The sequence below is a fragment of the Salinicola lusitanus genome (genome assembly GCF_038648475.1).
GTDB classification, from domain to species: Bacteria; Pseudomonadota; Gammaproteobacteria; order Pseudomonadales; family Halomonadaceae; genus Salinicola; species Salinicola lusitanus.
On sequence record NZ_CP151919.1, the window covers coordinates 1597304 to 1821579 of the forward strand.

General features: G+C 64.8%; 216 protein-coding genes, 2 tRNA genes, 1 other RNA gene and 1 pseudogene (2 of these 220 running past the window's edge). 97 read left to right on the forward strand and 123 right to left on the reverse strand.

Features of this window, described 5'->3' with window-relative positions:
- The 8 genes from nuoG to nuoN form a co-directional block, all read left to right on the forward strand.
- Positions 1–2339, forward strand: partial view of an NADH-quinone oxidoreductase subunit NuoG gene (gene nuoG / locus AAGT95_RS07355; RefSeq protein WP_342596053.1) — the 3' portion only. The gene continues 433 nt to the left of window position 1, outside the view; the window shows 2339 of its 2772 coding nt (coding positions 434–2772); its start codon lies off the left edge, out of view; the stop codon is at positions 2337–2339.
- A complete protein-coding gene (gene nuoH, locus AAGT95_RS07360) occupies positions 2336–3319 on the forward strand; it encodes an NADH-quinone oxidoreductase subunit NuoH (RefSeq protein ID WP_110707132.1) in 984 nt (327 codons plus the stop codon). The genes nuoG and nuoH overlap by 4 nt, the downstream gene beginning before the upstream one ends.
- A gap of 12 nt (positions 3320–3331) precedes the next feature.
- Positions 3332–3880, forward strand: coding sequence for an NADH-quinone oxidoreductase subunit NuoI (nuoI, locus tag AAGT95_RS07365; protein ID WP_110707131.1), 549 nt, complete (start codon positions 3332–3334; stop codon positions 3878–3880).
- A gap of 71 nt (positions 3881–3951) precedes the next feature.
- The gene (gene nuoJ, locus AAGT95_RS07370; protein ID WP_110707130.1) at positions 3952–4563 is read left to right on the forward strand and encodes an NADH-quinone oxidoreductase subunit J; all 612 of its coding nucleotides are present in this window, start codon (positions 3952–3954) and stop codon (positions 4561–4563) included.
- Positions 4560–4868, forward strand: coding sequence for an NADH-quinone oxidoreductase subunit NuoK (nuoK, locus tag AAGT95_RS07375; RefSeq protein ID WP_110597770.1), 309 nt, complete (start codon positions 4560–4562; stop codon positions 4866–4868). The genes nuoJ and nuoK overlap by 4 nt, the downstream gene beginning before the upstream one ends.
- The gene (nuoL, locus tag AAGT95_RS07380) at positions 4865–6730 is read left to right on the forward strand and encodes an NADH-quinone oxidoreductase subunit L (protein WP_342596054.1); all 1866 of its coding nucleotides are present in this window, start codon (positions 4865–4867) and stop codon (positions 6728–6730) included. The genes nuoK and nuoL overlap by 4 nt, the downstream gene beginning before the upstream one ends.
- A gap of 93 nt (positions 6731–6823) precedes the next feature.
- On the forward strand, positions 6824–8350 hold the full coding sequence (gene nuoM, locus AAGT95_RS07385) for an NADH-quinone oxidoreductase subunit M (RefSeq protein WP_110707128.1): 1527 nt from the start codon (positions 6824–6826) through the stop codon (positions 8348–8350).
- Positions 8347–9816: an NADH-quinone oxidoreductase subunit NuoN gene (gene nuoN / locus AAGT95_RS07390; RefSeq protein WP_110597767.1), complete on the forward strand. Its 1470-nt coding sequence runs from the start codon at positions 8347–8349 to the stop codon at positions 9814–9816. The genes nuoM and nuoN overlap by 4 nt, the downstream gene beginning before the upstream one ends.
- A 75-nt stretch (positions 9817–9891) precedes the next feature.
- On the opposite strand, the gene AAGT95_RS07395 is transcribed toward nuoN, so the two are convergent.
- A complete protein-coding gene (locus AAGT95_RS07395; RefSeq protein ID WP_110597766.1) occupies positions 9892–10701 on the reverse strand; it encodes an endonuclease/exonuclease/phosphatase family protein in 810 nt (269 codons plus the stop codon).
- A 4-nt stretch (positions 10702–10705) separates the two neighbouring features.
- Positions 10706–11344 (reverse strand): thiol:disulfide interchange protein DsbA/DsbL, encoded by a 639-nt coding sequence (locus tag AAGT95_RS07400; RefSeq protein WP_110597765.1) that lies wholly within the window; start codon positions 11342–11344, stop codon positions 10706–10708.
- Between the two features lie 318 nt (positions 11345–11662).
- Between AAGT95_RS07400 and yihA the strand changes: the two genes are divergently transcribed.
- Positions 11663–12283 (forward strand): ribosome biogenesis GTP-binding protein YihA/YsxC, encoded by a 621-nt coding sequence (yihA, locus tag AAGT95_RS07405; RefSeq protein ID WP_342596055.1) that lies wholly within the window; start codon positions 11663–11665, stop codon positions 12281–12283.
- A gap of 367 nt (positions 12284–12650) precedes the next feature.
- Here the strand turns inward: yihA and AAGT95_RS07410 are convergent, their stop codons facing one another.
- The 7 genes and pseudogenes from AAGT95_RS07410 to argH all read right to left on the reverse strand — a co-directional run bounded on the left by AAGT95_RS07410 (position 12651) and on the right by argH (position 18858).
- Positions 12651–13385, reverse strand: coding sequence for an HAD family hydrolase (locus tag AAGT95_RS07410; RefSeq protein WP_110597763.1), 735 nt, complete (start codon positions 13383–13385; stop codon positions 12651–12653).
- Between the two features lie 11 nt (positions 13386–13396).
- Positions 13397–14311, reverse strand: a complete 915-nt coding sequence (locus AAGT95_RS07415; RefSeq protein WP_342596056.1) for a tyrosine recombinase XerC — start codon at positions 14309–14311, stop codon at positions 13397–13399.
- Complete coding sequence (locus AAGT95_RS07420; protein ID WP_342596057.1) at positions 14295–15035, reverse strand: DUF484 family protein; 741 nt, start codon at positions 15033–15035, stop codon at positions 14295–14297. Before AAGT95_RS07420 ends, AAGT95_RS07415 begins: the two co-directional genes overlap by 17 nt.
- 59 nt (positions 15036–15094) lie before the next feature.
- Positions 15095–15928, reverse strand: a complete 834-nt coding sequence (gene dapF / locus AAGT95_RS07425; protein ID WP_110597760.1) for a diaminopimelate epimerase — start codon at positions 15926–15928, stop codon at positions 15095–15097.
- On the reverse strand, positions 15928–17190 hold the full coding sequence (gene lysA / locus AAGT95_RS07430; RefSeq protein WP_342596058.1) for a diaminopimelate decarboxylase: 1263 nt from the start codon (positions 17188–17190) through the stop codon (positions 15928–15930). The genes dapF and lysA overlap by 1 nt, the downstream gene beginning before the upstream one ends.
- A 155-nt stretch (positions 17191–17345) precedes the next feature.
- A pseudogene (lptM, locus tag AAGT95_RS21645) lies at positions 17346–17456 on the reverse strand (LPS translocon maturation chaperone LptM); the annotation flags it as partial.
- Positions 17446–18858, reverse strand: coding sequence for an argininosuccinate lyase (gene argH / locus AAGT95_RS07440; protein ID WP_342596059.1), 1413 nt, complete (start codon positions 18856–18858; stop codon positions 17446–17448). The gene argH and the pseudogene lptM, both read right to left, overlap by 11 nt.
- 270 nt (positions 18859–19128) lie before the next feature.
- Here argH and hemC point away from each other — a divergent pair, with 270 nt between their 5' ends.
- From hemC to AAGT95_RS07465, 5 genes are all read left to right on the forward strand, one after another.
- Positions 19129–20079: a hydroxymethylbilane synthase gene (gene hemC / locus AAGT95_RS07445; protein ID WP_342596060.1), complete on the forward strand. Its 951-nt coding sequence runs from the start codon at positions 19129–19131 to the stop codon at positions 20077–20079.
- Entirely contained in the window at positions 20079–20867 is a 789-nt protein-coding gene (locus AAGT95_RS07450; protein WP_342596061.1) for a uroporphyrinogen-III synthase, read from the forward strand. The genes hemC and AAGT95_RS07450 overlap by 1 nt, the downstream gene beginning before the upstream one ends.
- A 6-nt stretch (positions 20868–20873) precedes the next feature.
- Positions 20874–22505, forward strand: coding sequence for a uroporphyrinogen-III C-methyltransferase (locus AAGT95_RS07455; RefSeq protein WP_342596062.1), 1632 nt, complete (start codon positions 20874–20876; stop codon positions 22503–22505).
- Entirely contained in the window at positions 22502–23725 is a 1224-nt protein-coding gene (locus AAGT95_RS07460; RefSeq protein ID WP_110597753.1) for a heme biosynthesis HemY N-terminal domain-containing protein, read from the forward strand. The genes AAGT95_RS07455 and AAGT95_RS07460 overlap by 4 nt, the downstream gene beginning before the upstream one ends.
- Before the next feature lie 121 nt (positions 23726–23846).
- Entirely contained in the window at positions 23847–24794 is a 948-nt protein-coding gene (locus tag AAGT95_RS07465; RefSeq protein ID WP_342596063.1) for an ROK family protein, read from the forward strand.
- 30 nt (positions 24795–24824) lie between these two features.
- On the opposite strand, the gene AAGT95_RS07470 is transcribed toward AAGT95_RS07465, so the two are convergent.
- Complete coding sequence (locus AAGT95_RS07470) at positions 24825–27308, reverse strand: mechanosensitive ion channel domain-containing protein (RefSeq protein ID WP_342596064.1); 2484 nt, start codon at positions 27306–27308, stop codon at positions 24825–24827.
- Between the two features lie 443 nt (positions 27309–27751).
- Here AAGT95_RS07470 and AAGT95_RS07475 point away from each other — a divergent pair, with 443 nt between their 5' ends.
- Positions 27752–29518 carry an alginate O-acetyltransferase AlgX-related protein gene (locus AAGT95_RS07475; protein ID WP_342596065.1) on the forward strand — a complete coding sequence of 589 codons (1767 nt, stop codon included), beginning with the start codon at positions 27752–27754 and terminating at the stop codon, positions 29516–29518.
- A 275-nt stretch (positions 29519–29793) separates the two neighbouring features.
- On the opposite strand, the gene AAGT95_RS07480 is transcribed toward AAGT95_RS07475, so the two are convergent.
- The 18 genes from AAGT95_RS07480 to smpB all read right to left on the reverse strand — a co-directional run bounded on the left by AAGT95_RS07480 (position 29794) and on the right by smpB (position 41666).
- Positions 29794–30429 carry a hypothetical protein gene (locus AAGT95_RS07480; RefSeq protein ID WP_342596066.1) on the reverse strand — a complete coding sequence of 212 codons (636 nt, stop codon included), beginning with the start codon at positions 30427–30429 and terminating at the stop codon, positions 29794–29796.
- 367 nt (positions 30430–30796) lie between these two features.
- Positions 30797–31078 carry a head-tail connector protein gene (locus AAGT95_RS07485; protein ID WP_342596067.1) on the reverse strand — a complete coding sequence of 94 codons (282 nt, stop codon included), beginning with the start codon at positions 31076–31078 and terminating at the stop codon, positions 30797–30799.
- Positions 31075–32571, reverse strand: a complete 1497-nt coding sequence (locus tag AAGT95_RS07490) for a terminase large subunit (protein WP_342596068.1) — start codon at positions 32569–32571, stop codon at positions 31075–31077. Before AAGT95_RS07490 ends, AAGT95_RS07485 begins: the two co-directional genes overlap by 4 nt.
- Entirely contained in the window at positions 32568–33029 is a 462-nt protein-coding gene (locus AAGT95_RS07495; RefSeq protein WP_342596069.1) for a hypothetical protein, read from the reverse strand. Before AAGT95_RS07495 ends, AAGT95_RS07490 begins: the two co-directional genes overlap by 4 nt.
- A gap of 45 nt (positions 33030–33074) precedes the next feature.
- Positions 33075–33407 carry an HNH endonuclease signature motif containing protein gene (locus AAGT95_RS07500; protein ID WP_342596070.1) on the reverse strand — a complete coding sequence of 111 codons (333 nt, stop codon included), beginning with the start codon at positions 33405–33407 and terminating at the stop codon, positions 33075–33077.
- Positions 33367–34536 carry a phage portal protein gene (locus AAGT95_RS07505; RefSeq protein WP_342596071.1) on the reverse strand — a complete coding sequence of 390 codons (1170 nt, stop codon included), beginning with the start codon at positions 34534–34536 and terminating at the stop codon, positions 33367–33369. Before AAGT95_RS07505 ends, AAGT95_RS07500 begins: the two co-directional genes overlap by 41 nt.
- A complete protein-coding gene (locus AAGT95_RS07510; protein ID WP_342596072.1) occupies positions 34533–35054 on the reverse strand; it encodes an HK97 family phage prohead protease in 522 nt (173 codons plus the stop codon). Before AAGT95_RS07510 ends, AAGT95_RS07505 begins: the two co-directional genes overlap by 4 nt.
- A 2-nt stretch (positions 35055–35056) precedes the next feature.
- Positions 35057–36274 carry a phage major capsid protein gene (locus AAGT95_RS07515; protein WP_342596073.1) on the reverse strand — a complete coding sequence of 406 codons (1218 nt, stop codon included), beginning with the start codon at positions 36272–36274 and terminating at the stop codon, positions 35057–35059.
- Positions 36275–36618: 344 nt separating this feature from the next.
- On the reverse strand, positions 36619–37020 hold the full coding sequence (locus AAGT95_RS07520) for a hypothetical protein (RefSeq protein ID WP_342596074.1): 402 nt from the start codon (positions 37018–37020) through the stop codon (positions 36619–36621).
- Between the two features lie 52 nt (positions 37021–37072).
- Positions 37073–37354, reverse strand: a complete 282-nt coding sequence (locus tag AAGT95_RS07525; protein WP_342596075.1) for a helix-turn-helix domain-containing protein — start codon at positions 37352–37354, stop codon at positions 37073–37075.
- Complete coding sequence (locus AAGT95_RS07530) at positions 37345–37617, reverse strand: hypothetical protein (protein WP_342596076.1); 273 nt, start codon at positions 37615–37617, stop codon at positions 37345–37347. The genes AAGT95_RS07525 and AAGT95_RS07530 overlap by 10 nt, the downstream gene beginning before the upstream one ends.
- Positions 37617–37880 (reverse strand): hypothetical protein, encoded by a 264-nt coding sequence (locus AAGT95_RS07535; RefSeq protein WP_342596077.1) that lies wholly within the window; start codon positions 37878–37880, stop codon positions 37617–37619. Before AAGT95_RS07535 ends, AAGT95_RS07530 begins: the two co-directional genes overlap by 1 nt.
- A complete protein-coding gene (locus AAGT95_RS07540; protein ID WP_342596078.1) occupies positions 37877–38134 on the reverse strand; it encodes a hypothetical protein in 258 nt (85 codons plus the stop codon). Before AAGT95_RS07540 ends, AAGT95_RS07535 begins: the two co-directional genes overlap by 4 nt.
- Positions 38131–38316, reverse strand: coding sequence for a hypothetical protein (locus tag AAGT95_RS07545; protein WP_342596079.1), 186 nt, complete (start codon positions 38314–38316; stop codon positions 38131–38133). Before AAGT95_RS07545 ends, AAGT95_RS07540 begins: the two co-directional genes overlap by 4 nt.
- A 266-nt stretch (positions 38317–38582) precedes the next feature.
- Positions 38583–38780, reverse strand: coding sequence for an AlpA family transcriptional regulator (locus AAGT95_RS07550; protein WP_342596080.1), 198 nt, complete (start codon positions 38778–38780; stop codon positions 38583–38585).
- A 553-nt stretch (positions 38781–39333) separates the two neighbouring features.
- Positions 39334–40566, reverse strand: coding sequence for a tyrosine-type recombinase/integrase (locus AAGT95_RS07555; RefSeq protein ID WP_342596081.1), 1233 nt, complete (start codon positions 40564–40566; stop codon positions 39334–39336).
- A 164-nt stretch (positions 40567–40730) separates the two neighbouring features.
- Positions 40731–41110: a transfer-messenger RNA gene (gene ssrA, locus AAGT95_RS07560) on the reverse strand.
- A gap of 76 nt (positions 41111–41186) precedes the next feature.
- Positions 41187–41666, reverse strand: coding sequence for an SsrA-binding protein SmpB (smpB, locus tag AAGT95_RS07565; protein WP_110597749.1), 480 nt, complete (start codon positions 41664–41666; stop codon positions 41187–41189).
- A 224-nt stretch (positions 41667–41890) separates the two neighbouring features.
- On the opposite strand from smpB, the gene AAGT95_RS07570 reads away from it, so the two are divergent.
- Entirely contained in the window at positions 41891–42325 is a 435-nt protein-coding gene (locus AAGT95_RS07570; protein ID WP_110597748.1) for a type II toxin-antitoxin system RatA family toxin, read from the forward strand.
- 5 nt (positions 42326–42330) lie between these two features.
- Positions 42331–42630 carry an RnfH family protein gene (locus AAGT95_RS07575; RefSeq protein WP_342596082.1) on the forward strand — a complete coding sequence of 100 codons (300 nt, stop codon included), beginning with the start codon at positions 42331–42333 and terminating at the stop codon, positions 42628–42630.
- A 31-nt stretch (positions 42631–42661) separates the two neighbouring features.
- Here the strand turns inward: AAGT95_RS07575 and AAGT95_RS07580 are convergent, their stop codons facing one another.
- Entirely contained in the window at positions 42662–43084 is a 423-nt protein-coding gene (locus tag AAGT95_RS07580) for an outer membrane protein assembly factor BamE domain-containing protein (protein WP_110597746.1), read from the reverse strand.
- A 72-nt stretch (positions 43085–43156) separates the two neighbouring features.
- Between AAGT95_RS07580 and fur the strand changes: the two genes are divergently transcribed.
- Positions 43157–43606, forward strand: coding sequence for a ferric iron uptake transcriptional regulator (fur, locus tag AAGT95_RS07585; protein ID WP_110597745.1), 450 nt, complete (start codon positions 43157–43159; stop codon positions 43604–43606).
- A gap of 82 nt (positions 43607–43688) precedes the next feature.
- Here fur and recN read toward each other — a convergent pair whose 3' ends face one another.
- Positions 43689–45362, reverse strand: a complete 1674-nt coding sequence (gene recN, locus AAGT95_RS07590) for a DNA repair protein RecN (RefSeq protein ID WP_110597744.1) — start codon at positions 45360–45362, stop codon at positions 43689–43691.
- A gap of 221 nt (positions 45363–45583) precedes the next feature.
- Here recN and grpE point away from each other — a divergent pair, with 221 nt between their 5' ends.
- The 3 genes from grpE to dnaJ all read left to right on the forward strand — a co-directional run bounded on the left by grpE (position 45584) and on the right by dnaJ (position 49554).
- The gene (grpE, locus tag AAGT95_RS07595; RefSeq protein WP_110597743.1) at positions 45584–46216 is read left to right on the forward strand and encodes a nucleotide exchange factor GrpE; all 633 of its coding nucleotides are present in this window, start codon (positions 45584–45586) and stop codon (positions 46214–46216) included.
- A gap of 153 nt (positions 46217–46369) precedes the next feature.
- The gene (gene dnaK / locus AAGT95_RS07600) at positions 46370–48310 is read left to right on the forward strand and encodes a molecular chaperone DnaK (protein WP_110597742.1); all 1941 of its coding nucleotides are present in this window, start codon (positions 46370–46372) and stop codon (positions 48308–48310) included.
- 98 nt (positions 48311–48408) lie between these two features.
- Positions 48409–49554, forward strand: coding sequence for a molecular chaperone DnaJ (dnaJ, locus tag AAGT95_RS07605; protein ID WP_110597741.1), 1146 nt, complete (start codon positions 48409–48411; stop codon positions 49552–49554).
- A 150-nt stretch (positions 49555–49704) separates the two neighbouring features.
- Here the strand turns inward: dnaJ and AAGT95_RS07610 are convergent, their stop codons facing one another.
- The 4 genes from AAGT95_RS07610 to AAGT95_RS07625 are packed head-to-tail and all read right to left on the reverse strand — an operon-like array spanning position 49705 to position 54983.
- Positions 49705–49998: a formate dehydrogenase subunit delta gene (locus AAGT95_RS07610; RefSeq protein ID WP_342596083.1), complete on the reverse strand. Its 294-nt coding sequence runs from the start codon at positions 49996–49998 to the stop codon at positions 49705–49707.
- A 40-nt stretch (positions 49999–50038) separates the two neighbouring features.
- Complete coding sequence (gene fdhF, locus AAGT95_RS07615; protein WP_342596084.1) at positions 50039–52918, reverse strand: formate dehydrogenase subunit alpha; 2880 nt, start codon at positions 52916–52918, stop codon at positions 50039–50041.
- Between the two features lie 2 nt (positions 52919–52920).
- Positions 52921–54477, reverse strand: coding sequence for a formate dehydrogenase beta subunit (locus tag AAGT95_RS07620; protein WP_342596085.1), 1557 nt, complete (start codon positions 54475–54477; stop codon positions 52921–52923).
- Complete coding sequence (locus AAGT95_RS07625) at positions 54477–54983, reverse strand: formate dehydrogenase subunit gamma (RefSeq protein ID WP_110597738.1); 507 nt, start codon at positions 54981–54983, stop codon at positions 54477–54479. The genes AAGT95_RS07620 and AAGT95_RS07625 overlap by 1 nt, the downstream gene beginning before the upstream one ends.
- Positions 54984–55165: 182 nt before the next feature.
- On the opposite strand from AAGT95_RS07625, the gene AAGT95_RS07630 reads away from it, so the two are divergent.
- Positions 55166–56224, forward strand: coding sequence for a substrate-binding domain-containing protein (locus tag AAGT95_RS07630; RefSeq protein WP_240612250.1), 1059 nt, complete (start codon positions 55166–55168; stop codon positions 56222–56224).
- Positions 56225–56275: 51 nt separating this feature from the next.
- On the opposite strand, the gene AAGT95_RS07635 is transcribed toward AAGT95_RS07630, so the two are convergent.
- The 6 genes from AAGT95_RS07635 to AAGT95_RS07660 form a co-directional block, all read right to left on the reverse strand.
- On the reverse strand, positions 56276–57931 hold the full coding sequence (locus AAGT95_RS07635; protein WP_342596086.1) for an OFA family MFS transporter: 1656 nt from the start codon (positions 57929–57931) through the stop codon (positions 56276–56278).
- A 303-nt stretch (positions 57932–58234) separates the two neighbouring features.
- On the reverse strand, positions 58235–59236 hold the full coding sequence (locus AAGT95_RS07640) for an esterase-like activity of phytase family protein (RefSeq protein WP_342596087.1): 1002 nt from the start codon (positions 59234–59236) through the stop codon (positions 58235–58237).
- Positions 59237–59361: 125 nt separating this feature from the next.
- On the reverse strand, positions 59362–61227 hold the full coding sequence (locus AAGT95_RS07645; RefSeq protein ID WP_342596088.1) for a TRAP transporter large permease subunit: 1866 nt from the start codon (positions 61225–61227) through the stop codon (positions 59362–59364).
- Between the two features lie 75 nt (positions 61228–61302).
- On the reverse strand, positions 61303–62304 hold the full coding sequence (locus AAGT95_RS07650; RefSeq protein ID WP_157958321.1) for a TRAP transporter substrate-binding protein: 1002 nt from the start codon (positions 62302–62304) through the stop codon (positions 61303–61305).
- Between the two features lie 152 nt (positions 62305–62456).
- Positions 62457–63200 (reverse strand): GntR family transcriptional regulator, encoded by a 744-nt coding sequence (locus tag AAGT95_RS07655; RefSeq protein WP_342596089.1) that lies wholly within the window; start codon positions 63198–63200, stop codon positions 62457–62459.
- Between the two features lie 85 nt (positions 63201–63285).
- Positions 63286–64053 carry an SDR family oxidoreductase gene (locus tag AAGT95_RS07660; protein WP_342596090.1) on the reverse strand — a complete coding sequence of 256 codons (768 nt, stop codon included), beginning with the start codon at positions 64051–64053 and terminating at the stop codon, positions 63286–63288.
- An 870-nt stretch (positions 64054–64923) separates the two neighbouring features.
- Between AAGT95_RS07660 and AAGT95_RS07665 the strand changes: the two genes are divergently transcribed.
- Complete coding sequence (locus AAGT95_RS07665) at positions 64924–65853, forward strand: DMT family transporter (protein ID WP_342596091.1); 930 nt, start codon at positions 64924–64926, stop codon at positions 65851–65853.
- 47 nt (positions 65854–65900) lie between these two features.
- Here AAGT95_RS07665 and AAGT95_RS07670 read toward each other — a convergent pair whose 3' ends face one another.
- Genes AAGT95_RS07670 through AAGT95_RS07680 form a run of 3 tightly spaced genes read right to left on the reverse strand, consistent with a single transcriptional unit; the run spans position 65901 to position 68894 of the window.
- The gene (locus AAGT95_RS07670) at positions 65901–66650 is read right to left on the reverse strand and encodes an ABC transporter ATP-binding protein (RefSeq protein WP_342596092.1); all 750 of its coding nucleotides are present in this window, start codon (positions 66648–66650) and stop codon (positions 65901–65903) included.
- Entirely contained in the window at positions 66644–67747 is a 1104-nt protein-coding gene (locus tag AAGT95_RS07675) for an iron ABC transporter permease (RefSeq protein ID WP_342596093.1), read from the reverse strand. The genes AAGT95_RS07670 and AAGT95_RS07675 overlap by 7 nt, the downstream gene beginning before the upstream one ends.
- The gene (locus AAGT95_RS07680) at positions 67737–68894 is read right to left on the reverse strand and encodes an ABC transporter substrate-binding protein (protein ID WP_425356049.1); all 1158 of its coding nucleotides are present in this window, start codon (positions 68892–68894) and stop codon (positions 67737–67739) included. Before AAGT95_RS07680 ends, AAGT95_RS07675 begins: the two co-directional genes overlap by 11 nt.
- Positions 68895–69084: 190 nt before the next feature.
- Between AAGT95_RS07680 and dapB the strand changes: the two genes are divergently transcribed.
- From dapB to greA, 5 genes are all read left to right on the forward strand, one after another.
- Entirely contained in the window at positions 69085–69906 is an 822-nt protein-coding gene (gene dapB / locus AAGT95_RS07685) for a 4-hydroxy-tetrahydrodipicolinate reductase (protein ID WP_342596094.1), read from the forward strand.
- 16 nt (positions 69907–69922) lie between these two features.
- Positions 69923–70204 (forward strand): hypothetical protein, encoded by a 282-nt coding sequence (locus AAGT95_RS07690; RefSeq protein WP_342596095.1) that lies wholly within the window; start codon positions 69923–69925, stop codon positions 70202–70204.
- Positions 70205–70217: 13 nt separating this feature from the next.
- Positions 70218–71402, forward strand: coding sequence for a glutamine-hydrolyzing carbamoyl-phosphate synthase small subunit (carA, locus tag AAGT95_RS07695; RefSeq protein WP_110597726.1), 1185 nt, complete (start codon positions 70218–70220; stop codon positions 71400–71402).
- A 99-nt stretch (positions 71403–71501) separates the two neighbouring features.
- Complete coding sequence (gene carB, locus AAGT95_RS07700) at positions 71502–74735, forward strand: carbamoyl-phosphate synthase large subunit (RefSeq protein WP_110597725.1); 3234 nt, start codon at positions 71502–71504, stop codon at positions 74733–74735.
- Positions 74728–75204, forward strand: coding sequence for a transcription elongation factor GreA (gene greA, locus AAGT95_RS07705; protein WP_342596096.1), 477 nt, complete (start codon positions 74728–74730; stop codon positions 75202–75204). Before carB ends, greA begins: the two co-directional genes overlap by 8 nt.
- 215 nt (positions 75205–75419) lie before the next feature.
- On the opposite strand, the gene AAGT95_RS07710 is transcribed toward greA, so the two are convergent.
- A complete protein-coding gene (locus AAGT95_RS07710) occupies positions 75420–75746 on the reverse strand; it encodes a YhbY family RNA-binding protein (RefSeq protein WP_342596097.1) in 327 nt (108 codons plus the stop codon).
- Positions 75747–75978: 232 nt separating this feature from the next.
- On the opposite strand from AAGT95_RS07710, the gene rlmE reads away from it, so the two are divergent.
- The 17 genes from rlmE (at position 75979) to eutC (ending at position 92971) form a co-directional block, all read left to right on the forward strand.
- A complete protein-coding gene (gene rlmE / locus AAGT95_RS07715; protein ID WP_110597722.1) occupies positions 75979–76644 on the forward strand; it encodes a 23S rRNA (uridine(2552)-2'-O)-methyltransferase RlmE in 666 nt (221 codons plus the stop codon).
- Positions 76645–76734: 90 nt separating this feature from the next.
- Positions 76735–78702 (forward strand): ATP-dependent zinc metalloprotease FtsH, encoded by a 1968-nt coding sequence (gene ftsH, locus AAGT95_RS07720; protein WP_110597721.1) that lies wholly within the window; start codon positions 76735–76737, stop codon positions 78700–78702.
- Between the two features lie 150 nt (positions 78703–78852).
- Positions 78853–79722, forward strand: coding sequence for a dihydropteroate synthase (gene folP, locus AAGT95_RS07725; protein WP_240612249.1), 870 nt, complete (start codon positions 78853–78855; stop codon positions 79720–79722).
- Positions 79715–81100 (forward strand): phosphoglucosamine mutase, encoded by a 1386-nt coding sequence (gene glmM / locus AAGT95_RS07730; protein WP_110597720.1) that lies wholly within the window; start codon positions 79715–79717, stop codon positions 81098–81100. Before folP ends, glmM begins: the two co-directional genes overlap by 8 nt.
- 79 nt (positions 81101–81179) lie before the next feature.
- Positions 81180–81929, forward strand: coding sequence for a triose-phosphate isomerase (tpiA, locus tag AAGT95_RS07735; RefSeq protein ID WP_110597719.1), 750 nt, complete (start codon positions 81180–81182; stop codon positions 81927–81929).
- Between the two features lie 4 nt (positions 81930–81933).
- A complete protein-coding gene (gene secG / locus AAGT95_RS07740; RefSeq protein WP_110597718.1) occupies positions 81934–82314 on the forward strand; it encodes a preprotein translocase subunit SecG in 381 nt (126 codons plus the stop codon).
- Positions 82315–82398: 84 nt separating this feature from the next.
- Positions 82399–82485, forward strand: a tRNA-Leu gene (locus AAGT95_RS07745).
- A gap of 134 nt (positions 82486–82619) precedes the next feature.
- Positions 82620–82696 (forward strand) — tRNA-Met (locus AAGT95_RS07750).
- A gap of 174 nt (positions 82697–82870) precedes the next feature.
- On the forward strand, positions 82871–83332 hold the full coding sequence (rimP, locus tag AAGT95_RS07755; protein ID WP_110597717.1) for a ribosome maturation factor RimP: 462 nt from the start codon (positions 82871–82873) through the stop codon (positions 83330–83332).
- Between the two features lie 84 nt (positions 83333–83416).
- Positions 83417–84910, forward strand: coding sequence for a transcription termination factor NusA (gene nusA, locus AAGT95_RS07760; protein WP_110597716.1), 1494 nt, complete (start codon positions 83417–83419; stop codon positions 84908–84910).
- 27 nt (positions 84911–84937) lie between these two features.
- Entirely contained in the window at positions 84938–87469 is a 2532-nt protein-coding gene (gene infB, locus AAGT95_RS07765) for a translation initiation factor IF-2 (protein ID WP_110597715.1), read from the forward strand.
- A gap of 68 nt (positions 87470–87537) precedes the next feature.
- The gene (gene rbfA, locus AAGT95_RS07770; protein WP_342596098.1) at positions 87538–87993 is read left to right on the forward strand and encodes a 30S ribosome-binding factor RbfA; all 456 of its coding nucleotides are present in this window, start codon (positions 87538–87540) and stop codon (positions 87991–87993) included.
- On the forward strand, positions 87993–88952 hold the full coding sequence (gene truB, locus AAGT95_RS07775) for a tRNA pseudouridine(55) synthase TruB (protein ID WP_342596099.1): 960 nt from the start codon (positions 87993–87995) through the stop codon (positions 88950–88952). Before rbfA ends, truB begins: the two co-directional genes overlap by 1 nt.
- A gap of 120 nt (positions 88953–89072) precedes the next feature.
- Positions 89073–89342, forward strand: a complete 270-nt coding sequence (rpsO, locus tag AAGT95_RS07780) for a 30S ribosomal protein S15 (protein ID WP_071230933.1) — start codon at positions 89073–89075, stop codon at positions 89340–89342.
- A gap of 279 nt (positions 89343–89621) precedes the next feature.
- Positions 89622–90632, forward strand: coding sequence for a 3-dehydro-L-gulonate 2-dehydrogenase (yiaK, locus tag AAGT95_RS07785; RefSeq protein ID WP_342596100.1), 1011 nt, complete (start codon positions 89622–89624; stop codon positions 90630–90632).
- 111 nt (positions 90633–90743) lie between these two features.
- Positions 90744–92153, forward strand: coding sequence for an ethanolamine ammonia-lyase subunit EutB (locus AAGT95_RS07790; RefSeq protein ID WP_342596101.1), 1410 nt, complete (start codon positions 90744–90746; stop codon positions 92151–92153).
- Positions 92150–92971, forward strand: a complete 822-nt coding sequence (gene eutC / locus AAGT95_RS07795; protein WP_342596102.1) for an ethanolamine ammonia-lyase subunit EutC — start codon at positions 92150–92152, stop codon at positions 92969–92971. The genes AAGT95_RS07790 and eutC overlap by 4 nt, the downstream gene beginning before the upstream one ends.
- 29 nt (positions 92972–93000) lie before the next feature.
- On the opposite strand, the gene AAGT95_RS07800 is transcribed toward eutC, so the two are convergent.
- The 10 genes from AAGT95_RS07800 to AAGT95_RS07845 all read right to left on the reverse strand — a co-directional run bounded on the left by AAGT95_RS07800 (position 93001) and on the right by AAGT95_RS07845 (position 103504).
- Complete coding sequence (locus AAGT95_RS07800) at positions 93001–93606, reverse strand: AraC family transcriptional regulator (protein WP_342596103.1); 606 nt, start codon at positions 93604–93606, stop codon at positions 93001–93003.
- A 147-nt stretch (positions 93607–93753) separates the two neighbouring features.
- On the reverse strand, positions 93754–94389 hold the full coding sequence (locus tag AAGT95_RS07805) for a response regulator transcription factor (protein ID WP_342596104.1): 636 nt from the start codon (positions 94387–94389) through the stop codon (positions 93754–93756).
- A gap of 2 nt (positions 94390–94391) precedes the next feature.
- Positions 94392–97490: a sensor histidine kinase gene (locus AAGT95_RS07810; RefSeq protein WP_342596105.1), complete on the reverse strand. Its 3099-nt coding sequence runs from the start codon at positions 97488–97490 to the stop codon at positions 94392–94394.
- Positions 97491–97588: 98 nt separating this feature from the next.
- Positions 97589–98056: a hypothetical protein gene (locus AAGT95_RS07815; protein WP_342596106.1), complete on the reverse strand. Its 468-nt coding sequence runs from the start codon at positions 98054–98056 to the stop codon at positions 97589–97591.
- Positions 98057–98391: 335 nt separating this feature from the next.
- A complete protein-coding gene (locus tag AAGT95_RS07820) occupies positions 98392–99213 on the reverse strand; it encodes an alpha/beta hydrolase (RefSeq protein WP_342596107.1) in 822 nt (273 codons plus the stop codon).
- 114 nt (positions 99214–99327) lie between these two features.
- A complete protein-coding gene (locus tag AAGT95_RS07825) occupies positions 99328–100032 on the reverse strand; it encodes a YoaK family protein (protein ID WP_342596108.1) in 705 nt (234 codons plus the stop codon).
- Positions 100029–100493 carry a DoxX family protein gene (locus tag AAGT95_RS07830; protein WP_342596109.1) on the reverse strand — a complete coding sequence of 155 codons (465 nt, stop codon included), beginning with the start codon at positions 100491–100493 and terminating at the stop codon, positions 100029–100031. Before AAGT95_RS07830 ends, AAGT95_RS07825 begins: the two co-directional genes overlap by 4 nt.
- Position 100494: 1 nt before the next feature.
- Entirely contained in the window at positions 100495–102390 is a 1896-nt protein-coding gene (locus AAGT95_RS07835; protein ID WP_342596110.1) for an amidohydrolase, read from the reverse strand.
- Positions 102387–102713: a XapX domain-containing protein gene (locus AAGT95_RS07840; RefSeq protein ID WP_110707074.1), complete on the reverse strand. Its 327-nt coding sequence runs from the start codon at positions 102711–102713 to the stop codon at positions 102387–102389. The genes AAGT95_RS07835 and AAGT95_RS07840 overlap by 4 nt, the downstream gene beginning before the upstream one ends.
- Positions 102714–102823: 110 nt before the next feature.
- Entirely contained in the window at positions 102824–103504 is a 681-nt protein-coding gene (locus tag AAGT95_RS07845) for a hydrolase (RefSeq protein WP_198655630.1), read from the reverse strand.
- A gap of 370 nt (positions 103505–103874) precedes the next feature.
- Between AAGT95_RS07845 and betC the strand changes: the two genes are divergently transcribed.
- From betC to hemG, 5 genes are all read left to right on the forward strand, one after another.
- On the forward strand, positions 103875–105389 hold the full coding sequence (gene betC / locus AAGT95_RS07850; protein ID WP_342596111.1) for a choline-sulfatase: 1515 nt from the start codon (positions 103875–103877) through the stop codon (positions 105387–105389).
- Positions 105390–105569: 180 nt separating this feature from the next.
- Complete coding sequence (locus AAGT95_RS07855; RefSeq protein WP_342596112.1) at positions 105570–107159, forward strand: ABC-F family ATPase; 1590 nt, start codon at positions 105570–105572, stop codon at positions 107157–107159.
- Positions 107160–107236: 77 nt separating this feature from the next.
- Positions 107237–107869, forward strand: a complete 633-nt coding sequence (locus tag AAGT95_RS07860) for a cysteine hydrolase (RefSeq protein ID WP_342596113.1) — start codon at positions 107237–107239, stop codon at positions 107867–107869.
- Positions 107870–108032: 163 nt separating this feature from the next.
- A complete protein-coding gene (locus AAGT95_RS07865) occupies positions 108033–109391 on the forward strand; it encodes an aryl-sulfate sulfotransferase (RefSeq protein ID WP_342596114.1) in 1359 nt (452 codons plus the stop codon).
- A 130-nt stretch (positions 109392–109521) separates the two neighbouring features.
- Positions 109522–110949 carry a protoporphyrinogen oxidase gene (gene hemG / locus AAGT95_RS07870; protein WP_342596115.1) on the forward strand — a complete coding sequence of 476 codons (1428 nt, stop codon included), beginning with the start codon at positions 109522–109524 and terminating at the stop codon, positions 110947–110949.
- A 43-nt stretch (positions 110950–110992) separates the two neighbouring features.
- On the opposite strand, the gene AAGT95_RS07875 is transcribed toward hemG, so the two are convergent.
- From AAGT95_RS07875 to AAGT95_RS07895, 5 genes are all read right to left on the reverse strand, one after another.
- Positions 110993–111790: an HAD-IIA family hydrolase gene (locus AAGT95_RS07875; protein ID WP_110597697.1), complete on the reverse strand. Its 798-nt coding sequence runs from the start codon at positions 111788–111790 to the stop codon at positions 110993–110995.
- A 111-nt stretch (positions 111791–111901) separates the two neighbouring features.
- Positions 111902–112591, reverse strand: coding sequence for a GntR family transcriptional regulator (locus tag AAGT95_RS07880; RefSeq protein WP_110715596.1), 690 nt, complete (start codon positions 112589–112591; stop codon positions 111902–111904).
- Positions 112592–112731: 140 nt separating this feature from the next.
- Positions 112732–114048, reverse strand: coding sequence for a short-chain fatty acid transporter (locus AAGT95_RS07885; RefSeq protein WP_110597695.1), 1317 nt, complete (start codon positions 114046–114048; stop codon positions 112732–112734).
- A 90-nt stretch (positions 114049–114138) separates the two neighbouring features.
- Positions 114139–115965: a CocE/NonD family hydrolase gene (locus AAGT95_RS07890; RefSeq protein ID WP_342596116.1), complete on the reverse strand. Its 1827-nt coding sequence runs from the start codon at positions 115963–115965 to the stop codon at positions 114139–114141.
- A 177-nt stretch (positions 115966–116142) separates the two neighbouring features.
- Positions 116143–117075, reverse strand: a complete 933-nt coding sequence (locus AAGT95_RS07895) for a glyoxylate/hydroxypyruvate reductase A (RefSeq protein WP_342596117.1) — start codon at positions 117073–117075, stop codon at positions 116143–116145.
- Positions 117076–117117: 42 nt separating this feature from the next.
- Here AAGT95_RS07895 and AAGT95_RS07900 point away from each other — a divergent pair, with 42 nt between their 5' ends.
- A complete protein-coding gene (locus tag AAGT95_RS07900; protein WP_110597692.1) occupies positions 117118–118038 on the forward strand; it encodes a LysR family transcriptional regulator in 921 nt (306 codons plus the stop codon).
- Between the two features lie 16 nt (positions 118039–118054).
- On the opposite strand, the gene AAGT95_RS07905 is transcribed toward AAGT95_RS07900, so the two are convergent.
- The 7 genes from AAGT95_RS07905 to AAGT95_RS07935 form a co-directional block, all read right to left on the reverse strand.
- The gene (locus tag AAGT95_RS07905) at positions 118055–119680 is read right to left on the reverse strand and encodes a gamma-glutamyltransferase (RefSeq protein WP_342596118.1); all 1626 of its coding nucleotides are present in this window, start codon (positions 119678–119680) and stop codon (positions 118055–118057) included.
- Between the two features lie 7 nt (positions 119681–119687).
- Positions 119688–120368 (reverse strand): RraA family protein, encoded by a 681-nt coding sequence (locus AAGT95_RS07910; RefSeq protein WP_205909363.1) that lies wholly within the window; start codon positions 120366–120368, stop codon positions 119688–119690.
- Positions 120369–120471: 103 nt separating this feature from the next.
- Complete coding sequence (locus AAGT95_RS07915) at positions 120472–121755, reverse strand: TRAP transporter large permease (RefSeq protein WP_342596119.1); 1284 nt, start codon at positions 121753–121755, stop codon at positions 120472–120474.
- The gene (locus AAGT95_RS07920; RefSeq protein WP_110597689.1) at positions 121752–122309 is read right to left on the reverse strand and encodes a TRAP transporter small permease subunit; all 558 of its coding nucleotides are present in this window, start codon (positions 122307–122309) and stop codon (positions 121752–121754) included. Before AAGT95_RS07920 ends, AAGT95_RS07915 begins: the two co-directional genes overlap by 4 nt.
- A 7-nt stretch (positions 122310–122316) precedes the next feature.
- A complete protein-coding gene (locus AAGT95_RS07925) occupies positions 122317–123318 on the reverse strand; it encodes a TRAP transporter substrate-binding protein (RefSeq protein ID WP_342596120.1) in 1002 nt (333 codons plus the stop codon).
- 117 nt (positions 123319–123435) lie between these two features.
- Positions 123436–124497 carry a serine hydrolase gene (locus AAGT95_RS07930; RefSeq protein ID WP_342596121.1) on the reverse strand — a complete coding sequence of 354 codons (1062 nt, stop codon included), beginning with the start codon at positions 124495–124497 and terminating at the stop codon, positions 123436–123438.
- Positions 124498–124567: 70 nt separating this feature from the next.
- On the reverse strand, positions 124568–125545 hold the full coding sequence (locus AAGT95_RS07935) for a TDT family transporter (RefSeq protein ID WP_342596122.1): 978 nt from the start codon (positions 125543–125545) through the stop codon (positions 124568–124570).
- 124 nt (positions 125546–125669) lie between these two features.
- On the opposite strand from AAGT95_RS07935, the gene AAGT95_RS07940 reads away from it, so the two are divergent.
- Complete coding sequence (locus tag AAGT95_RS07940; protein WP_342596123.1) at positions 125670–126566, forward strand: LysR substrate-binding domain-containing protein; 897 nt, start codon at positions 125670–125672, stop codon at positions 126564–126566.
- 109 nt (positions 126567–126675) lie between these two features.
- Here the strand turns inward: AAGT95_RS07940 and AAGT95_RS07945 are convergent, their stop codons facing one another.
- Positions 126676–127146, reverse strand: coding sequence for a DUF2501 domain-containing protein (locus AAGT95_RS07945; RefSeq protein WP_342596124.1), 471 nt, complete (start codon positions 127144–127146; stop codon positions 126676–126678).
- Between the two features lie 250 nt (positions 127147–127396).
- On the opposite strand from AAGT95_RS07945, the gene AAGT95_RS07950 reads away from it, so the two are divergent.
- The 9 genes from AAGT95_RS07950 to AAGT95_RS07990 all read left to right on the forward strand — a co-directional run bounded on the left by AAGT95_RS07950 (position 127397) and on the right by AAGT95_RS07990 (position 135943).
- A complete protein-coding gene (locus tag AAGT95_RS07950; RefSeq protein WP_110597683.1) occupies positions 127397–127585 on the forward strand; it encodes a hypothetical protein in 189 nt (62 codons plus the stop codon).
- Between the two features lie 170 nt (positions 127586–127755).
- Positions 127756–128964 carry a 5-demethoxyubiquinol-8 5-hydroxylase UbiM gene (gene ubiM, locus AAGT95_RS07955; protein WP_342596125.1) on the forward strand — a complete coding sequence of 403 codons (1209 nt, stop codon included), beginning with the start codon at positions 127756–127758 and terminating at the stop codon, positions 128962–128964.
- A 51-nt stretch (positions 128965–129015) separates the two neighbouring features.
- Positions 129016–129918: a phosphogluconate dehydrogenase (NAD(+)-dependent, decarboxylating) gene (gene gnd, locus AAGT95_RS07960; RefSeq protein ID WP_110597681.1), complete on the forward strand. Its 903-nt coding sequence runs from the start codon at positions 129016–129018 to the stop codon at positions 129916–129918.
- A gap of 393 nt (positions 129919–130311) precedes the next feature.
- Positions 130312–130536: a glutaredoxin-like protein NrdH gene (gene nrdH, locus AAGT95_RS07965; RefSeq protein ID WP_071230919.1), complete on the forward strand. Its 225-nt coding sequence runs from the start codon at positions 130312–130314 to the stop codon at positions 130534–130536.
- Between the two features lie 94 nt (positions 130537–130630).
- Entirely contained in the window at positions 130631–131035 is a 405-nt protein-coding gene (nrdI, locus tag AAGT95_RS07970) for a class Ib ribonucleoside-diphosphate reductase assembly flavoprotein NrdI (protein WP_110597680.1), read from the forward strand.
- A 14-nt stretch (positions 131036–131049) separates the two neighbouring features.
- Positions 131050–133194: a class 1b ribonucleoside-diphosphate reductase subunit alpha gene (nrdE, locus tag AAGT95_RS07975; RefSeq protein WP_232822119.1), complete on the forward strand. Its 2145-nt coding sequence runs from the start codon at positions 131050–131052 to the stop codon at positions 133192–133194.
- Positions 133195–133255: 61 nt separating this feature from the next.
- Positions 133256–134239, forward strand: coding sequence for a class 1b ribonucleoside-diphosphate reductase subunit beta (gene nrdF, locus AAGT95_RS07980; RefSeq protein ID WP_425353319.1), 984 nt, complete (start codon positions 133256–133258; stop codon positions 134237–134239).
- 188 nt (positions 134240–134427) lie between these two features.
- Positions 134428–135177, forward strand: coding sequence for a hypothetical protein (locus AAGT95_RS07985; protein ID WP_342596126.1), 750 nt, complete (start codon positions 134428–134430; stop codon positions 135175–135177).
- Between the two features lie 145 nt (positions 135178–135322).
- Positions 135323–135943, forward strand: coding sequence for an NUDIX hydrolase (locus AAGT95_RS07990; RefSeq protein ID WP_110597677.1), 621 nt, complete (start codon positions 135323–135325; stop codon positions 135941–135943).
- Between the two features lie 21 nt (positions 135944–135964).
- Here AAGT95_RS07990 and AAGT95_RS07995 read toward each other — a convergent pair whose 3' ends face one another.
- Positions 135965–137200, reverse strand: coding sequence for a methyl-accepting chemotaxis protein (locus tag AAGT95_RS07995; protein WP_110597676.1), 1236 nt, complete (start codon positions 137198–137200; stop codon positions 135965–135967).
- 227 nt (positions 137201–137427) lie between these two features.
- Here AAGT95_RS07995 and AAGT95_RS08000 point away from each other — a divergent pair, with 227 nt between their 5' ends.
- On the forward strand, positions 137428–138081 hold the full coding sequence (locus AAGT95_RS08000) for a tellurite resistance TerB family protein (RefSeq protein WP_342596127.1): 654 nt from the start codon (positions 137428–137430) through the stop codon (positions 138079–138081).
- Here the strand turns inward: AAGT95_RS08000 and AAGT95_RS08005 are convergent.
- Complete coding sequence (locus AAGT95_RS08005) at positions 138078–139313, reverse strand: MFS transporter (RefSeq protein WP_342596128.1); 1236 nt, start codon at positions 139311–139313, stop codon at positions 138078–138080. The genes AAGT95_RS08000 and AAGT95_RS08005 overlap by 4 nt on opposite strands.
- 103 nt (positions 139314–139416) lie before the next feature.
- Here AAGT95_RS08005 and AAGT95_RS08010 point away from each other — a divergent pair, with 103 nt between their 5' ends.
- A complete protein-coding gene (locus tag AAGT95_RS08010) occupies positions 139417–139986 on the forward strand; it encodes a TetR/AcrR family transcriptional regulator (RefSeq protein ID WP_110597673.1) in 570 nt (189 codons plus the stop codon).
- 3 nt (positions 139987–139989) lie between these two features.
- Here the strand turns inward: AAGT95_RS08010 and AAGT95_RS08015 are convergent, their stop codons facing one another.
- From AAGT95_RS08015 to AAGT95_RS08080, 14 genes are all read right to left on the reverse strand, one after another.
- Positions 139990–141039: an EscU/YscU/HrcU family type III secretion system export apparatus switch protein gene (locus AAGT95_RS08015; RefSeq protein ID WP_110597672.1), complete on the reverse strand. Its 1050-nt coding sequence runs from the start codon at positions 141037–141039 to the stop codon at positions 139990–139992.
- A 27-nt stretch (positions 141040–141066) separates the two neighbouring features.
- Complete coding sequence (locus tag AAGT95_RS08020; RefSeq protein WP_342596129.1) at positions 141067–144618, reverse strand: hypothetical protein; 3552 nt, start codon at positions 144616–144618, stop codon at positions 141067–141069.
- Between the two features lie 175 nt (positions 144619–144793).
- Entirely contained in the window at positions 144794–145612 is an 819-nt protein-coding gene (sctT, locus tag AAGT95_RS08025; protein ID WP_342596130.1) for a type III secretion system export apparatus subunit SctT, read from the reverse strand.
- Positions 145613–145664: 52 nt separating this feature from the next.
- Positions 145665–145934, reverse strand: a complete 270-nt coding sequence (sctS, locus tag AAGT95_RS08030; protein ID WP_110597669.1) for a type III secretion system export apparatus subunit SctS — start codon at positions 145932–145934, stop codon at positions 145665–145667.
- 1 nt (position 145935) lies between these two features.
- A complete protein-coding gene (gene sctR / locus AAGT95_RS08035) occupies positions 145936–146595 on the reverse strand; it encodes a type III secretion system export apparatus subunit SctR (protein ID WP_110597668.1) in 660 nt (219 codons plus the stop codon).
- On the reverse strand, positions 146588–147865 hold the full coding sequence (sctQ, locus tag AAGT95_RS08040; RefSeq protein WP_342596131.1) for a type III secretion system cytoplasmic ring protein SctQ: 1278 nt from the start codon (positions 147863–147865) through the stop codon (positions 146588–146590). The genes sctR and sctQ overlap by 8 nt, the downstream gene beginning before the upstream one ends.
- The gene (gene sctO, locus AAGT95_RS08045) at positions 147862–148344 is read right to left on the reverse strand and encodes a type III secretion system stalk subunit SctO (RefSeq protein ID WP_342596132.1); all 483 of its coding nucleotides are present in this window, start codon (positions 148342–148344) and stop codon (positions 147862–147864) included. The genes sctQ and sctO overlap by 4 nt, the downstream gene beginning before the upstream one ends.
- The gene (locus AAGT95_RS08050) at positions 148341–149717 is read right to left on the reverse strand and encodes a FliI/YscN family ATPase (protein WP_342596133.1); all 1377 of its coding nucleotides are present in this window, start codon (positions 149715–149717) and stop codon (positions 148341–148343) included. The genes sctO and AAGT95_RS08050 overlap by 4 nt, the downstream gene beginning before the upstream one ends.
- The gene (sctL, locus tag AAGT95_RS08055; RefSeq protein WP_342596134.1) at positions 149714–150313 is read right to left on the reverse strand and encodes a type III secretion system stator protein SctL; all 600 of its coding nucleotides are present in this window, start codon (positions 150311–150313) and stop codon (positions 149714–149716) included. Before sctL ends, AAGT95_RS08050 begins: the two co-directional genes overlap by 4 nt.
- Complete coding sequence (locus AAGT95_RS08060) at positions 150310–150981, reverse strand: hypothetical protein (protein WP_342596135.1); 672 nt, start codon at positions 150979–150981, stop codon at positions 150310–150312. Before AAGT95_RS08060 ends, sctL begins: the two co-directional genes overlap by 4 nt.
- Complete coding sequence (gene sctJ / locus AAGT95_RS08065; RefSeq protein ID WP_342596136.1) at positions 150978–151802, reverse strand: type III secretion system inner membrane ring lipoprotein SctJ; 825 nt, start codon at positions 151800–151802, stop codon at positions 150978–150980. The genes AAGT95_RS08060 and sctJ overlap by 4 nt, the downstream gene beginning before the upstream one ends.
- A gap of 3 nt (positions 151803–151805) precedes the next feature.
- Positions 151806–152261 (reverse strand): hypothetical protein, encoded by a 456-nt coding sequence (locus tag AAGT95_RS08070; RefSeq protein ID WP_342596137.1) that lies wholly within the window; start codon positions 152259–152261, stop codon positions 151806–151808.
- Between the two features lie 125 nt (positions 152262–152386).
- Entirely contained in the window at positions 152387–152584 is a 198-nt protein-coding gene (locus AAGT95_RS08075) for a hypothetical protein (RefSeq protein WP_110597662.1), read from the reverse strand.
- Between the two features lie 164 nt (positions 152585–152748).
- Positions 152749–153303, reverse strand: coding sequence for a type III secretion protein (locus AAGT95_RS08080; protein WP_110597661.1), 555 nt, complete (start codon positions 153301–153303; stop codon positions 152749–152751).
- 236 nt (positions 153304–153539) lie between these two features.
- Here AAGT95_RS08080 and AAGT95_RS08085 point away from each other — a divergent pair, with 236 nt between their 5' ends.
- Positions 153540–154385, forward strand: coding sequence for a tetratricopeptide repeat protein (locus AAGT95_RS08085; protein WP_342596138.1), 846 nt, complete (start codon positions 153540–153542; stop codon positions 154383–154385).
- Positions 154386–154410: 25 nt separating this feature from the next.
- Here AAGT95_RS08085 and AAGT95_RS08090 read toward each other — a convergent pair whose 3' ends face one another.
- The 7 genes from AAGT95_RS08090 to AAGT95_RS08120 form a co-directional block, all read right to left on the reverse strand.
- Positions 154411–154863 (reverse strand): hypothetical protein, encoded by a 453-nt coding sequence (locus AAGT95_RS08090; RefSeq protein ID WP_342596139.1) that lies wholly within the window; start codon positions 154861–154863, stop codon positions 154411–154413.
- A gap of 17 nt (positions 154864–154880) precedes the next feature.
- On the reverse strand, positions 154881–156191 hold the full coding sequence (locus AAGT95_RS08095; protein ID WP_342596140.1) for a type II and III secretion system protein family protein: 1311 nt from the start codon (positions 156189–156191) through the stop codon (positions 154881–154883).
- Positions 156192–156314: 123 nt separating this feature from the next.
- Complete coding sequence (gene sctV / locus AAGT95_RS08100; RefSeq protein ID WP_110597658.1) at positions 156315–158480, reverse strand: type III secretion system export apparatus subunit SctV; 2166 nt, start codon at positions 158478–158480, stop codon at positions 156315–156317.
- A 1-nt stretch (position 158481) separates the two neighbouring features.
- Complete coding sequence (locus tag AAGT95_RS08105; protein WP_110597657.1) at positions 158482–158838, reverse strand: tetratricopeptide repeat protein; 357 nt, start codon at positions 158836–158838, stop codon at positions 158482–158484.
- Positions 158835–159263, reverse strand: a complete 429-nt coding sequence (locus AAGT95_RS08110; RefSeq protein ID WP_110597656.1) for a hypothetical protein — start codon at positions 159261–159263, stop codon at positions 158835–158837. The genes AAGT95_RS08105 and AAGT95_RS08110 overlap by 4 nt, the downstream gene beginning before the upstream one ends.
- Before the next feature lie 32 nt (positions 159264–159295).
- Complete coding sequence (locus tag AAGT95_RS08115) at positions 159296–160246, reverse strand: SctD/MshK family protein (protein WP_110597655.1); 951 nt, start codon at positions 160244–160246, stop codon at positions 159296–159298.
- Positions 160247–160445: 199 nt separating this feature from the next.
- On the reverse strand, positions 160446–160616 hold the full coding sequence (locus tag AAGT95_RS08120; RefSeq protein ID WP_167404610.1) for a hypothetical protein: 171 nt from the start codon (positions 160614–160616) through the stop codon (positions 160446–160448).
- Between the two features lie 908 nt (positions 160617–161524).
- On the opposite strand from AAGT95_RS08120, the gene mntP reads away from it, so the two are divergent.
- From mntP to AAGT95_RS08135, 3 genes are all read left to right on the forward strand, one after another.
- Complete coding sequence (gene mntP / locus AAGT95_RS08125) at positions 161525–162106, forward strand: manganese efflux pump MntP (protein WP_110597654.1); 582 nt, start codon at positions 161525–161527, stop codon at positions 162104–162106.
- Between the two features lie 167 nt (positions 162107–162273).
- On the forward strand, positions 162274–162426 hold the full coding sequence (gene arfA / locus AAGT95_RS08130) for an alternative ribosome rescue factor ArfA (protein ID WP_110707039.1): 153 nt from the start codon (positions 162274–162276) through the stop codon (positions 162424–162426).
- A gap of 151 nt (positions 162427–162577) precedes the next feature.
- Positions 162578–163186 carry a cyclodeaminase/cyclohydrolase family protein gene (locus AAGT95_RS08135; protein ID WP_342596141.1) on the forward strand — a complete coding sequence of 203 codons (609 nt, stop codon included), beginning with the start codon at positions 162578–162580 and terminating at the stop codon, positions 163184–163186.
- A gap of 21 nt (positions 163187–163207) precedes the next feature.
- Here the strand turns inward: AAGT95_RS08135 and AAGT95_RS08140 are convergent, their stop codons facing one another.
- From AAGT95_RS08140 to rhtA, 3 genes are all read right to left on the reverse strand, one after another.
- Positions 163208–163816, reverse strand: coding sequence for a LysE family translocator (locus AAGT95_RS08140; protein ID WP_342596142.1), 609 nt, complete (start codon positions 163814–163816; stop codon positions 163208–163210).
- Between the two features lie 147 nt (positions 163817–163963).
- A complete protein-coding gene (locus AAGT95_RS08145) occupies positions 163964–164797 on the reverse strand; it encodes an AraC family transcriptional regulator (protein ID WP_342596143.1) in 834 nt (277 codons plus the stop codon).
- A 126-nt stretch (positions 164798–164923) separates the two neighbouring features.
- Positions 164924–165817 (reverse strand): threonine/homoserine exporter RhtA, encoded by an 894-nt coding sequence (rhtA, locus tag AAGT95_RS08150; protein WP_232822117.1) that lies wholly within the window; start codon positions 165815–165817, stop codon positions 164924–164926.
- A 109-nt stretch (positions 165818–165926) separates the two neighbouring features.
- Between rhtA and AAGT95_RS08155 the strand changes: the two genes are divergently transcribed.
- A complete protein-coding gene (locus tag AAGT95_RS08155; RefSeq protein WP_342596144.1) occupies positions 165927–166487 on the forward strand; it encodes an XRE family transcriptional regulator in 561 nt (186 codons plus the stop codon).
- A gap of 39 nt (positions 166488–166526) precedes the next feature.
- Here the strand turns inward: AAGT95_RS08155 and AAGT95_RS08160 are convergent, their stop codons facing one another.
- Both AAGT95_RS08160 and AAGT95_RS08165 read right to left on the reverse strand, forming a co-directional pair.
- Positions 166527–167003: a carboxymuconolactone decarboxylase family protein gene (locus tag AAGT95_RS08160; RefSeq protein ID WP_342596145.1), complete on the reverse strand. Its 477-nt coding sequence runs from the start codon at positions 167001–167003 to the stop codon at positions 166527–166529.
- 137 nt (positions 167004–167140) lie between these two features.
- Complete coding sequence (locus tag AAGT95_RS08165; RefSeq protein WP_342596146.1) at positions 167141–168547, reverse strand: PLP-dependent aminotransferase family protein; 1407 nt, start codon at positions 168545–168547, stop codon at positions 167141–167143.
- A gap of 91 nt (positions 168548–168638) precedes the next feature.
- On the opposite strand from AAGT95_RS08165, the gene AAGT95_RS08170 reads away from it, so the two are divergent.
- Both AAGT95_RS08170 and AAGT95_RS08175 read left to right on the forward strand, forming a co-directional pair.
- The gene (locus tag AAGT95_RS08170; RefSeq protein WP_342596147.1) at positions 168639–169091 is read left to right on the forward strand and encodes a GNAT family N-acetyltransferase; all 453 of its coding nucleotides are present in this window, start codon (positions 168639–168641) and stop codon (positions 169089–169091) included.
- Entirely contained in the window at positions 169088–169681 is a 594-nt protein-coding gene (locus AAGT95_RS08175; RefSeq protein ID WP_342596148.1) for an NAD(P)H-dependent oxidoreductase, read from the forward strand. The genes AAGT95_RS08170 and AAGT95_RS08175 overlap by 4 nt, the downstream gene beginning before the upstream one ends.
- 56 nt (positions 169682–169737) lie before the next feature.
- Here the strand turns inward: AAGT95_RS08175 and AAGT95_RS08180 are convergent, their stop codons facing one another.
- Entirely contained in the window at positions 169738–170325 is a 588-nt protein-coding gene (locus tag AAGT95_RS08180) for a hypothetical protein (RefSeq protein WP_342596149.1), read from the reverse strand.
- Between the two features lie 316 nt (positions 170326–170641).
- On the opposite strand from AAGT95_RS08180, the gene AAGT95_RS08185 reads away from it, so the two are divergent.
- Positions 170642–172192: an inorganic phosphate transporter gene (locus AAGT95_RS08185; RefSeq protein ID WP_342596150.1), complete on the forward strand. Its 1551-nt coding sequence runs from the start codon at positions 170642–170644 to the stop codon at positions 172190–172192.
- Between the two features lie 157 nt (positions 172193–172349).
- On the opposite strand, the gene AAGT95_RS08190 is transcribed toward AAGT95_RS08185, so the two are convergent.
- Positions 172350–173141 carry a helix-turn-helix transcriptional regulator gene (locus AAGT95_RS08190; RefSeq protein WP_342596151.1) on the reverse strand — a complete coding sequence of 264 codons (792 nt, stop codon included), beginning with the start codon at positions 173139–173141 and terminating at the stop codon, positions 172350–172352.
- A gap of 128 nt (positions 173142–173269) precedes the next feature.
- Here AAGT95_RS08190 and AAGT95_RS08195 point away from each other — a divergent pair, with 128 nt between their 5' ends.
- The 6 genes from AAGT95_RS08195 (at position 173270) to AAGT95_RS08220 (ending at position 179955) form a co-directional block, all read left to right on the forward strand.
- The gene (locus AAGT95_RS08195; protein WP_342596152.1) at positions 173270–173815 is read left to right on the forward strand and encodes a hypothetical protein; all 546 of its coding nucleotides are present in this window, start codon (positions 173270–173272) and stop codon (positions 173813–173815) included.
- 132 nt (positions 173816–173947) lie between these two features.
- The gene (locus tag AAGT95_RS08200) at positions 173948–174469 is read left to right on the forward strand and encodes a 2Fe-2S iron-sulfur cluster-binding protein (RefSeq protein WP_342596153.1); all 522 of its coding nucleotides are present in this window, start codon (positions 173948–173950) and stop codon (positions 174467–174469) included.
- The gene (locus AAGT95_RS08205) at positions 174466–175467 is read left to right on the forward strand and encodes a xanthine dehydrogenase family protein subunit M (RefSeq protein WP_342596154.1); all 1002 of its coding nucleotides are present in this window, start codon (positions 174466–174468) and stop codon (positions 175465–175467) included. The genes AAGT95_RS08200 and AAGT95_RS08205 overlap by 4 nt, the downstream gene beginning before the upstream one ends.
- Positions 175464–177794, forward strand: a complete 2331-nt coding sequence (locus AAGT95_RS08210) for a xanthine dehydrogenase family protein molybdopterin-binding subunit (protein ID WP_342596155.1) — start codon at positions 175464–175466, stop codon at positions 177792–177794. The genes AAGT95_RS08205 and AAGT95_RS08210 overlap by 4 nt, the downstream gene beginning before the upstream one ends.
- Before the next feature lie 108 nt (positions 177795–177902).
- Positions 177903–179075, forward strand: a complete 1173-nt coding sequence (gene ampC / locus AAGT95_RS08215) for a class C beta-lactamase (RefSeq protein ID WP_342596156.1) — start codon at positions 177903–177905, stop codon at positions 179073–179075.
- Positions 179062–179955 (forward strand): LysR family transcriptional regulator, encoded by an 894-nt coding sequence (locus AAGT95_RS08220; RefSeq protein ID WP_342596157.1) that lies wholly within the window; start codon positions 179062–179064, stop codon positions 179953–179955. The genes ampC and AAGT95_RS08220 overlap by 14 nt, the downstream gene beginning before the upstream one ends.
- 16 nt (positions 179956–179971) lie before the next feature.
- On the opposite strand, the gene AAGT95_RS08225 is transcribed toward AAGT95_RS08220, so the two are convergent.
- Both AAGT95_RS08225 and AAGT95_RS08230 read right to left on the reverse strand, forming a co-directional pair.
- On the reverse strand, positions 179972–181342 hold the full coding sequence (locus tag AAGT95_RS08225) for a HAMP domain-containing sensor histidine kinase (RefSeq protein WP_342596158.1): 1371 nt from the start codon (positions 181340–181342) through the stop codon (positions 179972–179974).
- Complete coding sequence (locus tag AAGT95_RS08230; RefSeq protein WP_342596159.1) at positions 181339–182160, reverse strand: response regulator; 822 nt, start codon at positions 182158–182160, stop codon at positions 181339–181341. The genes AAGT95_RS08225 and AAGT95_RS08230 overlap by 4 nt, the downstream gene beginning before the upstream one ends.
- 174 nt (positions 182161–182334) lie before the next feature.
- On the opposite strand from AAGT95_RS08230, the gene AAGT95_RS08235 reads away from it, so the two are divergent.
- The 6 genes from AAGT95_RS08235 (at position 182335) to AAGT95_RS08260 (ending at position 185396) form a co-directional block, all read left to right on the forward strand.
- The gene (locus AAGT95_RS08235; RefSeq protein ID WP_342596523.1) at positions 182335–183054 is read left to right on the forward strand and encodes a MipA/OmpV family protein; all 720 of its coding nucleotides are present in this window, start codon (positions 182335–182337) and stop codon (positions 183052–183054) included.
- Positions 183055–183079: 25 nt separating this feature from the next.
- A complete protein-coding gene (locus AAGT95_RS08240; protein ID WP_342596160.1) occupies positions 183080–183607 on the forward strand; it encodes a hypothetical protein in 528 nt (175 codons plus the stop codon).
- Positions 183608–183763: 156 nt separating this feature from the next.
- The gene (locus tag AAGT95_RS08245; protein WP_110597619.1) at positions 183764–184501 is read left to right on the forward strand and encodes an SDR family oxidoreductase; all 738 of its coding nucleotides are present in this window, start codon (positions 183764–183766) and stop codon (positions 184499–184501) included.
- A 41-nt stretch (positions 184502–184542) separates the two neighbouring features.
- Positions 184543–184686, forward strand: coding sequence for a hypothetical protein (locus AAGT95_RS08250; RefSeq protein ID WP_342596161.1), 144 nt, complete (start codon positions 184543–184545; stop codon positions 184684–184686).
- Positions 184687–184713: 27 nt separating this feature from the next.
- Positions 184714–185025: a carboxymuconolactone decarboxylase family protein gene (locus AAGT95_RS08255; RefSeq protein ID WP_342596162.1), complete on the forward strand. Its 312-nt coding sequence runs from the start codon at positions 184714–184716 to the stop codon at positions 185023–185025.
- A gap of 113 nt (positions 185026–185138) precedes the next feature.
- On the forward strand, positions 185139–185396 hold the full coding sequence (locus tag AAGT95_RS08260; protein WP_110597822.1) for an Atu4866 domain-containing protein: 258 nt from the start codon (positions 185139–185141) through the stop codon (positions 185394–185396).
- A 91-nt stretch (positions 185397–185487) separates the two neighbouring features.
- On the opposite strand, the gene mqo (AAGT95_RS08265) is transcribed toward AAGT95_RS08260, so the two are convergent.
- Together mqo (AAGT95_RS08265) and mqo (AAGT95_RS08270) are read right to left on the reverse strand one after the other, a co-directional pair.
- Positions 185488–187092, reverse strand: a complete 1605-nt coding sequence (mqo, locus tag AAGT95_RS08265) for a malate dehydrogenase (quinone) (protein ID WP_110597617.1) — start codon at positions 187090–187092, stop codon at positions 185488–185490.
- Between the two features lie 242 nt (positions 187093–187334).
- The gene (mqo, locus tag AAGT95_RS08270) at positions 187335–188951 is read right to left on the reverse strand and encodes a malate dehydrogenase (quinone) (protein ID WP_425356054.1); all 1617 of its coding nucleotides are present in this window, start codon (positions 188949–188951) and stop codon (positions 187335–187337) included.
- Positions 188952–189415: 464 nt separating this feature from the next.
- Here mqo (AAGT95_RS08270) and AAGT95_RS08275 point away from each other — a divergent pair, with 464 nt between their 5' ends.
- The 5 genes from AAGT95_RS08275 to AAGT95_RS08295 all read left to right on the forward strand — a co-directional run bounded on the left by AAGT95_RS08275 (position 189416) and on the right by AAGT95_RS08295 (position 192498).
- Positions 189416–189916: a DUF6438 domain-containing protein gene (locus AAGT95_RS08275; protein WP_342596164.1), complete on the forward strand. Its 501-nt coding sequence runs from the start codon at positions 189416–189418 to the stop codon at positions 189914–189916.
- 147 nt (positions 189917–190063) lie between these two features.
- Entirely contained in the window at positions 190064–190237 is a 174-nt protein-coding gene (locus AAGT95_RS08280; RefSeq protein ID WP_162619783.1) for a hypothetical protein, read from the forward strand.
- Positions 190238–190464: 227 nt separating this feature from the next.
- Positions 190465–191001, forward strand: coding sequence for a gamma carbonic anhydrase family protein (locus tag AAGT95_RS08285; protein ID WP_110597614.1), 537 nt, complete (start codon positions 190465–190467; stop codon positions 190999–191001).
- Positions 191002–191177: 176 nt separating this feature from the next.
- Positions 191178–191498 (forward strand): thioredoxin family protein, encoded by a 321-nt coding sequence (locus tag AAGT95_RS08290; protein WP_342596165.1) that lies wholly within the window; start codon positions 191178–191180, stop codon positions 191496–191498.
- 67 nt (positions 191499–191565) lie between these two features.
- Positions 191566–192498: a DUF808 domain-containing protein gene (locus tag AAGT95_RS08295; RefSeq protein ID WP_110597612.1), complete on the forward strand. Its 933-nt coding sequence runs from the start codon at positions 191566–191568 to the stop codon at positions 192496–192498.
- Between the two features lie 22 nt (positions 192499–192520).
- Here the strand turns inward: AAGT95_RS08295 and AAGT95_RS08300 are convergent, their stop codons facing one another.
- Positions 192521–193102 carry a gamma-glutamylcyclotransferase gene (locus tag AAGT95_RS08300; protein ID WP_110597611.1) on the reverse strand — a complete coding sequence of 194 codons (582 nt, stop codon included), beginning with the start codon at positions 193100–193102 and terminating at the stop codon, positions 192521–192523.
- Between the two features lie 162 nt (positions 193103–193264).
- Between AAGT95_RS08300 and AAGT95_RS08305 the strand changes: the two genes are divergently transcribed.
- A complete protein-coding gene (locus tag AAGT95_RS08305) occupies positions 193265–193915 on the forward strand; it encodes a hypothetical protein (RefSeq protein ID WP_342596166.1) in 651 nt (216 codons plus the stop codon).
- 4 nt (positions 193916–193919) lie between these two features.
- Here AAGT95_RS08305 and AAGT95_RS08310 read toward each other — a convergent pair whose 3' ends face one another.
- The 3 genes from AAGT95_RS08310 to AAGT95_RS08320 all read right to left on the reverse strand — a co-directional run bounded on the left by AAGT95_RS08310 (position 193920) and on the right by AAGT95_RS08320 (position 196273).
- The gene (locus tag AAGT95_RS08310) at positions 193920–194192 is read right to left on the reverse strand and encodes a hypothetical protein (RefSeq protein ID WP_110597609.1); all 273 of its coding nucleotides are present in this window, start codon (positions 194190–194192) and stop codon (positions 193920–193922) included.
- 119 nt (positions 194193–194311) lie between these two features.
- Positions 194312–195550: a nucleobase:cation symporter-2 family protein gene (locus AAGT95_RS08315; RefSeq protein WP_342596167.1), complete on the reverse strand. Its 1239-nt coding sequence runs from the start codon at positions 195548–195550 to the stop codon at positions 194312–194314.
- Positions 195551–195799: 249 nt separating this feature from the next.
- Entirely contained in the window at positions 195800–196273 is a 474-nt protein-coding gene (locus AAGT95_RS08320) for a YkvA family protein (protein ID WP_342596168.1), read from the reverse strand.
- A 211-nt stretch (positions 196274–196484) separates the two neighbouring features.
- Between AAGT95_RS08320 and AAGT95_RS08325 the strand changes: the two genes are divergently transcribed.
- Together AAGT95_RS08325 and AAGT95_RS08330 are read left to right on the forward strand one after the other, a co-directional pair.
- Positions 196485–197759 carry a Zn-dependent hydrolase gene (locus AAGT95_RS08325; RefSeq protein WP_342596169.1) on the forward strand — a complete coding sequence of 425 codons (1275 nt, stop codon included), beginning with the start codon at positions 196485–196487 and terminating at the stop codon, positions 197757–197759.
- Entirely contained in the window at positions 197756–199195 is a 1440-nt protein-coding gene (locus tag AAGT95_RS08330) for an amidase (RefSeq protein ID WP_342596170.1), read from the forward strand. The genes AAGT95_RS08325 and AAGT95_RS08330 overlap by 4 nt, the downstream gene beginning before the upstream one ends.
- Before the next feature lie 37 nt (positions 199196–199232).
- Here AAGT95_RS08330 and AAGT95_RS08335 read toward each other — a convergent pair whose 3' ends face one another.
- Entirely contained in the window at positions 199233–200201 is a 969-nt protein-coding gene (locus tag AAGT95_RS08335; protein WP_342596171.1) for an AraC family transcriptional regulator, read from the reverse strand.
- A gap of 186 nt (positions 200202–200387) precedes the next feature.
- On the opposite strand from AAGT95_RS08335, the gene AAGT95_RS08340 reads away from it, so the two are divergent.
- The 3 genes from AAGT95_RS08340 to AAGT95_RS08350 all read left to right on the forward strand — a co-directional run bounded on the left by AAGT95_RS08340 (position 200388) and on the right by AAGT95_RS08350 (position 205796).
- Entirely contained in the window at positions 200388–201620 is a 1233-nt protein-coding gene (locus tag AAGT95_RS08340) for an MFS transporter (RefSeq protein ID WP_342596172.1), read from the forward strand.
- Positions 201621–201763: 143 nt separating this feature from the next.
- Positions 201764–203428 (forward strand): phosphoglucomutase (alpha-D-glucose-1,6-bisphosphate-dependent), encoded by a 1665-nt coding sequence (gene pgm / locus AAGT95_RS08345; RefSeq protein ID WP_342596173.1) that lies wholly within the window; start codon positions 201764–201766, stop codon positions 203426–203428.
- Between the two features lie 229 nt (positions 203429–203657).
- Entirely contained in the window at positions 203658–205796 is a 2139-nt protein-coding gene (locus AAGT95_RS08350; protein WP_342596174.1) for a methyl-accepting chemotaxis protein, read from the forward strand.
- Here AAGT95_RS08350 and stpA read toward each other — a convergent pair whose 3' ends face one another.
- Complete coding sequence (stpA, locus tag AAGT95_RS08355) at positions 205797–207068, reverse strand: glucosylglycerol 3-phosphatase (protein ID WP_342596175.1); 1272 nt, start codon at positions 207066–207068, stop codon at positions 205797–205799.
- A gap of 258 nt (positions 207069–207326) precedes the next feature.
- Between stpA and AAGT95_RS08360 the strand changes: the two genes are divergently transcribed.
- Both AAGT95_RS08360 and AAGT95_RS08365 read left to right on the forward strand, forming a co-directional pair.
- Positions 207327–207815 carry a pyridoxamine 5'-phosphate oxidase family protein gene (locus tag AAGT95_RS08360; RefSeq protein ID WP_110597601.1) on the forward strand — a complete coding sequence of 163 codons (489 nt, stop codon included), beginning with the start codon at positions 207327–207329 and terminating at the stop codon, positions 207813–207815.
- A gap of 133 nt (positions 207816–207948) precedes the next feature.
- A complete protein-coding gene (locus tag AAGT95_RS08365; protein WP_342596176.1) occupies positions 207949–208992 on the forward strand; it encodes a CNNM domain-containing protein in 1044 nt (347 codons plus the stop codon).
- Here the strand turns inward: AAGT95_RS08365 and AAGT95_RS08370 are convergent.
- The 6 genes from AAGT95_RS08370 to AAGT95_RS08395 form a co-directional block, all read right to left on the reverse strand.
- A complete protein-coding gene (locus AAGT95_RS08370; RefSeq protein WP_342596177.1) occupies positions 208963–210156 on the reverse strand; it encodes an alpha-hydroxy acid oxidase in 1194 nt (397 codons plus the stop codon). The genes AAGT95_RS08365 and AAGT95_RS08370 overlap by 30 nt on opposite strands.
- Positions 210153–211403, reverse strand: a complete 1251-nt coding sequence (locus AAGT95_RS08375; protein WP_342596178.1) for an NAD(P)/FAD-dependent oxidoreductase — start codon at positions 211401–211403, stop codon at positions 210153–210155. The genes AAGT95_RS08370 and AAGT95_RS08375 overlap by 4 nt, the downstream gene beginning before the upstream one ends.
- 174 nt (positions 211404–211577) lie before the next feature.
- Entirely contained in the window at positions 211578–212252 is a 675-nt protein-coding gene (locus AAGT95_RS08380) for a DUF1028 domain-containing protein (RefSeq protein ID WP_342596179.1), read from the reverse strand.
- 38 nt (positions 212253–212290) lie between these two features.
- A complete protein-coding gene (locus AAGT95_RS08385) occupies positions 212291–213109 on the reverse strand; it encodes an ABC transporter permease (protein ID WP_342596180.1) in 819 nt (272 codons plus the stop codon).
- 1 nt (position 213110) lies between these two features.
- Positions 213111–213965, reverse strand: a complete 855-nt coding sequence (locus tag AAGT95_RS08390) for an ABC transporter permease (protein WP_342596181.1) — start codon at positions 213963–213965, stop codon at positions 213111–213113.
- 87 nt (positions 213966–214052) lie between these two features.
- Entirely contained in the window at positions 214053–215078 is a 1026-nt protein-coding gene (locus tag AAGT95_RS08395) for a polyamine ABC transporter substrate-binding protein (RefSeq protein WP_342596182.1), read from the reverse strand.
- 403 nt (positions 215079–215481) lie between these two features.
- On the opposite strand from AAGT95_RS08395, the gene AAGT95_RS08400 reads away from it, so the two are divergent.
- The gene (locus tag AAGT95_RS08400; RefSeq protein WP_110715680.1) at positions 215482–216456 is read left to right on the forward strand and encodes a LysR family transcriptional regulator; all 975 of its coding nucleotides are present in this window, start codon (positions 215482–215484) and stop codon (positions 216454–216456) included.
- A 113-nt stretch (positions 216457–216569) separates the two neighbouring features.
- Here AAGT95_RS08400 and AAGT95_RS08405 read toward each other — a convergent pair whose 3' ends face one another.
- From AAGT95_RS08405 to phnD, 10 genes are all read right to left on the reverse strand, one after another.
- Positions 216570–217502 (reverse strand): glyoxylate/hydroxypyruvate reductase A, encoded by a 933-nt coding sequence (locus AAGT95_RS08405; protein ID WP_342596183.1) that lies wholly within the window; start codon positions 217500–217502, stop codon positions 216570–216572.
- Positions 217499–217945: a type II 3-dehydroquinate dehydratase gene (locus tag AAGT95_RS08410; protein ID WP_110715682.1), complete on the reverse strand. Its 447-nt coding sequence runs from the start codon at positions 217943–217945 to the stop codon at positions 217499–217501. The genes AAGT95_RS08405 and AAGT95_RS08410 overlap by 4 nt, the downstream gene beginning before the upstream one ends.
- Before the next feature lie 15 nt (positions 217946–217960).
- A complete protein-coding gene (locus tag AAGT95_RS08415) occupies positions 217961–218590 on the reverse strand; it encodes a glutathione S-transferase family protein (RefSeq protein ID WP_342596184.1) in 630 nt (209 codons plus the stop codon).
- Positions 218591–218628: 38 nt separating this feature from the next.
- Positions 218629–219630 (reverse strand): NAD(P)H-quinone oxidoreductase, encoded by a 1002-nt coding sequence (locus tag AAGT95_RS08420; protein WP_342596185.1) that lies wholly within the window; start codon positions 219628–219630, stop codon positions 218629–218631.
- A 35-nt stretch (positions 219631–219665) separates the two neighbouring features.
- On the reverse strand, positions 219666–220826 hold the full coding sequence (locus AAGT95_RS08425; RefSeq protein ID WP_342596186.1) for an ABC transporter ATP-binding protein: 1161 nt from the start codon (positions 220824–220826) through the stop codon (positions 219666–219668).
- Positions 220827–220857: 31 nt separating this feature from the next.
- Entirely contained in the window at positions 220858–221298 is a 441-nt protein-coding gene (locus AAGT95_RS08430) for a RidA family protein (RefSeq protein WP_342596187.1), read from the reverse strand.
- Between the two features lie 144 nt (positions 221299–221442).
- Positions 221443–222246: a phosphonate ABC transporter, permease protein PhnE gene (gene phnE, locus AAGT95_RS08435; protein WP_110597599.1), complete on the reverse strand. Its 804-nt coding sequence runs from the start codon at positions 222244–222246 to the stop codon at positions 221443–221445.
- Positions 222243–223061, reverse strand: a complete 819-nt coding sequence (phnE, locus tag AAGT95_RS08440; protein WP_342596188.1) for a phosphonate ABC transporter, permease protein PhnE — start codon at positions 223059–223061, stop codon at positions 222243–222245. The genes phnE (AAGT95_RS08435) and phnE (AAGT95_RS08440) overlap by 4 nt, the downstream gene beginning before the upstream one ends.
- Positions 223058–223855, reverse strand: coding sequence for a phosphonate ABC transporter ATP-binding protein (gene phnC, locus AAGT95_RS08445; RefSeq protein WP_110597597.1), 798 nt, complete (start codon positions 223853–223855; stop codon positions 223058–223060). The genes phnE (AAGT95_RS08440) and phnC overlap by 4 nt, the downstream gene beginning before the upstream one ends.
- A 66-nt stretch (positions 223856–223921) precedes the next feature.
- On the reverse strand, positions 223922–224276 hold the final stretch of the coding sequence (gene phnD / locus AAGT95_RS08450) for a phosphate/phosphite/phosphonate ABC transporter substrate-binding protein (protein WP_342596189.1). 656 nt of this gene lie beyond the right edge of the window; only the last 355 of its 1011 coding nucleotides appear in the window; its start codon lies off the right edge, out of view; its stop codon occupies positions 223922–223924.

Consider the following 224276-nt stretch of genomic DNA (forward strand, 5'->3'; position numbering starts at 1 on the left):
CCCACGAGATGAACCGCTGCATCACCTGCTACCGCTGTACGCGCTTCTACCAGGACTACGCCGGTGGCGAGGACCTGGGGGCCTTCGGCGCCCACGACAACGTCTACTTCGGCCGCGTCACCGACGGCACGCTGGAGAGCGAGTTCTCCGGCAACCTCACCGAGGTCTGCCCGACCGGGGTGTTCACCGACCAGACCCACTCCGATCACTACACCCGCAAGTGGGATCTGCAGTTCGCACCGAGCATCTGCCACCAGTGCGCCAGCGGCTGCAATATCAGCCCCGGCGAGCGCTACGGCGACATTCGCCGGATCGAGAATCGCTACAACGGCGACGTCAACGGCTACTTTCTCTGCGACCGTGGCCGGTTCGGCTACGGTTACGTCAACCGCAAGGATCGGCCGACTCGCCCCGAGTGCCGGGAGAGCGGGGGTGAAGCCCGGACGATGGAAGTCGACGAAGCGCTCGATCTGGCTGCGGATCGCCTGCGTGGCGCCAAGCGGATCATCGGCATCGGCTCGCCCCGGGCCAGCCTGGAGAGCAACCATCGGCTGCGTCAGCTGGTCGGCGCGGCCAACTTCTCCACCGGTATCGAGGCCGGAGAGCTGGCGCGGATCCGGCGGATGGAAGCGCTCAACCGCGAGGCGGGGCTGGCCACGCCGAGCCTGCGCGAGATCGAGCAGTGCGATGCGATCCTGGTGCTGGGTGAAGACCTCATCCAGAGCGCCGCCCGCGTCGCGTTGTCGGTGCGCCAGGCGGTGCGCGGCAAGGGTGCCGAGCTGGGCGCCGAGCGCGGCATCCCCGAGTGGAACGCCGAAGCGGTCAAGACCATCGCCCAGGATGCCGGCCATCCGCTGTTCCTGGCTACGCCGGACGCGACCAAGCTCGACGGCATCGCTGCCCATGCCGGGCGACTCGCGCCCGATGATATCGCCCGGCTCGGGTTCGCCGTGGCGCACGCCCTCGACTCCACCGCGCCGGTCGTCGACGGTCTCGACGAAGAGACGTCGCAGCTGGCCGGGCGCATCGCCGATACCCTGCTGGCGGCGAAGAAGCCGCTGGTCATTGCCGGCGAGTCGTTGGGTTCGATGGCGATCCTGGAAGCGGTCGGCAACATCGCTCGGGCGCTCGGCCGGCGCCAGCGTTCGGATGCCGGCCTGACCCTCGTTCGCCGCGAGGCCAATAGCGTCGGGCTCGGGTTGCTGGGTGGCGAATCCCTCGACTGGGCGATGGCCCAGCTCGAGCAGGGCGACGCCGACGGTGTGGTGATCCTGGAGAACGACCTCTATGTCCGGTTGCCTGCGTCACGCGTGGACAGCGCGCTCGGGCGGGCCGCGGCGGTCGTCGTGGTCGACCACCAGCGGACGCCGACCTGGGAGCGCGCCGACGTCGGCCTGCCGGCGGGTACCTTCGCCGAGAGCGACGGCACCCTGGTCAGCCTGGAAGGCCGTGCCCAGCGGTTCTACCAGGTCTTCGACCCCAGCTACATGCGCCCGGACACCCGGATTCGCGAGAGCTGGCGCTGGCTGCACGCGCTTCACGCCACGCTGGAGCGCCAGCCGATGGAGACCATCCTGCTCGACGACCTGACCCAGGCCGTTGCCGAGGATGCTCCCGCCCTGGCGCCGCTGCACCAGAATACGCCGGAGGCGATGTTTCGCATCCACGGCCTGAAGCTGGCCCGCGAGCCCCACCGCTACAGTGGCCGTACTGCCATGCGTGCCAATCTCAACGTCAACGAGCCGCGGGCGCCGGTGGATCTCGATACCCCCTTCGCGTTCTCGATGGAGGGCTATTCCGGCTATCGCGAGCCGCGCCGGGAGGTCGCCTTCGCCTGGGCGCCGGGCTGGAACTCCCCGCAGGCCTGGAACAAGTTCCAGGACGAAGTCGGCGGCCACCTGCGCGCCGGCGACCCGGGCAAGCGGCTGTTCACGACCGCCGCCGGTGGCGACTACTGCAGCGAGATCCCTGCCGCGTTCGAACCGCGCGAGGGCGAATGGCAGGTGATCGATCTGCCCCAGCTGTTCGGCGGCGACGACATGTCGCGCCGCGCCGAACCGATCCGCGAGCGCATGGCGCCGCCCCAGGTCGCACTCAACCAGGCCGACGCCGCGGGGTTGGGTATCGGTGCCGGCGATGCGGTCTCGATCGCTGTCGATGGCACGCGCTTCAAGCTGCCGGCGAGACTCAGCGCCGGTCTGCCGCCAGGTGTCGTCGGCCTGCCCAGCGGCGCGATCCAGGAAGTCACCGGAGGACTGACGCCAGGCGTCATGCGCTGGGGGCAGGTCGCGAAAGCGGAGCACGAGAGCCAGGCGTCGGCCGGGGAGGCGCGCCCATGAGCTGGTGGACGCCGCAAGTCGAGGCGACGTTGATCGCCATGGTCCAGGCCGTGGTCATCCTGCTGGTCGTGGTCGTTTCCGGGGCGCTGCTGAGCATGATCGAGCGGCGCCTGCTGGCGCTGTGGCAGGATCGCTACGGCCCCAACCGGGTCGGGCCTTTCGGGCTTTTGCAGATCGCCGCCGACATGCTCAAGATCTTCTTCAAGGAGGACTGGATCCCGCCGTTCGCCGACCGTACCTTCTTCGTGCTGGCGCCGGCGATCGCCATGGCCTCGCTGCTGCTGTCGTTCATGGTGATCCCGATCACGCCCGGCTGGGGGGTGGCGGATCTCAACATCGGCATCCTGTTCTTCTTTGCCATGGCCGGCATCAACGTCTATGCGGTGCTGTTCGCCGGCTGGGCCAGCAGCAACAAGTATGCGCTGCTCGGCGCCCTGCGTGCCTCCGCCCAGACGCTCTCCTACGAGGTCTTCATGGGCCTGGCGGTCATGGGTATCGTCGCCATGACCGGCTCGTTCAACATGCGTGACATCGTCAACGCTCAGGAGAACGTCTGGTTCATCGTGCCGCAGTTCTTCGGCTTCTGCACCTTCGTCATCGCCGGTATCGCGGTGACTCACCGCCATCCGTTCGATCAGCCGGAGGCGGAGCAGGAGCTGGCCGACGGCTATCACATCGAATATTCCGGAATGAAATGGGGCATGTTCTTCGTCGGCGAGTACATCGGCATCGTGCTGATCTCGGCGCTGCTGGTGACGCTGTTCTTCGGCGGCTGGCACGGGCCGCTGCTGCCGCCGATCGTCTGGTTCCTGCTCAAGACGGTGTTCTTCGTCATCCTGTTCGTCCTGCTGCGGGCGGCGTTGCCGCGGCCGCGCTACGACAAGGTGATGAGCTTCGGCTGGAAGGTGTGTCTGCCGCTGACACTCGTCAATCTATTGATCACCGGGGCGATGATTCTGCTCATCGACCCGGGCGTGTAAGGGAGAGCGACCATGCTGAGTCAGATCCGGAAGATCGTGTCCGGCACCGGCACGCAACTGCGCACGCTGTGGATGGTGTTTTCGCACGCCTGGCGCAAGCGCGAGACGCTGCAGTATCCGGAGGAGCAGGTCTACCTGCCGCCGCGCTATCGCGGGCGAATCGTGCTGACCCGCGACCCGGACGGCGAGGAGCGCTGCGTGGCCTGCAACCTGTGCGCGGTGGCCTGTCCGGTGGCGTGCATCTCGTTGCAGAAGGGTGAGAAGGAGGATGGTCGCTGGTATCCAGAATTCTTTCGCATCAACTTCTCTCGCTGCATCTTCTGCGGGATGTGCGAGGAGGCGTGCCCGACCTCGGCGATCCAGTTGACGCCGGACTTCGAGATGAGCGAGTTCCGAAGACAGGAGCTCGTCTACGAGAAGCAGGACCTGCTGATCGATGGCCCGGGCAAGGACCACAACACCAACTTCTATCGCGTGGCCGGCCTGTCGATTGCCGGCAAGGACAAGGGCGAGGCGCAGAACGAGGCCGAACCCATCGACGTCAAGTCGCTGATGCCGTGAGTGGTATACGTCAGCCGGTATCGTCGAGAGACGGTAGCGGCCAGGAGCTGTTTGATGGGGGAGAGAGAAGCATGCAAATCGCGTTTTACTTGAGTGGGCTGGTCGCGATTCTCGCCACCCTCCGCGTGGTGACCGGCACCCATCCGGTCCATGCGCTGCTCTATCTGATCGTGTCGCTGATCGCGGTGGCGATGGTGTTCTTCGCCCTGGGCGCCCCCTTCGCCGGGGCGCTGGAGATCATCGTCTATGCCGGCGCGATCATGGTGCTGTTCGTGTTCGTGGTAATGATGCTCAACTTGGGCGAGTCGGCGGTGGAACAGGAGCGGGCCTGGCTCCAGCCCAGAGCGTGGATGGGCCCGGCGATCCTGACGGCGGTCCTGCTTGTCGTGATGGTGGTGACGCTGGCCAGCGGCGACTATGACGGCACCATCAGCGGCGAGACGCTGACGGCCAAGATGGTCGGCATATCGCTGTTCGGCCCCTATCTGGTGATCGTCGAACTGGCGGCAATGCTGTTGCTGGCGGCGCTGGTGGCGGCGTCTCACCTGGGGCGCAGTGAAGCGCACGATGAAGCCGACCTCGCCCGCGAGCGCCAGCGTGAGCTGAACGACCAGGCGTCGACCAGCGAGACATCGAACCCCACTCGCGAGGCGCGTCGCGATGCGCAGGAGGGCAAGGCATGACGGGCATTCCGGTAGAGCACGGCCTGTGGCTGGCGGCGATTCTGTTCGTGCTGGGGCTGGCAGGACTGATGACGCGGCGCAACATGCTGTTCGTGCTGATGAGCCTGGAGATCATGATGAACGCCGCCGGCCTGGCGTTCATTGTCGGCGGGACCCACTGGCAGCAGGCCGATGGTCAGGTCATGTTCCTGATGATCATCACCTTGGCGGCGGCAGAGGCGAGCGTGGGTCTGGCGCTGCTGATGCAGCTCTACCGGCGCTTCAAGACTCTCGATATCGATGCGGCTAGCAGGTTGCGCGGATGACCACTTTTCACGATGTCTTGCTGACACTCACGTTCGTCTTTCCTTTACTGGGATCGCTGATCCTGGCGCTGTCGTACGGGCGTCTCTCCGAGCGAGCCAGCGCGACCGTCGGCGTCGCCTCCATCGGCCTGGCGGCACTGTGCACGCTGTGGGTCGGCATCGATTTCTACGACCAGGGCAAGTCGGCGCAGACGTTGACCCTGTGGCACTGGATCAGCGTGGGCGATTTCCAGCCGACCGTGGGGTTGATGCTGGATGGCCTGTCGCTGACCCTGCTCGGCGTGATTACCGGCGTCGGTTTCTTCATCCACCTGTTCGCGGCCTGGTACATGCGTGGCGAGGATGGCGTGACCCGCTTCTTCTGTCACATGAACCTGTTCGTGTTCAGCATGATCCTGCTGGTGCTGGGAGACAACCTGCTGCTGCTCTACTTCGGCTGGGAAGGGGTGGGGCTCTGCAGCTACCTGTTGATCGGCTACTACTACCGCACGCCGGCCAACGGCTGGGCGGCGTTCAAGGCTTTCGTCATCACCCGTACCGGCGATGTCTTCCTCGCCATCGGTATGTTCCTGCTCTACCTCGAGCTCGGCTCGCTCAACCTGCAGACGCTGCTGGCGCGGGCACCGGAGATCTGGACCGAGGGCGGTCTGATGCCACAGCTCGCGGCGCTGATGCTGCTCGGTGGCGCGGTGGGCAAGTCGGCACAGCTGCCGCTGCACACCTGGCTGGCGGACGCCATGGCGGGCCCGACGCCGGTGTCGGCATTGATCCACGCGGCGACCATGGTCACGGCGGGTGTCTATCTGATCGCGCGGATGAACGGCATCTTCCTGATGGCGCCGGACGTACTGCTGCTGGTCGGGGTGGTCGGTGCGCTGACCCTGCTGGTGGCAGGCTTCGCGGCGCTGGCGCAGACCGACATCAAGCGGGTGCTCGCCTACTCGACCATGAGCCAGATCGGCTACATGTTCCTGGCGCTGGGTGTCGGCGCGTTCGATGCGGCGATCTTCCATCTGATGATCCACGCCTTCTTCAAGGCGCTGCTGTTCCTCTCCGCCGGCTCGGTGATCATCTGCACCCATCACGAGCAGGACATGCGCCGTCTCGGTGGGCTGTGGCGCAAGCTGCCACTGACCTACGCCGGGTTCATCGTCGGCGGGGCGGCGCTGGCGGCCCTGCCGCTGGTGACGGCGGGCTTCTACAGCAAGGATGCCATCCTCGTCTCGGCACTCGCTTCCGGCCATGGCGTGCTGATGCTCGCCGGGCTGCTTGGCGCGCTGCTGACATCGATCTATACCGTGCGCCTGATCCTCGGCACCTTCCACGGCAAGCCCAAGAGCGACAACGCCCGCAGTGCCCATGCTGGCAAGGGGCTGGTGCATGGCATACCGCTGGTGGTGCTGATCGTGATGTCGACGGCCATCGGCGCGCAGCTGACCCCGCCGCTGGACGAAGTGCTGCCGCCCGGCCCGGTCGCCGAGGGCCTGGGAGTCCATATCCTCGAATTCACCGCCATGGTCGTGGCCGTCGGCGGCGTGCTGTTCGCGGGCTGGCTGTTCAAGCGCCGGCGCGACCTGATCCGCCGTGGCATGGCGGACCCGCGCGGCGCCCGGCTGTGGACGTTCTGGCACAACGCCTGGGGCTTCGATGCGCTCTACGACTGGCTGTTCGTGCGTCCTTACCAGGGCGTGGTCCGGGTCAACCGGGGCGACTGGATCAACTCGCTGTGCAACATTCTGCCGTGGCTGGCCCGGGCTTCCCATCAGGGGCTGCGCACGACGCAGACGGGCCTGATGCGTCACTACGCCGTATCGATGGTGCTGGGAGCGACGCTGCTGCTCGTCTTCCTGCTGGTGGGCTGACGAGATGCGCGCAGACAGGTTACACGGCGTCGAGGCCCCGATGACCCCAGCTCGGGCGCCAACGGAATTCACTCTATCGCGGATGGCTGATTCATGACTCTGGTCTGGCTGATACTGATCCCCTTCATTGGCGGCCTGCTCTGTTGGCAGGCGGAACGCTTTGGCGACCAGGCGCCTCGCTGGATCGCGCTGGGCACCATGCTGCTGGAACTGGTGATGGTGCTGGGGCTCTGGGTCAGCAGCGACTTTCAGCTGCCGGCGGAGGGCGCCGCCAGCGTCTGGACGCTGGAGTGGCAGGCGGACTGGATTCCGCGCTTCGGCATTCAACTGCATCTGGCGATCGACGGCCTGTCGCTGCTGATGATCGCGTTGACCGGCCTGCTCGGTGCCATGGCGGTGGTCTGCTCCTGGAAGGAGATCGTCCGTCGGGTCGGGTTCTTCCACCTCAACCTGCTGTGGATCCTGGGCGGGGTGGTCGGGGTCTTTCTCGCCATCGACCTGTTCCTGTTCTTCCTGTTCTGGGAAATGATGCTGGTACCGATGTACTTCCTGATCGCGCTGTGGGGGCACAGCGGCTCCCAGGGCAGTTCGCGCATCGGCGCCGCGACCAAGTTCTTCATCTACACCCAGGCCAGCGGCCTGCTGATGCTGATCGCCATCCTGGGCCTGGTGTTCGCGCATCACGGGGCGACTGGCGAGTACACCTTCGCCTATGCGGATCTGTTGAACACGCCGCTATCGGAGACCACGGCCTGGTGGCTGATGCTCGGCTTCTTCGTCGCCTTCGCGGTCAAGTTGCCGGTGGTGCCGCTGCACGGCTGGCTACCGGATGCCCACGCCCAGGCGCCGACGGCCGGTAGTGTCGATCTCGCCGGCATTCTGCTCAAGACGGCGGCCTACGGGATGCTGCGTTTCGCGCTGCCGCTGTTTCCGGAGGCCTCCCAGGCGTTCGCGCCGGTGGCGATGACGCTGGGTCTGATCGGTATCTTCTACGGTGCGATCCTGGCCTGCGGCCAGCAGGATCTGAAACGCCTGATCGCCTACACCAGCATCTCCCACATGGGCTTCGTCCTGATCGGTATCTATGCCGGTACCGAACTGGCGCTGCAGGGCGTGGTGGCGCTGATGGTGGCGCACGCCTTCTCCGCCGCCGGGCTGTTCATTCTCTCCGGGCAGCTCTACGAGCGACTGCACACTCGCGACATGCGCCAGATGGGGGGGCTGTGGGGGCGTATCCGTGGCCTGCCGGGGTTCGCGCTGGTGTTCGTGGCGGCGTCGCTGGGCCTGCCCGGCACCGCCAACTTCGTCGGTGAGTTCATGGTGATGTTCGGTGCCTTCGGCGTGGCACCCTGGGTGGTGGTGATCGCCAGCGCCGGCCTGATCCTGGCCGCCGTCTACTCGCTGTTCATCATGCAGCGGGTCTACTACGGACCGCCGGTGGAGGAGACGCCGCTGGCCGGCCTCGACCGGCGCGAGACGATACTGCTGTTCGGCATCGTCGCGCTGGTGGTGTTCTTCGGCATCTATCCCCAGCCGCTGCTGGATACCTCGGCCGGGGCCATGCAGGTGGTACAGCAGAGCGTTCAGCAAGCCGCGGCGATGACGGGAGGTGCCCAATGAGCGATGTCGCCAATCATGGTGTCCTGACGACCCTGCTCGCCATTTCCCCGCTGATTCTGGTCTGCCTGACCGTGATCGTGGTGATGCTCTCGATCGCCTGGAAACGCAATCACGCCTTGAGCGCGATTCTCACCGCCGTCGGCCTCAATGCGGCACTGCTGGCGCTGCTGTTCGGCTGGACGCTGGGTTCGGTCGACGTCACTTCGGTCCTGGTGGTCGACGATCTTTCCCGCTTCGGCGGCGTGCTGGTGCTGATGTCGACGCTGGCCTGCGTCACGCTGGCCCACCACTACCTCGAAGGCTACGAAGGGCCGCGGGACGAGTTCTATCTGCTGCTGACGAGCGCCGCCGCCGGCGGCCTGGTGCTGGTCTCGGCGCGTCACATGACGACGCTGTTCTTCGGCATCGAGCTGCTGTCGATGCCGCTGTTCGGGATGCTCGCCTACACCTTCCGGGACCGTGGCGCGCTGGAGAGCGGCATCAAGTACATGGTGCTGTCGGCGGCGGCGACCGCGTTCCTGCTGTTCGGCATGGCGCTGCTCTACGCGGTGACGGGCACGCTGGACTTCGCCGAACTGGGGGCGGCGCTATCGGCTCGCGGCAGCGACCCCTGGCTGCTGGCCGGTGCCGGCCTGCTGCTGGTGGGGCTGGCGTTCAAGCTCTCCATCGTCCCCTTTCACCTGTGGACACCGGATGTCTACCAGGGTGGCCCCGGGCCGGCGACGACGTTTCTCGCGACCGCCAGCAAGGTGGCGGTGTTCCTGGTGCTGCTGCGACTGTTCCAGTCGACGCTGGCCTTCCACGAGAACTGGTGGCACGACCTGCTCGGCTTCATCGCCGTGATCACCATGCTGGTGGGCAACCTGCTGGCGCTGACCCAGAACGACCTCAAGCGCCTGCTGGGCTACTCGTCGATCGCCCATTTCGGCTATCTGCTGGTGGCATTGGTGGTCAACCAGGGGCTGGCGGTCGAGACCGTCGGCATCTACCTGGTCACCTACGTTCTCACCACGCTCGGCGCGTTCGGCGTCGTCACCCTGGTGTCGAGCCCCTACATCGCCACCGGCGGCACGGCGGATGCCAGTCCGCTGCACCACTATCGCGGCCTGTTCTGGCGGCGGCCCTACCTCACGGCGGTGATGACGGTGTCGATGCTGTCGCTGGCGGGGATTCCGTTCACCGCCGGCTTCATCGGCAAGTTCTACATCATCGCGGTCGGGGTCGAGGCGCATCGCTGGTGGCTGGTCGGCAGCGTAGTGGTCGGCAGCGCCATCGGGCTCTACTACTACCTGCGGGTGATGGTGACCCTGTTCCTGCACGAGCCCGGCATGCAGCGCCGCGATGCGACCCACGACTGGGCCGAGCGCGCCGGCGGTATGGTGGTGCTGGGCGTCGCCACCCTGGTGATCCTGCTGGGGCTCTACCCGACACCGATGATCAATTGGGTCAACTGGGTCGCGGGGTGACGGTGACGATCGCCAGCCGTCGAGCGCCTCCCATTGACGCCCGAGAAAGCGCCCGCCACAGGGCGCTTTTTCGTGTCAGGCGCCGGTGGCGAGGCCGATGCTGCGGCGGCAGCCGGCCGGCAGATGGATGTCCACGGCGATGGGGAGATGATCCGAGAACATCGCTTCCAGCACGCGCGGTTGCTCGGCCTTCAGCGATGCGGAGAGCAGGATGTGGTCCAGCGCGCGGCGGGGTTGCCAGGCAGGATAGCTGAGCTGCGACTTGAGCGGATTGAGGTCCAGGGCCTTGCAGAACCGTGGGTGTGCCAGCAACTGCTCCGGCGTGCAGTTGAGATCGCCCATGACCACCACATGTTGCAGCGGCTCGACGATCTCGCCGAGATAGTCCAACTGGCGCAAGCGACCACGCTGGCTGAGCGCGAGGTGAGCGACGAAGACGTGCAGCGCATCGGGCCCTTCGCCGTAGCGGGCGTGGATCGCACCGCGCCCGCGCATGCCGGGCAGGCGGTGCTCGTCCACCTGGCTGGGCGTCAGGCGCGAGAGCAGCCCGTTGCTGTGCTGGGCGACGCGGCCGAGGTTGCGGTTGAGCTGCTGGAAGTGAAAATCGAACGCCGAGCGATGGGCGAGATACTCGACCTGGTTGACGTGACTGGAGCGGAAGCTGCCGCCGTCGACCTCCTGCAGGCCGACGATATCGTAGGCCGACAGGGTGCTGGCGACGATATCCAGTCGCGAGCTGCGTTTGGGATGGGGCAGCAGGTGCTGCCAGCTCCGCGTGAAATAGTGATGATAGGCCGAAGTGTGAATGCCGACCTGCAGGTTGCAGGTCAGCAGTTTCAACGTCGACGCGATCTCGCTGGCAGGTGTCGAGACGGCTAGAGACATGGCGTCACTCGCTCTCGGTGCGTTCCTCGCGGACTTTCTCGATCAGGGCGCTGGCAATCTTCGGCATGTTTTCCAGCGAGCCGGCGGAGTCGGGCGTGACCACATAGCGGCCATCGACGATCAGGTCCGGCACGCCCATCAACTGGTAGCCACGCATCTTGGCCGAAGCCTGCTGGATCTCGCTCTTGACGCCGAAGGAGTCGAGCGCCTTGAGGGCTTCCTCCTTGCTGACGCCATAGTGGGTGAAGAATTCGGCGATGTCGTCCTTGTCGGTCAGCCGCTTGCCCTGCTTGTGGATGGCATCCATGAAGTCCTGGCGCATCTCGTCCTCGATGCCGAGCTGACGGGCTGCGTAGAACGCGATGGCGTGCTGCTCCCAGACCCGACCCAGCGGCGCTGCCATGCGATCGAAGGTGACGTCGTCCGGCAGTTGGGCAACCCACTCGTTGAGCGGCTTCTCCAGCGCGTAGCAGTGCGGGCAGCCGTACCAGAACACTTCGGTGACTTCGATCTGGTCCGCCGGCACCTCGGTTTTCATCGGTTCGTCGACGACTTGATAGTCCTGCCCCTCGACGATGTCCGCCGCCATCACCGCGCCCGAGAACGTCAGCCCGGCCAATAGCGCCACGAAAGACTTGATCATGCGTTACTGCTCCTGAAGGTCGATAAGTTGTTGTGAAACAGGTTTCAAGGAAATCACCGCCAGGCGACGGGGCCTCGGCTCGGTTGATGACGCGCCACGGCTGTTGGAGCCTCAGAGGGCTGCGAGGTTCCCTAGCTAGCCTGCTACCGATCACTTTCCCATAGCCTGACAGAAATGGCCGGAAAAGCGTAGGGCATCCGATGCTCGACGCCGGGGGATGACGACAGCGGGCCCCGGGGCTGACGTTGGCGCTCAGCCGATGGTGAGTACGCGTGATACACTGCGCGGCGCCAACGCCTCAAGATGATCGAGCCCACCATGACCGCCACGCCCGAGCGCCGCAATTACCAGACCGCGACTTTCCTGATCAGCGCGCCGACGCTGGCCAAATGCCCGTCGGATCGCGGGGTCGAGATCGCTTTCGCCGGCCGCTCCAACGCGGGCAAGTCCAGTGCGATCAATGCACTGACCCAGCAGCGGGCGCTGGCACGGACCTCGAAGACGCCGGGGCGCACACAGTTGATCAACTTCTTCACCCTGCAGAACGACGAACAGCTCAGGCTGGTCGACCTGCCGGGCTACGGTTACGCCAAGGTGCCGGAAGCGATGAAGAAGGAGTGGCAGGCCCATCTCGCCGATTATCTGCAGCGCCGCCGCTCGCTGGCCGGTCTGATCCTGCTGATGGACGTGCGCCATCCGCTCAGCGATTTCGATATCCAGCTGCTGGAGATGGCGGACGACCGCGCGCTGCCGGTGCACATTCTGCTGACCAAGGCCGACAAGCTGAAACAGGGCCCGGCCAAGGCCTCGCTGCAGCAGGTCAGGCAGCGCCTGGCCGAGTGGGAGGACCTGGTCAGCGTGCAGCTGTTCTCTGCGCTCAAGCGCCAGGGGCTGGACCAGGCTTGTTCCGTGATGGATCGGTGGATGATGGCCGAGTGAGAGACATCGGGTTCGGTCACTGATTGGCATCCTCTACTGAATCCACTTCCCACTGAATGTGCCACCCCGATGACGCCTATTCAGGACGGCGCTGACGATGGGCTCGCTGAGCCGGGGTTGGCGACAGGGATGTCGCAAAAGGCGGGTTGGACAGGATGTCCTTTCGCGCCGACCCGAGCTCAGCGAGCCCAGAGGCAGGATTTCGCCGTTCTGGGCGTCAAAAAGGGGAGTGTGAGGGGCTTGCCCCTCACGATAACGAGCGGAACGGAGGGGAATGCTCGTTCAGTCGTGACCTGCTGGGACTCGGATCGATCTCCAAGCGATCACCCTCCCAGTCACCGCTCTCTCCAAGTGACATGTCGTGTCGCTATAATGACGCCTGATCCAGTTTCGCCACGATCCCCGGTAACTCCCGCACGTGCGTTACCCGGTACACTCTCGGCGGCAGTTCGCGCTCGCCCTCGTTCTTGGCATCGATCCATACCGCGTGCATGCCGAGGCGCTGGGCCGCCAGCACGTCCTCCTCCCAGTTGTCGCCGACGTGCAGGGCGCGATAGGGCTGGGTGCCGAGCGAGGCCACGGCGGTCAGGAAGGGGCGTGAGTCGGGCTTGGGAGCGTGCATCTCGCCAGCCAGAATGATCACGTCAAAATGGTGATCCAGCGCCAGTCGGCGCACGTCGACATTGCCATTGGTGATGATGCCGAGCCGGTAGCGACGCGCCCAGGCGTCGAACATCGGTACGACCTCCGGGTAGAGCGAGACGTCGTGACGCAGCGCCATGAACTGCTCGAAACCCGCTCTCGCCCACTCTCTGGCGGTTGCATCCGACAGGCCATGCTCGAGCAGCAGCTCGACCATGGCACGTTCGCGAATCCAGCTATGATCGCCGCGGCTAAGCGGGAAGCGCGCCATCAGCGATGCCCGGATGCGCTGATATTCCGCGAGCGGAAACGACTCGGTGAGCGGGCGGACGATGGCGTCGGGCAAGGCATCGACCTGCTCGGCGAGCCATTGGTAATGCGTCGGCTCGGCGTGGGCCATGACCGGCCCGTTGTGCCACAGCGTGTCGTCGAGGTCGAAGGTGATGGCGTCCAGCGGCATGCGAGTGGTCCCTAGCGGTTGTCTGAACTCTCGTCCGAGGAGGCAGCCGGCCTGCGTCGGGCGCGGGGGTGGGCCTTGTCGTAGACCTCGGCGAGCTGCTGCCAGTCCAGCCTGGTGTAGATCTGCGTGGTGGAGAGATTGGCGTGGCCGAGCAGCTCCTGTACCGCGCGCAGATCCTGACTCGACTCCAGCAGATGGCTGGCGAAGGAGTGGCGCAGCCGGTGCGGATGAAGATGCTCCGGCAGGCCACGCTTGCGGGCGGTGTCGGCTAGGCGGGCCTGGATCGAACGATGACCCAGGCGCCCCCCATGCTGGGCGACGAACAGCGCGGTCTCGCCCTCTCCCGCCAGTGCGCTGCGAAACCCGAGCCACGCCCGGATGGCATCGCTCGCGCGCCTGCCCAGCGGTACCTGGCGCGGTTTGCCGCCCTTGCCGACGACCCGCACGTGACGCTCGTCGAGACTGGAGAGATCCAGCGCCGCCAGCTCGGCCAGGCGCAGCCCGCAGGAGTAGAACAGCTCCAGCATGGCCTGGTCGCGTACCTCGAGCGGGTCGCCGTCATGAGGCGTATCCAGAAACCGGCCGAGCAGGTCGATGTCCACCGGGCTCGGCAAGTGGCGCGGCTGCCGGGGCGCCTGGGTCAGCTGTACCGGGTTGTGATCCAGCTCGCCCCGTCTGACCAGCTCATCGGCGAAGCGGGACAGCGCGGCGCGCCGCCTCGCCAGGGTTCTCGGCGCTATGCCTCGGGTGCGTTCGTGGGCCAGATAGCGGCGCAGCAACGTCACGTCGAACTCGTGCCAGGCGTGGACGTCCTGGGTTTCGAGATAACCGATCAGGCCGCCGATATCGCGGCGATAGGCATCCACCGTCGCCGGACTGGCGCGCTGCGCCAGCCGCTTCAGAAAGGCATCAACTGCGGCCTGCACGGGGGACCTCGGCACGCCGCAGCAGTCGGCTGACCACTTCTCCCAGATACTCCGTGAACAGCGTGTCCAGGGTGGCCCGGAAGTGTTCGCCATCGTGGCTGGCCAGCAGCAGGAAGCCCAGCGACTCCCCCTGGGTCAGCCGGGTAATGGCGCAGGAGCCGGATTCCGGCGGCGCGGTGCAGTGCGGCAGCAGGGCCTTCCACTCCTCCCGGTCGAGCGTGGTGCAGCGGCTGGTCTGCTCATTGAGCAGCAGCTCCAGGCGCTGACGCGCGGCGTCGGTCAAGGCGAACCGGGGTGGCTGCCAGGCGTTGGTATCCCGGGGCGTGGCGTGGCAGGCTGGCGGCGCCTCCAGCCACAGCCCGATGCCCTGGGTACGGAAGCGCTCGGCCAGTTGCGTCGACAGCGCCTCGGCCAGGGCGTCGGCGCTCTCGGCCTCGATCAGGCCCAGCACCAGCTCGCGGGTACGGCGATACTGCGCCTCGTTGTAGCGCGCCGACTCGAGCAGGTTCTCGAGCCGCCACTCCGCGTCCTCGGCTCGGTGGCGCAAATCGTGCACCAGCCGCTCCAGTAGTGATACGGCGCCTGGAATATGGGGGTGCGGCACCTTGAGTTGCTGTAGCAGTCCCTCTCGGCCGACGAAAAAATCGGTATGTTGCGCCAGCCATTCGGCAACCCGATCGGGATCCAGTGTCTGGCGAGGCTCGGGGACCTGGGCGCGTGACATGCGGTGGTTCTCCTGTGAATCCCTGACGAGACAGCAGCCTGTCCCGCCGTGTCTTTTTATTAGTTCAAGGCGACGCGCCCTTCGAAGACGCGTTCGGCCGGGCCGGTCATGACGATGGGTGTTTCGCCGCCTTTCCACTCGAGCGTCAAGCGGCCGCCGCGAAGTTCCACGTCGACGGGGCTTTGCAGCACGCCTCGGCGAATACCGCAGGCCACCGCCGCGCAGGCACCGGTCCCGCAAGCCAGCGTCTCGCCGACGCCGCGCTCGTAGACGCGCAGGCGGATGGCGTGAGGGGAAACGATCTGCATGAATCCGATATTGGCCTGGCGCGGAAAGCTGGGGTGGTGCTGCAGCTTCGGCCCCAGCTCACCGACCGGGGCGGCGTCGACGTCGTCGACCTGCAACACGGCATGCGGGTTGCCCATCGAGGCGACGCTGAACGTGACGCTCCGGTCGTCGATATCGAGATGGTGCGATGTTTCGTCGCGATCGGCGACGAACGGTATATCCGCCGGCGCGAAGCGGGGCGTGCCCATGTCGACCCGCACCCGGCCGTCGTCGTCGACCTTCAGCGATAACGGGCCGCCCAGGGTCTCGACCTGGAACTCGCGCTTGTGGGTCAGGCGCTGGTCGATGACGAAGCGGGCGAAGCAGCGGGCACCGTTACCGCAGTTCTCCACCTCGCCGCCGTCGGCGTTGAAGATCCGGTAGCGGAAATCCATGTCCGGCTTGCGCGGCGGCTCCACCAGCAGCAACTGGTCGAAACCGATGCCGAAGTGACGGTCGGCCAGTTGACGAATCTGGTCGTCCCGCAGGTAAGCCCGCTGGGTGATCAGGTCCACCACCATGAAGTCGTTGCCCAGGCCGTGCATCTTGGTGAAGTTCAGCAGCATCAGCTCTCCCCCGGCAGCCGCGACTCCAGCGCCCACAGCGAGTCGAGGCTCTCGCGACGGCGTACCAGATGGCTTCGGTCGCCGTCGACGAGGACTTCGGCAGGGCGGCCGCGGCTGTTGTAGTTGGATGCCATGGCGAAGCCGTAGGCGCCGGCCGAGCGCACCGCCAGCAGATCCCCTTCGGCGATCGCCAGTTCGCGCTCCTGGCCGAGGAAGTCGCCGCTTTCGCAGATCGGACCGACCACGTCGTAGACGGCGCTTGGCCGCGCAGGTCGGGTATCGACGCGTTCGATGCGCTGCCACGCCTGGTACAGCGACGGCCGGATCAGATCGTTCATCCCGGCATCCACGATGGCGAAGTTCTTGGTCTCGCCGGGCTTGAGATACTCGACTCGGGTCAACATCACGCCGGCGTTGGCGGCGATGGAGCGGCCCGGCTCTAGCAGCAAGCTCAGTTCACGGCCTCGCAGGCGTTCCCGCACCGCGTGGACGAAGTCGCCAGCTGCCGGCGGACGTTCATCCTGATAGGTGACGCCCAGGCCGCCACCGATATCCAGGTGCTCGATCACGATACCGTGATCGGCGAGCCGGTCGATCAACGCGAGCAGACGGTCCAGCGCATCGAGATAGGGCGAGAGTTCGGTCAACTGCGAGCCGATATGGCAATCTAGCCCCACGACCTTGAGGTTCGGCCGTTCGGCGGCCCAGGCGTAAAGGTCGAACACCTCTTCCGCGGCCACGCCGAACTTGTTGGCCTTGAGCCCGGTGGAAATGTAGGGATGGGTCTTGGCATCGACGTCCGGATTGACCCGGATCGAGATGTTGGCGACCTGGCCGCGCTCGGCGGCGACGCGATCGAGGCGCTCGAGTTCCGGCCGCGATTCGACGTTGAAGCACTTGATGCCGACCTCCAGGGCACGTGCCATCTCGTCGGCCTGCTTGGCGACCCCGGAGAAGACCACCTTGGCCGGATCGCCACCGGCCGCCAGGACGCGCTCCAGCTCGCCCACCGAGACGATGTCGAAGCCGGCACCGAGCCGGGCGAGCACGTCGAGCACGGCGAGGTTGGAGTTGGCCTTGAGCGCGTAGCAGACCAGGTGCGGCATGTCGCCCAGGGCGTCGCTGTAGGCCCGAAAGTGCCGGGTCAGGGCGGCGCGGGAGTAGACGTAGCAAGGCGTGCCGTACTGCTCGGCCAGTTGATCCAGCGCAGTGCCCTCGGCATGCAGCACGCCATCGCGGACGGGGAAGTTGTCGGAGGTCACGGCAGCTCCTCGGCGGTCGGCGGGTTGGCTGCCGGCGCCGGGCTTGCCTGGGGCGCTGCCGGCTGACGAGGCGCCGCGTCGGGGTCGCTCTCCGTGGGCGTCTGCCTGGAGGAGGCTGGCTGCGACGGTTCGTAATCCCCCTGCGGGTCGTAGGTCTTCGAAGCCTCGCTGTCGCCGGGCAGGTAGAGCGGGCCTTTCTGGCCGCAGCCGGCGAGCGCCAGCAGCATCGTGGCCAGGGCGATGGCGAGTGCGGCGTTACGCGACATGACGGCTCTCCTGCAGCGTGGCGAGCGCATCGCGGGCGCGCTGGGCGGCGGCGCGAACCTGGTCGGGCGCGGTTCCACCGATATGGTTGCGGGCGGCGACCGACCCTTCCAGCGTCAGCACCTCGAAAACATCTTCGCCGATCACGTCGGAGAAGCGCTTGAGTTCCTCGAGCGACATCTCGGAGAGATCCTTGCCCTGCTCGATGCCGTAGGCGACCGCCTTGCCGACGATCTCGTGGGCATCCCGAAACGCGACACCGGCCCTGACCAGGTAGTCGGCGAGATCGGTGGCGGTGGAGAAACCGCGCCGCGCCGCCTCGAGCATGTTGTCCGGCTTGGCCACCAGCGCCGGCGCCATGTCGGCGAAGGCGCGCAGACACCCCTTGACCGTGTCGAGGGTGTCGAACAGCGGCTCCTTGTCCTCCTGATTGTCCTTGTTGTAGGCCAGCGGCTGGGACTTCATCAGCGTCAACAGGCTCATCAGGTGGCCGTAGACCCGGCCGGTCTTGCCGCGTACCAGCTCCGGCACGTCGGGGTTCTTCTTCTGCGGCATGATCGACGAGCCGGTGCAGAAGCGGTCCGGCAGATCGACGAAGTCGAACTGGGCGCTGGCCCACAGCACCATCTCCTCGCTCATCCGCGACAGGTGCATCAACAGGATGCTGGCGAAGGCGGTGAACTCGATGGCGAAATCGCGATCGCTCACCGCATCCAGCGAGTTCTCCGCCGGACGGTCGAAGCCCAGCAGCTCGGCGGTGACGTGGCGGTCGATGGGGTAGGTGGTGCCGGCCAGCGCCGCCGCGCCCAGCGGCAGCACGTTGACCCGCTTGCGACAGTCGAGCAGGCGCTCGTGATCCCGCGTCAGCATCTCCTGCCACGCCAGCAGATGGTGGCCGAAGGTCACCGGCTGCGCCGTCTGCAGGTGGGTAAACCCGGGCATGATGGTATCCGCCTCGCGGTCGGCCAACTCGATCAGGCCGCTGCGCAGGCGCGCGAGTTCGGCGGCCACGGCGTCAATCTCGTCGCGCAGGTAGAGCCGGATATCGGTGGCGATCTGGTCGTTGCGCGAGCGCCCGGTATGCAGCTTCTTGCCGGTGATGCCGATCTTGTCGGTCAGCCGCGCTTCGATGTTCATGTGGATGTCTTCGAGGGCGATCGACCACTCGACGTCGCCGCGTTCGATCTCCGCTTCGATGGCGTTGAGGCCATCGACGATACGGTCCCGCTCGTCGTCGGTCAGGACGCCGACCCGGGCCAGCATGGTGGCGTGGGCGATCGAGCCGCGAATATCGTGGTGATAGAGACGCTTGTCGAACGGGATCGAAGCGGTGAAGGCGGCGACGAATGCATCGGTGGGTTCGCTGAAACGTCCGCCCCAGGATTGGTTGGTTGCCTGCGTCATCGAAAATCGAGCTCTGCGTGGTCTACGGGTGAAAACTGCGAAACGATTGCCCGAGTGTATCAGAGACAGCGTCGGCATAGGACGCTGAAACTCGCGGTCGAACGGCGGGATGCAAGGTCTGTCCCGCGGCACCCGGTCGCCGTTTTTACTCGGTGGGTGACTGCTTTATCATGGGCCAATGAGGTTCGCGCAGACGAACACCCACTTGATGACGAATCCTGAAGCGCCTGCCCAGGCGTTTCGGGGCGTCCATCCCACTCGGAGAATGGCGTGCTCGACGCTAACAGATTGAGAATCGCAACCCGCAAGAGTGCCCTGGCGCTATGGCAGGCCGAACACGTCAAGGCGCTGCTCGAACATCATCATCCGCACCTGACCATCGAACTGGTGCCGCTCTCCACCCGTGGCGACCAGATCCTCGATACGCCACTGGCCAAGGTCGGCGGCAAGGCGCTGTTCGTCAAGGAGCTCGAGGAGGCGATGCTCGACGGTCGGGCGGATCTGGCCGTTCACTCGATGAAGGACGTGCCGATGCAGTTCCCCGAAGGACTCGGGCTCTCGGTGATCCTGGAGAGTGGGGCACCCACCGACGCCTTCGTCTCCAACGCCTACGCCAGCGTCGATGCGCTGCCCGAGGGGGCGCGGGTGGGGACGTCCAGCCTGCGCCGCGGCCTGCAGGTCAGCGCGCGGCGGCCGGATCTCGAGGTGCTCTCGCTGCGGGGCAATGTCCAGACGCGCCTGGGCAAGCTCGACGCCGGCGATTTCGAGGCGATCATCCTGGCCACGGCGGGGCTGGAGCGGCTCAAGCTCGCCGACCGGATCACCGCGGAGCTCACGCCGGAGGAGAGCCTGCCCGCCTGCGGCCAGGGGGCGCTGGGCATCGAGTGCCGCCATGACGATGCCGAGCTGGTCTCGCTGCTGGCGCCGCTGGACCACACTGCGACGGCAACCCGGGTGCGTGCCGAGCGGGCGCTCAATACGCGCCTGGATGGCGGCTGCCAGGTACCGATCGGCGGCTACGCCATGCTCGAGAACGATGGCGATACGCTCTGGCTGCGTGGACTGGTGGGGCATCCGGACGGCTCGACCGTGCTGCGCGCCGAGGGCCGAGGGTCGGCCATGGAGCCCGAGTCGCTGGGAATCCGGGTGGCGGAAGAGCTGCTGGCCCAGGGGGCCGGCGAGATCCTCGCCGAAGTCTACGGGGGCGTTGGCGGCGAGTGATGGCAGGCCGCGTACTGCTGACGCGCCCTGGCGAGCGCGGTGAGGTCCTGGCGCGGACGCTGGAAAGGAGCGGCCTGGTGACGGCCGCGCTCGACATCCTGCGCCTGGAGCCCTTGGCGCTGTCGGATAGCGGCCGGGCGGCACTGCTCGATCTCGATCAGTTCCACGGCATCATCGTGGTCAGCCCGCAGGCGGCGACGTGTCTTGCCGAGGCCATTGCGTCATACTGGCCGCAGTTGCCGCAGGGGCTGCGTTTCTACGCCGTCGGCGAAGCCACTGCGGAGCGGCTTTACACGGAGTTGGGCGTGCCGGCGGTCCTGCCCCCACGGGCGAGCGGCGAGCACAGCGAAGCACTGCTGGAAGTGGCGTCGCTCAAGGCGGTGGCCGGCAAGCGCCTGTTGCTGGCCCGGGGCGAGTCGGGGCGGGAGCTGCTGCCGGAACGGCTGCGAGAGCGAGGGGCCGATGTCGAGGTCCTGGCGCTCTACCGGCGCCATTACCGGGCGCCCTCCTCGCCCGCCAAAGGGTGGCTCGAACAGGGCGATTTCGCCGCATTGGTGGTGACCAGCGGGGAAATATTGCAACATTTGGTCACGTGGTGTGGCCCGGTTGCGTTGAACCAACCGCTAATCGTCTCGAGTCCGCGGTTGGCTACACTGGCGGGGACATTGGGATTCGGCTCGCTTCACGTGGCGTCGGGCGCCTCTCCCGCGGCATTGAACGCAGAGATTCGCGCGGTGCTCGGTCCAAAGGGCGCCACCTTCGATCAGGGTGATCACGGAAAAGGCTAGCGATAGATGAGCAAGCAGAGCAAAGATCAGCAACCGCAGTCGGCTCCGGCCTCCGATGGCGAGAAGGCGCCGGACGGCCAGGCCAAGCCGACTGGGCAGGGGTCGAAGACAACGGCGTCCGAGACGGTGGATACCGGCAATGACCGGGCGCCATCACCCGCCAGTCCCGCCGACAAGACGGGGGCGACCGATCCGATCAAGCCCGATGTCGCCCAGCCGGTTGCCGCCGACGATGCGACCGGCAAGCCGGGCACCGCGAGCGATGCGACAAGCGCGTCCAGCGGCTCCACCGACGCAACCAGCGGCTCCACCGACGCAACCGACAAGCCCGCTCCCGCTACCGGCAGCAAGTCGAAATCGGCAGGCAAGTCCAAGGCAGGGGCCGGTCGGGGGGCCGGGACCACGACATCGAGCGCTACCCCCTCGGCGACATCCGGTGCCGCCGCCCAGTCCAAACCCACCAGTAACTCCTCCAGCCCCGCCGGCAAGGCCGCTTCGGGCGGCGGCCAGCCACCCTCCGGCCGTGGCGCGAGCTCGGGTGGCGGCGGGCGCGGCGCCGGCGGCAAACTGGGCCTGCTGGCCCTGATCCTGGTAATCCTGCTGGCGATCGTCGTGGCGTTCGTCGGCTACCGGGGGTGGCAGAAACTGCAGGCACAGCAGGCGCAGTTGAGCCAGATCGGTACCAACAGCACGACCCTCGATCAGCTCGAATCGAAAGTCGGCGAGCTTGACCAGAACCGCCAGCAGAACCTGAAGATGATGCGTGGCGAGTTCGATCAGTATCGCCAGAGTCTCGACAATACGCTGGACAAGGTGCTCAAGGAGCTGGCGCAGCAGCAGCAGGCCGATCCGCGCGAATGGCTGCACGCCGAGGCCGAATATCTGCTCCGTCTGGCCAATCAGCGGCTTCAGCTCGAGCGCGACGTCAAGGGTGCCAAGGCGCTGTTGAAGGCGGCGGACGATCGACTGCGTGAAGCCGACAACCCGGCTCTGGTGCCGGTTCGTCGCGCCATTCAGTCCGAGCTTGCCTCCCTCGACTCCGTGCCGGTGATCGACCGCACGGGGCTCTATCTCGCCTTGATGGCGCAGCAGGAGCAGCTGGCGCGGCTGCCGCTCAAGCAGGACATCGAGGAGATCGCCGCCGGCAAGGGCGACGCCAAGCCTACCGGAGGCTGGCGCCAGCAGCTGGCAACGCTGGGTCGCGAACTCAAGGACCTGGTGACCGTGCGGCGACACGATCAGCCGCTGGAGGCCCTGATCACGCCGGAACAGGAATCCTATCTGCGCCAGAACGTGCGGCTGCTACTGGAGCAGGCGCAACTGGCCCTGCTGAAGTCCGAGCCCGAGCTCTATCAGGCCAGCCTCGACAAGGCGACGGAACTGGTCGAGGGCTACTACGACACCGATAACGACGGCGTCGCCAAATCGATCGACAAGCTGAAAAGCCTGCGTGATCAGGATGTGCGTCCGGAGCTGCCGGACATCAGCGAATCCTCGCAGCTGCTCAAGCGTTTCATCGAGCAGCGCTTCGGCAACGGCGGGGGGGCGCAGGGTGGCTCCCAGGGCAGTTCCCAGGGCAGCGACTCGCCAAGCGGTAGCGCGACGAACCAGGGATCGGCACAGGGAGAGGGCGCATGAGAAAGCTGATCCTGCTGATCGTCTTCGGTCTGGCGGTCGGCGCGCTATTCGGGCAGTTGATGCAGTCGCTGCCGGGCTACTGGTTCATTCGCGTCGGCGACACCTCGGTCCAGACCTCGTTCTGGTTCGGCTGCGTCCTGCTGCTCGCTTCCTTCCTGGTACTGCATTTCCTGCTGCGGGCGCTGATGCGCCTGCGTCGTCCGGTCAGCCGGCTCAAGGTGTGGAATAGCCGCACGCGCCACCGCACGGCGATGAAGCGTACCGTTCGAGGGCTGGTGGCACTGGCGGAGGGGCGCTGGAAACGGGCCGAGAAGTCACTGACCAAGGCGGCCGACGACTCCGGCACGCCGCTGGTCAACTATCTCTCGGCGGCACTGGCGGCCCATTACCAGGGGCGCTACGAGCAGGCCGACGTCCTGCTCAAACGGGCGCATCACAGTACCGAGGGCGCCGATACCGCGGTCGGTCTGGTGCAGGCGCAGTTGATGCTGGATCGCCAGCAGTTCGAGGAGGCGCTGGCGACACTGACGCGGCTCGAACAGCAACTGCCGGAACACCCGCAGGTGCTCAAGCTGCTCAAGCAGGCCTATCTCAGTGTCAATGACTGGGACGGCATGCGCCGGCTGCTGCCGCGTCTCGACAAGCACCGCCTGATCACCGAAGACGAGCGTCAGGCCCTCGATCAGCGCGTCTACCGGGAGCTGCTGGTCCAGGCTGCGCAACAGGAGGGCAACCTGACCCGGGTCCGCTCGCTATGGGCGGACATGCCGGATAACCTGCGCGGCGACGTCGAGCTGGTGGGGCTCTATGCCGAAGCGTTGATCAAGGGCGGCGAAGAGGGCGACGCCGAACGCCTGCTGCGCAATGCGCTCAAGGAGCACTGGGATACGCGACTGGTGCTGCGTTACGGTCTGCTCAACGTCGATGCGGCGCGCCAGCTGGTCTACGCCGAGAAGTGGCTGCAGGAGCGACCCAACGACCCCGATCTGCTGCTGACGCTCGGCCGCCTGTCGCTGCGCAATGCCTATTGGGGCAAGGCGCAGGAGTACTTCGAAGCGAGCCAGCGCCAGCGCCCGAGTGGCGTCGTCTGCGCCGAGCTGGCCAGGCTCTACGCCAACCTCGGCGATCACAGCAAGAGCCAGCTCTATTATCGCCAGAGCGTGACGCTGCTGGACAAGTCGCTACCCGCGCTGCCGCAGCCCAGCGACATGACACGCTGACTTTCGGCCTTCGACCGATTGCTCTCCTCGGCGCCTGCGGGCGCCTTTTTTGTGGCCAGGGGTCGGCGTGATTTCCCTGTCCGCCCGAGCGAAACGGTATCTTCACCAGGAGCAAGACCCCATGCACTACGGTATCGATGTCGGTGGAACCAAGACCGAGATCGCGATCTATGACCGGGACTGGGCATGTCTCGAACGCTGGCGTGAGCCGACGCCCTCCGACGACGCCGAGGCCTTTCTGGCGCTGCTGGCCGCGATGGTGCGGGAAGCGGACCGCCGCTGTGCCGGCCGGGGGACGCTGGGGCTCGGGTTCCCGGGCGTGCTCGATGAGCGCGGCCACCTGATCACGGCGAATCTGCCGGGGCTGCGCCCGCTGGTGCTCGAGACGGCGCTTGCCGCAGTCCTCGATCGGGCCTTCGTGATCGAGAACGACAGCCGCTGTTTCATGGTCTCGGAGGTCGGCCCCGGCGGGGCGGCGGAGGGTGCGAGGCACGCCTTCGGCGCGATCCTGGGGACGGGCGCGGGAGGTGGCGCCATCGTCGACGGCCGACTTCTCAGCGGCGCAGGCCGGTTCGCCGGCGAATGGGGGCATCTGCCCCTCTCCGCCGCCACGGCGAGACGTTACGACCTGCCGTGCATCACCTGCGGCTGCGGCCTGGCGGGTTGCCTGGAGACCTACATCGCCGGGCCCGGCCTGGCGAGGTTGCATCGTCATTTCGGCGGTGCCTCGGCGTCCGCCGAAGCGTGGCACGCGGCCTGGCAGGCGGGTGAGGAAGCGGCGCAGCGGGCCCGGGCGTGTCACCTCGATCTGCTGGGTGGCGCCCTGGCCAACGTGGTCAAGCTGCTGTCGCCGCAGGTGATCGTGATTGGGGGCGGCCTGTCGACCGTGGAAGGGCTGTTGGAGGCGCTACCGGCAGCGATATCGATGCACCTGTTCCCGGGGGTCGAGACGCCGGAAGTCGTCGGCTCCCGACTGGGGGCATCGAGTGGCGTACGCGGCGCGGCGATGCTGGGCGCCGCCGCTTCGGGAGCGTCGGGGACGAACGGAGATAAAAAAGGCCGCCCGTAGGCGGCCTGGAAAAGCGCGGACTGGACCGACTCAGCGAGGGTCTTCTGCCTCGTCACCGTCGACATCGTCGTCGGTGGGCTTGCGGTGCGTACGGTCCTTGGCCTCCTGGTCCGGCGTCTTCTTCGACTGGCTTTCACCCTCGATCGCTGCAGGCGCCCCGGTCTCGTGAGACTTGGGCTGGCCGGCGGGACTTCCGTCGATCGTGAAGTCTTCCTGCATGATGCGCAGGTTGGCGGGCGGTGCCGAGCCGGTGCGATCCTGGCCGAAGTAGAGCGTGGTATGCGGGAACGGGATCTCGATACCGGCCTTGTCGAAGTAGAGCTTGACCAGACGGTTGAAGGCTCGGCCGACGCCCCACTGGTCGCCCGGCGTGGTCTTGATCACCACGCGGATATTGACCGAGCTGTCGGCGAGCGCAACGACACCGGCGACGGTCATCGGCGCCAGCAGCTTGTGGCCGTGCTCCTCGCTGGCCTGAAGGTCGTCGAAAGCGGCCTGCAACTGCTCGATGGCGTAATCGATGTTCTCGCGATAGGCGATGCCGTACTCGCCGACGTGGTTACCGAATTCGCGCATGTAGTTGGAGACCGTATCGACCGACGAGAACGGCACGATGTGGTAGGTGCCCGACAGGTCGCGGATCGCCACCGAGCGGATGCTGACGCGCTCGGCGGTACCGGTGATCCCGCCCACGGTGACCACGTCGCCGGTGTTCATGGCGTTCTCGAGCTGAATGAAGACGCCGGTGATGACATCCTGCACCAGCTTCTGAGCCCCGAAGCCGATCGCCAGACCCAGTACCCCGGCGCCGGCGATGAGCGGCCCGATGTTGATACCGATCTGCGACAGCACGATCATCACGGTCATGATGATCAGGGTGATCGCCAGGGCGTTGCGGAACAGGCTCATCAAGGTCTTGGCTCGCGCGGTGGGGGCGCCGCCACCGGTGTCCGGATTGAGATAGTTCTCGATCAGGCTGGCAAGGGCGATCCAGACGATGGCGGCAATGATCAGGATCAGGATCACCTGAATCACCGTCGCGACGACGTGCGATCCCGAGTCGCTGGCGTACCAGGCGGCGAGATCGAACGCCTTCCAGGCATCGAACGTATACATCACCACGGCTATCAGGATGATGGCGCGGATGATCTTCAGCAGCGTCGGGATGTAGGAGTTGAGGCGAGTCTCGAGCAGTGGCAGCCGGGAGCGCATGTTCTCGCCGAGGTCGATACGTCGGCCGATCAGCTGGGTCAGCAGGCCGGATACCAGCATGCCGATGCCGATGTAGACAATCGTCTTGAGCGTTGCGATCAGCACGAATGGCAGCGCTGTCTCGGGATGCAGCAGGGTCACGGCGAACACCATGATGGCGTAGAGCAGCGCGAGAACGTGCCAGATCCGGGCGAACAGGCGCAGTGTCACGCGGGAGGCGGACATCTGCGCGGTGTCGGCCTTGGCGACGATCATGTCGCGGACGCCGGTGCGATGCCTGAGGATCACGCCTATCGCCCAGATCAGCGCGATGAGCATGATCAACACGCTCACGGCCTTGCCGAACGCGAGCGGAAGATTGGCGTTCAGTATCGGCACGACGACCAGCATGCCGTAGCCCACGAAGCCGGCCAACGTTGCCAGGAAGCGGTTGCAGCGCTTCGCCTGGGCAGCCTCGATCGAGACCAGACGCAGCCCCTCGTGCTGCGACGAGAAAAGGACGCGCAGTGCGCACTTGAACAGCTCGATCATGAGGAAGGCATTGAGGAACAGCGAGAACCGGGTATTGAGGCTGCCGCTCTCGCCGACAAGAAAGGTCGCGACCAGATTGCCGGCCACGTAGGCAAGCACGATGACGATGACATCGACGATGGCGGCCAGTATCACGGCGACGATGACCCGGGGCAGATGGCTACGACCGTCACCCTGCATGGCCCACTGGCTGAACTTCGAGAAAAACGGGCGTGCGATCCGGCGCAGAATCAGGAAGACGGCCACGGTCGCGATGATGACCAGCGCGAGATCGATCGCCGCGCTGAGGAAGTCGTTCATGTTGAACGATGGGCCACTGCTGGCCGCCGCGTCGCCACTGGTGAAGAAGCCGCCGATCATGGCAGCGAGGCTGGTGAATTGTCCGCCGATATCGCCAGCGATATCGCTGGTCATCTGCGCCATTCTGCGCGGGAAGGAGTCCGTGGCGGCGGCGCCCTTTTCATTGCCGTTCGAGGCCGTCGATTCCTGGCCGCTTCCGGGGGCTTCCGTGGTGCCACCGCCAGCGTCATTCGCGCCGGATTCCTGAGTGTCGCCGGACTCCTGCTGAGCGGCCAGTTGCCGCAACTGGTCGATCAGCGCCTGTCGCGACTGGGCGTTCTCGAGCAAATCCGCCATGGTGGAATAAGCCGGGCCATCCTGAGCACTCTGCCCTTCGGAGCCACTTTCCTGAGCCAGTGTCGGGCCAGCGAATATCAAAAATAATAGCAACAGCCAGCGACTGAGCCAGCGATCGGGGCGAAGGACTGTCAAGCTCCAACCTCCTGTCTAGTGATCGAATCGTTCCCGGGGCGTCTCGGCAGCGCTCGACGACCCCTAACCATTTTTAGGATAACACTTTATCGCGGTCGACCAATCGACGCGTCGGCGTGAATCCGGGTGTCTTGTGAGGCTAGCCGATCTAGGCGTGTTTTCCAGAATCGCGGGCGTCGGACTCTGCTTTTCACGCTGCATCGGGGGCGTGCCAGGTCGATTCTCGGCACCAATCGCCGCCGGTTCTCGTCGAGATGACCTTGTCATCGATGACCTCGCCACGCTGACAAATTTCATGCTCGACGGGCGATGTCGGGTCAGGTTGGCGCTGGGATATAGTGACGAACGACCGGGAGCTCAGGGCGGCACACTGCGCTTCGTTACGACGTTTTGAATGAAGCATCCTGCTCGCTATCTTCCGTTGCCAACTACCAGGGACTGTCATGAGTTCAACATCCTTCGCCGAGCGCATCGAGCAGATACCCGAGCTGGTTGTCCAAGCCGAAGAGCGGCTGGCACGTCACGATTTCACTGGCGCCATTGCGCTGCTGGAGCCCGCATTTCGAGCCGGCATCGACAGTCTGGATCTCTCCTCTGCGCTGATGCAGGCCTACGAAGGCGCCGGAGATATCGCCAAGCAGGAAGCACTGATGGCGGTCGTGCTGCGAAAATCCCCCCAACCGCCGCTCAAGCTGAGCATCGCCTACGCCGAGGCGGCGATGAGACGTGGCGACTGGTCCAGCGCGGTACAGCGGTGGCAATCGATACTCGATCACCAGGCAAGCTTTCCTCCTCAGGTCTATCTGCGCCAGGCCCGCGCCCTGCTGGCGGCGAAGCAGTTCACGGCAGCGCTTGGCGTGGTGGACCTGGCGCTGGAGGCACGTCCCGATGACCCGGTGCTGGTAGACCTCAAGAGCGTCATTGCCAGTCAGAAGGCCAAGAAGTATCAAGTGGTGGTCCAGCCGCTAGAGGCCGCGTCCGCGCTGCACTGGGAGATCGTCGACGGCCAGCGGCAGATCGCGGCGCTGGAAACCTTCCGCCGTTACCGGGTGGGGGGGCGGGTCGACGTGCCCCCGGATCGGCAGCCCGAACTGATTGCCATCGGCCCCGAGGGTGAATCTTCTCTGCCTCTCGAGCGAAAGCCGCAAGCGGGGGTGGACGCCGGCGCCTGGCTGTTCGAGCACTCGCTGGATATCGCCGCGGGAGTGACCCTTGGCGTTCGCGACGGGAATGGTGAGCTGCTGCAGTGCGTTAGGCTCTCGGTCGCGCCGGTGATGGAGGTGGTCGAGGGGCGGGAAGGATGGCTGTTCCTGGCCAACGATACCAACGCGAGCGTCGACCAGTTCACCGGCAGGAAGCGCCTGAGTGACGAGGAGAGGTCGCAGTGGCGATTTTTCGCTGCCGGACTCGCACCGTTACAACGGCAGCGCTCCCTGCTGTTCTTGATCGCCAACTCCAAGGAGATGGTCCGGCCGGAACATTATCCGTACGAAAGAGCCGAGGTTACCATCACCGAGCAGGTATCGGCGCTGCTGGATGAGGGCGGGATAGATTACTGCAATCCCGTCGCCGCGATGCAGGCGGAAGTGGACAGCTACTACCCTACGGACACCCATTGGAGCGGTCGCGGTGCCTACCTTGCCTTCGCCGCCTGCATGCGCCACTTCGGATACGACGATGACTTCGAGTCGCAATACGTCTTCGAAAAACGGGAGGTAGTGGGCGATCTGGGATCGAAGAGGGAACCTCCAGCCAAATCCTCGTCGACCGTCGCCGTCTTCCGGGAAAAGAGCGGCGTATTCTGCCGCTTTTCCAACTATCTGCCGGGGACCGGCAACATCACGATCTTCGAGAACGCCCGGCCGATCCACGACCGAACCCTGGTCATCTTCGGGGGATCATCGGCGGGCGCGGGCGGCTTCGCGACGCTGTTTGCCAACGTCTTCCGGCGGGTCGTCGTGGTCAATCTGCCGGGCAGTTACGTGCACGAGATCGTCGATCGCGAAGCCGCGGATCATGTGATCCTGCAGACCAACGAGCGTTACCTGACAACCCCCGGTCGGATCGTGAAGACGCTGGCCGAGGCTGAGCTCGAGCGGGTGACGCGGGCGATACCGGCGGCCGGGAGAGCCAAGCTGATGGAGAGGATGGGCCGATTCGACCCCTGCGAGCCCTATCACGGCTTCATGAAGACCCTGCTGGCGGGATGAGATCGTCGGTGTCGCGGACCGCAATGGCATAGCTGACGTCAGGTCACAAAAAAAGCACCCGATCGGGTGCTTTTTCATGTTTGGTGGAGGCGGGGTCCACTGAAAAGCTCGTCTATGCGTCAGTTAAGAAAGCATTTTTCATAATGCGTGATCCGGTGTGCCCCCAGATATGCCCCCGTTGAGGGAGGTATGTAAGGATGGGGCGAAACAACCCACCCTTTGCCACCGTGTAAGAGATACGGACGCCAAATAGGGGGCGCACAGTGTGCGTACCCTCAAGGGCGCGATTTCAAATCGCACCCTTCCACCGCGTGTATGCCTACATGATCGATCGCCACAATGGAAAAGGACTCCGAGATGTTTGTGTCGTTGAGAAGTCGGCCAGCCGCCGAACTAAACCGCTGGTTCTCAAGTAGCGCGGCGTGAAACTCTTTGACCCTCCGCCCTTCTGCAGCTTGTGGCCATAGCTCGTATAGGCGCGGGTAGCCGGGGGCATCGTTGCTCAGTTCGGACGGCGTATAGGTATGCCCTTGATCGACTCGGAGGGGGGCGAAGTCATTGGCGCGTTGATAGATGAAGGCAATCACTCTGCCCTCTGACGAGCTCCACCCCGCGTGAATGACGATGAGATCGGCCACATCCGTTGCGACGGGTATCTTCACGATCTCGCGCAAAGCGTCAGGCGCCCATTGGGCAACTTCACTGATATCACCTTCGGGCATGGCTGCAAGGCGAGCCCTCCAAAGCATTGCGTGCAGGAAGGAGCCGGCGGCGCCGACAACCATCTTCCTGTCGTGGCATAAGTGCAGCTTCTCCACTGACTCGGGGAGTTCCTTGGACGTCGACGCTAACGCGTGATCTTGAGACATCCAGGCGCGCTCTGCTGTAATCGTGAGGTTAAGCGTGGTCATGGTGCAGACCTCTGCCCGATGTTCAGCCGGCCGCAAATTGGTGTGGCGGCGCCCACAGCGACTTTTGCCCAAAGCCCGTATGAGCCTGGCACTAGAGAAGCTGCGTATGCTGCTGCTGCCGCCATGCCTATCTGAAGCACTGCGGAAGTGATGCTGTCGTCCCGCGGCGTGCTCACGATCGTCAGCTCGCCCCCGCTCAGTGGTTCATCCCAGCGACAACGTGGAAACGGTTGCCCATTCCACTGGACACTTACCGACTCGACGACATTGGGAATGATCCGGTTCACGGTCTCGCCTTCGGAGACGTAGGCCTCTACGGTGTCAGCTCGCAGGGGATTGGGGCGGGCGACTATTCTGATATCCGGCATCACAGCACCTCGTGCGATCGGTAGGGGTTCAGCAGCAGATGAAACGTGGCGTTCTCGTACAGCGCCCGGTCATTCTGCCGCTCGCGATGCTCGTACAGGTCGCCGACCAGCAGAAGGACGGCGGCGCGCACGGGCGCCGGCATTGGCTCGGGCAGGTCATCGCCAAGGTAGCCGGCTACGTGGCCCTCAGCGGCCGCCAGCAGCCCGGTAATGTAGGCGTCGTCGTAGTCCTCGGGGATTCGGAGATGGTCCTTTGCTTCCTGCAGCGTGACGGTCGTCATATGAAATACACCTCAGTTTCGATATCGGCGGGCTCCTCAGCCCCCTGGGCGGCGCCCATTGCCATCGCCAGCGCCTGAATGCCGTCGATGCGCCCGGTTCGCCGCGACTTGTCCAGCTTGCGAGCGCCGGCCGGATCGGTGACGGCGACGGCGTTGGCCGCGCACATCGTCAGCACCGGGTGATTGCCGTGGGCAATGCGACCGTTCAACAGCTCGGCCTCGAGCGCATCAAGTGCCGGCGCCATATCTCGGAAGCCTTGGCCGTGCGGTACCAGCGGGAGCTCGATACCCAGCCGGTCGAGCTCCTTACGGAAGATGTCGATTCGCCAGCGGTCGAAGGCCAGCGCGTGCAGATCCACGTCCTGCAGAATGTCCGCCAGCTCGGCGGCCACTGCCTCATAGTCCACGGTGGCACCGGGCGTGGTACGAAGCAGCCCTGAACGCGCCCACACGTCATAGGGCGCCCGGTCTGCCTTGGCGCGGTCGAATAGCCCCTGCTCTGGCGTCCAGAAGTACGGGCGCACCTGCCACACGCCGCCGACCTTGCCCACCAGCACCAGCGCGGTGAGGTCGGTTCGGGCCGACAGGTCTAGCCCGCCATAGACCGGGCCATCGAATGGCTCGGGCGTCTCGGCGCAGCCAGCCCATACGTCCGGGCTGATGAACGGGCTATCCAGGCTTACGCGCTGATTCAGCAGTAGGTTACGGGCGGTGTTCGACATACTCGGCATCCGCTCGGCCTGCGCCATCTGCTCGCGCATATCGTCCTGACTGCGGAAGATGCCAAGCGCTGGATTGGCAGCCTTCCACGCCTCCTCGTCCATCAGGTCGCAGCCTTCGGGCGCGGCGTAGAGTCGGCAAACCGTGCGCGGGTCTTTCGAGCGCAGGGCGTCGTCGATCCATTGGCTCAGCAGGTCGGCATCGTTCGCTGCCTGCGTGCTGATCGTGATCAGTAGCGGGCTCTCGTGGGCGCCTTGGCTGGTCGTGATCGCGTCCACGAAGTCGGACTGTGGCCCGCGCACCTGGCCCACCTCGTCGAGGATGGCCAGCACCGGCGACAAGCCGTGCGCCGTCTTGCCATCGGCCGCCAGCGCCTTGAACTCGGTATTCATCGTCAGCCCGATGAGGCGCTTGCCACTGGGCACGATCCTCACGATGCGCGAAAGCTCCGCCGACTGCTGCACCATCTTGGACGCGAGGTTGAACACCAGCGCCGCCTGATCGCGGCTCAGCGCGCCGGAGACGAGCTGGCTATTCTGCTTCGCCTCGGGCCCCACCAGGTGGGCCAGTAGCAGGGCGGCGATCAGCCCGGTCTTGCCGTTTTTGCGGCCCACCGACAGGATCGCGCGCCGCGTGCCGGCCGGGTTGTCGTAGATGTCGCGGATAAACCGCTGCTGGAAGTCCGCCAGCACCATCGGCTTGCCAACGCCGGCACCTTCAGGCGTGACGCAGTAGCGCTCGATGAAGCGAATCACGCGATCGGCGCGAGTCATTGCAGCGCCCTCGGAATCAGGTCGTCGTCATCGTCGATACCCTGGCGGGCGCCACGCTCGAGTGCTGCGCCCTTGTGGATGTCCTGCGACTTGCCCACCACGCTGATCGTGTCGACCTTGAGTTGGCGGGCCATTGCCAATGCTCGCCGGCTCACCTTGTCCAGCAGTGTGCAGGCCGGGTTGATTTGATCGCCTAGAATCATGCCGTTCTCGTCGATGTAGGCCTCCAGCTCGGCGATATCGCCATAGGCGCGGGCCAGTTGCCCGGCCAGCATCAGGTCGGCTTCGGTCCACGTGTCACGCGCTCGAGCGGTCACGATGGCGTCCCACGCCGGGCGGTCACGGTCGCGCACGCGCACGAATGCCGGCGGCTCGATCGGCCCCATAGACGCGGCCTGGGCAGCCGTCACAGCGGCCTTAGCGCTGTCGGATCGATGGCGGCGTGGCGTGGATTTCATGGCAGTTACCGATAAAAGCGACCTTTGGCGGCGGTGTGGGCCGGGTCAGTTGCTGGTGATTTTTCGCCACGGATGATCCGGGTCGAGCGGCATTCCGCTCGTGTCGCATCCGATGACGGCCGCGCCGCGCCCCTGAGTCTCTGCCATCGTCTTGCGTGAGTGGCACTCGTGGCACAGTGGCTGCAGGTTCTCGCGGCTGTTGTCGTCCGTGTAGTCGCCCTCGGCGTTGTCGATGTGGTCGACATCGGTAGCCGGGGTGACGATGCCCAGCGCCACGCACTGGCGACACAGCGGCTCCTCGGCCAGCACCTGGGCACGCAGCTTGCGCCATGCCGCGCTACTCAGCGGTACGCGGCGCTGCTTCTTGACGGGGCGCATCGTCGATACCCTCCACGGTGGGCAGGTTCTCCAGGCGGCGAACCTCTGAACGCATCATCCAGCCGTCCTCGATCGAGCGCTGGTAGAACTGGGCCCGCTTGAGGCTGTCGCCGCGCAGCAGGCCTTCCACGTTGTGCTCTGCGTAGAAGGTGCCCGGATCATTGATCAACGATCGGCCCGCTGCCTGCTCCCACATCACCAGGTGCCGGCGCAGCGTGTGTGTCACGAAGTACCGGCCCAGCTCTACGGCGTTGGAGTAGTTGGCCTCGCGCAGATCCCCGATCAGGACAGGTGGCACGCGGAACAGTCGCGCCACCTCCTCGACACTCATCCGGCGGGCCTCGATCCACTCGGCATCCTCCAGCGTCATGCTGACGGTCTTGAACTCGGCACCAGCCGGCAGGACGGCGGTCTTGCCGTGGCTGCCCACACCGCCATAGCCAGCCGCCCAGCTCTCCCGAATGTCGCCGGCCTGCTGCTTGGTGGTACCGGCTTGGGTCTGGATCACCCCGGATAGCTTGGTGCCCTGGGCGAACATCCGTTCCCCGTGCGTGCGCTCGGCCAATGCCAGCCCCACGGTGTCGCGCGCCACCTGAATCGGGCTTCTGCCCATGATTCCGTCATCGGTGTGGTAGCGAAGGTGTAGCACCTCCTCGGCCAGCAGCCGGCGGATGTTGCCGCGTCGATCGCTAACCTCGTAGACCAGTGAGTCGTCGTCGGTCAGCAGCACGCTCACCCGATCCGGATGCAATGGCAGTAGGGCTTCGATGCGTCCGGTACGGCTCCACTGGATCTCGGCGTAGGCGTTACCCCTCAGCAGTACGTGACGCTGCATCATCTCGCGGAACTCGAGCGCGGTTTGCTTCGAGTTGGGCTCGGTGTGAAGCACCTTGTACAGCGGATGGGAGCGGGCTTTCTCCCGGCCATCCTCCGTGCGCCGGTAGATGTCGAGAGGCAGGCTCGCCACGCTCTCGGAAATGGCTGCCACGGCGGCATAGACAGCGGAAATACCCTCGGCGCTCGATGGCGTCACGTTCACGCCGGCTACGTCCTGAACGGCTGCCACCTTGTCCCAATAGCGGTCGTAGGCGTCTGCCCGCTTCTCGGTGCGGCGTCGGAAAAGCTTCACTGGCAGGCCTCCAGGTAGAGCCGGGCCAAGCGAATGGCACGGTGTTGGGTGTGGCGAACCTGAACGCTCGAGGCGTCGTAGGCCGGCGCGGCGGTTATCGTCACCTCGAACAGGTCGACGTCCAGTAGCTCCCGCATCGGGCGCCCGCTCTCCTCGATCCAGCTATCCCGTACCGGCAGAAAGCCGAACGAACAGCCGGCCACGTCGCCACGGGTGACCAGTGCCGCCAGATCCCGTCCCAAGGTCGTGTCGGGTAGATCGATCTCGAACGCGAGCCCGTCGGCATCTTCCGAAAGCCTCAGGCTGCCGGCGCCTACTCTCCCCAGTAGGGCGCGGCCGTCATGCTCGTAGATGGCTCGGATGTTGCGGGCTCTCGGGTCGCCCAGCGTGCGAGTGAACGCGCCAGGCCGGACGACCTCCACGAACTCGCCCAGATCGGCGGGCACGTTGAAGCGGGACACATAGCCGGTCAGCTTGCGCCCCTGAGGCTTGATCTCGTTACTGGCGCGCACTTCCATGATCAGGCTTCCGGCTTGGCGACAACGAAGCCTTGCGGGTAGCGAATCGCCACATCGGCGGTCGCCATCGCACGCACCTGAACACCGCCACGGCTGTAGGCCGGCTCGGCATACGGGTTGACCAGAATATCGAGCTCCGACCAGATCCCCAGCATCACCTGGCTGAAGTCACCCAGTAGAAGCGTTTCAGCCGGCATCTGGTTGGTGACGTTGAACGGCTTGTCGTCCATCCGGCCACCTTGCAGGAGGAAGCCGGAGCCGCTGCCCGGCACCTTCTCGGTGCTGGCGTAGGTGGTCTTGACGCCCGGCGCCGCCAGCCAGTTGATCGCCTCCAGGTTGGCCAGCTCCAGCAGCTCGGACAGACCCAGCACGCCCGCCCAGTCGCTCGGCAGGTTGGCGGTCTGGATGCCTGCGGTATTGAGGATCCCGATCGGCTCGCCATCGGCACCGGTACCGGCGAGGATGGCGCGGTCGATTTGCTCGGCGATCAGAGCGGTCAGATCACTGCGCACCAGCTCCTCGATGTCCGGGCTCGACTGCTGGATGAGCTGGCGGGACATCTCAGTCTTGCCGCCCACGTGCTTGGGCGTCAGCTTCACGTCACCAAACGACATTTGGCCTTCGGGCACTGCTTGGCCTTCCGTCACCCAGCCGGTCGCCAGCCCGGTTTTGTACTTGGGAATGGCAACATCACCGGAAAGGCCGGACAGCACGCGCACACCCAGACTGCGAGCCAGCAGCCGATTACGCAGCGCGCCGATGTAGTCCTGCGGGCGATGCTGTACCGGCACAATCTGGCTGGCGGTGCCGGTCTCGTTGGCACGGGTCTCGAGCGCCTGCATCGGAATGAACGCGCCTTGAGCCTTGCGACCCGATCGGCGTTCGGCTTCCTGGCTGTACTCGCGCTCGGCGCCATCCAGCGAGCGGCCTTCCATCTGGGCACGCATCACCTTCACCACGCTGACCTGACGCGCCAGCTTGTCCAGGTCGCCGCCAGCTTCGTTGTTCACGGGCGTGGCGACACTACGACGCTCGGCATCGGCCAGATACTCGGCTCGCTCGATTTGGCCGACCAGGTTGCGCTCCTCGGCCTTGAGAGCGTCGAAGTTCTGGATTTCTTCAGCGGTTAGATCGCGCCCCTCGTTGGAGGCGGTATCGACCAGGGTTGTCATGGCGGCGACCTTGGCGGAACGCTGCTCACGTAGGGCACTCAGTTTCATGATGATTCACCTTGTGGCGGTGTCTGGTTGGGTTGGTGGCACTGTATGAATATCCACCATAAACGCAATGATATATCGTTGCATAGGTGTTTTAAAAGTGACTCGTAATCACCTTTAAACCCCCACCGGGTGGTAACTCTAGAAGGGTGTCCAATTATTGAACGCGGTAAAAATCGAAACTCCCGAATAAGGGTTCATTTTTTGAACCCTTATTTAAAGCTGGAAGCATCCTCAACTGGATAAGGGTTCATTTTTTGCCACCGTGGGTGGCAATTTTTGAACGCGGTAAAAATCGAACGGGCAAAGAAAACCCGCCTCAAGGGCGGGTCGAAAGGACAATCTGCTTATGCCTGGGACAGCCTTCGTAGTGGAATGATGCTCGGCACCACGTCCAGATCCTTACCCGGGCAGTCGTCGATGGTGTGCCACGTGAGCGCGAACAGCGCACAGCGGGCACCTTCTCGGCCACGCCGATTCTCTCGAGTCTTGCTGATCAGGTTGCGGTCCTGCAGCTCCCTCAGAGACTTGGCCAGCGTTGCCTTAGCCATGCCGCCCCACACATCCATCATCGAGTGAGTGGCGGCCAGATTGCCGTTGTTGCGGCCGTTGTACTGGCTTCCCAGCACCATCAGCACTTTCAGGGCAGACGGTGACAACTCGCGGAAGTCCCGCTGCTCCATCAGTAGCTTGGGCAATGCGAGGAAGCCGCCGGGCGCTGATGCCCGATCACGCTTCTTCTTCGTCATGCCATCCTCCTCGGAGGCAGGGGCGTCGCGTTTCGCGACACCCCCGCGCCAGCTACTCGGTCTCGATCAGTCGATAACGCTTGATCTTGGCCTGGGGCTTTGCCGGTTGTGGATGCCACTCAGTGACGATGGAGAAGCCACGATTGCGCAAGTCTCGGACCGCTGCGGGCGCGTGGGCGATGCGTAGTTCCCACTGCAATTCCGCCGCGCTCATCGGATGACGCCTCAGCGCCTCTAGCACCCGTCCCGTCTGGGTGGTAGGATCAATATCAGATAGAGCATTCGAATGAGCCCGGCCTGGGGAGAGGCCGGGTTTTTTCGTTTCTACTCGCATGATTTTTCCTCCTCTTGAGCCTCTAGCTGCTCGATCTCGGCCTCCAGCGCATTGGCCTCATCTTCGAAGTAATCCGATCGGCGTTCCGCAATCTGGCGCCCAGCCTGGGCGACACGTTTTGCAGCCGGGTCGAACGGATCTTTCTCGATCATTGCCTCAACAGCCTTGAATAGCGCCGCGGCTTGCAGCAGGTCTTCGGATGCCAACGAAAGCTGCTCGAGCTTTAGGCTGTACTCGTCGATTCTTTGCCTGATAGCGGTCATCACGCGGCTCCTTTCTTCGTCTTGGCTGCTGCACGTTCCTCGGCGATGCGCTCGAGGTGGGTCTGTTGGTCGGAGGCAAACAGGTCGAGGTAGTCGCCAAGGATGCTGGAAGCCTCCATCAGCCCGCGTAGCGTTCCCTCGGAAACGGCGTCTTCTTCGGAGGAGGCCACCTCGCTGATCGCGGTCAGCGCGACCTGTAGGCGGCTGGACTCGAATACGAAGCGGGCCGCCATCTGCTGGGCAATCGTCAGGTCGTCGCTCATGACTGGCCCTCCTGCTTGTGGCGGGCCAGGTAGTCGATCGAATCCGCCAGGTCGGTGGCTTGATCGCTTAGCGCCATCAACGCCTCAAACAGATTCCCTCGGGTGAAGTTGGTCATTCGAGGCGGACGGCCCTCGCCGCGCTCAATCTCGTCATCCAGCAGCACGGTGGTAATGCCCGCCAGCGCTGAACCAATGCGCGCAGCGGCATCCGCGCGATGCTTGATCGCGGTAGGGGTGAGGGTCACGGTATTCATGCCGGCACCTCCTGTCCGTTATCGACGGCGGTCAGGCGGCGAGCTTTGGCGATGTGGTGGTTGTAACGCTTCAGCCGAACGGCGGCGCTGGAGTCGCTGAATAGGGCGGCTCTTGCCATAGCACGATGGGCTGCGGCGCGGTCGGACGGATTGCGGGTAGGGAATTGGCGCAGAAAGGCCATTGGGTGACTCCTGTTTGAATTGGAGTCGTCCCCGGATGCCGCCAAGCATCGAATGGGGGCGACTGTACGCAAGTTGGCGGACCGGTCAAACAGGAATCCGGCATGCCCGAAGGCATCTCGCGCACAGCCGCCATAACTGACGGGCACAAAAAAAGCGCCGTCATGGGGGGCGCTGGTGCGCCTGATTGAATTCGATCCGCCAAGATCGGTTACGGATTTTGCCGCAACGGTCTCAGCATATCGGGACGGTGAGGGTAGCGCAAGCATTAGGCAGTCTCCCCGCTGTTGCGCGCATCTTGGATGCGACTGTCGATCCACTCGCGCACTTCGTTATCGATCCACGCGACCGCTCGTGGTCCAAGGTTGACCGGCTGCGGGAACTCGCCGGACTTGATGAGCCGGTAAACACTGCTGCGGCTCAGGCCTGTTTCCTTCATCACTTCGGGAAGCCGAATCATGGCCATTGCACTTTCTCCAGGCATAAAAAAACCCGCTCGAGGCGGGTTCGGGTTTCCTTTGGGCACAAAAAAACCGCCTCGGGGGCGGTTTCTCGGATGCTGGTAATGCGGCTTTCCGGGGCGGCGGCTGCGTCTTGGCGCAGCTACACACCGTAGCTAGAACGTACCCCTTAAATGCCAAGTTGGCAATCAGGGGCACAAAAAAACCGCCTCGGTTGGGCGGCCTGTCTAGCTGTCACAGATGCCAATTGGTGAACTTCCCTACCGTTCGGCATCTGAAATACCAGCATGGAAGAAAGAATACCCAAAAAGTACCGCTTTTTAAACAACTTCTTGGAATCGCTTGGCACGCTATGGCTATTTGATGGACTCTCGTTAGCGTCGCCGCGAGAGTGTGTAGCGCAAGCAGTCCACACAATATCTACGCTTTTCAATGACTTCCGAGGTGGCGTGCTCTGTTTTCCGGCCGCAAGCATGGCACCTCATCGGCCGGCCGCCTTTGCGGTAGCCTTTGATCGATAGGTTGTCGTTTCCCATTGCTCCTCCTGTCATCTGGATATCATCCGCCAGCTTTCCGAAGCGGGACCACGTTGGGGGTGTCCTGTTTCAGGACATCCAGGTAATCGGCCCAAGCCTGCAGCATCTTTCGGCGCTGCTCGAGGTGCTGGGTTCGGTTGTAGGCCCTGCCGTTGGCATCGCGGACCGAGTGGGCCAGTTGCTGCTCGATGTACTCGCTGGGGAAGTTGAGGCGTTCCGCCAGCACCGTGCGCGCCATCGCGCGGAATCCGTGGGCGGTCATCTGGCCCTTGAATCCCATCGTGTCCAGTGCGGCCTTGATGGCGGCATTGCTCATCGGGCGGGTGTTGCTACGGGCGCCGGGGAAAACGTACCGGCTACGCCCGGTGAGCCCTTCCAGGCTGGCGAGCACTTCCACCGCCTGGGTCGGCAGCGGCACGATCAGCGGCGGGGCGTTCTTGCTGGGCTGGAAAGCCCACTCGCCGGCCTCGAGGTCGATGTCCTCCCAAAGTGCCTGGCGCAGCTCCCCCGGCCGAACGAAGATCAGCGGCGAGACCTTGAGTGCAGCAATGACAATCGGCGTGCCGCCATAGCCGTCGATCGCTCGCAGCAACGGGCCTATCTGCTCGGGATCGGTCAGCGCGGCGTGGTGGCCGCCTCTTGCACTGCGTAACGCACCCTTGAGGTCTGGCGTCGGGTCTCTCTCGGCGCGCCCCTTCGAGATGGCGTAGCGGAATACTTGGCCGCACAGTGTCTTGACGCGGTGGGCGGTCTCCAGATGCCCGCGATCCTGAATCCGCTTGAGGCAGTCCAGCAGCTCCGGGGCGTTTATCTCCGCGATCGGCCGGCGGCCAAGTATGGGGAAGGCGTCGCGCTCCAGTCGGCGCTTGTTGCGCTGGTAGTGCTCTGGCACCACCTCGTGCTGGTGTACCTGCTCCAGCCACTCCACGCCCACGGCCTGAAAGGTGCTGGCGGCGTTCTCTGCGCCATATTGCCGGGTCAGACGCTTGGCGGTACTCGGGTCGATCCCCTGCGTCAGCAGCCGGCGCGCTTCGTCTCGTGCGCTTCTCGCATCCGATAGCCCGACATCGGGATAGACGCCGATTGCCAGGCGCTTCTCCTTGCCGTGCATCCGGTACTTCATCCGCCAGTAGCGGCCACCTGCGGGAGAGATCTCCAGATAGAGCCCGCCTCCGTCCGCCAGCCGCTGGATCTTCTCTCCCGGCTTGGTGTTACGAACGGCGGTGGCGCTCAGCTTATTGGTGGGGCGGGACATTTGGGGGCATCTCGTGGGCGCAGTGGTGATATGCCCCCAAATATGCCCCCTGAGATGCCAATATGTCTAGGAATCCCGTGGGACGTTATGGCAACAAAAAAGGGCCCGAAGGCCCTTGTTTGCTGGTCTCATGACACTTCTTGATATGCCCTGAAACCCTTGTTTGGTGGAGGCGGGGGGAATTGAACCCCCGTCCGCCGGCACTCGCCCATCAGCTCTACATGCTTAGTTCCGTCTTTTGATTTAACGCAGTGCACTCCGACGGGCAGGATGGCACCTTGCGATCTCTCTAAGGTTTAACGAATGTCAGGAGAGCGCTGACATCCGCGGTCCCATCAGCTTTAGCTCGTATCCCCGCCGCGATGAATGGGCACATCGCTTTGGGGCCAGACTAACAGCTAGCAGTTTTTACGCTGCCAGTGCGCCTTGAGCGTAGTTTTCGTCGTTTGCGACTATTCAATTGCAACGTTGGATTTACGAGATACGTTACACTCTCGGCATGCACCTCAGGGATTGTCACCGGCGTCGAAGCCATGTCGCCCCCTTACAACTCGTACAGTCTAACAGATGGCGACGAGCCCACGCCATATCAAGTGCCGTCTCGACTATTCAGCGTCGTCTCAGGCATGATCCCTCATGACCCGGGCCTTCTCGCGGTTCCAGTCGCGCTCTTTCTCGGTGGCGCGCTTGTCGTGCAATTGCTTGCCGCGCACCAGGGCCAGCTCGCACTTGACCAGATTCTGCTTCCAGTAGAGCTTGAGCGGCACACAGGTGTGCCCCTTCTCCTGCGTTCTGGAGAAGATTCTGGCGATCTCCTTGCGATGCAAGAGCAGCTTGCGCGTCCGGGTCGGGTCCGCAAGCACGTGAGTGCTGGCGGTATTGAGCGGCATGATGTGGCTGCCCAGCAGCCACGCTTCGCCGTTCTTGACCAGGATGTAGGTGTCGGTCAACTGGGCCTTGCCTGCGCGAAGGCTCTTCACCTCCCAGCCGGCCAGTGACAGGCCTGCCTCGAAGGTCTCGTCGATGTGATATTCGAACCGAGCCTTCTTGTTCTGGGCGATCGTGTTGCTGCTAGGCGCGTTGCCTTTTTTCTTACCCATGACACCTCTTTGCGGCGTTATCCGGTATGCCCCACTGCCAATGCATTCGATGACCTGCGGTCCGGCGCGCCGTGCGCTATGTTCATCACATCATGCGCCGTGGGGGTTCATGCGCAAAGCATCGTGTGAAGTCTAGTTATGAGGGCAGCCGTGATACCATTCAAGCCATTGAAAACAGTGCCCCATGATACGCATGTCGGGGCGATAAATCAGTGGAGACCCCTATGCCCAGCGTGAATCGGTCCGCATTCGTTCGGCATACACCGGAACAGATGTTTGAACTGGTCAATGATTTCGAGCGTTATCCCGACTTTCTGCCCGGATGTCGGCGGGCCAGCATCGTCGAACAGGGAGACGGCTATCTGATTGGTCGAATGACATTGGCCAAGGGCGGCGTGGAGCAGAGCGTGACGACACGCAACGACCTCGAGCGGCCCCAGCGGATCGACCTGTCCCTCGTCGATGGCCCGTTCAAGCGGCTGAGTGGACAGTGGCATTTTCGAGCCATGGGAGAAGACGCCTGCAAGATCGAACTCGAGATGAACTTCGAATTCAGCAATCGCCTGCTGGGCATGGCATTCGGTCGCCTGTTCCAACAGGTGGCAGGCCAACTGGTCGACGCCTTCACCCGGCGCGCCGATCAGGTCTACGGACGCTAGCGGGTATGCCGGTGGGCCATATCGAAATCGCCTTCGCCACGCCCGAATGGCAGACGATCGTGCGCTTGACACTCGAGCCCGGCATCAACGCCCGGCAGGCAGTGATGCTGGCGGACCTGCCGAGCCGACACCCGAGTTGGGCGGAGCTCGATTTCACGCAGGCGCCGCTGGGAATCTTCGGCGAGCGTCTGGCGGCTCCTGAGACGTACCAGCCGGAGGCCGGCGATCGCCTCGAAGTCTATCGGCCGCTGGAGCTCGACCCCAAGCAGGCGCGGCGTGAACGGGCGGCCAACGCCTCGCGTTGAACTGCCCGTTCAGCTGTGAGTCAGGCGGGATCTAGATGCCGCTGGGACCGATCTGCGGAACCGCCGAGCCCTCGCCGGAGCCTTCCACCGCCGGTCCGGGCCCGTCGTCCTGATTCAGCTCGACGTCCGAGTCCATGTCGCCGGATTTGGCGATGTCGACCAGCTGGTCGTTCTGGAAAGTCAGGGTCAGGCGTTTTTCCACCGTACCGCCGTAAGCTTTGTCGAGATAGAAGACGTAATCCCACTGGTCCGACGAGAAGGGCGCTTCCATCAGCGGCGTGCCCATGATGTAGGCCACCTGCGAACGGCTCATGCCGGGGTGAAGCTGGGACACCATGTCCTGGGTGATGAGATTGCCTTGCGGGATGTCCCTTTTATAGACGCCAAAGTAGCTGCAGCCGGCGATGAGCGAGACTGCAATAAGGAGTACGACCGTTCTGATCAGATTTTGCATTTGAGTCCGTCTTTCACTATCGTTGCGTGGATTGATCATACCCGACACGAGACGCTACTGCGAAGAGCGACCATGGCCGACGAAAACCAAGAATTGCGTAAGGCGGGGCTGAAGGTCACTCTGCCACGCGTCAAGATTCTGCAGATCCTCGAAGCGACTCGTATGGAAGAAGAGCTCCACATGAGTGCCGAGGACGTCTACAAGGCGCTGCTGGAGTCTGGAGAGGATGTCGGGTTGGCCACGGTCTATCGCGTCTTGACCCAGTTCGAGGCGGCGGGGCTGGTCGTCCGGCACAACTTCGACGGCGGGCACGCGGTCTTCGAGATGTCCCAGGAAGAGCACCATGACCACATGGTGGACCTCGAATCCGGCGAGATCGTCGAGTTCTATGACGAGGAGATCGAGCGTCGGCAGCGAGAGATCGTCGAAGAACACGGCTACGAGCTGGTCGAGCACGCGCTGGTGCTCTACGTGCGCCCCCGTGGCTCAAAGGCCACGCGCCAGGATGCCGTCAAGAAGTAACCCGCGCAGCGCCCGCTAGCGCGCGACAGACTATCGAAACGCCGACCCTCGGGTCGGCGTTTCGCGTTCAAAGGGCTTTCAATCAGTGCGCTGAACGCTGACTGGCCGCCAGCATCTCGCGCGCATGAGCCAGCGTGCGGTTGGAGAGCTTGACGCCTCCCAGCATCCGCGCCAGTTCGCGGACTCGCCCGGCTTCGTCCAGTTGAGACATCAGCGTGCGGGTCGCATCGTCGCTGGAGTGCTTCTCGATATGCAGATGCTGATGCGCCTGCGCCGCCACCTGCGGCAGGTGGGTCACGGTCATGACCTGGGCATCGCTGCCCAGCCGGCGCAGCAGTTGCCCGACGATCTCGGCGGTAGCGCCGGAGATGCCGACGTCGACCTCGTCGAAGACCAGCGTCGCCAGGGTGCTGTGACTGGCGGCAACGACCTGAATCGCCAGGCTGACGCGAGAGAGTTCGCCGCCCGAGGCGACCTTGGCCAGCGGCCGGGTCGGTTGGCCCGGGTTGGCGCTGATCTGCAGGCTGACCCTATCCAGGCCGTGGGGTTGAGGGGTCTCCAGCGGCGAGACATCGACGGCGAAGCGCGCCTTGTCCATTCCCAGAAACGCCAGCTGCTCCTGGACCTGCCGGGCGAAAACCTTGGCGGCGCGCTGTCGCGTTTCGCTGATCTCCCTGGCGCTGTCGCGGTACTGCTGGCGTAGCTCGTCGAGCCTGGTTCGCAGGGTCTCGAGGTCGTTGTCACCGCCGTCGAGCGCCTCCAGCTCTTCCCGCAGCCGGCGATGCAGCCCACTCAGCTCCTCCGGCATGACGTGATGCTTGCGCGCGATCCGGTGAATCTCGCCGAGTCGCTCCTCGACCCAGGCCAGCCGTTGCGGATCGAGCTCCGTCGACTCGACGAAATGGTGCAGTTCCCGGGCCGCTTCCTCGATCTGGATCTGGGCGTCGTTGAGCATGCCCAGTGCCTCCGACAGTGCGCCGCGGTCGCTGCCCGGCACCCGGGACAGCCGCTGGGTTGCCTGCGACAGCAGCGTCGATGCGCCGTGTTCGTCATGGTCGCAGCTGTCCGCCGCGAACTGCGCCTCGCGCAGGCTCTCCTCGAGGTGGGCCAGGGTCTCCTGCTCCTGCTCCAGGTCGGCGAGTTCGTCCGCCTGGAGATCGAGCTGATCCAGCTCCTCGACCTGATAGCGCAGCAGCTGGCGCTTGGCCTGGCGCTCCTCGTCGTTCTCGCTGCGTTGACGATACTGCCGGCGCAGCGCGTGCCATTGGCGATGGAGGTCGCCAAGCTCGGCGACCGCCTTGTGATGGCCGGCGGCGTCGTCGAGCAGGCGGCGGTGGGTATCCTCGTTGAGCAGCGCCTGATGCGCATGCTGGCTGTGCACGTCGATCAGGCACTCGCCCAGTTCTCGCAGGTCGGCGATGGTGCAGGGCTGGCCGTTGATCCACGCCTTGGAGCGTCCGTTGGCGGTGACGACGCGGCGAAGCAGGCAGTCGTCCGTCGCCAGTTCGCGGGCGGCCAGCCACGCCCGGGCATCTTCCCGCTCTGCGATGTCGAAGCGCGCGCTCAGATCGGCGCGGTCGGCGCCGTGGCGCACGCCGCCGGCGTCGGCCCGCTCTCCCAGGCAGAGGCCCAGCGCACCGAGCAGGATCGACTTGCCGGCCCCGGTCTCGCCAGTGATGGCGGTCATGCCGGCCTGAAACTCCAGGTCCAGCGTGTCGACGATAGCGAAGTCACGAATGGCGAGTTGGATCAGCATGCGGCCTCCTGCGGGGCAATGGCGGCGATACGGTCAGCGGGCGGTGGACGATCGGTGATTCGGGTTTCTGGTTGTTTATACAGTAGTCGAAAATGGCCTTCAACGGCTGTCGTGATGGTGTGGTGACGAAACGCTTGAGATCTGAATCGATAGCCCCATATAGGCAGACAACTTCCGACGCTTGTCGAATCGCTGTCACAACACCTTGCCAGGAGAGATTCATGGCTAGAGATCCGCAGAACCCCGTAGACGAAGAACTCGAGCGCGCCGAACGCGACGGCGAGCCCCAGCACCAGTCCACCAACGAGACGTTGGACGGCGATCTGGAGCAGTTCGCGGAGTCGCTCGAACACGAGGCGGATGACTTCGAGGGGGAGGCCAATCCCGAGGCCGAGGTTCTGGCCGCCCGAGTCGAGGAGCTCGAGCAGGCGCTGGCAGATGCCAAGGATCAGTCGATGCGCGCCGCTGCCGAGGCACAGAACGCGCGTCGTCGTGCCGAGCAGGATGCCGACAAGGCGAAGAAGTTCGCGCTCGAGAAGTTCGTCAAGGAACTATTGCCGGTGGTCGACAGCCTGGAGAAGGGGCTGGAGAGCATGCAGGAGGTCGACGAGACCCACCGCGAGGGCGTCTCGATGACGCTCCGGATGCAGCTCGACGTGCTGGGCAAGTTCGGTGTCGAGCAGCTCGATCCCCAGGGCGAGCCGTTCGATCCGCAGTTCCACGAAGCCATGACCATGGTTCCCAATCCGGAACTGGAACCCAATACCGTGATGGACGTCATGCAGAAGGGCTATACCCTCAACGGCCGGTTGATTCGGCCGGCGATGGTCGTGGTCAGCAAGGCGGCGGGGTAGAGGGTCGGGTGCCGCGGCCGGGCCGATACTGCAACTGAGTGTCGGCGGGGACTTGAAAGGCGCCGGCCAGCCCCCACATAGCAAGCAATCGCGCAGCAAGCGCCGTCATCCAAACGAATTGAGTCGTCAACGAATAGTTAGAGGTGAGGAATTATGGGACGCATCATTGGCATCGACCTGGGTACGACCAACTCCTGTGTCGCCGTACTCGATGGTGACAAGACTCGTGTGATCGAAAATGCCGAAGGTGGCCGCACGACGCCTTCCATCATCGCGTATACCGATGACGGCGAAACGCTGGTCGGTCAGGCGGCCAAGCGTCAGGCGGTCACCAACCCGACCAACACGCTCTACGCCATCAAGCGTCTGGTCGGCCGCAAGTTCAAGGACGATGTCGTCCAGAAAGACATCAAGATGGTGCCTTACGAGATCGTCGAAGCCGACAACGGCGACGCCTGGGTCAAGGTCAACGACAACAAGTTGGCACCGCCCCAGGTCAGCGCCGAAGTGCTGAAAAAGATGAAGAAGACCGCCGAGGACTATCTCGGTGAAGAAGTGACCGAAGCGGTCATCACCGTGCCGGCCTACTTCAACGACTCTCAGCGCCAGGCGACCAAGGACGCCGGCCGTATCGCCGGTCTCGAAGTCAAGCGCATCATCAACGAGCCGACCGCAGCCGCGCTGGCCTACGGCATGGACCGCTCCACCGGTGACCGCACCATCGCGGTCTACGACCTGGGTGGCGGTACCTTCGACATCTCGATCATCGAAGTGGCCGACGTCGATGGCGAGAAGCAGTTCGAGGTGCTGGCGACCAACGGTGACACCTTCCTGGGTGGCGAGGATTTCGACCTCAAGCTGATCGACTATCTCGTCCAGCAGTTCAAGAGCGATTCCGGCATCGACCTGTCCGGCGACAGCCTCGCCATGCAGCGTCTGAAGGAAGCCGCCGAGAAGGCCAAGATCGAGCTCTCTTCCGCCCAGCAGACCGAAGTCAACCTGCCCTACATCACGGCGGACAACACCGGTCCCAAGCACCTGGCGATCAAGGTCACTCGCGCCAAGCTGGAATCACTGGTCGAGGATCTGGTCCAGCGTTCGCTGGGTCCGTGCAAGACCGCCATGGAAGACGCCGGCCTCTCCAACAGCGAGATTCACGACGTGATCCTGGTCGGTGGCCAGACCCGCATGCCGATGGTGCAGCAGAAGGTCGCCGAGTTCTTCGGCAAGGAAGCGCGCAAGGACGTCAACCCGGACGAAGCCGTGGCCATGGGCGCCGCGATCCAGGGTGGCGTGCTCGGCGGTGACGTCAAGGACGTGCTGCTGCTCGACGTCACGCCGCTGACGCTGGGCATCGAGACGCTGGGTGGCGTGATGACCCCGCTGATCGAGAAGAACACCACGATCCCGACCAAGAAGACCCAGACCTTCTCCACTGCGGAAGACAACCAGACGGCGGTGACCATCCACGCGCTGCAGGGTGAGCGCAAGCAGGCGGGTCAGAACAAGTCGCTGGGCCGTTTCGACCTGGCCGACATTCCGCCGGCGCCGCGCGGCGTGCCGCAGATCGAGGTTGCCTTCGATCTCGACGCCAACGGTATCCTCAACATCACGGCCAAGGACAAGGCGACCGGCAAGGAACAGTCGATCGTGATCAAGTCCTCCAGCGGTCTCTCCGACGAGGAGATCGACCAGATGGTCAAGGATGCCGAGGCCCACGAAGCCGAGGACAAGAAGTTCGAGGAACTGGTGGCCCTGCGCAACCAGGCCGACGGCATGATCCATGCCTCGCGCAAGACGCTGGAAGAGGCTGGCGACAAGGTCGACGCCGACGAGAAGAGCAAGATCGAGACCGCCATCGGCGAACTCGAGGAAGCGCTCAAGGGCGACGACAAGGACGCCATCCAGGCCAAGCTCGATGCCCTGACCGAAGCGTCCGGCAACCTGGCGCAGAAGATGTATGCCGAGCAGGGTGAAGGTGCCGGTGCACAGGCCGAGCAGCCGAGCGACGACACCCAGGCCAGCGGCAAGAAAGAGGATGACGTGGTTGACGCCGAGTTCGAAGAAGTCAACGACGATCAGAAAAAGCAATAACCACGACGTCTGACGCCGTGTGATCGGCAGTAGCGCGGGAGCCAAGACGACTCCCGCGTTGCTGTTTGCACGGCACCGACACGGAGGCGGACTCAGTAATGTCCCAACGTGACTACTACGAAGTATTGGGCGTCGACAAGGGCGCCGACGGCAAGGACATCAAGAAAGCCTATCGTCGGCTGGCGCAGAAATACCATCCGGATCGCAATCCGGAAGATCAGCAGGCAGCGGAGAAATTCCGAGAGGTCTCCGATGCCTATGAAGTGCTCTCCGACGATCAGAAGCGCGCGGCCTACGACCAGTTCGGTCATGCCGGCGTCGACGGCCAGGCCGGTGGATTCGGCGGCGGCGGTTTCGGCGGTGCCGGAGCCGGCGGCTTCAGCGATATCTTCGGCGATGTCTTCGGCGACATCTTCGGGGGCGGCGGCGGTCGCCGCAATCCCAATGCCCCGCAGCGTGGCAGCGACCTGCGTTACAACCTCGAGCTCGACCTCGAGAACGCGGTATTCGGCACCACCGTCGACATCCGCGTGCCGCGTCACGTCGAGTGCGGGCACTGCGACGGCAGCGGCGCCGAACCGGGGTCGAGCAAGGAGACCTGCCCGACCTGCCACGGCCAGGGCCAGGTGCGGATGCAGCAGGGTTTCTTTGCCGTCCAGCAGACCTGTCCGACCTGTCACGGCAGCGGCCAGAGCATCAAGGTGCCTTGTCGCAAGTGTCATGGCGAGGGTCGCGTCCGCGAGACCCGTACGCTATCGGTGAAGATTCCGGCGGGTGTCGATACCGGCGACCGCATTCGGCTCAATGCCGAAGGCGAATCCGGGCTCAACGGTGGCCCCGCGGGGGATCTCTACGTCCAGGTCGAGATCAAGCCGCACCCGATCTTCGAGCGCGACGGCCGACATCTGCACTGCGAAGTGCCGATCAACTTCGTCGATGCGGCGCTGGGTGGCGAACTCGAGGTGCCGACGCTGGAGGGCCGGGTCAAGCTCAAGATCCCGCCCGAGACCCAGACCGGCAAGCTGTTCCGGCTGCGTGGCAAGGGCGTCAAGCCCGTGCGCGGCGGCCCCGCCGGCGATCTGCTGTGCAAGGTGGTGACCGAAACCCCGGTCAATCTCAACGAAGAGCAGAAAGAGCTGCTGCGCAAGTTCCAGGACAGCCTGGGCAGTGCCAGTCGCCATTCGCCCAAGAAAGAGGGCTGGTTCGATGGCGTGAAGCGCTTCTTCGAGGATATGAAGCCGTAAGCGCTTATCGTCGCTGCAACGGAAAGGCCTCGTCCGAGAGATCGGACGAGGCCTTTTGCTTGTCACGCTTTTACCGAACCGGGGTTCGCGTCTTTCGAGCCTTCACGGAGATCCGCGCCCCGGGGATCCAGCAGCCGCTCCATCGGCGTGTCATCCTGCGTCGGAAGTCTCTTCCCAGTCCTTGACGGTCGACGACAGGGTCTTCAGCCGCGCGATCGCGAGGCGCGAGACCGGGCTCAACTCGCTGCCATTCGTATCGGCGTAGGCGATGATGTCGCGCTTCATGGGGCGTGCCCAGAATTTCTTGAGGTGCGTGGCGACCAGCTCGGCCGCCTGGGTGTCGTCACCATGGTGCAGATTGTTGGCGCTGATCTGGTTGACCATCTTGATCAGCGGCGCGGTGGGTCCGCCATGGCTCGCATCATTCATGCTCGCATCGCTCATCTCGCGCGCTCCCTGGTATCGGAAGAGTGGCCGGCGGCGCTCATTTGAGCGCCGCCTCTGCAGATTCCAGATAACGCTGCTGGCGTTCGTCGAAACGCTGGAAATGCTGCTGCCAGGAAGAGGGCTGGGAGACCTTCTCCACCTGCACCGCCGTCACCTTGTACTCCGGGCAGTTGGTGGCCCAGTCCGAGTTGTCGGTGGTGATCACGTTGGCCCCGCTGCCGGGATGGTGGAAGGTGGTGTAGACCACCCCCGGCGCCATGCGCTCGCTGACCCGGCAGCGCAGCACCGTGCGTCCGACGCGGCTGCTGATACCGAGCCAGTCGCCATCGGCGATGCCGCGTACTTCGGCGTCGCTGGGATGGATCTCGAGGACGTCCTCGGCGTGCCAGGCACTGTTGGCGGTACGCCGGGTCTGGGCGCCGACGTTGTACTGGCTGAGAATGCGACCGGTGGTCAGCAGCAGCGGGTAGCGTCGACTGGCGCGCTCCTCGGTGGGGACGTACTCGGTGATCGCGAAGTTGCCCTTGCCGATGGGGAAGTCCAGCGCGTGCATGGTCGGGGTGCCGTCGGGGAAGGCGTCGTTGCAGGGCCACTGGATACTGCCTCGCGCCTCGAGCTTGGCATAGCTGACGCCGGTGAAGGTCGGTGTCAGCTGGGCGATTTCATCCATGATCTCGGAAGGATGGGTGTAGTGCATCGGATAGCCCATCGCGTTGGCCAGGTCCTGGGTGACCTCCCAGTCCTCCTTGCCGGCCACCGGCGGCATCACCTTGCGCACGCGGTTGATGCGGCGTTCGGCGTTGGTGAAGGTGCCGTTCTTCTCGAGGAACGTGGAGCCGGGCAGCAGCACATGGGCGTACTTGGCGGTCTCGTTGAGGAAGATGTCCTGCACGATCAGGCAGTCCAGCGCGGTCAGCGCCGCCTCGACATGCTGGGTGTTGGGGTCGGACTGGGCGATATCCTCGCCCTGGACATACAACCCCTTGAAGGTGCCGGCGATGGCGGCATCGAACATGTTGGGAATGCGCAGCCCCGGCTCGTCGTCGATCGTGGTGTGCCAGAGTGCCTCGAACTTCTCGCGCACCGCCGGATCGGCGACGTGCTGATAGCCGGGCAGCTCATGGGGGAAGGAGCCCATGTCGCAGGAGCCCTGGACGTTGTTCTGGCCGCGCAGCGGGTTGACCCCGACCCCCTCGCGGCCGATGTTGCCGGTCGCCATCGCCAGATTGGCGATGCCCATCACCATGGTCGAGCCCTGGCTGTGCTCGGTGACACCGAGACCGTAATAGATCGCCCCGTTGCCGGCGTTGGCGTAGGCGCGGGCCGCTTCGCGGACCTGGACGGCAGGCACGCCGGTCACGCTTTCGAGGGCTTCCGGGGAGTTCTGGGGTTCCTGGATGAAGTCGCGCCATCGCTGGTAGGCGTCGCTGTCGCAGCGTTTCGCGATGAAGTCGGCATCCTCCAGACCTTCGGTCACCACCACGTGGGCCAGCGAATTCACCAGCGCCACGTTGGTGCCCGGCTTGAGCGGCAGGTGCAGGCTCCTGCCGCCGTGAGGGGTCTTGAGCAGATCGATCCGCCGCGGGTCGGCGACGATCAGGGTCGCCCCCTGGCGCAGACGGCGTTTCATCTGCGAGGCGAACACCGGATGGGCGTCGGTGGGGTTGGCGCCGATCACCAGGATGGTGTCGGCCTTCATCACCGAATCGAAGGTCTGGGTACCGGCGGATTCGCCCAGGGTGGTCTTGAGTCCGTAGCCGGTGGGCGAGTGGCAGACACGCGCGCAGGTATCGGTATTGTTGTTGCCGAAGGCGGCGCGGATCAGCTTCTGGACCAGATAGGTCTCCTCGTTGGTACAGCGCGAGGAGGTGATGCCGCCAATGCTCTCGCGACCGTACTTCGTCTGGGTCTCCCTGAGGCGTCGGGCGGCGAACGCGATCGCCTCCTCCCAGGAGACGGCGCGCCACGGCTGATCGATCGCGTCGCGGATCATCGGCTCCTTGATGCGATCCTTGTGGGTGGCGTAGCCGAAGGCGAAGCGCCCCTTGACGCAGGAGTGGCCGTGGTTCGCGTCGCCGCCCTTGTAGGGCACCATGCGCACCAGCTGGTCGCCCTTCATCTGCGCCTCGAACGAGCAGCCCACGCCGCAGTAGGCGCAGGTGGTGACCACGCTGTGCTCGGGCACGCCCTGCTCGATCACGCTCTTCTCCATCAGCGTCGAGGTGGGGCAGGCCTGCACGCAGGCGCCGCAGGAGACGCACTCGGAGTCCATGAACGGCTCGTTCTGGCCGGCGGCGACCTTGGAGTCGAAGCCGCGCCCCTCGATGGTCAGGGCGAAGGTGCCCTGGACCTCGTTGCAGGCGCGTACGCAGCGCGAGCAGACGATGCACTTGCTCGGGTCGAAGCTGAAGTAGGGATTGGAGTCGTCGATTTCGGCGTCGAGGTGATTGGCGCCGTCGAAGCCGTAGCGCACCTCGCGCAGGCCCACTGCGCCGGCCATGTCCTGCAGCTCGCAGTCGCCGTTGGCGGGGCAGGTCAGGCAGTCCAGCGGGTGATCGGAGATGTAGAGCTCCATCACGTTGCGGCGCAGCTTGGCCAGCCGGGCGTTCTGGGTGGTCACCGCCATGCCCTCGGTGACCGGCGTGGTGCAGGAGGCCGGCAGGCCGCGTCGGCCCTCGATCTCCACCGCGCACAGGCGGCACGAGCCGAACGCTTCGAGATTGTCCGAGGCGCACAGCTTGGGAATGGTGATGCCGGCCAGCGCCGCGGCGCGCAGCACCGAGGTGCCCTCCGGCACGCTGATGCTGTGGCCGTCGATGGTCAGCGCCACCTGGGTCTCTGAGAAACGCGCCGGGGTGCCCAGGTCGCGGGCGAACTGGGCGGCGTGGGATGCGTCGGGTTCGAAATATTGCAACATGCTTACCTCCCGCCTTCGGCCAGGGGCCGGGTCAGGTCATCGGGAAAGTGCTTCATCACGCTCTGCACCGGGAAGGGGGTCATGCCCCCCATGGCGCACAGCGAACCGTCCACCATGGTCTCGCACAGGTCGGCGAGCAGCACCAGATTGTCGTCGGCCGCGTCGCCGGCACGGATACGGTCGATCACCTCGACGCCGCGTACGGCGCCAATGCGGCACGGGGTGCACTTGCCGCAGGACTCCACCGCGCAGAACTCCATGGCGAAGCGCGCCTGGGCGCCCATGTCGACGCTGTCGTCGAACATCACCACGCCGCCGTGGCCGACCACGCCACCGAAGGCGGCGAAGGCTTCATAGTCGAGTGGGGTGTCCCACTGGCTCTGCGGCAGATAGGCGCCCAGCGGCCCGCCCACCTGCACCGCCTTGAGCGGGCGGCCGCTGCGCGTGCCGCCACCGAAGCTCTCCATCAGCTCGCGCAGGGTGGTGCCGAAGGCCAGCTCGACCAGCCCGCCGCGGGCGACGTTGCCAGCCAGCTGCAGCGCCAGGGTGCCGCGAGACCTGCCCATGCCGTAGTCGGCGTAGGCCTGGCCGCCCTGGTCGAGAATGAACGGTACCGCGGCCAGCGAGAGCACGTTGTTGACCACGGTGGGCTGGCCGAACAGGCCTTCGATCGCCGGTAGCGGCGGCTTGGCGCGCACCAGCCCGCGCTTGCCCTCCAGGCTCTCCAGCAGCGAGGTCTCTTCGCCGCAGATATAGGCACCGGCGCCCAGGCGCACTTCGAGATGGAAGGTCTGGCCGCTGTCGAGGATGTTATCGCCCAGATAGCCGGCCGCCTCGGCGCGAAGGATCGCCTCGTCGAGCATCGCCTGGGCCAGCGGATACTCCGAGCGCAGATAGATATAGCCCTGGGTGGCACCCACGGCGAGCCCGGCGATGGTCATGCCCTCGATCAGCATGAAGGGGTCGCACTCCATCACCAGACGGTCGGCGAAGGTGCCGGAGTCGCCCTCGTCGGCATTGCAGACGATGTACTTCTGCGCCGCCGGGGTGTCGTGCACGGTCTGCCACTTGATGCCGGTGGGGAAGGCCGCACCGCCACGCCCGCGCAGCCCCGAGGCCTTGACCTCGTCGACGATACCCTGGGGCGTCAGCGCCAGGGCCTGTTTCAGGCCGGCGAAGCCTTGCCGTGCGGTGTAATCCTCGAGCGACAGCGGGTCGGTCAGACCGATACGCGAGAAGGTCAGCCGCTGCTGGCGAGCCAGATAGGGGTGCTCCTCGATATTGCCGAGAGCCAGCGCATGGTCCTGGCGGCCCTCGAACAGGCCGGCCTCGACCAGGGCGTCGACGTCGGTGGGCGCCACCGGGCCATAGGCCACCCGGCCCGACGCGGTCTCGACCTCCACCAGCGGCTCCAGCCAGAAGAGCCCGCGAGAACCGTTGCGCTTGAGCTGGATCGCCACGCCCAGACGATCGGCGGCCCGTGTCAGGCGTGCCGCCACGGCGTCGGCGCCGAGGGAGCGGGCGGTGGTGTCGCAGGGCACATAGATCGTGGTCGTCATCACTTCACCTCCACCACGGTGGCGCTCAGCTGCGCCGCCAGGCGGTCGAAACCGGCGGCGTCCATGCGCCCGTGGATCTCGTCGTCGACCCGCAGCGACGGCCCGCAGGCGCAGTTGCCGAGGCAGTAGACCGGCTCCAGGGTGAACTCGCGATCCGCCGTGGTCTGATGGTAGTCGACCCCCAGCGCGGACTTGACGTGGGCTTCCAGCGCCCGTGCGCCCACCGCCTGGCAGGCCTCGGCGCGACACACCTGGATCACGTGGCGCCCCGGTGGCTGGGTGCGAAAGTGGTGGTAGAAGCTGATGATGCCGTGCACCTCGGCGCGGGTGTGGCGCAGCGCCTCGGCGACGATCGGGATCGCCGCCTCGGGGATATGGCCGAAACGGTTCTGGAGCGCGTGGAGCGTCGGCAGCATGGCGCCCGGCAACGAGCGATACTCGTCCACCACTGCCTGGATCTGCGCCGACGTCCAGGTGTCGGCGGCCTGCGGACTAGCGTGTGACATGGCCTGGTCGTCTCATCAAGTTGCTGGTCTGTGCCCGACGGTGACTTCACGCATGTCGGGACTCGTCCAATCGTCTTATAGGAATCGTCGTTCTTAACTGGTTTAAGTCAGGGTCCCGCTATTCGCCAAACTAGCACTCCCTGGAGACACGAAAAATATGAACGAAGATGCTTAGAAAAAAGTTGAATATCACCCCGGCCTGGCTGTTTCGAAGTGACGATGGCGAGCTGCTCGACCCGGTGCTGTTTCGTCTGCTCGCCAATCTGCGCGAGTCCGGCAAGCTGACACGCGCTGCCGAAGCTGCCGGTGTCTCCTACCGTCACGCCTGGAATCTGCTCAATCGTGGCGAGGCGTTCTTCGGCATGGCACTGGTGGAGATGCGTAAGGGGCACGGCACTCGGCTCTCCCCCCTGGGGGAAAAGCTGCTGTGGTCGGAGCAACGCGTGAAGGCGCGTCTGGGACCGCAGATCGACAGTATGGCCTCGGAACTCAACAACCAGTTGCAGCAGCTGCTGGCGGGCGCTCACCCGGTGTTGCGGCTGCACGCTACCCACGGCTACGCGGTGGCGCTGCTGCCGGGGAGCTGCAGCGAACTCGATCTGCGCTACTGCCATCCCGAGGAAGCGCTGAATGCCATGGAGCGCGGCGAGTGCGACCTGGCCAGCTTCCATCTGCCTACCTGCCCGCGACTGGCGAGGCGGGTGATGCAGGTCTATCGGCGGCAGTTGGGGCGTCAGAAGCTGCGCGTGATCCGGTTCGTGACCCGGCGTCAGGGATTGATCCTGCGCGCCGCGGATCGCGATCGCATCGGGGGGCTGAACGATCTCACCCGACCCGGGGTGCGCTTCATCAATCGCGACGAGCACTCCGGCACGCGGATCCTGTTCAATCTGTTGCTGGAGGAGAAGGGGATCGAAGAGGCCCAGATCCAGGGCGCCGAACGGGAGGAGTTCACCCACACGGCGGTGGCGGCCTACGTCGCCTCGGGCATGGCCGATGTCGGGTTTGGTTTGGAAGCGGCGGCGGCGCAGTTCGGGCTCGATTTCGAGCCGCTCTCCACCGAACACTACCTGCTGGTCTGCCCCGAGGATCGGCTGCGGCAGCAGAACGTCCAGGATCTGCTGGCGTTCATGGGATCCAAGGGATTTCTCGCCCAGCTCGAATCACTGACCGGCTATGCGGCGGATCGGTGTGGCGAAGTGGAGACGTTCGAGGCGCTACTGGCGGGAGATCGCGGGTAGAGGGCCGGACACGATCGTGTCCGGCCGTCGTTCAGGGGCGGTGCGCCGGAATCAGAACAGCGCGGCCGCCTTGGCCAGAGCGATGTAGAGGCCGATCAGAAACGGTACGCCCACGCCGAGCCAGGCCAGCACGCCGCCGATACCGAAGCTGCCGCGAGCCGCGGTCTCGGCATTGGAGGAGACGGTGTCTTCCTTCTGCAGCGAGCGCTCACGGGCCAGTTCCTCTTCGCTCATCTGCTGCTCCGGCTTGACCGGCTTGACCAGCGAGTTGCAGATCAGGCCCAGGAACAGCAGCCCCGCCATGATGTAGAGCGTGCGGTCGTAGACGAGACTCGGCTCCACGCCGGCGTCGAGCTGGGCCTGACGCAGGGCGGCGATGATCAGCGGGCCGACCAGGCCGGCAGCGGTCCAGGCGGTGAGCAGGCGGCCGTGTATCGCGCCGACCATCTGAGTGCCGAAGATATCGGCGAGATAGGCCGGCACCGTGGCGAAGCCACCGCCGTACATGCTCAGGATGACGCAGATCGAGATCACGAACAGTCCGGCCATGCCCAGGTGGCCCCACATCGGCAGCAGGCAGTACATGACGATGCCGATCGCGAAGAAGCAGTAGTAGGTGTTCTTGCGCCCGATCTTGTCCGACAGCGAGGCCCAGAACAGGCGTCCGACGCTGTTGAACAAGCTGATCAGGCCGACCAGGCCGGCAGCCGCGGCGACCACGGCCGCCTGCTGTGCCTCGCTCAATGCGGCGGAGCGGTCGGCGAGGCCGACCAGGGCGCCGCCGAAGACGTCCTGCAGCATCGGGCTGGCCATGGAGATCACGGCAATGCCGGCGGTCACGTTGAGGAACAGCACGCCCCAGATCAGCCAGAACTGCCTGGTCTTCCACGCCGTGTTCAGGTGCACGTGGCCCTGGGTGATCATGGTGTTGGCCTTGGCGTCCTTCGGTGCCGTCCAGCCCGCCGGTTTCCAGCCGTTGGGTGGCACTCGGAAGCCGATGGCGCCGCAGGCCATGACGATGGCGTAGATGACCCCCATGGTGATCAGCGTCATGGCGACACCGGTCCCGCCGTCCGTGGAATAGTGGTTCATCAGCACTACCGCCAGCGGCGCGCCGACCATGGCGCCGCCGCCATAGCCCATGATGGCAAAGCCGGTGGCCATGCCGCGCCGGTCCGGGAACCACTTGATCAGGGTCGAGACCGGTGTGATGTAGCCCAGGCCCTGGCCGATACCGCCCAGCACGCCGCAGCCGAGATAGACCAGCCACAGTTGATGCTGCATGACCCCGATGCCGCCGACGATCAGGCCGCCGCCCCAGCACAGTGCTGCGATGCAGCCGGCCTTGCGCGGGCCGGCATGCTCGAGCCAGGCACCCCAGATGGCTGCCGAGACGCCCAGCATGGCGATGAAGATACCGAAGACATAGGTGACCTGGGCCACGCTCCAGTTACAGCTGGTGGTGGTCAGTGCCTGCAACAGGCCGAGATTGCTGCAGCTGGCCGGGGCGTCGACGATCTGCTGACTCATCGGCAGCCAGAACACCGAGAAGCCGTAGGCCATGCCGATACACAGGTGAATCGCCAGTGCCGCGGTCGGCACCAGCCAGCGATTGAAGTTGGGTCCCGCTACCGTTCTCTCGCGGGAGAAAAATCCCGCCGATGTGTTGCCGCCGGTCTCCAGCGCGGCCTGATTGATCCCACTCATCCTGAACCCTCTTCTTGATTATCGTGTCGATGGCGCTGCCGGCCCTACCGGGAAGACACTGCGTGCTCTACATCGGCAGGAGCGCCCTTGGGCTTGAGCGAAGAATGTATGAACAGTTCTTCTTATTGTTGCCGTGTTCATCAACGAGAGTCGGCAGGATCGAATCCGCGAGCGGAAATGACAACTAGCGGAAATCATTATGCTTGTTTGTGCATAGGTGAGGGCTGGCAGAGGGCGCAAGGGGCTGGGAGTGGTTGGTGGGGAAGTCGGCACCCGTCCTGACAAGGGGCGTGTGCGCCGTTGTCACGGCGTCGCCGTGTCGGGTTCGTTGATGGCGAAGCAGGTCAGCAGGGTGCGCTGCATCAGACTGAAGTTGTCATCACTGACCATCAGGTAGCGGTGATGACCGATACGCGCCAGGCCTTCGAAATTGTCCAGCGACCAGCCGTCGCCGTTGGACAGTCTGGCCAGTTCGGTGATTTCGACGCTGCCATCGTCGGCGAGACTAGCGCGGCGCAGCCGGATCACCAGCGAGGCTGGCGGGGTGTAGGCGCGCTCCAGCGCCAGCAGGTCGTCATCCAGGGTTTCGAGGGCGGTCAGGGCACTGTTGGCATTGGCCGCCAGCGGGTAACGCCACTCCCGGGAGCCGTCGAGGGTGAAAAGCCGTGTCATCTTCGCCGGCCAGCCTTCCGGCGGCTCCTCGATACCCCCGATCAGGCCGTAATCGGGGGTATCGGTCAGCGCCTCGAGACCACCGTTGGCGTTGACGTCGGCCAGCGCCGCGGGGCGGTGGGGCGGTTCGCTGGCCAGCCCCGAGGGATAGAAACGCTGCCAGCGGGCGTCGCTTGCCGGCGCTCCCTCGAAGCCGATGACCAGTTGGGTGTTGCCGCGCAGGCCATCGTCGGCGTTCTCCAGCGTCAGCGCCTCGGCGTCGCTGCTGGCATGCGCCAGAATGGCGCCATCCTCGCCCCGCAACGGATAGGTATCCAGCGGCTCGTAGTCGCGCAGCTCGCCGCTGCCGCTGAACGTCAGCCGCGCCCGGTGCAGCCAGCCGCGATCCGAGACCAGAAACAGCATCGACTCGTCCTCGTCCCAGCCCAGGTCGGAGAGTCCACCCACCGGGGTTCCATCCTGCCACTCCGACGGCAGTGCCAGGGTGCCGCACCATTCGATGTTCGGTGTGCTCGCCAGCAGCTCCACCGGCGCGATGGCGGTGCGATGAGGCGTGGCGCTGCAGCCGGCGACCATCAGCGCAGGCGCCAGCCAGCCGGTGAAGACGGCCAGTCGGTGGGACAATCGTGACATGACCGCTTTCCCGTTCGGACGTGACTGAGGTGCAGTATATCCACAATCTCCAATCTATCGATTTCGGCATTGGACGTGGGCATCCGTCGGCAGGAATCACCCGCGTGGCTTCATGGCTGCCAAGGCTATTCCAGCAGGTTCCATAATCCGATGGTCAGCGAGGGGAAAGCGCACAACAGCACCACGACGCCCATGGTCGCGAAGATGAAAGGCATGACCGCGCGAAACACGGCAGAGGGGGCCACGTTGGCGATCTGGGACGTGATGAAGACCAGCAGGCCCACTGGCGGCGAGACGCCGCCCAGTTGCAGCGTGACGATCATGATGATCCCCAGTTGCACGGGATCGATGCCAGCGTCGATCATCATGGGCAGAAACAGCGGCGCGATGATCAGCATGGCCGGCGTCAGGTCCAGGAACATCCCCGCGGCGGCCAGCACGAGAATGAGGATCAGGAATAGCCCCAGTGGCCCTTCCGCTGCCGCCCCGGCCCAGCCCACGATGGCCTGGGGCACCTGCTCGGCAATCAGCACCCAGGCGAAGGGCACCGATGCCGCGATGATGAACCCGATGAGTGCGGCATCCATGGCGCAGTCACTGAACGCACGATAGAACGTTCGCCAGTCGTACTGCTTGAACACCATCTTCCCCAGGATGAAGGTCCAGACCAGGGCGACGACGCCTGCTTCCGTCGCCGTGATGACCCCGAAACGAATCCCACCGAGAACACCGACGGTAATGACCAGCACCGGAAGGGCGCGTAGAAAGCTGTGGCGCACGGTAGACCAGGGCGCGCGCTGGCTCGAGGACTGATAGTCGCGTCGAACCGAGATGGCGTAGGCAACCCCCATCAAGGCCAGTGCGATCAGAATGGCCGGCAGTACCCCCGCGGTGAACAGCCTGGCCACCGACACGTTGGCGACCGAGGCATAGACCAGCATGGCGATAGCCGGTGGCACGACATTGGGCAAGATGGCCGACGCCGCGCTGACGGCACAGGAAAACGCCGGGGAGTAGCCACGCTTGACCATCTCGGGGACGAGAATCTTGGTACTGCTCGCGGCATCGGCGCTGGAGGAACCCGAGATGCCGCCGACCATCAGACTGTTGAGGATATTGACGTGGGCCAGGCCGCCCCGGAAATGGCCGACGAGAGAGACGGCAAAGTCGATCAGTCGCGCCGACAGCCCACCGAGATTGAGCAGATAACCCGTCGACAGGAAAAAGGGGATGGCCAGTAGGATGAACTTGGTCGAACCGGTCACCATGTTCTGAACGACGGCGGGTGGCGGCAGGATGAAGGAGGCGGAGCTGGCGATGAAGACGCCGAGCACCAGGGCGAAAGCCACGGGAACGCCGATGGCGATAGCCAGAAAGAATGCCGCCACCATGACCAGGCTCGGTGAAAAGCTGGCCAGGAAAGCAAGGCCACCGGCGTCACTCCACTGAAACAGCAGCCAGGCGATGCCGACGCACAACAGATTGCGTAGACACCCCTTGAGAGAGTCGACACGGCGTACCAGCAAGAAGGCCAGGGAAATCATGGCCGACGCAGGAATCACGGCGTATTTGATCGAATTCGGCCATTGCAGGCTCGCACTGAGCCCTCCGACCATCTCGGTCAACTGCATGCCGCCGGCGTACATCATGATCAGGGTCAGCGCCAGCAAGGTGGTCGCCATCGGCTCGAGCAGCGCCTGCAGCCATGGCACCCGCGATGACGGCAGCAGGTCCGCCACGACATGGCGGCTGCGGCGCACCCCCAGCGCGGCGCCGAGAAAGATCAGCCAGGTGAAGCACCAGATGGCGAACTCCTCGGTCCAGGAGAAGGAGCTGTTGAATACGTAGCGGGCAACGACTCCCGCCAGGACCGCCAGGGACATCGCCACCAGGATGGAGAAAACGGAAAGCCGGACGAGGCTTTCCAGGCGTACCGCCGATCGATCGAGCAGCGACAGGGTAGCGGAGAGAGCGGGTTGATCGGCAGCCATGGTGCCACCTCCAGAAAGGGATCGATCGTCAATGACTGACGCCCCGCCCAGGCAGGTCCCGAGCGAGGCGAAAACTTACTTGGCGCTGCGAATCAGCTCGACCAGTTCGGCCCCGTCGGGAATCTGATCGATGTACTTTTCGCGCACCGGGGCCATCGCCTCCATCCAAGGCGTCTTGTCTTCGATGTCGATGATGGTCGCCCCGTCCGCCACGGTCTCGGCGAGAGCCGCTTCGTCGTCCTTCTGGCGCATTTCCGGTACCCGGGATTGCACCTCCAGCGCCGCTTCGGTGATGGCCTGTTGGTAGTCCTCGGGCAGCCGCTTCCACCAGTTCTGCGCCACGACCCAGGTGCCCATCGCGTAGATATGGTCGGTCTTCACGTAGTAGGGCGCGACTTCATAGAAACGATTCGTCAGGTAGTTGGTGGCCGTGTTGTCGAAGAAATCGATGACTCCCGTCTGCATGGAGTTGTAGATCTCGGGCGCGGGTACCGGCGTCGGGTTGGCGCCCGCCGCGCGCCAGGCATCCACATGCAGTGGGCTCTGGATGACCCGCATCTTCTTGCCCTGGATATCGTCGATGGAGTGGATCGGGAAGCTGCTCATCAGCTCTCGGACGCCATTGACGGTAAACCCGAGCAGGTGGAAGCCTTGATCCTCGAAACTGGAAGATAGGGCCTCGGTAAGCGGCTCGCTCAGTGCCGAAGCATTGGCTTCATCGGTAATGACATAGGGGAGGTCCAGAACCTGGACTTCGGGTACCCACGAGGAGAGTACGGAGCTCGTGATGATGCCCATCTGAACGGATCCCAGCCGGATCCCCTCCGCGGATTCGGTCTCTCCTCCCAGTACGCTGTTGGGGAACAGCTGGATGTCGACATTGTCGTCCGTGCGTTCGCGGACGAGGTCGGCGAACTGCTGAGCCGCTTCGTATTTGGTGTTGCCCTCGGGCACGTCCAGTGAAAGCTTGGCGTTGAACTGGGCGGCAGACGCCGAGAGGCTGCCGAGTGCCATGGCGACACCGGCGGCCAGGGCGGCAAGACGAGGTGCGTGAGTCAAGAGGGAAGCTGTTGTCATGTCGTATTCCTCGGGTGGTAACGCCGTCTGGCGCACGTTATTGCCGGGTCGTGATGAGTGAGTCCAGGACCCGGGATTGGGGGCGTTCGGTCGACACCCTCTTCTCGACGAGACCGTGTCTCCCATCGAATCTGGACACGGTCATCGCTGCTTCAATCGATGCTTGGATCGAGCTCTACATTCAGCAGAATCGGATCGGTATCCCGCTCGATGACGCGCAGGGTTTCCCCCATGAAATCCATCAGATTGTCCGATGCCTTTGCCGCAGCCTGAGCATCCTGAGAGAGAATGGCTCGCAGGACGCCAAGATGGCCTTCGATAGTCCCCGAAAGATCCTGATTGGGCTTGGCGTTCGTGTGGTAGATCCACCCGATCCTGCGGAACATGGTGTGCAGGGGTCGCAACGAATATTCCAGGAAAGGCTCGTCACAGATCTTCAATATCTGGGCATCGATCTGAAGATCGAAACGGTTGAATGTCGATAGCGACATTGCCGCCGCTTGGTTTTCCATGGACCGTGCCAGTTTTTCCAGCATCCTTCGTTGCAATGGCGAGGCTTTCTCGCAGGCTAGCGTGACGACGAATCGCTCCATGTCTCGACGCAAATGCAACAGCGTTGCCGTTCTTGCCAGGTCGACGGGGGCTATCTGGACGCCTTGTCGCGGCCGTATGGTGACCAGCGTATCCGACGCCAGGCGAGTGACTGCCTGATAGACCGGCATGCGGCTATAGCCGGTAATTTCCTGCAGGTCGCGAACTCGCAGATAACTCCCTGGACCCAACCGACAGGTGACGATCAGCTCCTCGATCTCCCTATAGGCATGTTCGAGCAGGCTTTTATTGTCGCGGCCTTTGTCTTGAACCGTCGGCAGCGTCATATCCGGCGCATTTGGCATGATGTCGGATCCAGTGGGTCATGAAGCAGGTCTGCCGATTCAGGCTACCTGCGCCTGGAGATTGTCAGGCATCGTGGTGATGCGGTCAGAGCACCGAAATCATGCCGCCATCGGCGTAGATGATCTGGCCATTGATGTAGTCGGAGGCCTGCGATGCGAGGTACACCACGGTCCCGATCAGCTCTTCCGGCTTGCCCCATCGGCCTGCCGGCGTCCTGCCCTTGACCCAGGCATCGAATTCGGGATTGGAGGTCAAAGCCTCGTTCATGTCGGTCAGCATGTAGCCAGGACCGATGGCGTTGGCCTGGATCCCCAGGCCGCCCCATTCCGCTGCCATGGCCTTGGTCAACATCTTTACTCCCCCTTTGGCCACGGTGTACGGGGCGACTGTGGCGCGGGCCAGCTCGCTGGTGAGGGAGCCGATATTGATGATCTTGCCCTGACCGCGTTCGACCATTCGCCTGGCCGCTTCGCGCCCGACGACGAACGCCGACGTGAGATTGGTATCGAGCACCCGTTGCCAGTCGGCAGTCTCGAGTTCCAGCATGGGTTTGCGAAACTGAATGCCGGCATTATTGACCACGATGTCGATCTCGACGCCGTCTTCATCGAACCGGGAAAAGGCCTCCTTGACGGCGTCGTCGTCGGTAACGTCGAAGGCGGCGGTCTGGACTCGATGGCCCGCTTCGGACATCTCGCGGGCGGCAGTGGTCAGTCGTTGCTCGTTGATGCCGTTGAGAATCACCTCGGCGCCGGCAGCGGCCAATCCTTCCGCGAAAGCACGACCCAAACCCCTGGATGAGCCTGTCACCAGTGCCGTTTTTCCGGTCAGGTCGAATAGTTGAATCGACATCGATATTCCCTTCTCTTGGCCAGCGCGTTGCGTGGGTTGATCACGAGGTCACCAGATGACATCCCGCCAGCCAACAAAAGCCGGCCAGGTCCATGTCTTCATGGGCGTCGGATGAATGCCCGATCTGGGTTGTCGGGTATGCGCCGCGCTTTATCCGTTGGCAAATAAATGGCGTGCAGCAATCAATATGGCCTCGCTTTATTGCCCGAGTTTGACGCGGTTCGAGATTTATCTGGTCGTGATATTTTGTGATATATCAGGAATAACAGCGCCTTCAATTGGCGTCAATTGCATTCGAGTCGATTCCCTTTAGGTTAATTTTTCTATCTATATTTTTTGTTCCAATTCGCTGATTTTAAATAAAAAGTTACTTATTGTCCTTTGGTTTATGAGTCTAAAGTCTAGTCTCGTCTGGTTGAGAAAATAGCTGGGTCCGGCGGGGTCGAATAATCCACTTGGTGTCGGATGATTTTAGTGCGCTAATGTTTTAAGCGTTAATCTTAACGCTGCGTTTATTGTCGGCAAGGTGTCGGATTTGGCCGCGCATGAAGTTTCGGTGGTCGCATCCTGCGGAAAGCGGATTGTCGACCTCCAGGCGCGGAGGCTCGTGGCATGGCGGACGGGCGTTAACTTCATTCAGGTCAGGGTTGGCATGACCTTGGCATACTGTTGCCATCAACAGTGATCGATCTGGCAGGATTGCGCCCAGGAGAAAGTCGGGGCGTGCCCCGGACTGCGATCAGGGGGACTTCCCTGTTCCAGCTCATGGCAATGGGAGGCCTTGCCCTCCAGCGAGATTCGGTGCACCCAGGTATAATGTCGCCCGCTCGCTGAAGCCGAATCATCCCGCCCCGAGGAGACGCCTTTATCATGCACGACACCACGGACCGGCCGCTGGCCGGCATTCTGCTGCGGCTGCTCTCGGGGTTGCTGTTCGCCGGCATGCTGGTCTGCGTCAAGGCGGTCAGCGACGAGGTGCCGCTGGGGCAGACCGTGTTCTTTCGCTCCGCCTTCGCGCTGCTGCCGATCGTCGTCTTCATGCTGTGGCGGCGCGAATTCCCGCGCGCCCTGGCCACCCGGCGGCCGCTCGGCCATCTGCTGCGCTCGGGGCTGGGGGCGGCGGCGATGTTCGCCTCCTTCGCCGCGGTGGCGCGGCTGCCGGTGGCGGAGGCGACCCTGCTGGCCCAGCTGGCGCCGGTGGCGCTGGCGCTGGGCGGAATCCTGCTGCTGGGCGAACGCCTCACCCGCCACCGCCTGGCGGCGCTGACGCTGGTGCTGGTCGGGGTGGGGGTGCTGATCCTGCCCGAACTGCGCGGCGCCCCGGCGCCATCGCGGATCACCGGTTACGCCCTGGGTATTGCCGCTGCGCTGCTCACCGCCGGGGCGCTGCTCACGGTGCGGCGCATCTCGCGCACCGAGACGCCCGCCTCGATCGCGTTCTACTTCGTGTTGGTGACCACCTTGGCGGGGCTGGCGACCGCTGCCCTGGGCTGGGTCACGGTGGCCTGGCCGACGCTGCTGCTGCTGGTGCTGGCGGGGCTGTTCGGCGGTGCGGCGCATATCTGCATGACGCTGGCGCTGCGCATGACCGAGGTCTCTCGGCTGGCGCCGTTCGAGTACGTGGCGCTGATCTGGCCGCTGCTGGCGGATCTGTGGCTGTTCGGACAGCCGCTCTCCAGCGGCTTCGTGCTGGCCCTGCCGCTGGTGCTGGGGGGCGCCATGTTGGCAGCGCTGGAGGGGCGACGCCTGGGGTGGCCGCGGCGGCGCCTGGGTGCGGGTAGCCCGAGCGCGGGTGACTAGGCTCCGCACGAAAAGTCGGCGAGGGTAGGCCGTTGTCGTTGCAATACCTAGATGGCGGCTTCGACGATCAACTGCGGCCTTCCCTGGGAGCAGGGCTCGATGCGCGCCTCGACCTGGAAGGTGTGGCGCAGCATCTGCGGTGTCACCACCTGTTCGCAGGGGCCGCAGTCGACCAGTCGCCCGCTTTCGATCACCAGCGCCTGATCGGCGAAGCGCAGGGCGTGGCCGAGATCGTGGAGCGCGGCGATGATCAGCATGTTTCGCTCCTGGGCCAGTCGGCGCAGGATGCTGAGCAGGCTGATCTGGCGGTGGAGGTCGAGCGCCGAGGTGGGCTCGTCCAGCAGCAGGATGTCGGGGGACTGCACCAGCGCCTGGGCTGCGCCCACCAGCTGCCGCTGGCCGCCGCTCAGATTGCCGATGTCGCGCCCGGCCAGGGTGTCGATGCCGAGCGCTGCCAGCGCCTTGTCGACCTCCTTGAGGTCGGCATCCGCCACCTTGAGACGGCGCCCCTGCATGCGCGCCAGCAGCACCGCTTCGTAGACCGTCAGCACGGCGGTGGCGCCGTTGTCCTGGGGCATGTAGGCGACCGGACGCTCACTGCTGGTGCCGGTGATGCGTACCTCGCCATCCCCCTCGAGCAGCCCCAGGATGCGCCGGAACAGGGTCGACTTGCCCGCCGCGTTGGGGCCGAGCAGCGCCACTACCTGGCCACCGTGCAGCGGCGGGGTGGAGATATCGTCGAGGATCTGGCGGCGGCCGTAGCGCGCCGAGAGGCGGTCGAGCGTCAGCGTTACCATGCGTTCTTCTTGTGGTTGAGGATCAAGAACAGGAAAAACGGAATCCCCACCAGCGAGGTGATGATGCCGATCGGAATGATGGTGCCGGGGATGATCACCTTCGACAGCACCGAGCCCACCGAGAGCATCAGGGCCCCGCACAGCGCCGAACCGGGCAGGAAGAAGCGCTGATCCTCACCCAGCAGCAGGCGCGCGATGTGCGGCCCGACCAGCCCGACGAAGCCGATGGTGCCGACGAAGGAGACGGCGATTGCCGCCAGCAGCGAGACCATGATCAGCACCTCCAGACGCAGCGCCCGCGGCTTGACGCCCAGGCTCTCGGCCTTGGCATCGCCCAGGCGCATGGCGGTCAGCGCCCAGCCGTGGCGGGCCAGCAGCGGCACCACCACCGCGAGCACGGCGAAGGCGATGCCGAGCTTGGGCCAGGTCGCCTTGGTCAGGCTGCCCATGGTCCAGAACACCACCGCGGAGACCGCCTGCTGGCTGGCGAAGAACTGGATCAGTGCCATCAGCGAGTTGAATATGAACACCATGGCGATGCCCAGCAGCACGATGGTCTCGATCGTCACCCCGCGGCGCATGCTCAGAAAGTGGATCGCCAGCGCGGTCAGCATCGCCATGATGAAGGCGTTGAGCGGGATCGCGTAGTCGACCAGCGCCGGCACCAGGGTCACCCCGAAGGCCAGCGCCAGCGCGGCACCGAAACTGGCGCCGGCGGAGATGCCGAGAGTGAAGGGGCTGGCCAGCGGGTTGCTGAGGATGGTCTGCATCTGGGCGCCGGCGATCGACAGGCTGGCGCCCACCACCAGCGCCATCAGCGCCACCGGCATGCGGATCTGCCACAGGATCACCCGCAGCGAATCCTCCACCGAGCCGGGGGTGAAGAGCGCCGCGACCACCTGGTCCAGGCCGAAACGCGCCGGCCCCAGGGCGAGATCGACACACAGACTGGCGAACAGCGCCAGGGCCAGCGCGGCCAGGATCAGTTGGCGCCGCAGCACCAGCCGGCGATAGAGATTGGCATCATCGGCCGCGGCCGGCGCGAAGGCGACCGCACGCGGCGGCTCGGCGCTCGCGCGGGAACTCTCAGTCGTCATGCAGGGATACCCAGTAGCCGGGGGCATAGTCCACCGGCAGGAAGCGCTGATGCAGCTCGCGCAGGGTGGCCTCGGGGTCGAGATCGGCGAACAGCTCCGGGTGGAACCACTTGGCCAGCTGCTGCACCGCCACGAAGTAGTAGGGGCTGTTGTAGAACTGGTGCCAGATGGCGTGGACCTGGCCGCTCTTCACCGCCTCGATGCCGGTCATGGCGGTGCGGTGGGTCAGTTGCTCGAGCTTGGCCCGGGCCTGCTGCATGTCTGCCCCCGGGCCCACGCCGACCCAGTTGCCGCCAGGGACGTAGGCGCCCCAGTTGCCGCCGGTGACCACCACCTGATCGGGGTTGGCGGCGATGATCTGCTCCGGATTGAGGGTGCCGAAGGTCGACGGGATGATGCCGTCGGCGATGTTGTGGCCGCCGGCGAGCTCGACGTACTCGCCGAAGTTGCCGGGACCGAAGCTCATGCAGCAGTCGTCGGAGTAGCCGCCGGCGCGATCGATGAACACCTTGGGCCGCGCCGGATCGGCGGCGGCGATCTTGTCGGTGACCCGGGCCAGCTGCGCCTGGGAGAAGTCGATGAAGGCGTCGGCGCGCTGGGTGTCGCCGAGCAGACGCCCCATCAGACGCATCGAGGGGATGGTGTGCTCGAGTGGCTTCTCGCGGAAATCGACGTAGACGATCGGAATGCCCAGCGCGGCCAGCTTGGTGTCGTAGCCGGCGTCTTCGGTGGCGGCCTTGGCCTCCAGGTTCATCAGCACCACGTCGGGGTGCAGGCTGGCGGCCTGCTCGACGTCGAAGGTGCCATCCTTGAAGCCGCCGAAGGTGGGGATCTGCTTCATCTCGGGAAACTTGGCGGCGTAGGCGGCGTAGTTGTCCGGGTCGGCCTCGGCGAGGTCGTGGCGCCAGCCCACCACGTGGGCGAACGGGTTGTCGGGCTCGAGCGCGGCGAGCAGATAGATCTGGCGCCCCTCGCCGAGGATGACGCGCTGCACCGGCGCCTCGAGGGTCACCTGACGGCCGGCGATATCGGTCACCGTGATCGGGTCGGCCCAGGCGCTGGTGGCGCCGCCGAGGGCTAAGGTGATGACGGCGAGACGGACGAGCCTCGCGGCGTATCCGGCGAAGAGGAAACGTGGCTGAGTCACGGCGAGATCCGGCAGAGAGGCGAATGGGTTAGTTACGCATGATTCTTATTTGCGATGGGGCGCTAGTATGTCGCAGGGGTGGCGGGGCGTCCAGAGCCGTGCTTAGGCTTGCGGGGCTACCGACAGGCGTCGCGCGGGCCCCGGCGGCAGTTGTTATACTGCCGCGACTTACCCTACCGCTGGAGATCGCATGCCTTCTCACGCCCCCCGTATCGCCATTGTCGGCGCCGCCGGCCGCATGGGCCGCAATCTGGTTAGTGCCGTGCAGCAGGATGACGGGGCCAGTCTGGCCGGCGGCAGCGTCTCCACCGGCAGCTCGCTGGTCGGCGCCGACCTGGGCGAACTCGCCGGCATCGGGCGCCTGGGCGTGACCGCCACCGACGACCTGGCCGCCATCGCCGACGACTTCGATGTGCTGATCGACTTCACCTCGCCCGCCACCACCCTGGCCAACCTCGCTTTCTGCGCCGACCACGGCAAGGCGATCGTGATCGGCACCACCGGCCTCGACGAGGCCCAACTGGCCGAGCTCGACGGCTACCGCGAGCGCGTGGCGATGGTCTTCGCGCCCAACATGAGCGTCGGTGTCAACCTGACCCTCAATCTGCTTGCCACCGCCGCCCGCGCCCTGGGCGACGAGGGCTACGACATCGAGGTGATCGAGGCCCACCATCGCCACAAGGTCGACGCGCCCTCGGGTACCGCGCTGAAGATGGGCGAGGTGATGGCCGATGCCCTGGCGCGTCCACTCAAGGCGTACGGCGTATTCGAGCGGGTCGGGCAGTGCGGGCCGCGCAGCGAGAAAGAGATCGGCTTCGCCACCGTGCGGGCGGGCGATATCGTCGGCGAGCACACGGTGATGTTCGCCACCGAGGGCGAACGCATCGAGATCACCCACAAGGCCTCCAGCCGCATGACCTTCGCCAAGGGCGCGGTACGCGCGGCGCGCTGGCTCGCCGCGCGCGATACCGGGCGCTACGACATGCAGGACGTGCTCGGCCTGAAGGATTGACGCTCGGTCGGAGCGGATGTTCGACGGCGGCGGGACACCGGGTGGCGTGTCATGGGATCGAATCGCGATCGGTACTGGAGCCGGTCGCCGCTTTCCGGTATCATTTTGCCAATTTGGCCGGGCCAGCGCCGCAGGCAGTAGAGATTCGCCGCAGATGATGCAGCAACAGGACAATGAGCGGGATGAAACCGGTTTTCCGGATTTCGTCCCGCTTTTTTACGACCTTGCGGCGGCTGCCGGTCAGTGCATGAAGGGGCGTGATGCTACACCTCGACGCAATTTGTTGATGACCAGTTAAGGAGGATGTTGCCTTGAACAGACCCGCGATACTGGCTCTCGAAGACGGCAGTGTATTTCACGGCGTCGCGATCGGAGCCGATGGGCAGACCAGCGGGGAGGTGGTCTTCAATACCGCCATGACCGGTTATCAGGAAATTCTCACCGACCCCTCCTATACCCGCCAGATCGTGACCCTGACCTACCCCCACATCGGTAATACCGGCGTCAACGTCGAGGACGTCGAGTCGCATCGAATCTGCGCCGCCGGCCTGGTCATTCGGGACCTGCCGCTGATCGCCAGCAATTTTCGCAGCACGGCCACGCTCTCCGAGTATCTGGCTTCGCAGAACGTCATCGGCATCGCCGATATCGACACCCGCCGCCTGACGCGCATCCTGCGCAGCAAGGGGTCGCTGAACGGCGCCATCCTGGCCGGCGACGCAGCCCGGGGCGATGATGCCGTCGAGCGGGCGCTGGCGGAAGCCCAGGCCTTCCCGGGTCTCAAGGGCATGGACCTGGCCAGGGAAGTCTCCTGCGAGTCGATCCACGAGTGGACCGAGGGCGAGTGGACGCTGGGCCAGGGCTACGCCGACACCGCCCGGGGCGAGCGGCCCTCGGAGGGCGCCCAGGACCCGCGCCCGTACCACGTGGTGGCCTACGACTACGGCGTCAAACGCAACATCCTGCGCATGCTCGCCTCCCGTGGCTGCCGCCTGACCGTGGTGCCGGCGCAGACGCCGGCCAGCGAGGTGCTGGCGATGAATCCGGACGGCGTGTTCCTGGCCAACGGGCCGGGCGATCCCGAGCCCTGCGACTACGCCATCAGTGCGATCCGCGAGGTGCTCGAGACGGATGTCCCGGTCTTCGGCATCTGCCTGGGTCACCAGCTGCTGGCGCTGGCCGCCGGCGCCAGAACGGTGAAGATGAACCATGGCCACCACGGCGCCAACCACCCGGTCCAGGATCTCGACAGCGGGCAGGTGATGATCACCAGCCAGAACCACGGCTTCGCGGTGGACGAGACCAGCCTGCCCGGCAACGTGCGCGCGATTCATCGCTCGCTGTTCGATGGCACCCTGCAGGGCATCGAGCTGACCGACCGGCCGGCGTTCAGCTTCCAGGGGCACCCCGAGGCGAGCCCGGGGCCGCAGGACGTCTCGCCGCTGTTCGATCGCTTCGTGACGATGATGCAGGCCCGCCAGCGGGACGCGGTATAAGCCGTCAGCGAAACGCAGCACGGCCTCGGCCGTTTGGAATTCAGTCTTCTTGGGTCGGCGCCAGCCGCCGACACCACCATTTTCGACGAGTGTTAGCGCATGCCAAAACGTACGGATCTCGACAGCATTCTGATCATCGGCGCCGGCCCCATCGTCATCGGGCAGGCGTGCGAATTCGACTACTCCGGGGCCCAGGCCTGCAAGGCACTGCGCGAAGAGGGCTACCGCGTCATCCTGGTCAACTCCAACCCGGCGACCATCATGACCGACCCGGTGATGGCGGACGCCACCTATATCGAGCCGATCACCTGGCAGGCGGTGGAGCAGATCATCGAGCGTGAGCGCCCGTCGGCGATCCTGCCGACCATGGGCGGCCAGACCGCGCTCAACTGCGCGCTGGATCTCGACAAGCATGGCGTGCTCGAGAAGTACGGGGTCGAGATGATCGGTGCCAACGCCGATGCCATCAACAAGGCCGAAGATCGCGATCTGTTCGACAAGGCGATGAAGAACATCGGTCTGGAGTGCCCCAAGGCGAAAGTGGCGCACACCATGGACGAGGCGTGGGAGATCCAGGCTACGCTCGGGTTCCCGGTGATCATCCGGCCTTCCTACACCATGGGCGGCTCCGGCGGCGGCGTGGCCTACAACAAGGAGGAGTTCGAGGAGATCTGCGATCGCGGTTTCGAACTCTCCAATAACCACGAGCTGCTGATCGACGAGTCCCTTCTCGGCTGGAAGGAGTACGAGATGGAGGTCGTTCGTGACAAGAACGACAACTGCATCATCGTCTGCGCCATCGAGAACTTCGACCCCATGGGCGTGCACACCGGCGACTCCATCACCGTCGCGCCAGCGCAGACGCTGACCGACAAGGAGTACCAGATCATGCGCAACGCATCGCTTGCGGTGCTGCGCGAGATCGGCGTCGAGACCGGCGGCTCCAACGTCCAGTTCGGCGTCGATCCCGACACCGGACGCATGGTGGTGATCGAGATGAACCCGCGGGTGTCGCGCTCCTCGGCGCTGGCTTCCAAGGCGACCGGTTTCCCGATCGCCAAGATCGCCGCCAAGCTGGCGGTGGGCTACACCCTGGACGAGCTGCAGAACGACATCACCGGCGGTGCCACGCCGGCCTCGTTCGAGCCGTCGATCGACTATGTCGTGACCAAGATCCCGCGCTTCACCTTCGAGAAGTTCCCCCAGGCCAATGACCGTCTGACCACCCAGATGAAGTCGGTCGGCGAGGTGATGGCGATCGGTCGCACCTTCCAGGAGTCGATGCAGAAAGCGCTGCGCGGGCTCGAGATCGGTGTCGACGGGCTCGATCCCAAGGTGATCGACTTCGGTCCGGAGAACATGGCGCTGATCAAGGGCGAGCTGCAGGCCGCCGGCGCCGACCGCATCTTCTACATCGCCGACGCCATGCGCAGCGGCATGAGCGTGGACGAGGTGTTCACGCTGACCAATATCGATCGCTGGTTCCTGGTCCAGCTCGAGGATCTGATCCTGAGCGAGGCGGCGATCACCGAACGCTCGCTGCACGATTTCAGCGCCGACGAGCTATATCGTCTCAAGCGCAAGGGCTTCTCCGATGCCCGACTGGCGTCGCTGCTCGGCGTCTCGGAGAGTGAGTTCCGCAGCCGTCGTCAGCAGCTCGGCATTCGCCCGGTCTACAAGCGGGTCGACACCTGTGCCGCCGAATTCGCCTCCGACACCGCCTACATGTACTCCACCTATGAAGAGGAGTGCGAGGCCGACGTCAGCGATCGCCAGAAGATCATGGTGCTGGGCGGTGGACCCAACCGGATCGGCCAGGGTATCGAGTTCGACTACTGCTGCGTGCATGCGGCTCTGGCGATGCGCGAAGACGGTTACGAGACGATCATGGTCAACTGTAACCCGGAGACCGTCTCCACCGACTACGACACCAGCGATCGGCTCTATTTCGAGCCGGTGACCCTGGAGGACGTGCTCGAGATCGCCGACAAGGAGAAGCCGGTCGGGGTGATCGTCCAGTTCGGCGGCCAGACCCCGCTGAAGCTGGCCCGCGCCCTGGAAGCCGCCGGCGTACCGATCATCGGCACCACCCCGGATGCGATCGATCGGGCCGAGGACCGCGAGCGCTTCCAGCAGATGATCGACAAGCTGGGCCTCAAGCAGCCGCCCAACGCTACCGCGCGCAGCTTCGAGGACGCCTTCGCCAAGGCCGAGAAGATCGGCTATCCGCTGGTGGTGCGACCGAGCTACGTGCTTGGCGGCCGCGCCATGGAGATCGTCTACACCGCCGAGGAGCTGGAGCGCTACATGACCCACGCGGTCAAGGTCTCCAACGACTCGCCGGTGCTGCTCGACCATTTCCTCAACGCGGCGATCGAGATCGATATCGATGCGGTCAGCGACGGCAAGCAGGTGGTGATCGGCGGCATCATGCAGCATATCGAGCAGGCCGGCGTGCACTCCGGTGATTCCGCCTGCTCGTTGCCGCCGTACTCGCTGCCGGCGGAGGTGCAGGACGCGATGCGCGACCAGGTCAAGAAGATGGCGGTCGAGCTCAACGTGGTCGGCCTGATGAACGTGCAGCTGGCGTGGCAGGATGGCGAGATCTACGTCATCGAGGTCAATCCGCGCGCTTCGCGCACCGTGCCGTTCGTCTCCAAGTGCATCGGCACCTCGCTGGCGCAGGTCGCGGCGCGCTGCATGGCCGGAACGACCCTGGCCGAGCAGCAGTTCACCCGCGAGATCATTCCGGGCTACTACAGCGTCAAGGAAGCGGTCTTCCCGTTCAACAAGTTCCCGGGGGTCGATCCGATCCTGTCGCCGGAGATGAAGTCCACCGGTGAGGTGATGGGGAGCGGCGCGACCTTTGCCGAAGCCTTCTACAAGGCGCAGTTGGGCGCCGGCGAAGCGATTCCGAGGCTGACCGGGGAGCGCAAGGCGTTCCTCTCCGTGCGCGAGCCGGACAAGCAAGGTGTTATCGAGGTGGCCCAATCTCTGCTAGCCTTGGGTTTCAGTTTAGTGGCAACACGGGGTACGGCCAGGGCTCTGGAGGGGGCCGGTCTGTCCGTTGCCGTCGTCAACAAGGTTTTTGAAGGCCGTCCGCATATCGTCGATCTGCTCAAGAACGACGAGATCGCCTATATCGTGAATACCACGGAAGGTCGTCAGGCGATCAATGACTCCTCGGTCATCCGGCGCACCGCGCTGGCGCGCAAGGTTCCCTATGCCACCACGCTGGCCGGGGCGCGTGCCGTCTGCATGGCGCTGGAGTATGGTAACGAGATCACGGTGCGGCGGCTGCAGGAACAGCATGCAGGAGTAGTCCATGAATAAAGTCCCGATGACCGTCCACGGCGAGCAGGCCTTGCGTCAGGAGCTGGAGCAGTTGAAAGGCGTAGAGCGCCCGCGAGTCATCAACGACATTGCGGTCGCCCGCGAGCACGGCGACCTCAAGGAGAACGCCGAGTATCACGCCGCCCGCGAGCAGCAGGGCTTCATCGAGGGGCGGATCCAGGAGATCGAGGGCAAGCTGTCGGCGGCGCAGGTCATCGACGTGACCAAGATGCCGAAGAACGGCAAGGTGATCTTCGGCGTGACGGTCGAACTGCTCAATCTCGAGACCGACGACGAGGTGCGCTACCGGATCGTCGGCGAGGATGAGGCGGACATCAAGGCCGGCAAGATCTCGGTGACCTCGCCGATCGCCCGTGCGCTGATCGGCAAGAGCGAAGGCGATGTGGTCAACGTGCGTACGCCGGGTGGGGACGTGGAGTACGAGATCTCCGGCGTCGAGCATCTGTGACCGGCTGCGCCGGAAGTGGAAAGTGATTAGCTCGAAGAGCGGCGCTGCGCGCCTGGAAGCCTGAAGCTGGAAGAAAAACACCCCGCAGTGATTTGGCTGCGGGGTGTTTTTGTCTGTACGGTCGCGGAATTCTGTCGACTTCCAGCTTCCAGCTTCCAGCTTCCAGCTTCCAGCTTCCAGCTTCCAGCTTCCAGCTCCGGGCATGCCCCGGCTGCTCAGTGCCGCCCGTGATGCTCCTCGGCGCGTTGAACGTTGGAGAGCTTGGGGTTGGCTTTCGGGTTGTGGCGGTAGAGTAGTGCCGTCTTGCCCAGCGACTGCACCAGCTCCGCGCCGGAGAGTTCGATCAGCTCTTCGACCATGGCCTGGCGCTCTTCCCGTTCGGGAATTGCCAGTTTGACCTTGACCAGTTCGTGATCGCGCAGGGCGCGTTCGAGCTCCTGCTGAGCGCCCTCGCTCAAGCCGTTTTCACTCACCGTGACGATCGGCTGCAGATGATGGCCGATGCTGCGGAAGGCTTTCTTTTGTGCGGATGATAGGCTCATGGTAGTCTGACCGTTGGACTTCGCGATATTTTACAGCGGTGCTGCAATCGGTCTCACCACCGCACTGTCGAAACGCGACATGGTACGGGTTTCGGTCGCCGCGGGAAAGATGTCGTTGGTGTGTGGTCCCTGGAGCGGTGATGGTGATCCCCTGTCGACACCTCGCTCTCCCACGTCCGATCTTCAGTCCGCATCTCCACCCTTTCTTCGAGCTTTCTTCAGGTGATCTCCAGTGGCGCGCTCCTCCAGGCCCAGTCCCGACAATGCCGGTTCCTCGACGCGCCAGAGCAAGAGCAGCGCAGGCTGGCTGAAAGAGCATTTCGACGATCGCTACGTCCAGCAGTCCTGGAAGGATGGTTATCGTTCGCGTGCAAGCTATAAGTTGCTGGAACTCGACGAGCGTGACAAGTTACTCCGGTCCGGGATGTCGGTGATCGACCTGGGGGCCGCCCCGGGAGGCTGGAGTCAGGTCGCCGCCGAGAAGGTCGGTAGCGATGGGGTGGTGATTGCGTCGGACATCCTTGAGATGGATGCGTTGGCCGGCGTCGACTTCATCCAGGGCGATTTCACCGAAGAGTCGGTGCTGGAGGCGATTCTGGCTGCGCTGGGGGATCGCTCCGTCGACCTGGTGTTGTCCGACATGGCCCCGAACATGAGCGGCATGGCGGCGATAGACCAGCCCCAGGCGATGTATCTGGTCGAGCTGGCGCTCGATCTGGCGCGGCAGACCTTGGCACCCGGCGGTCATTTTCTGGCCAAGGTGTTTCAGGGCGAAGGATTCGACGACTACCTGCGGGAGCTGCGCGGCAGCTTCCGCAAGGTGGTCACGCGCAAGCCGGAGGCGTCCCGGGCCCGGTCCCGAGAAGTCTACCTGCTGGCGCAGGGATTTCATGGCTAGGCTTGCAAGCGTGGTTGAACGCCCCCATCTGGTGTAGTGTCAGACCACGGCAAGCGCAGGCAGCAAGATTCGTACTACGAGGGTGGTGTCTTGAACGACATGGCGAAGAATCTAATTCTCTGGTTGGTCATCGCAGCCGTGCTGCTGACGGTGTTCAACAACTTCAGCGTCGATAGCTCGCCGCACACGACGAGCTATTCGCAGTTCGTGCAGCAGGTCCAGAACGACCAGGTGCGCAGCGTGACCATCGACGGCTACACCATCAACGGTGAGCGCAAGGATGGCACGCAATTCCAGACCATTCGCCCCGCCGCCCAGGATCCCAAGCTGATGGACGATCTGTTGGCGCATGACGTCACGGTCGTCGGCCAGAAACCCGAGGAGCAGAGCCTGTGGACGCGCTTGCTGATCGCCAGCTTCCCGATCCTGTTGATTCTGGGCATCTTCATCTTCTTCATGCGCCAGATGCAGGGCGGCGGCAGTGGTCGGGGCGGCCCGATGAGCTTCGGCAAGTCGAAGGCGAAGCTGCTGAGCCAGGATCAGATCAAATCCACCTTTGCCGACGTCGCGGGTTGTGACGAGGCCAAGGAGGAGGTGGTCGAGCTGGTCGACTTCCTCAAGGATCCTTCGAAGTTTCAGCGCCTGGGTGGCCAGATACCCCGCGGCGTGCTGATGGTGGGCCCCCCGGGTACCGGCAAGACGCTGCTGGCGAAGGCGATCGCCGGCGAGGCCAAGGTGCCGTTCTTCTCGATCTCCGGGTCCGACTTCGTCGAGATGTTCGTCGGCGTGGGTGCATCCCGCGTCCGCGACATGTTCGAACAGGCCAAGAAGCAGGCGCCGTGCATCATCTTCATCGACGAGATCGATGCCGTCGGTCGCCATCGTGGCTCCGGCATGGGCGGCGGTCACGACGAGCGCGAGCAGACCCTGAACCAATTGCTGGTCGAGATGGACGGCTTCGAGGCCAACGACGGCATCATCGTCATTGCCGCCACCAACCGTCCCGACGTGCTGGATCCGGCGCTGCTGCGCCCGGGCCGCTTCGACCGTCAGGTCACCGTACCGCTGCCCGACATCCGGGGTCGCGAGCATATTCTCAACGTACATCTGCGCAAGGTGCCGATGGCCGACGGTGTCCAGGCCAGCATCATCGCCCGTGGCACGCCCGGCTTCTCGGGCGCCGACCTGGCCAACCTGGTCAACGAGGCGGCGCTGTTCGCGGCGCGACGCAATCGACGCACCGTGGGTATGGAAGAGCTGGAGCTGGCCAAGGACAAGATCATGATGGGCGCCGAGCGTCGGTCCATGGTCATGTCCGAGAAGGACAAGCTCAACACGGCCTACCATGAGGCCGGCCATGCCATCATCGGCCTGGTGATGCCCGAGCACGATCCGGTCTACAAGGTCACCATCATCCCGCGCGGTCGTGCGCTGGGCGTGACCATGTTCCTCCCCGAGGAAGACCGCTACAGCTATTCCCGTCAGCAGATCATCAGCCAGCTCTGCTCGCTGTTCGGTGGCCGGATCGCCGAAGAGATGACGCTTGGGCCGAATGGGGTCACCACCGGTGCCTCCAACGACATCAAGCGGGCCACCGAGCTTGCGCACAGCATGGTGGCCAAGTGGGGTCTCTCCGAGGAGATGGGGCCGCTGATGTACGACGAGGACGAATCGCATCAGTTCCTCGGTGGTCCCGGTCAGGGTGGCGGCAAACTGAGTTCCGGTGAGACTTCGACCCGCCTCGACAAGGAGGTGCGTCGCATCATCGACGAATGCTATGCCATGGCGCGCAAGATTCTCGAGGACAACCGCGACAAGCTCGACCTGATGGCCGAAGCGCTGATGCAGTACGAGACCATCGACGCTGCCCAGCTCAAGGACATCATGGAAGGTCGCCCGCCGCGTCCGCCGAAGGATTGGGGTGACGATGGTCCGAGCTCGGGTTCTGGTCGGCCGGTCAGCGATCCTGAGCCACAGCCAGGCGATGAAGGCACGTCGGATGACGAGCCCGGCAACCGCCGGCCCTCGGATCCTCTGGGCGGGCCGTCAGGGCTTTGAGGTGATCCGGCGGTCCACAGCCAATCCGGGTTCGAACGACTCGGCATCAACCAGCAGGGCGTCAGATATGGCGCCCTGCTGCGTTGTGAGACGGTTGCGAAACCGTACCGGCCTACCTAGAGTGGGCGCTTTTGCCAGCGACGACCTTCCATGACTGACTCTTCCTCCATCGGTGTCCGATTGCGCTGCGGCCATCACGATCTCGATCTTTCGCGTCCGCGCGTCATGGGCATTCTGAACGTGACGCCCGACTCCTTCTCCGATGGCAACCGGCACCGCGAGCTGGACGACGCGCGCCGTCACGCCGAACGGCTGCTGCGGGAGGGGGCCGACATCATCGATGTGGGCGGGGAATCGACGCGCCCCGGCGCCGAACCGGTGTCGCTGGAGGAGGAGCGTGATCGAGTGCTGCCGGTGGTCGAGACGCTGGTGCGGGAGTTCGGTGCGCTGGTCTCGGTCGACACCAGCACGCCGGAACTGATTCGCGAAGCCGCTGCGGCCGGGGCGGGGATGCTCAACGACGTGCGCTCGCTGACGCGACCCGGGGCGTTGGCGGCGGCGGCGGGCACCGAGTTGCCCGTCTGTCTCATGCACATGCGCGGAGAGCCGGGGACGATGCAGCAGGCGCCGTACTACGCCGAGCCGATCGAGATGGCGGTGGTCGAGTTCCTGCGCCAGCGCGTCACCGCCTGCGCGCAGGCAGGTATTCCGCGGGAGCGACTGCTGATCGACCCGGGTTTCGGCTTTGCCAAGACGCTGGAACACAATCTTCGACTGCTCAATCGTCTGAGTGCGCTCGAAGCGCTCGATCTGCCGCTGCTGGTCGGGATGTCGCGAAAGAGCATGATCGGCCAGGCGCTGGGCCGGCCTGTCGATCAGCGCCTGCCTGGAGGTCTCGCGTTGAGCGTGATGGCGGTCGAGCGTGGCGCTAGAATAGTCAGAGTGCACGATGTGGCAGCCACGGTCGACGCGATCGACATGGCCTGGGCCGTGCTTCAGGAACGGAGCGATCATGAGTAGACGTTATTTTGGTACCGACGGTATTCGCGGCACCGTCGGCGAGTATCCGATCACCGCTGACTTCATGCTCAAGCTGGGGTGGGCGATGGGGCGCGTGCTGTCTCGCAAGCTATCCTCTCATCAGACCCGGCAGCGATCCTCCCAGTCGCCGCGACCCAAGGTGATCATCGGCAAGGACACTCGCATCTCGGGTTACATGTTCGAATCGGCGTTGGAGGCGGGGCTATCGGCCGCAGGGGCCGACGTCTCCCTGCTGGGACCGATGCCGACCCCGGGTATCGCCTACCTGACCCGAACCTTTCGTGCCGACGCTGGTATCGTGATCTCGGCTTCGCACAATCCCTACCAGGACAACGGCATCAAGTTCTTCTCGGCGGAAGGGCTGAAGCTGGCCGACGAGGTCGAGGCGGAGATCGAGGATGAACTCGAGAAGCCGCTGGAGACCATGGCGCCGAACCAGCTCGGCAAGGCGGTGCGAATCGGCGACGCCGCCGGGCGCTACATCGAGTTCTGCAAGTCAACGGTCCACAATCGCCTCGAGCTGCATGGCCTGAGGATCGTCCTGGATTGCGCGCATGGCGCGACCTACCATATCGCGCCCAATGTCTTTCGGGAGCTCGGCGCCGATGTCAGCGTGATCGGCGGGGAGCCGGATGGCCTCAATATCAACCGCGACGTGGGGTCGACCCACACCGAGCGTTTGCGCGAGGCTGTCCTGTCGTGTCAGGCCGACCTGGGCATCGCGTTCGATGGCGACGGCGATCGCGTACTGATGATCGACCGTCGGGGCGAGGCGGTGGACGGCGACGAGATCCTCTACATCATCGCGCGGGACCTCCACGCGCGAGGCAAGCTCAATGGCGGGGTCGTGGGCACGCTGATGACCAACTTCGGGCTGGCCGCGGCGTTCGAGAAGCAGGGGATCCCTTTCGAGCGGGCCAAGGTGGGAGACCGCTACGTCGTCGAGCGGCTGCTGGCCAACGACTGGCTGCTGGGCGGGGAGGCCTCGGGACATATCGTCTGTCGCAACGTGCAGACCACCGGCGATGGCATCGTCTCCGCGCTGCAGGTGCTGGCGGTCATGGTGCGAGAGGGGGTGCCTCTGGACCAGTTGCTCGAAGGGTTCGAGAAGGCGCCGCAGGCCCTGGTCAACGTTCGCCTGCCCCCGGGTTCCGATGCCCGGGCGCTATTGGAGAGCCAGGCGTTGTGTCGAAGCGTCGCGTCGGTGGAAGAGGAGCTGGGCGGCGGTGGTCGGGTTCTGCTGCGGCCCTCGGGTACCGAACCGCTGATCAGGGTCATGGTCGAAGGCCGACCGAGATTCGATGTCCAGGCGCTGGCGCGGCGGATCGCCGATAGTGTCGAAACCTTGATCGCCTGAGCTGATCGGATCGCCGACAGCAATTGTTGTCTTGTTGTCAAGGCTCTTATACCATGTCGCTCCACCGATGGGAGGTAGCATGCGCAAGCCGCTGATCGCAGGTAACTGGAAGATGAACGGCTCGGCAGAATTGATCGAGACGTTCGGTCGAACGTTTGCCGGGATTGAGTTGTCGTCGCCGGTCGATGTGGTGATCCATCCCCCGTTTCCCTATCTCGATGCTGCGCGCAGCGCTTTTGCGGGCACGCCTCTCGCGCTGGGCGCCCAGACGCTGAACCCGCTGCCCTCCGGGGCCCGCACCGGCGAGGTGAGTGGCGAAATGCTCGCCGAGTTCGGCGTCGAGTATGTGCTGGCCGGCCACTCCGAGCGTCGCCAGCTCTATCACGAAAGTGACGAACAGGTTTACGAGCGGGTCATCGCTGCGCTCACCGTGGGGCTCAAGCCGATTCTCTGTGTGGGAGAGACCCTCGAGGAGCGCGACGCCGGCCAGTCCGAGGATGTCGTGCTGCGTCAGGTCGGTCATGTCATGGCCCGGCTCGAGCCCGGGCAGCGTCGAATGATGACGATTGCCTACGAGCCGGTCTGGGCGATCGGTACCGGGCGCACGGCCACGCCGGAGCAAGCCCAGCAGATGATGGCCGCGATTCGCGGCTATCAGGCGAGCTTCGACTCGGCGTTGGCCGATGCGCTACGCCTGCTGTATGGCGGTAGCATGAACGCGAGCAACGCACGGGAGTTGCTCGCCCAGGAAGATATCGACGGCGGCCTGATCGGCGGAGCTTCGCTCAAGGTCGACGATTTCAAAGCGATTTGTCAGTCAGCAGGTTGATTTCATGCAGATAGCAGTTTTGTTGTTACACGTCCTCGCCGCCATTGCGCTGGTGGTTCTGGTCCTGCTTCAGCAGGGCAAGGGCGCCGAAGCGGGCGCTGCATTCGGTGGCGGCTCCTCGCAGACGGTGTTCGGCTCTCGCGGCAGTGGCGGCTTCATGTCCAAGCTGACGGGCGGCCTGGCGGCGCTTTTCTTCGTGACCTCGCTGGGGCTGGCGTACTTCGCCGCCAATGCCGGCAGTGCGCCGCAGAGCGGTATTCCGGATGCTCAGGTGATCGAGCAGCAACATAATGGTGCGCCAACGCTTGACGATGGTGCCCAAAGCGGGAATAATGCTGCGCCAGCACTCGAGGAAGGTGGCGGTCAGGAATCGTCAAATCCTTGAGTGAAAAGGAAAATTCGCTGCCTTCGATGAAAGCTCCGAATGCAGCGAATTAAGTGTGGCGCCCAGGCGCTACACACCCCTGATGCCGAAGTGGTGGAATTGGTAGACACGCTATCTTGAGGGGGTAGTGACCTTACGGTCGTGCGGGTTCAAGTCCCGCCTTCGGCACCATCGTCAAGTTTTTCCGGTCTTTTCGACTTGAACCTCTGGGCGGTACTGATGAATTCTTGTTGCTGAGAATTCGGCGATATTGCGGCCCTCCTTGACCCATCTCGAGGCCGTTCCTATAATCGCCAACCTGATGTTGCGGGGTGGAGCAGTCTGGTAGCTCGTCGGGCTCATAACCCGAAGGTCGTCGGTTCAAATCCGGCCCCCGCTACCAAGTTTTTTGAAAGGCCCCTTCCTGAGAAGGGGCTTTTTGTTAGCAGCCTTGTCGATTTCAGCGCTCGTCGCCGTCGACGGCGCTGCCGACGTCAATGCCAGTCAGCCACCTAGCACCTTGCATTTCTCTCAACTCCCGGTCAGGTGCCTGATGCAACTGCTGTAGGAGTCGTTTGTGGTCACCAAGGACGCAGCACTGTATGCGATCATCGAACCTGTGGTCACCGCCATGGGTTTCGAATTGTGGGGCCTCGACTATCTGGCTCAGGGCAAGCATTCCAAGCTGATGATCTACATCGACAGCCCCGATGGAATCTCGGTCGATGATTGCGCGAGTGTCAGCCGTCAGGTCAGCGGCGTGCTGGATGTCGAAGATCCGATCTCGAGCAACTACAGCCTGGAAGTTTCCTCTCCAGGTCTCGATCGCCCGCTCTATACGCTCGATCATTTTTCGCGCTTCAGCGGTCACGTGGTGCAGCTCAAGCTACGCACCGCCTTCGATGGGCGTCGCAAGTTCCAGGGGCGCCTGGCCGGCATCGATGGCGACGAGGTGCTGCTGCACATCGATGGCGAAGAGTACTGCTTTCCCATCGAAAGCATCGATCAGGCTCGCGTCGTCCCGCAGTTCGACGACTGAATTCCATCACCTGTTGTTCGATGACTCAGTAATTCGAGACCAAGAATTCGAAACCAAGAACCGGTTTTTCGGCGAGGCATAGGCATGAGCAAAGAGATACTGCTGGTCGTTGACGCCATCTCCAACGAGAAGAGCGTGCCCCGAGACGTCATTTTCGAGGCTGTCGAGGCGGCACTGGCCAGCGCATCGCGCAAGCGCTTCGAGGGGCAGGACGTCAGCGTCCGCGTCCAGATTGATCGCCGCACCGGCGAGTACGATACTTTCCGTCGCTGGGTGGTGGTCGAAGACGAAGACTATCTCAGCGAAGATCGCGAGATTCCGCTCTCCGAAGCGGAGACGCGCGAGCCTCCCTTGGCCGTCGGCGATGTGGTCGAAGAGCAGGTGGAGTCGGTGGCCTTCGGCCGTATCGCCGCGCAGACCGCCAAGCAGGTGATCGTGCAGAAGGTGCGCGAGGCCGAACGCGCCCAGATCGTCAAGCAGTACTCCGAGCGGGAAGGCGAACTGGTCGCGGGCATCGTCAAGAAAACGACACGCGACGGGCTGATCATCGATCTCGGCGAGAACGCCGAGGGCTTCCTGCCCCGTGGCGAGATGATCCCCGGCGAGCGCTACCGCATGAACGAGCGTGTGCGCGCGCTGCTGTGGAAAGTCGATGCGGAGGCGCGTGGCTCCCAGCTGATCCTGTCGCGGACCAAGCCGGGCATGCTGGTCGAGCTGTTCAAGATCGAAGTGCCGGAGATCGCCGAGCAACTGATCGAGATCAAGGGCGCGGCTCGCGATCCCGGCGCGCGGGCCAAGATCGCGGTCAAGACCAACGACAGGCGAATCGATCCGGTCGGCGCCTGTGTCGGCATGCGCGGATCGCGCGTGCAGGCGGTATCCAACGAGCTGCGTAACGAGCGCGTGGATATCATTTTATGGGACGACAACCCCGCGCAACTGGTGATCAACGCCATGGCGCCGGCGGAAGTCGCCTCCATCCTCGTTGACGAGGACGCCCATTCGATGGACGTCGCCGTCGGCGAGGACAACCTCGCTCAGGCCATTGGTCGTAGCGGTCAGAACGTGAGGCTCGCCAGCGAGCTGACGGGCTGGACGCTCAACGTCATGACCATCGATGAAGCCGAGGGTAAACGCGAGCAGGAAGTCGACAGCCTGGTCGAATATTTCATCAACCATCTCGAGATCGACGAAGACGTCGCCCGCATCCTGGTCGAGGAAGGGTTCACGACGATCGAAGAACTGGCCTACGTGCCGGTCGAAGAGATGCTGGAGATCGAAGAGTTCGATGAGGATCTGGTCGAGGAACTTCGTGCAAGGGCCAAGGATGAGCTTCTCAACCTGGCCATCGCGTCGGAAGAGCAACTGGATGGCGCTCAGCCCGCCGAAGACCTTCTCACGATGGACGGCATGGACCGCCACCTGGCTTTCATTCTTGCCAGCCGTGGCATCGTCACCATGGAGGACCTCGCAGAACAGTCCATCGAGGATCTGAAGGATATCGACGACGTGGACGAGGAGCGCGCAGCGGCACTGATCATGACTGCCCGTGCGCCTTGGTTTCAGAGCGAAGAGTAACGTGGTCACGGGTTCAGGAGGGTCGTAATGTCAGACATGACCGTAAAAGAGTTTGCCGGCAAGGTGGGACGCGATGTGTCCCGCCTGCTTGAACAGATGAAGGATGCGGGTCTGCCGCATCAGAAGGAAAGCGACGCGGTCTCCGAAGAGGACAAGCAACGTCTCCTCGATCACCTGACCAAGAGTCATGGTGGTGGTGGCCGCGGCCCGCGCAATCGCATCACCTTGACACGCAATACCCGCAGTAAGATCCGTTCGGGCGAGCGTGGCAAGACCATCGAGGTGCAGGTGCGCAAGAAGCGCACCTACGTCAAGCGTGATGCGGAGCCGGTCGAGGAAGCGCCGGCCGAGGAAGCGGGTCCGCGTCAGCTCGTCGGCGACATGGCCGATCAGGCGCAGCAGCAGTCCGAGCAGGCTGCGGCGGCGGAAGCGGCCAGCGAGCCGACGGCGGATCTGACCGCCGGTCAGGAGAGCTCCAACAAGGCAGCGGCCCCCGCGCCCGAGCCTCAGGCACCGGGGGATGATATTCCCCAGGAGCCTCAGGTGGAAGACGAGGAGCCGACGTCCAACAGCCAGCCGTTCGTCGAGCCGCCGCCCAAGGAGCCGCGGACGGAGAACCGTCGCGCCCACCCGAAGAAGGACAAGGAGCGCGATCAGGGTCGTCGTGGCCGTCGTGACGACGATGACGACCGTTCCGAGCGGCGTCGCGGTGGTGGTGCCAAGAAGGTCAAGCGGGCCGAGCGTCGGGGTAGCCGTCGCGGTCGCGGCGACAACCAGCACGGGTTCCAGAAGCCGACCCAGCCGATCGTGCGTGAAGTCGCGCTGCCGGAGTCGATCAGCGTCGCGGAATTGGCGGACAAGATGTCGGTCAAGGCCAACGAAGTGATCAAGGCCATGTTCAACATGGGCGCGGCGGTGACCATCAACCAGACCATCGATCAGGACACTGCCGCGATCGTGGTCGAGGAGATGGGCCACAAGCCGAAGCTGGTCAAGGAAGATGCGCTCGAGACCGAAGTGCTCGAAGGCATCTCCTATGAAGGCGACGAGATCACCCGCTCGCCGGTCGTCACCGTCATGGGACACGTCGACCACGGCAAGACCTCGCTGCTCGACTTCATTCGTCGCACCAAGGTCGCGACCGGCGAGGCCGGCGGTATCACCCAGCACATCGGTGCCTACCACGTCGAAGGCGAACATGGTGGGGTCACCTTCCTGGATACGCCTGGCCACGCGGCCTTTACCGCCATGCGTGCTCGTGGTGCCCAGGCTACCGACGTCGTCATCCTGGTGGTTGCCGCCGACGATGGTGTCATGCCGCAGACGGTCGAGGCGGTAGAACACGCCAAGGCCGCCGGGGTGCAACTGGTCGTGGCGATCAACAAGATCGACAAGGAAGGCGCCGATCTCGACCGGATTCGCAACGAGCTCTCTCAGCACGGTGTGATCTCCGAGGAGTGGGGCGGCGATACCCAGTTCGTCTCGGTCTCCGCGAAGACCGGCGAAGGTATCGACCAACTGCTGGAATCGGTGCTGCTGGTTTCCGAAGTGCTCGAGCTCAAGGCCGTGCCGGAAGCACCGGGCAAAGGCGTCGTGGTCGAGTCTCGCCTCGACAAGGGGCGTGGCCCGGTAGCGACCGTGCTGGTCCAGAACGGCACGCTCAAGCGTGGCGACATCGTCCTCGCCGGCCTGCACTACGGTCGCGTGCGTGCGCTGACCAACGAACTCGGCAAGCAGGTCGAGTCGGTGGGTCCGTCGATGCCGGTGGAGATCCAGGGGCTCGACGGCACGCCGGAAGCCGGTGAAGACTTCATGGTGCTGACCGATGAGAAGAAGGCGCGTGAAATCGCCAACTTCCGTCAGGGCAAATACCGCGAAGTGCGTCTGGCGCGCCAGCAGAAGGCCAAGCTGGAGAACATGTTCAGCCAGATGGGTCAGGACGAGGTGGCCAAGGTCAACGTCGTGCTCAAGGCCGACGTCCAGGGCTCGCTGGAAGCGATCCGTGGCGCACTGGAAGAGCTCTCCACCGATGAAGTGCAGGTGGCGGTGGTCTCCTCCGGGGTTGGCGGCATCACCGGTACCGATGCCAACCTGGCACTGGCCAGTGAAGCGATTCTGGTCGGCTTCAACGTCCGTGCCGACGCCTCCGCGCGGGAGATCGTCGAGCGTGAAGGGCTGGATCTGCGCTACTACAGCGTCATCTACCAGCTGATCGACGAGGTCAAGCAGGCCATGAGCGGCATGCTGGCACCGGAGTGGAAGGAAGAGATCGTCGGTATCGCCGAGGTGCGCGACGTGTTCAAGGCGCCGAAGATCGGGGCGATCGCCGGCTGCATGGTCGTCGAGGGCTCCGTCCACCGCAACAAGAAGATCCGTGTCCTGCGCGACAATGTGGTCATCTACGAAGGCGAGCTGGAGTCCCTGCGTCGCTTCAAGGATGACGTCAACGAAGTGCGCAACGGCATGGAGTGCGGTATCGGCGTCAAGAACTACAACGACGTTCAGATTGGCGACAAGATCGAGGTCTTCGACCAGGTCAAGGTCGAGCGTACCCTGTAAGTGACAGGATCCCGCCGGCGCCTAGGTCTTTGACGCAATAGGCGCCTGCGGAATCTCGAGAGGCAACGATGCGCGAATTCAAACGAACCGACCGGGTCGCCGACCAGCTGCAGCAGGAGCTGGCCGTGCTGATTCAGCGCGAGATCAAGGATCCGCGCCTGGGGATGGTCACGGTCAGCTCGGTCAAGGTCAGTCGGGATCTCGGTTACGCCGACATCTACGTGACCTTGCTGGGCGAGAACGATCCGGCTCGGGTCAAGGAAAACCTGGCTGTGCTCAAGCGGGCCGCCGGTTTCCTGCGCTCGCAGATCGCGCGCCGCATCAAGCTTCGCCATGTACCCGAGCTGCGCTTTCACTATGACGAAAGCGTCGTGCGCGGGCACAAGCTGTCGGCGCTGATCGACGAGGCCGTTGCCAGCAACCGCCCGCAGGAGAGTGACGAGGCGGCGGCTGCGGATGGTGCGGGCCAGGACGACGAATCCCGGCAGGACGATACGCGGCACGGAGATGGAGAGTCCCGCTGATGGCACGGCGTCGCAAGGGGCTGCCCATCAACGGTGTGCTGCTGCTCGACAAGCCCAAGGGGGTGTCGAGCAATCACGCGCTGCAGCGCGCCCGGCGGTTGTTCCAGGCACGCAAGGCGGGCCATACCGGGACGCTGGACCCGATGGCGACCGGGTTGTTGCCGGTCTGCCTGGGCGAGGCGACCAAGTTCTCCGCTCACCTGCTCGAAGCCGACAAGGTCTATCGGACCCGAATCCAGTTCGGGGCCATGACCGACACCGGGGACGCCGAAGGTGAGGCGATCGCGCGCCAAGCGCTGCCCGCCACGCTGGATCGTGACGTCGTCGAAGCTGCGCTCGAGCGTTTCCGCGGTGAGATCGAACAGGTCCCACCGATGTATTCGGCGCTCAAGCATCAGGGGCGCAAGCTCTACGAGCTGGCGCGTCAGGGTGAGACGGTAGCGCGTGCGCCGCGCCGCGTAACGATATATGATATGCGCCCGCTCGAATGGGAGCCCGATGGCGTCTGGCTGCAGGTTCGCTGCAGCAAGGGCACCTACATTCGGACCCTGGCCGAGGATATCGGCGCCGCGGTTGGGTTTGGCGCCCACATCACGGCGTTGGAACGGCTGGAAACCGGGCCCTTCGACAGCGAAAGGCGTTTATCCTTCGAGGCGCTCGAGGCGATGAGCGGCGAGGAACGGCTGGCGCAACTGCTCCCGGTCGACGTCATGCTCGAGCATCTGCCGACGCTCAGCGTGACGGAAACCGTGGCCCGGCGACTGCTGCTGGGGCAACGGGCGGCGGTGTCGGACACCGAGCTGGCGCCAGGCGCGACGGCAAGACTGTATCGCGACGAATCCTTTCTGGGATTGGTCGAATTGACCGCGCCGGGGGAAATCGCTCCCCGGCGTCTGGTCGACACGACAGCATTGGACTCGGATCCTGTCGAGTCGAGACAAGCCTCGACAGACGGCTGAGGCCAAGTTGGCGGCATCGATTCGATGCACCCGTCCCCGTGACGGTCAAACGGGAGGCTGCAAATATGCGTGGTCTCCGATATTCATCATTCAGGCATATTGCTTGCTGGAGAGTTTTTCATGGCATTAACCGCTGAAAAGAAAGCCGAGATCGTCAAAGAGTTCGGTCAGGGCGAGAGCGACACCGGATCCCCGGAAGTCCAGGTTGCGCTGCTGAGCGCCAACATCGACGGCCTGCAGAGCCACTTCAAGGATCACAAGCAGGATCACCACTCTCGCCGTGGTCTGATCCGCATGGTCAACCAGCGCCGTAAGCTGCTGGACTACCTGAAGGGCAAGGACTTCGATCGCTATCAGTCGCTGATCAAGAAGCTCGGCCTGCGTCGCTGAGTCGCCCGGTCGCCGGCAACGGCGGCCCTGGTATCAGCGAAAGCCGGTGACGCCTCGTCATCGTCGAGAAAGCCCTGTCGATCCATCGGCAGGGCTTTTTTCATGCGCTCGATGCGAGTGATCCCGTCTCTCCACACCCCGGTACCAGGGCTCGTCGCTCAGGCGATCGCCACTGCTGGGATACCGGCGATGGTCCATCCTCCACTAAAGGCGAATACGCAGGCGTGATCGCGGCCGCTATGGTCAATATATGTATGATGTATTACTAAAAGGCATCCAATGGCGACGGTCGATTTCGCAACACTGCAAGCCACGCTGCACCGGGTCCTGCTCGAGGCGGGGCTGGGCCCCGACGACGCTGCGCTCTGTGCGCGTATTCATGCCGAGAGCACGCGGGACGGGGTGCACTCTCACGGGATCGGGCGCATTCCCCGCTTCGTCGACTACGTCCGCCGGGGTTGGGTCGACGTCGACGCCTCGCTGGAACCCGTACAGCGACTCGGCGCCATCGAGGTGCTCGACGGCCACTTCGGCATCGGCATTCGTAATGCGATCCGGGCCACCGAACGGGGCATGGCCCTGGCGCGTGAGCATGGCATGGGGCTGGTCGCGCTGCGCGACACGACCCACTGGATGCGCGGAGGCAGCTACGGTTGGCACGCAGCCGAACAGGGCTTTGCGGCGATCATGTGGACCAATACGGAGTCGTGCATGCCGGCCTGGGGGGCCACCACCCAGTCGATCGGCAACAATCCTCTGGTCATGGCCGTTCCCCATCGCGACGGTCCGCTGGTGCTGGACATGGCGATGTCCCAATTCTCCTATGGCAAGCTGCAGACCACGCGACGCAAAGGCGAGCAGCTTCCCATCGACGGTGGCTTCGGTGCGGATGGCGAACTGACGCGGGATCCGGCGGCGATCGAGGCGACGCGTCGCCTTCTTCCGACCGGTTACTGGAAAGGGTCGGGACTGTCCATAATGCTCGACGCCCTGGCCGCGCTGCTGGCGCAGGGCCGACCGAGCCACGACATCGATCGGGTCGAACGCGGCAGCGGTGGCGGGAGTTGCCAGATATTCATGCTGTTCGACCCCGAGCAGCTCGGCGGACGAGCCGCCTGCGACGCCATCGTCGAGGGCATCCAGCATCATCTGGCGACCGCCACGTCCGATGAGTCAGGCCGGGCGGTGCGCTGGCCAGGGGCTTCGACCTGGCGCCAGCGTCGCAGCCAGGCGCCGCTGACGCTGGACGACGGCCTCTGGGAGGAGGTCCTGGCACTGGCGAGGAGCTAGGCGCAAGTACCGCGAAGGCGAAGACATGCCGCTCGCAGGCGCTACGGCGTTTATGGCATAAACTGAAGGTCACTCTCCCTGTACGCGAACAACGACAACAGGTGTGATGCCATGAGTGAGCATGTTATCGATGTCGACGGCCGGCGGTACCGGTTCGACGGTCTTGGTGCGCTGCTGGCTGCCGCCACGCCGCACCGCTCCGGAGATGCCCTGGCCGGAATTGCGGCTGCCAGTGCCGAGGAGCGAGCCGTCGCCCAGATGGCGCTGGCGGAGCTGCCTCTTGCCACGTTCCTGGAAGAGCCGCTGATCCCCTACGAGGAGGACGAGATCACGCGGCTGATCCTCGATCGACATGATCGTGCCGCGTTCACGCCGGTCGCCTCGCTGAGCGTCGGCGAATTCCGCAACTGGTTGCTCTCCGAACGCGCCGATGGCGAGTCGCTCGCACGGCTGGCCCCCGGCCTGACACCGGAGATGGTTGCGGCGGTCTCCAAGCTGATGCGGGTGCAGGATCTGGTGCTGGTGGGCCGCAAGTGCGAGGTCGTCACGCGCTTTCGCAATACCATCGGCCTGCCGGGCCGGCTGTCGACGCGGCTGCAACCCAACCATCCCACCGACGACGCTTCCGGCATCGCGGCCAGCATTCTCGATGGCCTGCTCTACGCCAGTGGTGACGCCGTGATCGGCATCAATCCCGCCACCGACAACACCGCCACGGTGGTGACGCTGTTGAAGATGCTCGACGAGGTCATCTCCCGCTACGAAATCCCCACCCAGAGCTGCGTGCTAACCCATGTCACCACCGCGATCGAGGCGATCGAGCGCGGCGCGCCAACGGATCTGGTGTTCCAGTCGATCGCCGGCACCGAGGCGGCCAATCGCGGCTTCGGCATCGACCTGGCCCTGCTGCGGGAAGGGCGCGAAGCGGCACTGTCGTTGAAGCGCGGCCCCCTCGGCAACAACGTGATGTACTTCGAGACCGGTCAGGGCAGCGCGCTCTCCGCCAATGCCCATCACGGGCTCGACCAGCAGACGCTGGAAGCGCGCGCCTACGCGGTCGCGCGGGAGTTCGAGCCGCTGCTGGTCAACACCGTGGTCGGCTTCATCGGCCCCGAGTATCTGTTCGACGGCAAGCAGATCATCCGCGCCGGGCTGGAGGATCACTTCTGCGGCAAACTGCTCGGCGTGCCGATGGGCTGCGATGTCTGCTACACCAATCACGCCGAGGCCGACCAGGACGACATGGACATGCTGCTGACGCTGCTGGGTGCGGCGGGATGCCACTACATCATGGGCATTCCCGGCTCCGACGACATCATGCTCAACTACCAGACCACGTCGTTCCATGACGCGCTCTACCTGCGCCAGGTGCTGGGACTGCGTTCGGCGCCGGAGTTCGAGCAGTGGCTGGAGCGCAGCGGCATCTACCGCCATGGTCAGGGCATCGCCTTTGACCGCGAGTTGCCGCCGCGTTTCCAGCATGTACTGGGATCGAGGGGCACTACGGAGCTGCCGTCATGAAGGAGGGACAACCGTCCGCGGCCGGTGAAGCGCTCACCGTCACCAACCCCTGGCAGCGACTGCGCGAGCTCACCGATGCCAGAATCGGCCTGGGGCGCGTCGGCGGGAGCCTGCCGACGTCGGCCCAGCTGGCCTTTCAGCTCGACCATGCCCGGGCCCGGGATGCCGTACACATGGCGCTGGATACCGAGCGCCTGATGCCGGAACTGGACCGTCGCTTTCCGCTGGCGCTGCGCCTGCACAGCCAAGCAGCCGACCGTGACGAATACCTGCGCCGGCCGGATCTCGGCCGACAACTCTCCGCAGACGCCGAGCAGGAGCTTGCCGCCATCACGTCCGAACCCTGCGATGTCTCGATCTGCGTGGTCGACGGCCTTTCCGCGCGGGCGATTCATGAACAGGCCATCCCGTTTCTCGACGCCGCGCTGCCGGAGATCGAACGGCTTGGGCTGTCGTTGGGGCCGGTGGCGCTGGTGGAGCAGGGCCGGGTCGCGATCGGCGACCCCATCGGCGAGGCGCTCAAGGCGCGCATGAGCATCGTAATGATCGGTGAACGGCCCGGACTCAGTTCGCCGGACAGCCTGGGGCTCTATTTTACCTGGGCGCCACGGGCAGGCCGGCGCGACAGCGAGCGCAACTGCATCTCCAACATCCGCCCGCGAGGACTGAAGTATGCCAATGCCGCCAGGCTGCTGGCCTACCTGATGCGCGAGGCGCAGACGCTGGGCGCCTCCGGGGTCGCACTCAAGGACGACAGCGAAGGGGACTCCCAGCTCGGTGACGGTCGGGAGGGTAATTTCCTGCTGCTGCCTGAGTGACGCTGGCGGTCGAGTCCGGTCGACCTCGTTCAGGGAAGAAGGGCATCGCAGACTGCCGAGGCTGGCGGCGTCGATGTCGTCGGTGCCATCGATGCCGGTGGCTGTATCGGGCCGTTGCCGAAGCGGCGTCGCCACTCACTGGGGCTGATACCGGTGACTCGACGAAACAGACGGGTGAAGTGAGGCTGATCGCAGAAGCCGCAGGCCAACGCGATCTCGGCCAGCGGAAGCTCTCGACGCTGCATCAGCGTTTGCGCCCGTTGGATGCGCAGGCGATGGACGTAGTGGCATGGCGTTTCGCCGAAAGTCATTTTGAATGCATGTGTGAAGTGACCGACGCTCAGCCGAACGATGGCGGCCAGGTCGGCAGCACGTATCGTATCGTGGAGATGGGTCTCGATGTGGAGGGTCAAGCGTTGGGTCTGCCAGCCCGCGAGCTTGGCTGGCGCGGTGTTGTCCGGGAGTCGTTCTCTCAGCAGCGTCACGACCCGAGAAAGCCCCAGTTGCTCGGAGAGCGATTCGTCGTCAAGGGTGTAGGTTGCCTGGGTCAGGAGAGACAGCGCGATGACCATCCTGTCCGTCTGCATTTCATGATGGGGCGGGTAAACGGCCGGTCCTTGGCGAGGGTCTGCCATGTTCGAGCTCCTCTGCTGCGACGTCAGAGCACCGATGATCGGTCACGGTCGTCGACACCATAAGCCCCTTTGGTAGGGGAGATGCCTCCCTTGAAAGAGGTAGTGGCAGCGTCTTTCCACCCACTCGTTATCCAGGCCACCCTTCCCCTATGCCATATCGATGATGCCGCGCCGCAGGGCAATAGCGACGGCATGCGTGCGGTTGCTGGCATCGAGTTTGGCGATCAGATTCTTGACATGGGCCTTGATCGTTTCCTCGGTGAGCCCGAGCTGGCGTGCGATCGCCTTGTTGGACTGCCCTTGCGCGATGCAGCGCAGGACCTCGACCTCGCGCCGGCTGAGCGGCTCGGCGCCGAGATGGCATGCCAGGTCGGCGGCGATCTCAGCGGGGAAGTGGGGCTTGCCCTTCGCGAGCGTTCTGATGGTCTCGACGAGCGACTTACGCAGCGTGCTTTTCAACAGATAGCCAGTGGCGCCGGCCTGAATGGCGTGCAGAACGCGGACATCGCCCTGATAGGTGGTCAGGATGGCGATGCGCGCCGCGGGGAATTCGTCGCGAATGGCGCGAATGGCGGCGATGCCGTCCAGTTCGGGCATTTGCAGATCCATCAGCGTGACGTCGGGCTGTAGATGACGATAGCGATCGACGGCCTCGACCCCGTTGCTGGCTTCCCCGATCAGCTCGATATCCGGTTGCCCCGCGATCACGGCAGCGATGCCTTCCCTCAACAGCGGATGATCGTCGGCGATCAGTACCCGAATGGGCCCATGGCGCTGCTGCATGCTCAGGCTCTCCCCAATCGCCATCGGCGCCATGACCGGGCTTGGCTTCGATAGGCCTCCGCTGCCGGCACCGACAGGCGGACCGTGGTCCCGACGCCAGCCCGGCTATCGATCGTCAGCCTCCCTCGGAGCTGTCGGGCGCGTTCCTGCATGCCGGACAGCCCCCAGTGTTCAGGGCGGCCCGAAGACGTCAAATAATGGCCGGGAATCCCCATGCCGTCGTCGCTGACAGACAAGCGTAAGCCCTCTTTCTCATAGCTGAGCGTTGTGGTGACTTGCGTGGCCCCGGCATGGCGAAGCGCGTTGCTCAGCGCCTGATGGCCGATCCAGTACACTTCGTTGTCGATCTGGGCATGCAAGCGCCTGGGGTGGCCCCGGGTGACGACCCGGCAAGTGACGCTGTGGGCGGAGGGCCACTCCAGCGGTACCCGTGACAAGCGCGCGACGAGACTGTCGCGGGTCGAGGCGCGGCGCAGAGAGATCACGCGTTCACGACCTTCGTCGATGACTTCGTCGGCACGCTCGAGGGCCCGGGTCATTGCCTGACGAGCCGGATCCTCGGCGGGCATCCTGTCGGCAGCGGCCTGAAAATGCAGCACCAGCGCCTGGATGCTCTGCAATAGCGTGTCATGCAGTTCGCGGGCGATACGGTCGCGTTCGGCGTGGCGCGCCTCGAGCCGAGCGCGCAGATAAAACGCCGCCTGGCGCATCCGATAACGATAGAAGGCCCACAGCGCGGTGGCCATCGTCAGCAGGCACAGCCCGCGGAAGAGCCAGGTTTGATAAAAGGCGGGGGCGACGTGCAGCGTCACGCTCGCAAACTGGGGGTGCCAGATGCCGTTGCTGCTCGCGGCCGCGACGTCGAAGCGGTAATCGCCGGCGCCCAACTGGGTGTAGATGGCCTGACGACGATTGCCGACATCCTGCCAATCGGCATCGTAGCCGTTCAGGCGAAACCGGAAGTGGACACTGTCGGGACGGGCCAGGTCGATCGCGGTGTAGTCGATCACGACACGCCTGGGTCGACTGGAGAGCGAAATCCGGGCAGCCGGGGGGTAGGTGCTGGCATCTGCCGAGACCGCCGTGATCCGGGGCTCGGGCGGTGGCGATCGATCCTGGCTCCGATGCGGGTCGATCGAGACCACGCCGGTGACAGTGGCGAACCATAGACGACCGTCCAGACCCCGGATGGCGCTGGGCACCGGATGGATACGAAAAGCATCGTTGGGAAGATCGCCATCCCCTTCGTAGCGGTCAAAGCGAACACGATAGCCAGGATCGTCTAGCACTCGAGCGACTTCCGCCGCCGGAACCCGCAGGATGCCGGATTGCGTGTGCAACCACAGGTCTCCCGGTACGAAAGGGGCCAGTGGCGGCAGGACGGCGCGATGTTCGCTCGCGTTATCCGGTCGGGTTTCGATGATCGCATGAATGCCGGTGAACGGGGCCCCCTTGGCGATGGCGTGGAAGCGTTCGCCATCGAACAGGGCAACGCCGTTGGTGCCTGCGACCCACAGAGATTGGGATGACGGGGCGAGCGCCGTCACATTGCCGACATCCAGACCCTCCGGCGGCCCCCATTGTCGAACACCATCCTCGCCTCGTCTGACCAGTAGATCGTCCCGGTAGCCGAACCAGACCCGGCCCCGGGCATCGCTGGCAGCGCTGACCGGCATGGTTTGACTCGGGCGACTCGTCGGCGGGCGCGTGGGCTGCCAGATTCCGTCTTGCCAACGGAACAGGCCCAGCCGGTTGATCGAGACCCACAGAGCACCACTTCCATCTCGGGCCATGGCGCGCACGCTCGCTTCAGCATGGGCGGCCGGCGGCAACGCGGTGAGCTGGCTCAGCACACCTCGATGCGCTCGCCACAGACCGTTCGGACCGCCCAGCCACACGTCGCCCGCGGTATCGCTGAAAGCGCTGGTGATGGGCGGCGGTACGTCGGTCGCCAGCCACTCTCCTGTCGATTGGCGCATGACCGGGCGATTGCTGGAGCCTGCCCACAACGTGCCGGACGCATCCGTGGCCAACGCGACATTGCGGGTGCCGTCGGGCAGTGTCGCTGGCGTGAGGGTCGCCACTCGAAAGCGGTCCAGGCCCGCGCTGGTGCCGACCCAGATATTGCCCGCGCCGTCCTCGAAGACGGGCTCGACATCGTCGGCGCTAAGACCATCGAGATGGACATAGCGTTGAAGCGCATCGCCAGGCGGATCGGCGTCGGTCGACGAGACGTCGTGCGCGGGCAATCGCAGCAGGCCATCGCCCTGGCTACCGATCCACAGGTTGCCGTCGCGATCCGCGGCCAGGCCCAGAGAAACGACATCGATGGATGGCGAAGCCTTGCCATCAGGCAGAACGGGGCGCACGCGGCCGGGATAGAGTTCGGCGATCCACAGGGTGCCGTCGCGGGTCTGGGTCATCTGACTGATCCAGCCCACCGGCTGGTCGACAGCGAGGAATCGACGATGACCGCGGGGCAGGTAGAAAAGCCGGTTTTCGCTGGCGGCCCAGAGCGTGCCGTCCCGGTCGACGAAGACCGAGCGAGCGTTGTTGCCGGGGAAGCCCTGGTCGGCCGAGACGGTATGCCAGCGATTGCCGTCGAAGCGCGCCAGACCATCGTTGGCGGCAGCCCAGACGTTGCCGTCGTGATCCTGCGCCAGCCCATAGACGGCGCCACTGGGGAACTCCGCGCCTGGCGCATAGTCGGTGAGCTCGCCGTTGCGAATCAGGCTGATCCCCCCACGTCGAAGACCTACCCAGAGTCCGCCATCGGGAAGCGCCAGCAGGGACGACACGGTCCCCACGGTTTTTCCCGCCAGCGAGACATAACGCTCGAAGGTATTGCCGTCGAATCGAAACAGCGAGTAGTGCGTGCCCAGCCACAGGTAGCCATCCGGGGTTTGGGCGATAGCACCGACCTGGCCAGGCCCGCCCGCATCGGCGGTCCCGCTCCAGCTGCGGTGGTGAAGCTGCTGGAGCGCGAGGTTCGGATCCAGGGCCAGCGCCTTGGGCGGCATCAGCAGCCAGACCCACCATAGCCAGAGAAGGATCGACCGACGGCGCGGCGCGTGCAGCCAGAGCGGTGACGTAGGTTTCATGCCGACCTTCCTACGGCGATGCGCCGGCGTCGTATTCGCCGGTCGAGTTGGAGGGACACCCGGGTGTCCGATACTACACCCAGCCTCCGTCTTTGGCGTCATTCGGGGTCTAGCACCCAGTCGAGCGTGGCGTCGGCGACGGCTTCCCAGCCGGGTTCGACGATCAGCCAGTCACCGTGATGGGGGAACGCCCGCAGCGCGGTGATGGCCATCGAGCGGCGATGGCGTCGGTAGCAGGCGGCGACGCTGGCACTCGATACCCGGCGACTCTTCCCCGCGCTGATCAGCAGCAGTGGTCCCCGCTCGTCGTTGGCGTAGTCGATGGCGGTGCCGATGCCCAGCGTGACGTCGAGCAGCAGCCGGCGTGGCATCACGGTCGACCGCGGGGGCACGTCGCCCGCCCCCAGCGTTGGCGCAGGGGGCGGCAACGGGAACAGCGACTTCCAGTGGCCCCGGCGCGGTATCGGGCACAGCGCGATACCGGCAGCGCCCAGGCCGCGATCCAGCAGCAGCTGGATGACAAGACCGCCGAAACCGTGGCCGACCAGCAGGGGGGGAAACGACATCGACCCGATCCAGTCGGCGTAGTGATCGACGACGCTCTTGATCGACGGTCCGGACCCTGGGGTCGAGGATACGGTCCCTGGCGTCGTTGCAAGCCATGGCCAGGCGGGTGCCTGACAAAGATAGTCACAGGCGCCGTAGCGGCTGACGAAGAGGTTCCAACAGGCGGGCGTCTGGCCAATATCGTGGATGAAAACGACGGTCCGCTTCACGTCGGAATCGCCCGGTGACTGCGCATGATGCGAGGCTTCGCCCCTCGTTTTGGTCGGTCGCGCCGAGAGTGAGCATCGGTGCCAGTGGGGAGTCGAGTCCGGCGCCTGGCGGCGCCGGCCAGTTGTCAGGAGCGGGCGAACGCGAGCAGATCGGCGTTGAGCTGGTCCTTGTGGGTGTCCGCCAGCGCGTGACTGCCACCCTCGTAGACCGTCAGTCGGGCGTCGGGGACCAGTTCCACGCTCAGGCGAGCCGCGCCCGCGATGGGCACGATCTGATCGTCGTCGCCGTGAATGATCAGCGTCGGAATGTCGAAGGCTCTCAGATCGTCGGTGAAGTCGGTCTCCGAGAACGCCTTGATGCAGTCGTACTCGTTCTTCAGGCCGCCCATCATGCCCTGCTGCCAGAAGGCATCGCGCATGCCCTGACTGACCTCGGCCCCGTCGCGGTTTGCGCCGAAGAACGGTGTGGTCAGGTCCTGGAAGAACTGCGAACGGTCCTTGGCCACGCCCTCGCGGATGCCGTCGAAGACCGCCATCGGCAGACCGTTGGGGTTGTTGGGGCTTTCCACCATGATGGGGGGCACCGCGCCCACCAGCACTGCCTTGGCGAGGCGCCGGGTCCCGTGGCGTCCGATGTAGCGCGCGACTTCGCCGCCGCCGGTGGAGTGGCCGATCAGAATCGCATCCTGCAGATCCAGCGATTCGATCAGTTCGGCCAGATCGTCGGCGTAGGTATCCATCTCGTTGCCGTGCCACGGTTGGCTGGAACGACCGTGACCACGGCGGTCGTGGGCGATACAGCGAAAACCCTGTTCGGCCAGGAACATCATCTGACTCTCCCAGGCATCGGCGCACAACGGCCAGCCGTGGCTGAAGACGATAGGCTGACCGCTCCCCCAATCCTTGTAGTAGATGGCGGTGCCATCGCGGGTCGTGATCGTTGTCATCGGAAGCACTCCTCTTACAGTGTCGGGTTGTCGTAACGTCGGACTGGAACTTCCAGTCCGGTGGTGCCCGGTGGCCTTGCCACCGGGAAGGGAGTGACATGGGAGCGTATCGCGCTAGCGTTCAACGTCCGCCCCGGCGGATTCGTCTCGCGCCAATGGACGTCGACGCCAGGCGATCAGCGTCATCGCGGCGAGCAGCGCCACGGGCAGTAGCAGCGCGATGAACAGCATCTCGCGATAGGCCACGGCACCGGCGATGGCGCCGAGCCCGAATGCCGCCACTGCCGGCAGGGTCCTGGACAGGCGCCCCCTGGCCGCCTGCCGGACTTCCTGGGAGCAGCGCCGTCCGATCAGTTCGATGATATCGAGCACGGCCTGGGTCACGTTTCCGGTCATCACGGTGTTGGGAACGCCGACTCGCACGATCAGACGACTGTGGGCGTTCTGTATGCCCATTGCCATGGCGCCGGTCATGCCGCAGAGGATCACGCTGATATCCTCGGGGTCGACCACCGGTGAGAGGCGAATGCCCGTCAGACAGAAGGCGAGCAGCAATACCGTCTGAGTACCATATAGCACACTGGGCGCCAGAGGCCGCGGTAGCCACCTGACCAGGAAGCTGCTCAGCACGACGCCGATCACGAAGGCAGGAAACGCCATCAGCTTGATGAGCGCACCCTCGGCGAAGCCACCGGCCTGTGCCCCGATCAGCACGAAGTTGCCGGTCACGTGGGCGGTGAAAAGCCCGAAGAGGGCAACGAAGCCCAGCGTATCGACGTAGCCCGCGATGCCGGCGAGTACGGTGTCTTCATGCTTCATGATGTTTCCCTCGACGGCTTCTCCGGCAGTGGCGCGTCGACGAATGGCGTGTCGCAGAGCCGCGTCACGAGAATGAGCGCGGAGATCAGCCCGAGATGCTCGAAGAAACCGTTCATCGCCACGAAGCGGGCTTTGCCGGCAAGGTTCCAGAAATCGTTGGCGACCAGCATTGCCACCAGCGTCAGACAGCCGAGCGCACCGGCACCGAGCCATGTCCAGCGATTGAAGATGAGGCTCAACGAACCGGTCAGTTCGATGACGACCGCTAGCGTTGCCCACAGCCCGGCGGGGTGAAGGCCGAAATGGGCCTGCTCCTGTATGGCAGCCTCGAAGTGCCAGAGTTTATCGAGACCGCCGACCAGGTAGGCAGAAGCCAGTCCGGTCCGAGCCAGCCTCAGGATGCCGGGCTGACTCACCAGGGCCGCGACCCAGCGCGGGTTACGCGTGCTTCTCAGGTTCACCTCACACCGCCCAGCAGGCGCAGCCGAGCGCGCCCCAGAAGGCCTTCAGGTCCGAGGCCGGGGCCTGACTGGCCCAGGCGCGCGCATGATCGTGGCCATGCACGGCGCAACCCGTACCGCATCCACAGGTGGAGGCGGAGACACGCATCATCGGGGGCGGGTTGGTGGCCATCTCGGCCTCTCTCCAGCCGCCGTAGCCACCGTAACGATTCACTGGCGACCAGTCCGGCATGGCCGGCGGCGGCGCGTCGTCCAATCCTGCGAAATCGGCGGCAGCATAGACCACGCGTCCCCCGACCACCGTGAGATGCGAGCTGGTATGGGCGATCTCGTCTTCGGCGCAGGCAAAGAAATCCCGATCCGGAACGATCAGGTCGGCCAGCTGACCCTCGACGATCCGGCCCTTGTTGCCCTCCTCGTTGGAAAACCAGGCGACGTTCTCGGTCCACATCCGCAACGCGGTATCGCGATCCAGACAGTGGTGTCGCGGATGGAGGCGCAGGCCGCCGACGGTCTTGCCGGTTACCAGCCAGGCCAGCGATACCCAAGGGTTGTAGGAGGCGACCCGTGTGGCATCGGTACCGGCAGAGATGCGCACGCCCATCTCGAGCATCCTGGCGATCGGTGGTGTCGCCTCGGCGGCCTTGGCGCCATAGCGTTCGACGAAGTATTCGCCCTGGTACGCCATGCGGTGTTGCACGGCGACGCCGCCGCCCAGCGCCGCGATCCGTTCCATGGAACGCTCGGAGATGGTTTCGGCGTGATCGAAGAACCAGTGAATGCCATCCAGCGGTGTCTCCTCGTTGACCTTCTCGAAGGCGTCCAGGGCACGGCTGATGGTCTCGTCGTAGGTGGCGTGCAGACGCCATGGCCAGCGGTTCTGGACGAGGACTCGGATCACTTCCTCCAGCTCGCCTTCCATCTCCGCCGGCATCTCGGGGCGCGGCTGACGAAAATTCTCGAAGTCGGCGGCGGAATAGACCAGCATCTCGCCGGCGCCGTTGTGGCGGAAGTAATCGTCGCCCTGCTTGTAGCGCGTCGAGCGTGTCCAGTTCAGGAAGTCCTGCTTCTCCTCCTTGGGCTTCTGCGTGAACAGGTTGTACGCCAGGCGTATCGTCAACTGACCGTCGTCCGCCAGCTTCTGAATCACGGCGTAGTCGTCGGGGTAGTTCTGGAAGCCGCCACCGGCATCGATCACGCTGGTCACCCCGAGCCGGTTCAGGTCGCGCATGAAGTGGCGTGTCGAATTGAGCTGGTAGTCGAACGGCAGCTTGGGACCCTTGGCCAGCGTCGCGTAGAGAATGGTGGCGTTGGGCTTCGCCAGCAGCAGACCGGTGGGGTTGCCGTTGGCGTCGCGCTGGATCTCGCCACCCGGAGGATTGGGCGTCTCCCGGGTATAGCCGACGGCACGTAGTGCGGCGGCATTGAGCAGGGCGCGATCGTAGAGATGCAGGATGAACACCGGGGTATCCGGTGCCACCGCGTTGAGCTCCTCGAGCGTGGGCAGGCGCTTCTCGACGAACTGGTTTTCGGTGAAGCCGCCGACGACGCGGACCCACTGCGGCGGTGGCGTGATCGCGACCTGCTGCTTGAGCATCCGCATGGCATCAAACAGGGATGACACGCCGTCCCAGCGCAACTCCATGTTGAAGTTCAAGCCGCCGCGGATGACGTGGATATGGTTGTCGATCAGCCCGGGGAGTACCGGTTTGCCACCGAGATCGATGACCTGCGTACTGGCGTCCGCCAGGGCCATGACGTCGCTGACGGAACCCACCTTCGAAAACCGGCCGCTCTGGATGGCGACGGCTTCCGCCCGTGGCTGCGAGGGGTTCAGCGTGGTGAACCGGCCATTGACCAGGATCAGATCCGGCGATGCGTTGGCGGTGCGATTCATGAGCGGGGATCCTCGGGATCGAGCGGGCGAGTGGCGGGGTCGCTGGGAGTGCGGCAGTCGGGGGACGGATTCGAAGAGGCCCCGTTGTTCCGCCCCGGCAGCACGCCAAGAATGTGATTGCTGCAATCGGCCCTGTGCCAGGCCGATGTCAGCGAGGTGCCGCCCAGGACGTGCTTGGCGACCGGAATCACCTGCTCGCCGCAGAGCATGCCCAGCAGGCCCAGAAGCGCCACCAGCGGTGGCGCCGGTGAACGTACCTGGAGCAGGCTGTAGAGGATGCCGACCAGCACGCCGGCACCGATGGAGAGCAGGTAGAGCTTCATGGCTGCGTGCGCCTTTCAGGACGATGGGCGGAGATGGGCCGAACGCGTCGGCCGCGCTCCCGACGTCGCCGTGGGGATGACGGTCGCGAGCGGCCCTCGGGTATCGAGCGTCAACGCGCGGGAACCGGTTCCTGTGTCGGGCCGTGTTTCACGCGCTCTTCGGCGCCGTGCACCATGGTGTAGGCGTAGTCGACACCCATGCCGTAAGCGCCGGAATGCTCCTTGACCAGTGCCATGACGGCGTCATAGGTATCGCGGCGCGCCCAGTCGCGCTGCCATTCGAGCAGAACCTGCTGCCACGTCATCGGTACCACGCCGGCCTGAATCATGCGCTGCATGGCGTAATCGTGAGCATCCTTCGAGGTGCCACCCGAGGCGTCGGCGACCATGTAGATCTCGTAGTCCGCGTCATGCATGGCGGAAAGCGCGAAGGTGTTGTTGCACACTTCCGTCCACAGGCCGGCGACGACGACCTTGTTGCGGCCATTTGTGGCCAAGGCGTCGCGCACTTTCTGGTCGTCCCAGGAGTTCATGGACGTACGTTCGAGAATCGGAAGATTCGGGAAGACGGCGAGCAGTTCGGGAAAGGTATGCCCGGAGAAACTGAGCGTTTCCACCGTGGTGATCGTCGTGGGGATGCCGAAGATGCTGGCGGCCTTGGCCAGCCCCACCACATTGTTCTTCAGCACCTGCCGGTCGATGGACTGCACGCCGAAAGCCATCTGCGGCTGCTGGTCGATGAAAATGATCTGGCAGTTGTCTGGCGTCAAGACTTCCAGTTTCGGTGACATGATCAGCCCTTCTCGATGTGTGATAGCGGAAAGTCGCAGTCGAATCGAGCGGGTCAGGGCCTTGTCGCGCACCTTTGCGGCGGCCGTGGACGTCTCGACTCGTGGCTACCAGGCTACCGAAGGGCGGTCGATGAAAATTGAAGGAAACGGCGTCCTTTGGGACGAGACAACGGCGATGCGTGAAGGACGCCATCGCCTCGACGCCGTCCGGCAAGTTTCGGGAAAGGTGCCGACGACGGAGCCTGGCGGCGTATCGCCTAGCCCAAGCCCCACTTGGCCTCAGGCGTCGAATTGATCGTTTGCGCCACTCCTTCCGCGAAGCGCAAGCTGACGATATTCGAACGCCAAGACAACGACGCAGGGGGAATGCATGACACGACCCAATATTCTGGTGCTGATGGCCGATCAGCTGAACGGTACCCTGTTCGAGAACGGGCCGGCGGACTTTCTGCACGCGCCGAACCTGAAGAAGCTGGCCAGGCGCGCGGTCAACTTCAACAACGCCTACACCCCGAGCTACCTGTGCGCGCCGGGTCGCGCGGCTTTCATGTCCGGACAGCTGCCGTCGCGCACCGGTGTCTACGACAATGCCGCGGAATTTCGCTCCGCCGTGCCGACCTGGGCGCATCACCTGCGCCGGGCCGGCTATTCGACCTGCCTCTCCGGCAAGATGCACTTCGTGGGGCCGGACCAGTTGCACGGCTTCGAAACCCGGCTGACCACCGATGTCTATCCCGCCGATTTCGGCTGGACGCCGGATTACCGCAAGCCCGGCGAGCGAATCGACTGGTGGTATCACAACCTGGGCTCGGTCACCGGCGCCGGCGTGGCCGAGATCTCCAACCAGATGGAGTACGACGACGAGGTCGCCTTCCACGCCGAGCAGAAGCTGTTCGATCTCTCCCGCGGGCACGACTCGCGGCCCTGGGCGCTGTGCGTGAGCTTTACCCACCCCCATGACCCCTATGTCGCCCGTCGCCGGTTCTGGGACCTCTACGAGGATTGCGAGCACCTCGATCCCGAGCAGGCTGTGGTGCCCTTCGACGAGCTCGACCCGCACAGTCGGCGGATCTTCGAGGCCAACGACTACACCCAGTTCGATATCCAGCCCGAGCACGTGCGCCGGGCACGCCGCGGCTATTTCGCCAATATCTCCTATATCGACGACAAGGTCGGTTCGATTCTGGACGTGCTGGAGCGGACCCGGATGCTCGACAACACCATCATCGTGGTCTGCTCCGATCACGGCGACATGCTCGGCGAGAAAGGGCTGTGGTTCAAAATGAGCCCGTTCGAGGGCTCCTCGAGAGTCCCGTTGATGATCGCCGCGCCGGGACTGGCGCCGCGTTCGGTGGAGACGCCGGTGTCGACCATCGACGTCAACGCCACCCTGGCCGACCTGGTGGGGATCGATCTCTCCGAGGTGGCCCCCTGGACCGATGGCCAGTCGCTGCTGCCGCTGGCCCGGGGCGGCACCCGCGAGGCGCCGGTCTACATGGAGTACGCCGCCGAGGGCACCCAGGCCCCGCTGGTCACGATTCGCGAAGGGCGCTGGAAGTTCAACCACTGCGAGCTCGATCCGCCGCAGCTGTTCGATCTCGAGGCCGATCCGCACGAGACCCGCAACCTGGCCGACGACCCGGACTACGCTGAGACGCTGGCGGAATTCCAGGCCAAGGTCCGCGAGCGCTGGGACATGCAGCGCTTCGACGCCGAAGTCCGCGAAAGTCAGGCCCAGCGGCTGATCGTCTATGAAGCGCTGCGCAACGGCCACTACTACCCGTGGGATCATCAGCCGTTGCAGGACGCCTCGCAGCGCTACATGCGCAACCACATGGATCTCAACATCGTCGAGGCGTCCCAGCGCTTTCCCCGCGGCGAGTGAAAGCCCGAACACGGGGGCTCTGCGCAATCTATCGCTATGTGGCGTATGAGTGGGCGCCGCATGCGCGTACAATCCGCATGAGACGAACGTCCAAGACGACAGTCGAGCCTGCCTCGGCTGTCGTCGTTTCGTTCCCTCTGTCGTCGTTTCATTCACGCCGTTTCCGCGAGATTCCCCGCTGTGCTCTCTACTGCCAATATCACCATGCAGTTTGGCCCCAAGCCGCTGTTCGAGAATGTTTCCGTCAAGTTCGGCGGTGGCCATCGCTACGGCTTGATCGGCGCCAACGGCTGCGGCAAGTCCACCTTCATGAAGATCCTGGGTGGCGATCTGGAGCCGACCGGCGGCCAGGTGATGAAGGACGTCACCACGCGGCTGGGCAAGCTGCGCCAGGACCAGTTCGCGTTCGAGGACGAGCGGGTGATCGACACCGTGATCATGGGTCACGAGGAGCTGTGGGAAGTCACCGCGGAGCGTGAGCGTATCTACTCCCAGGCGGAGATGAGCGACGAGGACGGCATGAAGGTCGCCGACCTGGAGGTGCGCTTCGCCGAACTCGAGGGCTATACCGCCGCGGCCCGCGCCGGCGAGCTGCTGCTGGGACTGGGCATTCCTCTCGAACAGCACACCCAGCCGATGAGCGTGGTCGCCCCGGGCTGGAAGCTGCGCGTGCTGCTGGCCCAGGCGCTGTTCTCCGACCCCGACGTGCTGCTGCTCGACGAGCCCACCAACCACCTGGATATCAACACCATCCGCTGGCTGGAGGAGATCCTGCGGGCGCGCAGCTCGACCATGATCATCATCTCCCACGACCGCCACTTCCTGAACAGCGTCTGCACCCACATGGCGGATCTCGATTACGGCGAGCTGCGGCTGTTCCCGGGCAACTACGACGAGTACATGATCGCTGCCACCCAGGCGCGGGAGCGGCTGCACGCCGACAACGCCAAGAAGAAGGCCGAGATCGCCGAGCTGCAGCAGTTCGTCAGCCGCTTCTCGGCCAATGCGTCCAAGGCCAAGCAGGCGACCTCGCGCCAGCGCAAGATCGACAAGATCCAGCTCGAGGAGGTCAAGCCCTCCTCGCGGGTGAGCCCGTTCATCCGTTTCGAGCAGAGCAAGAAGATCCACCGCCATGCGCTGACCGCCGAGAAGCTCTCCAAGGCGTGGGGCGACAACGTGCTGTTCGAGCGTTTCGGGCTGCAGGTCGAGGCCGGCGAGCGGGTCGCCATCATCGGCCCCAACGGCATCGGCAAGACCACACTGCTTAACTGCCTGGTCGGCACGATGGCCCCGGACGCCGGGGAAGTGAAGTGGACCGACGCGGCGGAAGTGGGCTATTTCGCCCAGGACCACGCCGCCGATTTCGAGAGCGGCGAGACGCTGTTCGAGTGGATGCGCCAGTGGACCACCGAAGGCGAGCAGACCGTGCGCGGCGCGCTGGGCCGCATGCTGTTCTCCAACGACGATATCGGCAAGTCGGTGAAGGTGATCTCCGGCGGCGAGCAGGGGCGCATGCTGTTCGGCAAGCTGATCCTGCAGAAGCCCAATGTGCTGGTGATGGACGAGCCCACCAACCACCTCGACATGGAGTCGATCGAGGCGCTCAACCTGGCGCTGGACAACTACCCCGGCACGCTGATCTTCGTCAGTCACGACCGCGAGTTCGTCGGCTCGCTGGCGACCCGCATCATCGAAATGAAAGAGGATGGCATCGTCGATTTCAGCGGCAGCTACGACGACTATCTGCGCAGTCAGGGCGTCTACGGCTAGCCACCACCACTGCTTCGTGGCCGGGGATGGACTACGCTGAACGACAGCGAGTCCACCCCTGTCAGGAGCCTCCCGCCATGACATCTGCTCTCTCCCAGCGCATTGATCCGGTCAAGACCGCCCTGGTCCTGATCGAATTCCAGAACGACTTCACCACCCCCGGTGGCGTACTCCACGAGGCCGTCAAGGCCGTCATGGCGCGTGACGACATGCTGGCCAAGACCCAGCGTCTCGTCGCCACGGCACGCGCGGCGGGAGTCAGCGTGCTGCACGCGCCGATCCACTTCGCACCCGGCTATGGCGAGATCACCGCCCAGCCCTACGGCATCCTCGCGGGTGTCGTCGAGGGCAACGCCTTCGTCAAGGGCGAGTGGGGTGCGGAGATCTGCGATGCGCTGACGCCGCAGGCCGGTGACATCGTCATCGAGGGCAAGCGGGGGTTGGATACCTTTGCCTCGACCAACCTCGATTTCATCCTGCGCAGCAAGGGTATCGAAACCATTGCGCTGGCCGGATTTCTGACCAATTGCTGCGTGGAATCCACCATGCGCTCGGGCTACGAGAAAGGCTTCGAGGTGCTGACGCTGACCGACGGCGTCGCCGCGACCAGCGAGGCCGAGCACGATGCCGCGATCCGCTACGACTACTCGATGTTTTCCAAGCCGATGACGATCGCCGAGTTCACCGAACGGCTGCCGGCAACCGCCTAGACGCTAAACATTGGCGTGCGGGGATCGAAATGGCGTGGCGAGGGTCTATCGGAAAGCCGATGGCCATGAATCATGACTATCATCGGTGAGATCAGGATTGCCGGCATGCTGTCGTGCCGGCCAGGCCCGCACAGGGCGGCACTCGACGAAGGAGCGACGAGCGATGATGTCACGGAAAGGATCCGTTGCGGGACTGCTGGGCGCCTGGCTGATGGCCACGGCGACCACGGCGTTGGCCTTGCCCAGCAGTTTTCCCACCGGTACGACCTACTACGATCCCGAGCGGGCCTACAACGGCTTCGTGCTGTTCCCCGGCGGCGATCGCAAGACCCACCTGATCGACATGAACGGCAACGAAGTGCACCGTTGGGACTACGAGAGCTTCCCGCCCATTCCGCTCTCCGCCGAGCAGGCTGGCGGCGAGAGAGGGCATCTGCTGGTGCAACTGGCGAGGGCCGACAAGCTCCCCGAGCATGCCAGCCCCGGCAACGGGCTCACCAACGCCTCCGTGGCGGAGGTGAACTGGGACGGCGAGGTGAAGTGGCGGTGGGGCAGCCAGCAGGATCCGGTCTACCAGCATCACGACATGCGCAGGCTGCCCAACGGCAACAACCTGGTGATGACAGCCGAGCTACGCGAACTCAACGGGTTCGATTATCCGATCATCGAGAACGGTATCGAGGAGGTCGATGACGAGGGCCAGGTGGTATGGACTTGGAAGGCGGGCGATCATCTCGACGAGATGGGGTTCTCCGATGCCGGCCTTCGCTCGCTCAAGGATTCCGAGGATCCCGACTTCCTGCATCTGAACACCGCCGTACCGGTGGGGGCCAATCGCTGGTACGACGCCGGCGACGAGCGCTTCGCGCCGGACAATATCCTGGTCAATTCGCGCAACGCCAACGTCACGTTCATCGTCGCCCGGCAGAGCGGCGAGATCGTCTGGCGTATCGGCCCCGACCTGCCGGCCCTGCAGCTCAATGGCAAGCTTGGCCGTCCCGTGGATCAGACAGTGGGGTCCCACGACGTCCACCTCATCCCCGAGGGCCTGCCGGGTGCCGGCAATCTGCTGATCTTCGACAACCAGGGCAATGCCGGCTTCCCGCCGTCGAAGCAGGGATTCTTCTCTTCCTCCCGTGTGATCGAGGTGAACCCGAGCAGCGGCAAGATCGTGTGGCAGTACACCGGCAACATGTCGGGACGTTCGCCCTACACCTTCTATAGCTCGTTCATCTCGAGCGCGCGGCGGCTGCCCAACGGCAATACGCTGATCGACGAGGGCCAGAACGGCCGACTGTTCCAGGTCACGCCGGAAGGCGAGATCGTGTGGGAGTACGTGAGCCCGTTCTTCGGCAAGTCGATGCCGAGCGACGATTACGTCACCAATCAGGTCTACCGCGCGCAGCTCGTGGATTACGACTGGGCACCGGCGGGCACGCCGCACGAGGAGACCGCCGTGATGCCGGACTGCGACCTCTATGTCGCGGCGCCCGGCTGTCATCCGGGCGGGCGCGACGAGTGAGCCCTTTGAATGAGTCCGGCGAGTGAGCGCTCCACCGGCCGGCGTGGCGGCAAGACGCCGCACGCCGGCTGGATGCGGGGCGAACGATGTCTGCGTAGACTTCACATGACACTCTCCCGCGCGAGCTCCCATGACCAGCCATGCTCCAGATGCCCCGGCCGACACGCCTGCCGACCGACATGACGCCCCGTCCGACACCCTGATCGTCGGTGCCGGGGCCACCGGCCTCGCCGCTGCCTGGGCGCTTGCCAAGCGCGGCCAGAAGGTCACCGTGCTCGAGAGCAACGACCGGGTGGGCGGCAACCTGCGCACCGAGCGCGACGGCGAATGGCAGATCGAGCACGGTCCCAACACCGTGATCATGAAACCCCCGCTCTACGCGCTGCTCGAGGAGCTCGATCTCCTCGACGAGGCGCAGCCGGCCAACGCCATCGCCAACAAGCGCTACGTGGTGATGGCCGGCAAACCGGTGGCGCTGCCGATGACACCGGCCGAGGCGTTGACCAGCCCGCTCATCGGCTGGCGTGGCTGGTCACGGCTGGTTCGAGAACCCTTCATCGCTCGCGCGAGCGCAGCGGAGGAGACCCTCGCCGCTTTCGTCGAACGCCGCCTCGGCCCACGGATTCTCGCGCGGATGGTCGATCCGTTCGTCTCCGGCGTCCATGCCGGTGATCCGAACCGGCTGTCGGTCCAGGCAGCGATGCCGCGGCTGGCGGCCATCGAGCGCGAGCACCGCTCGCTGATCCTCGGCGGTCTCAAGCGCCTGCGCCAGGCTCGCCGCGAGCCTTCGCCGGTGCCAGCCGAGTGGCGCGGCAAACTGGTCAGTTTCCCCGCCGGTCTCCAGCACTTGGCCGACCGCCTGGCCACGCGAATCGACGCGCAGCCGACGGCCGCGATCCACACCGGGTGCGATATCGTCAGCGTGCATCGTGACGGCGAGCGCTGGGAGGTGAAGGACCGCCTAGGGCAGGTGTGGCGCGCCAAGTCGCTGGTGCTCGCGGTGCCGGCTCCAGTGGCGGCACGACTACTGGCGCCCACGGACTCGGCCCTGGCGGAGCCGCTGGCGGCGATCGCCTATCCGCCGGTCAACGCCATCGCGCTGGGTTTTCGCGAGCAGGAGATCGCCCACCCCCTGGATGGCTTCGGGGTGCTGATTCCCCGCTCGGAGGGGCGGCGCACGCTCGGTGCGCTGTTCTCGTCGACGCTATTTCCCCATCGGGCACCGGCGGGGCACAAGCTGCTCAATGTCTTCATCGGCGGCCGCCAGGACCCGGATGCCGCCGACGGCGACGATGCGGCCCAGGTCGCGCAGGTGATCGACGATCTTGGTGATCTCCTGGGGATTCATGGCGAGCCGGTATGGCAGCGCGTCATCCGCTGGCCACGGGCGATTCCACAGTACGAACTCGGCCACCTGAAGCGCATCGAGGCGCTGGACGCGGCGCTTCAGGCCCATCCCAGGCTGCACCTGGCGGGCAACTGGCGCGGGGGGATCGCGGTCGGGGACTGCCTCGAGAATGGCCGGTTGCTGGGTGAGCGTCTGCTGTCGGAGACTTGAAGCGAGGCGGCGCGGAGAGCGCCGCCTCGATGCGTCTCCGAGGCTACTTGTCGACCAGTTCCGCCACTGAGGACATGATCTCCTTGGGTCGGAACGGGTAGCGTTCGATCTCCGCCTTGTCGGCGATGCCGCTGAGTACCAGCACCGTGTGCATGCCCGCTTCGATGCCGGCGACGATATCGGTATCCATGCGGTCACCGATCATGCCGGTACCGTCGGAGTGGACGCCGAGCTTGTTGAGCGCCGAGCGGAACATCATCGGGTTGGGCTTGCCGACGATGTACGGCTTGCGCCCCGTCGCCTCGGTGATCAGCGCGGCGACCGCGCCCGTGGCCGGCAGCACGCCCTCCTGGCTGGGCCCGGTGGCGTCCGGGTTGGTGCAGATGAAGCGGGCGCCCTGGTTGATCAGCCGAATCGCCTTGGTGATCGCCTCGAAGGAGTAGGAGCGGGTCTCGCCGATCACCACGTAGTCCGGCTTGGCATCGGTCATGATGAAACCGGCCTCGTGGATCGCGGTGGTCAGGCCCGCCTCGCCGACGACGAAGGCCGAGCCCCCCGGTGCCTGGTCGCGCAGGAACGCCGCCGTCGCCAGTGCCGAGGTCCAGATCTTCTCCTCGGGGACCTCCAGGCCGCTGTGTCGCAGGCGCGCGCTGAGATCGCGGGGGGTGAAGATCGAGTTGTTGGTCAGTACCAGAAACGGAATCTCCCGCTCCCGCCACTGATTGATCAGGTCCGCGGCGCCGGGAATGGCCTTGTTCTCATGGACCAGGACGCCATCCATATCGGTCAACCAGGACTTGATGTTGCGTCGACTCGCGGTGTTGTCTTTCTTGCTGGCCATGGGACCCCTTTAGCGTGCGCGTGGAGAGATGATCGGTATCGAATCGCTTGCCCCGTCAGTTTAGCAAGTTGTCGCGCGGACGTGCGGGCGACCCTACCTTATAGGCCGAGATCACGAAGAACTCAGCGAGGTCTCCAGCAGCTCAGGAAGGTTGAGAATCGCCTTCATGATCGCCTCCTCGCCCGAGGCAAGGTGCTCCGTCATCAATCTCGCCGCTTCGTCCCCGCAACCGCTTTCCAGCGCCGCAACGATGCCTGCGTGATCATCGTTCCAGTACTCGCTCGATTGACCATATACCATGCTGACATAGGCGATTCTCATATGATCGTCCGACAGCTCCTCGATCAGTCGCGCTAGACGGTCGTTGCCCGCGGCATGAGCGATCAGGCAATGAAACCGGTGGTTTGCCTGAGAGAAAGCGATCATCTCGGCGGCGCTGTTACGGTCGTAGCTTGCCGAACTGCAGTCACGCAGGGCGCGTAGCTTGTCGCCGTCGAGTCGCCCGGCCGCCAGTCGGCAAAGCTCCGGCTCGATCAGCCGGCGCGCCTGGTAACTGTCGCGAATACTCTTGATGGTGATCGGGGCCACGGTGTAGCCCAGTCGCCCCTGATTGAGGGTCAGCCCTTGTTGCGTGAGTCGCGCCAGGGCATGGCGGATCGCCGCCTTACCCAGGGCGTAGTGCTCGGTGAGCCAGGCTTCGGTGATAGTGGTGCCAGGCTTCAGCGTGCAGGAGATGATGTCTCTGCGCAGGGTGTCGAAGGCTTGAGCGTTAAGGTTGCCTTTTTTCGGGGACGTTGCCATGGCCGATTTCCGTGAGGATGGCGCAGTGGCGCCCGATGAGTCCGCCGGATGCTGGAGCAGCCCGAGTGTCGCCGGAAACTGTCTGCACCCGCCGGCCTCTCGGACGACACTCGACGTTGGTGTGTGGTGATGCGGCCACTTTACAGCATGGAGAGCAGCACGAAAGCCGCGATGATGGTAGCGCCGCACAGCAATGTCCACATCACGCAGTAGCCCATGATGTCCCTGGCGGAGAGGCCGGCAACGCCCAGCAGCGGCAGTGCCCAGAACGGCTGCATCTGGTTGGTCCAGGCATCACCCCAAGTAAAGGCCATGATGGTCTGCGGTATGTCGGCCCCCAGCGTCTTCGCCGCGTCCAGCATGATCGGTCCTTGAATGGCCCATTGGCCGCCGCCGGAAGGGATGAATATGTTGATGATCCCCGCCGACACGAACGTCAGGATCGGGAAGGTATGAACGTTGGCGATATCAACGAACCAGGTCGAGAGGGTGTCGGCCAGTCCCGAGACCTTGACCATGCCGGCAATCCCGGCGTACAGCGGAAACTGCATGATGATGCCGCGACAAGAGAGGACGCCTTCCTTGACCGCCTTGCCGAAGCTTGCGGGGCTAGGTTGCAGCAACAGGCCTATGGTCAGGAAGATCAGGATGACCAGGTTCAGACTCAGCGTGAAGCCGAGCTGTTGGAAGTTGATCACCAGGTATCCCAGGGGCAACAGCGCCAGCACGAGATTGGGCAGGCGATAGTGCTCCAACTTTTCGGCCCACGGCATCTGGCGGGTATCGACGATCCCCGTGTCATTGTTCAAGGGCTCGCCCTGGAACTGCTTGACCTCGTCACCCTCCGGTTTGACCCGGGTAAAAACGAAATAGAGCAATGCCAGCAGCACCAGAGTCAGGGCGACGTTCCACCACGAGTAGAGAGTGTCGGTGATCGGTACGATACCCACCACGTCCTGCATGAAATTACCTTCGGAGGCCATCAACAGCGGGATCGAGGCCGTGGTGCCACGGACGATCTCCCCCGAATAAGCGGCGGCAACGGCGAGGGGAAAATGGAGTCCTGGCACGCGGCGCCCCATCTCCCGGGCAAGGAAGGCACCGACGATCATGCCGAACCCCCAGTTGATATAGAAGGTCACCATTGATACGACGGCGATGATACCGGCGGCCTGGGCCGGGTTGTCGGGGATGTCGACCAGGCGATCGATGAGGCGCGCGACGATTGGCGTCTTGGCGATGACGAAGCCTGTCAGCAGAATCAGGCACATCTGCATGGCGAACTTGTAGAGATTCGAGAATCCCTCTCCCCAACCGTTGAGCATGGTATAGGCGCTCTGCCCTTCGATGGTCACGCCGAGCAGGAAGACGACCGCGCTCAACGCGATGGCCAACAGCATCGCGTTGGGCAGACAGGTCTGGACGAACTTGAGGCACAGCCGTGTCAAGAATTGCATGGAGAGACCCCATTGGTTGTTGTGGGCTTGTTCTTTGCGTTGAGCGACGCCCGACCGGTCGTCGCGGGCCTGTCCGAAACGGGGAAAGGGTTATCGGCGGGCCATCATGGGCAGTTCGATATGCGAGGCGTGGGCGGCTTGTCGGCCTATGGTGATGGTTGGCACGACGCCATCCGGAATACGGGAGAAGTGGTCGTTGTCAGCAAGTGCGATCGCCACCCGTAGGCGATGGCCAGCCTTGAACAGCCACGATATCGGCAGCAAGTCGAAGGCGATCTCGCTACGCTCGCCGGGAATCAGGTAGCGGGCGTCGCATTCGTTGAAACTGTGATCCGGGCCAAGCGACGGAATATTATCGGGGCCGGACGAGAGTCGTCGGTGCAGGGCGCGGAAGACACCTTCGGTGACATAGGATGCCTGCCCCTGTTCATCGATGTCCTCGAGATAGACGAACAGGGCGCAGTCCTCGGTATCGCTCTCTAGGAACAGTCGCACGACGGGGTGGCCGGTCACCTCCATGTCCGATTCTAAGCGGTCGGTGGTATAGCAGAGCATGCGCTCGTCCCGACCATGCCAGTCTGGGTAGTAGCGCTCGACGTTCTGGGCGTAGAGGCGGTTGTAGCGGGACTGGTTACCGCTACCGCAGCGATAGTCGCCGACATATCGGTCCGCTGCCGTTTCCGCCGTCGGCGCGGTGTCGGCGAGCCGGTGGTCGGGCTGAAAGTAGAGCCTGTTGAGCGTCGTCTCCGCGGGTGGCCACTCGCTGGCGGACTTCCAGCGTTCTTCCCCCACGGTGTAATAGTGCACCGGTGGTTCATTGCCGATACCGGTTTCCAAACCCATCAGATGCTGGTCGAAGAAACGCAACGTCTCCGCTAGCGCCTTGTCCTGCGGTGCCGGATCGTGTCGAAACGGGCTGGAGCCGGTGCGGGCCCCATGATCCCATGCGCCGAGCATCAGTCGCTTGTCGGGGTTTCGCTGCCAGTTGAAACGCAGCGCCGCGCCACGGGAGTAATGGCCGTCCATCCAGCCGGAGATCGTGTAGACGGCGGTCTGTGAGTCGGCGGTGCGATTGGCGTAGTGGTAGGGGCTGATGGTAGCCGATGTGAAGTCCGGCGACGTATGCAGGGCCCGGTCCCGGTAGGGCAGTTGGTGGACGAAATCTGCCATGTCGAAGTTGGCGACATGCTCCTTCAGTGCTGCGGCAAGCATGGCGCCGTCCGTGTCTTCATCGACCGGCGCCGGACCCTCGAAGTGGTCGCCGCGAAAATAGGGGAAGCTGGCCCTCTCGTCGGCGGCATCGTCGTCGAGCGCCTCCATCAGACGGCCGTACTCCTTGACCAGTCGACGGCACATGACGCCTCCCGGGTAGAGCTGATTCGACCAGGTATCCCAGACCGCCGAGTGCGGCACGATAGCCTTGACGGCTGGATGGGCCCAGGACGCGGTGAAATCGGCAGCCGCGCCGAGGTAGGAGATGCCGGTCACTCCTATCGCGCCGCTGCACCAGGACTGTTGGCTGATCCAGTCGATCACCTCCAGGTAGTCCTCGCGCTCGTTGGGAGAACGCAAGCCGGTGCGAGTGCCATAGGAAGCGCCACTACCACGCACGTCCACGGCAACCAGCGCATAGCCTCGCGCCAGCAGCAGCGAGCGGAACACGGCGATGTTGGGACAGTCTTCCGTGTCATCCGGGGTGGCGGGCTTCAATTTCATGCGCCGGTAGTAAGGCGTGAAGAATGCGACGACGGGGAGTCGGGCGTCAGAGGAGGGCTGACGGCCGGGAAGGTGGATGTCAACGGCGAGGCGAATACCGTCCCGCATGGTCAGGTAGTGCGATGAGAGTCGCTGGCCTTCGAAGATTGGCTCGCGGCTCTCCAACCAGGTCTCGGGGCGAAAGGTAGAGGTGTCCGACACGGCTCAAATTCCTGTTTATTGTACGGAGTTTATTTAGAAAGGTTGAACTCGTGTTTTTGACATGTCAATTAATTGTTTTTGAAACTCCTATGCTGAAAAGGGATCGGACGATCGCCCTTGCAGTTTGGGTTGGTTTCTCCGGCAACAGGCCGTTATTGGTGGGTGAGCTATTTTGCGTCAATACCCGCGTGTGGCATCGGCTAGATCATCCACGTGCCCGGTCTGCTCGAAGCGTTCGATATTGGCGGCAACGATGCGGCTGCCGGTGGCGGGATCGATCAGCGAGGCGATGTGAGGCGTCACCGTGATCCTGGGATGCGACCAGAACGGATGCTCGCTCGGCAGCGGCTCGATGTGGAAGACATCCAGCGTGGCGTGGCTCAGTTGGCCATCGTCCAGGGCCGCGGCGAGATCCGCCTCGACCAGATGCTGACCCCGGCCGGCATTGATGAGGCTGGCGCCTCGCGGGAGCCTGGCGAAGAGCTCGGCGTCGAGGATCCCCGTCGTCGCCTCGGTCAACGGCAGCAGACAGACCAGAATCTCGCAGTTGCCGATGAAATCATCGAATCCGGCATCGCCGGCGTAGGTGGTGACCCCCTCGATCTCGCGCTGCGTACGTGACCAGCCGAGCGTCTCGAAACCGAGGGCGGCGAGCGTCAGCGCGGCATTGCCGCCGAGATTGCCCAGCCCCATGATGCCGACGGTGCGACCGGTGGCGGGCGGCACCACCAGCTGCTGCCAGTGCCGCTCGCGCTGATTGGCGGTGATTGTCGGCATGTCGCGGTGATGGCGCAGCACATGCAGCGCCACGTATTCGCGCATACGCTGGGTCAGATCTGCCCCCACGGTGCGGATGATCGGCACCCCCGATGGCAGCTCGCGGTCGGCCAGGACGTGATCGATCCCGGCGCCCAGCGAGACGATCGCCTTGAGGTTGGGGAAGGGGAGAAACGCGCCGGTCTTCGGCTTCCACGCTACGGCATAGGTGACTGCCTCGACATCGCCCGGATCGTGGATCGGGCGGATCGTCCAGCTCGGGAGCAGCGCCTGGAGCTGCTCGATCCACCAGTCGATCTTTTCGCGATGGGGGTGTGAAACAATGATGGTCATGATGATCTACCTGATAAGAACAAGGTTGGGGATGTCCCAAGGATGAATTTCAAGCAACTGGAAGCCTTCTACTGGCTGGCCCAACTGGGTAACTATCAACGGGTCGCCGAGCGGCTCAGCCTGACACAGCCTGCCGTATCCGCGCGTATCAGCGCACTCGAAGAGGCACTCGGCACCCCTCTGGTCGAGCGGCGTGGCCATGACTTCGCGCTCACCGAATCGGGCCATGCGGTGGCCGGCTATGCCGAGCAGTTCCTGAATCTTCGCGAGGCGATGAATAGCCGTCTCCATCAGCGCCAGCACCAGCGGCTCTCGATCGCGATGACCGGGCCGGCAGCGCTGACCTGGGGCGTGGCCCTGAAGGACGACATCGCCCACCACGCGGCGGATCTCGTCGTCGACTTCCACGCTTCGGCAAACTATCAACTGCGACCGATGATAGCCTCGGGGAGCATCGACATTGCCTTTCTCTCCAACGACGCCGGACTCTCGCCTGTCGAAGGCAGCTTTGCGGTGCAGTATCGCGTCGGCTGGGTGACGCGTACCGACGGCGCGGCCGATGTTGCCAGGTCCAGGACGCCCGACGAACTGCGTCAGATGCCGCTGATTCTCTACCCGCGTTCGTCGCCACTGTTCTCGCCGATTGCCGACTACGTGCATGAAGACCAGCTCGGCCGGGGGCCACGACACTATGCCAACTCGCTGCCGATGATCGTCGAGATGCTGCGTCAGGGTTTTGGTCCCTCGGCGATTCCGCTGGCGGTGGTGGAGCCCGATATCGCCAGTGGCCTGCTGGTCGAAATCCCCACCACGACCGCGCTGGCACCTTTGGAGATTCGCTGCGTGCACCTCAACGAATCGCGCCGCCCGCTGATAGACGACCTCTTCGAGCTGGCGCGCCATGCCGCGAAGACCTGGTGCGATGACCACCTCGACTATGCGCGCTTCGTCGACTCGGCATGACCACGGTGCCGTCGGTTCAGGGCCGTACCGCGGGCGCATCGCTGCCGAGCGACCCCAGCCTGAACGGCGTCGGCGCGGCGCCCCCGCCGATCGGCTGAGTGGGATCGTTGATGCCAATACATTCGCCGGTTTCCGGGTCCCGCGAGACCGCCGAGACGCAGGCGTAGAGCTTGGGAAATACCAGCTGCTGGGCGATCTCCAGTGCGAAGCGCTCGCCCAGCCGCGCCAGCGTCTCGGGGCTGAAGCGGGGATCGACCCGCACCGAGCCGCGATAGCTGGCATCGAGACGCGGATGGTGCACGGCCCGTTCCAGGCTCATGTCGAAATCCATCATCAGCGCCGCGACCTGGGTCACCGCCGGCATGATCAGATTGCCGCCAGAGGCGCCCACCGAGAAGCGTGCCTCGCCGTCCCTCACCGCGACGGTGGGGCACATGTTCGAAGAGTTGATGCGCTTGCCGCCGGCCATGGTGGTGGGGTAACCGGGGCGCGGATCGAAATAGCTGACGCTGTCGTTCATCAGCATCCCGGTCGCCGGCAGGGTGACGCCGGAACCGAAGCGATTGAGGAGCGTGTAGGTGAGCGCGACCATATTGCCCTCGGCATCCACCGATGACATCGACGAAGTACAGGCGCCGTTCTCGCCGTCGGCCGCGCTCAGCACGCCGTTGCGAATCTTGTGCTGCTTCCAGCACGCCTCGAGCGCCTCGGCATAGACGAGCCAGGTCTCAGGTGTCGGGTTTTCCGGCGGCGCAGGCATGGCATCGAGCGCGTGCGCCAGCATCTCCCGCTGGCGCAGGCCGCCGGAGGCCTCGCCTGGGGTATAGAGCGTGTAGCCGCGATGCTCGGCGGCCATGGCGGCATACTCGAACACCTCGTAGGCGGCGAGATCCTCCCGCGAGATGCGCGAGCCGCCGGCCTGAAGGTCGGCGACGATCCGCTCGGCCAGGGCGCCGCGATAGAAGCTTTCGGCGCCCGCTTCGGCGATCTCGGTGAGCGCTCCGGCGAGCTGCGGAATGCGTAGCCGGCTCTCTGGCGTGGCCGGATGCCCGCCAGGCAGATAGATCGAGGCCGATATCGGGTCGCGGGCCAGCGTCCTGGCACAGACACCGATCTGCAGGCTGGTGAACCAGTCGACATGCAGGCCGCGGTCGGCCAGCGCGATCGCCGGTGCCATCACCTCGGCACGCGGCTTCGTGCCGAAACGGCGCAACGCATGTTCGAGCCCGGCCACGGCGCCGGGTACGGTGATCGAGCGATAGCCTTCGATATTGGCGTTATCGACCACGCCGGGGAAGCCCATGGGGGTCGCCGGCAGGCCAGGATCGACCGGATAGTCTTCGAGGCGGGTATCACCGGCCAGGGTGCCCTGAAAATCGAGGGCTACCGCGCGCTGCTCCCGCGCCAGCCAGATCACCATGAAGCCCGAGCCGCCGAGCCCGCTCATCCACGGCTCGACGGCATTGAGGGCGTAGGCGGTGGCGACGATGGCATCGATGGCGTTGCCGCCGGCATCGAGCTGGGCAGCGCCCGCCTGCGCTGCCAAACGGTGCTGGGAAGCGACCACGCCGTTCGGGGAGCGCGCGGCAGGCGTGGCCAGGGTCCAGTTGTCGATATCGGCATGAAGCGTGTTGGTGGCCATGGCTGCCTCAGGTTGCCAGTTTTTCTTCGATCATACGGGAAGCGCCGGACAGATCACCCAGGCGCTCTCCCGCGCTGACACGGGCTTCGTTCTTGAGGCCGGTGGCGGTCTTGGTCTCGCCCGCGTCGAGCACGGCGTCCAGATCCTCGGGGGCGATGAACAGTACCCCGCACTCGTCGGCGAGTACCGCATAGCCTGGCAGTACGGCGGCTCCCCCGATCGCGACCGGAATATTGAAGCCGCCACCGGTATTGTAGAGCCGCGTGGTGACCGGCGAGGCACCGCGGGACCACATCGGGAAGTCCTGCTCGCGAATCTCGGCGGTGTCGGTATGAGGGCCGTCGACGCAGCCGCCGGCGATCTGCATCGACGCCGCCATACGGGTTACGCCGCCGCCCCAGCAGGCGTACTTGCGGTCGCCGAGACGGTCCACGGCGAGAAAATACCCCGGGCCCATCTGAGCCAGGCAGTGATGCAGGAGGGTGCTGTCGAGCCCCGGGATCGCCAGCGTGCAGACGGTGCCGACGACGGTCTTGCTCGGCAGTACCGGCGAGATCGCCGGGCTGGCGAAGCCGAAGTGATAGAAGTGGCCCAGGGTTGCGGTCTCGAGCTTGGCGAGACGCTCCAGCTTGTCGGCGGCGATCGGCTCCGGCATGGGATTAATCTTGTAGGTCAGTTGCGTCATCATGGCTCTCTTGTGTTTGGGGATAGGCGACGAGTCGAGACCGACCGCTGTCAGTGTCCGATCATGGCGGTCGATCGTGTGTCGATGACCTTCGCGTCGGGCCGGTTCACGAAGGCCCCAGCAGCAGGTCAGGCAGAAGGGTCGCCACGCCGGGAACGAAGGTGATCAACAGCAGCACCAGGAACAGCGGAACCAGCATGGGAAGGACGGCCAGCGTGACGTCTTCGAAGCGGACGCGACCGACCTTCGAGACGATGTAGAGTCCGATCCCCATCGGCGGCGTGGCGATGCCGAGCAGCAGGCCGAGCTGGATGATGATGCCGAAGTGCACGCGGTCGATACCGTAGGCGTCGATCACCGGCAGCAGCGTCGGCACCAGGATCAGCTTGGCCGGCACACCTTCGACCACGCAGCCGACCACGACGATGAAGACCAGCAATAGCATCAGGAACACGTAGCGGTTGTCGGTCAGGGCGAACATCTGGTTGGCGATGTGTTGAGGCGCCTGCTCGATCGCCAGCACCCAGCCCATGGCAATGGAAAAGGCGATGATGATCATGATCACTGCCGTCATCGAAGTGGTGTCGGTGAGCGCCTCACGGAACTTTCGCCAGGTCAGCTCGCGATACCATAGCCCCAGTCCGATACAGTAGAGACATGCCAGCACGCCCGCTTCGGTCGCGGTGACGAAACCGGTCATGATCGAGCCGAGAATGATCGCTGGCGCCAGCAGGGCCAGGAAACCGTGCCTGCCAGTCACCGCGATCTCCCGTCGCGAGGCACGTGGTTGCATGGGGAACGTTTTGCGAGTCGCGCGCAGCCGCAGATAGAGCATCAGCGACAAGCCCACCAGCAGCCCCGGGACCAGTCCTGCCAGGAACATGCGTTCAATGGAGACCTGGGCCAGGAAGGCGTAGATCACCAGCCCGATGGAAGGCGGAATCAACGGCCCGATCACCGAGGAGGCCACGGTGATGGCGGCGGAGAAGTCCGCGCGATAGCCTCGCTCGCGCATCGCCTTGATCTCGATCGCTCCCAGGCCGGCGCAATCCGCGACCGCAGCGCCGGAGATGCCGGCGAAGATCATCGAGGAGAGGACGTTGACCTGCGCCAGCCCGGCACGGAAGTGACCCACCAGCGCATTGGCGAAGGCGAAGATGCGGTCGGTGACACCGGTGACGTTCATCAGGTTGCCGGCCATGATGAAGAACGGCACGGCCGTCAGCGAGGCCTTGTTGACCCCCTCCAGCATCTGCTGCGGAATGATCTGCAGGGCCGTCGAGAAATCCGAGGTGAGAAAGGCGAGGGTCACCGCGCCGCCGATGGCGATCGAAATCGGTACCCGCAGCAGGATCAGCATCAGGAAGACGCCAAACAGAACGTAGATCATGGTGCCACCTCCGGATGGAGTGGCGCGGTATTCTCGGGGAGGCCGACGCAGCACTTGGCGATATCGACGAGTGCGGTCAGGGCCACCAGCGCGCTGGAGATGAAGAGCGGCACGAACAGCGCCTGCCGCGGAAGCTCGTCACCCCAGGGCAGCAGCACGCCCTCGACGAACCCGGCGGCGGAAGCCATCACCGTAGGGGCCTGTTGCACCAGAATCACGCTGACGCCCAAGCCGACCGCATCGGAGAGCAAGCGACTGACGATATCGCCGGCTTGGCCAAGGCGTTTGACCAGGAAGTCGATACGCACGTCCTTGAGGCGGACGTAGATGGCGAAGAAGCCGAAGAAGCTCAGCCAGATGAACAGCACCATGGTCCACGGCCAGAACCACCACACCGAGACATCGAAAGGACGCAGCAGAAAAGTGGCCGCCGTCAGTGCGAGCATCGCAAGGAGGCACAGATTGCAGAGCCACAGGCAGGCCCCGCCGAGCGTCCACAGCGCTCGATCGGCACCCGCCACCAGGCGTCGAATGACGTTGTCTTGCTCACTCATGGCGTCATCACTCCGCTGCGCCGCGAGTGTCTTTGACCGTCTGCAGGAATCCCTCGGGTAGATCGCCGGCGGTATCCATCTGCCGATAGAGCTGCTGGGTGCGCTCGATGAATGGCTGCGTATCCAGTTCGGTATAGCTCAGGCCATGTTGCTGCATTCGCTCGAGGCTGGCCCGGGTCACTTTGGCCAGGGCGTCATGGCTCTCCTTGCCGGTTTCCCGGTAGGCCCGCATCAGGCCGGCCCGAGTGTCGTCGTCCAGCGCATCGAGCGCTGCCCGGTTGGTCATGAAGCCGATCGACTGATAGTACTCGTTGGTACGCGCCATGTAGGGCGCTACCTCGTTGAAACGCATCGACTCGACCATGGCAACGGGGCTGGTAACCGCCTGGACGATATCCTTGGAGATCGATTGATAGACCTCCGTCCATGGGAGAGTCATGACCTGGGCGCCCAGGTTGTCCCAGACTTTCATCAGCAACTGATTGGCCGGCATGCGCATTTTCAGGCCGTCGACGTCCTGAAGCCCGGCGACCGGCTTATTGGAGACCAGCACACGATAGGGCCCGCGCACGATAGCGGAGGGGTCGCTGAGCGGCACGATGCCGGACTTCCCGGCGGCATGCTCGAACCAGCCGTCGACCAGCTCGGAGTTCATGAAACGCGACCAGTGATCGTAATCGTCGAAGGCGAACGGTGCCACGACCCAGGCCAGGTCGGGCTCCCAGCGCTTCAGGAAATTGAAGCCTTCGGCGTAGATCGTGACGACCCCCGACTGCAACTGCTCGAGGATGGCGTCTTCCTTGCCGAGCTGTTCGTTGGGAAATACCTGAATGGTGAGTTCGCCGTCGGTGTACTGCTCGACCTTGTCGGCGAACGCCTGGAAGAGCTCTCCTTCCGGACTGTCGACCGGCATCTTGGTAGCCATGCGCCAGGTCTCGGCATGGGCGGCCGTGGTCAAGGCGACAGCGGATAGTGCCGCGAGCGTCGCGGCGAGCATCGAACGTCTCATGGTGCGCTCTCGATTGTGTTTGGAGTTGGAGTGAGTCGCTTGATAAGAGGAAACCGATTTCGGACGTTAGCGTCCAATCGATTTTTCTTTGGCCAGGGATAAGCGATTTTTGTCGTGCTAGCCGCCTTCGGCGCTGGCGGTCGCTTCGTTCGTGGCTGTCGCCTCGATCAATTCGCTGACCAGTGCCTCGACACGGGTGTTGTAGGCGCTGCCGTTCGAGGGCGGGGTGGGATCGGAAGTCATGACGACGGTCATGGCGCGGGAGGGGATGACGTAGAGCAGTTGGCCGCCGTAGCCCCAGCCGTAGTAGACCGGTTCGCCGGCGAGTTCGGTGATGAACCAGCCATAGCCGTAGTCATCGCCGTTGAAGAACGAGCGGGTGCGGGGCTGCCACGACTGCTCGATCCAGTGGGCGGAGATGATGGCCTGTCCCTCGTGCATGCCACCCTGGCGATAGAGCTCGCCGAATCGCAGTAGCGCGCGTGGCGTCAGGCCCATCTCGTTGCCACCGAAGTAGATCCCTTGCGGGTCCCGCGTCCACGGCGGAACGGCAACGTCGAGCGGATCGCCCAGCCAGTCCCGGGCCAGCGCCAGCGTGCTGCGCCCGGAGGCCTCGGTCAGTGCGGCGGAGAGCAGGTGGCTGTTGCCGGTGGAGTAGAGCATGCGCCCGCCGATCTCGGCGACGAAGGGGCGCGTCAGGGCATCGCCGACCCAGTTCGCGCTCGTCACCCAGGCGCCATAGTTGCCGCCGGAGGTGCGCTCCAGTCCGGCCTGCATCGACAGCAGGTTACCGACGGTGATCTCGCTGACGCGTGGGTCGACATCCGCGGGGGCCCGGGTCCCCAGCAGCTCGACGACGGGCTGATCGACGCTCTCGATCACGCCGCGGTCGATGGCCGCGCCCACCAGGGCCGAGATCAGCGTCTTGGAGAGCGACTTGATATTGGCCGTCTCGTCGGTCGCGTGGCCGCGAAAGCCCTCTTCGATGACGGTCTCGCCATCGATGGCGACCAGCAGGGTATGGCTGCGCGGCAGGGCGCCGGCGCGCTCGACGAGGCTCTCCCGCTTGTCGGCGGCCAGGGCCGCGGCCGCCGGCTCGAGCGGCAGCAGCGTCAGCAGGCCAACGAGGCAGAGACGCCAGGCAGGCATGTCGCGAGGGTTTTTCAGGGAGGTCGGCATGTTTCCGAGTGTGGCGCATGCCAGCGCGATCTGCCACGTGGGGCCGTCGGCTCGTTCCAGGGCGCTTTTCTCAGACCGTGCGGGCCAGGGCGCCGGCACGCCAGCCGCGTAGATAGAAACCGAGATAGCGCAGCGCCACATAGCCGACGATGACGCTGGCGACGATCACCTCCAGCGTTGCCAGGGCGTGGACGATCGCGACATCGTGGGCGCTGAAGCCGTGGGTCTGCATCCAGTCGGCGGTCTTCGCCAGGGCCGTGGCGCCGATCACCATGGGAAAGGTGAAGGCGGCATATCCCGGGCTGTAGGGCAGGCGCAGCAGTTTGAAAAAGGCCAGATAGATGATCAGGGTCATCAGGACCGCGATGCCGCCCAGCAGCGCGACCAGCAGCGGCGACGGCGTCTCGACGACGGTGAGGTAGCCGGCCAGTGACAGACTGGCCGGTGCCGCCATGATGGCGATGGTCGGTTTGGCGGGATCGGGGATCTCGTCGGCGAAGATCAGTCGATAGATCATGACCGGCAGCAGGATGGCGTAGAGACCCATGCCGAGATAGAGCAGGCCGATCGCCAGCGGATGCAGTGCCGAGACGCCCGGAAACGCCACGTCGGCGACGATGATCCCCACCGGCGGCACGAACCACGCCGGCACCATGTGGTGGAGTTCGAACGCCCGCGCCCGGTGTACCACGAAGGCGACGAGAAAGCTCAGGTGCAGCGCTACCGCCACGAGCCAGAGCGCGACACCGACGGAAGGCGCCAGCCATTCACCGGCGGCTTTCGAGACCACCATCAGCGCCATGGCGAAGGTTGGCACGACGCTGCCGACGACCGGGTGGGCCAGGTCCGTCCACAGCAGCCGAGGGTGAAGCACGAACTTGGCACTGAGGATCAACAGCAGCACCGTCGCGGCTATCGCACCGGCCAACTGCGCCCTGCCCTCGAGGGGCGCGAAACTCTCCCAGCTCCAGCCCAGGCTGGAGATCCCCAGCGCCAGGCCGGCCATCGGCGTCGGCGCAGTCTGAAGACGTTGGGTCAGGGTCGGCATGGAGGGTCTCCTCATGATCGATGGAGACACCTTATGGCATTTTGCGCTATCGTTATATTTTAACTTTGTTTACTGGTCGTTTTATAAAATTCAACGAACGAGGTTTGATCAAAGCGAGGAAGCAATGGCGATCACGTTCCGTCAGCTTCAAGTGTTCGTCGCGGTGGCGCGCGAGCGCACCTTGACCGCCGCGGCAGCGACGCTGTTCCTGACCAAGCCGGCGGTCAGCATCGCGCTGGCGGAATTGGAGAAGCAGTGCGGTCGCACGCTCTTCGATCGCCACCGCAACCGACTCTATCTCAACGACCAGGGGCGGCGGCTGCTGCCGATGGCGGATGAGCTGCTGGCCCGCAGCGAAGCGATCGAGCAGCTGTTCGACAACGATGCCCTGGGCGGGCATCTCCACATCGGCGCCAGTTACACGATCGGTCACCAGCTGTTGCCGGCGCTGTTGCGGGACTTCCGGGTCGAGAGCGGGCATCGTGATCAGCGGATCACCATCGCCAACAGTGCCTCGATCTGCACCGCGCTGGAAGCGTTCGAGCTGGACGTCGGCATGATCGAGGGCCGCGTCGCCGGAGAGCGTTTCCACGTGCTGCCGTGGCGCCGCGACCGGATGCTGGTGGCGGCCTCCCGCGATCACCCGCTGGCAGCCCTGGGGCCGGTGGCGGTCGAGAGGCTGGCAGAGTACGCGTGGCTGCTGCGCGAACCGGGCTCCGGCACCCGGGAGCAGTTCATGCGGTTCATCGCCCCGCGGTTACCCCAGTGGGAACTGAGCCTGGAGATCAACTCGGCGGAGGCGATCATCAACGCCGCCGCGGCCGGGCTCGGGCTGACCTGCCTTTCCGCGCTGGAGGCGCGGCACGCCTTGAGAGATGGACGTCTGGTCGAGATCGAACTGGACCTGGATATGACCCGGGAGTTCAGTCTGGTGCTGCACCGCGACAAGTATCGCAGTCCGTTGATCGAGCGATTCGTCGAGTTCTGTCGGCAACGTGGCGAGGCCGATGCTCCGCCATGAGCCGGAGCGGCGAGGATGGCCGTCGCCGCAGGAACGGGCGCCCCGTTGCCGTGAGCCGGGAGCGGCGGGGACGCCCGTGGAGCGGGATTGAATGGCGCGAGGGCGAGTGTCAGCCGCCGAGGAAAGAGGACATGGCCTTGTCGGTGATCATGCCGCAGGCCTTTTTACCTGCCTGCTCCTTGAGATTGGTCAGGCTGAAGGTCTGGCCATTGCCGCCCTGCAGCAGGCCGCTCAGGCCCTGTTGATAGCCGGCATCCTCCTTGGCCTGACTCTGACCGCCGACCTTCTCGAGCAGGCGACTCTTGACCTGGTCGGTCGTGCTCTCGGTATAGCCCTGCTGCTGGCAGTAGCCCAGCACTCCGGCCACATTCTGCATGCTGCCGAGATTCATCGACCCGGAGCCGAGCGAGCTGAGCAGCGAGGCGCCGCCGGTGGCGCCTGCCCCCTGACCCTGGGAGGAGTGCCCGGACATCACCTCGCCGGCGTTTTTCTTGACGCTGTCGAAGCTGAAGGCCGACGCCATGGGGGAGGCGGCGATGGACGCGGTCAACAGGGCGGCGGAGAGGAAACGAAGATTCATGAATTCATACTCCTGGCTGGAAAAGAAACCCCGACGGGGTTCCGGTGAAACGATCCGCGAGTATCGATGATAGGGCGATGAGACGCCTTGCTGGCGCCGCTCTACGCTAGAGCAACCAGGCGCTTCTGTCCAAGCGCGGTGATGACCGTCCGCGATCCTCGATGTGACGAGGAAACTCCGAACCCGCATCATGGTCTAGGCTTGGAGTGTCGGAAGGAGTTCGACGTCCCCTCGAGAAAAAGGAGATGGCATGATTATCAACGTTGGCGAATTCAAGCGCCTGCTCGACGAATACGACGATCAGCTCGAATTGAGCTTCAGTGGCCTGGAGTATCACCGGCTCAGGCAGAAGGGCGACAAGCACCTGGAAGTCGAGTTCGAGGAGAAGATATTCCGGGACAAGACCGGGCACATCAACATTCATGGCGAAGGGCATTGAGAGCTCGCTCCGGCGTCGAGCCGGCAGGGCACCGCCAACTCGGCGCCGTTCGTGTCTCGCCGGGCGCCACGCCGTTGCTCCTCGAGCGCGACGCTCGACAGGCGTGGCGACTTCGCCGCCGAAGGCTTTTCCGTTACCGTTACGCCCATTGAGGCTAGGGAGCGGTAGGAATGGATGATTCAACCCCGACCACGCAGGTCGATGTCGCCATCGTCGGCGCGGGGCCGATCGGCCTCTGTTTCGCCAATGCACTGTCGCGCCAGGGCGTGAGTTCGATGCTGATCGACCGCCAGCCGAGGTCGGCAATGGCGGACCCTGGCAACGACGGGCGTGAGATCGCGCTGACCCGAGCATCGCAGCAGATCCTCGATCGACTCGGCGTCTGGTCGGGTATCGATCCCGCTGAACGGACCCGAATGCGAGCCGCCAAGGTCTTCGACGGCCAGTCACTGTTCGCGATGGAGATCGCGCCGGGCGCCACCCGGGACGACCCGCTCGGTTGCCTGGTACCCAATCGGGTGATTCGTCGGGCTGCCTACGGTGCCCTGCAGCCGGAAGCGCCGGGAGCGGGGGATATCCTGTGGCGCGACGAAGGCGAGATCGTGCGGTTCCAGGCCAACGAGGCAGCGGTCGATATCGAGCTCGGCAGTGGCGAACGTGTCCAGGCTTCGCTGCTGGTGGCAGCGGACAGCCGCTTCTCCACCACGCGGCGGGCCATGGGGATTCCGGCCCGTACCTACCAGCACGGCGAGCAGATGCTGGTCTGCCGGATGCACCACGACGAGCCTCACGACCAGACCGCCTGGGAGTGGTTCGGCTACGGTCAGACCCTGGCGTTGTTGCCGGTCGATACCCACTGCTCGTCGCTGGTGCTCACCCTCTCCCCCGAGGCGATGGCGCAGCAGTTGGCGCTGAGCGACGCGGCGTTCGACGCCGATATCACCCGGCGTTTCGAGGGTCGGCTCGGCGCCATGCATCGGATCGCCGAGCCGCACTGTTATCCGCTGGTCAGCGTCTATGCCGAGCGTTTCGTCGGTCACCGTCAGGCGCTGATCGGTGATGCCGCCGTCGGCATGCACCCGGTGACGGCCCATGGTTTCAATCTCGGCCTGCAGGGCCTCGCCAGGCTGGCGGAGCTGGTTGGCGAGGCACGCCAGCAGGGGCGCGACATCGCCTCGCCGGCTCTGCTCAGGCGGTATCAGCGCGAACAGCGGCTGGCGACAGGCCCGCTGTTCGCGGCCACCTTGGCGATCGTCGGGCTCTATACCGATGATCGGCCACCGGCCAGGCTGTTACGCAAGGCGGTATTGAGAGCCGGCGAGACGGCCTGGCCCATTCGGCGCCTGATCGCCGGTCATTTGACCCGTTCGGCAAGTTAGCGACTGGCGGGCCAGCCCCGTCATCTCCGTTCACGCTCGACAGGAGTTCGTATGGATCTTGCAATGGTGGGCTTGGGGCGCATGGGCGCCAATATGGCGGAGCGCCTGGTACGCAACGGCCATCGCGTGGTGGGCGTCGATCCCAGCGAGGAGGCGAGGGCCAGGGCGGCGGATAAAGGCATCGAGCCGGCGGTGTCGCTGGCGGCGGCAGTCGACGCGCTGCCGTCACCCAGGATCGTCTGGCTGATGGTGCCTGCAGGCCCGCCAGTGGACAAGCTGATCGCCGAACTCGAACCGCTGCTGGCCGCCGACGACGTGATCATCGACGGCGGCAACTCGATGTACAAGGACACGCTGCGCCGCGCGGCGCAGTCGCGCACGAGTCGGCTGCACTATGTGGATGTCGGCACCAGCGGCGGCGTCTGGGGGCTCGCCGAGGGCTACAGCATGATGGTGGGCGGCGAGACCGACGTGGTGGAGTCGCTCCGGCCGCTGTTCGAAGCGCTCGCACCCGCCGCGGACAAGGGGTGGGGGCATGTCGGGCCAAGCGGCGCGGGTCACTTCACCAAGATGGTCCACAACGGCATCGAGTACGGCATGATGCAGGCCTACGCCGAGGGCTTCGCGATCATGGAGCGCAAGGATTTCGAGCTCGATCTGCATCAGATCGCCGAGATCTGGCGCTACGGCAGCGTGGTGCGCTCCTGGCTGCTCGACCTGACCGCCGATGCACTGGAAAAGAATCCATCGCTGGAGGGTATCGCGCCCTATGTCTCGGACTCCGGCGAGGGGCGCTGGACCGTGGACGAGGCGATCGAACTCGAGGTCAGCGCGCCGGTGATCACTCTCTCTCTGCTCGAACGGCTGCGCTCGCGCGAGCAGGACTCCTATGGTGACAAGCTGCTCTCCGCCATGCGCAACGAATTCGGCGGACACGAGATCAAGAAGCGCTGATCGAAGCGCCTACGTGGTGGCTGGCGCATCGTCGCGCCGCCACGCCTGGATCGACCTTCGTCACGCTGCCCTACCCATTCCCTTCCACTACCAGATAGTGTGTTCAGAGACGCCGGGAGACACAACTCTCCCGGCGTTTTCGGCTGCAACCGCACTCGATTTTCGACCTTGACAGGGCGGGAAGCCGGCTACCATGCGGGCTCCCGAGTCGTCCGAAATTATCCACAGGATGTTGACAGAAAAAGACCACATCTATGCTTGGAAAAACCGCCGGCTACCATATATAGTGTTTTTCCAGAGGCGGCGGGAGCGGTGCGAAACCGTGATTTCCCAACCGCCATAGCCTGCACCATCGGCTGTCGATGGCGTCTTTCCCTGTCAAGGATGGTTATCATGAGCATCACGATCTATAGCAAGCCGGCCTGCGTCCAGTGCAACGCCACCTACCGCGCTCTGGACAAGCAAGGAATCGACTATACCGTGGTTGATCTAACCCAAGACGCCGATGCCATGCAGCGCGTTCAAAATCTCGGCTACCGCCAGGTGCCGGTCGTGGTCGCGGGTGAAGATCACTGGGCCGGGTTCCGTCCGGACAAGATCAGCACGCTGGTCGCCTGATCCGATCGCTTCGCATCTTTCAGGCTCGAATCTTTCCGGCTAGCGCTGGCTTCGCCCGCGCTGCCGAAACCGCGCAGGGGCGCAGGAGACCGTCATGGCTGGGCTGGTCTATTTTTCGACCAAATCAGGCAATACGCGGCGCTTCGTCGAAAAACTGGGTCTGCCGGCCAGCCGGATTCCGCTGAACCGAAGCGACCCACCCCTGCAGGTCGAGACACCCTATATTCTCGTAGTACCGACCTATGGTGACGGTGATCCGCGCTCCGCGGTGCCCGCGCCAGTCATTCGCTTTCTGAATGACGAACATAACCGGTCCCTGATTCGCGGCGTCATCGCCGGCGGCAACACCAATTTCGGCGAGGCCTTTGGCCTGGCGGGACGGGTTGTCGCGAACAAGTGTCGGGTACCGCTTCTCTATCGTTTCGAACTGATGGGCACGGCAGAAGATGTCCATCGAGTCCTTGCAGGGGTGACCGAATTTTGGAAACGCTCAGCCTAGATACGGGTACGACCGTGCGGCCTGCCGTCAGTGCCGACCACAATGCCAAGGCGCTCGATTACCACGCGCTCAATGCCATGTTGAACCTGTATGACGCCAACGGCCGTCTGCAGCTCGACAAGGACAAGGAAGCGGCGCGTCAGTATTTTCTGCAGCACGTGAACCAGAACACGGTGTTCTTCCACTCGCTGAAGGAAAAGCTCGACTACCTGGTGGAAGAGGGCTACTACGAACAGCAGGTGCTCGACCAGTACGACTTCGGCTTCGTGACGGCACTGTTCGATCAGGCCTACGCGGCGAAATTCCGTTTCCAGAGCTTCCTGGGCGCGTTCAAGTACTACACCAGCTACACGCTCAAGACCTTCGACGGCAAGCGTTACCTCGAGCGTTTCGAAGATCGTGTCTGCATGGTGGCGTTGAGCCTGGCGCGCGGCGACGAGACCCTGGCGCGTCAATTGGTCGAGGAGATCATCCACGGCCGCTTCCAGCCGGCGACACCGACCTTCCTCAACTGCGGCAAGCGCCAGCGCGGCGAGCTGGTCTCCTGCTTCCTGCTGCGCATCGAGGACAACATGGAGTCGATCGGGCGCTCGATCAACTCCGCGCTGCAGCTCTCCAAGCGTGGCGGCGGGGTGGCGTTCTCGCTCTCCAACGTGCGGGAATCCGGCGCGCCGATCAAGCGCATCGAGAACCAGTCCTCCGGCATCATCCCGATCATGAAGATGCTCGAGGACGCCTTCTCCTACGCCAACCAACTGGGCGCGCGTCAGGGTGCCGGGGCGGTCTATCTCAACGCCCACCACCCGGACATCCTGCGTTTCCTCGACACCAAGCGCGAGAACGCCGACGAGAAGATCCGCATCAAGACGCTGTCGCTCGGCATCGTGATGCCGGACATCACCTTCGAGCTGGCCAAGCGCAACGAGGAGATGTACCTGTTCTCGCCCTACGACGTGGAGCGCATCTACGGCGTGCCGTTCGGCGACATCAGCGTCACCGAGAAGTACGAGGAGATGGTCGCCGACGGTCGTATCCGCAAGAAGAAGATCAACGCCCGCGAACTGTTCCAGACCATCGCCGAGCTGCAGTTCGAGTCCGGCTATCCGTATCTGATGTTCGAGGACACGGTAAACCGTGCCAACCCGATCCACGGCCGGATCAACATGTCGAACCTCTGCTCGGAGATCCTGCAGGTCAATACGCCCACCGAGTACGACGACGATCTCGGCTATCGTCATATCGGCGAGGACATCTCCTGCAATCTGGGCTCGCTCAACATCGCCAAGACCATGGATTCGCCGGACTTCGGCACCACGGTAGAGGCGGCCATTCGCGGTCTGACCGCGGTCTCCGAGATGAGCAACATCACCTCGGTGCCGTCGATCGCCGAAGGCAACGCCAAGTCGCACGCCATCGGCCTGGGGCAGATGAACCTGCACGGCTACCTGGCCCGCGAGCACATTCTCTATGGCAGCGAAGAGGGGTTGGATTTCACCAACATCTACTTCTACACCATCGCGTTCCATGCCCTTCGGGCGTCCAACCGTATCGCCATCGAGCGCGACCAGCGCTTCGCCGGCTTCGAGCAGTCGACCTATGCCAGCGGCGAGTACTTCGACAAGTACACCGAGCAGGCGTGGGAACCGAAGACCGAGAAGGTGCGCGGTCTGTTCGAGAAGAGCGGCATCGCCATCCCGACCCAGGATGACTGGCGCGAACTCAAGGCATCGGTGATGGCCCACGGGCTGTTCAACCGCAACCTGCAGGCGATTCCGCCCACCGGCTCGATCTCGTACATCAACAATTCGACCTCGAGCATCCACCCGGTGACGGCCAAGGTCGAGATCCGCAAGGAAGGCAAGCTGGGTCGGGTCTACTATCCGGCGCCGTACCTGACCGACGAGAATCAGGCGTACTATCAGGACGCCTACGAGCTCGGCCCGGAGAAGATCATCGACACCTACGCCGAAGCGACGCAGCACGTCGATCAGGGCCTGTCGCTGACGCTGTTCTTCCGAGACACCGCGACCACGCGTGACGTCAACCGCGCGCAGATCTACGCCTGGCGCAAAGGCATCAAGACGATCTACTACATTCGTCTGCGCCAGGCCGCTCTCGAGGGAACGGAAGTCGAAGGCTGCGTTTCCTGCACGCTGTAAGCCTGAATCTGTTTGAACGCGCCGAGCCGCGGGCTCGGCGCCAACCGAACGAGAACATCTCATGGATATGCCTACCTCCGCCGCCCGTCATCTCAACCGGGTCGATGCGATCAACTGGAACCGCCTCCAGGACGACAAGGACCTGGAGGTCTGGAACCGGCTCACCGGCAACTTCTGGCTGCCGGAGAAGATTCCGCTCTCCAACGACATTCCCGCGTGGAACACCCTGACCGAGCACGAGCAGCAGCTCACCATCCGCGTCTTCACCGGCCTGACGCTGCTCGACACCATCCAGGGCACGGTCGGCGCGCCGGTGCTGATCGAGGATGCGCTCACGCCGCACGAAGAGGCGGTGTTCACCAACATCAGCTTCATGGAGTCGGTCCACGCGCGCTCCTACAGCTCGATCTTCTCGACGCTGTGCGCCACCCGCGACGTCGACGACGCCTACCGCTGGAGCGAGGAGAACCCGTTTTTGCAGAAGAAGGCGGAACTGATCCTCGAGCGCTACCGCAGTGAAGACCCGCTGATGCGCAAGATTGCCAGCGTGTTCCTGGAGTCGTTCCTGTTCTACTCCGGCTTCTACCTGCCGATGTACTGGTCCAGCCGCGCCAAGCTGACCAACACCGCCGACCTGATTCGCCTGATCATTCGCGACGAGGCGATCCACGGCTATTACATCGGCTACAAGTTCCAGCGCCAGCTGGCCCAGCTGCCGGCGGAGCGTCAGGAAGAGATCAAGATCTACGCCTACGAGCTGCTCCACGAGCTCTATGACAACGAGGTCAAGTACACCGAGGCGCTCTACGACGACGTCGGCCTGACCGAAGACGTCAAGAAGTTCCTCCACTACAACGCCAACAAGGCGTTGATGAACCTGGGCTTCGAGGCGCTGTTCCCGGCCAGCGTCACCGACGTCAGCCCGGCGATCCTCGCCGCGCTCTCGCCCGGCTCCGACGAGAACCACGACTTCTTCTCCGGCTCCGGCTCTTCCTACGTGATCGGCAAGACAGTCAGTACGGAAGACGAGGACTGGGCGTTCTGATCCGACGGCCTGTCTCGACAAAAGCCGCCCTGCCCAGGGCGGCTTTTTTGTGTCTATCCGAATCTCGCGGTCGCGGCAGACCAGCCAATGTCGTGGAATGACCTTCCTCGCTCGCTGCACACTGCCTGCACGAAGTCGCGCGATAGTGCTTCTGCACCTTGTCTCGGTGCGCAACCGGAGTCGAAGTCATGAAATTTCACAAGTCACTCATCGCGCTGGCCGTTGCCGCTTCCACCTTGTCACCGTTGGCCATGGCCGCTCCCACCGAACAGCCCAGACCGCCTGCGCCCCACGAGGCACCCATGGCCCACGCCAACCCGCTCAAGGAGGCGGTGGTCGCCAGCTGGAACCTCGATGAGGACAAGCTGGCCCGTCTGGCCAAGGCTGACAGCGAGTTCCGCGCCGGCCTGCACCAGTTGCGCGGCGATGCCGATGGCAAGGTTGCGCCGGAGCAGCGCCGTGCCGCCATCGAGTCCCTGCTCCAGCAGCAGCGCGAGCAACTCAGCGGCGTGCTCAGCGATGAACAGCTGCACGCCTACCAGATGCTGGAGCGCCCGCGTCCAATGATGCGTCACCACGGCGGACCGCGCCTGGATCCCGAGCAGATGACCGCCCAGCTCGAGCAGCGCTATGCGCCGCTGTTCGCGACCTGGAATCTCGATCAGGCACAGAGCGCCAAGGTGCTCAACGCCGAGCGCACCTTCTTCGATGGCCTGCGTCAGTTGAAGCGTCCCGACGTGAAGGGAGACGGTGAATCGCGGGACGCTCGCGGTGCCCAGCTCAAGCAACTGCTGGAGCAGCGTCACAGCGCGCTCTCCTCGGTGCTGGATGACGAGCAGGTCGCAGCATTCGAAGCGCTGACCAAGCCGCCGCGCGGTCCGCATGATGGCCCGAATCACGGCCCCCGGCCGGAACACGAGGCGCCTGCGGCCGGCTGATGCCGCTATCACGTCGACACCAGCCCTTCCTCGGAAGGGCTTTTTCATGCCCGCGCTACGTGGTTGCCTGACGTCCTCGGCCACAGTTGTTAGTCTTTAGCCGAACCTGCATCGTCATCCACCCTCTGCGATCGGAAACTGACCCATGGAAGATCAATGGCTTGCCTGGGCCAAGCGGCTCGCGGCGCTGGCCGATACCGGGCTTCACTACTGCCGCGACAAGTTCGATCGCGAGCGCTATGAAGAAGTCGCCGAGATTTCGGCATCGATGATGTCGGCGTTGGGCGATATCCCCATCGGCCACGTGAACCTGGCCCTGGGCGAGGGCAAGGGTCATGTCACCCCCAAGATCGATGTGCGCGCGGCGATCATCGACGACGGCAGGATTCTGCTGGTCAGGGAGAAGATGGACGGACGCTGGACGATGCCCGGCGGCTACGCCGAGGTCGGGCTCTCGGCTGCCGAAAACACGATCAAGGAAGTGTGGGAAGAGGCTGGCGTCAAGGTCGAAGCCAAGCGGCTCTACGCCGTCCGCCACAAGGCGAAGCACGCTTATCCCGCCGACGTGCTCGATTTCTACAAGCTGTTCTTTCTCTGTGAGCGGCTCGATGCTGCTCCGCTCGATCCCGGGCATGAAGTGCACGATGCCGCCTATTTCTCGCCCACGGCGCTGCCGCCACTCTCCGAGCCTAGGGTCATCGCCCGGGACATCGAGGATGCGTTCGCCTTTCATGCCCAGCCGCAGCGGCCCACGATCATCGACTAGCGAAGCCCGCCGACGAGACGCCTAGAACGCCTCCCACTCGGCGGCTTCCGACTCGCGGCGCCGGGCCGGCCGGGCGTTTGCAGGCTTGGCGCTCGCTGCCGGCAGCGGGGTGGCCTGCGGGCGTCGCGGGCTGGTCGCGGTGCGGGCGTCGAGGCGGAATACCGCAACCACCGACTGCAGTTCGTTGGCCTCTTCCTCCAGCGCCCGCGCGGCGTTGGCGGCCTGCTGCACCAGGGCGGCGTTCTGCTGGGTGACCTGATCCATCTGGGTCACCGCCTGATTGACCTGGGTGATGCCGTGGTTCTGCTCCTCCGACGCCGCGGCGATCTCGTGCATGATCTCGCTGACCCGGGTGATCGAGGTGACGATGTCGTTCATCGTGGTACCGGCCTTGTCGGCCAGGGCGGCGCCGCTCTCGACCCGCTCGGCGGAGCGCTGGATCAGGTCGCGGATCGCCTTGGCCGCATCGGCGGAACGCCTGGCCAGTGTCTGCACCTCGTTGGCGACCACGGCGAAGCCGCGGCCCTGCTCGCCGGCGCGGGCTGCCTCCACCGAGGCGTTGAGGGCGAGGATATTGGTCTGGAACGCCACCGCGTCGATGGCGTCGAGCAGCGTCACCGCTTGGCGCGAGTTCTCGCTGATCTCGTGCATCGTGCTCACTACGCCGCCGACCACCTCGCCACCGCGGTGCGCCACGCCGGTGGCCTCGTTCGCCAACTGGCTGGCCTGGGCGGCGTTGTCGGCGTTCTGGCGAACGGTCGAGGTCAGTTGCTCCATGCTCGCGGCCGTCTCCTCCAGCGATGCCGCCTGCTGCTCGGTGCGCGAGGAGAGGTCGGTGTTGCCCTGGGCGATGCCGCTGGCGCCGTCGAGCACGTTGTCGCAGGCGTTGCGTACGTTGCCGACGGTGCGCGAGAGATGGCTCTGGGTCTGCGCCATGGCCGCGAACAGCCGCCCGATCTCATTGTTGCCGCGGCGCTCCACCGGCACCGACAGGTCGCCGGCGGCGAGCTTCTCGCAGTGCGCCACCAGCCGCTCCAGAGGACGAATCACGTTGACCGTCACGCCCCACAGCACGATCGCCACCAGGACCAGGGTCGCCACCACCGCGGCGACAATGCCGGCGTTGATCAACCCCGGCGAGACATCGGTGTTGACGGCATAGGCGGCCAACCCCGCGACCCCCAGCACCAGGAGTGTGAATGCCACCAGTACCAGCAGCCAGCTGGTCTTCACGGTCATGTCTGCGAGACGTTTCATGCTTGGTTCACCTGCCTTCCCTTAGTATCCGAGTGCCGGGCGTCACCACGCGGGTGTCGGCCGGAACGGCGCCGATCCGCGTGGGTGCCGAGTACGTTTTATCGGCGTTTGCGCCAGCGCCTTGAGTACCCGCCGCTGCGGCAAACTGGCACACCTGGCCGGCGCCGTGGCCCGGGGGGCGTCGCTGGCGACGTCACTTCTTCTCGACAGGCAGCGGAGTACAGCAGATGAACGCACAACGGATCCTTTCCCAGCTCATGCAGCAGGCGGGTAGCGGTCAGCGCCAGAAGTCCGGCAGCAGCGGTTTCGACATCAAGTCACTGCTCGGCGGTGGTGCGTTGGGCATGCTCGTCGGCAGCAAGCGCGGGCGTAGCATGGGCGGCAAGGCGATCAAGTACGGCGCCCTGGCTGGCCTGGGCGCCCTGGCCTGGAAAGCCTGGCAGGCGCATCAGGAGCAGAAATCGGCGCCCGCCGAGGCGACGAACGCAACGGACCAGCCGCTGGAGCAGCTCTCCGGCGAGCGGCAGGAGACCCGCAGCCTGTTGATCCTGCAGGCGATGATCGCCGCTGCGCGTGCCGACGGCCATATCGATGCCCAGGAGCGGGCCGCGCTGGCCGAGCAGATCGACGCCTTGGGCGCGGATGACGAACTTCACGCCTGGGTGGAGCAGCAGATGTCCGCGCCACTGGACGCCGATGCCATCGCCCGCGCTGCCGATTCACCCCAGGCGGCGCGCGAGGTCTACTTGGCCAGCGTGGCGATCGTCGACGAACAGAACCCGATGGAGCGGGCCTGGCTCGATCAACTGGCGGCAGCGCTCAAGCTCGACGGCGATCTCTGCCGTACGCTGGAACGCCAGACCGACGAAAGCCCGGCCTAGGCCGGGTTCGTGCATTGCGCCCGGGGCTCGGACTCGGGCGGACGCTGGGTCAAGGTTCCGAAGAACGCGGCCAGTGACAGCAGCGCCACCAGACTGCCGTAGGCGTAGGTGGTGGGTATCAGGCCCAGGTGCTGTGTCATGATCCCGCCACCCAGTGCCAGCGTGCTGGCGGATAGGTAGCAAATCACGTAGAACGCTGCCATCAACGCCGATCGCTCGGTGGGCGGTGCCAGGGGCATGACGACGCGCATGGCGCCCATGAACGCGGCGCCGAAGCCGATGCCGGCGATCGCCGTTCCGACCAGTAGTATCCCTACCGCCCGTTGATGGACTCCCAGCAGCAAGCCGAACATGCCGACGATCAGGCAGGCGGTGCCGAGCAGCACTGCCAGGCGTGGCGGTCGGGCGCGCAGGACCAGCACGCTGATGCCGCCGATGAACGGGAGCAGGAAGGTGATCAGGCAGCCCACCAGCGGGTTGTGGACACCGCTGATCGTCTCCACCAGGGTGGGCCCCAGCGAGAGCGAGAAGCCCCCCAGCGCCCAGGAGGAGACGACGGCCGGGATGACCCGAAACAGCGGCCCGCGCACGGATGGCGGAATCGTCGCACGGGGACGGAGCGCCGCCAGGGCACCGGGACGCGGCGTCACGCTCTCCGGAATACGCCTGAGACAGACACCCATGACGACGAGCAGGACGATCAGTACCAGATAGACCGTTCGCATCGGCGCCGGCGCGTAGGTCACCAGCAGACCGGCGAACAGCGCGCCGATGCCCATCCCGGAAAGCGGTGCGATGCTCGCCAGCACCGGCCCGCGTGTATGGTCGCTATCGAGCATCGCCGCGGCCAGGGCGCTGGTCACGATACCGGTGGCCACGCCTTGCAGAATCCTGGCCGCCAGTACCCAGGCGAGCCCGTCGGCGACCACGAACAGCAGCAGCGACAGGATCTCGCCGACGATGGCGATCGCCACTACCGGTCGCCGACCGATGTAATCGGATAGCGAACCGGTGACCAGCAGCGCCAGCAGCAGCGCGAAGACGTAACTCGCGAATACCAGCGTCAGCCAGGTCGTGGAGAAGTGCCAGCTGGTCTGATAGATCCGGTAGAGTGGCGTCGGCGCGCTCGAGGCCGCGAGAAACGTCACCATCAATACCGCGTAGTAGACCAGCGAACCGAGCCGGGGGGCCGGATAGCCATCGGCCGACGGGGAAGAAGATGGAGGTGACATGGGGGTGTCCATTAATGCTAAAATTTTGCGTTAGAGAGAGTTTGAACTTAGCAGACTCATAAAGCAAATATTTTGCGTTTGTGTTCTTCACCAGTGAACCGCCATGCCGATCAAAGAAGCCGTCAGACCGGGCGGGCGCAGTGCCCGGGTACAGGAAGCCGTCCATCAGGCCGTTCGCGAGCTGCAGGCGGTCAAATCGCGCGATGAATTGACGGTGCCCCAGGTCGCCGAACTGGCCGGCGTCACGCCGTCGACGATCTACCGGCGCTGGGGGAATCTGGCGGAACTGGTCGCCGATGTCTCGGTCGAGCGCATGCGCCCCGATGAAGACCCCGTGGATACCGGTACCCTGGCTGGCGATCTACAGGCCTGGGGCGAGCAGTATCTCGAGGAGATGGCCTCGGTGCCCGGACAGCGCGCCCTCAACGATGTGATGGCCAGCGCGGATAACGGCCGTCGCGAGCGCTGCTGCCGCTACAGCGAGTCGCTCATGACGACACTGCGGGAGCGTGCGCTCGCGCGCGGCGAGGAGGCGGTGCCTTCTCTGGAGCGCCTCGTCGACGGCGTGGTGGCGCCGATGACCTACCGCCTGCTGTACGATCGCGAATCGGCGACCGCCGCCAATCTCCGGCGCTGGATCGTCCGCGCGCTGGCCGTGGAAGATGTCGACTGACGTTCAGATCAGCTTGGCGGCCACCAGCAGGTCAGCCACCGACTGGAAGGTCCCGTCGGGTATCGGGTCGCCGTTGCTGGCTCGTCTGGCGATGCTGGCAGCGAGCGTGGCGTCCGCTGCCCGGGGGAGGTGGCGGGAGTTGGCACTCACCAGCAGCGCCGCGGCCTGGTCCGGCGACGCCTTGCAGGTGACCAGCGGCACTGGTGTTTCGCCGCGCACGTAGCGAATACCGACCAGCCAGCCATCTTCGGTGCCTATCATCATCGAGGCGTGCTGCACGCCGACCTTGGCGTTCAGCTGATGCATCTCGCGCCGCCGCTTGCGGCGCTCCTGGTTCATCGTCGGGTCGCCTTCCTGATCCTTGCGTTCCCGCTTCTGCTCGGTCTTGGTCATGCGCTGGTCGCGGCGGAACAGCCAGCGCTGCAGCATCACGTCGAAGCCGCCCACCAGCAGGAACGCGATCAGCGCCGTGATCACCAGCGGCTGCAGCAGATCGAGAAAAGTCCCCTGGATGCAGCCGAACCCGCAGCTCGACGACTCCATCAGCGACTGCAGGCCCAGGCCATAGACCACGATCAGGGCGACCCCCAGCGCCACCATCTTGAACAGCGACTTGAGGAATTCGATCAGGCCGCGCATCGAGAAGATGCGTTTGAACCCCTGCACCGGATCGACTTTCTCCGCCTTGGGCAGCACCGGTTCGGTGGCGAAGACGAAACCCTGCGACACCACGATGTTGGTCAGCACGATGATCACGAAGGTGAGTGCCACCAGCGGTACCACCGAGAGCAGCAGCACTTCGCCCGCCTGCGCGACCAGCCGCGGCCACAGCGAGTCGAAGGGCTCGGTGTAGAGCCGCGCGATGGTGTCGAGCAGGCCCTGAACCCGGGCGATGATATGGCTGGCGCTGACCGCGATGTAGAGTGTACAGGCCAGCAGCACCATGGCCGTGACCAGGTCCGCGCTCTTGGAGACCTGGCCCTTCTTGCGGGCGTCGCGCAGCTTCTTCGTCGACGGCGGTAGCGTCTTTTCCTCGGATGGCTGCTGGCTCATGGCGCGAGGCGTTCACCCGCCGAGGCGTCAGGCACCGACGGTCGAGCCCTCGTCCATCTTGGTCTCGAGATTGCTGCCATCGCCGGCGTAGTCCTCATGTTCGAAATCGTCCCAGGTCGAGTCGGGAAGATGGCCCTCCCGCACGTAGAACTCGTACTCGTCACTACGGTAGTCGAGGATGCTCTCGTCGTCCGGGGCGTCGCGCTGGCCGTAGTTCCGGACATACGCTTCGAGGAACTCGTAGCGCGTCAAGCCATCCTCGGTCAGTAGACCATCCTCGTCGAGAGAGGTGAAGAGCTCCTTGAGGTCGGCTTCGTGTCCTTCCAGCGCGTTGGTGCGCTTGATGTCCTGGACGATGGAGAACGGCAGCGTCGCCAGCGTCAGGCCGGCGGAGATCCAGAACAGCGGCCCGGTGGCGGCGCGGGCGACGGCAATGCCCTTGAGGGCGGCCAGCGACGAGGCGCCGCCGGCAAGGCCGAAGGCGCCCGCCGCGACGGTCACCGCGCCCTGGCCGATGGTGGCGCCATCGCCGCTATCCGCGCCGCGCTTGATCATCAGTCCGCCGAGGGCGATGTCCAGCGCTCCGGCCGTCCCGTTGGCGGCACCGTCAAGCACGCGAAGAAATGAGCTGATACTCCGTGTCGTGGTCGTTGCACCTGGCAGCTCGGGGTTGGAAGTGAAGCCCTTGTCGACGCCTTTGACTACCGCTTCTGCCTCCTCGGGCGTGAGATCCAGTATCTTGCCGAGTTTGCCCTGATCGTCGACGGACGCCGTATCGACGACGCTCTGGAAATTCTCGCTCAAGCGCAGGAAGCGGTCCGGATCCTGACTGCCCGGGGTGGGCTTGTCGGTGCTCCAGATGCCGTCCAGCGTCTTGTCCAGCCCCAGCATCTCGTTGAGTTTCGAGCCGGAGACGGTATCGATGATATTGCTGCCGAGGTTGACGAAATGCTGGCTCGCGCCGAGGAAACTCACCAGCTCCTTGGTAATGGCGACTCCCGCTTCCGCCTTGTCGGAGACACGGCCGCCAGCGAGCTGATAAATACCGGAAGTGAGTGAAATCAGGCCGCCAACGGAACCCAGCGCGCCATTGCCGTTGAGGTGAGAAACCAGCGACATCATGCCGCCGTTGGTCTTCTCGTTGAGCGCAGTGTAGACATCCTTGCTCAGTGTCTTCTTGATATCCGCCTCGGTGAGGCTGCCGTTTTTCTCGAACTTGTCGCCGAGTTCCTGCAGTGCCTTGCCGAAAGTCTTCGCCGATTGCTCATTGTTCAGGAACTCGTGCACGAACTTGTCGATGCTCTCGGCCGTGCGTCGCGGTATGTCGATGCCGGCCCGCTTGAGCGCGGTGAGGACCGTCTTGACCACGTCCTGGGTGCCAGCGGCCAGGTTGGCATCGTTGATGTTGGCGGGGTTGGCGAGCAGATCGTCGAGATCGGTGATCATCGAGTCGAGCTGTAGATTCTGGGCGAATTCGGCCGCCTTGTCGCTCTCTTCGGTGGCCGGGAACAGTGTCGAGAGCGCATTGTAGGTGCGCGAGATATCCTGCTCGGCGAGTTCCCCCTGGCCGCTCTCGCGCAGGTCGTTGATGTAGTCGATGTACGCTTCGCTGAAGGCGGTCTCCTCCAGTCGCGAGGCGATGTCGTCCTTGTCGGCGACCTTGTCGACGGCGCCTTCCTGGGCTTCCAGGTAATCCTCCTGCACGGCCTCGGAAGCGAACAGTTCGCCGAGGCTGGCATCGAGTTTCTCGCCATCGATGACCGACGAGAGATCATCGCCGGTGACGTGATCGAGGCTCAGCCCCTCCGAGATATCGAGGCCGACCAGGTCCAGGCCGTTGTCGAGCGCACCCTGGGCGCGCAGGGCACGGTAGAACTGGGCGCGCTCGTCGTTCTTGTCGATGCTGCCGTCCTCGATCCCCGTCTTCCACGCTTCGATCAGGTTCTGCCAGGTCAGCTCGCTGACGGTCAGCTTGCGTGAACTGTCGTCCGGGTCGCTCTCGCTGGTCTCCATCGACTGGATGTCGACATCGCTGAACGCCGGCAGGTCGTGATCGCGCCGCGCCGTATCCAGCTCCGCGTTGTCGGACAGGCGCTGGGTGTTGGTCTCGCCGCCGTGCCGCGACCAGTAACCGTCGAAGACATTCTGGACCGCCTTGCCATCGTCTCCGGCCGCGTGCCGGATCCGCTCGCGCAGGTCGTCGTTGACCTGGGCGGTGGCCTCCTCGCGGGAGGCGCCGTCGCTCAGCTTGCTGTCGATCAGGTTCTGGTAGAGCTGTGACAGCGTCTCCGAGCTTTCGATATGCAGAATCTGGCGCGAGTCGGTCAGGGTGCTGCCTGCCAGGCCGGATGAGAGCGCGTTGAGGTTGTCCTCGTAACTGGGGTTGTCGGTCACGGTGTGGTCGGCGAGGAAGTCGTCGTAGGCTGTGTAGCCGGCATCGATGGCGTCGTCCTTGCCGCCATGACGCTCCCAGTAGCCGTTGAGCACATCGAGTCCGTCCTCGCTGTCCTTGTCGGCATCGGTCAAGGCGTTGCCGGTGCGCGCGAAGAGGTCTTCCTTGGCGTCGTCGATGGCCGCCTGGAGATCCGGGGCATCGCCGCGCTCACGCTGCTGGTCGAGTTGATACGCCACCAGTTGGCGGAACTGGCTGGCGGCCTCTCCGGTCAGCGGTCTTACCGTGCGGTCGTCGATATCGATGCCTTCGGCCATGTCGGAGGAGAGCGAATTCAGCGTGTCGTCGTAGGCGATGTCGCCCTCGTCGCGATTGGCCAGATAGCTCTCCTGGGCCAGCTCCTCGGTGTCGGCTTCGCCACCGTGACGCTTGAAATAGCCGTCGAAGACATTGGCGACGTCACCACCGCCGACGCTGTCGATGCGCTCGCGTAGATCGTCGTTGACGTGATCCATCGCTTCCTGAGTATCGTCGCCCTGATCGATCCGGTTCTGGATCAGATTCTTGTAGAGTTGGGAGAGCGTGTCCGATGCGTCGAGATGCAGGATCTTGCGCTGGTCGGTCAGCGTGCCGCCGGCCATCCCCAGGGCCAGCGCATTGAGGTTGTCTTCGTAATCGGGGTTGTCGGTCAGCGTGGTATCGGCCAGAAAGTCGCCGTAGGCGTCATAACCCGCGTCGATCGCGGCCTCTTCGCCGCCGTGGCGCTTCCAGTAGCCTTCGAAGACATCCAGGCCCTTGTCGGCGTTGCGGTCGGCGTTGTCGAGGGCATGCCCGATGCGGTCGAACAGCGCTTTCCTGGCGTTGTCGATCGCCTTGGACAGATCGGGGCGCTTGCCGTCGGCGCGCTGGGCGTTGAGCTCGGCGGTGACCAGCTTCTCGAACTTGTCCGCGGCGCCCCCCGTCAGACTGGAAACCCGGCGCTTGTCGATGTCGATGCCGTCCGCCATGTCCACCGCCAGCGAATTCAGCGTCTCCTCGTAGTCCTGACTGCCGGGTTCGAGATCTTCTTTCTCCGCGTCCCCCTCCTTGGCCATTTTCTGCGCCAGCTTGAGCAAGGAGTTGAAAACCTGAATGGGGGCGGACGAGACCGGATCTTTGTCGAGGGTGACATCATCGTTGACGCGCATCGGCTTGTTCTCTCTACAAGGAGGTTGGCTCGAGGACGCCGACGTTCGATCCATGAACAGGACGGGACGGCATCGCGGGAAGACGCCTCCAGTATTCCGGCGCCGGATGACGCCCCGATGGCAGCGGTGAAACGCTGGGTAACGGACTGTATGGCTTTGGTGGGGTGGACGGCGGCTATCGCATCGCGCCGAGAATGGCTTCGAGACGCGCCATGTTGAGCGCGACGATATCGAGCTTGTCGATCATCAGCGGGATCAGGAAGACCACGTAGATCAACATCAGGAACGCGAACAGCAGGTTCTTGATCGGTAGCGACAGGTCGAAGGCGTGCAGGTTGGGCGCCATCCTGGCAACGTAGGCCAGCATCAGGTCGGCGATCAGCAGCGCGATCACCAGCGGGGCGATCATCAGCACGCCGATCTGCATCACCTGGTCGAGCAGGCCGAGCAGCGCCATCGCCGAGGTCTGCGACAGCAGCGGCACGAAGTCCACCGCCGGCCACAGCGCATAGCTGCGATAGAAGCCGTCGAGCAGCAGCATGAAGCCGCCGGTGATGAAGAACAGTGCCAGCAGCGTGATCGTCAGCAGCGTCGAGGTCACCCCGGTCTCGGTCGCGCCCATCGGATCGACGATCTGCGCCATGGTCGAGCCGCGCTGCAGGTCGATCAGCTCGCCGGCCACCTCGGCTGCCCAGAACGGCACGCCGAAGACCAGGCCGATGGCGACGCCGATCAGCAACTCCTTGATCACCATGCCGGCGACGCTGAAGGTCGACAGGGTCTCCGCGTTCACCATCGCGTCGAACAGCGGCACGATCAGCGGCAGCGAGATCGTCACTGCCACGGCGGAGCGGATCATGCCGGTCAGCCCCAGGCGATTGAAGGCCGGCGTCACCAGCACCATGCCCAGCGCCCGGGCCACGCCGACGGCCGCCGCCGCGATCAGCGGATAGGCGAAGTCGGTGAGGAACCGGGCAAAATCGTCGTAGTTCATCGGTCTCTTGGATTTCTCAAGAAGGAAGCGCAGCCGGTCAGGTCACGTTTCCTCAGCGCGACCAGGCGGCGAAATTGTCCAGCACCTGATCGGTGAGATTGACGATCTGCCCGGCCAGCAGCGGCCCCGAGAGAATCAGCACCAGCAGCACCGCGACCAGCTTGACCGCCTGCGGCAGCGTCTGGTCCTGGATCTGGGTCAGCGCCTGCAGCAGACCGACGCCGAAGCCGACGGCGATCGCCACCAGCAGCGCCGGCGCCGACACCAGCAGCACCGTCCACAGGGCGTTCTTCATCAGCGAGAGAAAGATGTCGTCGGTCATCCTAGCCGCCTCCGTAACTCAGAATCAGTCCGTGCATCAGCCGCGACCAGCCGTCCACCGCCACGAACAGGAAAATCTTCAGCGGAATCGAGATCAGGGTGGGTGAAACCATCATCATGCCCATCGCCATCAGCACGTTGGAGACGATCAGGTCGATGATCAGAAACGGGATATAGAGCAGAAAGCCGATCTCGAAGGCGCGGGTCAGTTCCGAGCTGACGAAGGCGGGAATCAGCACGATCAGGTCATCGCTCTTGAGGTCCTCGCGGGCTTCGTCGGACCATAGCGTGCGGGTGGCATCGATGAAGAACGCCCGCTCGTGTTCACTGGCGTAGCGCGACAGATACGCCTGTAGTGGCCCGCGCAGGGCCTCGCCGGTCTGCTTGATCTCCTCGACGCTGGCCAGGCCCGCCGAGCGCTGCTCGAACTCATGGGCCATCTCGCCGATCAACGGCGTGGTGATATAGACCGTCAGGATCAGCGCGATGCCGTAGAGCACCAGGTTGGGGGGCGTCTGCTGCACACCGAGGGCGTTGCGGATCAGGAACAGCACCACCGAGATCTTGAGAAAGCCGGTCATCGTCACCACCGCCAGCGGCACCAGGCCGATGGTGGCGACCACGATGATGATCGCGATCAGGTTGGGCTGAAACTCAGTCATCCCCGGCGCGCCCGTCGTCGAGCGCGAGCCTCTCGACCTGCACCCCGATTGCGTCACCGATGGCGACCAGGCGTCCACGTCCCATCCGCCGGCCGTTGACGATCAGGTCGACCGCCCGCTCGGGATGCCGCTCCAGCGGGAGCACGCTACCCTCGCCGAGTTGGCGCAGTTCGCCGAGCGAGAGCTCCAGCCGGCCCAGTTCGCAGGTCAACTGCACCGGGAGGTCATCCAGGTTCCGGTCGACCGAATCCAGAGGGCTCGGGTGCGAACTATCCACGTCCGGTACTTCCGGCGTCGGTGCCGAACTCTCCTGGGCCGTTCCGGATCGCTCGGGGGATGTTGATTTATCCACAGGGGGTTCGCTCATGGCACTCTCTTCACAAGGACGGTTCTGGGCGTCATAAGGACGGTTCGAGGCTTCACAGGGGGAGCTCGGGGCTCGATCGAGGGAGCTCGCGGCGAGCGGCCCGTCGGCACGCAGCCCGGTATCGCCGAGGCGAGCCCGGCAGCCGAAACGGTCGGCGAGATTCAGCCGGACGCTGTCGGCCGTTGCGCCGTCGAGCATGACCACGTCGCCGGCGCGCAGGTTGCGCCATTGGCCCAGCGTCAGGGTCTGGGCGCCGCTCTCGATTCGCAGGGTAGCAGTGACGCCGTCGGCCGGGACGCGTTGCGCCGGAAAGGCGCTGTCGAGCGTCGGCAGCAGTCGCTCGGCGGTGGCCACCGGCAGGTCGAGGGCGAGCGGGTGCGATTCGCCCTCGAGCTCGAAAGCGATGCAGATACGTGCGGGGCTCTCCATGGTTGCCGACATCGCAGGCCGCAGCTGGATGTCGATGCCCAGCCGGTGCTCCAGCGGCTCCAGCCACTCCAGCCAGACCACCTCCAGCCACATGGCGGCCAGTTCGCGATCGACCTCGCGCAGGTCTCGCCGGCGGTCGGGATGCTGACCGAGTCGGTCCAGCGCCGCTGCGCTGCCGGACAGCGTCAGGGGCTCCCCGCCGAGATCGAGGGTGATCGACCAGGCCGACTCGATGGCGGTGTCCTCGGGCAGCAAGCGCAGCGTGGCCTTGCGGTCGTGCCAGTCGAATTCGAGCGGCCGGCGGGCAACGTGCAGCGCGTTGTGCAGCGCCAGACGGTCGGCTGCCATCGCTGGCAGCGATGCCAGTGACAACGGTGTCGCCCGGCCCGGCGTGGCGCCATCGGGTGCAACGTCGGCCGTGATCGTTGAGGCCGGGTCCGAAGCTCGGCGTGGCGTCGTGGACAGTTGGGTCACCTCAGCGCTCCCTGCGGCGGTCGCATCTCTTCCATCTCCAGCTCCGCCAGCCGCTCGGCGTCGACCGCCAGCGCGCGGGAACGATCGGCCTGCAGGCGGTCCAGGGCCTGCTCGGCGCGCCGACATCTCGCCCATTCGGCGGCCCGCTCGTCGCGCTCGGCATCGGCGGTCCGGCGCTCCCGCGCCAGCGTTCGCCGCTGCTGGAGCAGCGATTCCTGTCGTCCGGCATCGTCGGCCAGCGTCTGTTGCCACGCCGCCATGGCCTCGGCACCCATCGGCTGCTGCGCGCTATCGTCGAAGAGCGCCTGCTCGCGACGTCTGGAAGCGCGCTGGTGCTGGTCGAGAGAGACCTCAAGTGCCTGATGCCGGGCATCCAGTTCGCGACAGCGGCGCTGGCTTGTCGTCAGCGCCTCCTCGGCTCGGCGGGTACGATGACGCCGCAGCTGGATCAGGCGCTCGAGTGGGTGCAACGAGGTCATTGGGCGATCTCCTTCAGCCGTTTCAGCGTCTCCGCGAAATCGCTGCGATCGTCCCGGGACTGGCGCAGGAAGGCCTCGATCTCGGCGTGCTTGCGTATCGCTTCGTCGGTGGCGGCGTCGCTGCCCTCGCGATATTCGCCCACCTGGAGCAGCAGCTCGACGTCCCGATAGCGCGCCATCAGCTCGCGGACCTTGGCCGCGTCGCGGCGATGCTCGTCGTCGGCGACGTTCTCCATCAGCCGGCTGCGACTGGCCAGCACATCGATCGCCGGAAAATGGTCACGCCGGGCGAGCTCGGCGCTCAATACGATGTGTCCGTCGAGGACGGCGCGGGTCTCCTCCGCTACCGGGTCCAGGGTGCCGTCTCCCTCGGTCAGCACCGTGTAGATGGCGGTGATGGTGCCGCTGGCGGCATCGCCCGGGCCGGCGCGTTCGAGCAGCCGGGGCAGGGCGGCGAACAGCGATGGCGGGTAGCCGCGTCGGGTCGGCGGTTCGCCCGCGGCCAGGCCGATCTCGCGCTGGGCACGGGCAAATCGGGTGAGGCTGTCGACCAGCAGCAGCACGTCCCGGCCCTGGTCGCGGAAATACTCCGCCACGCCGGTGGCGACCAGCGCCGCGCGGGCGCGCTCGATGGCGGGGCGGTCCGAGGTGGAGACGACACAGACGGTGCGGCGACGCGCGTCGGCGTCCAGTTGCACGTCGAGCAGTTCGCGCACTTCGCGGCCGCGCTCGCCGACCAGGCCGAGCACCACCACCTCGGCGCTGCTGCCCTTGACGATGGCCGAGAGCAGTGAGGATTTGCCCACGCCGGGTTCGCCGAACAGGCCGACACGCTGGCCTCTCGCCACGGTGTTGAGCGCATCGATGGCACGCACGCCGAGCGCCAGCGGCTGTTCGATCAGCTGGCGGCGCAGCGGCGCGGGCGGCTCGGCGTGCACGGGATATTCGCGCAGCGGAGGCGCCGGATTCGAGGCGTCGCCGGGCGGCGTCGCCGCAGCGTCCAGCCACTCTCCCAGCGGACTGATGACCCGGCCCAACAGCGCTTCGCCGACCGCCACGCCCTGAGCGCGCCCGGTGGCGATCACTTCGCTGCGCGTGGAGAGTCCGTGAAGTTCGCCGATGGGCGAGAGGATCGCATCCTCTTCCTCGAAACCGATCACCTCGGCGGCGACGCGACGTCCGCTGACCGGGTCGCGCAGATAGCAGAGTTCGCCGATGCTGACGCCCTCGATGCTGGCGTGAATCAGCAGGCCGCGGATGCGGCGCACCCGGCCGTTGACCCGGCGCGTCTCCGTCCGGGCCAGGCGTTGGCCGAGCCTCGGCAGCAGCGCGTCGAGTGCGACCGTGGCCCGGTCCGGGTCAGGTCGACTCATGCCGGCTCCTGGCCGTCCACCGGGGCGTCGAGCAGCGCCTGGCGGAGAACGTCGAGTTGCGAATCCACACCGATGTCCATCACCGCGACCGGGGTCACCAGCAGGCACTGTTGCGGCCCCAGTTGGGGATCGGCTTCGACCTCATAGTCTTGCGTGACGGCTGGATCCGCCGAGAGCAGCGTCGCCACTCGCGCCTCCAGCGATGGGGCCACGCGGATGCGGATCCGGTGCTCCTGGCGCCACTCGCGCAGCGCCTGGCGAACGCAGCGGGCGACCAGCTCGGCCTCGTCGAACTCGCCGAGCAGACGCCGGACCAGGTCCAGTGCAAGCTCTGCCAGCGCCGGTTCGAGGCGCTCCAGATAGCGAGCCACATCATCCCGGGTGGTCGCCAGCAGCCGGGCGGCCTGGATCTCGCCTGCGCGGCGCCCGGCCTCGAAGCCCTCGGCGTGAGCCTCGTCACGGGCGTCACGAAGCACCCGATCCTGATCGGCCGCTTGTCGGCGCGCCCGCTCCAGAAAGGCGTAGCCATCGATCCAGGCCTCGGCTTCCTCGGCGCGCAAAATCACCTTGCCGGGGCGGGGAGGCAGTGAGTTCATGGCCGCTCACCCCCTCGATCCGGCGCTGCTGGCCCAGCGGGCTGAGGCTGATTCTGGGCGGCAGCCGCCGTTTCGGCGGCAAGTCGCTCGGCGGCGGCCAGGCGTGCGATCTCCATGGCGCCGTCGTTCGCCTCGGCGTCGTCGCGCGCCAGCCTGCCATACCAGCCCAATTGCAACCAGGCGCGCAGCGCGGCGGGCTGGGCGTCGGCCCAGGCCAGCAGACAGCGTCTGCCATCCCGCTCGACCTCCGCCTCGAAGGCGTCGAGATCGCGCACCTCGCTCTCCTCGGTCTGGCCATGCTCCCGCTTGGCCAGTGCCAAGGCGTAGAGCTCGGCACCGAAGCGCTGTTTGACGGCCGCGACCCGGGGCGCCCGGATCTCGCGGACCAGGGCTCCGGCATGGAAGATGATGCCCGCCGCGCGGGCGCAGTGTGTCAGCGACTCACCGTCGAGCAGGCAAAGCGTCTGGTCGATGGGATCTCTCGGCGGCAGTTCGGCCTGGGCGGGGAGGTGGTGGCGGCGCCGGAGCCGTTCGACCAGTCGATGCTGGAACCGTGGCTGGCGGCACCAGCGGTGCAGCGTCTCGTCGCTGGCGATGCCGTCCAGGGTGCCGGCCCAGTTGGCCGGATCGATTCGCACCGGCAGCTCGGGGGATGGCGCTGCCGTCATGACGGGGTCGCCAGGTCGTAGGGGCGTTGGCGGCGCTGGCGCCAGACCAGCCAGCCGACCGCGATGCCGAGGGCGAGAATCGCCACGCTCAGCAGCCCGAACAGCCAGCCGGCACGCGCCACGCTGGTGGCCGGCATCGCGATGCCGAGAAACGAGCTCATGGCCGGCTGAGGGGCCGAGCGTGTCTCCTCGGGCAGGGACGAGACCACCGGCACCACCGAGACCTTGTCGTAGGAGAGGCCGGCGATACCGTTGGCCACCAGGGTCTTGATCTGCGGGATCAGCGGGGCGATCTCCAGCGAAGGAATGTAGCGCACGAAGACCGAGGCCGAGGAGGGCGTGCTGTTCTGCTGCAGCAGGTCGTTGTCAGGCAGCACCACGTGGACCCGCGCCGACAGCACACCGTCGATCTGGGATACCGTGTGGGAGAGTTCCTGGCTCAGCGCGTAGATCATCTGGGCGCGCTCCTGGACCGGTGACGACACCAGGCCGTTACCCTGGAAGACCTCGCCGAGATTGGCGAACTTGCGTTCCGGCAGACCGGCGCGATCGAGCACGTCGACCGCTTCGGCAAAGCGGCTCTCGTCGACGGTGACGCGCATCCGGCCCTCATCCTCGGCATGGCGACTGGCGGGGATGCCGTTGCGTGCCAGGGTCGCCACGATGACATTGGCCTCGCGCTCGTCGAGCTGGGTATAGAGGTCGGTGTCGCAGGCCTGCAGCAGCAGGGCCATCAACAGCAGCGCAAGCCAGTGCAGCGGGCGTCGGTAGCGTTTCCGGATTGGCCGTGAAGGGCTGAAGCGTCGATCGAGAGGCGCCAAGTGTCATTGACCTTTCAGTAGGGTATTGGCCGAGCCCGATACCTGAGTGGCACCTCGCACCACCATGGTGGTCTCGATGGAGTGGTCGAAGACCTGGCTCAGCGAGTCGACGACTTTCGCCATCTTGTCGTCGCCGATGGCGGTGGGCCTGTCGCCGGCATCCGGCGCCGGCGAGACTTCCTGGGTGGTCACCTTGGCGAAGCGATCGGGAGCCTGGGCATCGGGAACCTTGGCCTGCTGCGCGAAGCTGTTGACCCGGTCGACGAAGCCGTCGAGATTGTTGATCAGGTTCGAGCCCAGCTCGCCGGGGCTCGCACCAGGGGGCGCGGCGCCGGCCTGGCCGGCCATGTGCTCGAACAGGTTCTGCGATGCCAGCGTCTTGGCGCTCGTCTCCGATGGGGTCGGCGCGGGTGTCGTCATCGGCACCCCCGCCCCCGGTGGTGTCACGGGAGTCATCATTCACCTCGTGTTCGGGCCCATGGCGGGCCGGTGTCGATTCCAACGACGGCGACCGGCCATCGCGACGTGTCGCCAACCGGTCGTCGTCCCTCGTCACCTCGCGGGATTCGGGCTTGGAGGCCTGGCTACTCTTCGCCGCCCGACATGGCTTCGCTGAGCATCTCCTTCATCATCGGCATCAGGATCAACTGCCCACCGACCTGGACCATGCCCTCGGACATCGCTTCCTGGAACTTGGCGTTGTCGACGGCGTCGTCGAAGGCCTGGGAGTCGGGGGTGGATTCACCAGTCGCGCTGGCATTGCCTACGGCATCGATAGCCATGTGTCGTCTCCTTCGGTTTGGCATTGACCGATCGGCGTCGAGCCGTCGGTGAGTCGTCGTACCGTTCTTCGAGAGAGCGCGTTCGGGAACGGTCATTGATGAGCGGTCGCCTTGGAGTGACGGCCCGCTCGTTCCTGCCTCGTTGTCCTGCCTGCCGCATACGACTACTGCGCTACGGCCGGTTGCGCCACGCTGCCTCGGAAGACCCTGACCTCACCGGGTGCCGAGGGCGCCGGCGTCCGCCTCGAATCCTCCACCCGCTGCGCCACCTCCGTCAGCCAGGCGGGCGGGCCCATCGCCTCGAGCCGGTGGCGGCCGTCCTGGAAATCGGCACTCAATGGCGAGCCGATCCTCGTCGCTTCAATCTCGGCGCTCAAGCGCGACACATCGACCCCGTCGAGATCGAAGCTTCGACGACCCAACTCCTCGCGTGCGGCGACGTGGAGCACATAGCCATCGAAGAACCACGCCAGCCCGTTCGCCCGGCAGACCTGTTCCAGAAAGGCCTGGGCGGTCTCGGCGTGGATATCGCCGCGGACCTCACCTTTCACCGCGCTGCTGACCTCGACCGGCAGCGACAGGTTGCGCCCGAACTCCTGCAGCACGTCGCGGACTTTCTGATCGATCACCACGTAGCGGTAGCTTCGGCCTGCCCAGGGAGCGTCGGCTGCGAAGGCACCGTTGCCCGCCAACCCGAGCATCAGGGCGATGACGGCCAAGGATCGCCACCGGGCTCCCCGGCGGCGAAGGCCCATGAGGGCCACCGCCGCGGACGCTCCGATAACCCTAGCAAGATCGCGATGACGGTTTGGTGGCCGGTTGTATGTCTTTTTGTGGCTTTCGCTTGCCCTGTGTAAACGACTGTCACCATTCATTGACATGCCACGCTGCCCCAAGCTGCCGGTTCTCCGGTACGCTGTTCCTCCACTCCCCGAGCCTCTGGACTGATTCACGGATGAAGTCATCTTCTACGGTTTCTCGAATGGTCTCGACCCGCGCGGCGACGGTCCGCCGCAAGGGTGTGACATGGGCGGCGGTCGTCGCCGTCGGATTCGCCCTCTCCGCGTGCGCGGCGACGCCGTCCGATACCCGGGAGGGCCGGCTGCTCAAGCTGGCCGACGATGTCGACCAGCGTGGCGACCACGCCACGGCGGCGGCCATGTACGAACGTGCGCTGGAGCAGGGGGAACCGTCCGCCGAGCTGCTGATTCGCCTGGGCAATGCGCGCCTGGCCGCCGGAGAGCCCGAGGCCGCGGCCCAAGCCTTTCGGCAGGCACTGGCCGATGATCTCGAGCTGGCCCCGGCGCTGCTGGGCCTGGGCACGGCGCAGCTGCGGTTGGGCGAGCCCCAAGGGGCGCTGCGCAGCCTGTCGCGGGCCGCCCCCGAGCTCGACAGCGTGGCTGCCTGGAGCCGTCTGGGCGCCGCGCAGGCGCTGGCGGGGCATCCCGGTCGGTCGGTCGAGGCCTTTGCCAGGGCCGCGCGGCTCGAACCGCGGGATCTCGACGTCCAGGCCAATCTGGCGCTGGCCGAGTCCCTGGCCGGCGATGACGCCAAGGCCATCGCCGGCATGCGTCGGGTCGTCGACTCTCCCCTGGCCGAAGCGCGCCATTACCGCAACCTCATTCTGGTACTGGTACTGGGCGGGCAGCGCGAAGAAGCCCGTCGTGTCGAGATCCCCGACCTGCCGGCGTCGCGGCGCGAGTCGTTGATCGCCAGCGCCGAGCGCATTGCCGCGCTGCCCAGCGCTGCCGCGCGCGCCCAGGCCCTCGGCATGGCCCAGGCTTCCGCTGCGCGCGAGTGAACTCGCGCCGGCGCCCACCGGCCCGTCACAGGCCATCGGTCGTCGCGGTGTCGCCCATGGCACTGCGCGCCTCGCCTTCCAGCATCGCACGCCGCTCGTTGGCGCGGCCGCGATCGTCGAGCCGCTCGCGGGCGGCGTTGGCGATGGGGCCCGCCATCGGCGGCCCCATCTCCCGCCCGCGGATCAGGTCCTGGGGATTGGCCACCATCAGCTGGAGATTCAGATCGTTGGCGCAACCCGGGGGGAGCGTCACCAGACCCTCGGCGTCCGGTTCCGTCTGGCACAGGTTGGGCAGGGTCGCCATCCGACCGCCCGGTGCGGCTTCTTCGATCCCCGGAGCGGCCAGTGCCACCTGTCGGTAGCCGCTGGTCCAGCTCATCGGCCCCATCGACGACTGGCAGCCGGCCAGTAGCGTCAGCATCAGCAGCGGGGCGAAATGGCGGATCGCGCGCGTCGTGGCGAGCGGGTTGGGTGACATCACGGCGGTCTCCTCGCTCATCGCAGATAGAACCCGAAAGGATCGTCGACGCCCGCCGACCTGGCGTGCTGTGCCGGATCGTCGCCAAGCCGGGTGCCGCGGCTGATCTGGGCCTGGTCCAGTGGCGTTCTCGGCGTCGGGGACGAGGAGGGGCGGACCAGGTAGGGGGTGATCAGGATCACCAGCTCGGTCTCGTTGCGCTGGAAACGGCGCGACCGGAACAGTTGGCCCAGGATCGGAATGTCGCCCAGCACCGGGATGCGCTCGATCTCGTTGGAGGCCTGGCGCTGGAACAGCCCGGCAATGGCGAAGGTCTGGCCGCTACCCACTTCGACCACGGTGTCGGCGCGTCGCACCTGCAGCGACGGCACGTCGTAACCGGCGATCTGAACGTTGTCGCTGGAGAGACTGCTGACCTCGGGGCGCACCTCCATCGAGATGCGGCCGTTGGGCAGCAGGGTCGGGGTGCTCAGCAGGGAGACCCCGAACTGCTTGTAGTCGATCCCCACCAGGTCGCTGTTGACCGGTACGGGAATCGGAATCTCGCCGCCGGCGAGGAAGCTGGCGGTCTGACCCGAGACCGTGGTGATGTTGGGTTCGGCGAGTATCTGCAACAGGTTGTTCTGCTGCAGCGCCTGGAGCAGGCCGTCGACGCCCTCGCTGCCCGGGGAGCTGGCGATATTGCTGGTCAGCACGCCGAACGAGAACGAGCCGTTGTTGATCAGCGCATTCCAGCTGACGCCGTAGCTGAGCAGTTCGTCGCGGGCGACCTCGGCAAAGCGCACCCGAATATTGATCTGGTTGGCGCCGTCGTAGCTCGAGCGATTGAGACCGCCATCGGCGGGCGCCTCGGCATCGAGGGCCGACTGCGTGGCCATGGCGCTGGCCACCGTCGCGTTGCGGCCCTCGGCCACCAACTGGTTGCCGGCCATGTGCAGACTGACCTGACTGTCGCCGTCGATGCCGCGAAGCGCCTGGCTCGCCCTGGCGTCACCGTCGCGGACCTGCAGCCGCAGCGAGGCCTGGCTCTCGTCGTCGGCGCCGAGGGCGATCAGGTTGGTATCGCCGGCCTGCTTGCCGAACAGGTAGATCACCCCGGGGGAGACCACCTGCACATCGGCGATGGCGGGGTTGGCCACGAATACCGAGGCGACCTGTCGGTCGAAGCGCAGAATGCGTCCCTGGCCAGTCTCCAGCGCCAGTGTCTCGCCGGCGCTGTCGACGGCGACATCGGCATGCGCGAACGGCACGGTCATCAGCAGTGCCATCACCAGCTGGAGTGCCAAGTAGAAGGGGGCGAGCAGAGAGGTGTGGCTAGCGCCCCTCATGAAGTGGCCTGCCACTATGCCACGAGCGTTGTCCATTGCTGTTGTCATCGGATCCCTTGTCGCAAAGTCCCGCTGGCCGCGGGGTCTCTACTCATACCTTGGAAATCGTTTATTGTCATCATGTTACGACTTGGTCTGCGCCTCGGTCTCGCGTCGCGGTGCGGGCTTCGGCAGGCGCACCTGGGCGATCGCCTGCAGGCTGAATTCCGGTGCGACCTCCGGCCAGGCCAGGACGGCCATGTCGATCTCCTGCTGTTTGAGCCACTGCTGCAGTGACGCGCGCACGTCCCCGGCGATCACGATCACCGGTCGCAGGTCGGTATCCAGCGCGTCCAGCTGTTGCTGGAACCAGCCATTGAGGGCCCGGGAGAGGGGGGCTGGCAGCCCGATGCGCAGGGACTGGGCCTCGGCGTGGCGCTGGGCGGCCCGTAGCGCTTCCTCCAGCGGTCGGGTGGCGACCCAGGCCGGCAGGACCCGATCGCTGCGGGCATGGCGATGACAGATCTGACGTGCCATGGCGACGCGAATGCGGTCGGCTAGCCGCGCGCTGCTGGACTCCTGCGGCCCCCAGGTCACCATCGCTTCGAGAATGGTACGCATGGCGCGGACCGGTACTCCCTCGCTGACCAGACGGCGCAGGATTTCCGCCATCTTCTGCAGCGAGACGACGCGAACCGCCTCGGTGACCAGCTCGGCATAATCCGTTTCCATCCGCGACAGCAGCGAGCGAGCTTCCTGAATGCCGACGAAATCACCGGCGTAGCGCGTCAGCGTGCGTTCCAGGCAGCGTTCCAGCACCTGGTCCGGTGTGCGATAGCGCATTCCCGCCTCGTCGAGCGTGCTGCTCGCCGAGTCCGGCAGCCACTGCCAATGGCCGCGGCCGACCAGTGCGGGCTCTGTCTGTGCGGAGAGCTCGAGTAGCGCCAGCGTGCCGGCGTCGTCGTCCAGCAGCACGCTGGCGGCCGGCAGTTCGCCGTTGAGCACGGGGACTTCGTCCAGCTCGATGGCGAAGCGCTGCGCGCCGAGCGCCGGTTCGAGACGCAGCCCGACGCTGGGAACGGCGATCCCCAGGTCGCGCTCGACGCGCTCCCGGACCGCCTGGACGCCCTCTCGCAGCAGGTCCAGCGACAGGGAGTCCGCGAGGGTCGCGCTCAGGCACAGCATGACGCGATGCTGGCCCGGATCGTCGGCGGCCAGGCGGCCGGGGGTAGCGGCCTCGGCGGGGGCGTCGTCCTGGCGCGGCGAAGACTCGCCAGCGCTCGGCGTGGTCTCGGCATCGGCCGTTTCCGCTTCGGCCTGTTCACGCAGGTGGCGTCGGCGTAGCAGGAAGGCGGCGCTCCCCAGCAGCGCCGAGATCGCCAGGAACACGCCGGTGGCGAAGCCCGGGATGAAGGCCGCGCAGAACAGCACGGCGGCGGTCAGGCCCAGCGCCTTGGCGTTGCTGCCGAGCTGGCCGACGATCTCGCTGCCCAGGTCGCTGGCGTTGTCGGAACTGACCCGGGTGACCACGGTGCCGGCGCCGATGGAGATCAGTAGCGCCGGGATCTGGGCGATCAGGCCGTCGCCGACGGTGAGCAGGGAGTAGGTCTCGACGGCTTCGCCGAACGGCATGCCGTGCTCGAGCATCCCGATCAGCAGGCCGCCGATCAGGTTGACGAACAGGATCACCAGCCCGGCAATGGCGTCGCCCTTGACGAATTTCATGGCGCCATCCATGGCCCCGTAGAGCTGGCTCTCGCTCTCCAGCAGCGAACGTCGGCGGCGTGCCTCGACGTGGTCGATATCGCCGTTGCGCATCTCGTTGTCGATGCTCATCTGCTTGCCGGGCATGGCGTCGAGCGTGAAACGCGCCGCGACTTCGGCGACCCGCTCCGAGCCCTTGGTGATCACCAGGAACTGGGCCACGGTGATGATCAGGAACACCACCATGCCGATGACCACCTCCCCGGCGATGACGAAGTTGCCGAAGGCGTCGACGATCTGGCCGGCATCGGCGTCGAGCAGGATCAGGCGGGTGGTGGTGATCGACAGCGCCAGCCGGAACAGCGTCGCCAGCAGAATGATCGGCGGCAGCGAGGAGAACTCCACCGGGTGCGAGATATAGAACGCCACGATCAGGATCAGCAGGCTGAAACCGATGTTGACCCCGATCAGCGCGTCGACCAGGGCGGTGGGCAACGGGATGATCATCATCACCACGGCCAGCACCATGAAGACCGCGATGATCACGTCGCTGCGCTGGGAGGCGCGGCGGGCGAGGATATTGAGTCGACCGAGAAGCTGGTTCATGTCATGCCCGCTCCCGTGATGCATCGGCTTGCTGTCGGTGTTCCAGGTAGCGTCGAAAGTGGCGTCGCGCGGCGTCCCGGTCGCCGTTCAGCCATTCGGCACGGCTGCGCAGCAGGAGCAGCGTGGCATCGCCCTGGCCCGCGGCCTCCAGGCGCTCGATGACATTGAGGGCACGCCCGCCGTTGCCGTGGGTCAGAAATCCGCGACACAGCGCGCGCAGGATGCCGGTATGCTCCGGCGCCATGCGGGTGGCGATCAGCAGCAGCACCAGCCCCCGCTGGGTCTGGCCGCTCTTGAGGTAGAGGTGGCCCATCAAGTGCAGCAGGTCGGCCGCATCGCGATCGTTGGTCTCTGTCATGACGGCTCCTCGTCGTGGGCATCGTCACCACCGGGAGCAGCGTCTGCCTGCGGTGCCATGGTGTCGCTCATGCGCGCCTCCCAGGCCTGGCGCCACTCGAGCTCCTCGCCGATGACTTTCTTCGCCATCCCGACGATGTCGTCGTCCGCATCCAACGTCGGCAGCACGCCTTCGATCACGTGCTGGAGCAGTTCGATGCTACGGGCGTTGGCGTAGCTGCGGGCGTCGCTGGCCTCGGGTCGCTCGAACGCGTCCAGGCGTGCGGCCAGCGCCGGTTGGCCGGCGCCGCGAGCCCGGGCGTGACCGATCGCGCGGATGAAATCGTCGTCCCGCCCGGCGGGTGTCTCGACGGGACGGACAGGCGCCGGACCCGTGCCCGAGGAGCGATAGCGGTCTGGTTCGACCTGGCGACCGGTGATCTTCATGACACGACGGCCTCGTCAGCGCGGTCTCTCATTCAGAGCGTCAGCGCGAACTGGTCGTCGCCGCGGCTCAGCGTGATGCGGTCCGGCTGAATCGCGGATATCACCCATCCGGATTCGAGCGCGGCGCCGGGATAGAGTCGCTTCCCGCGGCCGTCGATGACATAGGGGCTGTCGCCCAGCCACACGGCCTGCAGCTTCAGGTCGGGTGGTGCGGCATCCTGCCGGGCCTTGACGTCGTTGAGCAGCACCTGATGGCCGCCGTAATGCTGATCGAACCAGCGCTGGGTCTGGTCCCAGGCCGCGCCCTGCGCCGCCGCGTACTGGCCGGATACGCTCAGGTAACCGCCGTGATCGACGACGCTCAGCGAGTCGAGGCCTGCGTCCGAGAGCTGGCGACGTAGCGCTTCCGCCGGGCCCGGGCGGCTCTCCGTGGTCAGCCGATGCGCTCCGTCGAGCGCCTGGGGATCGAGGGAGACCGTCGAGTAACCGCCGATATTGGCGCCAGCCTGATTGACGTCGATGAATTCGTAGACCGCCAGCACGCCGAGCGTCGCCACCAGCGCGGTGAACGTGGCGCCTCTATTGAGCGAGGTTCGCCAGCGTGGTGGCAGGGCCGGGAGCTTGGGGAGTGCCGGGATCATCGAGGGCGCGGAGGGACGCGACAGCGTCAGTGACACGCCCTCGAAGCGCAACTCGGCCGGAAGCTCGCCGCGCTGGCCGGTCCCCTGGTGCACGACGCGACCGTTGAAGACGATATCGCCGCCGATCGCTTCGACCGCCAGCTGGCGTCCGTGGAACCGCAGTACCAGGTGCTCGGGTGCCACGCCGGGGTCGCCCAGCAGAATATCGGCGGCTTCGTCGCTGCCAATCCGACAGGTTGGCTCGCCGAGATCCATCGTCGCGCCGTGATGCAGTCCAGCGGTGACCGTGAGCGTCGCAACGACTTCGCCTGCCGACGCCATGGGGGAGGTGACGGTGTTCATGCGCTTGACTCGCTAGTGTCGTACGATGCGGGAAGAAATTCCTTGGCTGTCCGTACCGGATTCGTCGAGGCGGACAGCCAAGGAAACTCCAGAAAATCCAGCATTCTCCATCGTCGCTATGTCCGATGCGTCCCGGACGCACTGCCGTGGTTGGGAAGAGCGTCGCGGGCGGCGTGGTTTCGCCCGCGACTTCTCCGCATCAGTTCTGCGGACGCTGCTTGGTCGCATCGAGCATGGTCTTCTTCTCGGTCGTGACCTTGGTGATTTCAGCGGATTTCTCGATCGCCTGATCAAACACGGCCTTCAATTGATCGATGGAAGAGTCTGCGCTGTCATTCGAAGTTGACGGATCGATTGCGGGCGTAGCCATGGTATTTCTCCTGGTAGCGTGAAATTCAAGGTCCGCCATTCCAGCGGTTTGAAGAGGTGCCGGACCGGGTTCTCGATATCGACCAAACTTTGGGAACGCGATCCAACGCAATTCAGACTACTGGCTGCGAATGACAATGCGACGGCTTGGAAGTAAAACTTTGATGTTTTGCGTTGCTGTAGAGTAACGGAAGGAAAGCCATATTGTTTGAAGCAAGATTTTGATTATAAAGAAAAAGATCTATATTGAATGGCCGTTCAATCGATTCCTGGTATGCATTTATTACCCCTCGTTACGTTGAAATGAGCGTTTCAATCCATGGTGGCACTCTTCTTCATTTCAGTGACTCGATGCCGCCCGATGGTCAACGTGCATTAAAGTGCACACCTTTTTCGTCGGGTTTTTTCATGCTCTTGTTTTGAGTTATTTCTGAATTAGTTTCATCTGAATTATGTCTGCATGAACGGTTTGCAGCGCGAGCATTTTTCCATCCCCGTGTCGCATCATGGCGTCATCGGGAATGACGCATTCCGACTTGATCTCGCAGTGTCACCACTACGCTGCGGTTCGTCACGATCGCTGCCAATCTTGCCGTACCGGCCCGTAACCTCGTCATCAAAGTCCAACCGGCGTTAACTTGATTAACGTCAACGACATGAATTAACCGAGGTGAATTTTTCCCTTTAAATTCAATCATTTATTGCCGTTCTTCGTTTTCGTGGCTATAGTCTGAGACCTCCTTGGGGAGTAGCCGATCACGACTGCACCTTGCTGGTCGTGATGTCCGTGTCAACACACCCGGCAATGCCGTGGCACGAACGCCGAGACCGGTTGGCGAGACCATGGGCATCCGCGGTACGAGTCGGGTACGGCGAATGTCGTGGCAACACCACCGGCTGGAACGGACAATGAATCCTGCATCCCTGTTCATACTCGCTTTCGCCATGTCGACCGATGCCTTCGCTGCTTCGGTCGGCAAGGGTGCGGCTCTCCGGCGCACCCGGTTCCCCGAGGCACTGCGCATCGGTGCCATTTTCGGAACGGTCGAGGCGATCACGCCGGTCATCGGCTGGGCTATCGGCTTGGCCGCCACGCGGTTCGTGTCCGAATGGGACCACTGGATCGCCTTCGTGCTGTTGGGGGCGCTCGGTGCCCACATGATCTGGGAAGGGTTCAAGCCGGTCCCGGTCGAGGCGGACGACGGCAGCGCACCGGAGCGCAAATCGGGCTGGCTGCTTGCGCTCACGGCGCTGGCCACCAGCATTGACGCCATGGCCGTCGGCGTGACGCTGGCCTTTACCGATGTGAACATCGTCGTGGCGGCGGCGGCGATCGGCCTGGCGACGATGCTAATGGTCACCGTCGGCATCATGCTGGGTCGCGCGATCGGATCGCTGATCGGCAAGCGGGCCGAAATCGTGGGAGGGCTGGTCCTGATCGGAATCGGTTGTACCGTGCTCTACGAGCATCTGGTGGCTCGCGTCGCTTGAAAGCTTGCCGACACTGCCTAGGCCTATTCACACCATCCGTGCGGCCGCGACGGAGCCGGCTTTTTCGTGAGACCAGGCGCGAGCCTCGGATTCTGGGGTTCCAAGCGCTTGGCTGAGGCCCTAGGCTATGCCCCCCATCCGTGAAGTCGAACGAACCTGGAGGTCAAATGGCATCACACCCCATTCGGGACAACGCGCTAAAGGCGACACTGCGCTCGCCCCGATTCCGACAGCAGCAACAGAAACCGAAGAAAGGCAAGGGCAGCTACTCCCGCAAAGGGCGGTCGCCCGAGGGAGGGCGCCATCGCCAAGCGGCCTGAAACGATCTGCGGCCGCTTCGCCATGGTGCTCCCCCCGTTTTTCCTACCCATACCTCCCGATGCCCCCCTTTCGGCCGTATCGCGCCCTTGATTTGCCACGCTTTCCGTGGCGGCGTCTATGCTGAGACATCGATCCTCTCCGGGAGCTTTCATGTCGACCTCATCCTCGCTCTGGCACGCCTCGCTCGCCGATTTCCAGCACGCCGTCGAAACGCGGTCCACGCCGGGTTGCGGTGCTGCCGCGGCGTTGAACGGCTGCCTGGGCCTGGCATTGATCCTCAAGGGCGTGCGCTTGCATCGGGGGGAAACCGATCCGCATCGCCAGCGTCTGATCTCCGAAGGAGACGCGCTGCAGCAGGCACTGGCCGAGGCCGTCGACGATGACGCCGCGGCATTCGACGACTATCTACAGGCGCAACGGCGATCGCACGATGATGCCGCCGAATCGGATCCGTGCGATTCGGCCCTAGATGAGGCTCGTGAGGCGTCGATCCGGATTCCGCTGGCCGCCGCCGAGCGATGCCGGGAGGGGTTGGTGCTGGCGCTCGAGGCGCTGCCGCTGACCTCGCCGGCGATGCGCAGCGACACGCTGGCCGGCGCCACCATGCTCGGCGCGGCGCTGGAGGCGTTGGTGATCGGGGCCGGGGCCAATCTCGAAGCGCTACCCGATCCCGCCACGCGACAGGCCCTGGAAGCGCGTTGCGAGGCGCTTCGCGCAGAGGTTCGGGGGCTCCGCCGGCGACTCGGCAGCGAGGGCTGACGCCGCGACGCCGGCAGGTGGTCAGCCCGTGATCAGTAGACTCCACCACGCCACCGTCAGCAGCAGCAGTGCCAGCACGCGATTGAACCACTGCCACTGATACGGGTGCCGGAACAGCCTGGCGACACCGCTACCCACCAGCCCCCAGAGCGCCAGGCAGGGCAGGGCCACGACACCGAACGTCAGGGCCAGCAGAGCGATATCCAGTGCGCGGGAGGCCGGGCCGGCGAAGACACCGACGACCGACAGCGCCATCATCCAGGTCTTGGGATTGATCAACTGCAAGCCGGCGGCCTGGCGCGCCCCGAATGCCGGTGCGGCGGATATCTCGTCTCCGGCCTCGACTTCCGGTGGCGGGCTGCGAAAGAGCCGCCACGCCAGCCAGCTCAACCAGGCCACGCCGATCGCCGCCATCAGTCGACGCACGAGGGGGTAGGCCAGTAGCGTCTGCGATAGCCCCAGGCCCACCGCCAGCACGATCGCCGCCGCCGCCAGGCTGGCACCGAAAACGGCGGGGAGGGCGCTTTTCCAGCCCCGGCGCGAGCCCTGCGCGAGTATCAGCAGGTTGGTCGGCCCCGGCGTGATCGAGGCGACGAAGGCGAACAGGGTGAACGGTAACCAGGCGGACATGATCGACTCCGGAAATAGCATGGAGCCGTCACTATCGCGCCGTTGTCACCCAGGGTCTGGAAGGTTTGAGCAGCCGCGCCCCAGCGTTGCTCCGAAGCCGCTTCAACAGCGCCCCGCAACCGGCGCCTACCGAAGCCCCAGGCCGATTCAACCGCCCCGGCCGCAGCGCTGGCGATAGCTCGCCGGCGTCAGACCGTAGGCACGCCGGAACCAGCGTCCCAGATGGCTCTGATCGGCGAAACCGAGCTGGCTGGCAACCGAGGCGGGCGATTCGCCGGCAGCGAGCCGCTGGCGGGCGAGGCTCAGGCGCAACTGCACCAGATAGGCATGAGGTGCCAGGCCGAAGGCCGACTTGAAGGCGCGGGTGAGCCGGAACCGGTCGACGCCGCACTGCTCGGCCAGGGTCTGCAGGCCGATATCCTCGGCATAGTTCGCATGCAGCAGTTCCTGCGCCCGACGGGCGGCGCGCGGCAGGCGCGGATCCGTCAACGGACGTCGGCGCCAGCCCAGGTGTGGCACCAGGCCCTGGAGCAGGGCATCGAGAGCGTCGTCGCGTTCGAGCCGCGACGTCGACTGACGCAGGGTCGTGAAGGCGCGGGCGGTGCTCGCGATCAATGGGGTGTCGTCGACCAGCGTCGAGGCGAAGCCCGGTTCGCCGGCAACGGTGCCGGCGGTCGCAAACTGGCGCAGCTCACGCTGCAGCCAGTCGGGGTCGAGGTAGAGCATGGCGTAGGTGAAACCGCCCTCGGCCGGCGCATGGCCGTCGTGAATCTCGCCGGGCTCGACGAAGAACAGGTGGCCGGGTGTGCTGTCGTGACGAACGCGGCGGCAGTGGAACTGCTGTACGCCCTGCTCGGTGAAGCCGATCAGATAACTGTCGTGCCAGTGGGGATCGTAGGCGTGGCCCTCGAAGTGGGCACGGATCGTCTCGATGCCGGTATCGCGGTCCTGTCGCAGATCGATCCAGTTCGTGGATGTCATGCTGCCTCCCGTCCGGCTGCCCATCGATGCGCTACGCCGGTTCGATCCTGGCAGCATGCCAGAAAGGGACGCCGGGGTCTGGAACGTTCGTGCAGTCCGGGCCTCGCCGCAGGAACGCGGGCGCGTTCAATCCGGCACTGGCGCCTCGAAGGTATCGCGGCGCCGGATCGTCAGCGTGGTGCCGATCGAGGCGGCAATCACCAGTCCGATCGCCAACCACTGCAGCGTACCCAGCAGCTGGCCCAGGAACAGCAGGCCGGAGAGCGCGCCCACGGCGGGCTCGAGGCTCATCAGGGTACCGAAGGTCTGGGTCGGCAGTCGCGGCATGGCGATCATCTCCAGGGTGTAGGGCAGCGCGGTGGAGAGTATCGCCACTGCCAGGGCGTACGGCAGCACCTCCGGCGCGAAGATGGCCGTACCCGCGTCGAGCAACCCTACCGGGGCGATGACCACCGCGGCGATGGTGATACCGAGGGTGGCGCTCTGGGCGCCATTGATCGCCCCCGCCTTCTGCCCGAACAGGATATAGAGTGCCCAGCAGACGCCGGCGCCGAGGGCGCAGGCCGCGCCGTAGGGGTCGATCGGGCCGCTGCCGCCATCGCCCAGCAGCAGCAGGCAGATCAGACCGAGTACCGCGAGGGCTACCCAGAGCAGATCTAGCCAGCGCCGCGACGAGAGCATCGCCACCGCCAGCGGCCCGGTGAACTCCAGCGCCACCGCGATACCCAGCGGCACGGTCCGCAAGGCCTGGTAGAAGAGGAGATTCATGACGCCCAGCGAGACGCCGTAGATGAGCGTCGATTTCCAGGCGCGACGGCTCAGCGGCCGGCGCCAGGGTCGCATGACGAGCAGCAGCAGCAGGGCGGCGAGGATCAGGCGAATCGAGGTGGTGCCGGTGGCGCCGATGACCGGGAACAGCGACTGGGCGACGGAGGCGCCGCTCTGGATCGAGCACATCGCCACGATCAGCATGGCCACCGGCCAGATTCTGGCGAAGAATTCGCGCATGGCGACTGACATGACACCTCCCGAGGTCTGCGGCATGATGGCTCGCCAAAACGTGACCGTCTATCGCCTTGGCGATGAGCGGCATGGGACGAGAGTCGCGATTGTACGGATGGGCAATATATTGCACAACTCTAACGAGCGCCCCGACGTACTGGTGCACGTGGCCGCCAATGTCAGGCGCCTGCGCCAGGCGGTCTCACTGAGCCAGCAGGCACTGGCCGAGCGGGCCGGTGTCAGTCGGCGCATGCTGGTCAACATCGAGAAGGGCGACGTCAACGTCAGTCTGGGAATGCTGGATCGCCTGGCCGAAGCGCTGGGCGTGCTGTTCTACGCGCTGGTCCAGCCGCCGGACAGCGAAGACTCGGCGCGCATCGACGAGGTGGCCTGGGTCGGCCGCTCGCCGGAGAGCCGGGCGCGGCTGCTGGCGAGCAAGCCGGCCCGCCAGGAGGTCGAGCTGTGGTCCTGGTCGCTCGCACCGGGAGATATCTACGAGTCGGCGGCCGACGACAACGGCTGGCACGAGATGCTGGTGGTGATCGAAGGTGTGCTGACGCTGGAGCTGGCGGCGGGAGACATCGTCATCCCCGCCGGCGACTTCCATGTCTATCCGAGTAACCAGCCCTATCGCTATCGCAACGATGGGCGTGGCACGCTGCGCTTCATCCGCAACGTGGTGCATTGACCCCGCAGCGCACTCGGTGCCGGGTCCGGTAGCGTCCGATCACAGCCCTGCCTTGTCCAGCCCGAAGGCCTTGTCGGCTGAGCCGGGAATGGCCTGGAAAGCGATGCTGAGACGATTCCAGCCGTTGATGGCGACGATCAGGAAGGTCAGGTCCGAGAGCTCCGCCTCGGAGAAGTGGCTGCGCACGTTGTCGTAGGCGCCATCATCGACCCCATGCTCGGGCAGTCGGGTCAAGGTTTCCGTCCAGGCCAGGGCGGCCCGTTCGCGGGGGGTGAACAGCGTCGATTCCCGCCACAGCGCAACGTGGTGCAGGCGCAATTCGCGCTCGCCATCGATCTTCGCCTCCTTGACGTGCATGTCGACGCAGAAGGCGCAGCCGTTGAGCTGAGACGCTCGCAGCGTCACCAGATGCTTGATCTCCTTGATCACCTCGCTCTGCGACAGTGCCATGTTGAAATCGATGTACTTCTGCGCGGCCTTGGGAGAGGTCTGGTAGTAATTCACGCGGGCTTGCATGTCGTTCACCTGTCTGGGTAGTGGGTCATGGGAAGATGCGAACCAGATACCGGGACAGGATGAGGTGCAGGCGTGAGGTCGCACAGAGCCAAGACCGGCGACGATTTCTAGGCCATGGCAAGAGGCGCCGGGCCGCATCACGTCATGAGTTCGGCCAGTCGAGCGGCCAGGGCATCGGCATGGGCCGCATCGGTGACGTTGGTGAAGCTCAGCAACAGCCCGGACTGTCTTGCCGCGCTCAGGTACCAGGCGGACAGTGCATGCCCACCCAGCCCGGCGCTGGCCGCCTGTCTCGCGAGGGTCACGTCGTCGGCGCCGTCGGGAAGACGAGCCAGCAGGTGCATCCCGCCGGCTTGTAGGTCGATGTGAATCCGGTCGCCCAGATGGTGTTCGAGCGCCTGTCGAAGGTGTTCACGGCGCATCTGGTAGAGCGCCCGCATCCGCTTGAGGTGGCGGGCGAAATGGCCCTCTTCGATGAAATCCGTCGCCACCGCCTGGTTCAACGTCGGGGAGCCATGACCCAGACCCCGCGTCGCGCGCTGGAAGGTCGCGATTTGAGTACGGGGAACCACCAGGTAGGCCAGCTTGATGGCGGGAAACAGCACCTTGCTGAACGTGCCGGTGTAGAGCACGCGTTCGTCGCCATCGAGACTCTTCAGTGCCGGGACGGGCTGGCCGCGATAGCGGTACTCACTGTCGTAGTCATCCTCGATGATCCAGGCCGCTTCCCGCTTCGCCCATGCCAGCAACGCCTGGCGGCGGGCCAGCGTCATCGTCACCCCGGTGGGGCTCTGATGCGTGGGCGTGACGACGGCGAAACGGGCCTGGGCGTCGCGTGAGTACCCCGCTTCGACATTCACTCCTTCGCCGTCGACGCTCACCGGGGTCAGGTGCATCCCCTCGCCCAGCAGTCGTTCCCGCGCCATCACGTAGCCCGGCTCTTCGAACCATCCCCTGTCACCGGGTGTCAGCAGGGCCCGGCAGATCAGGCCAAGCGTGTCCCGATAGCTGTCGGTGATGAAGATCTGTTCGGGCTGGCAGGCGATGCCTCTCGATACGCCGAGGTAGCTCACCAGTGCGCGCTTCAGCGCCGGGTGGCCCGTCGGCGGCGGGTAGTTGAGTTCGGCGCTGGTCTGGGCCCGGAGTCGGCGCTGGCTCAGGCGTGCCCACAACTTGTGGGGGAAGGCGTCCAGCGCCGGAAGCCCCAGTTGGAACGGTTGCGGCGGTTCGAGATCGGACTCCGGCGCCTGCCCGGCCATCGTATCCGGTGTCGGGGCCGGACCCATGGCGTCGGGCAAGTGGGGCGAGACGATCGTGCCCGCCGGGCCTCGCGGCAGCAGATACCCTTCGCTGACGAGCAGTTGATACGCCAACTCCACCGTGCCGCGCGACAGGTTCAGCTCACTGGCGAGGCTGCGTACCGAAGGCACCCGTTTGCCGGGTGGCAGGCGCCCGTCTGTCATCGCTTCGCGCAGGCGCTGGTAGAGCTGCCGGTAGATCGGCACGCTCTGCGTACGGCCGAGCCGAAGTCGGGTATTGGACATGTCGATGTCCCAGAAGATCGAAGACGTCTTGGCGCTGCCAAGCGGATCTGTCCGATTCTAACCTGACTCCTCTTCACAAGGAGGATGTCCGATGACCACCGTTCGACTACTACCGGTGACGACGGAGCAGGCGTGTCTGCGCTGCTTCGATGTCATGCGTGAGCTTCGCCCGCCTCTCGACGCACCACAGACATTCACCAGCCAGATCATGCGCCAGATGGCCTTGGGTTATCGGCTGTTGGCGGCATGGGAGGGGAATCGGGTCGTCGGACTGGCGGGCTATCGCCTGACCGAAAACCTGCTTTATGGCCGCTACGTCTATGTCGACGATCTCGTCGTCAGCGCAGCAGGCCGTCGCCACGGTCTGGGGGCGCGGCTGCTGGCGTCCGTGCGCGAGGAGGCGAGAGCTGAGGGATGCCGTCATCTGGTGCTGGATACCGGGCTGGGCATGGCACTGGCACAGCGCTTCTACTTCCGGCAGGGGCTGCTTTCCCGAGGCATGCACTTCGTGGAAGCCTTGAGCGTCGAGGAGACGGCATCGTGACGATACGAACACTGCTCGTGACCGCCAGCCCGCACCGCGACAAGGCCTTGGGGAGCCGTCTGGCGCGGCAGATCGCGGCGCGATGGGGCGACCTGCTGGTGCGGGATCTCGTTGCCGAGCCGCTGGCGCCGCTGACGATGGACTATGCCCGGGCGCTGACGCTGCGCGATCCCTTGCCTCGCGCAAACGCGACGCTTGCGTTATCCGAGTGCCTGATCGAAGAGCTCGAATCCACCGACCGGCTGATCATCGCGACCCCCATGCATAACTTCGCCATGCCCGCGGCACTGAAGCTCTGGGTCGATTACGTGCTGCGCATCCATCGGACCTTTGCGGCATCCCCGCAGGGCAAGGTGGGTCTGCTGGCGGACCGGGCGACGCTCGTCATCGTCAGTTCCGGCGGCTTTCACCGCGCCGGAGAATCGCAGCAGCCCAATTTCCTCACCCCCCATCTCGAAGCCGTGCTGAATACGCTGGGCATTCGCGCGCCGCAATTCGTGTATCTGGAAGGGCTGGTCAGCCGACGCGACGCGCCGGAGACGATCATCGCAGAGGCGGCCGCCGCGTTGGGCGACGCCTGGTGCCAATGACGGCCAGCGCGGTCGAGCAATCCGCCGTCACGACAGCTCGCCGGTGCCGTCGAACCTCACGGGCCGCACTGCCACTCGCCTTCGAGCGTGCGCTGGGCGCCATCGGCCCGGTCGTAGGTCAGCGTCGCCGGCCGTGCGGGCGACTCGCCGCCCTCGCTGGGTTCGCCCGTCACCTCGATGCTGAGCGTCTTGCCCTTGCCCTCGAAAGTCGGGTTGTCGGTCATGCCGTCGAAGCCGCCTGGCGCCGAGACGCGCTCCACGTAGCCGGCTACCTTGACCACGCCCTGGGCCGCCGAGGACGAGTCGACATTCCCCATCGCGACCAGCAGCGGCGAAGCTCGCTCCGTCGAGAACTGACAGCCCAGCTCGCCCGAGAGGTTGGCCTCGTCGATATCCGACGCTGTCAGCGCATCGAGGGTGATCTGGGAACCATCCCCGCCCTGGGTTGCGCCACCCGCGTCCGACGGTCGCTCGGCGGTGGCCTGTGCCGGTTCCTGAGTCGTTGCCTGTGGCGTCGATGACGCCTGGCCGCCGGCGGCGTCGTCCGCGTCCGAAGACGAATCCGAACAACCGGCCAGCGTCAGTGTCAGTAGGCTGGCCGCAACGACACCGATCCGATATCTCTTTCCTTGGTTGAGCTCCATGTTTCCTCCTGGAACGTTTTCTCCTGAAACCATCGGTGGTACCCGTAATTACCACGCCTGAACTCTAGCGCGAGTCGTGGCTGGCCGCTCAACGACGAGGTCCGAGGGGTGCAAGATCGAAACACCTGGCAGCGGAGGCATCGTCGAGCCTGGCCTATCTGGCTTCACCGTTCTGTCATGCTCGTGCCCCAATCTGCCGAGGAATCAGCCACCACTCACGGCTTGCCCCATCTCACGTGGGGAACGAGAGGAAGCGAGCATGGCCAATCCGGCAGCCAGCGATAATCCAACGATACTCGGTGATTCTGGAGGAGGCTTGCGGACAAGTCTCTTTTTCGGCGTTTTGCTCGTCGTCACGACGGGCTATTTCCTCGTCTGGGGCATGGGCTACATTCGGGGCGACAATACGCTGTTGTTCGTGCTGGCCACGTTGTTCGGTGTCTTCATGGCATTCAACATCGGCGGCAACGACGTCGCCAACTCATTCGGTACCAGCGTCGGCGCCGGCACGCTGACCATCAGGCAGGCGCTGTTCGTGGCGGCGATCTTCGAGGTGAGTGGCGCGGTCATCGCCGGCGGCGAGGTGACCTCGACCATTCGTGGCGGGATCGTCGATCTCGGTGGCATTCAGGTAGCGCCTCTGGACTTCGTCAACATCATGATGTCGGCGCTGATTGCCGCGGCACTCTGGCTGCTCTTTGCGTCGCGCAAGGGGTATCCGGTCTCGACCACCCACTCCATCGTCGGCGCGATCGTCGGCAGCTCGATCACCCTTGGCATCCTGATCAATGGCACCGACTCCGCGCTGGATCTGGTCCAGTGGGGGCAAATCGGTCAGATCGCGATCTCCTGGTTGTTGTCGCCACTACTGGGTGGCGTAGTCGCCTATCTGCTCTACTCCCAGATCAAGAAGCACATCCTCTCTTACAACGAAATGGCGAAGAGCGAGCTGACCGCGGTGCGCGAAGAGAAGCGGCAGCATAAACGCGAGCACAAGGCGCGCTTCGAACGGCTCTCGGAGATTCAACAGATCGCTTACACCCATGCCATGGCACGGGACATGCAGACGGTGAACGACGGCGATTACGGGACGGAGGATCTGGAGTCAGAGTACTACCGTGATCTGCACCAGATCGACGAGAAGCGGCGCCAGATTCACTCCCATCGCGCACTGGAGAGCTGGGTACCCATGGTGGCCGCGCTGGGCGCCATGATTATCTCGGCAATGCTGCTGTTCAAGGGACTGAAGAACATGCAGCTTGGCCTGAGCACACTCGACAACTACCTGATCATGGGGATGATCGGCGCTGTGGTGTGGATGGCGACCTTCATCTTCGCCAAGACTCTCAAGGGCGAGTCGCTGGATCGCTCGACCTTTCTGATGTTCAGCTGGATGCAGGTATTCACCGCCTCCGGCTTCGCCTTCAGCCATGGCTCCAACGACATCGCCAACGCCATTGGTCCGTTCGTGGCGATTCTCGATGTGCTGCGAACCGGAGCGATCGGCGACGAAGCCACGATCCCACCGCTGGCGATGCTGACCTTCGGTGTGGCATTGATCGTCGGGCTCTGGTTCATCGGCAAGGAGGTGATCAAGACCGTCGGCGAGAATCTGACCAAAATGCACCCGGCGTCAGGTTTCTCCGCGGAACTCGCCGCTGCCGCCGTGGTAATGCTCGCCTCGATGCTGGGCCTGCCGGTTTCCAGCACCCACATCCTGATCGGCGCCGTGCTCGGCATCGGCATGGTCAACCGTCAGACCAATTGGGCACTGATGCGGCCCATCGCCTTGGCCTGGGTCATAACCCTGCCGGCTGCGGCGATAATGGCGGCGATCGCCTTTCTGGTGCTGAGAGCCGTCGTTTGATCGCGCCAGCAGACGTCCGGAGTCGAATCGGCGAGCCAGCAACCCGCCTTTGGCCTTGTCGAGATCGGACATCGGTATCGTGAACGCCTAAGCTCTGTCTGGAAAACCGGCGAGAGCGGGTATTTTTCAGACAAAGCGTAGTGCCTCGGTTGCGCGCTCACTCCACCCCCAGGTAGATCATCAGGCAGGCGCCGGGCAGGTCGGGAATCCGCAGCGGCAGGTAGTCGAACTCGCGGTCGGTGCCGTCCGGCATTCGCATCGCCTTGCGGCCGCTGCCGAGTTCGAGCACGCCCTGCTCGGCCCAGAGTTTGCGGAAGGTTTCGCTCGCCTCGAGCAGGTCGTCGATCAGTTGGCGCATGCGCGGGTCGTCGGCGTAGCGTGTGGCCTGGCTGCGAAAGATCGACACCAGGGTGCGCGCGGATTTCAGCCAGTCGGCCTGATGCGTCTCCACGCGTTTCTGGGTGAACACCCACCACAGCTTGTTGCGTGGATGCTTGTCGCCGGGGCGCTCGATGCTGAACAGCGCCCCGGCCGCATCATTCCACGCGATCACTTCCCAGTAGGCGTCCATGACGTAGGCCGGTTCCGGTTCGAGACGATCGAGCAGGCGCTGCAGGATCGGATTGACCGTCGATTCGCCATCGATGGCGCGCGGCGGTGCCGGGCGTCCGGCCAGCGCGTAGAGATGTTCGCGCTCGGTTTCGTTCATCATCAGCGCACGTGCCAGGCAGGCCAGGGCCCGATCGGAGGGTTGCACATCGCGGCCTTGCTCCAGGGCGGTGTACCAGGCCGAACCCATGCTGGCGCGGCTGGCCACTTCCTCGCGGCGCAGGCCTGGCGTACGCCGACGGCGACCCGGCGGCAGACCGGCCATCTCGGGTGTGATGTCGGCGCGCTTGGCACGCAGGAATTCGCCCAGCGAGGGCGAAGGGGAGTCGAATGCACTCATGGGGTGATGGCCGAGCCTGAGGTTTTCAAACGTAGGATAAAGTCACGGATTTTGTAGGATAGTGGAGAATACTAGGGTTTCCGACAGCGGCGTCAACCGACGTCTTCTTGGCTGACCGGAGAGAGTGGATGGAACCCGATTCACGTATCACGCTGGGTCTCGGGCTCGACGATAGCGAACTCGGGGCCTTGCTGGCATCGGGCTGGGCCGATGCCACGCTGTTGCTGGACGAGTCGACCGCTTCCGCCGGACCTTCGTCCCAGCCCGGTCCGAATGCGGCGGTTGGCGACGTGGTCGGTCTGCCCTTGTCGATCGGCGATGCCGGTGCGCTGCAGCGGGCGGCAGCTTGGATCGACGATCGATACGGGCGGCTGGACGTCCTCGCCATCGGCACGGTCGAATGTCTCGCCGAACCCGACCGTCGCTGTCCTTGGGCAAGACGGACCTCACCCTATCGCTTTGCCACCCTGGGGCCGGTTCTTGCCTTCCTGCCACTGCTCGCCCGAGCGCGCGCGGCCCGCGTCGTCCGCTTTCCCTCCTTCGATGCGATCGGCGGCGAGGCGCTATCCGATCTGCTGCAGGGCACGGCGATTCGGCTGGAGACCCTGCCATTGCCCACGAGCGCCCAAATCTCCGACCCGGGGGGCCGAAAAGGCGCAGTCGGCATCGTCTGATCGGGCCGTCACGAAAGAGTGATCTTGCCAGACCGGGAAGCGAGCTACGCTCGATAAACACCCGCGATCCGCACCTAGCAACGACCTGACGACAATCCGATAACGATACACAACCGTGACTCGAGGCTCGATATGCAATGGACGATCAACGGCCTGGTTCGGGAGGCCAAGGTGGATTTCCGAACGTCACTGCTCGATCTGCTGCGCGAGCAGTTCCAGCTCAGCGGCACCAAGAAGGGCTGCAACCAGGGCGCCTGTGGTGCCTGCACCGTGCTGGTCGACGGGGAGCGCATCAACGCCTGCCTGGCACTCGCCGTTCAATATCAGGGCCGGGAGATCACCACGGTCGAGGGGCTGGCCGAGCATGGCAAGCTGCATCCGGTTCAGGCGGCGTTCGTCGAACACGACGGGTTCCAGTGCGGTTACTGCACTCCCGGCCAGCTCTGCTCGGCGGTGGGCATGATCGGCGAACTCGAACGCGACCTGCCGAGTGCGGTCACGGTCGATCTGGCGGCGGGCCAGATCGAGTGGCAGCGTGACGAGCTGCGCGAACGGATGAGCGGCAATCTGTGTCGTTGCGGGGCCTACAACGGCATCGCCGACGCGATTGCGGCGGTGCTCGCCGAGGAGCTGGGTGAGGAGATAGCGCGATGAACGCCTTCGACTATCACCAGGCCGCCGACGGCACCCAGGCGATCGAGCAGGCTGTGCGTTGCCAGCAGGCGAAGTATCTTGGCGGCGGCACCAATCTGGTCGATCTGATGCGCGAAACCGTGGAGCGTCCGCAAACCCTGATCGACGTGACACGCTTGTCCCGCGATATCACCGACATCGATGGGGGCGGCCTGATCATCGGTGCCGCCGTCACCAACGCCGCGCTGGCCGGCGATGCGCGGGTCCGTAGCCGCTACCCGCTGCTGGCCCGCGCGATCCTGAGTGGCGCCAGCGCCCAGATCCGCAATATGGCGACCGTCGGCGGCAACCTGCTGCAGCGGACGCGCTGCGCCTACTTCTACGACACGGCGACACGCTGCAACAAGCGCGAGCCGGGCGCGGGCTGCGATGCGCTCGAGGGCTTTCACCGCTACCACGCCATTTTCGGCACCTCGTCATCCTGCAGCGCCACACACCCCTCGGACATGGCGGTGGCGCTGGTGGCGCTCGATGCGCGGGTTCATTTGCGTGGACCCGCTGGTGATCGACAACTGGCGATCACCGAACTCCATCGCGAGCCGGGCGAGCGTCCGGATCTCGAGACCGAACTGCAACCCGAGGAGCTGATCGTCGCGGTGGAGCTGCCGCCGTTGGCGATGGCGGCGCGTTCCCAGTACCGCAAGGTGCGAGACCGCGCCAGCTATGCCTTTGCGCTGGTATCGGTGGCGTCCATGGTCGAGCTCGATGGAGAGACGATCCAGGACGTACGCCTGGCGCTGGGCGGCGTGGGGACGAAGCCGTGGCGTGCGTCGCGGGCAGAAGCGGTGCTGCGGGGCCAACCGGCGACCGCGGCGACGATTGCCGCCGCCGTCGACGCCGAGCTGGCCGCTGCCCGGCCGCTGCCGGGCAATGCCTTCAAGGTCGAACTGGCGCGACGAACGCTGATCGCGGAGCTGTCGCAGTGTCTCTCGGACGCGCGTGACGGAGGTGACGCATGAGTGCTCTCGATACAGGACGGCCTGGCGATACCCAACCCGCGGGCGTCGCCCTGGCCGGCGACTACTGGCGGCCGGAGGGGCGGCCGGATCCCTTGGGCGAGCAGGGGCGAAGCGGGATCGGCGCGCCGTTGTCGCGTGTCGACGGGGCGGACAAGGTCACCGGCGGCGCGCGCTTCGCCGGTGAGTTCCGCTTCGACGGCATGCTCTACGCCGCATTGGTCTACAGCACCATCGCCAACGGCCGCATCGTCGGGATCGACACCTGCGACGCCGAGTCCTTGGACGGTGTGGCGCTGGTGATGACGCACCAGAACGCACCGCGGCTCAATACCCCGCCGGTGTTTCTGCGCGCCCCCAACGGCGCCGCCGGCGACGATCATCCGATCATGCAGACCGATCGCGTCCACTGGAACGGCCAGCCGGTGGCGCTGGTGCTGGCCGAAACCCAGGAACAGGCCGATGCCGCCGCCGAGAGTATCCGCGTGGATTACGCGGCCGAACCGGCGATGACCGATTTCGCGATCGCCAAGACCCAGGCGCGCCAGCCGGACAACCTGCTCGGCGGGCCGGCCGAGATCCGCGTGGGCGATGCCGATTCAGCCCTGGCAGCCGCCGCCTACAGGGTCGACGCCACCTATACCACTCCACGCCACAGTCACAACGCCATCGAGCCCCACGCGCTGACGCTGGCGTGGGTGAACGAGCCGGAGGGCGAAGGCGAAACGCTGCGAATTCACGATGCCTCCCAGTGCGTCGATCTGGCCGTGGCATCGCTGGCCGAGGTATTCGGCATCGACATCTCGCGGATTCACATCACGTCGCCGTTCGTGGGGGGCGGCTTCGGTGGCAAGACACTGTGGCAGCATCAGATCCTGGCCGCGGCGGCGGCGAAGCTCGCGGGTCGCCCGGTACGGCTGGCGCTGTCTCGCGAGGGCGTCTACCGCGTGGTCGGCGGGCGGGCCTGCACCGAGCAGCGGGTCGCCCTGGGGGCGGACGACCGAGGCAGGCTGCAGGCACTGATCCACTCGGGGGTCGCGGCGATGACCCGCCACAACAACCTGCCCGAGCCCTTCTTCCAGGCGACCAAGTGCCTGTACGCGGCCGACCATATCCGGTTGTCGATCGAGGTCGCGGACATGCACATGCTGGCCAACACCTTCATGCGTGCACCGGGCGAGTCGGTGGGCACTTTCGCGCTGGAGTCGGCCCTGGACGAGCTGGCCGACCAGCTCGGCATGGACCCGCTCGAACTGAGGGCGCGCAACGAGCCGGAGCGCGACCCCACCAGCGGCCTGGCGTTCTCCTCGCGTCACTGGCTGGAAGCGGCTCGCGCGGGAGCCGAACGCTTCGGCTGGTCAGAGCGAAGCGCGACGCCCGCTGGCCGGCACGACGGCGAGTGGCAGATCGGCATGGGCTGCGCCACGGCCACCTATCCGTACATGCGCATGCCCGGGGCGGCGGCCAGCATCACGCTCACGCCCGACGGTGCGACCGTGGGCATCGCCGCCCATGAGATGGGCATGGGCACGGCGACGGTGCAGACCCAGGTCGCCGCCGCACGGCTGGGTCTGCCGGTGGAGAAGATCGTTTTCCGGTATGGCGATTCACAGCTGGCCGGAAGCGTGCTGGCGGGTGGCTCGCAGCAGACGGCGGCGATCGGCGGTGCGGTGATCGCGGCGCAGCGGGCGCTGGTCACGGAGCTGCTGTCGCTGGTGGATGAGCATTCGCCGTTGTCCGGTCTTTCGCCGGACGAGATCGAATGCCGGGACGAAGGCCTCGGCGCCATCGGCGATGGCTCGCGCTTCGAGAGCTATCGTCAGATCCTGGCGTCCGCCGGCCGCAGCGAACTCTGCGTGGAGGCGAACGCCGCCGAATCGCAAGAACTCGGCAACTGGTCGATGCACTCCTTCGGCACGATCTTCTGCGAGGCGGGGGTGAGCGCGGTCACCGGCGAGGTGCGCGTCCGCCGCCTGCTCGGGTCATTCGACTGCGGCCGGATTCTCAACGCCAAGACGGCGGCTAGCCAGTTCCGCGGCGGCATGATCATGGGCCTCGGGATGGCGCTGATGGAGGAGACGCTGTTCGATGCGCGCAGTGGCCGGGTGATGAACCCCAGCCTGGCCGACTACCACGTGCCGGTGCAGATGGACGTGCCGGAGATCGAGGTGATGTGGACCGATATTCCCGACCCGCGCACGCCCATGGGGGCCCACGGCGTCGGTGAGATCGGCATTACCGGCGTCGGCGCGGCGGTGGCCAATGCGGTCTACAACGCTTGCGGAAAGCGTGTTCGCGATCTGCCGATCACGCTGGACAAGCTGCTGTAGCCGATCGACGACGGTTTCGGTTTGTGCGGTTTTTGCGCATGATTGGCGGCACCGTTTTCCGCGCCCGACGTTTACCGTCGGCGCGCACTGCCGAGGACCGAAATCGTCATGAAAGGAATCGCATTGGGAGTGTCGCTGCTGTTGCTGGGCTCGTCGAGTGTGGCGCTGGCGGAGGACGATGACGTCGATGTGCGCGATACCGTCGATCCGATCGTCGCGTCGTTGATGCAGCAGCAGAGCATCCCCGGCATGGCGGTGGCGGTGGTACGGCCGCAGGGCGTGCAGATTCTGAACTACGGCGTCGCCGATCGTGACGACGGCACCCCGGTCGACGGCGATACCCTGTTCGAGATCGGCTCGCTCAGCAAGATCTTCACCGCCACGCTGGCCACGCTTGCCGCCGTCGAGGGCAAGCTCGATCTGGATGCGCCGGTCAGCCGTTATCTGCCGACGCTCGAGGGCAGCGCGTTCGACCGGATCAGCGGGCGCAACCTGGGCACGCACACCACCGGCGGGCTGCCGCTGTTCGTGCCGGACGAGGTGACCGACCGCGACTCGCTGATGACCTGGTACCGACAGTGGCAGCCCAGCGAAGCGATCGGCGAGGTACGCACCTACTCCAACCTGGGCATCGGCCTGCTGGGCGTCGAGACTGCCGCGAGCCTCGATCAGGGGTTCGTGCCGGCGATGCGGGCTCGGGTGCTGGAACCGCTGGGATTGCAGCACACCTGGTACGACGTCCCCGAGGCGCAGATGGCGCACTACGCCATGGGCGAAGACAAGCAGGGCGAGCCCATTCGCGTGGCGCCCGGGGTGCTCGATGACGAGGCCTACGGCGTCAAGACCACCGCGGGCGACCTGGCCCGGCTGGTGCAGGCCAATCTCGGCCTGCTCGAGATCGACGACGACCTGCAGCAGGCGATCGACATCACGCGCCAGGGCAATTTCCAGGTCGGCGACATGACCCAGGATCTGATCTGGGAGCAGTACCCGCTGCCGGTCTCGTTCGATACGCTGCTGGCGGGCAACGGCTACGACATGATCCTGAAACCCAACGCGGCCAAGGCGATCGAGCCACCGCAGGCGCCGCGGGATGACGTCTGGATCAACAAGACCGGCTCCACCAACGGCTTCGGCGGCTATGTGGTTCTCGTGCCCGGCAAGCAGGTCGGGCTGGTCATGCTGGCCAACAGGAACTATCCCAACGATGCGCGAGTGCAGGCGGCCTACGAGATGCTGTCGAAGCTGAACGTGGTCGACGGTGGCGATGCGCGGCAATGAGTTCGCCGAACTGCAGGCATTTCTCGCCGTTGCCGAGCAGGGCAGCTTCGTTCGCGCGGCGGAGGCGCTGCAGGTCTCGCCATCGGCCCTGAGCCAGACCATCAAGGGGCTCGAGGCGAGGCTCGACGTCCGGCTGTTTCATCGCACCACCCGCCGGGTCGGGTTGAGTCAGGCGGGGGAGAGACTGCTGGCCCGCCTGAAGCCGGCGGTGGAGGAGGTCGAGGCGGCCGTCGCCGATGCCGCCGAGCTCGGTGAGCGGCCCCAGGGCCGATTGCGCCTTCATGCCTTCCGGGTCGGCTACCAGCTCTATCTGGCACCTCTGCTGGCCCGCTTTGCCGAGGCGTATCCCGATATCGAACTGGACCTGACGCTGGACGATCAGCCGGTCGACATGATCGAAGCGGGCTTCGACGGGGCGATCCGGCTCGGCGAACTGCTCGAGCAGGACATGATCGCGATGCCGCTGGGCGCGACCCTGCGCCACTGCGTGGTCGCGTCACCGGCGTACGTGAAGCGCCACGGCAAGCCCGTCACACCCTCCGACCTGCACCGGCACCGCTGCATCAATTGGCGCTGGCCGGGGCAGATGCATCCGTACCAATGGGAGTTCCATCGCGACGGCGGCTGGTTTCGGGTCGCCGTCCATGGTCCGCTGATCATCAACGATCTCAGAGCCATGCTCGAGGCGGCCGTCAACGGCGTCGGCATCGCCTTCACCGTCGATGCCTGGGCAGCCCCGTTGATCCGCGAGGGGCGCCTGGTGACCATGCTCGACGAGTGGTGCGCGCCGTTCGACGGATTCTACTTCTGCTACCCGCGTCAGCGTCACCACCTGGCCGCGATGCGGGTCTTCATCGACTTCCTCAAGCGGAACGCCTGAGGCGCCAGCGCCCGGGTCAGGCCTTCGCACGGGACGCCCCGTGCAGGGGCAGACGGAGCGTGGCGATCAGGCCGTGGGGCTGGCGGTTGGCGAGCGTCAACTCGCCGCCATGGAAATGCACGATGGCACGGCTGGCGGCCAACCCCAAACCGTATCCGCCGGTGTGAGGGTTGCGTGACGGCTCCACCCGGTAGAACGGGGCGAACAGCCTTGGCAGGCTCTCTGGCGGAACGCCGGGCCCCTGATCCTGGACCGTAATGACGACATCTCGTTGGGATACCCTCAAGTTGACCTCGGCATGGCCGCCATACTTGACCGCATTGTCGATCAGATTGGTCAGGGCTCGCGTCAAGGCCAGCGGTTGACCGTCGTAGACGACGCGATCTCCCGGTCGGAAACGAACATCCTTGCCGGTGTCCCGGAAGTTGTCGATAACGGTGTGGAGCAGCTCACCGAGCTCGAAGCGGGTCATTTCCTCGGGGCGGGATTCCAGTTGAAAATATGACAGGCAGGATTGGACCATGGATTGCAGCTCGTCGATGTCGGCCATGATCTTGTCGCGTTGCCGTTCGTCGTCGACAAGCTCACTGCGCAGCTTGAGTCGTGTCAAAGGCGCCCTGAGGTCATGAGATATCGCCGAAAACATCTCGATGCGGCCGTCCAGTAATCTCTGAATCTGGACCTGCATGGCGTTGAATGCGGAGAGCGCCTCCCTGATTTCCAGGGGGCCACGAATTGCCAGTGGTTGGGTTCGAGCACCAATCCCAAAACGCTCGACGGCATCCGCGAAAGAGCGAAGTGGCCTTGCCACTCTCAGACCAAAAAACCAGGAAATGGCGATGGTCGAGACAAGTATGAAAAAGCCGGTGACCAGCGCTCGTGATGTCGAACTCAGTCCCCAGAGTTTCGAGGGAGTATCGAACATCATCCATGAGTGATCCTCAAGCCGAATCGCGATTGCATAGAATCGCTGTTCGGGTGGAGGTGATAAGGATGCCCATCCTTTTTCGTTAGGGCCGACGGTCAGGATTTCACTATCGGGATAGTCCAGTATTCTTCTGATTTCAGGCCAGGAATCGGTGTCGTCATTCTTTTCCGGTGTGGGTATGGGAAGATCGTTGCGGTCGGAGAACCAACTGACGTTTATTCCGTTTCCTGACACCTTGTCTTTGAGGGCGTTCCGCTGAGAGGGCGATAGATAATTGAACGTCTTGGCAATACTTCCTGCCACCACAAGCTGGTCGATGTCCTGGATCGGTGGGTTGGCCCAGGTGCCGGAGAACCTGAGGAAGGTAAGGTTCATGATCAGGGCGATCAATATGGCAACGATGACGTTGAAGATGAACCAGCCATTGAGGCTGCCGATGAAACGCTGTCTCGTGGTCATGATCGATGGACCGCTGGCGAGAACAGATAGCCCATGTTACGAACCGTCTTGATGATCTCGGGCCTTCGGGGGTCGGTCTCCAGCTTGCGGCGCAACCGGCTGACGAGAACATCGATGCTTCTGTCGAACACCTCATGAGCCGAGCCTTTGGTGTAGTCCAGTAGTTGATCGCGCGACAACAGTTGCCCCGGACGACTGAGAAAGGTCATCAACAGTGCGAACTCTCCTCCGGATAGGGGAATCAATGTTTGATCCGGGCGGCGCAACTCACGGCGTGCGACATTGAGCCTCCAGTGTCTGAACTGCAGCGAGGAAGAGGAGCATGCCTGGCTGTCAGTCCTTTCCGTTACCCGCCGGAGAACCGCTCGAACCCTCGCCAGAAGTTCTCGTGGCTCGAACGGTTTGGTAACGTAGTCATCGGCCCCCAGTTCCAACCCGACGACTCTCTCTGTTGTCTCCGATACTGCCGTCAACATGATAATAGGTATCGAAGACTGCTCTCTCATTCTTCGACAAATACTGATGCCATCTTCGCCAGGAAGCATGATGTCGAGAATGATGATGTCGAACGTGGACTCTGCCAGTTTTCGATCCAGTTCCTGGCCGGATGAGGCGGTTTCTATCTCGATATCATAGCGACCGAAGAAAGTGGTCATGAGCTCGAGAAGATCGATGTCGTCATCGACGACCAGGAGTCTCGTCATTGTCTGTTCCTCTGGTTCGCTTTTACCCGTCGCCGGGATAGCGTCGAATGTATCGATTCGTGATTGATATGTCTGTTCGGAAACACTGCAGAGATAACCTGGAAAGATCGTCATGCCACTATTCATTCCAACATGATTTCACGGCCTTGTGTCCAGCTATCTTTGTTGGGGAGAAAACAGTGTACGTTCCATCGAACTCGAGACTTTCCTCTGTACTATTGTCTGCGACCGGCGCTTTCGCCGCACTTTGGGCTCCTGGGGCAGCGGCGCAGGACGAACCGGTCGGTGATGATGGCGCCGGTCAATGGCGCCGGTCAATGGCGCTTGGGAGTGATGGGAGCGATCTCCGATGACGCCTATGCGGGTGCCGACGCGAACACCAGCGTCCTGCCGCTGATCTATTTCGATGGCCGGCGGCTGTTTTTCCACGCAACGGAAGGTGGTGTCCACCTCTATCGTAGCGGTGCCTTCACCCTGGACGCTTTACTGTCGCTAGGCGGACAGGAGATGGACCCGGACGATCTCGGACGACGGGAACTGGCGGCAGCCGGTGTCGACCGAGACCGGCTGGATGATCGTGATCGCAGCTATTACGCCGGTCTCGCTGGCGCCTGGAAGACGCCATTCGGTGTGCTGGGGGCACGAGCGCAGACGGACATATCGGGCAACGCCGAGGGCGAGCGCTACCATGGGTACTACGCCTATCCTTGGCAGACAGGCGACTTGCGAATCACCCCCAGCCTGGGGGTTACCTATCTCTCCGGCAGGGTCACCGATTACTACTTCGGGGTCGATACGAATGAGAGCCTTGATGGCGGCTACGCCTATTATCCCGATGCCGCGCTCATTCCTGGTGTCGGCCTCGATCTCGCCTACTCGTTGAATCGGGACTGGGCTGTCTACGCCGGCCTGGAATACCAGCACTATCCCGATGACATTGCCGACAGCCCACTGATCGAGGACGACCATGCCGTTTCCTTCCAGAGCGGGATCAGCTACTCGTTTTGAGGGGGAGGGGCGGTATCTGCTGTCGATGGCACCCTCGGAAGCCCTCGATCTTCCCATCGAGGTCATGCCGGGTAACCGCTTGCTGGCCCTGCTGTGCCCCGATCCGGCGCACAGTTCTCGGCTCTGTTTCGTCCATGTGGAGCTGGGCGACCGGGAGCCGGATTCAGGAGGCGACGACGAAGGTATCGTCAGCATGGATCTGCATCGCACCTGCCTGATGCCCTCGCGGGGCATCTCCCTGGCCTTGAGGCGGTGCGCCTTTCCCGTCAACGATGACGGCGGCTTCGGTTTCGGCTCCGATGGTGGGGTGGGGGGACAGCCGGCCTCGACATGCCCTTCGCCCTGCTGGGTCGGCGGCTTCTGGCGCCAAGCTCCCTCTCGGCCGACCGCCACGATCCTGCGGGAAAACGCCGATGCCGATACCGGGTTCGGGACGAGCGCCGCACCTTTGATGCTGAGAAATGACGACCTGACATGGTGGCTCGACCCGCACCTCGTCGATCGCACGGCGCTTCTTCGGCGGCTGTCGAAGCGGCGAGGTCCCGAGGGGTGAGCGATTCCCGGGCTCGTCGCCGCTTTTGTCCGATTATGTCTATTCAGCTTCATAACGCATGAACATTTTCCCCGATTATCGTTCTGTCATTACTCAATAGACTGCTCCTCGTCGGTCGTGCCGTTGCACGACCCTTCATGAGACGGAGTAGTTACCATGACGGAACTGACAGACAAGGTCGTGCTGATCACTGGTGCGAGTAGCGGCATCGGCGAAGCCACCGCACGCCATCTGGGGGCGCGAGGGGCCCGACTGATGCTGGGGGCGCGTCGCGTCGACCGGCTCGAACGTCTGGCCGGCGAGATACGCGAGCGCGGTGGCGAGGCCAACTGGCGCCAGCTCGATGTCACCTCCATCGATTCCATGCGCGGCTTCGTCACCGCAGCGCAGGAAACCTATGGCCGCGTCGACGTCATCATCAACAATGCCGGCGTCATGCCGCTTTCGAAACTCGAGATGCTCAAGCTCGACGAGTGGAACCGGATGATCGACGTCAACATTCGCGGTGTCCTCCACGGTATCGCGGCGGTGCTACCGGTCATGCAGGACCAGAAGGCGGGGCAGGTCATCAATCTCTCCTCCATCGGCGGACATGCGGTCTCGCCCACCGCGGCCGTCTACAGCGCGACCAAATTTGCCGTGGGGGCGATCTCCGAAGGGCTGCGCCAGGAGGTGGGGGGCGACATCCGCGTGACCGTGATCAGCCCCGGTGTCACCGAATCCGATCTTGCCGACTCGATCACCGATCCGACTGCCCAGGAGACGATGAGAACCTTCCGCCAGGGCGCCATACCGGCCGAGGCCATTGCCCGATCGATCGCCTTCGCCATCGAACAGCCGGCCACCGTCGATGTCAGCGAAATCATCGTGCGCCCCACGGCCAGTCCCTACTGACCTTGGCCGCTGGATCGGACACCCGAAAGGGAGGAAGCGAGATGACGTCGACGACACTGGGAATATCATGTTGCTACGGGGCGCTGTGGCTCTCGGCGGCGCTGTTCGCTCTCGAACCGGCCCATGCCGCCGGCGAGCGGGAGCGCCTGGAGACGGGAAGAGAAGTGATCGAGCGCCTCAACTAGGGGCAGCCCCAGCCCGCGCTGGAGGCCATGCGCGAGGAGTTTCCCTTCCTCGCCGATGCCACCCAGGGCTATGCGCTGGGTGAGGTGTGGGGCCGCGAGGTGCTGGATGATCGCACGCGACAGCTGATCACTGTCGGTGTCTTCGCCGCTCTCGGCCAGCCTGCCTACATGAAGATTCACGCCGGTTACGCCCTGAATGCCGGTGTCAGCGAGGCAGAGTTGAAGGAGGTCATCTACCTGACGACCGTCCATGCCGGGTTTCCGCCGGCCATCGCGGCATCCGTCGCTCTGTCCGAGCTGTTCGAGGAGCGGCGCCAGCTTGTCGAGGCGGGGCCATGACCGGCCGCGTCCGGCATTTCCGTGGCTACCGAAAAACGTGCATCGGCATCTTCGCTGCCGCGCTCGGCTTTGGGGCCCAAGCATCCGCAGAGAATCACGAGGGGGTCACCGACATGACGGATCGAACCTACGTTGGCTTATGGGCGACGGCAGACGGTCACGTCCGCCACGAGCTACTACCGAATGGCCGCTACGACGAGGCCAGGGGGACGCGGGAGAGTGCCTACCAGGGCCGATATGAAATCACCGGCGACCACATCGAGTACTGGGACGACACCGGCTTTACCGCCGATGGCGATTTCATCGATGGTGTCCTGCACCACGGCGGGATGGTGCTCTATCGGCAGGAGGCGCCGCCAACAGCGAGATAGAGCGGCGAAAAGCCAGACATGGGTCGAACGGATCGCCCGCCCTGGTTCGTCCAGGGCGGGCGGCGTTTTTCACGGAGGGTGGCGATTCGGTTCAGCTGCCGCTGGTTTCCGGTTCCGAGCTTGGCACCGGCGTGGTGGTCAAATCCGGCTCGCTCAGCTCCAGCAGCTCACGTGACATGGCGCGAACGTCGTAGAGCAGCTGCGGGTTGTCGGTCAGTGCCTTGCCATAGGAGGGGATCATCGACTTCAGCTTGGCCTGCCACGCTTCGCTGGACACCTGGTCGGGGAAGACCTTCTCGAGCAGTTTGAGCATGATCGACGGTGCCGTCGAGGCGCCCGGCGATGCGCCCAGCAGTGCGGCGATGGAGCCTTCCGCACCGGTTACCAGTTCGGTGCCGAACTGCAGGGTGCCGCCCTTGCCCTCGATATCCTTGATCGTCTGCACTCGCTGGCCGGCGGTCCACAGTTTCCAGTCGTCGCGGTTGGCCTCGGGATAGTAGTTCTGAAGCTCCTTGAACTGGCCGCTTTCCGACATGCGAAGCTGGCTGATCAGATATCGCACCAGATCCAGGTTGTTGATGCCGACCTTGGTCATCGGCCACAGGTTGTTGGGCGTGATCGAGCGCACCAGATCGGTCCAGGAGCCGTTCTTGAGGAACTTGCTCGAGAACGTCGCGAAGGGGCCGAACATGATCGCCGGCGTACCGTCGAGGATGCGCTTGTCGATATGGGGCACCGACATGGGCGGCGAGCCGGCCGGCGCCAGCCCGTAGACCTTGGCGTCGTGCTTGGCGACCACTTCCGGGTTGGTGGTGTAGAGGAACTGGCCGCCGACCGGGAAGCCCCCGTACATCCGGGCTTCGGGAATGCCGGACTTCTGCAGCAGTGGCAGGGCCGCACCGCCCGCGCCGATGAAGACGAAGCGGGCGTTGACGCTGCGCTCGTTCTCGCCGTCGCTGGTGTTGGCCACGGTGACTTTCCAACTGCCGTCCGCATTGCGCTTGAGGTCGCGCACCTGCGTGTTGACGGAGAGATGGAAATTGTCGCGGCGGGCCAGCGAGTTCATCATCTGGCGGGTGATCTCGCCGAAGTTGACCTCGGTGCCGATCGGCATGCGGGTCGCGGCCACGGGTTCGTCGGTATCGCGCCCCGTCATGACCAGCGGGATCCATTCCGAGATCTTCTTGGGATCGTCGGAGTACTCCATGCCGGCGTAGAGCGGGCTTTCCCGCATCGCCTCGAAGCGTGTCTTCAGGAACGACACGCGCTCGCCACTCCAGACGAAGCTCAGGTGCGGCACGGTGTTGATGAAGGAGCGCGGGTTGGCCAGCACGCCTTCACGGACCTGGCTGGCCCAGAACTGGCGCGACACCTCGAACTGCTCGGTAATGCCGATGGCACGCTGGATGTCGACGCTACCGTCCGGCTGCGGCGAGGTGTAGTTCATCTCGGCGAAGGCCGAGTGGCCGGTGCCGGCATTGTTCCAGACGTTGGAGCTCTCTTCGGCCGCCTTGTCCAGGCGCTCGTAGAGGTGGATGGTCCAGTCGGGCTGTAGTGACTGGAGCAGGGTTCCCAGGGTGGCGCTCATCGTGCCGCCGCCGATGAGAACGACGTCGACGTTTTGGGTCTCGCCGGATTCGGCGCCAGTCTGGGTCTGCAGGCTGGAGACGAATGTCATGCCGTGACGCAATTTCATGAAGGTTCTCTGTCTGATGGATACGGACAGGCGCGAACGCGACTAGGACGACAGTTTAATGAGGTCGCGGCGTTAGTGCCATGACTATGACAGAGGCGGCGCGGATGGGAGGTCGCCGTTTGGTATGTTTATTCTTTCCAATCAGTAAGTTGAGAGAAAAAGATGAACTTCCTACAGATTTGAAGGAAGAAACCCCGCACCGCCGGAGGGCGGTACGGGGTCATGGCGTCGCGGGTCGGGTGTCAGGTGTCGGTCCGGGACTCGCCGGCGACCGGGCCGCTTGGTTCGATCGCTGCCTCGGAGGGCGCATCGCCCTCCTTTCGCTCTGCCTTCACCGCCTGCTCGAAAGTGGTCGGCTCCGGTCCGCCGCCGACCAGCTCCAGTGAATTGGCGGTGCGGCGGCGCAGGTCGCGCAGCAGCGCCGGGTTGTCCGCCAGTTTCTGGCCGTAGGAGGGAATGATCTCGTGCAGTTTTTCCTGCCACGCCGCGCTTTCGACCTGCTGCGGGAAGACCCGGTTCAGCAGGCGCAGCATGATCGGCGGCGCGGTAGAGGCGCCCGGCGAAGCGCCCAGCAGTGCCGACATGGTGCCATCTTCCGACGCGACCACTTCGGTGCCGAACTGCAGCACGCCACCCTTTTCGGGGTCGTTCTTGATGATCTGCACGCGCTGACCGGCGGTCCACAGCTTCCAGTCATCGGGATTCGCCTGCGGGTAGAACTGCTTCAGCGCCTTCATCCGATCGTCGTCGGACTGCATCACCTGGCCGACGAGATACTGGACCAGATTGAAGTTGTCCATGCCGACTTCCATCATCGGCCAGGTGTTGCTGAAGGTCATCGAGCCGAACAGGTCGGTCCAGGAGCCATTTTTCAGGAACTTGCTGGAGAAGGTCGCGAACGGCCCGAAGAAGATTGCCGGCTGGCCGTCGAGCATTCGAGCGTCCATGTGCGGCACGGACATCGGCGGAGAACCTTCCGCGGCGAGGCCGTAGGCTTTCACCCGATGCTGGGCGACTACGTCCGGGTTGGTGGTGTAGAGGAACTGGCCGCCGACCGGGAAGCCGGCGTACTGCTCGGCTTCGGGAATGCCGGAGGCCTGCAGTAGCGGTAGTGCGGCGCCGCCGGCACCGATGAACACGTAGCGGGCGTTGACGCTGTGTTCCTTTTCGCCATTGGCGAGATCGGCGACGGTGACTTTCCAGGTACCGTCGTCATTGCGATCCAGGCCGCGCACTTCGCTGTTGAGCGAGAGCGTGAAATGGTCGTTGTCACCGAGCGAGTGGATCAGCTGGCGGGTAATCTCGCCGTAGTTGACCTCGGTACCGATCGGCATGCGGGTCGCGGCAATGGGCTGATCCCCATCGGCGCCGTCCATGACCAGCGGCAGCCACTGGCGGATGGTGTCACGATCTTCGGTGTACTCCATCTGCTCGTAGAACGGATGCTGGTGCATCGCGGCATAGCGTGCGCGCAGGAAGTTGACGTGGTTGTCGCCCCACACCAGGCTCATGTGCGGCATGCTGGTGATGAAGGACGCCGGGTCGTGCAGTACGCCCTGGTCGACCTGATGGGCCCAGAACTGGCGCGAGACCTCGAAGTCCTCGGTGACCTTGATGGCGCGGTCGATGGCGACGCTGCCGTCCTCGAGCTGCGGCGTGTAATTCATCTCGCAGAAGGCCGAGTGGCCGGAACCGGAATTGTTCCACGCGTTGGAGCTCTCTTCCGCGACTTCACCGAGGCGCTCGAACAGGGTGACATTCCAGTTCGGCTCCAGCTCCTGGAGATAGGTGCCGAGCGTTGCGCTCATCGTGCCGCCACCGATCAGAACGACATCGACGGGTGTCTCGTCGGCGGCCATCAGTGCCGACGAGATCGTCAACAGGCCTACTCCTGCCGCCATGCTGCGATAAAGTTTCATTGAATGATCCCTGATTCCTGAATGAAGTCGATCGCGATCACACTGATCCCTCAATCATCGATGAAAAAATGATTGGATCATGATCGAAGGACTGTCACGAAAGTGTCGTGTCGATGATGCCGACATCACGTTCTGAAGCATTCTGCGATGCAGACAATGTGATCTGCCGCGGGCGAGAGTCGGGCGATATTCTAGGGAGCGGAGGTAGCGCTGTAAATTGTCGCAGGGTGCATGAAGCCGCGCGGATTTAAACGATGATTTTATAAATTTAATATTCAGGTCGAGAGCGTGCGTGCCATCATGGAATCATCGGATTTCCTAACAATACTGAAAGCTTTTCAGTGTTGTTTTTAAACTAGATGAACTAAAAAAATTTCAGGTGTGACAAAAAGGAGAGCACTCGAATGCGATGGAAAATCCGCTGTTTCGTCGCGGCACTTGGTGTACTGGCAGTCAGCGGATGCGCTCGACAGGAGCTGGCCGCGCCCCATGAATCGGCCATCACTGCCATTCGATACCAGGTCGGTCCCTGCCATGGAACTTGCCCGGTCTATCGTGTCGAGCTTCAGCAGAATGGTGCGACACGCTTCATCGGCGAGCGCTATACCGCCGTCGAGGGCGAGCGGATGACAACCGGCGACCCGGAGCGTTTTGCGCTGGTGAAACAGCGTCTCTCGGCCTGGCAGCCAACCATGGGTACCACGCTGAAGACGGCCGAGACGCCGCGTTGCGGGCCGCGGGCAACGGATTTCTCCCACTACACGGTGACCTGGATACGCCGCGACGGTGAAACGGCGGTGCTTGAGCATGATAGCGGCTGCCGGTCGGATGACGCGCGCCAGCTCACCGCTGTACTGCAGTCGCTTCCCGAGACGTTGCAGATCGCGAACTGGGTGCAGCCTTGAACCCCGAACGTCGGCGTGTCGTCGCGGCAGGCATGGCGACGCTCTCCTTTCGACCATTCCGTGCTTGACGGCCATCGTTTCGTTTAGCATGCTAATAAGGTCTCGCGACAAAACGTCGCAGGGCATCCCATTACCGAAGGAGTGGTCATGAAAGCGTTCAACAAGCTGTTTTCGATGTTGGCCGCCATCGTCGTCTCCGCCGTGTTGCCGTTTTCCATGGCAGCGGAGAGCGAGGCCAGCCAGCACCAGAATTCCTATAGCGGTAGCAGTGTCACCACCTCCGTTACCAGCGAGAGCAAGCAGGACGACGAATCCGCCTAGCAGTGACGGGCAGGCGTCGTGGCGAGGTAACGGGTGAGCAGCCAGCGTGAACGAGAGGCCCCGGCGTCGATACGATGCCGGGGCCTCTTTGCGTCGGTGCCTGCGCTTGCCGGGGCGAGCGAACCGGCGGCAGGTGCCTGGGGAAGCAGGTGCTCTGGGGCTAAAGTCGGCTGGTGGCGGGTCCCGGCGCGGGCGAGGATAAGCCTCTTTCCGTCGGAGCCGAGCCCATGCCTGTCTATGCCTATTTCGACGCGGTACCGAGTCTGCCGGACCGGAATCGTCACTGGATCGCGCCAAGCGCTCACGTCATTGGCCAGGTCGAACTCGGGGAGGATGTGGGGATCTGGTTCAACGTGGTGATCCGTGGCGACAATGATCGCATCGTGATCGGCGCGGGCAGCAATATCCAGGAGGGATCCATGCTGCATACCGATCCCGGTTTCGTGCTGCGTGTCGGTCGTGGCTGTACCGTTGGTCATCACGCGATCCTGCACGGCTGCACCCTGGGCGACAACACGCTGATCGGCATGGGGGCTACCGTGCTCAACGGCGCCGAGATCGGCAGCAACTGCCTGGTCGGTGCCAATGCGTTGGTGACCGAAGGCAAATCCTTTCCCGACAACTCGCTGATCGTGGGCGCGCCGGCAAAAGCCGTGCGCACGTTGGACGACAAGGCGATCGAGGGGTTGAAAGCGTCGGCCGCGCACTATGTCGAGCGCTGGCAGGCGTTCTCCCGCGGGTTGAAACCGCTCGATCTAGATTGAAGCGCCGGAGATCGAGCGAGGTGCGAGCCCGCTCTCTCCCGTTGGCTGGTCGAATGCCGGGGGGCTTTTGCCCGAGCTCCTCGCGCCGGCGATGTTGTTGGCGTTTGCGGTAACTTCCCCCGTTCATGTCTACAGTGTGCTGGCGGGACTGCAAAAGACCGGGCCAGGAGAGTGCCATGACGAACCACTACACGACGGACGAACCGGATCGCGAAGCCCTGCGTGCCATCCCGGGGCCTGTCGTGGTCGAATTCGGCGCGCCCTGGTGCCCCTGGTGTCAGGCTGCCCGGCCACGGATCGACGAGGCGTTCGCGGGCCACGAAGGCCTGACGCACTTCAAGATCGAGGATGGCAAGGGCCGCCCGCTGGGCCGAGCTTTCCGGGTCAAGCTCTGGCCGACGCTGATCTTCCTGCGGGATGGTGAGGAGGTCGCGCGCTGCGTGCGTCCGGAATCGGCGGAGTCCGTGAAGCAGGCGCTGGCAAGAATCGTCACATGAGGGTGAGGGTTTCCGCTACGCTTGGCATCATCCAGCCGTGCTTTGATCGATCGAGAGGGGAAGACTCGTGGCCGCAGGCAGTTTACTGACACTACTCGACGACATCGCCACGCTGCTCGACGACGTATCCCTGATGACCAAGGTCGCTGCCAAGAAGACGGCAGGGGTGCTGGGGGACGATCTGGCGCTCAATGCCCAGCAGGTCACCGGCGTTCGTGCCAATCGGGAGCTGCCGGTCGTCTGGGCGGTAGCGAAAGGGTCGCTGCGCAACAAGCTGATTCTGGTCCCCGCGGCGCTGCTGATCAGCGTCGTCGCTCCCTGGCTGATCACGCCGCTGCTGATGCTGGGGGGCGCGTTTCTCTGCTACGAAGGGGCGGAAAAACTGGCCCACAAGTTTCTGCACGACGGAGGAGAAGCGAGCAAGGAGGCGGTGCGGGCCGCGGCGCAACTGAAGTCGAAAGAGGAGCGCCTGGCTTTCGAGAAGGAGAAGATCAAGGGAGCGGTTCGTACCGACTTCATCCTCTCGGCGGAGATCATCGCCATCACGCTCGGCTCGGTGGCCAGCGCCAGCTTCCTGCAGCAGGTCGCGGTGCTGGCGATCATCGCCGTCGCCATTACCGCCGTGGTCTATGGCCTGGTGGCAGGTATCGTCAAGCTCGACGATCTCGGCCTCTATCTCACCGAGCGTGCCACGCGCGTCGCCCAATCGATCGGCCGTGCCATCCTGTGGGCGGCACCCTACCTGATGAAGCTGCTGTCGATCGTCGGCACCATCGCGATGTTCCTCGTCGGCGGCGGTATTCTGACCCACGGCATCCCCTTCATTCACCACGGCATCGAGGATCTCGCCGAGGCGCCCGGCGAGATCCCGGGTGTCGGCACGATCATTCAACCGCTGACGCCCATGCTGTTGAATCTCGGTTTCGGCCTCCTGGCCGGTGCACTGGTGCTTGGCGCGGTCTTGCTGATCAAGAAGTTCCGATCCGGTAGCAGCCACTGAGGCGAGCCATAGCTGGCTCACCTCAGCGACAGTCACCGAGCAGCGCGCGCTCCAGGGCGAACACGTGGGCGTCCTCGAACCCCAGCTCGCGCAAGGCGGCGGCCAGATTGAGCAGGTAGTCGCGATTGGGACCGCTGGGACCGTGGGATTCGGCGATCTGGCGCGCGATGGCCGCTTCCTCGGCGGGGCCGAGATAGGCCGCGTTATCCTCCCCCGCCAGATAGACGACGCCTTCGGTCCGTTCGACCTCTCCCGAGGGTGCGTCCTCGAACGTCATCTCGGTCACCACGCGCAGGTAGCCATTCTTCTCTCGAACATCCAGCGGTTCGAACACCCGGGGGGAAATGCGGTAGGCCATGCCGTGGCAGACGGCGTCGTCTTCCGGCACCAGTGTCACCACTCTTCCCGGTGCTTCCGGCGTACCGCGATGATCGTGAGAGCCTTGCCAGAAGCGACGCGTCCAGCCGCGAATCGATGCCGGCCGGCGCTCCAGATAATCGAAATCCGCCTTCCAGATCAGTGAGCCGTAGCCAAAGAGCCATACCGACTCGTGCTTGTCGAAGTAGGTCATCCGGCGGTTGTGGGCGGTGGTGTCGAAGGACATGGGACTCCGTTGCATGACGCTGGCGAATGCGCAATATGCGGTGGCCGGGAGGAGATCTCAAGGCCGCCTCTCGCCCTCGCGCACGCGAATCAGCCAGCGGTCGATTTGACAGCGTGCCCGCTGCTGCCATGTTGAAAGTCCGTACTGCTTCGAGGAGACAACATGGCCCGCCAGAGACGAATCGTCGAAGTCCTGATGCAGCGTCACGGTCGAACCTTCGCCAGTGAACTCGGCGTCGACCTGCGCAAGAACACGCCGTCGCCGCTGTTCCGCCTGCTCTGCTATTCGCTGCTGACCAGCGCGCCGGTCAGTGCCGACCTGGCGATGCGAGGCGCCAGGGCAATGGCCGAAGCCGGCTGGACGACGCCACGGAAGCTGCAGGCGAGCGACTGGGCGAGTCGGGCGCGGGTGCTCAACGAAGCCGGCTACGCCCGCGTCGACGAGAAGACGGCCACGCAGCTGGCCGACATGAACGCCGAGCTGCTGGACACCTACGCTGGCGATTTGCGCCAGCTGCGGGAAGCGGCGGCGGGCAGCCCGAAAGCCCTGCGCAAGCGGCTCAAGACGTTCAAGGGGATCGGCGGTACCGGTGCCGATATCTTCCTGCGCGAGGTTCAGGCGGTATGGGATGAATGCTATCCCTACGCCGACAAGGCAGCACTTTCGGCGGCTGACAAGCTGGGGCTCAAGGCCGATGCGGGGAAGCTCGCCAACAAGGTGTCACGCGAGGACTACCCCAGGCTGATGGCCGCACTGGTTCGTTGCAAGCTGACCAGGGATAGCCAGGGCGTGCTGGAGGCGGCGCAAGCCTGACCGCCTACCACTGCCGTTCAGGGGCGCTCAGCCATTGGCTTACCGGGCCGATACCGTCGGTGCACCAGGGTTCGCTCAGTCGGGTGATGAAAAAGCGAGTCTGCTTGCCGAATGCCCGACTCAAGCGGGAGCGCAGGAATTCGATCGGATCGGTCGACTCGATCAGCCACGTCGTGCGGAACAGTGCAATGGAGTCGAATCGCCGGAGCATCGACTCCAGGCGATGACGATCCATCCTTCCCAGCGGCCTGTCGAAGGTCAGGCAGTAGATACCCATGGCGTGCTCCTTGCTGCCGAATTAACCAGATCCAGTTCAGGGTAGCTCGTTCGGGGATCGATTGTCCTTATCGCGGATGAAGTCGGGAAGCCCCCGGTGACGCCGGCCGGCCAGGTGGCTCAGGGCACGGCAGGGTCCTTCGTGGCGGGTTCGTCGTCCGCCCGGGGCAGGATCAGGTTGAGAATGATCGACGCCAGCGCCCCCGGGATCAGGCCCGACTCCAGCAGCACGCCGATCTGCTGCGGGGCGCCCTGGTAGAGCCCGCTCTGGGCCGGCAGGCCGATCGCCAGCGCCAGCGATACGCCGACGATCAGCATGTTGCGCTTGTTGAACCTGGCGCGAGAGAGCATCTTCACTCCGGCGCTGGCGATCATGCCGAACATGATGATCACCGCGCCGCCCAGCGCCGCCGCCGGGATGGCCGATACCAGGGCTCCCAGCTTCGGCACCAGCCCCGCAAGAACCAGAAAGCCGCCGCCGAGCGCGACGACAAAGCGGCTGGCGACCCCGGTGAGCGCCACCAGGCCGACGTTCTGGCTGAAGCTGATCTGCGGGAAGGCGCCGAACAGTGCGGCAAAACTGCTCGAGAGCCCGTCGGCCATGACGCCGCCGGACAGCTCCCGCGCTGTCGGTTCGCGCTCGGCACCGCCGATCGCCGTGCCGGAGATGTCGCCGATCGATTCGGCGCAGGTGACCACGGCCATCAGCGTGATCGCCAGGATCGCCGCCGGATCGAAGGCAAGGCCGATCTCGAAGGGGATCGGAAGCTGGAACCAGCCGGCCTCGGCGACGCGGGAAAAATCGAGCAGGCCCATCGGTGCCGCCGCCACGCAGCCGACCAGGATGCCGATCAGCACCGCGGCCTCGGAGAGAAAGCCGCGGCAGAACTGGTGGAACGCCACGGTCACCACGAACACCAGCGTCGCCAGCAGCAAATGATGTGGTGCGCCGAAGTCCTCGGCGCCGACGCCACCACCGACGTAGGCAAACCCCACCGGCAGCAGCAGGATGCCGATCAGCAATACGAAGGTGCCCGATACCACCGGCGGGAAGAAGACGCTCAAGCGCCTGTAGCAGAGCCCCACCACCGCCATCGCCAGCCCACCGATCAGGGCGCCGCCGAACACCGCCGGCAACCCCTGGTTGGCGGCGATGGGAATCATCACCGGCACGAAGCCGAAACTGGTACCCATGACGATGGGCAGACGGGCGCCGAGAGGGCCGATGCCGAGCGTCTGGACCAGTGTCGCCACGCCCGCGACGAACATCGCCATCTGCACCAGGAACACCGTATCGGCACCCGAAAGCCCTGCCGCGCCAGCGATGATCAGCGGCACCGCGGCGTTGCTGACGAACATGGCCAGCACGTGCTGTATACCAAGAGGGATGGCTTTTCGCAGTGGCGGAAAATAGTCGACGTCGCGTAACGGGTTTTTCTTAGCGTCCTGATTTTCTTCGAATTGATGCGATGAATCCGACCGTTCTGCGGTATCCAGGCTCATGATCGACTCCCACGTTGATTGTTTTTATCCGCTCTTGGGAAACTACTGTAGATTGTTTTTGTGTACAAAAAAACTGCCAATGGGGCGTCGCTCGCGACGGCCGCTTCAGCGCTGTTCGGCCTGGGGCCACCAGCGCGCCAAGGCGGACTCCGCCTGGCATTTGACCTCCTCGTCAATATAGATCGATACCGCCACCAGCGCGGCAGCCAGCACGCTGGCATCATCGGTATAGCCGACACCGGCAATGAAGTCGGGAATGGCATCCAGCGGCGAGATGAAATAACCGAGCGCACCGATGATGGTCGACTTGGCCCACAACGGCACATCGGGGCGCTTCAGCACGAAATAGAGCTGCAGCGCCTTCAGCGCCACCTCGCGGCCGGCGCGTTTGCCGAAGCGGGTCATCTTCCGCCAGAAGCGCTCGTCGCTGTAACTCTCGGCATGGCTTTCGAGCCTGCCAGCGCGAGCTTCGCTCTCGTCGGGAAGCGTATCCGCTGCCTGGTACTGACCCAGAGGCCCGGTGTCATCGTGAGGCAGCGAGGGGGTGCTGTTGGAGAATATGCGGGGAGGGCGGGGCATGGTCGGGCTCCATCATCACGAGCTGTCGCGGTAGTCTAGCGCACGTCGGCGCGTCTCGGCTTGCGGCGAGCTTGATCCGACGCTGGCGGCGACGTCATGATCGATCGATACGTATCGATAGTGAGAACTGACGATCGCCGACTGACGCTCAAGCACAATACCCATGGCGCCGAGGTTCGCCGTGCTTCATCTCGATGATAAGGACAACGACATGAACGAGACACTTTCGACCGAGGTCAACGTGCCCGCCATCGATGGCGAACGCCTCTGGCAGACACTGATGGAGCTGGCCGTGATCGGCGGCACGCCCAAGGGGGGCTGCAATCGCCAGGCGCTGACCGAGCTCGACCGCGAAGGTCGTGAACTGCTGATCCGCTGGTGCGAGGCCGAAGGCCTGGCCGTGCGCTTCGATGCCATCGGCAACCTCTTCGCTCGCCGCGATGGCAGCAACGCCGACGCCGACCCGGTCGTCATCGGCAGCCATATCGACACCCAGCCCACCGGCGGCAAGTACGACGGTTGCTTCGGTGTGCTGGCGGCACTTGAGGTCATCCGAACGCTCAACGCCAACGGCATCGGGACCGAACGGCCGATCGAGCTGGTTTCCTGGACCAACGAAGAGGGCTGCCGTTTCGCGCCCTGCATGATGGGCTCCGGCGTGTTTGCCGGTCAGCTCACGCTGGAAGATGCTCTGTCGCGAACGGATGTCGACGGCATCACCGCGGGCGAAGCGCTCGAGGCGATTGGCTACGTCGGGGACGATGCCAATCGCCCCGGCCGGTTTGCGGCCTATCTCGAAGCCCATATCGAGCAGGGGCCGATCCTCGAGGACGAGGGCAAGACCATCGGCGTGGTCACCGGGGCGCTGGGGCTGAAGTGGTTCGATGTCACGGTGACCGGCATGGCGGCCCACTCCGGCTCGACGCCGATGCATCTGCGCCGGGATGCGCTGCTGGGCGCGACCCGGGTGGTCGAAGCGGTCAACCGGATCGCGCTGGCGCACCAACCCGACGGCCGCGGGACGGTGGGGGCGTTTCAGCTGCTGCCCAACTCGCGCAACGTGATCCCAGGACAGGTGACGCTGAGCGTCGACTTCCGGCACAGCGAGGGCGAGGTGCTCGACGCGATCGTCACCGAGTTTCGCCAGACGCTGGACGCCATCGCCCGCGAGACCGGACTCTCCATCGAGATCGCACCCACCGCCGATTATCCGCCGCAGCATTTCGCCGCCGATTGCATCGCCGCCGTGCGTCAGGGTGCCCAGGCCAACGGCTATGCACACCGGGATATCGTCAGCGGCGCCGGGCACGATGCCGTCTTCATCGGCGACATCGCGCCGGCGGCGATGATCTTCATCCCCTGCGAGAAGGGGATCAGTCACAACGAGAGCGAGTACGCCGCGCCGGAAGATGTCACTGCCGGCGCCAACGTATTGCTGCACGCGACGCTGAACCTGGCTGGGCTTGCGGCCGGGGCGGCGGCATGAGCAGCGACGAGGACACCAGCATGCGCAATGTAACGACGACCGAGCTGGCCGATCTGACCGCCCTCGAGGCCCTGGCGCTGTTCGAGCGGGGCGAGCTCTCGCCGGTGGAGTTGACCCGGGACTGCCTGGCGCGCATCGAGCGCCACAACCCGGTCGTCAACGCCTTCTGCCATGTCGATGGTGAGGGCGCGCTGGCGGCTGCGCGGGCATCGGAAGCGCGCTGGCGGCGTCATGATCCGATGGGGCCGCTGGATGGCGTGCCCAGCACGATCAAGGATTTGACCCTCACCGTCGGCATGCCGACCCGCAAGGGCTCGACGACGACGTCGGCGGATGGCCCCTGGACGAGCGATGCCCCTTTCACGGCGCGGATGCGCGAGGCGGGTGCCGTGCTGCTGGGCAAGACCACCACGCCGGAGTTCGGCTGGAAGGGGGTGACCGACAACCCGCTTTACGGCATCACCCGCAATCCGTGGAATCCCGAGCTGACCGCCGGCGGGTCTTCCGGCGGCGCCGGCGCCGCCGCAGCGCTCAACCTGGGCATGCTGCACCAGGGCAGCGACGCCGGCGGCTCGATCCGGATTCCCTGCGCGTTCACCGGCACGTTCGGCATCAAGCCGACCTTCGGCTGGATCCCTCAATGGCCGGCCAGTGCCATGACGACCCTGTCGCACCTGGGGCCGATGACGCGCACGGCCGCCGACAGCGCGCTGATGCTCTCGGTGATCGCCCAGCCCGATGCGCGGGACGGCTACGCCGGTCCTGACTGTCCGCTCGACTGGCTGGTCGCCGCGCCGCGTCGACTGGACGGCATGCGCATCGCCTACAGCCGTGATCTGGGCTACGTCTCGGTGGCGCCGGACATCCTGCGCGCCGTGGAGGCGGCGGTCGAACGGTTGCGGGCGCTGGGCGCGGAAGTGATCGACGTCGATCCGGGGTTCGACTCACCCAAGGTGAGCTTCGATACGCTCTGGCACGCGGGTGCCTCGCGGCTGCTGGACGGCTTGAGCGACGCCCAGATCGAAGCGCTGGACCCGGGCCTGCGTGCCATCGCCGAGCATGGCAAGACACTGTCGCTGACCGATTACCTGGTCGCTCGCGAGCAGCGCGCGGCTCTGGTGGCGCGGATGGCCGAATTTCACCGCGAGTTCGATCTGCTGGTGACCCCGACGATGCCGTTGTCGGCCTTCGCCGCCGGTCATGAAGTGCCACCCGGCAGCGACTATGTCGACTGGGTGGACTGGACCCCGTTCAGCTACCCCTTCAACCTCACCCAGCAACCCGCTGCCTCGCTGCCCTGCGGTCTGGACGACAATGGTTTGCCGGTCGGTCTGCATCTGGTCGGTCCGCGCTATCGTGACGACCGCGTGATGGCCGTGGCCCGGCTGCTGGAAACGCAGCTGCCCAGGTTGGTGCCGCCGCTGGCGATGGCGTGACCCGACGAGCGACGGCGTGGTGCGGAAGGCGTGGTCGTCAGCCGCCCCGCGCCTCGCCCGGTGTCTGCCCGGTGGCGCGTTTGAACGCGCGGCTGAAGGCGGCCTGGGAACCGTAGCCCAGCTGCCAGGCGACTTGATCGATGGAGAGGCGTTTCTCGCGGATCCACTGCGTGGCGAGTCGCATCCGTAGCTGCGTCACGTAGCCCAGTGGCGAAACACCCAGGACAGTGCGGAAGCGCTCGGCGAAGGCCGAGCGTGAGCTGCCCATTTCCGCCGCCATGTCGGCCACGCTCCAGTGGCGTCCCGGTTGGCGATGGACGGCCGCGATCACCTTGCCCAGGCGTGGGTCGCGCAGCGCCTCGACCCAGCCGCCGATCTCCGCACAGCCGCATTCGACCCAGCCGCGTACGATACTGGCGGCCACCACGTCCGCCAGCCGCGACAGGATGCCGGCAGCGCCGGCCCGGCTCAGGCTCGCCTCGCGCTCCATCGCCTCGAGCATCGGCAACATCTCCGGGTAGCGCGACAGCAGCGTTCCCACGTGCATCACGGCAGGCATCATCGAGACCAGCGGTTGCATGCCGCCGAGATCGAACTGCATGCAGCCGCTGAACAGCCGCACGCCCTGGCCTTGCTCGAGGCGCGCCGAGCCGTCGTCGATACAGCTGAACGAGTCGCAGAGCGGGATGGCGTCGATCTGCTCGATGTCACGACTCTCCACCTCGGGGGAGGAGAGCAGGCAGTGATGCCCGCCGCGCGGCAGCAGCACCGCATCGCCGCTCTCCAGCTGCTGCACGTCGTCGCCGATTCGCAGGATCGCCGAACCTTGCGCGATGAAGTGAAACTGCGCGCAGGTGGCATCGGTGTCGAAGGCGATGGCGAACGGCGCTCTCATCTGCACGCGCCGATAGCTCAACCCCGAAAGCCGCATTCCGAGCAAGAGCGCGTTGATCCACTCGCTGGACTTCCGGAGCGGCGGCTGTCCCATCGGCGGGGTGTCAGGCACGCGACTCTCGGGCGATAGCGTGTCGGCCGATCGGCGGTCGGGAGAGCGGGGGGAGGACGACTGAGAGATCGAGGGTTTCATCGTTATCTCGGACTTTTGATCAAAGATCCTGGAGTTTTGATGATAGCGGATCTTGCGATGCTACTTTAGTCTACGCAGCATCTCAATGATCGATGGATGTCTCACATGACCACGAACGACTCGCACGATACACGCCCGACGGGGGCATCCCGAGGGGCCTGGAGCGCCGTTTTCTCGTTGACGCTGGGTGTCTTCAGCCTGGTGATGGCCGAGTTTCTGCCGGCCAGCCTGCTGACGCCAATGGCGGACTCGCTGGCGATCAGCGAGGGCCAGGCGGGGCAGGCCGTCACGGTGACGGCGGTGGTGGCGCTGCTGTCGGGGTTGCTGGTGACCTCCGCCACCCAGCGGCTCGACCGTCGCCACGTGCTGCTGGGATTTTCCGGGCTAATGATCGCTGCCAATCTGTTGGTCGCCTACTCGCCGGACCTGATCTGGCTGCTGGCCGGGCGGGTGCTGCTGGGCGTGGCGCTGGGCGGATTCTGGGCGCTCTCCGCCGCTACCGTCATGCGACTGGTGCCGGAGCACGACGTGCCGCGCGCGCTGTCGCTGCTTTTTACCGGCGTCCCCATCGCCACCATCAGTGCCGCGGCACTGGGCAGCTATCTCGGCGACCTGGTCGGCTGGCGTAACGTGTTTCTGCTCGCGACGGCGATATCGGTAGCGACGCTGATCTTCCAGTACGTCACCTTGCCGTCCATGACGCCGGAGCGTCCCACCCCGCTCGGCACGCTGGTGAGCGTGATGAAACGACCGGGCATGATGGTCGGTATCGTCGCCATCCTGCTGGTGTTCTGTGGCCATTTCGCCTTCTTCACCTACATCCGTCCGTTTCTCGAGGGCGTGTCGCACATGGGGATCAATGCGCTCTCATCGACCCTGCTGGCGTTCGGGGTGGCTAACTTCGTCGGGACCCTGGCCGCGGGGTATCTGCTCGAGCGCAGCCTGCGTCTGACATTGGTGCTGATGCCGCTGATCATGGGCTCGCTGGGCTGGCTGCTGGCGACGCTGGGCGGCTTTTCGCTGGGGACCGATGCCCTCATGGTCGCGCTGTGGGGCTTCGCCTTCGGCGCCGTGCCGGTGGCCTGGTCGACCTGGATCACCCGTGTCGTGCCGGACGAAGCCGAGAGTGGCGGTGGCCTGATCGTCGCATCGATCCAGTTGGCGATCGCCCTGGGAGCGGCCGTGGGAGGCGTTGTCTTCGGCATCGGCGGCGTGCTGGCCGTCTGCGCCACCGCGGGCACGCTGCTGCTGGTCGCGGCCGCACTGGTACTCGCGGGCGTGAGAACGAGGCCGGTGCCGGCTGGCGAAGGCGACACGGTGGTGGCTAGCTGTCAGTAGGCGATGGGCCGGTGTTGTCGGTACGACCGACCGGGCGAGGTGAGACGCGGCAAGCATGGCCGAGCTCATCTTGCCTGTCGGGCGTTGAAGATGGTCTGCTATAAGAAAGGCATTCCTCCCCAGACCATCGAAAGGAACTGACGATGAGCATCGATTCCCAAGCAGGACGCTTGCCGGACGAGCACAGCCTCGCCAATATTCCGCGCCTGGTGTCGCGCTACTACAGCGAGCGGCCGGACCCCAGCGACCCGGGCCAGCAGGTGGCTTTCGGCACCTCGGGCCATCGCGGCTCCTCGTTGAAGACCAGTTTCAACGAATGGCACATCCTGGCCACGACCCAGGCGATCTGCGAGTACCGCGAAGCGCAGGGTGTCGACGGCCCGCTGTTCATCGGCATGGACACCCATGCGCTCTCCGAGCCGGCATTCTGCTCGGCGCTGGAAGTGCTGGCGGCCAACGGTGTCGAGACGCGCATCGATGCCGGCTGCGAAGAAACCGGTGGCGAGGTGGGGTACACGCCGACGCCGGCGATCTCCAACGCCATTCTGGTCTACAACCAGGGCCGCAGCGGCGGGCTGGCCGACGGTATCGTCATCACCCCTTCTCACAACCCGCCTGGCGATGGCGGGTTCAAGTACAACCCGACCAACGGCGGGCCGGCCGATACCAACGTCACCAAGTGGATCCAGGAGCGGGCCAACGAACTGCTCGCCGGCGGCCTCGAGGGCGTTCGCCGCATCGGTTATGCCGAAGCCCTGAAGGCGCCGACCACCCAGCGTTTCGACTATATCGAGAGCTATGTCGGTGGCCTCGACAAGGTCATCGACATGGCCGCGATCCGCGACTCCGGGCTCAGGTTCGGCGTCGATCCGCTGGGCGGTGCCGGGGTGCACTACTGGCCGCGGATCGCCGCGAAGTACGACCTGCCGCTGGAGGTGATCTCGACCACCGTCGATCCGACCTTCCGCTTCATGCGCGTCGACTGGGACGGCAAGATCCGCATGGACTGCTCGTCGCCCTACGCCATGGCCGGGCTGATCGAGAACAAGGATCGCTTCGATGTCTCCTTCGCCTGCGACACCGATCACGATCGCCACGGCATCGTCGCCCGCTCGACCGGACTGCTGAATCCCAACCACTATCTCGCCGTTGCCATCGAGTATCTGTTCACCCATCGCCCGAACTGGAGCGACAAGGCCGCCATCGGCAAGACTCTGGTGTCGTCGTCGATGATCGATTACGTCGCCCAAGGGCTGGGTCGAGACGTGGTCGAGGTGCCGGTGGGCTTCAAGTGGTTCGTCGACGGCCTGATCGAGGGCAGCCTCGGCTTCGGTGGCGAAGAGTCCGCCGGCGCCTCGTTCCTGACCCTAGACGGCAAGCCCTGGTCCACCGACAAGGACGGCATCATTCTCGGCCTGCTTGCCGCCGAGATCACCGCCGTCACCGGCAAGGACCCGGGCGAGCGCTACCAGGCGCTGACCGAACGCTTCGGTGCGCCGGTCTACGAACGCGTCGATGCCCCGGCCAACCGTGAGCAGAAGGCGAGGCTCGGCAAGCTGTCGCCCGAGCAGGTCAGCGCCGACACGCTGGCGGGCCACCCGATCACCCGCAAGTTGACCGAGGCGCCCGGCAACGGCGCCGCCATCGGCGGGCTCAAGGTGGTCACCGACGCCGGCTGGTTCGCCGCACGTCCCTCCGGCACCGAGGACGTCTACAAGATCTACGCCGAGAGCTTCGAGGGCGAAGCGCATCTCAAGCGGATTCAGCAGGAGGCCAAGGCGCTGGTCGACGAGGTACTGGCGGGCTGACGCCGGGTACGGGACCGGGAGACCCCGCTCTCCCGGCCCCGCCCGCCGGTCGCTCGGCCATCATCCGGACCAGCCAGGCGCCCCTCGGCAAGTCGCGATGCAACGTCGTACTGCCGAGCGCGAGCCGTTTTCGCCGAAAGCCTAAAGTTGCCTTCGACATGGACGATATCTCCTCTGTCAATTTCGATGCCGTGCCCCGGGCGGCGCCTTCCTATGGCAGGGATACCCCATGCATTTCAAATCTATACGCACACTGGTCACGCTTCTGGTGGGCGCTTGTATCGTGCTGGTCGCCGCTGCTCTGGTGGGCTACTCCTTTTATGCCGACGCGCGCTCGCAGGCGCTGGTGGACGCTCGCACCCATGCGCTGCTCGAGTCGAGCATCGACCGGCGCCTCTCTGCCGTGGCCGGCCGCCAGGCCGAAAGCATCCAGGCCCGACTCGAACACGCGCTGACCCTGGCGCGAAACCTGGCCAGTACCAATGCCCTGATGGGGGAGGTCGACGATCAGGGTCGGCGTCGGCTTCTCCTCGGTCGCGACGAACTCTCCAACCTGGTGCGCCAGACGGTCGTCGACAATCCCGATCTGCTCGACGCCTTCATCGGCTGGGAGCCCGATGCCTTCGGCAGTGACCGCTACTACACCGGAAGAGAGGATGCCGGCTACGGCGAGGATGGCCGCTTCATGCCGTGGTGGTATCGGACCGAGGATGGCAAGGTCGCGGTGCTGCCGCTGGGCGAGACGATGGATAGCAGCAAGACGATGGACAGCGGTGTGCGAGAAGGGGAGTACTACCTCTGTCCCAAGGAGACCGGCAAGCCCTGCATCATCGACCCGGCACCATACGACTACAATGGCAAGACGCTGATGGTGACCTCCTTCAACGTACCGATCATGGTCGACGGCCAGTTCCGCGGTAGCGCCGGCGTCGACCTCTCCGTCGACTTCATCCAGGGGCTGCTGGCCGATGCCAGCCGCTCGCTCTACGACGGCGCCGGTGACTGGACCCTGGTCGCCCCGCAAGGTGGGATTACCGCCCGCACCGGCGAACCCTCCGGCGTGGGCAGCAACGCGGAGACATTCTTCGATGCCGCCATCAACGCCCGGCTTGCCGAGGCGCGCCAGGGGCAGCCGGTCCTCGACAGCCACGAGGGCCAGATCGAGATGCTATGGCCGTTCACCGTCGGTCCGGCCGACAGCAAGCCATGGGTACTGATGATCCGGCTGCCCCAGAGCGTGGTCATGGCCGGGCTGACCGACCTGCGCCAGCAGCTCGCCAGCCAGCGTCACCACGACACGCTCGCGATGCTCGCGGTGGGTGTCGGCGTGGCGCTGCTGGGCCTGTTCGCCGGTTGGCTGCTCGGCGGTAGCCTGTCGCGGCCGCTCAGACGGCTGGCGTTGCGGATGCGCGAGATCGCTTCCGGCGACGGAGACCTCACCCAGCGCCTGCCGGTGCGCGGCCGCAACGAGAGCGCCGAGCTGGCGATCCAGTTCAACGCCTTCGCCGACAAGATGCACGAGGTCATGCTCGAGGTGCGCGAGAGCAGCGAGTCGGTACGCGCCGCATCCCAGGAGATCGCCAGCGGTAGCGAAGATCTGTCGCGCCGCACCGATGCCATGGCGGCCAGCCTGCAGCAGACCTCGGCCTCGATGGAGGAGCTCACCAGTACGGTCGACCACACCGCGCAGTCGGCGCGCCAGGTCGATCAGATGGCGGTATCCGCCACCGACGCGGCGCGCCGCGGTGGCGAGGTCGTCGGTGACGTCGTCAATACCATGGGTGAGATCGAAGCCTCCTCGCGCCAGATCGCCGAGATCGTCACCACCATGGATGGCATCGCGTTCCAGACCAACCTGCTGGCGCTCAACGCCTCGGTGGAGGCTGCTCGCGCCGGTGAACAGGGCAAGGGATTCGCGGTCGTCGCCCAGGAAGTGCGCAACCTCGCCAGCCGCAGCGCCGACGCCGCGCGCCAGATCAAGTCGCTGGTGGATGTCGCCAGCGGCAAGACGCAGCTGGGTGCGGAGCGCGTCCGCCATGCTGGCGAGGCGATGGAGGAGATCGTTGCCAGCATCGCCCGGGTGACCGACGTGCTGGGCGAGATCAGCGCGGCGACCAGCGAGCAGAGTCAGGGGATCGGCCAGGTCAATCAGGCCGTGGCGGAGATCGACCAGGTCACCCAGCAGAATGCGGCGATGGTTCAGCAGACCGCGACGGCGGCGGTCGAGCTGCGTCACCAGTCGCAGCGTCTGGCCGTGACGGTGGGGGCGTTCCGGCTCGCCGACATGCCGGCGCCCGCCTTGAGCGGGGAGAGCACATCGACGCAGCCGCGGCTGCAGCCGCCGCGGCGCGCGGTGCCGGCCGTCTGATCAGCGCCGCGCGGCCAGCTCGCAGAAGAAGTCGACATACTGGGTGTGGCCTTCGGGAAAGATCACATCCAGCGTCAACGGATCCTCGGCATCGCTGATCCCTTCCAGGGCCGGCCAGACGACGATGTCGGGATTCCCGGCGTGGCGCGCCAGCCGCTCGGCGTCGATGCCGGCGCGGCGAACCTCGCCACCGCTGCTGTCGACATAGAGTACCCGGTTGCCGCTGTCGAAAGCGTTACCCAGTTGCTGAACGAGCGTCAGGAAACCGCGGTCGCTGCCGCCGCGCTGGCGCTCGCCGCCCGCATCGCCAGATGGAATGAACGATGTCACGGTATCTCCCACCCCGACGATGCGCGGCATCAGCGCGGGATCGAAACGGTCGCGGGCCAGTTCCAGCAATGCCGCCTGATCGCGGGGCGCCTCGCGGGCGTTGAAGCCCTCGCCCAACGGGTAATGCCCCGTATGGCGATGGTAGTAGCGGTTGAGGATGACCAGCACCCCCACCTCCTTGACGCCGCCGCGCAGCATCAGCTGGAAATCGGTGGTGCCGGCCCCTTCCCCGTTCTCGTCGCCCTGTCGCAGGCGCTCGTTGCCCTCGCCATCCTGGCCGGCATTGGGCGCGTAGTGGATGAAGAAGGCGTCACCCATTCCCGACCGGCGGGCCGCCTCGAGCCGCTCGTGCATGAACTCGGCGACGTCGGCCTGTAGTGCCCGATAGCGCTCCGGCGTCGCCTGCCAGTGACGGTGGAAGACATTGAGGTTGAGTGTCGGCGAGGCGATGTTGTCGAGGACCGCCGCGGCGATCAGGTCGCGTCTCGCCTCGGACGGCAGGTCGTAGGGTGGCCGCGACAGCAGCGACTCGAGGAATGCCTCGGCCCGATCGGGAAACGTCTTCAGAAACGCCAGCTCGGCGTCGCTCACGCCGGGGTGCGACACCGCCCCGAAGCGGTCCTGCCACTGCACGCCACCGGCGGCCAGGCCGGGCAGGTAGCGCCCTTGCTCGCCAGCGCGATCCGGCGTCTCGAACAGCGCCTCGACGATGCCGTTCACGCCGCGGGAGCCAATGTGCTCGCCGTTGGTCAGCACGAAGAAATGGCCATCGAGCCGGCGGGTGGCGTCGAGGTAGCGTCGCTCCAGCTGGCGCGTCAGCGGATTGCCTACCAGTCCCATGCAGACGCCGTCGAGGTCCTGGATGACGAGCAGGTTGTCGGTGGCCGCCAGTTCGTCCAGCAGAGCGGCGTGATCGAGCGAGAAAGGGCGAGTCAGGGGCATGATGGGCGCCTTGGTCGGGGCGAGTGATGGTGGCGTTATCGGGCGAACGTTCACCAGTATAGCGTCAGCTCGTGGTCCGCATCGCGACGGTTTGCCGGACCGGGGCGCCCCGACTAGGCTTCTTGGTGGGCGTCGCCCAGGCTGCAAGACGCCCAGACGATCCCAGAACGTCAGTGCAAGACGCTCACGCCCGGATGGCGTGATGACAGCCCGGCGAAGGGGTAACCCCGCCAAGGGCAACATTAGCAGGAGGCAACGATGTCCAGTCCCGAGCACAAGCAGAAGATCTGGAAGCTGATCGAGAAGATCAAGGTCGGCATGTTGGTCACGCTCGACGATGGCGTGCCGCGAGCGCGCCCCATGCATCTGGTGCAGGATGCCTACGACGGCAAGCTCTGGTTCTATACGCGCCGCAGTGCCGAAAAGTCGTTCGAGGCGAAGCAGGATCAGGATGTCTGCATCACGTTCTCGGACCAGGATGACGGCATCTACGTGTCGATGTCCGGCCGGGCACGCCTCAACGACGATCCCGCGCTGATCGAGAAGTACTGGAATCCGTTCGTGGCCGCCTGGTTCACCGGTGGCAAGGAGGATCCGGACATCACCATGATGGAGATCGACATCGACTTCGGCGAGCACTGGCAGTCGCGTGAGAGCAAGACGTTCCAGCTCTACGAGATCGCCAAGGCCAACGTGAAGAAGGAGCATCAGCCGGATCTCGGCGAGAACGAGAAGTTCGGCCACTGAGCCGCCAGACCCGACCTGGCTTTTGATGCCGCCGATGTCCGATGGGATGTCGGCGGCGTTTCTCCGGGAGGCCATTGACAGTTGCGTGACAAGTCAGGATAAAGAGTCCTCACAAGTCACATAGCGACCCCCCATGTTTCTGCTGACGGCATTCGTCGTTCTCTCCATCGGTTTTTCCTTCGTCTGTTCGGTGCTGGAAGCCGCGCTGCTCTCGCTCACACCGAGTTATATCGCGCAGCTCAAGGACGACCGCCCCAGGCTTCACGACAAGCTCAACAAGCTCAAGTCGAATATCGATCGGCCGCTGGCGGCGATCCTCACGCTCAACACGATCGCTCACACCGTCGGTGCCACGGGTGTCGGCGCGCAAGTGGCCGTCGTGTTCGGCGATGCCCACGTGGCCATCGCCTCGGCCTTGATGACCTTCGGCATCCTGGTGTTCTCGGAGATCATCCCCAAGACCATCGGAGCGACCTACTGGCGCAGCCTGGCGCCTCTGCTGCCACCGACGCTGCGCTTCATGGTGTTGCTGCTGCTGCCCTTCATCTGGCTGTCGGAGATGATCACCAATCGTATCGCCAAGAACGAGGGCGATGTCGACATGCGCGGCGAGATCAAGGCGCTGGCGAGGATCGGGCTGGAAGAGAAGGCGCTGGATGCCGACGAGACCCGCACCATCACCAATATCCTCAATCTCCACGAGATCCCGGTGAAGAGCGTGATGACGCCGCGAACCGTATGTGAAACGGTGACGCCCCACATGACCGTGGCCGAGTTCGATGAGCGCTATGGCAAGACGCAGTTCACGCGTTTCCCGGTGATGGATGGCGGCGAGGATGCCCTGGGCTACGTGCACAAGTCGGATACCTACCACGCCGAGGATGGCGAGAGGCTGAAATCGCTGATGCACTCCGTCGCGATCATCGATGAGAACGACAGCGTCGAGCATGTCTTCACCGCCATGCTCAAGGATCACAACCACCTGCGCGTGGTCTACGACGACCATGGCAACTGGGTCGGGCTGATCACCATGGAAGACGTGATCGAGACGATCCTGGGCCAGGACATCATCGACGAGACCGACAACGTGCATAACCTGCGCAAGTACGCCAAGCAGCGTTGGCTGAAGCGCGTGCGTCCGGGACTATCACCCCGTTCCGGCGATGGGCCGGAGTGACGGTCGCAGGATATCCCGGTCCACTGCCTGAACGTCCGTGCGCCCGCAGAAAGCCATCGACAGGTCGAGTTCGTCTCTGATGATATCCAGCGCACGGGTCACGCCGGGCTCGCCAAGAGCGCCGAGCCCGTAGAGCATGGCGCGGCCGATGTAGACGCCTCGCGCGCCGAGCGCCAACGCCCTGAGCGTGTCCTGGCCAGAGCGTATCCCGCTGTCAAAATGAATCTCCGTTCTCGCGCCCACCGCCTCGACGATCTCCGGCAGCGTGGTGATGGACGATGCCGCGCCGTCCAGCTGTCGGCCGCCATGGTTGGAGACGACTACGGCGTCGGCGCCGCTTTCCACCGCCAAATGGGCATCGTCGGGGTGCTGGATGCCCTTGACGATCAGGGGACCGCCCCAGCGCTCCTTGATCCACTCCACGTCCGCCCAAGACAGGGTGGGGTCGAACTGCTCCTGCGTCCAAGCCACCAAGGATCGAATGTCGTCGACGCCGCGGGCGTGGCCGACGATATTGCCGAATTGACGGTGTCGCGTGCCGAGCATGCCCAAGCACCAGCGCGGTTTGCAAGCGAGGTCGAGAAGGTGTTTCGGCGTGAGTCGTGGCGGCACCGAAAGACCATTCTTGCGGTCCTTGTGTCGTTGACCGAAGACCTGAAGATCCATGGTGACCATTAACGCCGAACAGCGAGCAGCGCGGGCGCGCTCGATCAGGTCCTCGCTGAATCGACGGTCGCGCGTGACGTAGAGCTGAAACCAGAACGGATGGTGTCCGGTAGCGTTGGCCACCGCCTCGATCGAGCAGATACTCATCGTTGACAGCGTGAACGGGATGCCAGCGCGTTTTGCCGCCTGCGCTGCGAGGATCTCACCATCGGCGTACTGCATTCCCGTCAGTCCGGTGGGGGCGATGGCCACCGGCATGGAGACGGATTGCCCCGCCATCGTGGAGTCCAAACTGCGGTGGGTGATGTCGCAGGCCACGCGCTGACGGAACTCGAGTCGCTGCAGATCGCACTCGTTGGCGCGATAGGTTGACTCGGTCCACGAGCCGCCATCGACGTAGTCGTAGAACATCCTCGGCACGCGTTTGCGTGCCAGACGGCGCAGATCTTCGATGCAGGTGACGTGGCTCATGGCGTGGCGCTCACGTGGGTTGCTCAAGCGCGTTCGTAAGCCATGTAGGCATTCTGCAGCGCGATGTGGTCGGCAACGTACTTGGCGTCGTGCCAGACACCGTAGATGAACGACGAGGCCCGATTGACCAGATTGGGCAGGCCCAGAAAATAGATACCGCTCTCGGCGGAGATGCCACGCTTGTGGAACGGCAATCCCGCGTCGTCGAAGGCGTTGACTTGCAGCCAGCTGAAGTCGAATTGAAAGCCGGTAGCCCATAGCACGGTGGTAATGCCTTCTGCTTTCAGGTCGATTTCGAGGATCGGGGAGGTGAGGCAGTCGGGGTCGGGCAGGAGCTCCCAGGCTTCCGGCTCCGGCGGGAAATCCAGACCATTCTGCGCGATATACGCATCGGCTTCGCGCAGCACGTCGAAGTAGGCCTGGTCGCCCTGGGCGATGTTCTCCGCCAGTCCCTCGTCGAAGCGCAAGCGTCCCGCTTCCCAGGCACGGGTCAGGCCTACCAGCGTGATGCCGGCGTGGGCGAGCCGGCGGAAGTCCACGGTCCGGCCGCCTTCGTAACCGCTGACCGCGAAGGCGACATGCGCTTTTTTCGGGCGGATACGTACTTCGTCCCACAGGCCAAGGGCACCCAACCACCAACAGTAGTCGCGCCCGCGATACGCGCGCGGTGGCCGGTAATGCTCGCCCACCGACAGATAGACCCGCCGACCCGCCTGGCGCAACTCCTCGGCGATCTGTGAACCGGATGCGCCCGCGCCGACAACCAGCACGCCGCCATCGGGTAGCTGCTCGGGGTTCTTGTACGCCGAGGAGTGCAACTGCTGCACGTCGGCCGTTTCTGGAATGATGCGAGGGAAGGTCGGCTTCTGGAAGGGGCCGGTCGCCGCGACCACGTTGTCCGCCTCGTACTCGCCCTCGGAGGTCTCGACCCGGAACCCGCGTCGCCCCGTCAGGCGCTCCACCCGTTGCACCTCGATCCCGGTGCGAACCGGGGCCTTCAGCATCTCCGCATAGGTTTCGAAATAGTCAGCCATGCGCTCCTTCGGCGGGAAGGCGTCGGGTGAAACGCCCTCGAACGCGAGCGTCGGAAAACGGTCGTGCCAGGCGGGCCCGTTGGCCACCAGGGAGTCCCAGCGCTCGGAACGCCAACGCTCGGCGATGCGGGCGCGCTCTAGCACGATATGGGGAATGTTCATGAGCGATAGGTGCTCGCTCATGGCGATGCCTGCCTGGCCGGCACCGACCACCAGCGTGTTGATTCTCTCGACTGTCATGCAAGTTTCCTGAAGGGCTTGAAGCCCCCGTTGTGACGCGTGGAACGGATGCAGCATGTGGATGGGGGCAGCACGTGACCCCGGCGTGCCTTGCGGATCGCGTGCGGCGTGTGGATCGGGTACGGCGACGGCCAATGCTCGCCTGAGCTATGCCGGTCGGCGCCAACCGCTGCATCATTCGTTGCCCGGGACGCCGTAGCTGGGCGCCTGGGTCGGGTCGAATGCGCGGGTGAGGTAGTCCTGCATCTGAGGCCGATAGGCGGCCCAGAGCGTCGCCAACTGCTCGATTGGTGCCTCGTCCGCCCAGTCCACGCGCAAATCGACGATCGGCCAACTCGGCTCCCCGACCACCAGCAGCGCCGCCGAATGTACCGGCCCGGCTTCACCCCCGGCGGTCATTGCCGCCTGCATCGCCGCGATCAAGCGGTCGGCCAGCGGGCCCCGGTGGGTCTCGAACGCTCGCACCAGTACCTCGATCACGTCTCGGCTGGCCAGCAGATTGCCGGCACCGACGCACTGCTTGCCTGCGACGGCGTGGTGGCAGCCCAGCGTCTCGTCGCCGCTGAAGTGGGCGGTGCGGCCTTGTGCGTCGACCACCGCCAATTGCCGATACTGGCAATGAGCATCGGTGGCCAGCGCCGTGTCCCGTGCCTGCGCCGGGGATGCGCCCTGGGCCAGACACGCCAGCACTCGCTCGCCGAGTGCGGGTAGCGTCACGTTCTGGGTGGAGACCGCCCCGATACCGGGACGCAGCCAGGGACATCGGGCCCCCACGGCGATACTCGAGGAACTGATGGCGATCCCCATCTGCCCGGTCTCGGCGCAACGCCCCGTGATGGAAAAGGTCATGCGTCGTCTCTCCTGGATGAGGTCACGCGAGCGCGCATTCAGCGCGGTGCGTCGACGTTGAGAATCCGGCCCAGACCGAGAAAACGGTTGGCCAGGGTGAGCAGGGTGGCCGTGATCACGATGTAGATCACCGACAGCGCGGCCAGCGTCGGGTCAGCGAACTCGCGAACGTAGTTGTACATCGCCACCGGCAGCGTCTGGGTGCGTTGGGTCGTGATGAACAGTGACGCGGTGAATTCGTTGAACGAGAGAATCGCGGCGAACAGCCACCCGCCGAACAGGCCTGGCAGCATCAGCGGAACCGTGATGGTCCACACCACCCGCAGTGGCGAGGCACCGAGGCTGGCCGCCGCCATCTCGACCCGATCGCCCAGGTTCTGAAGCGAAACGTACAGACTGCGCAGCACGAACGGCAGCACGAGCACGACATGGCAGAAGATCACCAGCGCGTAGCCGCGTCCCAGATTCAACTGTGCCACCAGCATCAGCAGGCCGAGACCGATAGTGAAATGGGGGATGAACAGCGGCGACAGCAGGATGCCCTCCAGCACGGCCTTGAAGCGGAATGTGTAGCGGTGGATGACGATTGCCAGGGTCGTGCCGATGAACACGGCGAGCGTCGAGGCCCAGGCGGTGACGATCAGCCCCGAGTAGAAACCGCTTCTGAAGTCGTCGTAGCTCACGGCGCGTTCGAACCAGCGCAGCGACCAGCCCTTGGGCGGGAAGAAGAGCACCGAGGTACTGCTGAAAGAGGAGATGACCACCACCACCGTCGGCAGCAGCACGAAGAGCAGGATCAGGGCCACCAGGAGGCGTCCGGCGTAGCCCAGCCATCGATCACGGGTCGAGCGAGTCATTTCAGTGGGTCCCTACGTTCTGCAGCGGTCGGGTCATACGCTTGAGCGCGGCCAGCAGCACTACCGTCATCGCTAGGCCGGCCATGCTCAGGGCGGCGGCGAAGGGGAAGTTCAGCGACGAAAAGCCCAACTGGTAGACCAGCGTGGCGACGGTACTCACGCGTCCGCCACCGATCAGCTGCGGTGTGGCGAAGGCGCTGAACGTCCAGGCGAAGGCGGTCGTCACGCTGGCGACGACACCCGGTAGCGACAGCGGCAGCGTGATGGTCAGGAAGGCCCTGAAGGGGCTTGCGCCCAGGCTGGTGGCGGCCTTTTCGTAGGCGATGTCGATGTGTGACAGGCCGGTCGCCAGCATGAGTACCATGATCGGCATGGTGACGTGGACCAGCGCCAGTACCACGCCGGTGTTGGTGAACATCAGTTGCAGCGGTTTGTCGATCAGCCCGATGGCCAGCAGCAGGCTATTGAGGAAGCCGCTGTTGCCAAGCACGATGATCCAAGAGTATGTCCGCACCACCTCGCCGAGGAACAGCGGCGTGATGGCGATGATCAGGATGCACGACTTCAACCATGCGGTGCGTGTGCGTACCAGCGTATAGGCCAGTGGGTAGCTCAGCAGTAGTCCGAACAGCGCGGTCTTGAAGCTCAACCACACGGTATTGAGAAAGGCGCGTGCATAGAGGCCCTTCAACAGGTCCTGAAAGTTGTCGAGCGTGAAGCCGCCCACGTCCAGCGAGCCTGGAATGTACGCGCGCACGCTGTACTGAAGCACGGTCAGCATGGCGATCGTCAGGCCGAGAGCGGTGAGCACCGCCGGCAGCAGGAACCAACCGACGAAGGCAGGTCTACGAGTCATGGGGCTTTCCATCGAGCACGGTCGGGAGAAACGACCACCGGGGGAGAGCCTCGGCGGCCGGGTCTTGAGCCTTTGGAGTCACAATGATCAATGCGTCATGATGTTTTCCGAGAACCACTTGCGCCATTCGGCGGTCATCTCGGCCCGCAGCTTGGGATCGGTGTCCAGCGTGGCGTCCCACTGCTCGGCCGTCGTCAGCATGCCCGGCAGTTTGGCGATTTCCGGGTCGACCGTCGCATTGGTCACGACCGGACTGCCGTTGTTGATCTCGGCGATTTTCGCCTGGACTTCCGGCGACAGTGCGATGTTCATGAACTGGTAGGCTAGATCGGCGTGTTCGCTGCCCTTGTTGATGCCCATGGCATCGATGCCAAGCACGGCGCCTTCCTTTGGCATCGCCAGTTCGATGTCCACGCCTTCGTCCATCATGTGGTAGGCGTTCATCGACAGCAGCAGCTGTACTGGCGTCTCCCCGGTGGCGATCAACTGCTGGCTGTTGGCGTCGTTGGTATAGAACGCCTTGATATTGGGAATGAGCGCCTTGAGCTTGTCCTGGCCGGCCTCCCAGTGCTCGGCGTCGGCACCTTCGAGCTTGGCGGCCACAGCGATGATATGGCTCGGATCCCAGTCGGGTAGTGCGATGGTGCCCTCGAGCTCGGGATTCCACAGGTCTTCCCAGCTGTCGAAGGTGATGTCGTCCGGCACCAAGTCCGGGCGATAGCCGATGGTGTAGACGTAGCCCCACACGCCGATGTGATTCGGGCTCAGCTTGGCCTGATGCACGAGATTCTTGGCATTGGGGATCTTGCCCATGTCCAGGTCCTCAAACAGGCCGTCGTTGGCGTAGAGCCAACCCACGTGGGACGTGGTAAAGGTGATATCGGTTTCGGCACTGCCAGCCAGCTTGGCCTTGTTGAGACGGTCGATGGTGCCGCCGGTCACGTATTCGACCTCGACGCCGGTCTGTCGGGTGAACTCCTGGCCGATGGCCTCGTCGATGAGATCGCGGAAACTGCCGCCCCAGGTGCTGACGATCAACTTGTCGGCAGCGTTCGCACTTGAGATGCCCATCAGGCTGGCACTCAGCAGGGTCAGAGCGATGGCTTTATGCATTGTTTTAGCTCTCGTTCGATGGTCGAAAGGCGTGGTGTCGGGCAGCTCGTGATGCCGTCGTATCGCGTGAGCGTCGACGGAATACGACGCGGTCACTTGAGACATGGCGATCAGCCGTTCACCGTTCGAGGCCATCATGGCCTCGCGCGGCGGGATCGGTAAAACAGCCTTTGCCGTTGCCTTGCGTAGGAATTTCCGATGCAGCATGGCGCGGGGCGGCGCCAGGCTCGTGGGCATCGCCGGCGCCTCGGCAGGCACTGACGCATCGAGACACGCTGTCGTATGATCGAGGCCGAGAGGCGGGGCGCTCGTGCTCAAACGCCGTGGCCACTGCCGCATGCGCCGTCTTGCGAACTCGCCATCGTCGCTTCGAAAAGCGCTATCTTCGTATCGAGAACCCGCCATGCTCAGTCGAATCACACAACGCCAACTCGAATACTTTGTCGCCTCCGGCGAGGCAGGCAGTCTGCATGGCGCGTCCGAGCGCCTGCATGTCTCCTCGCCCTCGATCTCGGCCGCGATCAGCCATATCGAGTCCGAGCTGGGTGTTCAGCTCTTCGTGCGGCATCACGCCCAGGGGGTCTCGCTCACGGCGATTGGCCGCGAGGTGATGAAAGAGGCGAAGCTGATTCTCGACCAAGTGAGCAATCTCTACACCATCGCCTCGGAGTCGCTGAACACCATTCGGGGCCCCCTGCGCGTCGGCTGCTTCGGCTCGCTGGCACCGATGATCACGCCCGAGCTGGTGTTCGGTTTCGGGCGGGCGTTTCCAGGGGTTCGCATCAGTCAGTTCGAGGGCGACTACGAGCAGCTATTGGCCAAGCTGCGAAGCGCGGAGATCGACATCGCCCTGACCTACGATCTGGTATCGAACGACGATATCGATTTCCAGCCGCTGGCTCGGCTACCGCCCTACGTGATGGTGGGAGAGCATCACCCGTTCGCGAATCTGTCGGCGGTGACGATGGACGATCTGGAAACCCACCCCATGGTCCTGCTGGACATGCCGTGGAGCCGGGAATACTTCCTCAGTCTGTTCCTGCCTGCCGGGGTCACGCCGAACGTCGTGATGCGGTCGAGCAATCTCGAGGTGGTTCGGGCGATGGTCGCCAACGGCGTCGGCTACAGCATCGCCAACGTGCGTCCCAAGGCCAATCTGTCACTGGACGGCAAGCGTCTGATTCGCGTGAGGCTGGCAGGCGAGCACCGGCCCATGCAGTTGGGCTACGCCGTCGCCAGGAACGGGCAGCTGTCGCGCGTGGTCAGCGCCTTCGCCGAGCGCTGCCGGATGTTCGTGTCCGACCAGTACATTCCCGGTATGGCGGCGCCGAGCTTCTTCGACCCGCATTCGGTCCGTGCGATCGAGGATGTGGGCTGAGGGCGCCGGCGACAGCGAACACCGGGGCTGACATCGGGGATTGAGAGTGGCGCGGGGTCGGGACGGTTTTCCTGGATCGTAGGAGAGTCGTCGTAAATCCAGTAGCCGTGGATCTAGTAGCCGCGAGCCGGACTCACCTGATGCCGCACTGTTTCGCCGCGCTCGAGACGGCCGATATTGTCGGCGATTTGGCGCGCGGCGGACTCGGGAATGGCCACCGAGGCGAGGTGCGGCGTGATCAGTACGTTGTCCAGTTGCCACAAGGGATCTTCCGGCGGCAGCGGCTCACGGTCGAACACGTCCAGCGTGGCCTCGGCAATGCGCCGGCTGGTTAGGGCCTCGGTCAGCGCCCGCTGGTCGACGATCGCGCCTCGGGAAACGTTGATGAAGCAGGCTCCCGGTGGCAGTAGCGCCAGGCGCTCGGCACTCAGAAGTCCACGAGTCTCGGGCGTCAGCGGCAGCATCGTGACCAGGATATCGCTCGCGGCGATAAAGTCGTCGAGCCGTGGCATGCCGTCGACGCAGGTCACACCTTCCAGCCGTTTGGGCGAGCGCGACCAGCCGCGGACATCGAATCCCTGACGGGCCAGCTCCCGCGCGGCGCAGGCGCCCAGCTCGCCGAGTCCCAGCACGCCGACGCGGATACTACCCGGTAGCCGGGGGTGCAGATAGTGCCAGCGTCGCTCGCGCTGGGCGCGTTCGAAGGCGGGAATGTCGCGGGCGTAGCGGAGGACGGCGAAGAGCACGTAGCTTGCCATCATCCGCCCCATGTCGGGGTCGGAGACGCGGGTGATCGGAATGGCCGGCAGGTCGTCGCGACCGACCAGCGAGTCGACGCCGGCGCCCAGGTTCACCAGCAGCTTCAGGTTACGGTAGCGGGTGAAGAAACCCTCGGGCGGTTTCCAGGCCAGCGCATAGAGCACGCTGTCCGCATCGTCGACATCCGCCGCCTGACGGATTCGTACCTGGGGCAGCAGCGGCGAGAGAAGATCGCGCCACGCCTCGAAGCTGTCGAACTGACTGTAGAACACCAGCGTCGGCGTCATGCCCGGTCCTCCAGCAGCTCCGCCACGGCCGACAGCGCCAGGCGATAGCCGGTGGCGCCCAGGCCCGCGACAACACCGGTCGCTGCCTTCGACACGTAGGAGTGGTGGCGAAAGCTTTCGCGCTGCCAGATATTGCTCATGTGGACTTCGATGATCGGGCCGTCGAAGGCGAGCAGCGCGTCGAGAATCGGTACCGAACTGTAGGTGAGTCCCGCGGCGTTGATGATGAGGGCATCGGCGCTCTGACGCGCTTCCTGAATCCAGTCCACCAGCACGCCCTCGTGGTTGCTCTGGCGGAACTCGAGGGTCAGTTCGAGCGCGCCGGCGTGGCGCTGGCAACCCTGCTCTATGCTGGCGAAGCTCTCGCTGCCGTAGGTGCCATGCTTGTCGAGGCCATAGAGATTGGCATTGGGACCGTTGAGAAAGTAGACACGATGGGACATGGAGACTCCGGAATCTCAGGGCTGGGGCTGCGTGGAGCGCAGGGCCGGGTGCTGGCTCAAGCGCTCGAACCAGGCCGCGGCGCGGGGATGGTCGCGTCGCCAGTCGAGATCGGCGAAGCGGAAGTCGAGATAGCCCAAGGCGCACCCGAAGGTGATCACGCCGATGTCGTCCGGCTGGTCGCTGAGGGTGGGTGACTGCGCATCGATCTCGGCCAGTGCGGCGCGAACCTTGATCAACTGTGCCTCGGCCCAGGGCGGCCACTGAGCCGTTGCCGGGCGGGCGGTGAACTCGTAGCGCGCCAGCAAAGCGGCATCGATCAGGCCATCTCCCAACGCTTGGCGCGTCAGGCTGATCCAGCGTGCATCGCCCTCAGCGGGGAACAGCGAGCCGCCGGCGACGGTATTCAGGTATTCGCAGATGACGCGGCTGTCGTAGAGCGATATGCCGCCGGGTGCGCGCAGCGCCGGCACCTTGGCCAGCGGATTGAACGCGGCGATGCGCTCGTCGCGCTTCACCGGGTGGGCGGCAGAATCGAGCCGCTCGATGCGATCGGCCAGACCCAGAACCTGGGCGCTGATCATGACCTTGCGCACGAAGGCGGAAGTCGAGGCGTAGTACAGCAGGAAACGGGTCGAATCGCCCATGGGGGCTCCTTGTTCTTGTCGGGCGCCAGGGCTGGCGTTCAATCGGTGCCGGGGACCAGCAACACCTTGCCGATGTTCTCGTTGGCTTCGAGGCAGCGATGGGCCTCGGCGGCTCGCGAGAGCGGTAGCGTGGCGTGAATCAATGGACGCACGTCGCCCGAGGCCAGCCACGGCAGCAGATGCTGGCGGATGGCCGCGGCCAGGCGTGCCTTCTCCTCGTGGCTCTTGGGGCGCAACGTCGAGGAGGTCAGGTTCAGGCCCTTGCGCATCAGCACCGACAGATCCAGCTCGATGTGCTGGCCCTGCATGAACGACAGGCTGACGTGGCGCCCGCCTGGGGCCATGGCCGCCAGATTCCTGGCCACGTAGGGTCCGCCGACGTTGTCCAGCACCACGTCGACGCCGCGGCCTTCGGTCATGTCAGCGATGACATCGACGAAATCTTCCTCGTGACGATCCACGGCGCGCCAGACGCCGAGCTTTTGCAACGCGGCGATCTTGACCGCGCCACCTGCGGTCGCGATCACGCGGGCGCCGGCGGCATGAGCGCACTGCACGGCGAAGGTTCCCACGCCGCTGGCGGCGCCGTGAATCAGGACGGTCTCGCCCGCCGTCAGCCGCCCGCGCTCGAACAGGTTGTGCCAAACGGTGAAGGCCGCTTCGGGAACACCCGCGGCGTCCTCCAGAGAGAGGCCGGCGGGCACGGGCAGGCAGTGAGCGGCGACGGCCATGCAGTATTCGGCGTATCCGCCGCCGCCGAGCAGTGCCATGACGCGTTCGCCGACACTGATGTCGGTCACGCCGTCACCCACGGCAACGACAGTGCCGGCGGCTTCCAGACCCAGCACGTCGGTGGTGCCTGGCGGTAGCGGCGCACCGCTGCGCTGCATCAGGTCCGGGCGGTTCACGCCGGCCGCCGCGACACGAACGAGGACTTCGCCTCGGCTCACGGCGGGTAGCGCGCGCTTTACACAGGTGAGAACGTCCGGGGCGCCTGGTTGACGGGCGATCACGGCCAGCATGGTATCGGGCAAGGGCATGGCGGGGTGCTCCTGTTCAGCGGCTATCGTGTCGATCAAGCAGACGTCGTGTCGGCGGCGAAGGCACAGATGCCGTCGTCTTCGAAGGCCAGACCGGCGACCGTGCCCACGGGCCAGCGAGTCAGGGATTCGACCCCCGAGCGGCGCACGAACAGCCGCGCCTGATCCAGCGACGGCACGTCCAGATGAACGTCGACGTGATCGCCCTGGAACACGTGATTGATCACCGTGCCGGTCAGTAGCGTGTCGCCGTTCAGTGGCACCAGATGAATGTTTTCGGGACGCGCGTAGACCGCCAGACGCGCTCCTACCGAGGCATGAATGCGATCGACGGGCAGGCGCAGCGTGGCGTCGCCCAGCTCGATGTTGGCGGCGTCGTCACGGCTCAGATAGCGCCCCGGGAGCACGTTGGCATCACCGACGAAACCAGCCACGAACGGGTCTTCCGGGGAGCGATAGATGGCATCCGGCGTGCCGATCTGGCGCACGTGCCCGGCGGACATCACCACCACGCGGTCGCTCATGCTCAACGCTTCGCCCTGGTCGTGGGTGACGAAGACCGTGGTCACGCCCAGCTTGCGCTGAATCTCCTTCAACTCGAGTTGCATCGACAGGCGCAGGTTCTTATCCAGCGCCGAGAAGGGTTCGTCGAGCAGCAGCACCTTGGGCCGAATCACCAGGGCACGGGCGAGGGCGACTCGCTGCTGTTGACCGCCGGAGAGCTCGCGCGGCATACGCTCGCCGAAGCCCTCAAGCTTCACCAGCGCCAGCGCCTGGGCGACTCGTTCATCGATCTCTGCCTTCGGCGTGCCGCGCATGCGCAGCCCATAGCCGACATTCTTGACCACGCTCATGTGAGGGAAGAGCGCGTAGTTCTGGAACACGATGCCGATTTCCCGCTGGTAGGGCGGGGTCTCGGTAACCAGTTGGCCATCGATGAAGATCTCGCCATTGTCGGCTTCGAGAAAGCCGGCCATGAGATTCAAGAGCGTCGTCTTGCCGCAGCCCGATGGGCCGAGAAGCGTGACGAATTCACCCTCGCGGATCTTCAGCGAGATCTTCTGCAGCGCGATCGCATCACCGAAGCGTTTGAGAATGCCGTCGAGTTGCACCGCGACACGCTCGGGCGTGGTGGCTGGCGAGCCGACGGCGGACGCCGGGGCGGCGGAAGGTGGACTCAGGGATACGGTCGCCACGGGCAGCTCCGATTGTTGGAAGGTGGGAGGGTCAGAGTGCTGAAATTTCAGAGGAAACGGTGTCTTCGGGAATGACGGCGATGACGTCGATCTCCATCAGCCACTGCGGCTGTCCCAGTGCCGAGACCACGAGCCCGGTGGAGATCGGATAGACGCCCTTCAGCCATTTGCCGACCTCCTGGTAGACCGGTTCGCGGTAGCGTGGATCGATAAGGTAGGTGGTCGTCTTGACGATGTGCGAGAGGTCCGAGCCGGCCTCTTCCAGTAACTGCTTGACGTTCTTCATCGCCTGCTCTGCCTGGGCCCTAGGGTCGCCCAGGCCGACGAGAACGCCGTCGAAGTCGGTGCCGACCTGACCGCGAACGTAGATCGTATTGCCCGCCCGTACGGCCTGGCACAGGTCGTTGTCCAGCGACTGATTGGGATAGGTCTCTTTGGTGTTGAACATGCGAATGCGGGTATGGGTTGGCATGCCGGGCGACTCTCGAGGATCGGGATGGATCAAGCTTTGCATCCCGGCCGCCACGGCGAAACCAGCATTTACATAGGGTCATGCTTAGGAAAAGCCGAAGCGACCTTCCCCGGCGCGTGAACGCCGGGAAAAGGAGGTCCCGGGTCAGATGACCTTCTTGCGTAGCCAGGCGGCGAGCGCTTCGCCCAGGATGACCAGGGCGATGATCGCCAGCAGGATGGTGGCGACGGTCTGCCACGCCAGCGTGTCGATGGCGCCCTGCAGGATCACGCCGATTCCGCCGGCGCCGACCAGGCCGAGTACGGTCGACTCGCGCAGGTTGATGTCCCAGCGCAGGATGCCGACCGCGAAGAAAGTCGGCATGACCTGCGGCACGATCGCGTAGAGCACTACCTTGGCCCGCGAGGCGCCGGTCGCTTCCAGCGCCTCCACCGGACGGCGATCGATCTCCTCGATCGCCTCGCCCAGCAGTTTGCCGAGAAAGCCGATCGACCGGAACATGATCGCGATGATCCCGGCCAGCACGCCGGGGCCGAAGATCGCCACGAACAGCAGAGCCCAGATCAGCGTGTTGACCGAGCGGCTCGAGACCAGGATGAAACGCCCCAGCCATAGCGTGAAACGGTTGGGGGTCGTGTTCTGGGCCGCGATGTAGGCGATCGGCAGCGACAGGAAGATGGCCACGAACGTGGCGATGGTGGCGATGTTGAGCGTCTCGACCAGGGCCCAAAGAATCGCCCGCAGGTTGCTCACGTCCGGCGGCACCATGCGTCCGAACAGGTCACCGACCTGGGCCGGGGCATCCCACACCCAGGGCCAGATGATATCGATGCTCTCCACCGCCCACACCACGGCCGCCGCCACGACCAGCATTGTCAGGAAGCGCTTCCAGCGCTGCTGCGGGGTATAGCGCGCCCAGGTGCGCTCGGCAACGGTCTGCTGGGTCATCCGATGTTCCTCCTGATCCGACCGCTGATCGCTTCGCTGACCAGAATCACGCCGATGATCACCAGCGTGATCGCCAGGGCGAAGTCGTAGTCGTAGCGGCCGAAAGCGTTCATCAGCGTCGAGCCGATGCCGCCGGCGCCGACGATGCCGACCACCGCCGACGCCCGCAGATTGCTGTCGAGCTGATAGATGCCGAGACCGATCTGGCGCGGCATGATCTGCGGCAGCACGGCGAACTGCAGCACGCTGATATAGCGGGTGCCGCTGGCACGTAGCGCTTCCACCTGACCCCAGTCGATCTCCTCGATTCGCTCGGCCAGCATCTTGGCGACGAAGCCGATCGAGTAGAGCGTCAGCGTCAGGATCCCGGCCACCGGACCGAACCCCACCGCCTTGACGAACAGGATCGCCACGATCACCGGATGGAAGCTGCGTGCGAGGATGATGATGGCCCGGCCGATCATGTAGATCGGCCTGGCGGCGATGTTGCGGGCCGCCATGAAGGCGATGGGAACGCTCAACGCGAGACCGAGCAGTGTCGCCAGGATGGCGATCTGCAGGCTTTCGAGGAAGCCGTCGATGAGCAGCTCATAGCGGTCGAAGTTGGGCGGAAAGGCGCCGGAGAAGATCCGCGCGGCACGGGTCATGCCCTGGCTGATGCGATCGAGATCGAACGGCAGGATCGAGATCGCCCACACGGCGTAGATCGCGACGCCGACGACCAGCCCCCAACGCAGCACTGGATTGGCGATGAACGGTGGCTTGCTCCAGTGTCGCCGTGACGACGGGACCGTCTGATCGGTGCTGGTGCTCATGACACCACCGCCGGGGAGTGGGCCGGACCGCTCTCGGCCTGCTGACGTGCTTCCCCCGGCGTGCCGCTGTAGACGGCATCCATCGCCTCCTGATCCAGGTCGGCGGGAACGCCGTCGAAGATCAGTTTGCCGAATCGCATGCCGACGATGCGCTGGGTGTATTCCCGCGCTTCGGCCACGTTGTGGATGTTGATCAGTACCGGGAGCGACAGCTCCTGGGAGAGCGTCTGCAGAAGCTCCATGATCTGGCGCGAGCTCACCGGATCCAGCGAGGCCGTGGGCTCGTCGGCGAGCAGAATTTCCGGTTGCTGCATCAACGCCCGAACCACGCCGACACGCTGACGTTCGCCACCGGAGAGCGCATCGGCGCGTTTGTTGGCGTAGTGCGCGATGCCGACGCGCTCCATCAGGTGGTAGGCGCGTTCGATGTCTTCCGCCGGGTACTTGCGCAGTGCCGCCCGCCAGTAGGGGATGTAACCCAGCCTCCCGCACTGGACGTTCTCCATCACCGTCAGGCGATCCACCAGGTTGAAGCCCTGGAAGATCATCCCGATGCGCCGGCGCGCCTTGCGCAGCTCTTCACGCTTGAGATGCGTCAACTCCAGGCCGTTGAGCTCGATGCTGCCTTCCGTGGGTTCCACCAGTCGGTTGATGCAGCGCAGCAGGGTGCTCTTGCCGGCCCCCGAAGCGCCGATGATCGATACCACCGATTCTCCGGGAACGTCGAGATCGAGCCCGCGCAGCACCGGCTCGCCATGGCCGTACCGTTTGATCAGATTCTGAATGCGCAGCATGGGAGATCCTCTGTGACGGCGCCATCGGCCTTCATGGCCGATGGCGCCGTCTGGTGGGTCGGCGGATTACTCGACGTTTTCCTGGGAGTAGACGACGCCGTTGGCATCCTGGATGTCGCGGATGACTTCCCAGTCCTTCTGGTAAGTGACCGGGACGAACTTGGTCACGCCGTCGAACTCCTCGCCCAGCTCGGTGCCGTTCATGTCGAAGCTGAAGAAGGCCTCCTTGATCTTGTCGATCAGCTCGGGCTTGAGGTTGTAGGCATAGGTATAGGAGGTGGTGGGGAAGCGCTTGGACTCGAACACGATCTTGACCTCTTCCGGGTCGTAGAGACCCCGCTCGGCCATCCGATCGACCACCTCGGAGGCGACCGGTGCCGCGTCGTAGTCCCCCGCCACCACGCCCAGCATCGACTGGTCG

Bases quoted from the DNA above. Each gene is read 5' to 3' on its own strand.
- nuoK (WP_110597770.1), top strand. From the start codon at position 4,560: ATGACGGGCATTCCGGTAGAGCACGGCCTGTGGCTGGCGGCGATTCTG.
- AAGT95_RS07805 (WP_342596104.1), bottom strand. From the start codon at position 94,389: ATGCAGCAGCGCCATGGGCCCATTCGGGTACTGATCGCCGACGATCAT.
- AAGT95_RS08205 (WP_342596154.1), top strand. From the start codon at position 174,466: ATGAACGCCTTCGACTATCACCAGGCCGCCGACGGCACCCAGGCGATC.
- AAGT95_RS07475 (WP_342596065.1), top strand. From the start codon at position 27,752: ATGAGTTCAACATCCTTCGCCGAGCGCATCGAGCAGATACCCGAGCTG.
- AAGT95_RS08395 (WP_342596182.1), bottom strand. From the start codon at position 215,078: ATGCATAAAGCCATCGCTCTGACCCTGCTGAGTGCCAGCCTGATGGGC.
- AAGT95_RS08220 (WP_342596157.1), top strand. From the start codon at position 179,062: ATGCGCGGCAATGAGTTCGCCGAACTGCAGGCATTTCTCGCCGTTGCC.
- nuoJ (WP_110707130.1), top strand. From the start codon at position 3,952: ATGCAAATCGCGTTTTACTTGAGTGGGCTGGTCGCGATTCTCGCCACC.
- nrdH (WP_071230919.1), top strand. From the start codon at position 130,312: ATGAGCATCACGATCTATAGCAAGCCGGCCTGCGTCCAGTGCAACGCC.
- AAGT95_RS07660 (WP_342596090.1), bottom strand. From the start codon at position 64,053: ATGTCGATTCAACTATTCGACCTGACCGGAAAAACGGCACTGGTGACA.
- phnE (WP_110597599.1), bottom strand. From the start codon at position 222,246: ATGACCCAGCAGACCGTTGCCGAGCGCACCTGGGCGCGCTATACCCCG.
- secG (WP_110597718.1), top strand. From the start codon at position 81,934: ATGCAGATAGCAGTTTTGTTGTTACACGTCCTCGCCGCCATTGCGCTG.
- yihA (WP_342596055.1), top strand. From the start codon at position 11,663: ATGACCGCCACGCCCGAGCGCCGCAATTACCAGACCGCGACTTTCCTG.
- AAGT95_RS08320 (WP_342596168.1), bottom strand. From the start codon at position 196,273: ATGCCCCGCCCTCCCCGCATATTCTCCAACAGCACCCCCTCGCTGCCT.
- AAGT95_RS08250 (WP_342596161.1), top strand. From the start codon at position 184,543: ATGACGTCGACGACACTGGGAATATCATGTTGCTACGGGGCGCTGTGG.
- AAGT95_RS08020 (WP_342596129.1), bottom strand. From the start codon at position 144,618: ATGCGCGTCAACGATGATGTCACCCTCGACAAAGATCCGGTCTCGTCC.
- AAGT95_RS07485 (WP_342596067.1), bottom strand. From the start codon at position 31,078: ATGACGACCGTCACGCTGCAGGAAGCAAAGGACCATCTCCGAATCCCC.
- folP (WP_240612249.1), top strand. From the start codon at position 78,853: ATGACTGACTCTTCCTCCATCGGTGTCCGATTGCGCTGCGGCCATCAC.
- AAGT95_RS07935 (WP_342596122.1), bottom strand. From the start codon at position 125,545: ATGCCGACCCTGACCCAACGTCTTCAGACTGCGCCGACGCCGATGGCC.
- AAGT95_RS07495 (WP_342596069.1), bottom strand. From the start codon at position 33,029: ATGAAATCCACGCCACGCCGCCATCGATCCGACAGCGCTAAGGCCGCT.
- AAGT95_RS07400 (WP_110597765.1), bottom strand. From the start codon at position 11,344: ATGATCAAGTCTTTCGTGGCGCTATTGGCCGGGCTGACGTTCTCGGGC.
- AAGT95_RS07460 (WP_110597753.1), top strand. From the start codon at position 22,502: ATGAGAAAGCTGATCCTGCTGATCGTCTTCGGTCTGGCGGTCGGCGCG.
- sctR (WP_110597668.1), bottom strand. From the start codon at position 146,595: ATGACTGAGTTTCAGCCCAACCTGATCGCGATCATCATCGTGGTCGCC.
- AAGT95_RS08360 (WP_110597601.1), top strand. From the start codon at position 207,327: ATGTCCAGTCCCGAGCACAAGCAGAAGATCTGGAAGCTGATCGAGAAG.
- glmM (WP_110597720.1), top strand. From the start codon at position 79,715: ATGAGTAGACGTTATTTTGGTACCGACGGTATTCGCGGCACCGTCGGC.
- grpE (WP_110597743.1), top strand. From the start codon at position 45,584: ATGGCTAGAGATCCGCAGAACCCCGTAGACGAAGAACTCGAGCGCGCC.
- AAGT95_RS07580 (WP_110597746.1), bottom strand. From the start codon at position 43,084: ATGCAAAATCTGATCAGAACGGTCGTACTCCTTATTGCAGTCTCGCTC.
- AAGT95_RS07710 (WP_342596097.1), bottom strand. From the start codon at position 75,746: ATGAGCCTATCATCCGCACAAAAGAAAGCCTTCCGCAGCATCGGCCAT.
- sctO (WP_342596132.1), bottom strand. From the start codon at position 148,344: ATGACCTCGTTGCACCCACTCGAGCGCCTGATCCAGCTGCGGCGTCAT.
- AAGT95_RS07945 (WP_342596124.1), bottom strand. From the start codon at position 127,146: ATGAATCTTCGTTTCCTCTCCGCCGCCCTGTTGACCGCGTCCATCGCC.
- AAGT95_RS08225 (WP_342596158.1), bottom strand. From the start codon at position 181,342: ATGACCACGAGACAGCGTTTCATCGGCAGCCTCAATGGCTGGTTCATC.
- recN (WP_110597744.1), bottom strand. From the start codon at position 45,362: ATGCTGATCCAACTCGCCATTCGTGACTTCGCTATCGTCGACACGCTG.
- AAGT95_RS07530 (WP_342596076.1), bottom strand. From the start codon at position 37,617: ATGACCGCTATCAGGCAAAGAATCGACGAGTACAGCCTAAAGCTCGAG.
- ampC (WP_342596156.1), top strand. From the start codon at position 177,903: ATGAAAGGAATCGCATTGGGAGTGTCGCTGCTGTTGCTGGGCTCGTCG.
- AAGT95_RS08410 (WP_110715682.1), bottom strand. From the start codon at position 217,945: ATGTCCCATCGTGTCTACTTTCTCAACGGTCCCAATGCCAATCTCTAT.
- AAGT95_RS08415 (WP_342596184.1), bottom strand. From the start codon at position 218,590: ATGGGCGATTCGACCCGTTTCCTGCTGTACTACGCCTCGACTTCCGCC.
- AAGT95_RS07940 (WP_342596123.1), top strand. From the start codon at position 125,670: ATGGCGATCACGTTCCGTCAGCTTCAAGTGTTCGTCGCGGTGGCGCGC.
- dapF (WP_110597760.1), bottom strand. From the start codon at position 15,928: ATGCTGCTGAACTTCACCAAGATGCACGGCCTGGGCAACGACTTCATG.
- pgm (WP_342596173.1), top strand. From the start codon at position 201,764: ATGAGCATCGATTCCCAAGCAGGACGCTTGCCGGACGAGCACAGCCTC.
- AAGT95_RS08015 (WP_110597672.1), bottom strand. From the start codon at position 141,039: ATGAGCCAGCAGCCATCCGAGGAAAAGACGCTACCGCCGTCGACGAAG.
- AAGT95_RS08350 (WP_342596174.1), top strand. From the start codon at position 203,658: ATGCATTTCAAATCTATACGCACACTGGTCACGCTTCTGGTGGGCGCT.
- AAGT95_RS08120 (WP_167404610.1), bottom strand. From the start codon at position 160,616: ATGGCTACGCCCGCAATCGATCCGTCAACTTCGAATGACAGCGCAGAC.
- AAGT95_RS08115 (WP_110597655.1), bottom strand. From the start codon at position 160,246: ATGAACACCGTCACCTCCCCCATGGCGTCGGCAGGCGAAGTCGTTGCG.
- AAGT95_RS07540 (WP_342596078.1), bottom strand. From the start codon at position 38,134: ATGAATACCGTGACCCTCACCCCTACCGCGATCAAGCATCGCGCGGAT.
- nuoL (WP_342596054.1), top strand. From the start codon at position 4,865: ATGACCACTTTTCACGATGTCTTGCTGACACTCACGTTCGTCTTTCCT.
- nusA (WP_110597716.1), top strand. From the start codon at position 83,417: ATGAGCAAAGAGATACTGCTGGTCGTTGACGCCATCTCCAACGAGAAG.
- AAGT95_RS08160 (WP_342596145.1), bottom strand. From the start codon at position 167,003: ATGCAAGCCCGCGTGAATTACTACCAGACCTCTCCCAAGGCCGCGCAG.
- AAGT95_RS07930 (WP_342596121.1), bottom strand. From the start codon at position 124,497: ATGCCGACCTCCCTGAAAAACCCTCGCGACATGCCTGCCTGGCGTCTC.
- AAGT95_RS08200 (WP_342596153.1), top strand. From the start codon at position 173,948: ATGCAATGGACGATCAACGGCCTGGTTCGGGAGGCCAAGGTGGATTTC.
- AAGT95_RS07635 (WP_342596086.1), bottom strand. From the start codon at position 57,931: ATGAGTGGGATCAATCAGGCCGCGCTGGAGACCGGCGGCAACACATCG.
- AAGT95_RS07510 (WP_342596072.1), bottom strand. From the start codon at position 35,054: ATGGAAGTGCGCGCCAGTAACGAGATCAAGCCTCAGGGGCGCAAGCTG.
- phnE (WP_342596188.1), bottom strand. From the start codon at position 223,061: ATGAGCACCAGCACCGATCAGACGGTCCCGTCGTCACGGCGACACTGG.
- nuoH (WP_110707132.1), top strand. From the start codon at position 2,336: ATGAGCTGGTGGACGCCGCAAGTCGAGGCGACGTTGATCGCCATGGTC.
- AAGT95_RS07645 (WP_342596088.1), bottom strand. From the start codon at position 61,227: ATGGCTGCCGATCAACCCGCTCTCTCCGCTACCCTGTCGCTGCTCGAT.
- gnd (WP_110597681.1), top strand. From the start codon at position 129,016: ATGGATCTTGCAATGGTGGGCTTGGGGCGCATGGGCGCCAATATGGCG.
- AAGT95_RS07570 (WP_110597748.1), top strand. From the start codon at position 41,891: ATGCCCAGCGTGAATCGGTCCGCATTCGTTCGGCATACACCGGAACAG.
- AAGT95_RS08190 (WP_342596151.1), bottom strand. From the start codon at position 173,141: ATGAGTGCATTCGACTCCCCTTCGCCCTCGCTGGGCGAATTCCTGCGT.
- AAGT95_RS07920 (WP_110597689.1), bottom strand. From the start codon at position 122,309: ATGAGTGAGCAAGACAACGTCATTCGACGCCTGGTGGCGGGTGCCGAT.
- AAGT95_RS07465 (WP_342596063.1), top strand. From the start codon at position 23,847: ATGCACTACGGTATCGATGTCGGTGGAACCAAGACCGAGATCGCGATC.
- AAGT95_RS08060 (WP_342596135.1), bottom strand. From the start codon at position 150,981: ATGACGGCAGCGCCATCCCCCGAGCTGCCGGTGCGAATCGATCCGGCC.
- AAGT95_RS08280 (WP_162619783.1), top strand. From the start codon at position 190,064: ATGAAAGCGTTCAACAAGCTGTTTTCGATGTTGGCCGCCATCGTCGTC.
- AAGT95_RS08070 (WP_342596137.1), bottom strand. From the start codon at position 152,261: ATGATGACTCCCGTGACACCACCGGGGGCGGGGGTGCCGATGACGACA.
- AAGT95_RS07665 (WP_342596091.1), top strand. From the start codon at position 64,924: ATGCACGACACCACGGACCGGCCGCTGGCCGGCATTCTGCTGCGGCTG.
- AAGT95_RS07905 (WP_342596118.1), bottom strand. From the start codon at position 119,680: ATGGCCACCAACACGCTTCATGCCGATATCGACAACTGGACCCTGGCC.
- AAGT95_RS08145 (WP_342596143.1), bottom strand. From the start codon at position 164,797: ATGACATCCACGAACTGGATCGATCTGCGACAGGACCGCGATACCGGC.
- AAGT95_RS07840 (WP_110707074.1), bottom strand. From the start codon at position 102,713: ATGAAGCTCTACCTGCTCTCCATCGGTGCCGGCGTGCTGGTCGGCATC.
- greA (WP_342596096.1), top strand. From the start codon at position 74,728: ATGAATAAAGTCCCGATGACCGTCCACGGCGAGCAGGCCTTGCGTCAG.
- AAGT95_RS07800 (WP_342596103.1), bottom strand. From the start codon at position 93,606: ATGGCAGACCCTCGCCAAGGACCGGCCGTTTACCCGCCCCATCATGAA.
- AAGT95_RS07895 (WP_342596117.1), bottom strand. From the start codon at position 117,075: ATGACCATCATTGTTTCACACCCCCATCGCGAAAAGATCGACTGGTGG.
- argH (WP_342596059.1), bottom strand. From the start codon at position 18,858: ATGACGCAGGCAACCAACCAATCCTGGGGCGGACGTTTCAGCGAACCC.
- AAGT95_RS08135 (WP_342596141.1), top strand. From the start codon at position 162,578: ATGTCGACCTCATCCTCGCTCTGGCACGCCTCGCTCGCCGATTTCCAG.
- AAGT95_RS08010 (WP_110597673.1), top strand. From the start codon at position 139,417: ATGCCGATCAAAGAAGCCGTCAGACCGGGCGGGCGCAGTGCCCGGGTA.
- AAGT95_RS08165 (WP_342596146.1), bottom strand. From the start codon at position 168,547: ATGTCCAATACCCGACTTCGGCTCGGCCGTACGCAGAGCGTGCCGATC.
- AAGT95_RS07520 (WP_342596074.1), bottom strand. From the start codon at position 37,020: ATGACGAAGAAGAAGCGTGATCGGGCATCAGCGCCCGGCGGCTTCCTC.
- AAGT95_RS07625 (WP_110597738.1), bottom strand. From the start codon at position 54,983: ATGTCACACGCTAGTCCGCAGGCCGCCGACACCTGGACGTCGGCGCAG.
- nuoI (WP_110707131.1), top strand. From the start codon at position 3,332: ATGCTGAGTCAGATCCGGAAGATCGTGTCCGGCACCGGCACGCAACTG.
- phnC (WP_110597597.1), bottom strand. From the start codon at position 223,855: ATGCTGCGCATTCAGAATCTGATCAAACGGTACGGCCATGGCGAGCCG.
- AAGT95_RS08260 (WP_110597822.1), top strand. From the start codon at position 185,139: ATGACGGATCGAACCTACGTTGGCTTATGGGCGACGGCAGACGGTCAC.
- sctL (WP_342596134.1), bottom strand. From the start codon at position 150,313: ATGAACTCACTGCCTCCCCGCCCCGGCAAGGTGATTTTGCGCGCCGAG.
- AAGT95_RS08105 (WP_110597657.1), bottom strand. From the start codon at position 158,838: ATGACAGAGACCAACGATCGCGATGCGGCCGACCTGCTGCACTTGATG.
- AAGT95_RS08400 (WP_110715680.1), top strand. From the start codon at position 215,482: ATGCTCAGTCGAATCACACAACGCCAACTCGAATACTTTGTCGCCTCC.
- AAGT95_RS07410 (WP_110597763.1), bottom strand. From the start codon at position 13,385: ATGCCGCTGGACGCCATCACCTTCGACCTCGACGACACGCTGTGGCAC.
- AAGT95_RS07515 (WP_342596073.1), bottom strand. From the start codon at position 36,274: ATGAAACTGAGTGCCCTACGTGAGCAGCGTTCCGCCAAGGTCGCCGCC.
- AAGT95_RS07860 (WP_342596113.1), top strand. From the start codon at position 107,237: ATGACATCTGCTCTCTCCCAGCGCATTGATCCGGTCAAGACCGCCCTG.
- betC (WP_342596111.1), top strand. From the start codon at position 103,875: ATGACACGACCCAATATTCTGGTGCTGATGGCCGATCAGCTGAACGGT.
- ubiM (WP_342596125.1), top strand. From the start codon at position 127,756: ATGGATGATTCAACCCCGACCACGCAGGTCGATGTCGCCATCGTCGGC.
- AAGT95_RS07655 (WP_342596089.1), bottom strand. From the start codon at position 63,200: ATGCCAAATGCGCCGGATATGACGCTGCCGACGGTTCAAGACAAAGGC.
- AAGT95_RS08300 (WP_110597611.1), bottom strand. From the start codon at position 193,102: ATGTCCTTCGACACCACCGCCCACAACCGCCGGATGACCTACTTCGAC.
- sctT (WP_342596130.1), bottom strand. From the start codon at position 145,612: ATGAACTACGACGATTTTGCCCGGTTCCTCACCGACTTCGCCTATCCG.
- tpiA (WP_110597719.1), top strand. From the start codon at position 81,180: ATGCGCAAGCCGCTGATCGCAGGTAACTGGAAGATGAACGGCTCGGCA.
- AAGT95_RS07925 (WP_342596120.1), bottom strand. From the start codon at position 123,318: ATGAGACGTTCGATGCTCGCCGCGACGCTCGCGGCACTATCCGCTGTC.
- AAGT95_RS07790 (WP_342596101.1), top strand. From the start codon at position 90,744: ATGAGTGAGCATGTTATCGATGTCGACGGCCGGCGGTACCGGTTCGAC.
- AAGT95_RS07900 (WP_110597692.1), top strand. From the start codon at position 117,118: ATGAATTTCAAGCAACTGGAAGCCTTCTACTGGCTGGCCCAACTGGGT.
- AAGT95_RS08315 (WP_342596167.1), bottom strand. From the start codon at position 195,550: ATGTTCGTCAGCAACGCCGCGGTGCCGCTGATCATCGCTGGCGCGGCA.
- smpB (WP_110597749.1), bottom strand. From the start codon at position 41,666: ATGGGTAAGAAAAAAGGCAACGCGCCTAGCAGCAACACGATCGCCCAG.
- fur (WP_110597745.1), top strand. From the start codon at position 43,157: ATGGCCGACGAAAACCAAGAATTGCGTAAGGCGGGGCTGAAGGTCACT.
- AAGT95_RS07995 (WP_110597676.1), bottom strand. From the start codon at position 137,200: ATGAAACGTCTCGCAGACATGACCGTGAAGACCAGCTGGCTGCTGGTA.
- AAGT95_RS08330 (WP_342596170.1), top strand. From the start codon at position 197,756: ATGAGCAGCGACGAGGACACCAGCATGCGCAATGTAACGACGACCGAG.
- AAGT95_RS07670 (WP_342596092.1), bottom strand. From the start codon at position 66,650: ATGGTAACGCTGACGCTCGACCGCCTCTCGGCGCGCTACGGCCGCCGC.
- carB (WP_110597725.1), top strand. From the start codon at position 71,502: ATGCCAAAACGTACGGATCTCGACAGCATTCTGATCATCGGCGCCGGC.
- AAGT95_RS07555 (WP_342596081.1), bottom strand. From the start codon at position 40,566: ATGTCCCGCCCCACCAATAAGCTGAGCGCCACCGCCGTTCGTAACACC.
- sctV (WP_110597658.1), bottom strand. From the start codon at position 158,480: ATGAACCAGCTTCTCGGTCGACTCAATATCCTCGCCCGCCGCGCCTCC.
- AAGT95_RS08310 (WP_110597609.1), bottom strand. From the start codon at position 194,192: ATGGGTATCTACTGCCTGACCTTCGACAGGCCGCTGGGAAGGATGGAT.
- AAGT95_RS07875 (WP_110597697.1), bottom strand. From the start codon at position 111,790: ATGGCCAGCAAGAAAGACAACACCGCGAGTCGACGCAACATCAAGTCC.
- AAGT95_RS07545 (WP_342596079.1), bottom strand. From the start codon at position 38,316: ATGGCCTTTCTGCGCCAATTCCCTACCCGCAATCCGTCCGACCGCGCC.
- AAGT95_RS07500 (WP_342596070.1), bottom strand. From the start codon at position 33,407: ATGCGCCCCGTCAAGAAGCAGCGCCGCGTACCGCTGAGTAGCGCGGCA.
- AAGT95_RS08075 (WP_110597662.1), bottom strand. From the start codon at position 152,584: ATGGCTATCGATGCCGTAGGCAATGCCAGCGCGACTGGTGAATCCACC.
- AAGT95_RS07395 (WP_110597766.1), bottom strand. From the start codon at position 10,701: ATGTCTCTAGCCGTCTCGACACCTGCCAGCGAGATCGCGTCGACGTTG.
- rbfA (WP_342596098.1), top strand. From the start codon at position 87,538: ATGCGCGAATTCAAACGAACCGACCGGGTCGCCGACCAGCTGCAGCAG.
- AAGT95_RS08095 (WP_342596140.1), bottom strand. From the start codon at position 156,191: ATGAGGGGCGCTAGCCACACCTCTCTGCTCGCCCCCTTCTACTTGGCA.
- mqo (WP_110597617.1), bottom strand. From the start codon at position 187,092: ATGAAATTGCGTCACGGCATGACATTCGTCTCCAGCCTGCAGACCCAG.
- mntP (WP_110597654.1), top strand. From the start codon at position 161,525: ATGAATCCTGCATCCCTGTTCATACTCGCTTTCGCCATGTCGACCGAT.
- rhtA (WP_232822117.1), bottom strand. From the start codon at position 165,817: ATGTCAGTCGCCATGCGCGAATTCTTCGCCAGAATCTGGCCGGTGGCC.
- AAGT95_RS07825 (WP_342596108.1), bottom strand. From the start codon at position 100,032: ATGAAGCATGAAGACACCGTACTCGCCGGCATCGCGGGCTACGTCGAT.
- AAGT95_RS07610 (WP_342596083.1), bottom strand. From the start codon at position 49,998: ATGAGCGATGCGAGCATGAATGATGCGAGCCATGGCGGACCCACCGCG.
- dapB (WP_342596094.1), top strand. From the start codon at position 69,085: ATGCCTTCTCACGCCCCCCGTATCGCCATTGTCGGCGCCGCCGGCCGC.
- AAGT95_RS08245 (WP_110597619.1), top strand. From the start codon at position 183,764: ATGACGGAACTGACAGACAAGGTCGTGCTGATCACTGGTGCGAGTAGC.
- AAGT95_RS08340 (WP_342596172.1), top strand. From the start codon at position 200,388: ATGACCACGAACGACTCGCACGATACACGCCCGACGGGGGCATCCCGA.
- AAGT95_RS07690 (WP_342596095.1), top strand. From the start codon at position 69,923: ATGTTCGACGGCGGCGGGACACCGGGTGGCGTGTCATGGGATCGAATC.
- sctS (WP_110597669.1), bottom strand. From the start codon at position 145,934: ATGACCGACGACATCTTTCTCTCGCTGATGAAGAACGCCCTGTGGACG.
- AAGT95_RS08090 (WP_342596139.1), bottom strand. From the start codon at position 154,863: ATGTCACCCAACCCGCTCGCCACGACGCGCGCGATCCGCCATTTCGCC.
- arfA (WP_110707039.1), top strand. From the start codon at position 162,274: ATGGCATCACACCCCATTCGGGACAACGCGCTAAAGGCGACACTGCGC.
- AAGT95_RS07420 (WP_342596057.1), bottom strand. From the start codon at position 15,035: ATGTCACGCGCCCAGGTCCCCGAGCCTCGCCAGACACTGGATCCCGAT.
- AAGT95_RS07490 (WP_342596068.1), bottom strand. From the start codon at position 32,571: ATGACTCGCGCCGATCGCGTGATTCGCTTCATCGAGCGCTACTGCGTC.
- AAGT95_RS08085 (WP_342596138.1), top strand. From the start codon at position 153,540: ATGAAGTCATCTTCTACGGTTTCTCGAATGGTCTCGACCCGCGCGGCG.
- AAGT95_RS07915 (WP_342596119.1), bottom strand. From the start codon at position 121,755: ATGATCTACGTTCTGTTTGGCGTCTTCCTGATGCTGATCCTGCTGCGG.
- AAGT95_RS07535 (WP_342596077.1), bottom strand. From the start codon at position 37,880: ATGAGCGACGACCTGACGATTGCCCAGCAGATGGCGGCCCGCTTCGTA.
- AAGT95_RS08180 (WP_342596149.1), bottom strand. From the start codon at position 170,325: ATGGAGCTCAACCAAGGAAAGAGATATCGGATCGGTGTCGTTGCGGCC.
- AAGT95_RS08255 (WP_342596162.1), top strand. From the start codon at position 184,714: ATGCGCGAGGAGTTTCCCTTCCTCGCCGATGCCACCCAGGGCTATGCG.
- AAGT95_RS07450 (WP_342596061.1), top strand. From the start codon at position 20,079: ATGGCAGGCCGCGTACTGCTGACGCGCCCTGGCGAGCGCGGTGAGGTC.
- AAGT95_RS08380 (WP_342596179.1), bottom strand. From the start codon at position 212,252: ATGACCTTTTCCATCACGGGGCGTTGCGCCGAGACCGGGCAGATGGGG.
- AAGT95_RS07675 (WP_342596093.1), bottom strand. From the start codon at position 67,747: ATGACGACTGAGAGTTCCCGCGCGAGCGCCGAGCCGCCGCGTGCGGTC.
- AAGT95_RS08240 (WP_342596160.1), top strand. From the start codon at position 183,080: ATGGCACCCTCGGAAGCCCTCGATCTTCCCATCGAGGTCATGCCGGGT.
- mqo (WP_425356054.1), bottom strand. From the start codon at position 188,951: ATGGCCGCCGACGAGACACCCGTCGATGTCGTTCTGATCGGTGGCGGC.
- AAGT95_RS07455 (WP_342596062.1), top strand. From the start codon at position 20,874: ATGAGCAAGCAGAGCAAAGATCAGCAACCGCAGTCGGCTCCGGCCTCC.
- nrdF (WP_425353319.1), top strand. From the start codon at position 133,256: ATGGATATGCCTACCTCCGCCGCCCGTCATCTCAACCGGGTCGATGCG.
- AAGT95_RS08210 (WP_342596155.1), top strand. From the start codon at position 175,464: ATGAGTGCTCTCGATACAGGACGGCCTGGCGATACCCAACCCGCGGGC.
- AAGT95_RS07815 (WP_342596106.1), bottom strand. From the start codon at position 98,056: ATGTCGTTTCCCCCCCTGCTGGTCGGCCACGGTTTCGGCGGTCTTGTC.
- AAGT95_RS08050 (WP_342596133.1), bottom strand. From the start codon at position 149,717: ATGAGTCGACCTGACCCGGACCGGGCCACGGTCGCACTCGACGCGCTG.
- truB (WP_342596099.1), top strand. From the start codon at position 87,993: ATGGCACGGCGTCGCAAGGGGCTGCCCATCAACGGTGTGCTGCTGCTC.
- AAGT95_RS08390 (WP_342596181.1), bottom strand. From the start codon at position 213,965: ATGACTCGTAGACCTGCCTTCGTCGGTTGGTTCCTGCTGCCGGCGGTG.
- AAGT95_RS07880 (WP_110715596.1), bottom strand. From the start codon at position 112,591: ATGGCAACGTCCCCGAAAAAAGGCAACCTTAACGCTCAAGCCTTCGAC.
- dnaK (WP_110597742.1), top strand. From the start codon at position 46,370: ATGGGACGCATCATTGGCATCGACCTGGGTACGACCAACTCCTGTGTC.
- AAGT95_RS07525 (WP_342596075.1), bottom strand. From the start codon at position 37,354: ATGCGAGTAGAAACGAAAAAACCCGGCCTCTCCCCAGGCCGGGCTCAT.
- AAGT95_RS08305 (WP_342596166.1), top strand. From the start codon at position 193,265: ATGGCCCGCCAGAGACGAATCGTCGAAGTCCTGATGCAGCGTCACGGT.
- stpA (WP_342596175.1), bottom strand. From the start codon at position 207,068: ATGCCCCTGACTCGCCCTTTCTCGCTCGATCACGCCGCTCTGCTGGAC.
- nrdI (WP_110597680.1), top strand. From the start codon at position 130,631: ATGGCTGGGCTGGTCTATTTTTCGACCAAATCAGGCAATACGCGGCGC.
- yiaK (WP_342596100.1), top strand. From the start codon at position 89,622: ATGGCGACGGTCGATTTCGCAACACTGCAAGCCACGCTGCACCGGGTC.
- fdhF (WP_342596084.1), bottom strand. From the start codon at position 52,918: ATGTTGCAATATTTCGAACCCGACGCATCCCACGCCGCCCAGTTCGCC.
- AAGT95_RS08405 (WP_342596183.1), bottom strand. From the start codon at position 217,502: ATGACGCCGACGCTGGTGTTCTACAGTCAGTTCGACAGCTTCGAGGCG.
- AAGT95_RS07480 (WP_342596066.1), bottom strand. From the start codon at position 30,429: ATGACCACGCTTAACCTCACGATTACAGCAGAGCGCGCCTGGATGTCT.
- dnaJ (WP_110597741.1), top strand. From the start codon at position 48,409: ATGTCCCAACGTGACTACTACGAAGTATTGGGCGTCGACAAGGGCGCC.
- AAGT95_RS08005 (WP_342596128.1), bottom strand. From the start codon at position 139,313: ATGTCACCTCCATCTTCTTCCCCGTCGGCCGATGGCTATCCGGCCCCC.
- AAGT95_RS07650 (WP_157958321.1), bottom strand. From the start codon at position 62,304: ATGACAACAGCTTCCCTCTTGACTCACGCACCTCGTCTTGCCGCCCTG.
- AAGT95_RS08375 (WP_342596178.1), bottom strand. From the start codon at position 211,403: ATGACAGTCGAGAGAATCAACACGCTGGTGGTCGGTGCCGGCCAGGCA.
- AAGT95_RS08275 (WP_342596164.1), top strand. From the start codon at position 189,416: ATGCGATGGAAAATCCGCTGTTTCGTCGCGGCACTTGGTGTACTGGCA.
- AAGT95_RS07820 (WP_342596107.1), bottom strand. From the start codon at position 99,213: ATGACAACGATCACGACCCGCGATGGCACCGCCATCTACTACAAGGAT.
- nuoN (WP_110597767.1), top strand. From the start codon at position 8,347: ATGAGCGATGTCGCCAATCATGGTGTCCTGACGACCCTGCTCGCCATT.
- AAGT95_RS08000 (WP_342596127.1), top strand. From the start codon at position 137,428: ATGAACGCACAACGGATCCTTTCCCAGCTCATGCAGCAGGCGGGTAGC.
- hemG (WP_342596115.1), top strand. From the start codon at position 109,522: ATGACCAGCCATGCTCCAGATGCCCCGGCCGACACGCCTGCCGACCGA.
- AAGT95_RS07950 (WP_110597683.1), top strand. From the start codon at position 127,397: ATGATTATCAACGTTGGCGAATTCAAGCGCCTGCTCGACGAATACGAC.
- AAGT95_RS07620 (WP_342596085.1), bottom strand. From the start codon at position 54,477: ATGACGACCACGATCTATGTGCCCTGCGACACCACCGCCCGCTCCCTC.
- AAGT95_RS07550 (WP_342596080.1), bottom strand. From the start codon at position 38,780: ATGGCCATGATTCGGCTTCCCGAAGTGATGAAGGAAACAGGCCTGAGC.
- AAGT95_RS07865 (WP_342596114.1), top strand. From the start codon at position 108,033: ATGATGTCACGGAAAGGATCCGTTGCGGGACTGCTGGGCGCCTGGCTG.
- rpsO (WP_071230933.1), top strand. From the start codon at position 89,073: ATGGCATTAACCGCTGAAAAGAAAGCCGAGATCGTCAAAGAGTTCGGT.
- AAGT95_RS08385 (WP_342596180.1), bottom strand. From the start codon at position 213,109: ATGACTCGCTCGACCCGTGATCGATGGCTGGGCTACGCCGGACGCCTC.
- AAGT95_RS07835 (WP_342596110.1), bottom strand. From the start codon at position 102,390: ATGAATCGCACCGCCAACGCATCGCCGGATCTGATCCTGGTCAATGGC.
- nuoM (WP_110707128.1), top strand. From the start codon at position 6,824: ATGACTCTGGTCTGGCTGATACTGATCCCCTTCATTGGCGGCCTGCTC.
- AAGT95_RS08170 (WP_342596147.1), top strand. From the start codon at position 168,639: ATGACCACCGTTCGACTACTACCGGTGACGACGGAGCAGGCGTGTCTG.
- AAGT95_RS08325 (WP_342596169.1), top strand. From the start codon at position 196,485: ATGAACGAGACACTTTCGACCGAGGTCAACGTGCCCGCCATCGATGGC.
- AAGT95_RS08110 (WP_110597656.1), bottom strand. From the start codon at position 159,263: ATGAAGATCACCGGTCGCCAGGTCGAACCAGACCGCTATCGCTCCTCG.
- AAGT95_RS07990 (WP_110597677.1), top strand. From the start codon at position 135,323: ATGGAAGATCAATGGCTTGCCTGGGCCAAGCGGCTCGCGGCGCTGGCC.
- AAGT95_RS07910 (WP_205909363.1), bottom strand. From the start codon at position 120,368: ATGATGACGCAACTGACCTACAAGATTAATCCCATGCCGGAGCCGATC.
- AAGT95_RS08430 (WP_342596187.1), bottom strand. From the start codon at position 221,298: ATGCCAACCCATACCCGCATTCGCATGTTCAACACCAAAGAGACCTAT.
- AAGT95_RS08420 (WP_342596185.1), bottom strand. From the start codon at position 219,630: ATGCCCTTGCCCGATACCATGCTGGCCGTGATCGCCCGTCAACCAGGC.
- AAGT95_RS07575 (WP_342596082.1), top strand. From the start codon at position 42,331: ATGCCGGTGGGCCATATCGAAATCGCCTTCGCCACGCCCGAATGGCAG.
- infB (WP_110597715.1), top strand. From the start codon at position 84,938: ATGTCAGACATGACCGTAAAAGAGTTTGCCGGCAAGGTGGGACGCGAT.
- AAGT95_RS07845 (WP_198655630.1), bottom strand. From the start codon at position 103,504: ATGTCACCGAAACTGGAAGTCTTGACGCCAGACAACTGCCAGATCATT.
- AAGT95_RS08195 (WP_342596152.1), top strand. From the start codon at position 173,270: ATGGAACCCGATTCACGTATCACGCTGGGTCTCGGGCTCGACGATAGC.
- AAGT95_RS08365 (WP_342596176.1), top strand. From the start codon at position 207,949: ATGTTTCTGCTGACGGCATTCGTCGTTCTCTCCATCGGTTTTTCCTTC.
- AAGT95_RS08230 (WP_342596159.1), bottom strand. From the start codon at position 182,160: ATGACGATCTTTCCAGGTTATCTCTGCAGTGTTTCCGAACAGACATAT.
- AAGT95_RS08140 (WP_342596142.1), bottom strand. From the start codon at position 163,816: ATGTCCGCCTGGTTACCGTTCACCCTGTTCGCCTTCGTCGCCTCGATC.
- AAGT95_RS07985 (WP_342596126.1), top strand. From the start codon at position 134,428: ATGAAATTTCACAAGTCACTCATCGCGCTGGCCGTTGCCGCTTCCACC.
- AAGT95_RS08235 (WP_342596523.1), top strand. From the start codon at position 182,335: ATGATGGCGCCGGTCAATGGCGCCGGTCAATGGCGCTTGGGAGTGATG.
- AAGT95_RS07885 (WP_110597695.1), bottom strand. From the start codon at position 114,048: ATGCAATTCTTGACACGGCTGTGCCTCAAGTTCGTCCAGACCTGTCTG.
- AAGT95_RS07640 (WP_342596087.1), bottom strand. From the start codon at position 59,236: ATGTCACGATTGTCCCACCGACTGGCCGTCTTCACCGGCTGGCTGGCG.
- AAGT95_RS08290 (WP_342596165.1), top strand. From the start codon at position 191,178: ATGACGAACCACTACACGACGGACGAACCGGATCGCGAAGCCCTGCGT.
- AAGT95_RS08285 (WP_110597614.1), top strand. From the start codon at position 190,465: ATGCCTGTCTATGCCTATTTCGACGCGGTACCGAGTCTGCCGGACCGG.
- eutC (WP_342596102.1), top strand. From the start codon at position 92,150: ATGAAGGAGGGACAACCGTCCGCGGCCGGTGAAGCGCTCACCGTCACC.
- AAGT95_RS07810 (WP_342596105.1), bottom strand. From the start codon at position 97,490: ATGAAACCTACGTCACCGCTCTGGCTGCACGCGCCGCGCCGTCGGTCG.